Source organism: Streptomyces flavusporus (genome assembly GCF_046267975.1).
GTDB classification, from domain to species: Bacteria; Actinomycetota; Actinomycetes; order Streptomycetales; family Streptomycetaceae; genus Streptomyces; species Streptomyces flavusporus.
This window is the reverse complement of record NZ_CP176503.1, coordinates 4,248,576-4,476,590: the sequence shown is the minus strand read 5'-3', so window position 1 is coordinate 4,476,590 and position 228,015 is coordinate 4,248,576. Positions and strand designations below refer to the sequence as shown.

Here is a 228,015-nt window from a genome sequence, read left to right as displayed (position 1 = left end):
CCTTCGTCTCGCACAACGGCCTGGTCGCGCGCGCGGCCGAGCGGATCGTCCTGGTGGGCAGCGGCCTCGACCCGAAGTCCGTCTGTCCGGCCGAGGTGGGGCACGCCGAGCTGGGCCGCACGGCCTATCGGGAGGCGTTCGACGGCTACCTCTCCGGCACTGCGGAGGGCATGGCGGCGTGGATCGCCCACTGTGGCAGGGCGGTCGAGCTGGGCGTGCGCGAGTCGACGGCGGTGTGCGAGGCACTCCAGCGCGGGGCGGCGTAATCGTCCGAAAAGGGTTGCGGCGGTACGAGTTCTCGTACCGCCGCTGGCATGAGCACCGGGTTACCAAGCGTCCTCGATATGTCGCCCATCAGGTCGGGAACTTTGCCCGTCACCTGGTGCAGCTGGCCCGTAATCGACGGGTCGACGTCGCGTGGGTGCCCGGTGTTCATGCTCGGTCCGTGGGGCCAGTGTGCGAATTTAGGTTGATCCCTTCGGATGGCCTTGGTCTCGCGGGCCGTTAAGTCCTTTGTACTCCAGGTCCCGAGTGAGTGGAAGTGGTGGCTGCGCTTCTTTACTTTTAGCCCTAAAGGCGTATTAAACGGGCGCCGGTTTTCCCGACGTGGGTGTGGTCAGGTCAGACGGCCGCCGCCCGGCGCCGGTTCGTGTACCAGACAAGGCCGGCGGTGGCTGCCGCGGCCCCTATTGCGGCGGCCGCGACGAGCGCCGGACGCGGCGGTACGGAGAGGGCGGGCAGCCGCTGCTTGAGCCGGACCGGGCGGTGGAAGTCGAGAATCGGCCACCCGCGCGCGAGTGCCTCACGGCGTAGTGTGCGGTCCGGATTCACGGCATGCGGACGGCCGACGGACTCCAGCATCGGCAGGTCGGTCGCCGAATCGCTGTAGGCGTAGCAGCGCGACAGGTCGTACCCCTCGGACGCGGCCAGCTCCCTGACGGCCTCCGCCTTCGTCGGGCCGTAGGCGTAGTACTCGATCTCGCCCGTGTAGCACCCGTCGTCGCCCACGACCATGCGCGTGGCGACCACGCGGTCGGCGCCGAGCAGTTCGCCGATCGGCTCGACCACCTCGGAACCCGACGTGGACACGATCACCACATCGCGTCCGGCGGTGTGGTGCTCCTCGATGAGGGAGGCGGCCTCGTCGTAGATGATCGGGTCGATGATGTCGTGCAGCGTCTCGGCGACGATCTCCCTGACCTGCTGGACGTTCCAGCCGCGGCACAGCGCGGACAGGTATGCGCGCATACGCTCGATCTGGTCATGGTCGGCGCCGCCCGCGAGGAACACGAACTGGGCATATGCGGATCGCAGGACACCCCGGCGGTTGATCAGTCCGCCTTGGTAGAACGACTTGCTGAAGGTGAGCGTGCTCGACTTCGCAATGACCGTCTTGTCCAGATCAAAGAAGGCCGCCGTGCGGGGCAAGGAGTGGTTTTCCACGACCCAGAGCATAGGGGCAGCCCATTCGGCGTAAGCTGGGGCGCGTGGGTTTGCCTGAGAGGGCTCTCGGGTACACCATGGAAGTCACGGATCGTTCGCGACCGTGCTAACCCGGTCCGACTCCTCCCCCCCGAGTCGGCCGTGGGGACGACCCCCGCTCTCCCCCCCGGCGGGGGTCGTCGCATGTCCGGGTGGGTTTTCTCGTTCTCCCTGTGGCCGCGGTGCGGCCTCGAGGCGGCTGCGGCCGCCTTTTTTGCATGCCCATGATCCGTCACTGTCGGTAGTCATCGGACTGCTCTCCGGAAGTCGCACAGGAGATGGCGCAGGGCTCACCGGTATGGGTGACGGCGATATTCACAACCATCGAGTTGTCCACAGTTATCGACCAAGATCCACACGATTTCCGGGATCGCTGCACCGTGATTCCTGCGCAGCCGCTCGCGGCGAGTTCCTGACCGGTTCCGTTTGCCGGACGCGTATGGCCAGTTTCTGTCGGCTGTTCATATGGAGGCCGCCGGCCGGTTCTTCACACGTTCGGGAATCGCGGGGGCTGCGCGAACGAAGCAGACAAGCAGCGAAGGGGGAGGAAACCGTGACCGGAACCTTCACACACGATCCGCCGTCGGCCGCCGGAGGGCGGCAGAGCCGGCCGCTGATCATCACCGAGGACGCCGAACTCCTCGACGACCTGCTGCGCCTGTGCGCGGCGGCCGGAGCCACACCCGAGGTCCACCACTGTGTGCCGGAGCGGGGCGGCGGCTGGGAGGCCGCGCCACTCGTTCTCGTGGGGGACGACGCCGCGCGGCGGGTGCGAGGGGCCGCGCGCAGACACGGAGTGGTGCTGGTCGGCCGTGACCAGGACGACCCCGGTGTGTGGAAGCGGGCCGTCCGGATCGGTGCCGACCACGTCCTGATGCTGCCCGACGGCGAGCAGTGGCTGGTCGACCGCATCGCCGACGTCGCCGAGGGCGTCGGCCGGCCCGCGCTCACCGTCGGCGTCATCGGCGGCCGCGGCGGCGCCGGAGCGTCCACGTTGGCCTGCGCACTCGCCGTCACCTCCGCGCGCGAGGGACTGCGCACCCTCCTGGTGGACGCCGATCCGCTCGGCGGCGGACTCGACGTACTCCTCGGCGGCGAGACCGCCGAGGGACTGCGCTGGCCCGCCTTCGCCGCCTCGCGCGGGCGGGTGGGCAGTGGCGCCCTGGAGGAGTCACTGCCCCGACTGCACTCGCTGCGGGTACTGAGCTGGGACCGCGGCGACTGCGTCGCCATCCCGCCGCAGGCCGTACGGGCGGTGCTCGCCGCGGCCCGGCGCCGGGGCGGCACCGTCGTGGTCGATCTGCCGCGCCGCATCGACGACTCGGTCGCCGAGGCCCTCGCCCAGGTCGACATCGGGCTCCTCGTGGTCCCGGCCGAGCTGCGCGCGGTCGCGGCGGCCGGGCGGGTGGCGTCCGCGGCCGGCATGGTGCTGCGGGACCTGCGGGTGGCGGTACGGGGGCCGTACGCGCCCGGGCTGGACGACCGCGAGGTGGCCCGGCTGCTTGGACTGCCGCTGGCCGGCGAGGTGCCCGTCGAGACGGGGCTGCTGCGCCCCCACGAGGGCAAGGCGCCGCCCGGCGCGGCCCGCGGTCCGCTGGCGCGCTTCTGCACGGGGTTCTGGGAGCGGGCGCTGGTCGAGGCGGGTGCCGCATGAACACCGTCACCGAGCCACTGCTGGACGGTGTGCGGCAGTGGCTGGCCGAGAGCGGCGCCGAACCCACCCCCGCGCGCGTGGCGCAGGCGCTGCGCGAGCAGGGGCGGGTGCTCGGAGACGCCGAAGTTCTGGGGGCCGCCGAGCAGTTGCGGTGCGAACTGGTCGGCAGCGGGCCGTTGGAGCCGCTGCTCGCCGATCCGTCCGTGACCGACGTACTGGTGTCCGCTCCCGACCGGGTCTGGGTGGACCGGGGTGGTGGCCTGGAGCTGACGTCCGTCTCCTTCCCGGATGCGGCGGCGGTACGACGGCTCGCGCAACGCCTGGCCGCGGTGGCCGGGCGGCGCCTGGACGACGCCAGGCCGTGGGCCGACGCCCGGCTGCCGGATGGCACACGACTGCATGCGGTTCTGCCGCCGGTCGCCGTGGGCTGTACGTGCCTGTCCCTGCGCGTCGTGCGCCCGCGCGCGTTCACGCTCGACGAGCTCGTGGCGGCGGGCACGGTACCGCCGGGCGGGGACCGCGTGCTGCGGGCACTGCTCTGGGCGCGGCTGTCCTTCCTGATCAGCGGCGGTACAGGCAGTGGCAAGACGACGCTGCTGAGCGCGCTGCTGGGGCTGGTCGGGCCGGGTGAGCGGATCGTGCTCGCCGAGGACTCGGCCGAGTTGCGGCCGGACCACCCGCATGTCGTACGCCTGGAGAGCAGACCCGCCAACCAGGAGGGCGCCGGGCTCGTCACGCTCCAGGACCTGGTGCGGCAGGCGTTGCGGATGCGGCCGGACCGGCTGGTCGTGGGAGAGGTGCGCGGACCCGAAGTGGTGCATCTGCTGGCCGCCTTGAACACCGGCCACGAGGGCGGCTGCGGGACCGTCCACGCCAACGCGGCTGCCGACGTACCGGCTCGCCTGGAAGCGCTCGGCACGGCGGCCGGGCTCGACCGGGCCGCGCTGCACAGCCAGTTGGCGGCTGCCCTGTCGGTCGTACTGCACCTCGTCCGCGACAGGACCGGGCGGCGGCGGATCGCCGAGGTCCATGTGCTGGAGCGGGACCCTTCGGGGTTGGTCAGGCCGGTACCGGCGCTGCGGTGGGGCGCGGAGGCGTTTGTCCGCGAGCGGGGCTGGGAGCGGTTGTGGGCATTGCTCGGCGGGGCGGGGTTGCCCCCCGGCGAGATGGGTGAGACGGGGGTGCCTTTCGGCAGGGCAGGTGAGGCAGGGCTGCTCTCCGGCGGGGCGGGCGAGGCGGAGCTGCTTTCCGGCGGGGACGAGTGGGAGCTGTTTCGCAGCAGGAACGAGAGGGGCGGTGAGCGGTATGGGTGAGACGGCGTTGAGTGCGGCCGTCGTGTGTGCCGGGGCGGCGGTGTGGCTGATGGGTGGCCGGTATTCCGGAGCGCGGCGGGCGCGACTGCTGCTTGCCGGCGGCGGGGTGGTGGGCAGTGGATCCCCCGGGTGGCGGCGGCTGGCCGGCGAGCTGCGGCGGGTGCGGGGGCGGCTGCAGGCCGAGTGGTGGGCGGTGGTCGCCGGCGCGGTGCTCGCGGTGCTGGGGTCGTCGGTGCTGCCGGTCGTCGCGGGGGCGGCCGGAGTGCCACTGCTGCGCCGGGTACGGCTGGCCGGGGAGGCGCGACGGACACGGGAGCGCCGGGCGGACGAGGTGATTGTGCTGTGCGGGACGCTCGCCGGCGAGGTGCGGGCCGGACGGCAGCCGGGACAGGCGTTGCTGAGGGCCGCGCGTGACTCCGGAGGGCTCGGAGACGCGCAGGCGGCCGTGCTGGCGGCGGCGCGGTTCGGCGGGGACGTGCCGGGGGCGCTGGCGGCCGCGGCAGGGCAGCCGGGGGCCGACGGGCTGCTGGGCCTCGCGGCGTGCTGGCGGGTGGCCGTGGACCGGGGCGCGGGACTCGCGGCCGGGCTCGACCGGCTCGAAGCGGCGCTGCGTGCCGAACGGGACCAATGTGCCGAGCTGCGCGCCCAGTTGGCCGGCTCCCGCTCCACGGCGGTGATGCTCGCCGCGCTGCCCGCCCTCGGCCTGCTCCTCGGCGCCGCCTTGGGCGCGGACCCGCTGCACGTCCTGTTGCACACCGGCGCCGGGCTGGGCTGCCTGCTGATCGGCGGAGTGCTGGAGGGCGTGGGGTTGTGGTGGGCGCTGCGGATCGTGAAGGGAGCCGAGTCGACATGAGCGCGGACGTTGTCCACAGGCTGGGGGCGGCCCTGGGGGTTGCGCTGGTCCTGGCGTGGTTGCTGCGGCGGATGGAGGTCGCGCGGCGGGAACGCCGGGTACGGCGGCGGCTGGCCGGACTGCTGGCCCTGGACACCACGGTCGCCGGCCCGCGATTCGAGGTGGCGGGCGTGGTACGGCGGTGGTGGCCGACGGTCGGTGTGGTGGGCGCCGGATGGGTCCTGGTCGGTGGGGGCGCGGGTGTCCTCGTGGGACTCGTCGGTGCGGTCGGGTTGTGGCGGTGGCGTCACCGGCGAGCCGTGCCGGACCGGGGTGAGGAGTCCGACGCCCATACGGCCGCCCGGCAACTTCCGCTCGCCGCCGATCTGTTGGCGGCCTGCATCGCGGCCGGCGCCGGTCCGGCGATTGCCGCACAGGCCGTCGGCGAGGCCCTGGGCGGCCCGGTCGGGGAGGCGCTCGCCCGGGGTGCGGCGGAGGTACGGCTCGGCGGCGAGCCGGCCGAAGCCTGGCGGAGGTTGGCTGCGACACCGGGCGCCGCCGCCTTGGCACGGCTGCTGGAACGGGCCGGCGTCTCCGGGCTCCCCGCGGCCGGACCCGTCGCGAAGATCGCCGCGGACGCCCGCGCCGAATGGTCCCGCACCGCGACGGCTCGGGCCCGGCGGGCGGCCGTCATGGTCACCGCGCCCGTCGGGTTGTGCTTCCTGCCCTCGTTCATCGCGGTCGGCGTGCTGCCCGTGGTGATCGGGCTGGCGGGCGGGGTGCTGGGAGGGGGTGGTGGTTGAGGGGCGGCGCGGGTGTGGACGTACGGCGGACAGCAATTGACCACAGCAGTGAGCGCTGAGCGCTCAACCAATGATCAACCAACGATCGGCAAGCGATCAACGACAAGGAACTTCACGGGGGTTGAGATGAACAAGGCAGTACGGGCGCGTGTACGCGCCCTGGTGTGCAGGATGCGGGGTGGGCGGAAGGAGGCCGGAATGGTCACCTCCGAGTACGCGGTGGGAATCGTCGCGGCGGTGGCCTTCGCGGTGCTCCTCTACAAGGTGGTGACGAGCGGGCAGGTCAGCGCGGAGCTGCAGAAGATCGTGAAGGATGCCCTCGATGCGCGGATGTGAGCGGCGTGCGCGGCGCGGGGATCAGGGGTTCGTGACGGCGGAAGCGGCCGTGGTGCTGCCCGTGCTGGTGATGTTCGCGATGGGGCTGGTGTGGGGACTGCTCGTCGTGGCCGCGCAGATCCAGTGCGTGGACGCGGCACGGACGGGCGCCCGTGCGGCGGCCCGGCAGGACCCGCACGACGCGGTCGTCGAAGTGGCTCGTGAGGCTGCCCCGCCGGGGGCGAAGGTCACGCTCAGCCGGGAGGGCGATCAGGTCCGGGTCGTGGTGGTGGCCGAGGCTCCTGCGCTGGGCGGTCTGTCCTACGAGGTACGGGAGGAGGCCGTCGCGGCCGCCGAGGAGACGGTGGAGGCGGGCGGATGAGGGGCGGTGAATCGGACCGCGGGTCCGCCACCCTCTGGAGCGTCGGTGCGATCGCCGTCCTGTGTGTGGTGTTCGGCGTCGTACTCGCTCTGGGGCAGGCCGTCGTGACCCGGCATCGCGCGGCCGGCGGCGCGGACTTCGCGGCCCTCGCCGCGGCGGACCACTGGGCGCAGGGCGGCACGGCGGCCTGCGCCCGGGCGGACCGGGTGGCGCGGGCGCAGGGCACGCGGCTGGTGAGGTGCGTGCTCGTGGGTGAGGTCTCGGACGTGACGGCGGCGGCCGGGCGGGGGCCGTTCGCGGCGGAGGTCAGGGCGCGGGCGGGTCCTGCGGGGCCGGTCCCGCCGACGGACCTTCCGGCTCCCCCGCCTTCTCCAAAGGCGCCCCCCGCAACAGCACCGTGAGCAACCGCACTGCTCCCCGTTTGTGCAGCGGATCGTTGCCGTTGCCGCACTTGGGGGACTGGATGCAGGACGGGCAGCCGGCGTCGCACTCGCAGGAGGCGATGGCCTGGCGGGTGGCGGTGAGCCAGGCGCGGGCGGTGTGGAAGGCGCGCTCCGCGAAGCCCGCGCCGCCGGGGTGGCCGTCGTACACGAAGACCGTCGGCAGGAGCGTGTCCGGGTGCAGCGGGACGGACACGCCGCCGATGTCCCAGCGGTCGCAGGTCGCGAACAGCGGCAGCATGCCGATGGACGCATGCTCGGCGGCGTGCAGCGCGCCGCCGAGGATTTCCGGGCTGATGCGGGCCTCGTCCAGCTGGTCCTCGGTGAGCGTCCACCACACCGCGCGCGTGCGGAGCGTGCGGGGAGGGAGGTCGAGTTTGGTCTCGCCCAGGACCTCGCCGGTGATGAGGCGGCGGCGGAGGAAGGAGACGACCTGGTTGGTGACCTCGACGGAGCCGTAGCACAGGCGGCCCTCGCCCCAGGGGATCTCGACGTCCGTCTCCAGCACGGAGATCGACGTCGTGTCGCGGGCGACCGTCGAGTACGGCGGGTTGGCCTCCTCGACCAGGGCGACCGAGTCGTCCAGATCGAGGGTTCGGACCAGATACGTGCGGCCCTGGTGGAGGTGGACGGCTCCCTCGTGCACGGTCGTGTGCGCGGCGTCGGCGTCCACCGTGCCCAGCAGTCGGCCGGTGCCGGCCTCGACGATCTGGATGGGTCGGCCGCCCTCGCCGCGGATGTCGGCCAGGTCGGCCGCCCGCTCCCGGCGGGTCCAGTGCCAGGCCTTCGTCCGGCGGCGCAGCAGCTTCGCGGCCTCCAGCTGCGGGAGCAGCTCCGCGCATGCGGGGCCGAACAGCTCCAGGTCGTCCTCGACCAGGGGGAGCTCCTCGGCGGCGGCGCACAGGTGGGGTGCGAGGACGTAGGGGTTGTCGGGGTCGAGGACGGTGGATTCCACCGGTTGGTCGAACAGGGCCTCCGGATGGTGGACCAGGAACGTGTCCAGTGGGTCGTCACGGGCGACCAGGACGGCCAGGGCGCCCTGGCCCGAGCGGCCCGCCCGGCCGGCCTGCTGCCACAGGGACGCGCGCGTGCCGGGATATCCGGCGATCACGACCGCGTCCAGGCCCGAGACGTCGACGCCCAGCTCCAGGGCGGTGGTCGCGGCCAGGCCGAGGAGCTCGCCGGAGTGCAGGGCGCGCTCCAGGGCACGGCGCTCCTCCGGGAGGTAGCCGCCGCGGTACGCGGCCACGCGCCGGGACAGCGAGCGGTCGATCTCTGCGAGCCGCTCCTGGGCGATCACGGAGATCAGCTCGGCGCCGCGCCGGGAGCGTACGAAGGCGACGGAGCGCACGCCCTGCACGGTGAGGTCGGTGAGCAGGTCGGCCGTCTCGGCGGTCGCCGTGCGCCGTACCGGCGCGCCCTTCTCGCCCCGCATCTCGGTGAGCGGGGGCTCCCAGAGGGCGAACACCAGCTCACCGCGCGGGGAGGCATCGTCGGCGACCTCCACCACCGGGAGGCCGGTGAGGCGGCGGGCGGCCACGGCGGGCTCGGCGGCGGTCGCGGAGGCCAGCAGGAAGACCGGCGACGCGCCGTAGCGCGCGCACAGTCTGCGCAGCCTGCGCAGCACCTGGGCGACGTGCGAGCCGAAGACGCCGCGGTAGGTGTGGCACTCGTCGATGACGACGTACTTCAGCGACTTCAGGAAGGAGGCCCAGCGTGGGTGGGAGGGCAATATGCCGCGGTGCAGCATGTCGGGGTTGGTGAGGACGTACGTGGCGTACTGGCGGATCCACTCGCGTTCCTCGAACGGGGTGTCGCCGTCGTACACGGCCGGCCGTACCGCCTGGCCCAGGGGATGTGAAAGTTCCTTCACGGCTCGGCACTGGTCCGCCGCAAGTGCCTTCGTGGGGGCCAGATAGAGGGCCGTGGCGCCGCGACCGTTCGGAGCCGCCGAGCCGTCCAGGAGCGTCGAGAGGACGGGGACGAGGTAGGCCAGGGACTTGCCCGACGCCGTGCCGGTGGCGACGACGACCGAGTCGCCGTCCAGGGCATGCTCGGCCGCCCGGGCCTGGTGGGCCCAGGGGTGTTCGATGCCCACGGCCTGCACCGCCGCGATGACCTCGGAGCGAATCCGGTCGGGCCAGACTGCATGGCGGCCCGCCCGCGGGGGCAAATGCTCCGTATGAGTGATGCGCGAAGCCCGGCTCGGCCCCGAGGCGAGCCGGTCCAGGACCGTGCCCGGCGCGGGGCGGGAGGCGGTGTCCGTCGGGGTTCGATCGGATCGGTGATTCTTGGCCATCGGCACCGAGTGTGTCACCGGCGTGACGGACAATGGGTCCAAGGCGTCGTGTACGCCTGCCGGTAAGTGATTGAATGCCATCGCGGCTGGCGAACCGTCCAGGGGGCTCTGCCGAGATGTCCCGAGGACGACCGCTCGATAGCAAGGTGCTGGAGGATCCGTGGACCTGTCCCTGTCGACCGAGACCATCGGCGATCGCACGATCGTCAGGGTCGGTGGCGAAATCGACGTATATACCGCGCCCAAGCTGCGCGAGCAGCTGGTCGAGCTGGTGAACGACGGCAGTTTCCACCTCGTCGTCGACATGGAGGGCGTGGACTTCCTCGACTCCACCGGGCTCGGCGTGCTGGTCGGCGGCCTGAAGCGAGTGCGGGCCCATGAGGGCTCACTGCGCCTGGTCTGCAACCAGGAGCGCATTCTCAAGATTTTCCGTATCACCGGCCTCACCAAGGTGTTTCCGATCCACACCTCGGTCGAGGAAGCGGTGGCGGCCACCGACTGATCACCGCACCGGGCCGTGTGCCCGGGGCGGAAGAGTTGAAGACGGGGGCTGGGCTGTCGGCGGCCCGGCCCTCTGACAGCACGCCCGTAGCTCCGAGGGGGATGCATGGCCACCGTCGAACTCCGCTTCAGCGCGCTGCCCGAGCACGTCAGGACCGCCCGACTGGTGGCGGCGGCGGTGGCGCGCAGGGCCGGGGTGGACGAGGCCGTCCTCGACGAGGTCAGGCTCGCTGTCGGCGAGGCCTGCTCCCGTGCCGTGGGCCTGCACCAGAGCAGTGGGATCACGGCGCCGGTGAAGGTGGCGCTGATCGAAGAGGAGAAACAGTTCTCCATCGAGGTCGGCGACGAGGCGCCGCACGCCGCCCCCGGGGGCGGAGAGCCCGGAGCCGCCGCCGACGACCCCGACGCGGAGGCCGAGGAGGACGAGATGGGCCTCGCCGTCATCAGCGGCCTGGTCGACGATGTGGAGGTTTCCACCGGGGAGCACGGCGGCCTGATCCGTATGAGGTGGCCGACCACTCCGCCGCCGGCCGCGGCGCTCCCCTGACACACAACCCGAACAGCCGTACACCCGAGGGCCCTGCTCAGCAGGGCCCTCGGGTGTTTTCCGTAAGGGGCAACCGGAATTCGTGAAGAAATTCACGATCAATCGCCGCTTCGTGTCCTTGATCAGTGGGCAGAATTCGATCAAGCGTCCAACGCCTCTGGGGCATTACGACTTTCGGGTTCCGCGGTCTCCTGCGATCATTTGCTCCAGAGCATGTGAAGGCGAATTCCGTTTGCCGCGCCCTGTTTTGATCAGGTCCGGCTCCCTACAATCCGTCCACATCTTGAGCTCAGCCCAAGCGTCAAGGAGGACGAATGGCGGGGCTTTCTACCCCTCATCGGTTGGACCACACCACAACCTTCGCAGCCGCAGTGCTGACCGACGACAACCGCGTCATGGTGATGGTCATCGCGGCCGTCGCGTTGGCTGCGCTCGTGGTCGCCGGCGTGCTGTTGCGCCAGGTGCTCGCGGCGGGCGAGGGCACCGACAGCATGAAGAAGATCGCAGCGGCCATCCAGGAAGGCGCGAACGCCTATCTGACCCGGCAGCTGCGCACGCTCGGCGTATTCGCCGTTGTCGTGTTCTTCCTGCTCATGCTGCTGCCCGCGGACGACTGGGATCAGCGCGCCGGACGATCGGTGTTCTTCTTGATCGGCGCGGCGTTCTCGGCAGCCACCGGCTATATCGGCATGTGGCTCGCCGTACGCAGTAACGTGCGGGTCGCCGCGGCGGCCCGGGAAGCGACTCCGGCGGAGGGCGAGCCGGAAAAGGATCTCACCCTCGTCTCGCACAAAGCCATGAAGATCGCTTTCCGTACGGGCGGCGTCGTCGGCATGTTCACGGTGGGGCTCGGTCTGCTGGGCGCCTCCTGCGTGGTGCTGGTGTACACAGCCGACGCGCCGAAGGTGCTCGAGGGCTTCGGCCTCGGAGCCGCGCTCATCGCCATGTTCATGCGTGTCGGCGGCGGCATCTTCACCAAGGCCGCCGACGTCGGCGCCGACCTGGTCGGCAAGGTCGAGAAGGGCATTCCGGAGGACGATCCGCGCAATGCCGCGACCATCGCCGACAACGTGGGCGACAACGTCGGCGACTGTGCCGGGATGGCGGCCGACCTCTTCGAGTCGTACGCCGTCACCCTGGTGGCCGCGCTCATCCTGGGCACGGCGGCCTTCGGCGACGCCGGACTGGCGTTCCCGCTGCTCGTCCCTGCGATCGGCGTGATCACCGCGATGATCGGCATCTTCGCCGTGGCGCCGCGCCGCGCCGACCGCAGCGGGATGAGCGCGATCAACCGCGGCTTCTTCATCTCCGCGGTGATCTCGCTCGTCCTGGTGGCGATCGCCGTGTTCGTCTATCTGCCGTCGTCGTACGCCGACCTCGACGGCGTCACCGACGCCGCGATCCGGGCCAAGGACGGCGACCCGCGGATCCTGGCGCTCGTCGCGGTGGCGATCGGCATCCTGCTCGCCGCCGTGATCCAGCAGCTCACCGGCTACTTCACCGAGACCAACCGGCGCCCGGTGAAGGACATCGGCAAGACCTCGCTCACCGGCCCCGCCACCGTCATCCTCGCCGGTATCTCCGTCGGCCTCGAATCGGCCGTCTACACCGCTCTGCTGATCGGCCTCGGCGTCTACGGGGCCTTCCTGCTCGGCGGTACGTCGATCATGCTGGCGCTGTTCGCGGTCGCGCTGGCCGGCACCGGCCTGCTCACCACGGTCGGCGTGATCGTCGCCATGGACACCTTCGGGCCGGTCTCCGACAACGCCCAGGGAATCGCCGAGATGTCCGGCGACGTCCAGGGCGCGGGTGCCCAGGTGCTCACCAACCTGGACGCCGTCGGCAACACCACCAAGGCCATCACCAAGGGCATCGCCATCGCCACCGCCGTCCTGGCGGCGTCGGCGCTCTTCGGGTCGTACCGCGACGCGATCACCACCGGCGCGCGGGACGTGGGCGAGAAGCTCAGCGGCGAGGGCGCGCCGCTGACGCTGGCGATGGACATCTCGCAGCCCAACAACCTCGTCGGCCTCATCGCGGGCGCGGCGGTCGTCTTCCTCTTCTCCGGGCTGGCGATCAATGCGGTGTCGCGGTCGGCGGGTTCGGTGGTGTTCGAGGTGCGGCGGCAGTTCCGTGAGCGGCCCGGGATCATGGACTACACCGAGAAACCGGAGTACGGAAAAGTCGTCGACATCTGCACGAGGGACGCGCTCAGGGAGCTGGCCACGCCGGGTCTGCTCGCGGTCATGGCGCCGATCTTCATCGGCTTCACGCTCGGCGTCGGCGCCCTCGGCGCGTATCTGGCGGGTGCGATCGGGGCCGGCACGCTGATGGCGGTGTTCCTCGCCAACTCCGGCGGCGCCTGGGACAACGCCAAGAAGCTCGTCGAGGACGGCCACCACGGCGGCAAGGGCAGCGAGGCGCACGCCGCGACGGTGATCGGCGACACGGTCGGCGACCCGTTCAAGGACACCGCCGGTCCTGCGATCAACCCGTTGCTGAAGGTGATGAACCTGGTGTCGCTGCTCATCGCGCCCGCCGTCATCAAGTTCAGCTACGGCAACGACGAGAACCTCGGCGTGCGGATCCTGGTCGCGGTGTTCGCCCTTGTGGTGATCGTCGGCGCGGTGTACGTCTCCAAGCGGCGCGGCATCGCCATGGGGGACGACGAGGCCGACCGGAGCTCCAAGTCGGCCGACACTGCGGTGGTTTCGTAGGCTGTCGGGCAAAGCCCAGCTCAAAGGGCGGGCGGGAGGTGCGTGTTGACGCGTCGCCCGCCCGCCCCGCTGTGTTCACGCTCTCGCCGTGAGCCTTCTCTCTCCTGGTGCGAATGGCGTAATTATGGTCATATTGGACGTTCGTCGTGCGGTTGTCGCCCGCTTGGCGTGTATGTTCCGGGGCCGAGAGCCATGGAAGGGACCAATCCGGTGAACAAGAAGCTCGCGGCCGCACTGTCCGGCGGTGCGGTACTGGTACTGGCGCTGTCGGGATGCGGCGGCGGCGACGGCAACGAGAAGCTCGATGCCTGGGCCAAGCAGGTCTGCGACGCCGTGCAGCCGCAGGCGAAGAAGATCGCGGCCGCGAACGCCGCGATCCAGAAGGAGACCTCGGACAGCAGCACGCCGGCGGAGGTCCAGAAGACCGACGCGCAGGCCTTCCAGGACATGTCCGACGCCTACAAGGCGATCGGGACCGCCGTGAACAAGGCCGGCCCGCCGGACGTCGAGAACGGCGAGAAGAAGCAGCAGGACGCGGTCAAGGAGCTCAACGGCATCTCCTCGTCGTACGCCTCCCTGAGGAAGCAGGTCGACGCGCTCGACACCAAGGACCAGGCCAAGTTCGCCGACGGCCTCAAGGACATCGCCACCGAGCTGGACAAGCTCAGCCAGAGCGGCAACGACGCGCTCAGGACCCTGGAGGAGGGCGAGGTCGGACAGGCGATGGCCCAGCAGGAGAGCTGCCAGAGCGCATCCGCCTCGCCGTCCGTGACGCAGGGCTGACGTTCGCCTGCCGCCGCTGCGTCACCGCGGTGAGCCGTGCGCGGTGACCGTCCGACGTGGTCACAATGGGGGATGTGAGTAACGCCAGCCTTTCCCCGCTGCCCTCCGCCGACCGTCCCGATGCCACCGCTCGGCTGCGCGACGCCCTGCTCGGAGCCGCCTTCACCGCCGACGGACTGCTCGAACTGCTCGGCGCCCCCGCGTACGCGGCGCTGGCCCGCGGCGAGACCGTGCCTGCACTCCGGGCGACCCGCGGGGACGCACCGCTGGAGATGCTCGTACGGCTGTTCCTGCTCCAGCAGCCCGTGCCGCACGCGCGCGTGGAGGGGGTTCTGCCCGTCGCCGAGTGCCTGGAGAGCGGGTGGCTCACGCGGGTCGGCGGAGACGAGCTCGCCGCGACCGTGGATGTACGGCCGTACGGCGGGCCGGCCGGCGAGGACTGGTTCATCGTGTCCGACCTGGGATGCGCGGTCGGTGGGGCAGGGGGGATCAGGCGGCGGGACGAAGGCGTCGTCCTGGGTGTGGGCGGTGCCTCCACCACCCTGGCCGGCCTCACCGTCCGTACGCCCGTGGCCTCGGCCCTCGACCTGGGCACCGGCTCCGGCATTCAGGCCCTGCACGCCGCCCAGCACGCCACGCGCGTGACGGCGACCGACGTGAATCCGCGCGCGCTGCACATCGCCGCGCTCACGCTCGCACTGTCCGGCGCCCCCGCCGCGGACCTGCGCCAGGGATCGCTCTTCGAGCCGCTCCGGGACGACGAGAAGTACGACCTGATCGTGTCCAATCCGCCCTTCGTGATCTCTCCCGGCGCCCGGCTGACGTACCGCGACGGCGGAATGGGTGGGGACGATCTGTGCCGCTCGCTCGTTCAACAGGCGGGCGCCCGCCTGAACAGGGGCGGATTCGCGCAGTTCCTCGCCAACTGGCAGCACGTGGAGGGGGAGGACTGGCAGGAGCGGCTGCGGTCGTGGGTGCCGCTCGGGTGCGACGCGTGGATCGTGCAGCGCGAGGTGCAGGACGTCACGCAGTACGCCGAGCTGTGGCTGCGGGATGCGGGCGACCACCGCGGTGACGTGGCCGAGTACGAGGCGCGGTACGACGCCTGGCTGGACGAGTTCGAGGCGCGCAAGGTGAAGGCCGTGGGGTTCGGGTGGATCACCCTGCGCAAGTCGGGGGCCGCGGTGCCCTCGATCACCGTGGAGGAGTGGCCGCATCCGGTCGAACAGCCGCTCGGTGAAGCGGTCCGGGCGCACTTCGAACGTCTCGACTATCTGCGGGCACGCGATGACGCCGCCCTGCTCGAAGAGCGCTTCCGGCTCGCCGCGGAGGTCGTCCAGGAGCAGGTCGGGCTCCCCGGCGCCGAGGACCCGGAACACGTGGTGCTGCGTCAGAACCGCGGTATGCGCCGGGCCACGAAGGTGGACACGGTCGGTGCGGGCTTCGCGGGCGTCTGCGACGGCTCCCTGACCGCGGGCCGGATCCTGGATGCCATCGCCCAACTGGTGGGTGAGGACCCGGTGTTGCTGCGAGATCGGACACCGGCACAGATTCGGCTGCTGGTGGAGCAGGGGTTTCTTGAGCCGGCGGGATGATCGTCGGCCGGGGGGCGTTGTATGCCCGGCTCGGGGGCGCGTGAGGGTGGGCGTACGCCGGGAGTGACGGCGTGCGTGAGTTGCTTGGTGTGTTGCCTCTGAGGTTTGAGTGACTCATGAGTGGCATGGACTTGGTGCGAGCAGATCTTCCGGGATTGATCCTGTGAAGGTCTCCTGTCAGTGGCGCGTGCGAAGCTACCTTCGAGAGACAGACTCGGACGCGTCCTCGGGGAGGCGCGCTGTCTCGGGGGAGGCGTGATGGCGGGGGAGACGCCGGACCAGGGCGAGGGCCGGATCATCAACGGCCGGTACCGGCTGCTGCGCACACTCGGCGCGGGCGGCATGGGCCGCGTATGGCTCGCGCACGACGAGGAGTTGGCGTGCGAAGTCGCGATGAAGGAGATCGCGCTTCCGGATGTGCCGATGGACGCGAGCGAGCCCGCCCAGCGCATCGCACGGGCCCGCAGCGAGGCCCGGCACGCGGCACGCCTGCGCGGTCATCCGCATGTAGCGACGGTGCACGACGTGGTGGAGCACGAGGGACTGCCGTGGATCGTCATGGAGTACGTGCCCGACGCGGTCGATCTGCAGGCGGTGATCCGGAGTTCGGGTCCGCTGCCGCCCGCGCAGGTGGCCCGTATCGGCCTCGCCGTGCTCGACGCGCTCAACACCGGGCACCGCATCGGCATCCTCCACAGGGATGTGAAACCGGCCAACATCCTTCTGGCCCCCAACTCTTCCGGCGACCCGTACGCGCGCGTGCTGCTCACCGACTACGGCATCGCGCTGCAGCCGGGATCGCGCGAGCCCAGGATCACCGCGACCGCGGGCATCCTCGGCACCCCCGGCTACCTCGCCCCCGAGCGTGCCCGCGGTGAGCCGCCCACCCCGGCCGCCGACCTGTTCTCCCTGGGCGCCACGCTGTACACCGCCGTGGAGGGGCGCGGCCCCTTCGACCGCGATGACGAGTACGCGATTCTGACGGCCCTGCTCGGGGAGGAACCGACGCCGCCGGCCCGTGCGGGCCAACTGGCGCCCGTCCTGCACGGGTTGCTCGTCAAGGACCCGCTGCGCAGGTCCGCGCCGGACGTGGTCGCGCGCAGCCTGGAGCGCGTGGCACAGGGGACGCCGGATGCCGGTTCCGCAGGGCCGACAGGGCAGCGCGCGGGCGCGTTGGCCGGAGCCGGCGCCTTCGGCCCACCGCCGGGCGCGTTCGGACCGCCTCCCGCGGGGGGCGCGGGCGGTCCCGGGAACCCTGGTACGCCGTCGACTCCGCAGACGCCGGGCGCGCCACCGACGCCGAACACTCCCGCGGGCGCTCCCGGCGGCTGGGGCTCGGACACGCCGGGGTCCGGCGCCCAGGACAGCGGCGCGGCCACCCCCGGCGGGTCGGCGCACGGCGCCTGGCCACCGCCCGCCCCGCAGGGCCCCTACGACCGGGGCAACCCCTACGCGCAGGCGCCCGGCTCCCTCTACGTCGGCGGCGGGCAGCCGCCGTACGCGGCGGGCAGCGGTTCCCCGACGTACACGGGCGGTTCCTGGGGTCCGGCCGACCCAGGCCGCGGCGGCGACGGGCCTTCGGCACCGGCACCCAAAGGCACCCGAAAGCGCCTCGCGCTCGTCGCCCTTGTCGTCGCCGCCGTCCTCGTGATCGCCGGCGGCACCTGGGCGGCCGTCTCGCTGACCGGCGGAGACAAGAACGGCGTCGACAACGCGGCGGGCAAGTCGCCGTCGCCCGGCACGAAGGGGTCGCCGTCGCCGACCGAGCCCGTGCTGCCGTACGGGGACGTGGTCGGCCTGACCAGGCCGCTGGAAGCCGGTGACTGCGTACAGGCGGTCTGGACGGGGGCGCCGTTCAAGTCGTCCCCGAACCTCGGCGTGGTCGACTGCGCCGAGGACTGGCCGGACGGCCAGGTCCTGAGCATCGAGACGGCCACGGACCACGCCGACGCGCGCGCCAACGGCGCGAAACGGTGCGAGGAGCAGAGCCGCACGGTCGTCGACGCGCTGCCGGACGCGGACGTCTACGCCGTGGTGCCGACCGAGGAGGGCTTCACCGCGGCGGGCAGTGGTACGGCATGTCTCGTACTCGGCCGTCATGCCGCGATAGGCGGCGAAGTGGGCCGGTTCCGCGACGCGGGCACGGACCTGTGGGTCGGCCAGATGAGCATCGGCGACTGCTGGACCTACAAGGAACTGGACGACGGCTACGAGGCGCCCCTCACCGACTGCGACAAGCCGCACACGGAACAGGTCATCGGGACCGTGCAGGCCCCCGCGAGCATGAGCTACGCCAAGGGCAGCGACAACGCGACCGAGCTGTGCGAGAACAAGTTCGAGTCCACCTGGGCGCCCGGTGCGGAGCGGACCGTCTACGGCTGGACGGCCGACGAGGAGGACTGGGAGGCCGGCTTCAACAAGGTCGTGTGCACCGTGAGCCGGATCGACGACAAGAAGACGACCGGAAAGATACCGACGCCCGGTGAAGTCTGAGATCGGCTGAAATCAGCCGAAGAAATATCCCCGGGGTCGGCCGAAGGCGGATACACAGGTCCGTCGACCCCGCGTTCACGTCAGGTTCGCCTGGACGCAGCCTGCGCGTGTCAACCTCCCGGGACTGCACACTCGCGAACGGGAGAAAAGGGGCACGGGGAGCCATGGAGAGCGGACCGGTGATCTTCGCGGGACTGGTGTTCGCCCTGTTCGGAGGCGGACTGCTGGTGTGGACGGCGACCCGGGTGCACCGCCGCGAGCCCGTCGCCCACGGTGTGAGTCCCGTCGCATCGGCGACCGTCGCGAGCGTCGTCGCGGTGATCGCGCTGGCCCTCGGGGCGTGGTGCTTCACCCGCCTCTGAGGCCGCCGGTGGTGCGTTCACCTGCGTAATTGGGGGGTCACGCTCCGGATCGGCGGATCAGATCGGTGGACACTCCGGGCGGCAGGAATGCCGGTAGTCGGGTTACCGTTCGAGTGGCCGTTGTGGGCTTTTCCCGTTTGACACGGGGGCGGGATGTACCGTCACACTCCGCAGCGTCAGCCATGAAAGGTGTCCCGACCCCGGGAGCAAGGCCTGGGGAGGCTCAGCGTCGACCGGAGAGAAGAGCGAAGTTGTCCCCGACCAGCGAGACCGCACAGGGCGGCCGCCGACTCGTCATCGTCGAGTCGCCTGCCAAGGCGAAGACGATCAAGGGCTACCTCGGCCCCGGATACGTCGTCGAGGCGAGCGTCGGGCACATCCGCGACCTCCCCAACGGCGCCGCGGAGGTGCCGGAGAAGTACACCGGCGAGGTCCGGCGCCTCGGTGTGGACGTAGAGCACGACTTCCAGCCGATCTATGTGGTCAACGCCGACAAGAAGGCACAGGTCAAGAAGCTCAAGGACCTGCTGAAGGACTCCGACGAGCTCTTCCTCGCCACCGATGAGGACCGGGAGGGCGAGGCCATCGCCTGGCACCTCCAGGAGGTCCTCAAGCCGAAGATCCCGGTCAAGCGCATGGTGTTCCACGAGATCACCAAGGACGCGATCCGGGAGGCCGTGGCCAATCCGCGCCAGCTCAACCAGAAGCTGGTCGACGCCCAGGAGACCCGCCGCATCCTCGACCGCCTCTACGGCTACGAGGTGTCGCCGGTCCTGTGGAAGAAGGTCATGCCACGCCTGTCGGCCGGCCGCGTCCAGTCGGTCGCGACCCGGCTCGTGGTGGAGCGGGAACGCGAGCGCATCGCGTTTCGTTCGGCTGAGTACTGGGACCTGACGGGCACCTTCGCGACCGGCCGCGCGGGGGACTCGTCGGACCCGTCGTCGCTGGTCGCCCGCCTCCAGACCGTCGACGGCAGGCGGGTGGCGCAGGGCCGCGACTTCGACTCGCTGGGACAGCTCAAGAGCGCGAACACCCTCCATCTCGACGAGGCGAACGCCCGCGCCCTCGCCGCCGCCCTGGAGGACACCCGGTTCTCCGTCCGGTCCGTCGAGTCCAAGCCGTACCGTCGCTCGCCGTACGCCCCGTTCCGTACGACGACGCTGCAGCAGGAGGCCAGCCGCAAGCTCGGCTTCGGCGCGAAGGCCACGATGCAGATCGCGCAGAAGCTGTACGAGAACGGCTACATCACGTACATGCGTACGGACTCCACGACGCTGAGCGACACGGCGATCGCCGCCGCCCGTGCCCAGGTCACGCAGCTGTACGGCGCCGACTACCTGCCGCCGCAGCCGCGGACGTATGCGGGAAAGGTCAAGAACGCGCAGGAGGCGCACGAGGCGATCCGCCCCTCGGGTGATCGTTTCCGTACGCCGGCCGAGACGGGACTGACCGGTGACCAGTTCAAGCTGTACGAGCTGATCTGGAAGCGGACGGTCGCCTCCCAGATGAAGGACGCGACGGGCAACTCCGTCACGGTGAAGATCGGCGGCACCGCGGCCGACGGCAGGGACGTCGAGTTCAGCGCGTCCGGCAAGACGATCACCTTCCACGGCTTCCTGAAGGCCTACGTCGAGGGCGCCGACGACCCGAACGCCGAGTTGGACGACCGGGAGCGCCGGCTGCCGCAGGTCGTCGAGGGCGACCCGCTGTCGGCCGAGGAGATCACGGTCGACGGGCACGCCACCAAGCCCCCCGCCCGCTACACCGAGGCCTCGCTGGTCAAGGAGCTGGAAGAGCGCGAGATCGGCCGCCCGTCGACGTACGCGTCGATCATCGGCACGATCCTCGACCGCGGCTATGTGTTCAAGAAGGGCACGGCACTCGTCCCGTCCTTCCTGTCCTTCGCCGTGGTCAACCTCCTGGAGAAGCACTTCGGGCGGCTCGTCGACTACGACTTCACCGCGAAGATGGAGGACGATCTCGACCGCATCGCGCGCGGCGAGGCGCAGGCCGTGCCGTGGCTGAAGCGGTTCTACTTCGGCGAAGGCACGGGTGCGGGCGGTGCCGCGGACGCCGGCAACGGCGACGGGGACCACCTCGGCGGCCTCAAGGAGCTGGTGACCGACCTGGGCGCGATCGACGCGCGCGAGGTGTCCTCGTTCCCGGTGGGCAACGACATCGTGCTGCGCGTCGGCCGCTACGGGCCGTACATCGAGCGCGGTGAGAAGGACTCCGAGGGCCACCAGCGCGCCGACATCCCGTCCGACCTGGCCCCGGACGAACTCACCGTCGAGCTCGCGGAGGAGCTGCTCGCCAAGCCGAGCGGCGACTTCGAGCTGGGCACGGACCCGGAGACCGGCCACACGATCGTCGCCAAGGACGGCCGCTACGGCCCGTACGTCACCGAGGTGCTGCCCGAGGGCACCCCGAAGACGGGCAAGAACGCCGTCAAGCCGCGTACGGCCTCGCTGTTCAAGTCGATGTCGCTGGACACAGTGACGCTTGAGGACGCGCTGAAGCTGATGTCGCTTCCGCGGGTCGTGGGCACCGACGCGGACGGCGTCGAGATCACCGCGCAGAACGGCCGCTACGGCCCGTATCTGAAGAAGGGCACGGACTCGCGGTCGTTGCAGTCCGAGGGCCAGCTCTTCACGATCACGCTGGAGGAGGCGCAGGCGATCTACGCCCAGCCGAAGCAGCGTGGCCGTGCGGCCGCCAAGCCGCCGCTGAAGGAGCTGGGCGAGGACCCGGTCAGCGGCAAGCCGGTCGTCGTCAAGGACGGTCGCTTCGGCCCGTACGTCACCGACGGCGAGACCAACGCGACCCTGCGCTCGGGCGACAGTGTCGAGACGATCACCCCGGAGCGCGGTTTCGAACTGCTCGCCGAGAAGCGTGCGAAGGGGCCCGCCAAGAAGACGGCCAAGAAGGCGGCCGCGAAGAAGGCTCCTGCGAAGAAGGCGACGGCCGCGAAGAAGACCGCAGCCAAGAAGGCGACCGCGGCGAAGACGACCGCCGCGAAGAAGACCACGACGGCCAAGAAGACGGCCGCCAAGAAGGCGACGGCTTCGAAGACGGCGTCGGACGACTGAACCGAGGCCGGCCGGCAACGGGCCGCCCCTCACCGCGGATTCGCGAAACGAACGCCCCGGCATCACTTTGGTGTCGGGGCGTGCGGACGTTCGGGCATGCGCACTGGAGTGTCGGTGCGGCCCGATAGGCTGAACGCATGACGCGAGCCGAGCAGCCAACGGCCCATCACCCCGCCCCCGACGACACGCTGGTCGCGGACTCCCGCGAGCGTGCCGTCCGTGCGCTGCTGCGCCGACCGCAACTGAAGCGGTTGTGGAGCGCGCAGTTGGTGAGCGGGGTCGGTGACGTCCTCGCGCTTCTCGTGCTGGTCGTCCTCGTCCTCCAGGCGGCGATCGCCGAGGGGTCGTTCGGCGGGGGCTACCGGGGCGTGGCGTTCGCAGTGGCGACCGTGTTCGGGGTACGCATCCTTGCGACGCTGCTCTTCGGAGCCGTGCTCCTCGGCCCGCTCACCGCGCTCACCTCCCAGGACGGCCCGCTGGACCGGCGCTGGACCATGGTCGGCGCGGACGGTCTGCGGGCCGCGCTGCTGATCGTCGCGCCGCTGTGGATCGACTGGATGCCCCAGGACGCTCTCGCCGTGCTCCTGGTGACCGTCTTCGTCACCGGTGTCGCCGAGCGCTTCTGGACGGTCTGCCGCGAAAGCGCCGCCCCCGCGCTGCTGCCGGCCCCGCCCCCGGAGGGCGCGACCGTACGACCGCTGCCGGACCACATGGACGCGCTGCGCCGCCTGTCGCTGCGCACCACCTTCGTGACGGTCCCCCTTGCGGGTGCCGCACTCGTGGTCGCGGGATTGTTCAACAATCTGCTGGGTGCGGGGATCGACTGGTTCGGCCAGCACCAGGCGGCCCTCGGTTCGTACGTCGCGGCCGGTCTGTTCGCCGCGTCCCTGTCCGTCCTGACCTTCCTGGAGCTGCCCGGCACGCGTACCCCGCGCGCGCGGTCGCCGCTCGAGGGACTGCGCCGCCCGAGGACGGGCACGGGTGCCGACAAGGGCCGCACCGGCGCGATCCCGCTGCTGGTGCTCGCCTGCGCCGCTGTCGCCGGAGCGGTCGCCGCCGCTGTGGCCGTCGCCGTGCTGCACGCCAAGGACCTGGGCGGCGGCCCGGTGACGTACGGGCTGCTGGTGCTCGCGCTGACCGGCGGTGTCGGCGTCGGCATCCGTACGGCACCGAAGGTGCTGACGTCGCTGTCGCGGCGCCGGATGCTCGCGCTGGCGATCGCCTTCACCGGCGTGGCGCTGCTGGCCGCCGGGCTCGTCCCGGACGTCACCAGCGTGCTGCTGATCGGCGCGCTGGCCGGCATCGGCGCGGGCATGGCCGCCAACACCGGGCATGCGCTCCTCGACCAGGAGGCCGAGGACTTCCGGCGGGCCCGGACCACTGAGCACCTGCACGCGGTGGTACGGGTCTGTGTGGCGCTCGGCGCGCTGATCGCGCCCCTGGTGGCGGCGCTGATCGGGCCGCACCGGCTGGAGAACGGCAAGTTCGTGTTCGCGCACGGCGGGGCGGCGTTCACGCTGATGCTGGTCGGCGCGCTGCTGCTGCCGGTGGCCGCGTTGGTGCTGGCCAAGCTCGACGACCGCTCCGGCGTACCGCTGCGGCACGACCTGCGGGACGCGCTGCTCGGCGGTGACGACCCGGTGCAGGCTCCGACGCCCTCCGGCTTCTTCATCGCCCTGGAAGGCGGCGACGGCGCCGGAAAGTCCACCCAGGCCGAGGCGCTCGCCGAGTGGATAAGGGCCAAGGGCCACGAGGTCGTGCTGACCCGCGAGCCCGGGGCGACCCCGGTGGGCAAGCGGCTGCGGTCGATCCTGCTGGACGTGTCGAGCGCCGGGCTCTCGCACCGGGCGGAAGCGCTGCTGTATGCGGCGGACCGCGCCGAACACGTGGACACGGTGGTGCGGCCTGCGCTGGAGCGCGGCGCGGTCGTCATCTCCGACCGCTACATCGATTCCTCGGTGGCATACCAGGGCGCGGGCCGTGACCTGTCCCCGACCGAGATCGCTCGCATCAACCGGTGGGCGACGCACGGGCTCGTACCGCACCTGACCGTTCTGCTGGATGTTTCGCCGGAGGCTGCGCGGGAGCGGTTCACGGAGGCGCCGGACCGGCTGGAGTCGGAGCCGGCCGAGTTCCACACACGCGTGCGGTCCGGTTTCCTGACCCTGGCCTCGTCCGACCCCGGGCGGTACCTGGTCGTCGACGCCGGGCAGGAGCCCGAGGCCGTGACGACGGTGATCCGGGCCCGGCTGGACCAGATGCTGCCGCTGTCCGAGGCCGAGGTGAAGGCCCAGGAGGAGGCGCGGAAGAAGGCCGAGGAGGAGGCCCGCCGCAAGGCCGAGGAGGAAGCCGCCCGCAAGGCTGAGGAGGAGCGCCTGGAGCGCGAGCGCCAGGCGCAGCTCGAGCGGTTGCGCGCCGAGGAGGAGGAGCGCAAGCGGCGCGAGCTGGAGGAGGCGCAGCGGCGCGAGGCCGAACGGCAGGCGGAGGAGGCCCGGCAGCGGGCCGAGGAAGCGCGCCGCCGGGCGGAGGAGGAGCGGGTGCGGCTCCTGGCCGAGGAGAAGGCGCGGGCCGAGGAAGAGGCCCGGCGCAAGGCCGAGGAGGAACGGCGCCGCAGGCAGGCCGAGGAGGAGGCCCGGCTGCGGGCCGAGGCTGAGGAACGCCGACTGGAGAAGCAGCGCAAGGCCGAGGATGCGCTGTTGCGGGCCGAGGAGGCCCGGCGGGCGGCCGAGCAGGCCGCTGCGGCGGCCGCGGCGGGCCCCCGGCAGCCGACGGTTCCGGCCACGCCACCGGTTCCGCCGGAGGCGGCGACCGTCCCGACGCCGGTCGTGAAGTCCACGGGCGGGCCGCAGGAGGAGACGACGGTCCTGCGGCCGGTATGGGACGAAACGCCGGGCAGTGACGAGCCCTCCGGCGACTCCGGGGCTGACTCCGAGGTGACCGCCGAACTGCCGCAGCCGCCCGCTCCTCAGGGCGCGGCGGACAAGACGGCTGTACTGCCGCCGGTGGGTGCCGCGGACGAGACGGCTGTACTGCCGCCGGTGGGTTCGGCGGATGAGACTGCTGTGCTGCCGCCGGTGGCGCCCGGCGCCGAGGACGAGACCGCGGTGCTGCCTCCCGTGCCGGGCGAGAACCCCGTGGACCGGGTTCCGCCGGGATTCTTCCGGGACGAGCGGCCGGGAGCCGGACCGGACGGTGGTGAGGACCGTACGCGGGAGCTGCCCCAGGTCGACGCCGAGGGGACGCCGCAGCGGCGCCCGCGGCCGGACTGGGCCGAGGAGACCCCGCTGGACGATCTGCCCACCCTGGCGGACGAACTGCTCGGGCCCCGCGAGGACGCGTACGACGACGAGCAGGGCCGTCGAGGGCGGGGCGGGGACCGCTGAACTGCGGGGTGGCGGCCGGCACGGGCTCCGTTGTCAGTGGTCGCCCCCACAATGGATGGCGTACCGCGGAGTGTGACGGAAGGGCGGCGTGACCCATGAGCGTGTGGGACGACCTCGTCGGGCAGGAGAAGGTGAGCGAGCAGCTCACCGCCGCTGCCCGGGACGCCGACGCCCTGGTCACCGCAGCCGCGGCCAACGCCCCGCTGCCCGAGGCGTCCAGGATGACGCACGCCTGGCTGTTCACCGGGCCGCCCGGGGCGGGGCGGACGCAGGTGGCGCGGGCGTTCGCCGCCGCGTTGCAGTGCGTGAGCCCCGACCGCGCGCTGGGCGGCGCCCCCGGCTGCGGCTTCTGCGACGGGTGTCACACAGCGCTGGTCGGCACCCACGCCGACGTCACCACCGTCGTGGCTGTGGGCGCTCAGATCCTCGTCGACGACATGCGGGACACGGTCCGCAAGTCGTTCACCTCACCGGCGAACGGCCGCTGGCAGGTGATCCTCGTCGAGGACGCCGAGCGGCTGAACGAGAAGTCCGCCAACGCCGTCCTCAAGGCAGTCGAGGAGCCCGCCCCCCGCACGGTCTGGCTGCTGTGCGCCCCCTCGCTCGAAGACGTCCTGCCCACCATCCGCTCCCGCTGCCGCCACCTGAACCTGCGCACGCCCTCCGTGGACGCCGTCGCCGACATGCTCGTACGACGCGAGGGCGTCGAACCGGACGTCGCGGCCGCGGCGGCCCGTGCGACGCAGGGGCACGTGGACCGGGCCCGCCGACTCGCCACCGACCCGGCTGCCCGAGAACGCCGGGCCACCGTGCTGAAGCTGCCGCTCCGCATCGATGACATCGGCGGCTGCCTCAAGGCCGCCCAGGAGCTGGTCGACGCGGCCGCGGAGGACGCCAAGCAGCTCGCCGAGGAGATCGACGTCAAGGAGACCGAGGAGCTGAAGGCAGCGCTGGGCGCGGCCCAGGGCGGCCGGATGCCCCGCGGTACGGCGGGCGTGATGAAGGAGCTGGAGGACAAGCAGAAGCGCCGCAGGACGCGTACCCAGCGCGACAGCCTCGACCTCGCGCTCACCGACCTCACCGCCTTCTACCGCGATGTCCTCGCCCTCCAGCTCGGCTCCCGGATCGCGCTCGCCAACACGGACGCCGAGGACACCCTGGAGCGGCTCGCCCGCGGCAGCTCCCCCGAGTCCACCCTGCGTCGCATCGAGGCGATCGCCGCCTGCCGCGATGCCCTCGACCGCAATGTGGCACCCCTGCTGGCTGTGGAGGCGATGACGATGGCTCTCAGATCGGGGTGACGGGGCGGGCCGCCCCGCCGTGGGCCGCGTGGGCCGACTGCGGTAGCGCACCTGGCGCGTGCCGGTCAGGCTGAGTGAAGCTCTTTGCCGTGGGCGTCGTGTCGACGGCGTACCTCGTTCGAGGGACAGCCCGCACTTGTCCGTGGCACAAGCTGCACACGCCGTGCCCAATCCATCGCACAGCGTTACGCTCGCTGAATGTACACAAGGCGCACCCACCGCTGGTCAAGGACCATGTTCAGTGCCAGGTCCCGTACCGGAGTCACCCTCGTCGCCGTCGCGGCGCTGTTCCTCTCCGCCTGTTCCTCCGGGAGCTCGACGAGTTCGGCCAGCTCCGCGGCCGGGGCGGCGGAGCTGACCGCGCTGCCCCGGGCCACCCCGTCCGACCTGGCTCCGTACTACGGGCAGAAGCTGAAATGGCGTGCCTGTGGTGTCTCCGGCTTCGAGTGCGCCACCCTGCGCGCGCCGCTCGACTACGCCGAGCCGGCCGAGGGCGACGTGCGGCTGGCCGTGGCCCGCAAGAAGGCCACAGGCCCGGGCAAACGGCTGGGCTCGCTGCAGGTGAACCCGGGCGGACCGGGCGGCTCCGCGATCACCTACCTCCAGTCGTACGCCGGTGTCGGCTACCCGGCGGAGGTCCGCGCCCGCTACGACCTGGTCGCGGTCGATCCGCGCGGCGTCGCCCGCAGCGAGCCCGTCGAGTGTCTCGACGCGCGAGAGATGGACACGTACACGCAGACCGACGTCACGCCCGACGACAAGCGGGAGGTCGACGGACTCGTGGACGCTTACAAGGAGTTCGCGGAAGGGTGCGGCAAGCACTCGCCCGAGCTGCTGCGGCACATGTCGACAGTCGAGGCGGCCCGGGACATGGACGTCCTGCGGGCGGCCCTCGGGGACGAGAAGCTGACGTATGTGGGGGCGTCGTACGGCACGTTCCTCGGAGCGACGTACGCCGGGCTCTTCCCGCAGCGGGCGGGACGGCTCGTCCTGGACGGCGCGCTCGACCCGTCGCTGACCGCACGCCGGCTGAACCTCGACCAGACGGCGGGCTTCGAGACGGCGCTGACCGCGTTCGCGAAGGACTGTGTACGGCACACCGACTGCCCTCTCGGCAGGCCGGGGACGCCACCGGAGCAGGTCGGACGCAACCTGAAGGCGTTCTTCGACAAGCTCGACGCGAGGCCGCTGCCCACCGGCGACGCGGACGGCCGCAGGCTCACCGAGTCCCTCGGCACCACCGGCGTGATCACGGCGATGTACGACGAGGCGGCATGGCCGCAGTTGCGCGAGGCGCTGACCTCGGCGATGAGAAAGAACGACGGCGCGGGTCTGCTGGCCCTGTCCGACACCTACTACGAGCGGGACCCCGAGGGCGAATACTCGAACCTGATGTTCGCCAACGCCGCCGTGAACTGCCTGGACCTGCCGCCCGCCTTCGACACCCCGGACCAGGTCCGTGAGGCGCTCCCCGCCTTCGAGAAGGTGTCCCCGGTCTTCGGCGAGACCCTCGCCTGGGCTTCCCTGAACTGCGCGTACTGGCCGGTCGCGCCCACCGGCGAGCCGAAGCGCATCGAGGCGAAGGGCGCGGCCCCGATCGTCGTGGTCGGCACCACCCGGGACCCGGCGACCCCGTACCGCTGGGCCCAGTCCCTGTCCCGCCAGCTCTCCTCCGGCCGCCTCCTCACCTACCAGGGCGACGGCCACACCGCCTTCGGCCGCGGCAGCGAATGCATCGACCGCACGATCAACGCGTACCTTCTGCGCGGCACCCCTCCGGCGGAGGGAAAGCGCTGCTCGTAATGCGTGTCACCAGCCCCGGGAACCTCGGGCTCCGGGGCTGGTACGGAGCACCGCCGGAATCTGTGTAGACTTACCGACGTTGCTGATCGCACCATAGTGCGGACAGCGCGCCGCCTTAGCTCAGATGGCCAGAGCAACGCACTCGTAATGCGTAGGTCTCGGGTTCGAATCCCGAAGGCGGCTCTATGATGAACCCCAGGTCAGGCCTCTGAGCTGGGGTTTCTTGTTTTGGTTGACCTTGGAATTCGGGCCGATCGGGCACGTACGGTCTGTGTATCGCAATGCGTAGGTCTGAAGTTGACGGCCAGTGTCAGTTGCGGATCGCGGGGCTGTGACCTCGGCATTTGTTCGTGGCTGTCGATTTCCCGGCCCCGTCCGGTTCGAGCTGGTGGCCATTTGGTGGCCAGGCGTGCAGAGGTCGTGCAGATGGCTCCTCGGTCAGCCTCGCGGTTTTCGCATGGGAGTTGTGCCATCCAGACAATCGCGCGGCCGGCCGGGTTTTCCTGGGGCGTGGGCGACGATGCGCTGCTTCACTATCGGCCGTCCCAGCAGGGCGAACCGAGCTGGATCGCGTCGTCGGCCGGTGCGGCGACCTGCTGCGCGGAGGCTCCGGCGTCCTCGGCCGCCTGCGCGGTCGTGTACGCGTGACCGGCCGCGTCGACCGCGTCGGCGACCGCCATGGCGGCCTCGGCCTCGGCTCCGTCGGCCCTGGACCTCGCGACCTACGACAACAGCCGTGACGGCCGATCCAGCCGGGGCCCACCTGTGCGGCGTTGGTGCACGGTGCGGGATGACGTGGGCTCGGCGAATACTGGTCAGGGCGCCGTGCTGTTGTGGCCGCTCGACAAGGCGCCATCCGTAGGCGTCCGCGCGGCGAGGTCGTGACTCCCTCGGCAGGTTGGGCGCAGGCCGCGCTCATGGTGGTGGAACCCGTAGTGGTGGAAGACGTAGGAACCGCCTGCGGGCGTAGATCACGACATGCCACAGTCGCGGTATGCGCGGCGCGGACGGAGTGACGGACGAGGGTGTCCCGGCACAGTCGGGGACGGGCGCGGAGGGATCCGTGACCGAGGTGGTGCGGCGACGGTGGGGTGTCGCCCTGGGCGGGGAGCTCCCGGTGCGGTTCTTCGAGCCCGGCTGGGCCTACGAGGAACGGGTGGAGCGCCGTTGTCCCGTCTGCGAGGGGGAGTTGCACGCGCTGCGCAGGCCGTACGAGTCGCAGGGGCGGGTGTACCGGTATGCCGCGCTGGTCTGTCCTGGCTGCCCCACCGCGTTCAGTCTCGCTGACCTGGGGGTGAAGACGTACGACCAGCTCACGGCCGCGTCTTCGGCGGCCGTGTCTGTACCGCTGGGGCCCTGCCCGAGTGGCCCCGGGGTCAGCGTGACCGCGATCCGCGGCCCCGGGCAGTTCCCCGGGATAATGCGCGGGGGACACCCTCCGGTGTGGCCGGACGACCTGGCCGTGCCGGAGCAGGCCGAGAAGCGGGCCCTGTTGTGGTGCAAGGTGACCGATCCGGACTGGCGCCCCACCGAGGAGGCGGTTGCGGCGGCGGAGGACGTGCGGGTGATCCTGCCCGAGGGTCCGGGATACGACGCGCTGCGGACCTGGCTCGCGGAGCGCGGCGTCCCGCACAGGGGCAGCCGCCACTGGGAAGAGGCCGAACAGGTCGGCACGGTCAATGAGTTGGGCGGCCGTACGGATCTGGTCGCGGTCGGTCCGGGTGGCGCTGTCCCGGCCGCGGGTCCCTGGGCGGTGGCGGCCAGGGATGCCTTCGCCGCGCAGTGGGACGGTTTGGAGGAGTTGCCGGAGGACGACGGCGATGCGTACGTGCCCGTTGGGGAGTTGGTGCCCGCCGAGTGGGCCGCGCTGCTGCCGCATCCGTCGTTCAACCCGGCCCAGGTGGCTGCCGTTCCCGTCGTACGGGAGGGCACCGGGCATCTGGTGGTGGTGGCGCCCACCGGCGCGGGCAAGACCCCGATCGGCATGGTCGCGGCGCTGGACGCGCACGCCCGGGGCGAGAAGGCCGCCTGGCTGGTGCCGCAGCGCTCGCTCACCGACGAACTCGACCGGGAGCTCCAGCTGTGGCGGCGCCGGGGTCTGCGCGTGGTACGGCTGACCGGGGAGGCCGCTGTGGACTCCGGGCTGATCCGGGCGGCCGATGTGTGGGTGGCGACGACGGAGAAGTTCGAGGCGATCTGCCGTGCGGGATCGTTGCGCGACGCGCTCGCCGAGGTGGGCTGTCTGGTCGTCGACGAGATCCATCTCCTCGGCGATCCGGTGCGTGGCGCCGTACTGGAGGCGCTGCTCGCGCGGGTACGGGAGGACGGTGCGGGCGCGCGGATCGTCGGGCTGTCGGCGACGGTCGCCAACGCGGACGAGGTCGCCGAGTGGCTGGGCGCTCGCCTGGTCCGCACCGCCTGGCGGCCCACCCGGCTGACCTGGCAGCTGCCGGTCCTGCCGACGGCGGAAGAAGCGGACTGGGCGGCGAGGGCTGCGGTGCGCACCGAGGCCGCTGTACGGATCGCCCGCGGGGTCGGTGCGGACGGCGGCAGCGTGCTGGTGTTCTGCGGCAGCAAGCGCCGGGTGCGGGCGACCGCGCTGGCGCTGGCCGCCGACCGTGGTGCGGCGACCGCCGGCGTGGACGCGGACGACGCCGAACTCGTCGAGCGGCTGTGCACCAAGGCCGGGGTGCGGCTCCACTACCGGGACTGGCCCTACAAGCGGGACGCCGAGCAGGCCTTCCGAGCCCGCGAGGCGGACATCCTGGTCGCCACCTCCACCCTCGCCGCGGGCGTCAACCTCCCCGCCCGGGCCGTTATCGTCGCCGACACCACCATCGGCCTGGACCGCGTCGAGGTGTCCATGGTCCAGCAGATGTTCGGACGGGCCGGCCGCATCGGCGCCGGGGAGCGCGAGGGCTGGGCGTTCCTGCTCGCCGACCCGGGGGAACGGGCGCACTGGCAGGCCCGGCTCGCCGCCGGATACACGGTGCGGTCACGGCTTGGCGACCACCTGCCCGACCACCTCCTCGCCGAGGCCGTCCAGGAACGGGTGTCCACGGTCGAGGAGGCGGAGCGGTGGTGGTCGGGGACGCTGGCCGCGCACCAGGGACACGCCGGTGTCGAACCCCTGCGTGAGGCGGCGGCGTTCCTCACGACGGCGGGCTGTCTGCGCGCCCCCGTCGGCGAGGACCGTTGGGAGACGAGCCCGCTGGGCAGGCTGACCAGCCGCTTCATGGTGGACGCCGCCCTCGCCGACGACCTGGCCACCGCAGTGCGAGAGGCCCCGGTGCCTGAAGACGCCTTCACCGCCGAGCGGTCCCTGACGGCCCTGCTCAGCACCCGCCTACCGGTGCTGGAGCAGGCACCGTTCACCGACCGGGCCCGCGCCGCGCTGCGCCGCGTACTGCGCGAGACGGAGCAAGAGCAGCCGCAGGAGACCGACGAGCCTGCGTGGGACGAGCCGAAGCCGGTGGCCGGAGACCTCGCCCGCGCGGTCCTCCACCTCGTCGCCGACCGCCCCGGCCTCTTCCGCGGTCGTCCTGGTTACGTGCTGGGCATCCCCGTCGACTCCATGACCGGCATCCTGGAAGAGGCCCAGCGCTACCTGGCCTGGCTCGGCGCGCAGGGCCCGATCGGCACGGTCCACCCGTGGGCGGCCGTCGTCGCCGGTGACCTGGCCCAGCGCATGCGGTGGCGCGCACTGGGGCCCGGCCGTGGGGCCGGACGGCTGTTGTGGATGTGCGAACGGATGGCCACCGCCCCGCTCGCGCCCGATCTCGTTCCCCGGATGTGGCGTGCGGCCCGCGCCCGCGGCGTCGACGCCCCCGACTGGAGTGGGACGACACCGCCGAACGACTGCGCCTTGCCCCCGGACCGTTACCGCGCGCTGCTCGCGGAGCGTGCCACCGGCGTCCACCTGGACCTGCGGGAGGACATGTTCCGGGTGGCGGCCCCGCCGGGCTCGGTGATCCGGTTGTGGAACGGCACGACCACCACCCTGCACAGCTGCGACGGCGAGGCGACCACCCTGCTCCTGCTGCCCGACGACCCGTCGGACAACTCGGCCGGCAACAGCGGGGCGGCCGTCTTCACCAGGGGCGGTGACCGGCTGGGGACGGGGTGGCTCGGGGCGTACGCGGCGATCCGCCGCTGAGCCGACCGCAGGGCGGGTCCCTACGGCGGCCACCGCCCGGCAGGAAGCGTGAAACGGGCGCACGGTAGCACAAGTGGCATGGGCCGAGGAGCGGCTCACACGCACCGATCGGGGTGCGGCAGACTGGTGTGGATCCGCCGGCCCACGTCCGGCCGGACGTGTACCAGCCGAAGCAGGGGAGAAGGGAAGCCCAGAGTTCCGTGAGTGACGAGTTCGACGTCCCGGAGCCCGACGCCGCAGCCCCCGTCGACGAGGGCGCGTTCGGCATTGACGCGTTCTCCCTCGACGACCGGATGCGGCTGTTCCACTTCGTCGCCGCCGAGAAGCGCCACGAGTACCTGTGGCTGCTGCGTGCCTTCGACCGTGGACGCGCCAACTACCAGGTGCTGCTGCACGCCTCGGACACGGTGGGGCTGCTGGAGCGGCTCGCCGTCGACCATCCCGCCGCGGGCGCCGTCGGCGGGGCGGCCGGTGTGCAGCCGCTGCTCGACGCGCTCGCGGAGTGGCAGGTCCTGGACCGGTCGTACGACGGGACACGCGCTGCGAACCTCGCCGAGTACCGCAACCGGCACTACGTGTACCAGTTCACCCAGGCCGGGTACCGGGCGTACCGGGCGGTGGAGGACGTGCTCGGCGCGAGCCTGGAGGACGCCCAGCTCTCCCGCCTGGTCTTCCCCGACATCCTCGGCGACCTGCGCGCGCTGGCCGAGGCCAACACGGCGGGCGACGGCGAGGAGGTGTACCGCAAGCTCGGCCGTCTCGACTCGGTGCTGAACGAGATGGCGCAGCGTGCCGCCCGTTTCTACCTCATGCTGGGCGACCTGGCGCGCACCAACGACACCCGGCCCGAGGTGTTCCTCGCCCACAAGGACACGCTCCTCGCGCACATGCGGGAGTTCACCGCCGAACTCGGGCGCTACGCCCCGCTGCTCGCCGAGGCGGTCGAGAAGGCCGCGGCCACCGGTGTGGACCGCATGGTCGAGTTCGCGGCCGAGGCCGACGAACGGCTCTTCCGCAGCCCCGCCGAGCGCCTCGCGGACTGGCGGCACCGGTGGGACGGCATCGTCCACTGGTTCGCGGAGCGCGAGCACAGCGAGACCGAGCGGCTGCAGGACGCCACCGTCACCGCGATCCGCTCCGTCCTCGCCCTGCTGCGCCGGGTCACCGAGGCCCGCCGGGGCGGGGTGAGCCGGGAGAGCCAACTGCGCCACCTCGCCCAGTGGTTCACCTCCTGCGAGAGCGACGAGGACGCGCACGCCCTTTTCCAGGCAGTCTTCGGGCTCGGCGCGCCCCGCCACATCGCGGTCCCGTACGCCGACCCCGAGCGGATCCCCGGCCGTACGTCCTGGTGGGAGGCCGAACCGGTCGAACTCGCCCGCACCCTCGTCCAGTCCGGCCGCACCCCGGCCCTGCACGGCCCCGGCCGCATCGAACGCGACGACGACCGGCGGGCCCTGCTCCGCGCCGAGCAGCTCAAGGAGCAGGCCGAGCGCCGCGGCGCCGCGAACTCCCTCGCCTCGGACGGCGTGTACGGCCGGACCCTCGACGAGCCCGAGACACGCGCCCTGCTGGCCCTGCTGGACGTGGCGCTCGCCGCCCGAGTCCCCGCCAGCCGCCGGGTCACCGCCTCCTCCGGCTCCGCCCACGGGGTACGGCTCACCCTCACCCCCGCCGAGGGATCCACCACCGTCGACACCGTGCGCGGCCGTCTCCATCTCGACGGGCTGCGCCTGGAGGTCACCACATGAGCGAGGCCGTCATATGAGCCGTGTTGCCGAGGGCGTCTCCCCGCTCGAACTCGCCGACTACCAGAAGGCGGTACGGCTCGTCCTGCGGCACCCGCTGGTCACGTCCGGGTACCCGGACAAGGCAGCCCTGGCGACGGTGCGCCGCTGGGCCGACCAACTGCGCACCGACCTGATGGAGGCACTCGGGTACCGGCTCGTCACCACCGCCGACACCGCCCGGCTCCAGCGCGCCCAGGACGGCCTGGACACCACCCGCCCGGCCCTCACCCGAGCGGGCCGCCCCTTCGACCGCCGCCGTTACGCCTACCTCGTCCTCACCCTCGCGGCCCTCGGCCGCCACGGCGCGCAGGTGGCGCTCGGCGAACTGGCCGACGCGGTCGCCGCCGACGCCGTACGCATCGACGGACTCGGCCTCGACACCGCCCGCAAACCCGACCGGGACGCCTTCGTCGACGCCGTCACCTGGCTCACCGAACGCGGCGCGCTCACCCTCGCCGACGGTTCCGCCACCGCCTGGGCAGGCGATCCCGAGCGCGCCGAGGCCCTGTACGACATCGACCGCGAGATCCTCCTCGCCGTCCACCACCCGACCCGGGTCCTGCAGCATCTGACCTCGGTCACCGCGCTGCTGGACTCCTCCGGCGCGCTGGGCCTGTCCGCAGGCCGTGCCGCTCAGCGCCGCGACCAGGCCCGCCGCGCCCGCCGCCTGGTGCTGGAGAACCCGGTCGCGTACTACGCCGACGCCGACACCGAACTCCTGGGCCAGCTGCGGGCCCCCGCCCTCGCCGAGGACCTGGAGCGGCTGACCGGGTTGACGGTGGAGCGGCGGGCCGAGGGCGTGGCGCTCATCGACACCTCCGGCAGGCTGTCCGACATCCGCTTTCCCGGCGGCGGCACCGTCGCGCAGGCCGCGCTGCTCCTCGCCGCCCGGATCAGCGCCGCCGTGCGGCGTTCCGGACGGCACGCTCTCGAACTGCTGCCCGCGCCCACCGCCGCCGAACGCCTGACGGTCCGCGCCGCGCGTATCGACGCGGCCCTGCCGTCGCGTGGACTGGTCGCCGAACTCGCCGAGCCGGACGAGGAGTCGGCGTACGAGGTGTCTGTGTACGAGACGCCCGACGACGAGGGCCAGGAGCCGGCGGAGACCCGCTACCCCTTCGTGACAGACTCCTGGCTCCGGGGCAGGCTCAAGGAGATCACCACCGAGTACGGCGCGGGCTTCGCCGCCGATCTGCGCGGCGACCCAGACCGGTTGCTCGGCCAGGCGCTCGACCTGCTGGCCGCCATGTCGCTGATCACCCGGGTCGACGGCGGGGCCCTCGCCCTGCCGCTGCTCGCCCGCTATCGGGGGGTCACGGCCCGGGTGAAGACCCGTACGGTGGCCGGGCCGCCCTCTCAGACCGCCCTGTTCGCCGACGACACCGTCAACGACACTGCCGAGGACCCGACTCCGTGAGCACCCCCGCCCCAGCAGCGCGCTACGTTCCCACCCGCGCCGGAATCATCAACCTGTGGGACTACCGGGACGAGGAGTTCTCCTTCGCCGGCGGCTGGCTGGTGCTGCGCGGCCCCAACGGATCCGGCAAGACCAAGGCCCTCGAAGTCCTCTTCCCCTTCGTCCTCGACGGCCGTATCGACCCCAAGAGGCTCAACCCGTTCGCCGCCGAGGACCGCACGATGAAGTCCAACCTGCTCTTCCGCGGGCAGGACAGCGCGCTCGGCTACGTCTGGATCGAGTTCACCCACCGGGAGACCGGCGAGGCCGTCACCTGCGGCATCGGGCTGCACGCCCAGCGCCACCGCGACACACCCGCCCGCTGGCACTTCGTCGCCGAAGGCCGGGTCGGCGAGGACTTCTCCCTCCTCACCCACGACGACCGGCCGATGACGAAGAAGCAACTCGCCGCCGAACTCAGACGCGAGTTGATCGCCTCCACGGCCGACTACCGCGCCGCCGTCGACCAGCGCCTGTTCGGCCTCGGCCCGGAGAGGTACGAGCAACTGCTCACCCTGATCCTCACGCTGCGCCGCCCGCAGCTCGCCAAGAACCTCGACCCGGCCAAGCTCTCCGACACCCTCACCGCCGGTCTGCGCCCCCTCGACGACGACCTGATCGCCGAGGCCGCCCGCTCCTTCGACGACATGGAGTCCGTGCAGCGCACCCTGGAGGGACTGGCCGCCGCCGACGACGCCACCCGCGTCTTCCTCGCGAGCTACTCCACCTACCTGCGGGTCCACGCCCGCGCCGCCGCGGACCGGCTCACCGCCCGCCGTACCGAGACCGCCGAGCGCGCCGGCGCGCTGCGCACCGCCACCGCGGACCTGGCGGCGGCCCGCGAGCAGCAGGCCGCCGCCGAGACGTGCGCCGAGTCGGCCGACGCCTTGCTCGCCGCCCAGCGCGCCCGTCTCGACCAGCTGCGCTCCTCCGCCGCTTACCAGGCCGTCGAGCAACTGGCCGACCTGGAACGCCTGGTACGCACCTGCGAGCAGACCGCCCGGCAGGCGACCGCCGAGCGTGAACGCCGTACGGCTGCCACCGGTCGCGCCCGCGCCGAGGCCGAACACGCCGCGCGACTCGCCGCCGAGCTCGACACCGCCGTCTCCCGGGACGCCGCCGCCGTCGCCGACCACGCCCACACCGCCAGCCTCTCCTGGTCCCCGGCCGACGCCGAGCCCACCCGCCTCGCCGAACGCTCCGCCGCACTCGCTGCGGCGCGCCACGAGGGCGTCCGGGCCGTGCGCGCCGCCCAGCAGGCGGCACGCGGCGCCGAGCAGACCCGTGACCTCGCCCGGGCATCGCTCGACCGTGCCGAAGAGGCCGTCAGCGCGGCCGAAACCGCCGAGACGGCCGCCGGGTCGGCTCTCGAATCCGCCCGCGAACAGGCCCGTGAGGCACTGGGACAGTGGGCGGAGGCTCATGGTGAGCTCATTACCGAGGAGGGGGTCGGCCGACTCGCCGAAGCCCTCGAACTCACCGGCGAGGCCGAGGCGGTCACGCTCGCAGACGCCTTCACCGAGGCCACCGCCTCCGCCGTACAGGAACTGCGTGACTCCCTCGCCGCCCTGCGCGCCCAGCGCGCCGGTGTCGAGCGCCGCCGCGCCGAGACGGAGGCCGAACGCGACCGGATCGCCGCCGAACACGACGACGCCCCGCCCCCGGCCCGTGGCCGCACTGCCGAGAGGGCGCCTGGTGAGGGGGGTGTTCCGCTGTGGCGGCTCGTCGACTTCGACGACCACCTGTCGGACCGCCAGCGAGCGGACTTGGAAGCCGCCTTGGAGGCATCGGGCCTGCTTGACGCCCTCCTCACTGCCGAGGACGCCCCCATGGCGGCCGGGCGCAGCGAGGGCTGGCTGCGAGCCGGTTCTCCGGTGAGCGGACCGAGCCTCGCCGACCTCCTGCGCCCCGAGGTCCCCGAGGTCGGCGATGCGATCCCGACCGCCGCCCGGATCACCGCCGTACTGCGATCCGTCGCCGTCACCGGCGACCTCGACACCGGCATCCCGCAGATCAGCCCCGACGGCCGGTACGCGGCCGGTGTCCTGGTCGGTGCCCACACCAAGGAACACGCCGAGTACGTCGGCGCGACCGCCCGTGCCCGGCGGCGCGCCGCCCGGATCGCCGCCTGCGAGACGCTCCTGGCCGAACTCTCCGACCAGCTGGACGAGTTGGCGCGTGCGCAGGCCCGTACGGACGCCGTCCTCGACGCGTACGCCGCTGCCCGCGCCGCCCTGCCCCGCACCACCGGCATCACCGAGGCGCTGCGCGAACTGGACAGGGCCGCAGCGAGGCTGCGCGCCACCCGCGACGCCGCCGACGCCGCCCAGGGCTCGTACGACGAGTCGGTGGCCGCCTGCTCGGTCGCCGAGCGCGCCCTGCGCCGCACCGCCGCCGAGCACGCCATCGAGACCGACCGCGTCGACGCCGTCGAGACCGCCACCCGCGCCTTCGAGACGGCGGTCCGTGAACTAGCCGCCCGCCGCCGCGAACACGCCCGCCAGAGCGAGGCGGCCGAGGCAGCCACCGACCGACTCATCGTCGCCGCCGAGGACGAGGAGGCGGCAGCGGACACCGAGCGCGCGGCACGCCGCCGGTACACCCAGGAGGCCGCGGGACTTGAGGCCCTCCAGGAGGCCGTCGGGGCCGAGGCGCAGGAGGTGATGCGCCAGGTGCAGAAGACCGAGGACGGCATCGACGCCCTGGTGGGGGAGGCCGAGGCGGCCCGCACCGCTCAGCACAGCGCGATCGCGGGTACCGCCGCGGCTGAGGCCCGCCGTACGGCCGCGGCCGAGGCCCGGTCGGTCGCAGCGGCGGAGGAGAAGGACACCGCCCGCTCCCTGCGCCCGTATGCCGTCAGGGAACTCCTCGACATCCTGCGCTGCCCGCCCGGACTCGCCTGGCCCGCCCAGGAGGCCGACTGGGCCGGCGAGACACTCCCGCCGGCCGTGGCCGCCGTACACGAGGCGATCCTCGCCGCGACCCGCGACCTCACCCCCACCGAATCCAGCCTCAAGCAGTCCGTCACCCGTCTCACCAAGGCCCTGGACGACCTGCAGGCGCAGCTGGCCGCCGCCGGGCAGGACTACCGGCCCGAGTGGGACGGTTCCGACGGGGTCATCCTCGTCCGTGTGGCCGACGAGGAGGGCCCGCTGCCGGTGGCGGCCTTTGCGCAGAAGATCTCCGCCCACCGCCGTGACCAGGCCGAACTGCTCTCCGAGTCCGAGCAGCGCATCCTGGAGGACGCCCTGCTCACCCGGCTCGCCCAGCAGATCCACGACCGCACCATCGACGCCCGCGACCTGATCCGGCGGATGAACACCGACATGCGCGAGCGGCAGATGTCCTCGGGGACGACGGTCGGCGTGAGCTGGCTGCTCGCCGACCATCTCGACGACGAACAGCGTGCCGTCTGCGCTCTCCTCGACGCCGACGCCGCCCGCCTCGGCCCCGACGGACTCGCCCGGGTGCGCACGCACTTCGCCGCGCAGATCAAGACTGCCCGCGCCCGCCACCGCGACCAGCCCTACCGCGAACTGCTCGCCGAGGTCCTCGACTACCGGCGCTGGCGGCTCTTCGCTTTCCAGCTGGTACGCCCCGACAAGACGGAGGAGAGGCTCACCCGCGCCCGGCACAGTCGGCTGTCGGGCGGTGAGCAGTCGGTGTCGCTCCATCTGCCGCTGTTCGCCGCCGCGCACGCCATGCTCAACTCCGCCGACCCGCACGCCCCGCGCCTGCTCGCTCTCGACGAGGCGTTCGCGGGCGTGGACGATACCGGGCGCGGTGAACTCATGTCGCTGGCCGCGCAGTTCGACCTCGACCTGTTCATGACCGGCTACGACCTGTGGGCCGCCCACGCCTCCGTGTCCGCCGCCGCCCACTACGACCTCGCGCACACCGCCGTCGACCACACCGTCTCCGCGCTGCTGCTCGTCTGGGACGGCGACCGGCTCCTCGCCGACGACACCAGCGACCTGACCACCGCCCTCGGCTCGCCCGGCACCCGGCGCGCCCCGGCGCCCGAGGGGGCCGCGGTTGTCCACTGAGCGTGAGCCGTCGGCGTACGACGAGCTGCGGGGCGAGGGATGGACCCGGCTGCTCGCCGCCGCCCGCCGCAGGCTGGAGCGCACCGGCGGCGCGCTCGACGGCGACATCGGGCTCACGGGGCCCAGCGAGGCCGAGCGCCGCACCGTCATCGGCATCACCGGCCGCTACCGGCCCGAGACTGCCAGACGTCTCGCCGTACCCATACGCGATCTGGACGGGTACCTGTACGACCGCTACGGCACCGGTCTCCTCCAGACTCTCGGCCGTCTCCATGGCTCGCTGCGCGACCTGCCTGCCGAACGGGCCGACGAGGAATCGCGCCGCGACCAGGCCCTGAAATCCGTCCGCTCCAGCAGGCTCGCCGGGCAGGGATGGTTCGCCGCCTGGCTGGAGCGGATCGCCGCCGACGGCACCCTCACCCGTCTTGTACGCCGGGGGGACGCGCCGCTCCTCGACGCGGCGGCACGTGTCCTGGAACGGCTCTGCGGCGACGGGGACCGCTGCACGGGCTCGTCGGCACGGTCTTCCGCAGTCCTGCCGCTTCCGGTCCTCGCCGAATGGGCCACCGGCGACACCAAGGCCCTGGTTCCCGGCACACCGCTCGAACAGCTCGTCCTGCGCGCCCTCGCCCAGCGCGTCGGCGACGGCCGCGCCGTACCGCGCGACCGGGCCGGGCGGCGCGCCCTGTGGGAGAGCGCCGGAGCCATCGCGGACGACCTCGCCAGCCAGGTACTCGTCCTCAATATCGGCGCCAGGGGCGACACCGTCGTCTGCGACTGGCTGCGCGACGCCGCCGGCTTCGGCATACCCTTCCGGCTCACCCTCCACCAACTCGCCACCGACCCCGTCGTCCCCGCAGCCCGCACCATCTTCGTCTGCGAGAACCCGGCTGTCCTGCGCGCCGCGGCCGGCGAACTGCAGGACACCGGCGCCGCCCTGGTCTGCACCGAGGGCGTCCCGTCCGCTGCCTGCCACAAACTGCTCGGCGACGCCGTCCACGCGGGAGCCCGGCTGCACTGGCGCGCCGACTTCGACTGGGCCGGCCTGCGCATCACCGCGGACGCTGTGGCCCGCCACGGCGCCGTCCCGTGGCGGATGACTGGCGCCGACTACACGGCGGCACTCGACGAGGGCGAGTCCACACCCCTCGCGGGACCGCCCGCGGCCAGCCCCTGGGACCCCGAACTCGCCCTCGCCATGGAGGAGTCGGGCAGCACGGTCATGGAGGAACGTCTCCTGCCCGCGCTCCTGTCCGACCTGGCCCGGCCGGTGTTTTCTCAGTGAGCGCCGGCTTCCGGCTCGGGCCGGGGGAGCTCGTCGAGGTCGAGGGTGAAGATGCGGCCGTCGGCCAGGGGGACGGGGAGTTTGCCCGTGCCGTACGCGCGCTTGAGCGCGGTGCTGTAGCCGTTCGCGGTGGGCTGGGTGTGCAGGACGACTTCACCGGCGTAGGGGTCCACGACCAGGTAGATCGGGATGCCGTAGCGCCCGTACTTGGTGGTGCAGTCGTCATAGTCCTTGCGCGCCGAGGAGGTCGAGACAACCTCGGAGATCAGCAGGACGTCCTCGAAGCTGTAGCGCTTGCCTTCCTTGCGAGCGTCCTCGCGCAGGATGGCGAGGTCGGGGGCGGAGTTCTCGTCGGCTGGGAAGTCGATGTAGACGTCGGAGGTGACCTTCGCGTGACGACCGAGGGCGAGAGAGTCGATCTGCATCGACCTGATGGTGCTGGAGTGCTCTTCGCTCTGCGGGGTCATGATCACCTTTCCGTCGGCCCCGAACAGGACCGTGTACCCCTTGGGGAACTCGGTGTGCATGATCGAGTCGACGCTCATGGAGGGCTCCTTCCCGTGTGCGGTCATGATACGGCGGACAGCGCCGCTGCAGGGGTGGACTTCCGTGGCGTGCGCGCACACCGTAGGGGGAGCCGTCCGCACGAGCGGGCGTTGTGACGCGGGGCGTGAGCTGGGCCCGTAAGTGTTCGGACCCAACAGGTGGCGTTGGGTGACTGCCAGGGGCGGCGGGCACCTTCCGGCGTGGCCATGGGGCGGCCGGACGCCTTTGGACGGTGCGGTACGAGGTACCGGCGTCCGGTACGGCGCATGCGGTCTGATCAGGCACAATGGCATCTGGCGGTATCAGTCGTCACAGGGCTGGCCGGGCTGGATGAGCACCAGGTCCGCCGCTACCCCGCCTGGGCCCGTTGGGCCACCCTTGCGATGCCGGCCCACGCCTTCCTCGCCGTCGTCCGCGCCGACGAACACGCACACCGACCCACGCCGGACGACCTGATCCCGTTGTCCTGCGACGGGATCTGCCGCCTGTTCGTCGCGCTCGTCGTCCGGACCGCCGCGACGCGGCCCACCAACTTGCCTGTTCCGAAGGCGGGAGGGCTTTGTCCGAGTCCGACAACTCAACGATTCGAGACCCGTTGCTTCGGGAGTGCCCGATCCGATGGCCGCTCGGTGGCCGGACGCCTTTGGACGGGGCAGCATGAGGTAGCAGGGGGCAACCTGTCGCAGGTACTCTGATCAGGCACGACATCACTCGGCGGCATCACGCGGTATCCGGCAACATGATCGCTCACGGTCTCGTAATGCGTAGGTCTCGGGTTCGAATCCCGAAGGCGGCTCAGTGAAGCCCAGCTCAGACACGGTCTGAGCTGGGCTTTTTTCGTTCAGCGGATGCGGCGGCGGGCGCGGGCCGCTCGGCTGTCCGTGGTCTCGATTCTGGTCTCAATTGACGGTTCGGGGCCGGGGTCCGGCTGACGCTCCGGGCTGGCTTCCGGGCGAGGCTTGAAGGTGTCGCCCACGCCGGTGCCACTCCGGGTTCAGTGAATCTGCACATCGAATGCGCAACCGCGGCAAGGTGTGCGAGGAATCTGCCAAAGCCCCTGCCGGACGGCGCTCCGTTCGCGCGGAGTGTCCCGTTCCGAATCACGGTGGCAATACCGGTGACGTACCGGTGTGGCGCAGCATGTGGAGAAGCCGTCCCCAACTCGTGTGGATGCCTGCACGGATGCCGTAGTCCGCACCTTCAACTGTCCTGATGAGAGCATCGGTCGATTGGATGCCCGGCGCGCTCCGTGCTTTGATCCTTTGCGCCGCGAGGTCGCGCGACCGGTTTCCGGAAACGGGCGCCGCGTGCCTGCGGTCGAGCCCGCCAGCAGTCCCCAGCGGGGCCACCCCCCTTGTGGATCATCCATACGAAGGGAAAACATCATGAACTCCGCTCACCAGGTCGAGACCGTCGAGATCTCCGACGCCGAGCTCGACAACGTCTCCGGCGGCCTGCACCTGAACCCGCACGCCAGCGTCGTCGTCGGCCCCACGGCGGTCAGCGACTCGTCTCTCCTGACCCAGGCCGCCGCCGCCCAGAACGAGGTCCTCGGCGCCGTAGGCCAGTACCAGCACGCCAGCGTCAGCGCCTCCCTCTGACCGGCGGCCTGAACGCCACTCGGTGAGCCCCTTCCTGCCCAACGGTGTGGTCGGGGCGTTGGCGGACGCAGGCTGTGCGAACGACGAAGCTCCTGGCGGCAACGGGCTCTTGACTGAGAGCACCGGCGCCCGCCAGGAGCTTCGTGTGCTCGTCTGCCTGTTGGCGATCGGTCTGCCCGGCCACGCCCTGCGGTACTTGACCGGGCCGGACTACCGGGTACGCGCCGGCCAAGCCAGGGGCCGGCCACAGAGGTGCAGAAGCCTGAAGAGACTCGCCCCGGCCGGGGCACCGTTGCTGCTGTTGTGGCCCTCCGGTCCCGCTGAGCGGCTCGAGCCCTGGCTGCGTGAGATGGCGGGGCGGGTCAGCCGAGGAGGCGTACCGGGGTTCCGGCGAGGTAGGCACGGATGTTGTCGACGGCCTGGCCGTAGTAGCGCTCGTAGTTGGCCTGGGTGACGTAGCCGAGGTGTGGGGTGGCCAGGAGGCGGGGGGCCGTGCGCATCGGGTGGTCGGTGGGGAGGGGTTCCGTGTCGAAGACGTCGACGGCCGCGCCGGCGATGCGGCCCTCGTGCAGGGCGGTGAGAAGGGCGTCCTGGTCGACGATCGCCGCGCGCGAGGTGTTGATCAGGTAGGCGGTCGGCTTCAGGAGGGCGAGTTCGGCGGGGCCGAGCAGGCCGCGGGTGCGGTCGCCGAGGGCCAGGTGGACGGAGACGAAGTCGCTGGTCGTGAGGAGAGCCTCCTTGGTGGCGGACCGGTGCACTCCGACCTCGTCCGCCCGCTCCTCGGTGAGGTTCTGGCTCCAGGCGGTGACCTCCATGCCGAAGGCGAGGCCGATCCGGGCGACCCGGCTGCCGATCTTGCCGAGGCCCAGCAGGCCGAGCCTGCGGCCGTGCAGGTCGGCGCCGACCGTCGACTGCCAGGGGCCGCCGGCGCGCAGGGCGTTGTTCTCCTGGACGATTCCGCGGGCCAGGCCCAGCAGCAGGGCCCAGGTGAGTTCGACCGGGGGAGTGGAGGAGCTCTCCGTGCCGCACACGGTGACGCCGCCTGCGCGGGCGGCGGCGTAGTCGATCACAGAGTTGCGCATGCCGGAGGCGATCAGCAGCTTGAGGCGGGGGAGGCGGTTCAGGAGCGAGGCCGGGAAGGGGACGCGTTCGCGCAGGGTCACCACGAAGTCGAAGTCCGCGAGGGCCGTGGAGAGTTCGTCCTCGGTGGTGAAATGTTCGGAGAAGGTGACGACCTCCACCCGGTCGCTCACCGGTGACCAGTCGGCGACGGAGGCCGCGACGTTCTGGTGGTCGTCGAGCACGGCGCAGCGGAATCGCATGTCGGTTCTCTCCCGGGGGTGTCGGTGTCTCACCCAAGGGTGGCGGGCGATCCCGCGTGGAAGGACGCGGGCCCCGGTCGTTCACCTCAGCCGACCGGAGCCACGGGCGTCCCCGGATCCGGCCGCGGCGGTGACACTCCCCCGAGCGACGCGTGACGCGCGCACCGTCGGGCCAGATCCGTTGTAGTGATCACATCAGGCTCCACCAACGGATCGCTAACATGTGGCCAACGGTTCTCCATGTCGTTGTCAGCCAATTGGCGTGAAGTCGCCAGTCGGCGCCGGGATCGGTGCCGGGAAACGGCCGGAACGGTAGTGGACTCCGGCGGAGGCCGTCATGGTGCGGGTGGCGGGAAACCGCCGTGACGAGGGCGGAAATCCGCCAGGAATGGTGGTCCTCCGTCGTGGAGCGCGGTCGGGTGGCGCGGGCGCGCGGGAAGGCTGTGGGCGGTGTGATGCGGGGCGAACTGTGGTGCGGGCCTCGGTTCGGACTGCGGTTCGGTTTGCTGGGGTCGCCTGTGCTGTACGAGCCGTGTGCGGCGGAGTGGTGCGAGCCCTGTGGGTCGGATGACGCCGCGGTCGCTGGGGGCGCTGGGGAGCTTGGGGCAGCTGGGCGCATTGGGGGCGGTGGGGAAGGAGTGCGGAGTGCGGGCGTGGGTGCCGGGCGGCCGGCGCTCGCGGTGCGTGCCGTCCGTAGTGCCAAGGTTCGTGTTCTGCTCGCCGCGCTGCTGTTGGAAGCCGGTCGGGTCGTCCCGGTCGAGTCGCTGAAGGACGCGTTGTGGGGCGGGGCGCCCCCTGCGTCCGCGCACGCCTCCCTGCACAACCATGTCGCCCGGCTGCGTCGGCTGCTCGACGATCCCGAACGGTTGCGCGCGGTGCAGCCGGGGTACCTGCTGCGGGTCGAACAGGGCGAGCTGGACGTCCACGTCTTCGAGGCGCATGTCGCCGCGGCGCGCGCCGCGCACGCCGGGCGGAACTGGGAGCGCACGGTGTACGAGTGCGCGGGGGCGCTCGTGCTGTGGCGGGGGGCCCCGCTGAGCGGGCTGCCGCCCGAGGTGGGCGGGTACGCCTTTGTGCAGCGGCTGATCGAGGCGCGGCTGCTCCTGCTGGAGTGGCGGTACGACGCCGAGCTGGCCCTCGGGGGTGAGCGACTCGCCGGTGTCGTACCGGAGTTGGCGGCACTGGCCGCCGAGTATCCGCTGCGGGAGGCGTACCACCGTCAGTTGATGCTCGCCCTGCACCGCACCGGCCGCCGTGCGGAGGCGCTGGCCGTCCATCGCGATCTTCGCGCCCGGCTCGTCGAGGAGCTGGGGGTCGAGCCGGGGACGGGGGTGCGGGAGGCGCATATGGAGGTGTTGCGGGGGGCCGCGGAGGGCGGTTCACGGGGGCCGTCCGACCAGGTCAAGGGGGGTACGGCCGCGGGTGGTGAGGGTCGGCACGGCCGCGGGACGTGCGACGGTGCTTCCGCCTGTGCCGGTGATCCGTCCGTGGGGGACGGGCCGGTGGCCGACGCCGCGCCCCGCGTGCCCCGTCCCTCCCAACTCCCGCCCCCGCCCGGCCACTTCACTGGTCGGCACTGCGTACGGGACGCACTGCGTCGAGCTCTCGCTGCGCCGGCCGCCGTGGCCGTGGTCAGCGGTATGGCCGGGGTCGGCAAGAGCGCGCTCGCGCTGCATGTGGCACATGGGATGGCGGAACGTTTCTCCGATGGGCAGCTCTACGTCAACCTGCACGGCGCCACTCCGGGCATGACCCCCCTCACCCCCGGCCAGGCGCTCACCGCCCTACTCCGTGACCTCGGCACCGAGCCCCGCCGTATCCCCGAACACCCCGATGCGGCGGCCGCGTTGCTGCGCTCACTGCTCGCGCCGACGCGCACGCTGATGGTGCTGGACGATGCCGCGAGCGCTGCGCAGGTACGGCCGCTGCTGCCGGCCGGCGCCGGCTGCGCGGTGATCGTCACCAGCCGTTCCCCGCTGACCGCCCTCGACGGCGCCCGCCGCTTCCCGCTCGCGCCGCTGACCGACGCGGAGAGCGCGGAGCTGCTGCGCGCAGTCTCCGGACGGGACGGCCTCGACGCCGCCCACCCGCTCGTCGAACTCACCGGACGGCTCCCGCTCGCCCTGCGCGTCGTCGCGGCCCGGCTCGCCGCCCGCCGGGCGCTCACCCCGGATGTGCTCGCCGGGCAACTGGCCGCCACCGAAGGGCGGTTGCACCATCTGGAGTACGACGACCTGAGCGTGCGCCGCTCCCTCGCCGTCGCGCACGACGCGCTCGCCGCCTCCGACCGCGAAGCCGACCGGGACGCGGCGCTGGCGCTGCGGCGCATCGGCGCGCTGGATCTGCCCGCGTACGGTGCGCCGCTGCTCGCCCGGCTCACCGGCACCGACGAGCGGCGTGCCGAGGCCGCGCTGGACCGGCTGGTGGACGTGGCGCTCCTGGAGGAGACGGCGTACGGCCGCTACGCACCCCACGACCTCGTCCGGGACTTCGCCCGTGAGCTGGCGCTCCGGCAGGAAACGTTCGCCCCGTCGCGACGCCCGGCACGCTCCCCCGCTGCCCTAAGGGCGCGGGAGGTGCCCCCACTCGCCGCACCGGCCGAAAGCCCAAGTACATCCAGTACGAGGACTTCCGGCCGGCACGCCGAGAGCACGCACCGGACGCCGCTCCTTGACGGGCACACGTTGCCTGCCGGGGCACCAGCAGCGGCGGACCAGGGTGACGACATGGCCGAGACCGCCCTGCGCTGGTACGCCGCCGTCGCCGAGCGCATCCTCACCGCCATCGTCGAACCTGGCCCCGACCAGGACGACCGCCGCCGCCCGACCGCGACCCAGCCCGCCGAACACGCCTCCCAGGTGGGAACGGTTCCTCCGTTCGACAGCCCGGAAGCGGCCTTCGCCTGGGGGGATGCCGAGCTCGCCAATGTCGTCGCGCTGGTCGAGCGCCACGCGCACGCGGGGGCTGACCCGGGCGCGGACGACGGACGCCTGGATGGCCGACGGCCGGCTGATCGGCGGCTGGGCGCGCGGCGTCGAGGCTCGGGCGACCGCGGCCCGGACCACAACCGACGCCCGGACAACCGGCCGGCCTGGCTCTCCACCCTCCTCCGTCTGCTCTTCCCCTACGTCCAGCGCAGCGGTCGCGTCGCCGAGATGGAGTTGCTCGGGCGGGCCGCGCTCGATCTGGCACGGCGGCTCGAGGACGCGGCGGCCGAGGCGTATGCGCTGGGCGACCTCGCCGGGCTGCACTTTCTGACCGGACGTCAGAGCGAGGCGCTCGCGCTCAACGACCGGGCGCTGGAGATCTGGCGGCGGCTCGGTGCCGTCTCCTGGATCCGGCGCTGCCTCAACAACCGCGGGCTGCTGCTGGAAGGGCTGGGCCGGTACGCCGAGTCCGAGGACGCGCTGCGGCAGAGCCTGGAGTATTCCCGGCAGCTGGGCGACCCCTACGGCGAGGCCGTCACCTACAGCCATCTCGGCAATCTGTACGAGCACACGGACCCCCGCGCCGCCATCGAACAGCACCGACGCTCGCTCGCCATCGGCGTCGAGGTCGGCGCCGTCATCGTCCAGCACTCCGCGCACTGCAACATCGGCTACGCCCACCTCACGCTCGGTGAACCGGCCGCCGCCGCGGAGCACTTCGAGGAGAGCCTGCGCATCCTCGGCGGTCACGGCGACTGGCACGGCGAGTCCCAGACCCGGCTCGGCCTGGTCCGCGCCCTGCGGCTGCTCGGGCATGCCGAACGCGCCGGTCGCGAGTGCGCGGAGCTGCTGCGCCGCGCTGAGGCCCGCGCCGACCGCTACACCGACGGTCTCGCCCGCCACCAGCACGGTCTGCTGCTGCGCGACCAGGGACGGGCCGAGGAGGCGTACGAGGAGTGGCGCTCGGCCCTTGCCGCCCTGGACGGGACGGACGAACGGGCGGTCGTCGGGGAGCTCAGGGAGCTGATCTCCTCAGGCGCAGGAGCGGATCCGGCCGAGTGAGCAGGCCGAGCCGGCCGAAGCACCCGGCGCATTCGAGTCCTCCCACCTGACGTCACTTCGCGTCCGCATAGCACTCCACCACCGCCGTCGTGAACGGAAACCGCACCGGTGTCTCTCCGAAGGTGAGCCGCGCGGCCAGCTCCGCCGCCTCCCGGATCGCCGCCACGACCACCTCGGTCTCCTCCTGCGGACAGTGCACGATCACCTCGTCGTGCTGGAAGAAGACCAGTTCGGCGGCCAGGTCCGCGCAGGTTCGCCGCAATGCGGCGAGCAGCAGCAGGGTCCAGTCGGCGGCGCTGCCCTGGACGACGAAGTTGCGGGCGAAGCGACCGCGGGCGCGGGCGTTGGTGGAGGCGTAGCCGGGGACCCATTCCTGGCCGCCGGCGACGGCCTCGCCCGGATCGTCCTGGGGGATGCCCGCCTCCTCGGCCGCGTCCTCGCTCGCCCCGGCGGCCGGCGGGCAGGTCCGCCCCAGCCACGTCCGCACCAGTCGGCCCTCCTCGCCCGCCCGGGCGGCCTCGTCGACGTACGCCACCGCCTTGGGGAAGCGGCGTCTGAGGGCGGCGAGGTTCTTCAGGCCGTCGCCGGAGGTCTGGCCGTAGATGGCGCCGAGCACGGCGAGCTTGGCCTGGGCGCGGTCGCCGGAGAAGGCGCGGTCGGAGACGGACTGGTACAGGTCGGTCTCCCGGCCGGCCACCTCCATGAGGCCGGGGTCGCGCGAGATCGCCGCCAGCACGCGCGGCTCCATCTGGTCGGCGTCTGCGACGACGAGCCGCCAGCCGGGGTCGGCGACGACGGCACGGCGGATGACCTTGGGGATCTGGAGCCCGCCCCCGCCGGTGGTGACCCAGCGTCCGGTGACGGTGCCGCCCGCGAGGAATTCCGGCCGGAAACGCCCGTCGCGCACCCAGTCCTGGAGCCAGGACCAGCCGTGGGCGACCCAGATGCGGTACAGCTTCTTGTACTCGACCAGCGGTTTCACCGCCGGATGGTCGAGGGACTCGATCTCCCAGCGGCGGGCCGATCTGACCTTGATCCCGGCCTGCGCGAAGGCCTTGATCACATCGGCCGGCAGATCGGGCCTTACCCGGCGCCCGAACGCGTCGGACACCTCGTCCGCCAGCTCTGCCAGCCGCCGCGGCTCCCCGCCGCCCGCGTACCGCTCGCCGAGCAGTTCGTGCAGCACCCGGCGGTGCACCTCGGCGCTCCACGGCAGCCCGGCCCGGTTCATCTCGGCGGCGACGAGCATCCCCGCCGACTCGGCCGCCGTCAGCAGCCGCATCCGCTCCGGGTGCGCGGTCGCGTCATGCCGCCGCTGCTGGTCGGCGTACACCTCGACGAGGTCGGCCAGCGGGACGTGCACCGACTGCGGCTCGAAGAGCAAGGACTGCGAGCCCGGTTCGGCCGCACGCTGGGGCGGATCCGGCGGCACGGGGCCGCCCCGCAGCCGAGCGAGGGCCGCGGCCGCCGACCTCGGCTCCCCGTACCGCCCCTCGTGGCCGAGCAGGAGCGTCTCGGCGTCCTCGATGTCGTAGCACCGCTCCACTCGCACCCCCGTGGCGAGCAGCCGCGGATAGACCTCGGCGGTGGACCGCCACACCCACCGCGTGACCTCCGGCCGCCCACGCACGGCCTCGGCCGGATCCGCCTCCCACCGCGCCGGCCCGGCGAGCAGCCCGTCCGGACCGAGGGGGGCGATCTCCACGCCACCGTCCTCGGCCGGAGCGAGTGCCCACCGGTCGGTCATGCAAGCGAGTGTGGCAGGCGGGACTGACAACGCCGTCAGCTCTGCGCTTCGCCCTGCTCGCCGAATGTCACCTTGAGCTTGGCGAGTGCCGCAGCGAGGTACTCCTCCGTCGCGGGCTTGGTGAGGCCGAGGCCCGACAGGACCCCCTCGCCGTTCTCGAACTCCAGCAGGGCCAGCAGGATGTGCTCGGTGCCGATGTAGTTGTGGCCGAGGCGGAGGGCTTCGCGGAAGGTGAGTTCCAGGACCTTCTTGGCGTCGGAGCCGTAGGGGACGAGGTCCGGCACCTCCTCCGCGGCCGGTGGCAGTGCGGCAGTGGCGGCCTGCCGCACGGTGTCCAGGAGGACGCCCTGCGCGGTGATCGCCTTGGCGGCCAGGCCCTCCGGTTCGGCCAGCAGCCCGAGGGCGAGGTGCTCGGGGCGGCCCTCGGGGTTGCGGGCGGCGACGGCCTCGTTGTGGGCGGCCATGACCGCGTTGCGGGCGCGCGGGGTGTACCGCTGGAAGCCCTGGCTGGGGTCGAGGTCGGTCGACTCCTTGGGCACGAACCGCTTCTGCGCGGCCTGCCGGGTGACCCCCATGCTCTTGCCGATCTCGGTCCAGGAAGCACCCGATCGCCGGGCCTGGTCCACGAAGTGGCCGATCAGGTGGTCGGCCACCTCACCGAGGTGATCGGCTGCGATCACCGCGTCCTGGAGCTGTTCGAGGGGTTCGTCGTGGACCTTCTTGATGGCCGCGATGAGTTCGTCGAGACGTACGGATGACGTGATGGTCGGGTTCGTCGACATGTGTCAACCGTAGGTTGACGCGAGAGGGGTGTCAACCCGAGGTTGACACCCGCTTCGGGGTGGCTTGGCGAAGCAGCGGCCCTCGGCCTGCACAAGGCCGGAGCCGCTCGGCACCCGCCCCATGGCACCATCGCCCGGTGAGCAGCACGAGCAGTCCGAGCGACGCGCCCGGCACCGTCGACCGAGCCTTCCGGCACGCCCTGTACGCCGACACCGACACCGCCCTCGACACCGGCGCCTCCCTCCTCGCCGCCGACCCCGCCGCGGACGCCGAACTCGCCCGCCGCGGCCAGGAGTTCGTCGCGGCGGTCTGGCGGCGTGGCTGGCAGCCGGCGGACGTCGTACGGCTCGTGCGGCGCGAGCTGGACGACGTACACGTACGACTGCTCTCGGCGCTGATCCGCGCGCAGAAGCCGTACGACCGCCCCCGCGGCCCCCGCTGGAATGCACAACTCGACGACCTGCCCGCCGAAGTCCCGCCCCGCACCGACCGCTTCTCGCACGCGACCGCCGTCCTGGAGCTGTACCGTCTCCTGCTGCGCCTGCCCGCGCTGGAGCCACTGGAGGACGAACCGCGGCAGACGGGCAGGCCCGAGTCCCGCATGCTCACCCGCATCCGCGCGCTGCTGGAGAAGGCGGAGGCGACCGGGTTCCCTCAGGAGGCGGAGGCGCTCAGCGCCAAGGCGCAGGAGCTGATGGCCCGGCACAGCATCGACGAGGCGCTGCTGTCGAGCCGCGACCACACCCCGCACGACGCCCCCGGCGCCTGCCGGATCGGCGTTGAACCGCCGTACGAGCAGGCGAAGGTCGTGCTGCTGGACGCGGTGGCGACCGCCAATCATTGCCGTGCCGTGTGGAACGAACCCTTCGGCTTCTCCACCGTCGTCGGCTTCGAGGCCGACCTGGAGGCGGTCGAGCTGCTCTACACCTCGCTCCTCGTGCAGGCCCAGACGGCGATGACCAAGGCGGAGGCCGCCCAGCGCGCGGGCGGCCGCAAGCGCACCAAGACCTTCCGGCAGTCGTTCCTGGCGGCCTACACCCACCGCATCGGCATCCGCCTGGCCGCGGCGGCACAGACGCAGGTGACCCAGGACCTGCTCCCGGTGCTCGCCTCACGCGAGGTCGCGGTCACCGACCGGCTGGACCGCATGTTCCCGGAGACGACCACGACCCGCCTGCGCGGCGTCACTGACGAGGCGGGCTGGACGGAGGGCTCCGAGGCGGCCGACCGGGCGCAGACGAAGCCGCGTCGGCCCCTGCGCTGAGGCGCGCATGAGTGGGTCCTCTGGAGCCGTGACGTTGCCCTGATCATCATGTACGAACCCGCCGCGCGGGTGCCCGCCCCGGCTCCACCACGCGCCTGGTGCACCCCACATGTCCCCCCTGATACGCGCCACATCTACCGTAATCTGACGAAATGAGCTGGTTTCTGGCGCTGAGGGAGACCGCGCGCTCGGGGCTCAGTGTGCAGCGGACCCGGCTGGAACCGCTGCTCGCGCTGCGCGGCGCGGCCGGACTCGCGATCACCATCTGGGTGAGCATGTGGGCGCTGGGGACCGAGGCGGCGGTCAGTTCGGCCTTCGGGGCGTTCCAGGCGGCGATCGCCACCTTCCAGCGCAGCTGGCGCCCGCGCCCCGAGCTGGCCCTGGCCTCCGGCACCAGCCTCGCCGTCTCGACCTTCCTCGGCTATATCACCATCAGCCACCTCGCGCTCTTCGTGGCCCTGCTGGTGCTGTGGACCTTCGCGGCCGGCCTGACCTGGGCCGCGGGCCCGACGGCCGGCCTGATCGCCTCGTCCAACGTGGCGATCATGCTGGTGACGGTCACTCTGCCGACCTCGGTCGCCCAGGCCGCGGGGCATGCGGCCATGATGATCTTCGGTGGTCTGGTGCAGGCGGCACTGATCGTGCTTGTTCCGGTACGACGCTGGGGCCGCCATCGCGACGCGCTCGCGGACGCCCTGGCCGCCGAGGCCGACTACGCGCGTCGGCTGCGCCACGACCCTGTCGCGCCCTTCGATCCGCTGCCCCTGATGGTGGCCCGTGAAGCGGCCGCCGTGACCCCCCGCCAGGCCCGCCGCCGCCCCGCCGAACTGCACGGTGCCCGCGGCCTGGCCGAGCGCATCCGCCCGGTCCTCGCCTCCCTCGCCGACCCGGCCGTCGGCGTACCCGAGGAGGGCCGCGCACGCGACCTCGTACGCGAACTCCTCGGTGCGGCGGCCACCATCCTCGACGCCGCCGCCGGCGCCATCCGCCGCGGCGACCCGGTCGAGCTCCCGCCGACCGCGGTGGCCGCGTTCAGCACCCCGGCCACGGGCGCCGTCCTGACGGGCCCGGCCTACCGCGCGGCGTCGCGACTGGGCCGTCTGCTGGGGGACGTGGTGGAGACGGCGAGCGGGGGAGGCACCGGGCAACTCCAGCAGGTATCGACGCTCAAGGGCGGCGGAGGCACCGGGCAACGCCCACCCGTGGCAACATCCGAGAGCGGCAGAGGCACAGGGCAACGTCCGCCCGTAGCGACACCCGAGGCGTCAACCAGCCCTCCCTCCTCCCCCTCCTCCCGGAAGACCCTCCTCCGCCCCACCTTCCCCGCACTGATCCCCGCTGCCCTCAGGTCCATCCGCAAGGAACTCCACCCCAACTCACCGGTCACCCGCCACGCCACCCGCGTCACTGCCGTCACCGCCACCGGCTACCTCCTCGGCGCCGCCCTCCCGTTCGGCCACGGCTACTGGGCACCGCTCGCCGCGGTCATGATCATGCGCCCGGACTTCTCCCAGACCTACAGCCGTGCGGTCGCCCGCCTGGCCGGTACGGTCATCGGCGTAGGCGTGGCCACCGGCGCACTCCAGGCCACCCACGCCGGCCCGCACCTCTCCGCCGCGCTGGCCGTGGCGAGCGCCGCGCTGATGTACCTCCTGATGAGCTCCGCCCAGTTCGTGGCCCAGGCCTGCATCGCCGCGTACGTCGTGTTCCTGCTCGGCACGGCCGGCGAGCAGTGGACGCAGACCGCCCCCGAACGCATCCTGCTCACCGTTGTCGGCGGTGTCCTCGCGATGGTCGCGTACGCCGTCTACCCGGCCTGGGAGACACCGCGCCTGCGCACCCTCCTCGCCGACTGGCTGGCCGCGCAGGGCCGGTACACCGCCGCGGTCGTACGGCACTACGCCGAACCCGTCGGCAAGGCAGCCCCCGACGTCCGCGAGGCCCTCCTGTCCGCGCGCGATGCCCGCGCGGCCTGGCACGCGGCGGTGGCCCGGGCCGCGGACGAGCCCGTACGCCACCGCGGCCTGTCCCGGGTCGCCGCCGACGACGCGGAGGACGCCCTGACGCAGATGGGCCGCGTGACGATGCTGATGGAGGCCCATCTCCCGGAGCGCGACGCCCGCCCCGTCCCACCCGCCGCCGGCCTCGCCGATGCTCTGCGTACGGCCACGGAAAAGGGCGCGAAAGCCGTCCGCGAGCGCCGGGTCCCACGCTGGGACGCCGTACGCGACGCCCTCGACGACCCGACGTGGAGCATCGCCGACGACCCCGTCGTACGCCACGGCTCCCGCATGCTGCACCGCTGCCTCACGGAACTGTCCGAGGCCCTGGACCCAACGCCGCCCTCGTCGGACGACCGCGGCCCACCGCAGCGGTCAGGGACGTGACCTCGCGGCCCGGATCCGGCCGTCGCAGACCGCCGCAGCGGTCCGGGGCGTCACCTCACGACCTGCTCCAGCCTGCCGTCGGCAGACCCGACGGCAGCTTTCCGCCCTCGGCCTTGGTGTAGGTCTCCGCGCCGAGACCGCCCTCCCACGTCACCTTCAGAGTCGTGGCGCCGATGGAGTCAACGGTGCCGGTCCCGCGCTCGTCGCTCCCGTCCGGGCAGGTGAGACGGATGGTCGGCGTGCCCGGGGCCTTGCCCACGCGCCCGCTGCACACGGTCCCGCCGGTGGCGAACAGCCCGGCGTCGTCACCGGTGACCACCAGCGCCACCGCCTCGCCGTCAGTCGTGGCGAGCCAACTGCCCTGCAGGTCGCCGGCCGCGGACGGCGACCCGCTGCTGCCGCCACCGCCCCTACCACCGTCGGTGTCGGCCGACGACGCGCTGGGGCTGGGCGCGGAGTCGTCCGTGGAGCCGTCGTCGCTGCACGCGGTCAGCGCGGTCAGCGCGAGCACGCCCGTCAGCGCAGCGGCCGCAATCCGCACCCGCCGACGCACCAGCACGCGCGCGTAGGTCGCAGAAGTCACTGCATGCCCCCAAGGATGAGCCGGTCAGCCGTACGACCGCAGCAAGCTACCAGCCCGTAACCGGGTCGGTCCCTACCAGGAAGACTTCCGCACCCCCGGCAGATACCCCGCGTGGGCCTGCTCCCGCAGACTCACCCGGGACAGCCCGAACGCCCGGAAGTAGCCGCGCGGACGGCCGTCCACCTGGTCCCGGTTGCGTACGCGCGTGGCGCTGGCGTCCCGCGGCTGATTGCGCAACTCACGCTGCGCGGCGAGCCGTTCGGCCTCCGTGGCGGACGGCCGCCGGATGATCTCCTTCAGCTCGGCCCGTCGTGCGGCGTACCGCGCGACGATCTCCTGTCGCTGCTCGTTCTTCGCGATCTTGCTCTTCTTCGCCATCTCGGTTCCCTCTCCCTCTCAGAAGCCCTTCTCAGACCTTCACTCCGCGCGCGCGGATGCGGGCCACCGCCGCCTCGACGCCGATCGTGTCGACCGTCTTGATCGCCCTGGCGCTCAGCCGCAGGCGCACGTACCGGCCCTCGGTGGGCAGCCAGTAGCGCTTGGTCTGGATGTTGGGGTCGAAGCGGCGCGAAGTGCGCCGGTGCGAGTGGGAGATGCGGTTGCCGAAGCCGGGCTGTGCGCCGGTCAGCATGCAGTGGGCGGACATCGGTGGTGACGTACCTCTCTGCTCTCAGGGTGTGTAAATGGAATTCATTTTCAGTAAGGTACCAGCATGGCACGCAACGAACTCCGCCCGGTCATCAAGCTCCGGTCCGCAGCCGGCACGGGCTACACGTACGTCACCCGCAAGAACCGCCGCAACGACCCGGACCGTCTGACCCTGCGCAAGTACGACCCGGTCGTCGGCCGCCACGTCGACTTCCGAGAGGAGCGCTGACCAGCCGCCATGCGCAAGGGAATCCACCCGGACCACGGTCCCGTCGTCTTCCGTGACCGTGCCGCGGACCACGCCTTCCTGACCCTCCCCCACTCTCGACTTCGCTCGAGCGGGGGAACCCCCATGCCGATGACGAGCGACAAGGCGATCGAGTGGGAGGACGGCAACACCTACCCGGTGGTGGACGTCGAGATCTCGAACGTCAGCCACCCCTTCTGCACCGGCACCGCCCGAGTCCTGGACACCGCCGGACGCGTCGAGCGCTTCGAACGCCGGTACGGGAAGCAGGGCTAGCCCATGCCCGAGCTCTCCGTCGTGATCGTCGGCGGGCTGCACGCCGACGCCCGCAAGGCGGCCGTCGAGCAGCTGCTCGCCGACGTGCCCGGCAGCGTCGTACTCCACCACGACCTGGCGACGGCCGCGGCCGGCACGGTCGTACGGACCGTCCGCGACGCCACCGGCATCCGGGACGCCGGCGAGGCGCCGCTCGTCAACGACTGCGCGTGCTGCGCGCTGCGCGAGGACCTGGTGCCCGAGCTGCGGCGGCTCGCGGACGCCGGCGGCACCCCGCTCGCGGTCGTCGAGCTGTGGGACTCCGTCGAGCCGAAGGCCATGGCCGAGGTGGTCACGTCCGGCGGGCTCACGGTCACCGGCGTGATCACCGCCGTCGACCCGGCGCTGCTGCTGCCGTACCTCGGCAACGGCGACGACCTCGCCGAGCGCGGCCTCGCCGCCGCGGCCACCGACCAGCGCACCGTCGCCGACACCTTCGCCCGGCAGCTGGAGTACGCCCCCGTCCTCGCCGTCCTGGACCCCCCGGAGGCCGACGACGAGGACCGCGAGCTGCTCGACCAACTCCACCCGACGGCCAGTCAGGTCCCGATCGGCCACGGCGACCTGACGGGCGCGCGCTCCCCGCTGGCGCACGCCGCCCTCGCCGGCTTCGACGTCGAGGCGGCTGCCGCGGCCCAGCACCCGGCGTGCGCCCTGCTGCCCGCCGAGGCCGACGCGCACGGCGTCTCCACGCTCGTATGGCACCGCCGCCGCCCCTTCCATCCGGAGCGGCTCTATCAGGCGCTGGAGGACCTGACCTGCGCCGCTGCCCGCAGCCGGGGCCGGTTCTGGCTCGCCGACAGGCCGGACACCCTGCTGCACTGGGACGCGGCCGGTGGCGCCCTGTGCGTGGAGAGCGCGGGTCCGTGGCTGGCCTCCCTGCCTGATGCGGCCTGGGAGATGGTGCCGCCGGTGCGCCGTGCCGCCGCAGCGCTGGACTGGCACCCCGAGCACGGCGACTGCTGCCAGCACCTGGTCTTCACGTCTCCCGGCCTCGACCGCGAGGGACTCGAGCAGCTGCTGGAGTCCTGCCTGCTGACCGACGCCGAGTACGCCGCCGGGCGCGACGCCTGGAAGCGGCTGCCACCCGCCTTCGACACCCTCCTGGAGGTCTGACTCCGATGCCCCGCAAGCCCGAGCGCAAGCCGGCCAAGAACCGTCCCAACCCGCTGGACCAGGCCAAGATCACGTACATCGACTACAAGGACACCGACCTGCTGCGGAAGTTCATCTCCGACCGGGGCAAGATCCGCAGCCGCCGTGTCACGCGCGTTACCGCCCAGCAGCAGCGGCTGCTGGCCCGTGCGATCAAGAACGCGCGGGGGATGGCGCTGCTGCCATACTCCAGCCGCTGAGCACACCCGTACAGGTAGGCGATTCCCTGCGTTCGACGCGTAGGGAATCGCCTACCTCTCTTCTGCCGCCCGTCTTGGGAACAGGGAGGTTGGAACACCAAGGCCGCGGAACGCGTCTCTTCCGGTGCACGAAGGATTCGATCCGGCCGATCTGGTGCGGTTGATGGCGCGGAAGACCATGGACGGGGGATGGCGGTCGCATGTCCTGCGATCCCTGGGGCAGACGCTGGAACGACTTCGGTAAAGCGGTCGTCAAAGCTGTAACCGTAGGAACACCCCCCGTGCACGTGCATCTGCCCATGCATCTGCACGTGAACAGGGTTATGATCCGGCACAGTTGACCACTGCATCCATGGCCACACCAGCCAGTGCACCACCGGGGAGCGACCTGTGGATCACGACGTGTACGACGGTGACGTGTACGACGCTGACGTGCACCACGGCGCCGCGGCGTCCGGCGTGTACAACGGCATGGCCGCCACAAAGCTGCACGGCGTGGCCTGGCAGAAGAGCCGGCACAGCAACTCGCAGGGTTCCTGTGTGGAGTTCGCGCGGCTGCCGGGCGGACGGGTGGCCGTGCGCAACTCGAACTTCCCGGACGGCCCTGCCCTCGTCTACACGCGCGCGGAGATCGAGGCGATGCTCCTCGGCGTCAAGGACGGCGAGTTCGACCACCTGACAGCGGGCTGACCCGCCCCGCCACCGGGGCAACTCCCGCGTATCGGTGCGCAGACGCTCCGTAACGCGCGTAGAACCGCGGCACGAAGAAGTGCCGCGGTTCGTCACCCGTCGGGCTGAAGCCGGAACAGCGCCCAGACGACCTTGCCGCTGAGCGTGCCCGCGAGCGGATGCCAGCCCCAGCCGTCGCAGAAGGAGTCGACCAGGAACAGTCCGCGCCCCGACTCCGCCGAGAAGTCGTCGGCCTCGCGCGCGACCGGACTGTCGTTGCTGGGGTCGCGCACCGCGCATACCAGCCGCTCGGTCCACCGCATCAGGTGCAGCCGTACGGCCGGTTCCTCCGGTGCCCGCGGGCCCGCCGCCGGCAGCGCATGCCGCAGGGCGTTGGTGACGAGTTCGGAAACCACCAGACAGACATCGTCGAAACGGTCCCCGATGTCCCACTGGTCGAGTGTTCCGCGCGTGAACCGCCGTGCCTCGCGGACCGCTTCGTAGCGGCCGGGCAGGGCGCAGGAGGCGGCGTTGGACACGGCCGCGGGATCCAGCGGCGGAAGGCCCTGCCGTAACGGCTCGAGCATGGTCGATCCATTCGTCCCCATGCGAGGCACTCCCGGGAATTCGCGGTCAGCGATGCAGCGGTGGCGCGGGACCATGGTTTCGGATGCTTACAGCAGATGCAAGGGCAGATGCACGTGCACGCGACCGAATTGGCCCCTCCCGTACCGCTTGTTGGCCATTTTTTCCGCCAACTCCGGGCCGTCCGCTTGCCCTCTCCTCCCCCGACAGTCACGGAATCTTCGGCTTCTTTCCGTCTGTGTAATCGGACGAGTACTGCTCGGAGTGTTTTAGTGGCAGACTGCGGGCCCTGAAGACGGTTGGGGAGGCTGGCGAACGTGAGCGCGGGAGAGCCCGGATCGGTGGTGCGGCGGATGCTGCTCGGCTCGCAACTCAGGCGACTGCGTGAGGCGCGCGGCATCACGCGCGAGGCGGCGGGATACCACATCCGCGCATCCGAGTCGAAGATCAGCCGGATGGAGTTGGGCCGGGTGAGCTTCAAGACGAGGGACGTCGAGGACCTGCTGACGCTGTACGGGATCAATGACGAGACGGAGCGCACCTCGCTGGTCTCGCTCGCCCGAGAGGCCAATGTCGCGGGCTGGTGGCACAGTTACTCGGACGTCCTGCCGAGCTGGTTCCCGACGTATGTTGGCCTGGAGGGCGCGGCCTCCCTGATCCGCGCCTACGAGGTGCAGTTCGTGCACGGACTGCTGCAGACCGAGGCGTACGCGCGCGCGGTCGTCCGGCGCGGCATGAAGGGCGCGAGCGAGTCCGACGTCGAGAAGCGGGTGGCGCTGCGCCTGGAGCGGCAGAAGCACCTCGTCTCCGAGAACGCCCCCGACTTCCATATCGTCCTGGACGAGGCCGCCCTGCGCCGCCCCTACGGCGACCGCGAGGTGATGCGCGGGCAGCTCCAGCACCTCATCGAGTTCTCCGAGCGGCCCAACGTACAGCTGCAGATCATGCCGTTCGGCTTCGGCGGCCACTCCGGCGAGTCCGGCGCCTTCACCATCCTCGGTTTCCCGGAGTCCGACCTGTCGGACGTCGTGTATCTGGAGCAGCTCACCAGCGCGCTGTACCTCGACAAGGCCGAGGACGTCGCCCAGTACGAGAAGGCCCTCAAGGAGCTGCAGCGGGACAGCCCGGGTCCGGCCGAGAGCCGGGATCTTCTCCGAGGTCTGCTCCAACTGTCGTAAGACATCAGTACGATGACGTGAGATCAGATCACAAGTCGATCGGGTGTCCGCGACGGCCGTGCCGTCCGGGCCGCCTCCGACTGGTCCTGCGGCAGGGGATTGAGGGATCACATGTCGTCCTACTTCACCGACCTGGCTCAGCAGTACATCGACGGCGAGTGGCGTCCGGGCACCGGCTCCTGGGAGATCATCGACTTCAACCCGTACGACGGTGAGAAGCTCGCGGCGATCACCATAGCCACGGTCGACGAGATAGATCAGGCCTACCGTGCGGCCGCCCGGGCCCAGAAGGAGTGGGCCGAGGCCGGCCCGTTCGCCCGGCGTGCCGTCCTGGAGAAGGCGCTGCGCCTGCTCGAGGAGCGTGAGCAGGAGCTCACCGAGATGATCATCGCCGAGCTGGGCGGTACTCATGTGAAGGCGGGCTTCGAACTCCACCTCGCCAAGGAGTTCCTGCGCGAGGCGGCGAGCCTCACGATGCGCCCCGAGGACCGCCTCATCCCCTCCCCGGACCCCGGCAAGGAGAACCGCCTCTACCGCCTCCCGGTCGGCGTCGTCGGTGTCATCAGCCCGTTCAACTTCCCGTTCCTGCTGTCGCTGAAGTCGGTCGCCCCGGCCCTGGCCCTGGGCAACGCCGTCGTCCTCAAGCCCCACCAGGACACGCCTGTCGCCGGCGGCTCCGCCATCGCGAAGCTCTTCGAGGACGCGGGACTCCCGGCCGGTCTGCTCAACGTCGTCATCACGGACATCGCGGAGATCGGCGACGCCTTCCTCGCGCACCCGGTCCCCAAGGTCATCTCCTTCACCGGCTCCGACAAGATCGGCCGCCACGTCGCCACCGTCTGCGCGCAGCACTTCAAGCGAGCGGTCCTCGAACTGGGCGGCAACAGCGCACTGGTGGTCCTCGACGACGCCGACATCGACTACGCGGTCGACGCCGCCGTCTTCAGTCGGTACGTCCATCAGGGGCAGGTCTGCATGGCCGCCAACCGCGTGCTGGTGGACCGCTCGATCGCCGACGCGTTCACGGCGAAGTTCGTCGCCAAGGTGAAGTCCCTCAAGACGGGCGACCCGCGCGACCCGCAGACGGTCATCGGCCCGGTCATCAACGCCTCCCAGGCGGAGTCGATTTCGGGCACGGTCGAGCAGGCGCTCGCCGAGGGCGCCACGGCCCTGGTGCGCGGCACGACGACCGGCAACCTGGTCGAGCCGTCGGTCCTGACGGGCATCCCCGCCGACTCCGGCCTGCTGCGCCAGGAGGTCTTCGGCCCGGTCGCCTTCCTCATCCCCTTCGACGGCGAGGAGGAGGCCGTACGCCTCGTCAACGACACCCCGTACGGCCTCAGCGGTGCCGTCCACACCGATGACGTCGAACGCGGCATCCGCTTCGCCCAGCGCATCGACACCGGCATGTTTCACGTCAACGACGGCACCGTCCATGACGAGCCGCTCGTCCCCTTCGGCGGCGAGAAGAACTCCGGCGTGGGCCGCCTGAACGGCGAGACGACGCTGGATGCGTTCACGACGCTGAAGTGGATCTCGGTGCAGCGGGGGCGGAGCGGATTTCCGTTCTAGGAGGCGGTTCCGGGCACAGCAGACATGCATCTAGGTGTACAGTAGATGCATGTCTGCTACGTATCCCATTGCGGAGGCGCGGGGCAAACTCGGCGAGCTGGCTCGCCGGGCCGCGCAGCACGAGCACATCACCCTGACTGACCGAGGTGTCCCGGCCGCAGTGTTGATCTCCCCGGCCGAGCTGGAAGATCTGGAGGACGCCCTCGCGCTTGCCCGCCTGGAGCGGGACAGGGCCCTGGGGCGCGCCGAGGCGCCCATTCCGCATGATGAGGCGCGGCGCGCGCTGCTCGAAGCGGCGGGGAGGAGTGAGTGACCTGGCGGGTCGTCTGGGAGCCCGCGGCCCTCGACGCCGCCGCCGGTCACCTCAAGGATGACCCGCTCGGCGTCGACGCACTTCTGCAAGCCACCGACCAACTCGCCGAAAACGAGCGGCCAGAGGGGTCGCGTGCCTGGGGTGCACAGCACCGCCGCCTGCATCGCGGCCCCTGGCGCGTCCTGTACCGCGTCGATCCGGACGCGCACACACTCCACATCGAGCACGTAGGCCGCACGGCCATATGACCTGACCGTGAGTCCCTGGACGGCAAGACCGCCTTCGAGCTGGTTGTCCTGGTCGAATCCGGAGGTCATAACCTGGACGGCATGTCAGCGATCCGTCTCCTCGTGCTGGGTGCCGTCCGCCAGCACGGGCGGGCCCACGGCTACCAGGTGCGCAACGACCTGGAGTACTGGGGCGCACACGAGTGGTCCAACGCCAAGCCCGGCTCGATCTACCACGCCCTGAAGCAGATGGCCAAGCAGGACCTGCTCCACGCGCACGAGATCGCCCCGTCCACCGCGGGCGGCCCCCCGCGCACCGAGTACGAGATCACCGACCGGGGCACCGAGGAGTACTTCCGGCTCCTGCGCGATGCGCTGACCTCGTACGACCAGAAGATGGACATGAAGTCGGCGGCCATCGGGTTCATCGTCGACCTCCCGAGGGCGGAGGCGGTGGCGCTCCTGAAGGAGCGGACCCGGCGGATCGAGGAGTGGCGCGCCGCCGTCACCGAGCACTACGTCCCCGAGGACGGCCCCGAACCGCTCGGCCACATCGGCGAGATCATGAACCTCTGGATCCACACCGCGGATGCCGAAGCCGAATGGACCCTGGGCCTGATCGGTCGGATCGAGGGCGGCGCGTACACCTTCGCCGGGGAAGGCGACCCCTTCGTCGGCGTCTTGGCCGAGGGTCAGGAGAACCCTTACGCGACTGCGGACCGGCATCCCGAGGACGACCGTTAATCAAGTTTGACTAGAGAGTGGGCGGGCATTGGCCTCCCGCAGGTAGTCAAGTTTGACTAGCGAGGGAGTCTCAGTGGCCGACACGGCGATCACCGTCGAAGGGGCACGCAAGAAGTACGGCGACAAACCCGCACTGGACGGGCTCGACCTCACGGTCGCGCGTGGCGCGGTGCACGGAGTGCTCGGCCCGAACGGTGCCGGCAAGACCACCCTGGTCCGCATCCTGTCCACGCTGCTGCGCCCCGACGCGGGCCGCATCGAGGTGGTGGGCCACGACGTCGTCACGGAGGCGTACGACGTACGGCTGCGTATCGGCCTGCTCGGCCAGCACGCCGCCGTCGACGAGGAGTTGAGCGGCTACCAGAACCTGGAGATGTTCGGCCGCCTGTACCACCTGGGCGCCCGCCACGCGCGCGTGCGGGCCGGTGAACTCCTGGAGCGCTTCGGCCTCAAGGACACCGGCCGCAAGGCGGTGAAGCAGTACAGCGGCGGCATGCGGCGCCGTCTCGACCTCGCCGCCTCACTGATCACCGAACCGGAGGTGCTCTTCCTGGACGAACCGACGACCGGCCTCGACCCGCGCGGCCGCGCCGAGGTGTGGGCCTCCGTCCGTTCCCTGGCCGGCGGCGGCACGACGGTCCTGCTCACCACCCAGTACCTGGAGGAGGCCGACCAGCTCGCCGACCGCATCTCGGTCGTCGACCGCGGCCGGGTCGTCGCCGACGGCACGGCCGACGCCCTGAAGGCGCTGACCGGCGGCGACCGTATCGACGTCGTCCTGCGCGACGCCGGCCACCTCGGCGCCGCAGTGGCCGTGCTGCCGGTGCCCAAGGACGACGTCACCGTCGACACCGACCGGCGCATGCTCAGCGCGCAGGTCACCGACCGGATGGCGGCACTCTCCGGCGTCGTACGAGCCCTGGAGGAGGCCGGTATCGAGGCGGAGGACATCGCCCTGCGGCGGCCCACGCTGGACGAGGTGTTCCTGCATCTCACCGCAGACCGTGTGAAGGAGGCCGCGTGACCACATACGCACTGACCGACTCCTGGACGATGACCCGCCGTGAACTCGCCCACTGGGCACGGCAACCGGTCCAGGTCGTCGTCAACGTGGCGTTCCCTGTGATGCTGCTGCTGATGTTCGGTTACCTGGTCGGCGGCGGCCGCGGTGTCAGCGGCGAGTACGTCGACTACCTCGTCCCCGGCATGCTCGCGCTCACCATGGCCTTCGGCCTGGAGGGCACGATGATCGCCGTCACCCAGGACCTCAACAAGGGCGTGATCGACCGCTTCCGGTCGATGCCCATGACCAACGGCGCCATCCTGGTGGGCCGTTCGGTGGCCGACATGCTCCAGTCGGCGCTCGCCCTGGCCGTCCTCATCGGCGTCGGTCTCGCGCTCGGCTGGCGTGCGCACGGCGGTGCGGCGGCCTTCCTTGGGGCGTTGGGCCTGTTGCTGCTGTTCCGCCTCGCGATGCTGTGGATCGGCATCCAGCTGGCCCTGGTGGCCGGGAAGCCGGAGTTGGTGCAGGCCGTGCAGATCCTGGTCTGGCCGGTCGGCTTCCTGTCCAACGCCTTCGCCACACCCGAGGCCATGCCCGGCTGGCTCGGCACGGTCGTCCAGTGGAACCCGATGTCCCACACGGCGACGGCCGTCCGTGACCTGTTCGGCAACCAGGGCGGGGAGGCGGGGCACATCTGGCCCGCGGTCGTCTGGCCGCTGGCGCTGCTCGCGGTGTTCTTCCCGCTGGCCCTGCGCCGGTTCGCGCGCCTGAGCAAGTAGGGCGGCGCACCCCGGCAGGGCGTTCGGCAGAAAGTTCGCCGGGGAGTGGAACCCGAAGCCGGTCCGCGGTGTACCAGAAGCAGATACCGGTCACCGCGGATCGGAGGATCCATGGATGTACGTCGATGGCGGCTGCTCCTTGTGGGAGCCCTGCTCGTCTGCCTCCTGGCAGCGTGCAGTGCCGGCACGGAGAGCGTGGACGAGGAGTCGGCGGGGGCACCCGCGAAGAAGAACACGCACGTGCCCGCGTCGTCGGAGTCCTCCTTCACCGCGCCCCCGAACATACCGTCGGCCACCGACCTGCCGGGTGCGTCTTACGACGTCGCCTTCGCCGCGGACGGCAGCGGTTTCACCCTCCGCGCGGACTGCGGCGAGGACCGCTGCCGTCAGTACGTCGCCGTGCTCGAGGCGAACGCCGGGTTGTGGCGCCTGGCCGAGTCCCCGCTGCCGGACGTCACGGGCGACCGGGGCCTCACCGCCGGTCTCACCGTGCTCGGCCCGGGCCGCGCCCTGATCACCGACAGCTCCGAGTGGACCGGCGTGCCCAGCCGCACCTGGTTCACCCGCGACAACGGCCGCACCTGGGAGCACGGCACGGCGAAGCCGACGGGCACCACACCGACCGTGCCCGAGAGCGCCTCTCTCGTCACCGAATGCGTGGCACTGGCGGCCGACGGCAACGAATGCGCCCGCAACAGACTGCTCGTCGTCATGCCGGACACCGGAGAGCACCGGATCCTGACGCATCAGCCGCCGCTCGAGGGAACCTTGGCACCGGCCGGCGACATCGCCGGGAACGCCCTGTTCGCAACGGGCCTGGACCCCGACTCCGGCCTGCCGACCCTGGTCCTCAGCGAGGACCGCGGTCGTACTTGGCGCCCGACACACATGACCGGCGTCGCCGAGCAGGCGTGGCCCCTGAAGGTGGTCGCGGGCCGGAGCGCGCTGTACGCGGTCCAGCCGGGCCAGCTCCCCAGCCACGAGGAGGTGAAGAACGGCCTGAGGACCCTCCACGTCAGCACCGACGGTGGCACCACCTGGACCCGGATATGGCGCTACCGGGAGGGAGTCGAGCCGCTCTCCCTCCTCGGCGACCTGCTGGTGGCCGACGACAACAGCCTCGTCGTGTACGGCGAGACCGGCGTGTGGCGCAGCATCGATCAGGCCCGTACGTTTCGATCCGACAGCCCGACGCACGGCCCGGCGGGTTCGGTCCGCAGGACCCCGATCGGCTGGCTGTGGACCGACAGCTACGGCAACGGCACCTGCCGGATATCGGCCGACGGCCGCACCTGGCACATCTTCAATCTCGGCGAGGATTGAGCACCGATCCTCGGCGTGCCGAACCCGCCCGGCACAAACGACTTGCACCTCACGTGACGTGAGGGCGGACCGTGGAGGGCGTACCGAGAAGGGAGCGGAAGTGAGCTACTCCGTGGGACAGGTCGCCGGGTACGCCGGAGTCACGGTGCGCACCCTGCACCACTACGACGACATCGGCCTGCTCGTACCGAGCGAGCGCAGCCACGCGGGCCACCGGCGTTACAACGACGCCGACCTCGACCGGCTGCAGCAGATCCTGTTCTACCGCGAGCTCGGCTTCCCGCTCGACGAGGTCGCCGCCCTGCTCGACGACCCGGACGCGGACCCGCGCGCGCATCTGCGCCGCCAGTACGAGCTGCTGACCGCCCGGATCGAGAGACTGCAGAAGATGGCGGCGGCCGTGGAGCACGCCATGGAGGCACGCAAGGTGGGCATCAACCTCACGCCCGAGGAGAAGTTCGAGGTGTTCGGGGACAAGGACCCCGAGCAGTACGCCGACGAGGTGGAAGCGCGCTGGGGCAACACCGAGGCCTACGCCGAGTCCCAGCGCCGGACCGCGAGCTACACCAAGGAGGACTGGAAGCGCATGCAGGCCGAGGTGGCCGACTGGAGCGAGCGCTACGACGCCCTGATGGCCGCCGGCGAGGCGCCGACGGGCGAGCAGGCCATGGCCATGGCCGAGGAACACCGGCAGCACATCTGCAGGTGGTTCTACGAGTGCCCGTACGAACTCCACCAGTGTCTCGGCGAGATGTACGTCTCCGACGAGCGCTTCAGGGCGTTCTACGACTCCATGCGCCCTGGCCTCGCCGAGCACCTGCGGGACGCGATCACCGCGAACGCGGCCCGGCACGCCTCGTAAGACCCTGGCCCGGGAGCCCTGCTCCCGGGCCAGGACCACCGCCGACCCACAGCCTCGTCCCAGCGGGCGCACAGTGGATCCGCCAGACACCGGTGGAACCTGGGGTGCACATCTTGCGTTGATAGCTTTGTCCGGCCGAACCGAACGCAGTACTTCCCCCTCACCCCACAGGAGCCCGGAACCGTGACGACGCTTGCCCTCGGACCGAGCTGGCTGGATCCGAACTATCTGCTGGACAACTTCGGGATCTGGGGCCTGCTCCTCATCGTCTTCGCCGAGTCGGGCCTGCTCATCGGCTTCTTCCTGCCGGGTGACTCGCTGCTGTTCACGGCGGGTCTGCTGATCACGTCGAATCGGTTGGACTTTCCGCTGTGGGCCGCGATCGTCCTGATCTGCATCGCCGCGATCCTCGGCGACCAGGCGGGCTACATGTTCGGCAAGAAGGTCGGCCCGTCGCTCTTCACCCGCCCGGACTCCCGGCTCTTCAAGCAGGAGAACGTCACCAAGGCGCACGAGTTCTTCGAGAAGTACGGCCCGAAGTCCCTCGTCCTGGCCCGCTTCGTGCCCATCGTGCGGACGTTCACGCCGATCATCGCCGGTGTCAGCGGCATGCGGTACCGCTCGTTCCTCATCTTCAACATCGTCGGCGGCATCCTGTGGGGCGCGGGTGTCACACTGCTCGGCGCCTGGCTGGGCAACATCGACTTCGTCAAGAGCAACATCGAAGCGATCCTCATCCTGATCGTCTTCGTCTCCGTGCTCCCGATCATCATCGAGTTCTGGCGCGCACGCTCGAAGAACAAGAAGAACCCGCCCCAGCAGCCGCAGCCTCCGGTCCAGCAGCAGCCCCTGATGGACGACGCGACGACCCAGCTGCGCCGCGTGGAGCCGAACTACCAGGACCAGCCCTACGGCGACCAGAGCTACGACAACCAGCCCTACGGGGACCAGGCCTATGGCGACCAGGGCTACCCGCAGCAGGGACAGGACCAGCAGCAGTACGGATACGGCCAGACCCCGCAGCCGTACGCCCAGCAGTACCCGCAGGGCTACCAGCAGCAGCCGTACGGTTCACAGCAGGGCTACCAGCAGGGCCGGCAGCAGTACCCGTACGACCCCTACAGGCAGAGCTGACAGAGCCCGCCGCTAGAAACCCCGTGTCCGCTTGGCGGCCTTCCGCCCCTCGGCGGAGCCGCCCGGCAGGCGGAGGAACAACCGCGAGATCTCCGACCCGAGGTTCACCCCGATGGCGATGGCCATCGCAAGCGCCGCGGCCTTGGTGAGCGACCCCAGCCCCTCGTCGACCTCGTTCTGCGCGATCGACAGCAGACCGAAGTACGTCGCGGAACCGGGCAGCAGCGGCCCGATCGCCGCCGTGGTGTACGGCAGCGCGGACGCGAACCGATACCGGGACAGCAGCTGCCCGAACAGCCCCACCAACCCCGCCGCCACCGCCGTGGAGGCGACCGGCGACAGGTCACCGGCGTAGTGCATCGCGCCGTACACCGACCACGCGACACCCCCGTTGAGGGTCACGGCGAGCACGGTGGCCCGCTCCTGCTGGAGCAGCACGGCGAACGTCAGCGACAGCAGCATCGACGCGGTGATCTGCACGACCGGCCGCTCGGCGATGTTTATCGCCGCGTCGGGGGTGAGCTGGGCGCCCAGCTGGACGCCGAAGTACAGCATCACCAGCACGCCGACGACGATGCCGACGAAGAGGTACATGACCTCCAGCAGCCGTGCCGCCGCGGTGATGTAGAAGCCGGTCAGGCCGTCCTGCACGCCCGCCACCAGCGCCCGCCCGGGCAGCAGCGCGAACAGCCCACCGGTGATGACCGCGGACGCCTTCACATCGACGTGTGCCAGCGTGAGCGCGACCCCCATCGCGGCCGGCGGCATCGCGGCGACCACGAACTGGTAGAACTCCGGCAGTCCGCGCCCCGCGCACAGCCACGCCAGCCGGTCGCCGAGCATCGCGCCGAGCGCGGCCGCGAAGAACACGATCGCGTCACCGCCGACGAGCACCGAGGCCGCACCCGCGAGCAGCCCGCTCGCCGCGGTCAGTGCCCAGGTGGGGTAGGGGTGCCGGTTGCGTCGGATCTCCGCGAGGCGCCGGTAGGCCTCCTCCAGGGAGATGTGGCTCGCCGGGTCGCTCAGGTCGTCCACGAGCTGGTACACGGCCGCCAGCCGGGTGTAGTCGGTGCCCCGGCGGCGTACCGTCCGCGACGCCGTCACCGGATCGTCGACGAGGGACGGCTGGTACGAGATCGACAGCAGGGTGAAGGTGACGTTGGGCTCGCAGCGGTCCAGGCCGTAGGAGCGGCAGACCGCGAACATCGCCGCCTCCACGTCCTCGGCGCCCTCACCGCCCGCGAGCAGCAGCTCGCCGATACGCAGCGTCAGGTCGAGCACACGCGGAACGGCCGGACCGCCCTCCTCCGCCTTCGGCCCCGGCTCAGGCGCGGGCCGCTCGGCCACCGGCAGCCGCAGCATCGTGCGCATCCGGTCCTGCCAGGGCACGTCCTTGGTCAGCCGGACCACGGGCACACCGGTCGCCGGGGTGAACGCGGCCGGCGCACCGCGGGCGCTGTAGGTGCTCGGCGGACTGAACGCCGACCCCTCCGGCTCGGCGTCGGCCGGCGACGGGACGTCCAGCCCCTCGGGTACGGCGAACTCGGACGAGGTCTCCGACTCGGCCCCCTGCGTCGGCACGTCCAGGCCCTCGGGGATGGCGAACTCCGAGGTGACCTCGGGATCGAACGTCGTCCGCGCCTCGTCCGACTGCGGCTTGCGGTCCTCCGCGTACGTCACTTGAAGCAGTGCTCCCTGTACGACATCCAGCAGGCGTACGACACCCAACAGGCCTCAGTATGCGCACGGACACACGGACGGGCCGCACACGTGCGCGTGCGGCCCGTTACGGGGATACGAGGCTCAGTGACCGCCCTGCTCCTTGAACCGCTTGTACGACCGCTCGATCTCGGCCTCGGCCTCGGTCCGGCCCACCCAGTTGGCGCCCTCGACGGACTTGCCGGGCTCCAGGTCCTTGTAGACCTCGAAGAAGTGCTGGATCTCCAGGCGGTCGAACTCGGACACGTGGTGGATGTCCCGCAGGTGCTCCACGCGCGGGTCGTGGGCGGGCACGCACAGCAGCTTGTCGTCGCCGCCGGCCTCGTCCGTCATGCGGAACATGCCGATCGCACGGCACTGGATGAGGCAGCCGGGGAAGGTCGGCTCGTCCAGGATGACCAGCGCGTCCAGCGGGTCGCCGTCCTCGCCGAGGGTGTTCTCGACGAAGCCGTAGTCGGCCGGGTAGCTGGTCGAAGTGAACAGGCGGCGGTCCAGGCGGATACGACCGGTCTCGTGGTCCACCTCGTACTTGTTCCGCGAACCCTTCGGAATCTCGATCGTGACGTCGAACTCCACCGGTGGCTCCTCCATGATCAGCACACAGTTCTGGTGGTTAAGTGTCCCTCACGCAGCTGTGTGATCGCGAAAGGGGCTGGTGGTCGTGCCTGAGCTGAGGCCTTGGCGAGCCGCGAAACCGCGTCTGGCGCGGGTCGCGAACGTCGTACGCCCCCGCCTCGCGCGGGTCACGGCCGTGACCGGTCCGCGGGTCACGCGGCTGGCACGTGCCGCGAAACCGCAGGTCACACGGGTCGCGACGGCAAAGACCTGGCAGTACACGACGGGCGCCGCCACCGTCGGCCTGGCACTGGCCGCCGTCGTGGTGACCGCCGTGGGGCCCTGGGACTCCTCAGGCCAGCGTACGGCCGAGCGGGAGTGGGCCGCCGCCCAGGAGGGCGGGGGTGGCGCAGATCACGGCAGCCGTTCGGGTACATCAGACGCGGCGGGGGGCGCGCCCCAGCCCGCCCCCAGCGCGGCCTCCGTCCTGACCGGCCTGGGCGGCGCCGCGAACACGATCAAGTCGGCCCCCACCGGCCAGGCCCTGACCGGCGTCCTGAACCCCCTCCTGAACGACCCCGCGCTCGGCGCCCGCCGCGCGGCCGCGGTCGTCGACGTGACCACGGGCAAGCACCTGTACGGCACCGGCACCCACGACGCGCTCACCCCCGCCTCCACCACGAAGATCGCCACCGCTGTCGCCGCCCTCTCCGCCCTGGGCCCCGACCACCGCCTCACCACCCGCACCGTCTACGAACCCGACACCGAGGAACTCATCCTGGTCGGCGGCGGCGACCCCACGCTCACCGCCCGCAAGGGCAGCCGGGGCCTGGCCGACCTGCGTACGCTCGCCCGGAAGACGGCCGCCGCCCTGAAGCAGCGCGACGTACGCCAGATGACCCTCTCGTACGACACCACCCTCTACGCCGGACTCGAACGTCACCCCATCGGCGTCAACGACAACCTCGCCCCCGTCACCGCCCTGATGGCCGACGAGGCCCGCACGGACGGCTCGACGAGCGGCCCGGCACCCCGGGTGACGGACCCGGCGGCGGAGGCGACCCGGACGTTCGCGGACTTCCTGCGGGACCACGGCATCAGGACGACATCCCCGGGCCCGTCCAAGGCGACGGACCGGGCCGACGCCCTCGCCACGGTCTCCTCACCCCCGCTCTCGGCGCTGGTCGAGCGGATGCTGACCAACAGCGACAACGACATCGCCGAGGCCCTCGCCCGCCACACCGCCGTCGCGACCGGCGAGCGCGCCGACTTCGCTGGAGCGGGCCGGGCGATGCAGGCCCAGCTGAACAAGCTCGGCCTGCCGCTGAAGGGCGCCGTCCTCAGGGACGGCAGCGGTCTGAACCGCGACAACAGGCTGACCGTGGACCTGATCACCGCCCTGTTGCTGAAGGCGGCGGATCCCGCCCGCCCCGCGCTGCGCCCCACCCTCACGGGCCTCCCGGTCGCCGGCTTCACCGGCACACTGTCCGACCGTTACGGCGACGGCGCGGCCGGCATCGTCCGCGCCAAGACCGGCACCCTCACGGGCGTGAACGCCCTCGCCGGAACGGTCGTGAACCAGGACGGCCGCCTGCTCGCCTTCGCCTTCCTGGCCACCGGCACCACGGACCCGACGGCGGCCCAGACGGCCCTGGACCGCGCTGCGACGGCCCTGGCGGCATGCGGCTGCCGCTGAGCCCTGTACGGCCGTGCACCACAGCGCCGGAACGAGCCTCAGCCGCTGCCGGCCCCCACGGCCTGCCCCAAGGGGGAGCGCTCACGTACCGTTGATGCATGACGAGCATCGGTGGTGCCGCATCTGCTGGGATGGTCGACTGGAATCTCGCGGTGGCGACCGCGACCCGGCTCGTACGGCCGGGCCCCGAGGTGAGCCGTGACGAGGCCCGGGCCGTCGTCGCGGAACTCCGTCGGCACGCCAAGGCCTCGGAGGAACACGTCCGGGGCTTCACCCGGATGGGTACCGAGGAGACTCATGACACCCCGGTCCTCGTCGTCGACCGCCCCGGCTGGGTGCGGGCGAACGTCGCCGGGTTCCGGGAGATCCTCAGGCCGCTCCTCGACAAGATGCAGGAGCGCCGTGGCAGCAGCCCGGGCGGCGCGGTCCTCGGCGCCGTCGGCGGCAAGGTCACCGGCGTCGAACTCGGCATGCTGCTGTCCTTCCTGGCCTCCCGCGTCCTCGGCCAGTACGAGACCTTCGCGCCCGCCACCCGCGAGCTCCCGGCCGGCGAGAGCGGCGGCGGGCGGCTGCTGCTCGTCGCCCCGAACATCGTGCACGTGGAGCGCGAACTCGACGTGGAGCCCCACGACTTCCGCCTGTGGGTGTGCCTGCACGAGGAGACCCACCGCACGCAGTTCTCCACGGTGCCCTGGCTTCGCGATCACCTGGAGGGCGAAATCCAGTCGTTCCTGGAGGAGACCGACGTCGACCCCATGACCGTCCTGGAACGCATCCGGGAGGCCGCCCAGTCCCTCGTCGGGGGCCGTCCCGAGGGCGAGGAGGACGACGGCGGCCGGTCGCTGGTCGACCTCGTGCAGACGCCGGCACAGCGGGAGATCCTCGGCCGTCTCACCGCGGTGATGTCCCTCCTGGAGGGCCACGCCGACTTCGTGATGGACGGGGTCGGTCCAGAGGTCGTGGGGAGCGTCGCGGAGATCCGGGAGAAGTTCCAGCAGCGCCGCGCCAAGGGCGCATCCCGGCTGGACCTCGCCCTGCGCAAGCTGCTCGGTCTGGACGCCAAACTCAGGCAGTACCGGGACGGCGAACGCTTCGTACGGGCCGTCGTCGACGAGGTCGGCACGGACGGCTTCAACCGCGTGTGGACCTCCCCGAACACCCTGCCCACCAAGTCGGAGATCGCCAAACCGGCGGACTGGATCGCACGGGTGCACCGCCGGAGCGAGGCGTGAAACCTGGGCAGAGGTCGTGAGCCGGAGCCAGCCGACGGCAGGCAAACGCCCCTCCAATCACCCGTCCGAGGGACCGTGAGGCATGGGTAGGCGTGCAATGCTCGGGGAACGGCCCGGTTCTGTCACCATCTACACACTCTGAGTGACCGAACTCGGGCTCAACCCCCGACAACTTCATGAAGGGAACCGGACATGGGTCCCCATCCTGCGGTCGCGGCGATACGCCTGGCGGTCCGCCGCGTACTCCACGACATCCTCAGCGAACACACCCCCACCACCGACCAGACCGCACACGAGCGTCCGTCGTCGCCGCTCGTGCTCGTGGCCTGCTCCGGCGGCGCCGACTCCATGGCGCTCGCCTCCGCCCTCGCGTTCGAGGCACCCAAACTCGGCATCCGCGCGGGCGGCATCACCGTCGACCACGGCCTGCAGCCCGGCTCCGGCATGCGCGCCGAGGAAGTCGTCCTGCGCCTGCGCGAACTCGGCCTGGACCCCGTCGAGTCCGCCACCGTCACCGTCGGCCGTGAGGGCGGCCCGGAAGCCGCGGCCCGCGACGCCCGCTACGCCGCCCTCGACGCCGCTGCCGTGCGCCTCGACGCCGCTGCCGTCCTGCTCGGCCACACCCGCGACGACCAGGCCGAAACCGTCCTGCTCGGCCTCGCCCGCGGCTCCGGCATCCGCTCCCTGTCCGGAATGGCCGCGGTCTCGGGGGCCGGCGGCCGTTACCGCCGCCCCTTCCTCCAGCTCGACCGGCAGACCGCCCGCAAGGCCTGCATGGTCCAGTCCCTCCCCGTCTGGGACGACCCCCACAACGCGGACCCGGCGTACACCCGGTCGCGGCTGCGCCACGAGGGCCTGCCCGCCCTGGAGAAGGCGCTCGGCAAGGGCGTCGTGGAGGCTCTCGCCCGTACGGCCCAGCTCTCCCGCGACGACGCCGACGCCCTCGACGCCTGGGCCGGCCAGGTCGAGGCCTCCGTCCGGGACGCCGCCGGCCGTCTGGAGTGCGACAAGCTCTACGTCCTCCCGCCCGCCGTACGCCGCCGGATCCTGCGCCGGGCGGCCATCGAGGCCGGTGCCCCGGCCGGTTCGCTGTTCGCCCGCCACATCGAGGAAGTCGACCGGCTGATCACCGGTTGGCGCGGTCAGGGAGCCATCAATCTCCCGGGCAAAGTCATCGCCCAGCGGCAGGGTGGCAGACTGGTGATTCGGCAAGGCTGAATCCGGACCCCCTCCGACGGCTCGGGCGAGGGATCGGGCAGCCGGTGGGACGACCGAAAGTGATGCGGGTGGACGCGAAAGACATGGGTGCCGACCTTCAGCAGGTGCTCATCACCAAGGAAGAGATCGACGCGAAGCTGGCCGAGCTGGCCGCGAAGATCGACGCGGAGTACGCGGGCAAGGACCTGTTGATCGTCGGCGTCCTCAAGGGCGCGGTGATGGTGATGGCCGATCTCGCCCGGGCACTGTCCACCCCCGTCACCATGGACTGGATGGCTGTCTCCTCCTACGGCGCGGGCACCCAGTCCTCCGGTGTGGTGCGGATCCTCAAGGACCTCGACACCGACATCAAGGGCAAGCACGTCCTCATCGTCGAGGACATCATCGACTCCGGCCTGACCCTGTCCTGGCTGCTGTCCAACCTCGGCTCCCGCGAGCCCGCCTCCCTGAAGGTGTGCACGCTGCTGCGCAAGCCCGAGGCCGCCAAGGTCGCCATCGACGTGGAGTGGGTCGGCTTCGACATCCCCAACGAGTTCGTCGTGGGCTACGGCCTCGACTACGCCGAGAAGTACCGCAACCTCCCGTTCGTCGGTACGCTCGCGCCCCACGTCTACGGCGGCTGAGCCACTCGGGCCAAAGCCCCGCAGGATGATCGGGAACCCCGGCGGGCCTCGCGCCGTTGGAGCATGCAGACGGGAACGCCAGCCGTCCTGTGCGGCTTCGCGCAACAATGCTGGGGTACCGTCAGAAGAACTGTCTTATCAAACTCACTGTGGCAGGAGGGACGGGGCGGCACCGCTCCGTATGGATGGACGTGAAGCGATACTTCCGTGGGCCGGTCATGTGGATCGTGCTGGCCGTCCTTGCCGTGGTCGTGTTGATGCAGGTCGTCGGCTCGTCCGGCGGCTACAAGACGGTGGACACCGGCCAGGTCGTCCAGGCGATCAACAACAACAGGGTCGAAGCGGCCAAGCTGACCACCGGCGACGAGCAGACCATCAAGGTCACGCTCAAGGACGGCGAAAAGGTCGAGGGCAGCTCGAAGATCCAGGCGAGCTACATCGGCGACCAGGGCGTGGACATCGCCAACACGCTGCAGAACAAGTACCAGCAGAAGCAGATCCCGGACGGCTACACGGTCTCGCCGTCCAAGCAGAACCCGTTGGTCGGGATTCTGCTCTCCCTGCTCCCCTTCGTCCTCATCGTGGTCGTCTTCCTGTTCCTGATGAACCAGATGCAGGGCGGCGGCTCCCGAGTGATGAACTTCGGGAAGTCCAAGGCCAAGCTCATCACCAAGGACACTCCGAAGACGACATTCTCGGACGTCGCGGGTGCTGACGAGGCCGTCGAGGAACTCCAGGAGATCAAGGAGTTCCTGCAGGAGCCGGCCAAGTTCCAGGCCGTCGGCGCCAAGATCCCCAAGGGCGTGCTCCTCTACGGCCCGCCCGGCACCGGCAAGACGCTGCTCGCGCGCGCCGTCGCGGGCGAGGCCGGCGTCCCCTTCTACTCGATCTCCGGTTCCGACTTCGTCGAGATGTTCGTCGGCGTCGGTGCCTCCCGGGTCCGTGACCTGTTCGAGCAGGCCAAGGCGAACGCCCCCGCGATCGTCTTCGTCGACGAGATCGACGCGGTCGGCCGCCACCGCGGCGCCGGCCTCGGCGGCGGTCACGACGAGCGCGAGCAGACCCTGAACCAGTTGCTCGTCGAGATGGACGGCTTCGACGTGAAGGGCGGCGTCATCCTGATCGCCGCCACCAACCGGCCCGACATCCTCGACCCGGCGCTGCTGCGCCCCGGCCGCTTCGACCGGCAGATCGCGGTCGACCGTCCGGACATGCAGGGCCGCCTGGAGATCCTCAAGGTCCACCAGAAGGGCAAGCCGGTCGCACCCGACGTCGACCTGTCGGCCGTCGCCCGGCGCACCCCCGGCATGACCGGTGCCGACCTGGCGAACGTGCTGAACGAGGCCGCGCTGCTGACGGCCCGCAGCGACCAGAAGCTGGTCGACAACAAGATGCTCGACGAGGCCATCGACCGCGTCGTGGCGGGCCCGCAGAAGCGGACCCGGATCATGTCGGACAAGGAGAAGAAGATCACCGCGTACCACGAGGGCGGTCACGCCCTGGTCGCGGCGGCCTCCCCGAACTCCGACCCGGTCCACAAGATCACGATCCTGTCCCGCGGCCGCGCCCTCGGCTACACGATGGTGCTGCCCGACGAGGACAAGTACTCGACCACGCGCAACGAGATGCTCGACCAGCTGGCCTACATGCTGGGCGGCCGCGCGGCCGAGGAACTGGTCTTCCACGACCCGACCACCGGTGCTTCGAACGACATCGAGAAGGCCACCAACCTGGCCCGCGCGATGGTCACGCAGTACGGCATGACCGAGCGTCTGGGCGCGATCAAGTTCGGCGGCGACAACAGCGAGCCGTTCCTCGGGCGTGAGATGGCTCACCAGCGCGACTACTCGGAAGAGGTCGCCGCGCTGGTCGACGAAGAGGTCAAGAAGCTCATCGAGACCGCGCACAACGAGGCTTGGGAGATCCTGGTCGAGAACCGCGACGTCCTCGACAACCTCGTCCTGGCCCTCCTCGAGAAGGAGACCCTGGGCAAGGAGGAGATCGCCGAGATCTTCGCCCCGATCGTCAAGCGGCCGCCGCGCCCCGCGTGGACCGGTTCCTCCCGCCGGACGCCCTCCACCCGTCCGCCGGTGCTCTCCCCGAAGGAGCTCGCACTGACGAACGGCGCCAACGGAGCGACGGCGGCGATCACCGCGAAGACCACGGCGGCGGAGCCCGCCCCGGCGGCCGAGCCGGCCGCCTCGGAGGACCGCCCCGAAGTCTGAGCCCGGACCGCCCCGGCGGTCCCACAGGCCCGGAATGGATGCCGCGTTCCCCAGGTTCTAGCCTGGGGGCGCGGCATCGTCGTATGCCCGCAGAGAGGACGCGTGTCCCCACACGTGACAGCACAGGAACGAGGCACCACATGACCGACCCCGTGACGCTGGACGGCGAGGGCATCATCGGCGAGTTCGACGAGAAGCGCGCCGAGAACGCCATACGCGAACTCCTGATCGCGGTCGGCGAGGACCCGGACCGTGAGGGGCTCAGGGAGACCCCTGGGCGGGTGGCGCGGGCGTACAAGGAGATATTCGCGGGGCTGTGGCAGAAGCCCGAGGACGTGCTGACGACGACGTTCGACATCGGGCACGACGAGATGGTCCTCGTGAAGGACATCGAGGTGTACTCGACCTGTGAGCACCATCTGGTGCCGTTCCGGGGCGTCGCCCACGTCGGATACATTCCGGCCACCAGTGGCAAGATCACCGGACTGTCCAAGCTGGCTCGTCTCGTGGACGTCTACGCCCGTCGGCCGCAGGTGCAGGAACGACTGACCACGCAGATCGCGGACTCCCTGATGGAGATCCTGGAGCCGCGCGGGGTGATCGTCGTCGTGGAGTGCGAGCACATGTGCATGTCGATGCGGGGCATCCGCAAGCCCGGCGCGATGACCATCACGTCCGCGGTGCGGGGTCAGCTGCGGGACGCCGCGACGCGGAACGAGGCCATGAGCCTCATCATGGCCCGCTGACGGTTCCGCACGCCGTGCGGGGCGCGGGGCTGTATCGATGTGCGGCTCCGCCGTGGGCGCCACCAGCCCCCACCGGCCCGCAGCTTCAGCACCGCGCTTCCAGCGGGGCGCTCAGGCCGCCGGTGCCGCTCCCGTGTTGTCGTGGTCGTCGTCCTCCGGGAGCTTGCAGACGCGCTCCAGGAAGATGGCGGCCGCTATGACACCGATGCCAGCCAGCACCGAGAAGCTGGCGTAGAAGGCCTGGTCGCGGCGGGCGGGGATGTCGAGGGACTCCAGCAGGAAGGCACCGGTGCCGCCGTACATCCCGGCGACGAGGGCGGCGACCAGGGCGCTGGCCTGGCCGAAGACGACCGCGCGGGCCGCCATCAGGGGGTCGACGCCCTTGGCGCCGGGGCGGCGTTCGCGCTGGGCCTTCAGACGGGCGCGCAGTGAGAGCGCCGTGGCGAGCAGGATCGCCGCGATCACCGCCAGGACGACGGGGGCGGCCAGAGGGACGCTGGGGAGCGTCCCGATCGAGTTCCACAGGCGGGCGCCCGCCCAGGACAGCACCCCCGCGACGACGAACACGCCGATCAGCACCCTGATGCGCAGCTCTCTCACGGTGTCCCTTCAGCTCCCCGGACCGTGGTCTGTGGTGACCCGGCCGGTCAGGTCGTCCCTGTGTCGTCGCGACGTGGTCGCCTTGACCTTAACGACTACTCGGGCAGCCGGAGTTCCAGGTCCGCACGGGGTGTCACGCCGTCGCGGGTGACCGTGCCGAGGAGGTCGGCGACGGCGCCGCGGCCGGGGAGCTGGGCATCGGGGTCGAGGTCGTGCCAGGGGGCGAGGACGAAGGCGCGTTCGTGGGCGCGCGGGTGGGGGAGGGTGAGGTGCGGGTCGTCGGAGACGATCTCCGCGTACGAGACGATGTCGACGTCGAGGGTGCGCGGGCCCCAGTGCTCGTCCCGGACCCGGTGGAAGGCCTCCTCGACCGCGTGTGCCCGCTCCAGGAGGGAGGACGGAGGCAGGGTGGTCTTCAGGACCACGACCGCGTTGAAGTACGAGGGCTGGCTGCCCGGCTCGACGCCCCACGGCTCGGTCTCGTAGACGGGGGAGACCGCCTTGACGCGCACGCCCGGTGTGTCCTCGAGGGCGTCGATGGCGCCCTGGAGGGTCTCCAGGCGGTTGCCGAGGTTGGAGCCGATGGAGATCACGGCCCATTTGGGGTTGTGCAGGGTCGTGTCGGCGGCGTCGACCTTCTCGACGACGGAGGCGGGTACCGGCTGTACGGTCGGGTCGCTGTGACCCTCGGTGAACGAGGCAGTCATACTCGGCTCCGGGTGATGGTGACGGTCACGTCGTCGAAGGGGACGGTGATCGGCGCGTCCGGCTTGTGGACGCAGACCTCGATCTCCTGGACCCCTTCGTGCTTCAGACAGGTCTGGGCGATGCGCTCGGCGAGCGTCTCGATGAGGTTCACGGGCTCCCCCTCGACGACGGCCACGACCTCCTCCGCCACGATGCCGTAATGCACGGTCTTCGCCAGGTCGTCGTCGACGGCGGCCGACCGGGTGTCCAGGCCCAGGACGAGGTCCACGATGAAGGTCTGGCCCTCCTCGCGCTCCTTGGGGAACACACCGTGGTGCCCGCGGGCCTTCAGGCCGCGCAGCGCGACACGATCCACGCGAATCACTCCTGCAATCGTCGGTTGCGGCCGGTTCGTACCGGGTGCGGGCGGCACACCGGCCTGAACCGAATCTACCTGCGGGCACTGACAGCTCCGGGCCACGGAGGCGTGGGCCCGGGGCGGGGCCTGGAGGTTTCATCGAGTGTTTTCCCTGGGGAACCCGGCAGCTCATGGGGTGGTAGCCGCGCATACCCCGAAGTAGGTGATTCCAACCACTCCTTGGTCCCTTCGGGCCCTTGTAGGGGGCGCCTACCCACTCAGGCGGGTGAGTCGTCGTCCTCGGCCTCGTCGGTTTCGGCCAGAACGGGGGAGGCGTGGTGCGACCAGAGCTTCCAGCCGGCGGGTGTGCGGCGGAACACGTTCGTCGCGACCACCAGCTGGCCGACGAGCGGGCCGGGTCCGTCGCCGTCCTCGGGGGCGGGGCCGCCGCTGAGGATGTTCTCGGTGCAGGTGACCAGGGCGGTGTCGCCGGTGACGGAGACGTGGACGTCGGTGAGGAAGAACTGGATGTAGTCGGTGTTCGTCATGATCAGCGCATACGACCTGAGGACCTCGCCGCGGCCGGTGAGCACGGGCCAGCCGGGGTGCACACAGGAGACCACGCCGGTGTCCGCGGGGTCGTGGTAGGTCTCGTCGACGCCCAGGTCGGACGGGGTGAGCCAGAGCGAGGACACCTCTTCGAAGTCGCCCCGCTCCAGTGCCTCGTAGAAGGCCGTGTTGGCGAGTTCGACCTGTTCGACGTCGGTGTGGGGGGCGCTCACCGGGCTCCTTCCACGGCGCGCGCGACCTGTACCGCGTCGGCCGTTGCCCGCACCTCGTGCACCCGCACCGCCCAGGCGCCGGCGTGCGCCGCCAGCGCGGAGACAGCGGCCGTTGCGGCATCGCGCTCCCGGGCCGGCGGCGGGGCGCCCTCGGGACCGGCGAGGACACGGCCGAGAAACCGCTTGCGGGAGGCGGCGACCAGCAGCGGGTGGCCGAGGGCGCGCAGGCGGTCCAGGTGGGCGAGCAGAGTGAGGTCGTGCTCGGCCTCCTTGGAGAAGCCGAGGCCGGGGTCGACGACGATGCGGTCGGGTGCGACACCGCCCTCCAGGACAGCCTCCACGCGCGCGTGCAGCTCGTCGACGACTTCGGTGACGACGTCGTCGTACACGCCCTTGACGTTGCCGCCCTCCAGGAAGCCGCGCCAGTGCATGACGACGAAGGGGGCGCCGGTCTCCGCGACGACACGGATCATCGCGGGGTCGGCGAGGCCGCCGCTGACGTCGTTGACGAGGGCGGCGCCGGCGGCGAGGGCCTGTTCGGCTACGGAGGCGCGCATGGTGTCGACGGAGACGACGACACCTTCGGAGGCCAGGCCGCGGACGACCGGGATGACCCGCCGCAGTTCCTCGGCCTCGTCGACGCGGGTGGCGCCGGGGCGGGTGGACTCGCCGCCGACGTCCACCAGGTCGGCGCCCTCGGTGACGAGGTCGAGGCCGTGCTTCACGGCCGCGGTGGTGTCGAACCAGCGGCCGCCGTCGGAGAAGGAATCGGGGGTCACGTTCACGACTCCCATGACCGCGCAGCGGTCCCATTCCGGAAGGCCCGCGATACGCCCGCGTCCGCTCTGCTTGCTCATACGTTCAGCGTAGGCCCACGGTGGGCGGGGTCTCTCCACGTGGGCGTGCGGCCCGGCGGTCCCGGCGTCGTGCGGCCCGAGCGGAAGCCCCTGGGTGCTGGAGGGGGTGGGGCTCCGCTCGGGCCTGTCCCGGTCAGGCCGCGCGCATGTCCCGCTCCGTGACGGCGTACGCGCAGGGGCGCGGGGCGGAGAGGCGGATGCGCGTCAGGTACCCCGAGGCCTCGCCGAGGTCGCCGAGGTCGCCGAGGTCATGGACGCGTCGGCCCCGGGTTTCGTAACCGGCACGCTCGACGCGCTTGGCCAGCCGGCGCACGCTGCGCATCGCGCGGCCGGCGAGGGAGAAATCCGCGACGTCCACCACCGCCTCGTCGCCCGGCTCGAGGGCGTCCAGGCCGGTCTCGCGGGTCCACACCTCGCGGCCGGTCTCGGAGCAGCCCATGACGGCCGGGGTCCAGGAGTGCGCCCGGGCCTCGTCCATGAAGCGTTCGATGGCGCCCGGCCAGGCCTCGACGTCGCCGATGGGGTCGCCGTCGGCGAGCATCACCCCGGACACCACGCGGTAGGTCACCGCCGCCTTTCCGCTGGGCGAGAAGACGACGGACTCGCCCCGGCGCAGCGCGAAGCGGCCGAGGGAGTCGCGGCCGCCGTGCCGGTCCAGCAGGGCGCGCAGCCGGGCCTCGTCGTCCGGTGTGAGCCGGGCGGCCGGGTGTGCCGGGTGTTCGGGGCGCAGGGCGAGACAGATCGTGGTGACGGCGGTGAGCAGGCCGAGCGCTCCGAGACAGACGGCGACGGTCCAGGACGTGTCGCTCTGGTACCGGACCGGGCCCTCGAAGCCGAACAGGCCGTACAGGACATGGGTGATGCGGTCCGCCAGGGACGGGTCGCCGATCATCGTGCGGGAATGCGTGCTGACGACGACCAGCCCGAGGGCGAGTGAACCGGCGCCCATGAGCACTAAGTTGGCAAGGGCCCGCCACCGGCTGCGCGGGTCGGGCAGGGCCGCGAACTGCTCGCGGTGGCGCAGCAACGGCGCGAGCAGCGCGAGGGAGACGAGCACGCCGACAACGGAGTGCCGGTACGTGAACTGCGCGGCCGCCCCGGTCGGCAGCAGCGCGACGGCCGCGCGCCACGCCCGGCGTTTGCCCCGCTTGAGACCGTGGGCGAGCAGCAGCAACAGCACGCCCGTGCTGAGCGAGAGCGCCGCCGCGAACGGGCCGAGAGCGCCGGGCAGCACCTCGGCGAGGGCGTGCACACGGCTGTGCCGGAAGCGCGGAAAGACGCTCGCGGCGATGTCCAGGAGGCCCACAAGGGCACACGCCCTGGCGACGAGGACGGGAACGGCCTCCGGGCGCGGAACCCGGAACAGTCGCCGCACCCTTGTCCCTTCTTCCTTGACAGGCATCGCATCCCGTAGTTCTGGTCGTAGGTCTGCTCGTTGTTCTGCGAGAGACCGTGAAACCGGTGCCGATTCGGGCATCCGGCGACATTGCGCCCTCTAGGACGGTGGGATTCGGGGTCAGGTTCACTCCCGTTCGCCGAAGCCCTTTCACAGTCCAAGGGAGGGAATCCCGGTGAACTTCCGCAGGCCCGACGGCGCATGTGCTGTGAATGCATCGGAGTGGCTGTGTTTTTACCGCCCGGGCCACCATGATTCGCCTACGCGCGGTAAGTTTCTGGCCATGCCACGTGGACGTCATCGCCATTCACCGCCCTTGCACAGGCTGCTGCCTCCGTCGGCGATCGCAGGCGTCTCCCTCGTCTGCGCCCTCGGCCCCTGGGTGTTCACGGAGCCGACGGTGCTCCGTGGGCTGGCGGCGGCCGCCGCGGTGACGGCTGTCGCCGGTGCCGTCGTCCTGCGCCGCTGGGACACTCAGGCGGGCAAGCAGGTCGCCGACCTCACGCGCGCGCGTGCGAGCGACGAGTGGCGGCACGAGGAGCGCGTCGCCGAACTGGAGACCGACCTGGAGGAGTCGCGCGAACTGCGCGTCAAACTCGAGCAGCGACTGCGGGCGAAGCGCGCCGAACTGGCGGGCCTGCGCAACGAGCACGCGGCACTGCTGCGCCGGTACGCCACCGCGGAGACCGAGCGTGCCAGCGCCCTGGAGGGCCGCCGCCTGCTGGAGATAGAGACCGCGACTCCCGCGCGTGCGCTGCCGCCCGTACCGACGACGGAGGAGACCGAGGCCGTGGCAGCCCCGGCCGACCCCGACGAAGTCACCGCGGCCGACGAGACCGACACGACCGAAGAGACCGACGAACAGAAGGCGGCGCCTTCCGGGCTGTTCTCCCCGGAGGGCTCCCGGCTGTTCCTGCGGGCGCGGGCGGCGCTGATCCGGTTCGACGCCGACACGGAGGCGTCTTCCAAGGAGCACGCCGACCAGGAGGCGTCCCCCCAGCAGTCGGTGGCTGCCGACGCCGAGCGGGTCACCGGTGCGGAGGCCGCGCAGGAGGACGAAGCGCGGGGGAAGTCCGAGGCGGCCGACGGGCACGAGCGCGCGGCCGCCACCTCCACGGCCGACACGGCCCCCTCGGATGACAACGCTGCCGCGGCCCCCGCGGAATCCGTCCCGGCCACGGCCAGGCCTGCCGCGCCCGTGCAGCAGCCCTCCGGTCACTTCACCGTGCCGACCGCGGTGGCCGTCGTACCGGCCTCCGCTCCGGTGCGCCGTCCGACGGCCGAGGGCGGGTTCGACTTCTTCGGCACAAAGGCGAACACGTCCGCGGCGCTGGAGGCCGTGCAGAACGAGGACCTCGCCGATGTGGTCGGCCAGGAGGCGCTCGATCTGCACAAGGCGGAGGCCGAGGCCGAGTTCAAGCCGGCGAGCGAGGAGTCGCGCGGCATCGGCCAGGTGATCGACCTGACGGCGCACGACGAGACCGAGCAGATCGACGTGCAGGAACTGCGCGGACTGCGCAGCGCCGTCTCCTGAAACAGCCGCCCCGAGCAGGGGGTTGCCTGAACGCCGTGCCCGGTGCCGCCAAGCCGGGCACGGCGTTCTTCACGCCATCCACCGGTCCGGCCGGGCCCCCTTGCGCCCCGTCCGTGACCGCTCCGCCTGTGCCCGCAGCAGCTCCGCGGCTTCCCCAGCGTCCCGCAGCCGCGCCGTGACGGTCTTGTTGGCTCCGGTGTCCACGTGCACGTCCGCAAGGCGCCACAGCCGCATCCAGGGCCCTTGAGTGAGCCGTACGCTCTGGACCTTCGCATGCGGTACGAGCGCCAGGCTGCGCCGCAGGAGTCCGTGCCGGGCCGCGAACACCGCGTCGGTGACGGTGAAGCCGTAGCCCCGCCACCACAGCGGCACGCATCGCCCGGCGCGCCGCGGCGGCCGCGACAGCGACGACACGGGCGGAACCGTCACCCCGGGCAGCACGCGCGCGATGACCGACTCGGCCACCTCGCGCGGGGCGACCGGCAGCAGCACGGAGTTCGACGAGCCGGCCACGTCCAGCTCCACCCGTACCCAGCCGCACCTCCGCCACAGCAGCGGCTCCACGATCCGCACGGTCTGCACCCGACCCGGCGGCACCGTCTCGTGGGCGCGGTCGAGGAGGCCGCGGTCGATCCGCAGCCCGTCCGGGGACTCGGCCACCGTCCAGTCGTACTCGGTGACGAAGCGGCCCACGCTGCTTGCGCCCGCCGCACCGATCAGCGGCACCGCGGTCGCGAGGACCGTCCACAGGTTGTGGGTGAAGAACCACAGGACGGACGGCACGACGAGCGCGGCGATCAGGGTGCCCCAGGTCGCGCCGGTCAGCACGAGGGAGACGGCGAGGACACCCGGGGGCACGTTCAGCAGCTGCCGGGCCGGAGCCTCGCCGACCTCGTGCGCGGTCTCGGGCGCGAAACCGGCCGCGCGCGCGAGCAGTTCGGCCCGCAGCGCGCGGGCCTCTCCCTCGCCGAGGAAGGCGAGTTCGTCCTTCTTGTCGGTCCCTATGACGTCGAGTTTGAGTTTCGCGACACCCGCCACGCGAGCGAGGAGCGGCCGGGTGACGTCGACGGCCTGGATCCTTTCGAGGCGAATGTGCGCGGTGCGCCGGAACAACAGACCCGTACGGATGCGCAGTTCGCTCTCCGTCACCGCGAAGTGCGTGAACCACCAGGTGAGAAAGCCGTACAGCGCGGCGGCCGGTATGAGCACGGCGAGGGCGATCAGCAGCGTGGTCGTGGTCAGCCGCGCCAACTGGCGCTGTGTGCCGTCCAGGTCGTGCAGGGCCCACCCGAGGAGCACGGCGACCGGCGCCCACGCCCGCCGCAGCGGCGTGACGGGGTGCAGCCGCCGCTCGGTCACGACCTTGTCGCGGCGTACGTCGTCGTCGGTGCCCGGTGTCGTCACAGCCCCGCCGATCTGGCCTCGCCGAGCTCGGTCAGCCGGTCCCGCAGCCGCTCCGCCTCGGCCGGGTCCAGGCCCGGAACGGTGGCGTCCGTCGCGGCGGCCGCCGTGTGCAGCTGCACGCTGGCCAGCCCGAAGTGCCGCTCGACGGGCCCGGACGTGACCTCGACCAGCTGCATGCGCCCGTACGGCACGACGGTCACCGTGTGCCACAGCACGCCCCGGCTGATCAGCAGGTCGTCGGCGCGCTCGGCGTACCGCCAGGAGCGCCAGTTGCGGCCGACGAGGTCCCAGCCCCACGCCATCAGCGCCAGCGGCAGCAGCGCGAACACGGCCCAGGCGGGACCGGCCAGCAGGCCCGGCAGCAACCCGGCGGCGAGGGCGAGCAGTCCCAGCCACACCACCAGCAGCATCCGTCGCATGCGTAGCAGGCGGGGCGGCAGCCCGGTCCACACCGGCTCCGCCTCCGCTGTCGTGCCGCCCGCTGGGCTCCCCGTCTCCATACGGCCAGCGTACGTAGGAGAGACTGGGTCCATGACTCCTACGACGGAGACCATGGTCGGAATCGGCGGCGCCGCGGAGAGCACCGACATGGTGCTGAACATCGGCCCCCAGCACCCGTCCACGCACGGCGTGCTGCGGTTGCGGCTTCTCCTGGACGGCGAGCGCATCACGCGCGCGGAGCCGGTGATCGGCTACATGCACCGTGGCGCGGAGAAGCTCTTCGAGGCGCGCGACTACCGCCAGATCATCATGCTCGCCAACCGCCACGACTGGCTGTCGGCCTTCTCCAACGAGCTGGGCGTGGTCCTCGGTGTGGAGCGCATGCTCGGCATGGAGGTCCCCGAGCGTGCCGTGTGGACGCGCACCCTGCTCGCGGAGCTGAACCGGGTGCTGAACCACCTGATGTTCCTCGGCTCGTACCCGCTGGAGCTCGGCGGCATCACGCCGGTCTTCTATGCGTTCCGGGAGCGCGAGGTCCTGCAGAACGTCATGGAGGAGGTCTCCGGCGGGCGGATGCACTACATGTTCAACCGCGTCGGCGGCCTCAAGGAGGACCTGCCGGCCGGCTGGACGGCACGCGCGCGTGCCGCGGTCGCCGGCGTGCGCTCCCGCATGGACCGGTTCAACGACCTGGTGCTCGGCAACGAGATCTTCCGGGGGCGCACGCGGGGCGTGGGCACGCTGGCGCCGGAGGCCGTGCACGCCTACGGGGTCAGCGGGCCGATCGCGCGCGCGTCGGGCGTCGACTTCGACCTGCGCCGCGACGAGCCGTATCTCGCCTACGGGGAGCTGCAGGACACCCTCAAGGTGGTCACCCGGCAGGAGGGCGACTGCCTCGCCCGCTTCGAGTGCCTCCTGGAGCAGACCCACAACGCCCTCGACCTCGCCGACGCCTGCCTCGACAGGATCGCGGAGCTGGCGCCGGGGCCGATCAACCAGCGGCTCCCCAAGGTCCTGAAGGCACCCGAGGGGCACACGTACGCCTGGACCGAGAATCCCCTCGGCATCAACGGCTACTACCTCGTCAGCAAGGGCGACAAGACGCCGTACCGGCTCAAGCTGCGCTCGGCCTCGTACAACAACATCCAGGTGCTCACCGTGCTGCTGCCGGGCACGCTGGTGGCGGACATGGTGGCGATTCTGGGGTCGATGTTCTTCGTGGTGGGGGACATCGACAAGTAGCCGGTACGGGCCTCAGGCGAGTACGTCCGGAATTCCAACCGGCTGCACCAGCCAGCCGAAGTCGCCCAGTCCGCTCGCTGCGGTGAGCTCGGCGGCTTCCCCGGCGCTCGCGAGGGCGCGCACGTATGCCGAGGGATTGGTGGTGGCGAGCGCGAGCGGGGGGCGTGCGCCTGCGATGCCCAGGGTGCGCAACGCATCACGCTGTGCCAGCACGCGCCCGCCGGGGAGCGTGCACGCGTCCAGCGCGACGTGCGCGGTGATGTCGCACGACCCGTCCGGCACGGGCGCCGTCTCGCGCCCCTCGCGGAAGCCGGTGAGCGTCCCGAAGAGCGGCCGTGCGCCGGCCGTGTGCGCGTAGTCGACGGCGACGGCGAGCCCCTGCTCGACGCGGGAGACGACCGACGCCCACGTCGTGTCCCTGGGCAGACCGATCTCGGCCCGCAGCCCCTCCTCGGCGGGCAGCGGCCACCACCGAGCGAGCCACTCGGCCTCCGCACCGGACACCGGCTCCCCGAGCCGCTCGGTCCCGTCCTCCCGTACGAGCACTACCCTCGGTACGCCCGCGGAGTCCACCTCGGCGACCTCCACGGGCACGTTGTCCAGCCACTCGTTGGCGAACAGCAGCCCGGTGACGCTCTTCGGGGGCTCGGCCAGCCACTCGATGCGGTGATCGAGCCCCGCCGGGCGGCCGGCGATCTCGACGGCGTACGCGCGCGTGCGGGCGGCCACATCGGCGGGCAGCGCGGTGAGCACACCGGAGACCAGCTCACCCCGCCCGGCGGCCATGTCGACGAAGTCGAGACCGGACGGGCGGCCCAGCGCCTCGTCGACTCGGCACAGCAGCCCCGCCACGGCCTCGGCGAACAGCGGCGACGCGTGCACGGACGTACGGAAGTGCCCGGCGGGCCCCTCGGGCCTGCGGTAGAAGCCGCCCGGACCGTACAGCGCCGCCTCCGCAGCCATCCGCCACCCTCGCCACCGGCCGTCCGCCGTTTCCTTGGTCACATCGCCAGGCTAGGCGCACAAGGGAACGGGGCCTCCACCTTGCGGAGTACACGTATCCCTTGCGGATCGGCCCTCCGGTTGACTCCTGCACGCATCATGCTTCCCTACTCTGGGTTACGTGCAGCGCCTCTACGACTTCCTCCGCAGGCACCCGACACGGGTCGACGGCTTCTGGGCCCTCGTTCTGTTCGGGATCTCGGTGGTGGGGGGTACGGTCCAGCAGGAGAACACCGGGACCGACCTGCCGTGGCTCGTCGTCCCGGTCACGCTGCTGCTGTGCCTGGTGGTCGCGCTGCGCCGCCGCATGCCGGAGAAGATGCTGGTGCTGGCGGCCGTCGTGGGCGTGGCGCAGCTGGTGCTGGACGTGGCGATCACGCCCGCCGACTTCGCCCTGCTGCTGATCGTGTACACCGTCGCCGCGGTCGGGGCCCGCTGGGCCTCCCGGTTCGCGCTGATCGGTGGGCTGTGCGCGGCGCCGCTGGCGCAGATCCGCTGGCCGGAGTACGAGTCGAGCGCCGCGGGGAACATCGCGGTCGCGGTCTTCCAGACGGTGCCGTTCGCCCTCGCCTGGGTGCTCGGCGACTCCATCCGCACCCGCCGCGCCTACTTCGCGCAGCTGGAGGAGCGCGCCGCCCGCCTCGAGAAGGAGCGCGAGGCGCAGGCCAAGGTCGCGGTCGCCGCGGAACGCGCCCGTATCGCGCGTGAGCTGCACGACGTCGTCGCGCACAACGTGTCGGTGATGGTGGTGCAGGCCGACGGCGCCGCCTACGTCCTCGACGCCGCGCCGGACCAGGCGAAGAAGGCCCTGGAGACCATCTCCTCCACCGGCCGCCAGGCCCTCGCCGAGATGCGCCGCCTGCTCGGCGTGCTGCGCACCGGCGAGCACCAGGAGAGCGGCGAGTACGTCCCGCAGCCCGACGTCGAGCAGATCGAGGACCTGGTCGAGCAGTGCCGCGGCGCGGGCCTGCCGGTCGACTTCAGGATCGAGGGCACTCCGCGCCCGCTGCCCAGCGGCGTCGAGCTCACCGCGTACCGCATCGTGCAGGAGGCGCTCACCAACACCCGCAAGCACGGCGGGCCGAACGCGGGCGCGAGCGTGCGGCTGGTCTACTTCGACGACGGCCTCGGACTGCTCGTCGAGGACGACGGCAAGGGCGCTCCCCACGAGCTGTACGAGGAGGGCGGCGCCGACGGCCGGGGCCACGGCCTGATCGGCATGCGCGAGCGGGTCGGCATGGTGGGCGGCACCCTGGACGCGGGCCCGCGCCCCGGTGGAGGATTCCGCATCAGTGCCCTGCTGCCGCTCAAACCAGCGCATTGACCGCCGACGCACGCCCCCTGTTGACACCTGTAACAACCCTCTGCAACGACCTTCTGAACGGACATGGAAGAGGCCCCGATGACGATCCGCGTGATGCTCGTCGACGACCAGGTGCTGCTGCGCACCGGGTTCCGGATGGTGCTCGCCGCACAGCCGGACATGGAGGTCGTGGCGGAGGCGGGCGACGGTGTCGAGGCTCTGCAGGTGCTGCGCTCGACCGAGGTCGACGTGGTGCTCATGGACGTACGCATGCCGAAGCTCGACGGTGTGGAAGCCACCCGGCGCATCTGCGCGGACACCGACCCGCCGAAGGTGCTGATCCTGACCACGTTCGATCTCGACGAGTACGCCTTCTCCGCGCTGAAGGCGGGCGCTTCCGGGTTCATGCTCAAGGACGTGCCGCCCGGCGAACTCCTCGCCGCGATCCGCTCCGTGCACAGCGGCGACGCCGTCGTGGCCCCGTCGACGACCCGGCGGCTGCTCGACCGGTTCGCGCCGATGCTGCCCAGCACCGGCAAGGAGCCCCGGCACAAGGAGCTGGAGCGGCTCACCGAGCGTGAGCGCGAGGTCATGGTGCTGGTCGCCCAGGGGCTGTCCAACGGGGAGATCGCGGGCCGGCTGGTGCTGTCGGAGGCGACGGTCAAGACCCACGTGGGCCGCATCCTGACCAAGCTCGGGCTGCGGGACCGGGTGCAGGTGGTGGTCCTGGCGTACGAGACGGGGCTCGTACGGGCCGGCGGACACGGCTGACCGGAGCCCGCGCCCGTCGGTAGGGTCTGCGCATGCTCCTGTGGATCAACGGCCCCTTCGGGGGCGGCAAGACACAGACCGCACACGAGATACAGCGCCGCCTGCCCGGCAGCGTCATCTGCGACCCCGAGCACCCCGGCTTCGGCCTGCGCCGCATGCTGCCGCCCGGACTGCGGGGAAACTTCCAGGACCTGGCGTCCTGGCGGCAGGGCGTCGTCGAGGTCCTCGACCTCGCCCTCACCAAGCACGACGGCGTGGTGATCGCGCCGATGACGGTCACCGACTCCGGCTACTTCCAGGAGACCGTCGGACGGCTCCGCGAACTGGGCCATGATGTAAGGCACTTCACGCTCCTCGCCGAACGCGAGACCGTCCTGAAACGGCTGCGCGAGCGCGGTCTCGGACACCTCCTTCAGTTCGTCGCCGGAAAGAACGCCGGCCTGCGCGGGGAGAGCTGGGCCGTGCAGCAGCTCGACCACTGTCTGGAGCGGCTGCGCGAGCCGGAGTTTGCCGAGCACCTGTGGACGGACCACTCGACCGTGCCGAAGACGGCGGACCGGATCGCCGTGCTGGCCGGGCTGACTCTCAGGCCCAACAACGAGGGCGCGCTGCGGACGCGGCTGAGGCAGGCGCGGGTCGGGATCAGGCACATCCGGTTCGACTGACGGTCACCTCAGGAGCGCTTCGAGGAAGTCGCTGCCGAGCCGCGCCACCGCGGTGACGTCCAGTTGGTGCAGGACGTACCGACCGCGGCGGCGGGTGGTGATCAGGCCCGCCTTCTTGAGGACGCTCAGGTGCCGGGATATCTCGGGCGCGGTCATGCCGTGGATCTGTACGAGTTCGCTCGTGGTGTACGTGCTGCGGGCGAGGTTGCGGCAGAGCTGCATCCGCACCGGGTGGGACAGGGCGGTCATCCTCATGGTCAGCTGGTCGACCGAAGGCGGCGCGGTGAGCCCGGGGGAGCCGACCGGGTAGTGCAGTACCGGCTGCCAGCCGTGCCGGTGCAGCACCATCAGATGCGGCCAGCCCAGGCTCGTCGGCACGAGCAGCAGGCTACTGTCCCTGATGACGCTGTGGCCCTGGCGCAGCTTGTCGATCGTGATCCTTCCGGCGGCCTCGTCGAGCACCACCGCGGGGGACACCAAGGTCAGCGCCTCGGCCAGCCCCTTGTGTCGCAGAAGGTCGGTCTTGTGGCGGGTGTCCGCCGCGAGTTGGTGGCGCAGCCGGGACCAGGTGTCCGCGAAGAACGCCTCGTCGCAGTCCTCCAGGAACTGCCGCAGCCAGGCGCGGATCCGCGGCGGGTCGGCCAGCAGCCGCTCGGTGAACCGCATCTGCTGCGGACCGCGTGCGGCAGCCAGCCCCAGAGCCCGGCCGCGCAGCGCCGGGTCGGTCAGCGCTTTCCCGCCCTGGACGTCGTACGGCAGCGCGCAGGTGAATTCCAGCGCCGCGTCCACGAACTGCTCGTCCGTGAGCTTGTCCAGCAGATCGAGGTCCTCGGCGAGAGTGGCACCCGGGACCGCGCTGGTGCCCGGGAGGCCGGCGAACGGCATGAAGAGGTCCGAGAACGTCGTCCGCCAAAGAAAGTCCGCCTCGCACATCCGGTCGGCCAGATGCGAGTCGAGCCGGGCGGTCACGCCGGTCACCCAGCCCTGCAGGCCGGGATGGTGCCCCGGCTCGGACAGCGCGTGCAGCGCCATGCCGAGCTCGGCGAGGGGCGAGGGCAGCACGGCGACCCTCTCCGGTCGCAGCCCCGCGATGTCGATGCTCACGCTCATGTCGCCATGGTGCACGCCGCCACTGACAACGCCGTCCTCGATTGACGGCGGCCGTCAATCGGCGCGACACCGGTGGCGCGGACGGCGCAGCCTGGGAGGACCACCGGGGCAGCCGCGGAGCCCGATCCACCGTTTCTCCACGTCCCGAGAAGGCGAACCGCCATGGGCATCACACAGCAGTACCTCCTCGACACCTACCGCGCCCAGCAGCTCGGCCGGCCAGGCCCGCCCGCGCCCGGCGCCCACGACTGGCAGGTCGTGCGGGGGTGGCGCGACCACCGGCAGTTCCGCGCGATGATCGCCGAGCGTCCGGCCCACGGACGGCTACGACGGGCGCTGGGCCGGTGGTCGCGTGTGGGTCGGCGGGCTACGGGCTGGCCCCCTGCGGCAGCCGGGAGGCGAAGTCCGCGACCGCGGCTTTCACATCGTCCGTCGTCCACTCCAGGCCCGCGGCCCGGACTTCGATCTCCGTCACGGCGAGGCCTGGGCCTGAGGCGTCCCAGGGGCGGGCGAAGAGCAGGGTCTTCGTCTCCTCGGCGTGCCGGACCGCGGCCTCGGCGACGACATCGACGTCGTACGGGAGCCAGACCTGGAACTCGTTGGTGTGCGGTTCCTCGGGGTGGACGCGCACCCAGGGCACCCCAGCCGCCGCGAAGCCCTCGCGCAGCGCGGCGGCCACCACGCGCGCGTGCCGCACGTAGTCGGGCAGCCGGGGAAGCTCACGATCCAGCCCGGCGAGCGCCGACAGCACGGTCGGGAACTGCTGGAAAACCTGCCCGCCGTACCGGTGCCGCCAGGCCTTCGCCTCCTCCATCAGGGACTTCGGGCCGGCGAGGGCCGCGCCGCCGAAGCCGTCGAGTGATTTGTAGAACGAGACGTACACGCTGTCCGCCAGGCCCGCGATCTCGTCCAGTGAGCGGCCGAAGTGGACGGTCGTCTCCCACAGGCGCGCGCCGTCGAAGTGCACCACCGCATCGCGCTCGCGCGCGGCCTCCACCACCTCGGTGAGGTCCTCCCAGGAGGGCAGCACGAAACCGGCGTCCCGGAGCGGGAGTTCCAGCATCAGCGTCCCGAAGGGCTCGTCGAGGTCGCGGATCTCGGCTGCGGTGGGCAGCCGGGGCGCACTGCTCAGGCGGACCGGGCGCAGGCCACTGACCTGCGTCAACGCATGGCGCTCATGCACTTCGGGGTGGGCGAGCGGGTGCAGGGCGACGCTCGGGTTGCCGGTGCGGCCGGCCCAGCAGCGCAGGGCCACCTGCTGGGCCATCGTGCCCGTCGGAAAGAACGCGGCCCCCTCCGTGCCGAGCAGTCCGGCGACCTTCCCCTCGAGGGCTTCCACGATGCCGTTGCCGTACATGTCCACGGTCTCGTCGAGGTCGTACAGGTCCTCGGCTCTCTCCAGGAGTGCAAGGCGCTCCCGGAGTGTGCCGAGCACGCTGGTGCGCGCGAGGACGCGCTGCGCGCCCCGGTGCGCGACTTTGCGCCGCTCATAGCGTCGCTTGCGCTGTTCCTCGACCGACACCGGTTCCTGCGCGCCCTGCTCCGCCGTATCCGTCATGCCACGGATCATGCCGCGCGACGATTCGGCCGGGCACCCGCTTTTCGGACCCGGCCGCACCGATTTCGGACCCAGCCTTGCCGAGTCGCGGCCCACAGCCTGTGGACAACCGAACGCCCCTCGAACCAATCGCGTTAACATGACGAGAAATCGTCCGGTACCCCGAGCGGACTGGAACGGGAAGGCCGCCGTCGCGTGAGTACAAGCCAACAGCCAGACCCCAAGGACCGCCCCGCGCGGCTCACCGTCGGCGTCGTCGGCGCCGGTCGCGTGGGCCCCGCGCTCGCTGCGTCACTCCAGCTCGCCGGGCACCGCCCGGTGGCCGTCTCCGGGGTCTCCGACGCCTCCAGAAGGCGGGCCGCGCTGCTGCTGCCCGACGTGCCCGTCGTCGCGCCCGCCGAGGTGCTCCAGCGCGCCGAGCTGGTGCTGCTGACCGTCCCGGACGACGCCCTGCCCGGCCTCGTGGAGGGTCTCGCCACCACCGGCGCCGTACGGCCGGGACAGCTGCTCGTGCACACCTCCGGGCGGTACGGCGCGAACGTCCTGGAGCCCGCCCTGCGGGCCGGAGCGCTGCCGCTGGCCCTGCACCCCGCGATGACGTTCACCGGGACCCCGGTGGACGTCCAGCGCCTCGCAGGGTGCTCCTTCGGCGTCACCGCCCCCGACGAGCTGCGGCTCGCGGCCGAGGCGCTCGTCATCGAGATGGGCGGCGAGCCCGAGTGGATCGCCGAGGAGAACCGGCCGCTGTACCACGCGGCGCTCGCGCTGGGCGCCAACCACCTGGTGACGCTGGTCGCCCAGTCCATGGAGCTGCTGCGCACGGCCGGCGTCGACGCCCCCGACCGGATGCTCGGCCCGCTGCTCGGCGCCGCCCTCGACAACACGCTGCGCTCCGGCGACGCCGCGCTGACCGGCCCCGTCGCGCGCGGGGACGCCGGCACGGTCGCGGCGCACGTCACGCAGCTGCGCCGGCACGCCCCGCAGGCCGTCGCCGGCTATCTGGCGATGGCGCGCGCGACCGCCGACCGGGCGCTCGCCCACGGGCTGCTGAAGCCGGAACTCGCCGAGGACCTGCTCGGGGTACTCGCCGCGGACACGAACCTGCCCGAGAACGGGGGAGATCGATGAGCCGCCGGAGCTTCGAGCTCGTCCCCACGGTGGACGACCTGACGTACGTCCGCGAACACTTCGCCGTGCCCGGCCGCACCGCCGTGGTGATGACGATGGGTGCCCTGCACGACGGCCACGCCACCCTCGTCCGCACGGCACGCGAGCACGTCGGGCGGGACGGCTTCGTCGTCGTCACCGTCTTCGTCAACCCCCTGCAGTTCGGCAAGGGCGAGGACCTCGACCGCTATCCGCGCACCCTGGAGGCCGACCTCAAGGTCGCCGAGCAGGCGGGCGCGGACGTCGTGTTCGCCCCCGCCGTCGAAGAGGTGTACCCCGGCGGCGAGCCCCAGGTCCGGATCAGCGCGGGCCCCATGGGGGAGCGCCTGGAGGGTGCCTCCCGCCCCGGCCACTTCGACGGCATGCTCACCGTCGTCGCCAAACTGCTCCACCTCACCCGCCCCGACGCCGCCTTCTTCGGGCAGAAGGACGCCCAGCAGCTCGCCCTGATCCGCCGCATGGTGCGGGACCTGAACTTCGGTGTCGAGATCGTCGGCGTACCGACCGTGCGGGAGGACGACGGCCTGGCCCTGTCCAGCCGCAACCGCTACCTCTCGCCCCAGGAACGGCGCACGGCGCTCGCGCTGTCCCGCGCCCTGTTCGCGGGCCGGGACCGGCACGCGGCGCAGGAGGCGCTGCGCGCGCGGGCGCGGGAAGTGCCCTCCACGCGCGCGCGTGCCGAGGCCCTCAGCGCCATAGGCGAGTCCCGCGCGGCGGCCGACGCGCACGCCGTCGCCAAGGCGGTCCCCGGCGGCCCGTCCGCCGTGCGCGCCGCGGCCCGCCTGGTCCTCGACGAGGCCGCCCGCCTCGACCCGCCGCTCGTCCTGGACTACCTGGCCCTGGTCGACCCGTCCGACTTCACCGAGATCGGGGACGACTTCACCGGCGAGGCCGTTCTCGCGGTGGCCGCCAAGGTCGGCAGGACCCGGCTGATCGACAACATCCCCCTCACCTTCGGAGCCGCCTCGTGACGAGCACAGGCATACGACTGCACGCCCCCGCCCCGGGCTGGTCCATCTCCGCGGACGTCGTGGTCGTCGGCTCCGGCGTCGCCGGCCTCACCGCCGCCCTGCGCTGCGAGGCGGCCGGCATGACGACGGTCGTCGTCACCAAGGCCCGCCTCGACGACGGCTCCACCCGCTGGGCCCAGGGCGGCATCGCCGCGGCCCTCGGCGAGGGCGACAGCCCCGACCAGCACCTGGACGACACCCTGGTGGCGGGCGCGGGCCTGTGCGACGTGGGGGCGGTTCGGATCCTCGTCACCGAGGGCCCCGACGCCGTCCGCCGCCTCATCGAGACCGGCGCGCACTTCGACGAGTCCACCGAAGGCGAGCTGGAGCTCACGCGGGAGGGCGGCCACCATCGCCGCCGCATCGCACACGCCGGCGGCGACGCGACCGGCGCGGAGATCTCCCGTGCCCTCGTCGAGGCGGTACGCGCGCGTGGCCTGCGCACGATTGAGAACGCCCTGGTCCTCGACCTCCTCACGGACGCCGACGGCCGCACGGCCGGCGTCACCCTGCACGTCATGGGCGAGGGCCAGCACGACGGCGTGGGCGCGGTGCACGCCCCCGCGGTGATCCTCGCGACCGGAGGCATGGGCCAGGTCTTCTCGGCCACCACCAACCCGTCCGTCTCGACGGGCGACGGCGTGGCCCTGGCACTGCGCGCGGGCGCGGAGGTCTCCGACCTCGAGTTCGTCCAGTTCCACCCCACCGTGCTGTTCCTCGGCCCGGACGCCGAGGGCCAGCAGCCGCTGGTCTCCGAGGCGGTACGCGGCGAGGGCGCCCACCTGGTGGACGCCGACGGCGTGCGCTTCATGGCCGGCCGGCACGAACTCGCGGAACTGGCCCCCCGGGACATCGTCGCCAAGGCCATCATGCGCCGCATGCAGGAGCAGGACGCCGAGCACATGTTCCTCGACGCCCGGCACTTCGGCGCCGACATGTGGGAGCACCGCTTCCCCACGATCCTCGCCGCCTGCCGCGCCCACGGCATCGACCCGGTCCACGAGCCGATCCCGATCGCCCCGGCCGCCCACTACGCCTCCGGGGGCGTACGCACCGACTCCCACGGCCGTACGACCGTCCCCGGCCTGTACGCGTGCGGCGAGGTCGCCTGCACAGGCGTGCACGGCGCGAACCGCCTCGCCTCGAACAGCCTCCTCGAAGGCCTGGTCTATGCCGAGCGCATCGTCCACGACATCGCGGTGACCCACCGGCACAACGGCCTCCACGCGCGCGTGCCCGTCCCCGTCCCGCAGCCGGAGAAGCCGGCCCACCCCCTGCTCGCGCCCGAGGACCGCTTCACTATTCAGCGGATCATGACCGAGGGCGCGGGCGTCCTGCGCTCCGCCGACTCCCTCACCAAGGCCGCCGAACAGCTCCAGCACCTGCACGCCGAGGCCCGCGACGCCCTCGAGGAGAACGGCAAGACGGCCGAGCCCGGCGTCGACACCTGGGAGTCCACCAACCTCCTGTGTGTGGCCCGCGTCCTGGTCGCCGCCGCCCGGCTGCGCGAGGAGACCCGCGGCTGCCACTGGCGCGAGGACCACGCCGAGCGCGACGACACGGCATGGCGCCGCCACATCGTCGTACGGCTGAATCCGGACCGCACACTCGCCGTACACACCACCGATACCGCAGACTTCCCCCCGACCCGGCCGCACCATCCGGCGCACCGTCCCCAGGAGCAGTGACAGCAGTGAGCACCCCCGACCTTCCCCTCGCCCCGTCCGACGGCTGCGGCGACGGCTGTGCCTGCGGCGCGGACACCGACGACGAGGCATACCTGGAGTGCGGCCTGGACCCCGCCCTCGCCCAGCTCCTGGCCGACGCCGGACTCGACCCCGTGGAGGTCGAGGACATCGCCAACGTCGCCATCCAGGAGGACCTCGCGGGCGGCGTGGACGTGACGACGGTCGCGACGATCCCCGAGGACGCGGTGGCCACCGCCGACTTCGTCGCGCGCGAGGCGGGCGTGGTGGCGGGCCTGCGGGTCGCCGAGGCGGTCGTGTCGATCGTCTGCGAGGACGAGTTCGAGGTCGAACGCCACGTCGAGGACGGCGACCGCGTGGTGGCGGGCCAGAAGCTCCTGTCGATCACCACCCGCACCCGCGACCTGCTCACCGCCGAACGCAGCGCGCTCAACCTCCTGTGCCGCCTCTCGGGCATCGCGACGGCCACGCGCGCGTGGGCGGACGTTCTTCAGGGCACCAAGGCGAAGGTCCGGGACACCCGCAAGACGACCCCCGGTCTGCGCTCACTCGAAAAGTTCGCGGTCCGTTGCGGCGGCGGCGTGAACCACCGCATGTCGCTCTCGGACGCGGCCCTGGTCAAGGACAACCACGTGGTCGCCGCGGGCGGCGTGGCGGCGGCCTTCAAGGCCGTACGGGAGGCCTTCCCGGACGTACCGATCGAGGTCGAGGTCGACACCCTGCACCAGCTGCGCGAGGTGGTCGACGCGGGCGCCGACCTGATCCTGCTGGACAACTTCACCCCGGGCGAGTGCGAGGAGGCGGTGGCCCTCGTACACGGCCGCGCGGCCCTGGAGGCATCCGGCCGGCTGACCTTGGACAACGCCAGGGCGTACGCCGACACCGGCGTCGACTACCTGGCCGTAGGAGCCCTGACGCACTCCTCCCCGATCCTGGACATCGGCCTGGATCTGCGAGCGGCGGAGTAGGGAGCGGGAACCGGCCATGCTGCTGACGATCGACGTAGGCAACACGCACACGGTCCTGGGCCTGTTCGACGGGGACGACATCGTCGAGCACTGGCGCATCTCCACGGACGCGCGCCGCACGGCCGACGAGCTGGCGGTCCTGCTCCAGGGCCTGATGGGCATGCACCCCCTCCTCGGGGACGAACTGGGCGACGGCATCGACGGCATCGCGATCTGCGCGACGGTTCCGTCCGTCCTGCACGAGCTGCGCGAGGTGACCCGCCGCTACTACGGCGACGTACCCGCGGTCCTGGTCGAACCAGGCGTCAAGACGGGCGTCCCGATCCTCACGGACAACCCCAAGGAGGTGGGCGCCGACCGCATCATCAACGCCGTAGCCGCGGTCGAGCTCTACGGAGGCCCGGCCATCGTCGTCGACTTCGGTACGGCGACGACGTTCGACGCGGTCAGCGCGCGCGGGGAGTACGTCGGCGGTGTCATCGCCCCCGGCATCGAGATCTCCGTCGAGGCGCTCGGCGTCAAGGGCGCACAGCTCCGCAAGATCGAGGTCGCCCGGCCGCGCAGCGTGATCGGCAAGAACACGGTCGAGGCCATGCAGGCGGGCATCGTCTACGGCTTCGCCGGCCAGGTCGACGGCGTGGTGAACCGCATGGCGCGCGAGCTCGCGGGCGACCCCGACGACGTGACGGTGATCGCGACGGGGGGGCTGGCGCCGATGGTCCTGGGTGAGTCCTCGGTCATCGACGAACACGAGCCGTGGCTGACGTTGATCGGGCTGCGGTTGGTGTACGAGCGCAACGTGTCCCGCATGTGAGCGGCGTTGCGCTGGGCCGGGGGGTGGGTCGCGCAGCCCGGCGCTGCCGGGTCGCCGCCCGCGCCCGGGCGGCACGACTGCCCGCGGACTGACGGGGGTCGGCGCGCCCCCACCCGGGTGGCACACCCGCGCGCCATGCCACCCCTTTTGCCTGGTTTGTCTGATTAGCGCGTACCGTCGGTCCATGCCCACGCCTTACGGATCCCGCGGCGGCATGGCGTTCGGTGTGGAGGAGCTGCGTGTGCTCCGCCGCGCTCTCGCCCTCGCCCTCCACCCCGGCCAGGCCTCGGCCGAGGACGTCCAGGACTGCCTTCGCCTCGCCGAGTCGCTCGACGAGGCGGTGCGTGAGGTCGCCCGCCTGCGGGCCTTCCTCGTGGCCGACCTGGCCCGCTACCGTGCCGCCCTGCCCGGCGCCGCGGCCGGCTACGTCACGCTCTTGGAGGAGGCCCTCCGCGCCGGATACCGCCCCCACCCCGACGACCTCGCCGCGCTCCGCGCGCTACGCGGCACCCCCGCGGCCGCCGCCCTGCTGGACCGCTGCCAGACGCTCGCCGAACAGGACGTACGCGCCCGCCTCGCCCACAGCACCCCCGCCACGGCCGAACCGGCAGCCGCCCGCGCCCCGATGGTCCCCGCCTCCCGCACACGCCTCCTGGCCCTCCCTGGGGGCCTCTCGGGCGCGGACGAGGACCCCGCAGCGAAGCCCGGGGAGAAGCCCGAGAAGAACCCCGCGGAAAAGCCCGCCCAGCCGACGCCGAGGCCCGCCACCCCCCAACCGTCCCGCCGCCCCATCCCCACCCCGGGCGAGGTCTTCCCCCGCCGCAAACCGCCCCAGCCCCCCGCGAACCCCCCGCACCAGCTCGCCGCCGGCTGACCGCCCCACTCCAAGCCCCGCCCCGCACCCCGCCAGGCCCGGCCCGCAACACCGCCTGCTCCTGCCACACACTCCGCCCCGCCGCACCCCGCGCGCCGCCCCGCTCCTGCCGCGCACCCGCCCCGCCCGCCACCCCCTGTCCCCGCCTGCACGCCACACGCCACACGCCCACCCACCGGCCCCCGCCCGAGCCACCCCACCCCCCGCGTCTACCCTTGAGCCATGGACTACGTCTCCGCGCTCCTGCCCCCGTTCGTCATGGCCGTGTTCTTCATCGGTGTGATCAGGGTGATCGTGAAGACCCAGGGCGGCACCAACAAGGCCAAGGAGGACGCGGTCGTCGACGCTGCCATCGCGCGTGCGGAGGGTGCCCGCCAGTCCTCCACGCACAGCGACGCCTGAGCCGCCGCGCGACGACCCGGCCGCCCGGCCGACCAGCGGCCCACGCGCCGACCACCCCGCCACAAGTCCGCCCAATTTGTTCTGGTTTGCGGAGAAAAGTAACCGAACGTGCCGGTTCGGTGCGCAAGTGCACAGACATCCCACTATTGTGATGAGTTGTGCCTCGCCCATTGGGAGAACTCGAAGACGCGGTCATGACGCGGGTGTGGAAGTGGAACCGCCCGGTGACCGTTCGAGAAGTCCTGGAAGATCTTCAGCAGGAGCGGTCCATCGCCTACACCACGGTGATGACCGTTATGGACAATCTCCATCAGAAGGGCTGGGTACGCCGCGAGTCGGAAGGCCGGGCCTATCGATATGAGGCCGTCTCCACCCGGGCCGCCTACGCCGCCGCCCTCATGAACGAGGCCTGGTCGCAGAGCGACAACCCCGCAGCCGCGCTCGTCGCCTTCTTCGGCATGATGAGCGAGGAACAGCGACAGGCGCTGAGCGACGCCGTACGCATCGTCCAGGGCCCGGAAACACCCGCACCCCCACCTGTCGAACGCACCCAAACCCCGGAATCCCCCTCCGATAGCGCGGTCGAGAACCCCGGCTCGGCACCGGAGGACGGCGGGCGATAGCGTCCGCTCATGTCCGCAGAGAGTCCCGAAGTCACCGCTAAAGCCATCACCGTCCGGCGGGCCCGGACCAGCGATGTCCCGGCCGTCCGCCGACTGCTCGACGCGTACGTCCGCCTCGGCATCCTGCTCGACAAAGCCACGGTGACGCTTTACGAGGACATCCAGGAGTTCTGGGTCGCGGAACGTGACGACAACGCCGAGGTGGTCGGCTGCGGTGCACTGCACGTGATGTGGGAAGACCTTGCGGAAGTCCGCACGCTCGCCGTGAAGCCCGGCCTCAAGGGCGCCGGCGTCGGCCATCAGTTGCTGGAGAAGTTGCTCCAGACCGCACGCTGGCTGGGTGTTCGCCGCGTTTTCTGTCTGACCTTCGAAGTGGACTTCTTCGTCAGGCACGGCTTCGTGGAGATCGGTGAGACGCCGGTCGACACCGATGTCTACGCCGAGCTGCTCCGTTCCTATGACGAGGGCGTCGCCGAGTTCCTCGGACTCGAACGAGTGAAACCGAACACCTTGGGCAACAGCCGGATGCTTCTGCATCTGTGATCGCCGCGGGTATGCCGGTGGTATGCGAGGAGTATTCCGCCCGACCCGGCTGCCCGGGTTCCCTATGTCCGAAACGCGCATGTTTCCGGGCAGGGAGCTGCGATCGGTCTCTGCCGGGGGTTTGTGTTTTTCCGGCAAAAGCGGTTTGCTTTCCGACGTACTGCAGTAGTGCATATAACAGGGGGCGGCGAAACGGGCGGACGCCGCAGACCCCCGGCCCTCACGTTATCGATGAAAGGAAATCCGGTGGCACAGAAGGTTCAGGTCCTTCTTGTCGACGACCTCGACGGCGGCGAGGCGGACGAGACGGTGACGTTCGCGCTGGACGGCAAGACGTACGAGATCGACCTCACGACCGCCAATGCGGACAAGCTTCGCGGCCTTCTCGGCCCCTATGTGAAGGGCGGCCGGCGTACCGGTGGCCGTGCTTCCGGCGGGCGTGGAAAGGCACGTGCCGCTGTCGGCGGCAGCCAGGACACCGCTGCGATCCGTGCGTGGGCGAAGGAGAACGGTTACGAGGTCAACGACCGTGGCCGTGTTCCGGCGTCCATTCGCGAGGCCTACGAGAAGGCGAACGGCTGAGCGCACGCGCGTCGCAGCCGGATCCGGTGGCAGTGAGTGGCCACCGTGTCCACCAGCCGTACGAGATCGGGGGCGCCCCCACCGCCCCCCATGGCCGACAGCGTCGGCAGCGAGGCCTCGACCTCGCATCCCGGCTCGGGGGGCCGCAGCCACACGGCGGCCCCCTGAAGAGAGCCGCCTGAGCGGCCCGGGGAAAGCGGTCGCCCTCCGGCCGGGCCGGTGGGCCCCGTCTCGGGCTCACCCGGCTCCATTGGATCCGAGCACGGATCCGCGAGTGCTGCGCCGCCCCCCGGGGGCCTCGGGGCGTCCATGACGCCGCCCGGGCCGATGGCCGTCAGGTCCAGGGGCAGGGCGCCCCACTCCAGCCAGTCCAGCAGCCCCGGCAGCTCCTCAGCGCTGCCCGCGGCCACCAGCAGCCGCATCCGGTCGCCCCGCACGGCCACCGGGGAGCCGGGATCCAGATGCCGCAGCGCGGCGCAGCCCGCCTCGACCGGTACGTCCAGGACGTCGAAGCGCAGGCCCACACACAGGCGGACCGGAGCGCCGGGCACGGTCGCCCAGCCCAGTTCGTTCTCGTACCACCGCCGCACCCGGTCGCTCGAGTCGAGCGACCGGCGGGGAAGGGGGACCATGGGCATAGCGCCAACCATGTCCAGCGCAACCGTCAAAAGGGCGTGCGAGTTACGCTGAGTGTTTCAGCGAATGCGCAGAGTACCGAAGGTGGGGGCGCGTGGGGGCGTGGGGTGGCGCAAGGTTGTTCGCCCGTAGCTGAGGGAACGGGCGCGCGCTGCATGGACTGTCAGCCCGAGCGGGTAAGACATCCCTAGTGGGAGGGGGCGACACGCAGGAAAGGACGTCTCACGTTCGCCATCGGCGTACTGATGGTGAGGGTAACTGCCTGGCCTGCGGGAACATCGTCTCGCACCATCGGGTTGGAGCAGATGTCGGCGTTCGGGGTCAGGAGGCCATCGACGGTGTCGGCAGTTGGAATGAGCGGTCCCCGCTTGCGGGACTAAGCTGCGGAAGGACAGGGAGGGGAAGTTCCCCTTACTGCCTGACCGCTCTGAGGAGCGATTAACGATGTTCGAGAGGTTCACCGACCGCGCGCGGCGGGTTGTCGTCCTGGCTCAGGAAGAAGCCCGGATGCTCAACCACAACTACATCGGCACCGAGCACATCCTCCTGGGCCTGATCCACGAGGGTGAGGGTGTCGCCGCCAAGGCCCTTGAGAGCCTCGGGATTTCGCTCGAGGCGGTCCGCCAGCAGGTGGAGGAGATCATCGGCCAGGGCCAGCAGGCCCCGTCCGGGCACATCCCCTTCACCCCCCGTGCCAAGAAGGTCCTGGAGCTGTCGCTCCGCGAGGCCCTTCAGCTGGGCCACAACTACATCGGCACGGAGCACATCCTGCTCGGCCTGATCCGTGAGGGCGAGGGCGTCGCCGCCCAGGTCCTGGTCAAGCTGGGCGCAGATCTGAACCGCGTGCGGCAGCAGGTGATCCAGCTGCTCTCCGGTTACCAGGGCAAGGAGGCCGCCACCGCCGGTGGGCCTGCCGAGGGCACCCCCTCGACGTCCCTGGTCCTCGACCAGTTCGGCCGGAACCTCACCCAGGCCGCTCGTGAGTCCAAGCTCGACCCGGTCATCGGGCGCGAGAAGGAGATCGAGCGGGTCATGCAGGTGCTGTCCCGCCGTACGAAGAACAACCCGGTCCTGATCGGTGAGCCCGGCGTCGGCAAGACCGCCGTCGTGGAGGGCCTCGCCCAGGCCATCGTCAAGGGCGAGGTGCCCGAGACCCTCAAGGACAAGCACCTCTACACCCTGGACCTCGGCGCGCTGGTCGCCGGCTCCCGCTACCGCGGTGACTTCGAGGAGCGCCTGAAGAAGGTGCTCAAGGAGATCCGCACCCGCGGCGACATCATCCTGTTCATCGACGAGCTGCACACGCTGGTCGGTGCGGGTGCCGCCGAGGGCGCCATCGACGCGGCCTCCATCCTGAAGCCGATGCTGGCCCGCGGTGAGCTGCAGACCATCGGTGCGACCACGCTGGACGAGTACCGCAAGCACCTGGAGAAGGACGCGGCCCTGGAGCGCCGCTTCCAGCCGATCCAGGTTGCCGAGCCGTCCCTGCCGCACACGATCGAGATCCTCAAGGGCCTGCGCGACCGGTACGAGGCGCACCACCGCGTCTCCATCACCGACGAGGCGCTGGTCCAGGCCGCCACCCTGGCCGACCGGTACATCTCGGACCGCTTCCTGCCGGACAAGGCGATCGACCTGATCGACGAGGCCGGTTCCCGGATGCGTATCCGCCGGATGACCGCTCCGCCGGACCTGCGCGAGTTCGACGAGAAGATCGCCGCCGTCCGCCGGGACAAGGAGTCCGCGATCGACTCGCAGGACTTCGAGAAGGCCGCCTCCCTGCGCGACAAGGAGAAGCAGCTCCTGGCCGCCAAGACCAAGCGGGAGAAGGAGTGGAAGGCCGGCGACATGGACGTCGTCGCCGAGGTCGACGGCGAGCTGATCGCCGAGGTCCTCGCCACGGCCACCGGCATCCCGGTCTTCAAGCTGACCGAGGAGGAGTCCAGCCGCCTGCTTCGCATGGAGGACGAGCTCCACAAGCGGGTCATCGGCCAGGACGACGCCGTCAAGGCGCTGTCGAAGGCGATCCGGCGTACGCGTGCGGGTCTGAAGGACCCGAAGCGTCCGGGTGGTTCGTTCATCTTCGCCGGCCCGTCCGGTGTCGGTAAGACCGAACTCTCCAAGGCACTGGCCGAGTTCCTCTTCGGTGACGAGGACGCGCTGATCTCCCTCGACATGTCGGAGTTCAGCGAGAAGCACACGGTGTCGCGTCTCTTCGGTTCGCCCCCCGGTTACGTGGGCTACGAAGAGGGCGGCCAGCTGACCGAGAAGGTTCGCCGCAAGCCGTTCTCCGTCGTCCTCTTCGACGAGGTCGAGAAGGCCCACCCGGACATCTTCAACTCGCTGCTGCAGATCCTGGAGGACGGTCGTCTGACCGACTCCCAGGGCCGGGTCGTGGACTTCAAGAACACGGTCATCATCATGACGACCAACCTCGGCACCCGGGACATCTCCAAGGGCTTCAACCTGGGCTTCGCCGCCGCGGGTGACACGAAGACCAACTACGAGCGCATGAAGAACAAGGTGTCGGACGAGCTCAAGCAGCACTTCCGGCCCGAGTTCCTCAACCGCGTCGACGACGTGGTGGTCTTCCCGCAGCTGACCCAGTCCGACATCCTGCGGATCGTCGACCTGATGATCGGCAAGGTGGACGAGCGCCTGAAGGACCGGGACATGGGCATCGAGCTCTCCCAGTCCGCCAAGGAGCTGCTGTCCAAGAAGGGCTACGACCCCGTGCTGGGTGCGCGTCCGCTGCGTCGCACCATCCAGCGCGAGATCGAGGACTCGCTGTCGGAGAAGATCCTCTTCGGCGAGCTGCGCCCCGGTCACATCGTGGTCGTGGACACCGAGGGCGAGGGCGAGACCAAGACCTTCACCTTCCGAGGTGAGGAGAAGTCGGCCCTGCCGGACGTCCCGCCGATCGAGCAGGCGGCCGGCGGAGCGGGTCCGAACCTGAGCAAGGAGGCCTGACCCTCCGGGGGTTGAGCCGAAGACAACAGAAAGGGGCTGCCCGGGACTCGCGTCCCGGGCAGCCCTCTTTTTTGTCCCTTCGTCAGGACAGCTGACCGTCGTAGTCCGGCAGCTTGTACGTCTTCTCGGCGTGGCCACCCGACAGGTCGGTGGTGTTGTTGCCGATGTTGGCGATGATGGTGTAGCCCTTCGACTCGATGTCGACGCGCTGGGCGGTCTTGTAGGCGGCGACGTCCTTGAAGAGGTCGAGGAAGCCGCGCACATAGAGGCCGTCGACCTCGTAGCCGACCTTCTCCAGGTTGTACTCGGTGGGCGCGTAGATGATGCCCGGCCGGGCCGTGACGAAGAACAGGTCGACGCCGTGCTCCTGGGCGTACTCGGCGACCTCCAGGACCGGCTGGTTGGCCGGCTGCGGGTAGCTGAAGCCGAAGTCGGTCTCCAGGGTGGTGTTGTCGATGTCGAAGACGATCGCCTGCTTCTCGCCCGGCTTCGACTGGGCGATGCGCTGCTTCAGGTAGGGCAGTGCCTGGTCCATCACCGCCTGGCAGTCCTTCTGCCAGGTGTCGTAGTCCACGTCCGCGGCGGCGGTGGTGGCGGTGGTGGTCGTGCCGGTGCTGGTCGCGGCCTCGGCAGGGGCGGCGATGGCCACGAGGGCGGCTGCTGCGACGGCGGTTGCGGCGGTGCGGCTCGCCCAGGGGCGTCGTCTCGTCATGTGTGGGGGTCCCTTCACGTCCGTACGGCTGCCAACATGTCGTGGGCATGCTCGTTGGTGTGGATGGCGTGAGGGGAACCGTAGGGTTACTGGACGGTAGGTGAACAGAGGTGTGCGTCACACAACGCTGCGGATCCTCTTGAACACCGGCGTGACCGGGAGCGGGTCGAGGATGTGCTGCGGGATGTGGGTGACGTCCGGGGCGGGGACGACCGTCGCCGTGCGCAGGTTGGGGAACAGCCTCGGGATGTCGGAGAAGTCCTCGGTGCCCAGGACGTTGTTGAGGCGCAGGTCGGTGACGGTCGGCAGGGGTGGGCCCTGCCACTCGATGTGCTGCCAGTTGATGCGCAGCTCCTGAAGTTCGGGGAGCCGGGCGATCTCCTCGTAGTCATCGGGGGAGAGCTTGGTGGACAGCTTGGCGAGGCTCAGTTGCTTCAGCGAGCGGAAGCGGTGCAGGCCGCGCAGGCCGGTGTTCTCGAGCGCCGTTTTGGTGAACCGCAGATAGCGCAGTGACAGGCCCCGGGGGAGCGCCTCGTCGAGGGACTCGGCCTCCAGCACGACCCCGAGGTCGAGTTGGTCCAAGGTCGGCGATCCGGAGAGCACGGACAGGTCCGGATGGTCCAGGAGGTCCAGTGACAGCCAGGACAGGGGCAGGCCGGCCAGCGGAGTCAGGTCGTCCACATAGAAGCACCTGCTGAGGTCCAGATAGCCGAGCCCATGCAGGGACGACAGACAGGTCAGGTCCTCCAACTCGTCGTTGTCGCGGATGTGGAGCTCTGCCGTCCGGTCGGGGTGGAGACCGGCGCTGATGTCGCTCGGTTCGATGCCGCCGATGAGCTGCACGGAACGCCTGCCGCCCAGTTCTCGCAGAAAACGCAGCTGTTCCACCGAGCGTGCGGTGAAGAAGAGATCCTCCTCCGGCAGATGCGCAATGATCTCCTCGCCGTATCGCCGGGTTCCGAACCGATGCCATGTCCAGGTGAGTTGGGCCCGTACGTCAAGGGCGGGATGGGAGCGGAAGCGGGCCAGTACCGGCAGCGCGGCCTCCGTCCCGATGAGGGACGCCGTGACGACGACCGCCCGTGCCTCCTCCTCGCCGAGCCCCTTCGGGCCGGGCAGCAGTTCCAACGCGAGCGGCCCGACCGACGCCAACGCGCGGGCCTCTTCGGTCGTCCGGGGCGGGATCAACGCTGCCGCCTTCCGCTCGACCTCCTCCCGCACCCGGGGATCGAGCTCCGTCGCATGCTCCAGTGAGGCCAGCGCGAGAAGCCGTACCCGCGCACTCGCCGCACCCTCCGCTCGGTCCGCCGCCGCACTCAGGTCCCGTAGCAGCTCGGCCCGTTCCCGCGGCCGGGCATGCGCCACCGCCATCCGGATCACGTCCGCCCACTGCTCGTCCGCCGCCCCGCGCACCAGCAGCCCGAAGTCCCCGTCCTCCACGGCGGCCTTCGCGCCCAGGTAGTCCTGGAAGGTGCGGTGCACGAACTCCACGGTGCCGGGGGCGGGTTCGCGCAGCAGGCCGCTGCGGACGAGCAGGTACCGCAGGATCTGGCCGGCGTCGCCCTGCGTGGCGGCGGCCGGGAGGGAAGGCAGGACGTCGGCGATGATCCGTTCCGCCCGCTCGGCATCCATCTCCGACTGGTTGTTGCGGATCAGCCAGTAGGCGAGGCGCTGCAGAAGCTGGATCTGGGGCAGTTCGGTGAGCTGGATGCCGTCGTGGTCGTACATGTCCCGCTCCTCGTCCCGCCGCGCCAGCAGCATCGACAGGGCAGCGTCGTACAGCTCCTGCCTCCCGTGCGGCAGATAGCCCCGCCGGTCGCGGTGCAGCGCGCAGATCAGCCCGCACATCAGGGGGTTGGTGGCGAGGCGGCCGAGGTCGGGCTTGGTGCGCAGGGCGTCGAGGAGGGAGCGTTCGTAGTCGTCGAGACGTTCGGGGTCGGGGGCGTCGGCCCGTGCCGCCGTGTGCCAGCGGGAGACGAACGCGGCCACGTCGTCCCGGCTCATGGGGGTGAGCATCAGCTCCGTGAAGCCGTCGGCCGCGAGCCAGTCCTCCCGTACGGCGGAGGGGCGGGAGGTGACCAGCCACTGGTTGCCGGGATAGACGTCCAGCAGTTCGCGCAGCCAGCGGCGGGTGCGCTCCCGCTCGAGCTCGGGGATCTCGTCGATGCCGTCGATCAGGACCAGGGCGCGGCGGGCGGTGAGCACGCGGTCCACCCAGCCGTCCGGCTGGTTCGCGTGGAACGGGACGCGTACGGCGGCCAGAAAGGCGTCGGGGGCGGGCAGCCCCTCGGGGCGGCGGACCAGGGTGCGCAAGGGGAGGACGAAGGGGATGCGGTCGCCGCGCTCGCCCCGGGCCGCGGTCACTGCGAGCCACTGCACCAGCGTGGTCTTGCCGGAGCCGGCCACTCCGCGCAGCAGTACCCGGTCGTGCTCGGCGAAGGCCTGTTCGGCGGGCAGTGCGGTGGCGGCGGAGGCGACGCCGAGGCCGTCGGAACCGGTGCCGTCCCCGGCCGGGTGCAGTGTCTGCAGGCTCAGGTAGGCCGCGTCCAGGGGCCAGCGGTCGGGGGAGTTGACCAGGTCGATGCCGTAGATGGTGAGGTGGCCGTGCCTGGCCGTGACGTACGACACGTAGCGCTGCTCGAAGGCCGGGTCGGTGCCGCCGGGCGGCGGGGTCCGGGCGATCAGCTCGTCGACCCTGGCCAGCAGCTCGCTCTGCCGCCGGGTCTGTTCGACCAGCGTGCGCGGGACAAAGGTCGAGCGCTGGGTGAAGAAGTGCAGGATGTGCAGGCAGGCGGTGGTGAGCGCCCGGAAGTAGAACAGGGCCGCGTCGAGGGACAGGTCCCGGTCCGGCTTGCCGCTCGCCGCGCGCAGACGGGCGGCCAGGGCCTCATGGCCGAGCTCCACGGCCTGTACGTCGGTCATGTCCAGGTCGCCGAGGGCGTACAGCGTGTCGGCCAGGGCGTGGACGACGGCCTGCTCCTCGTCGGCGGGCAGGGGGCGCTCCCCGGTGCCGCGCAGGCCCCGGCGCACCAGCTCCGCGGCCAGTCCGGTCACGTCGTCGCGGTCGAGCCGCCGCTTCTCGCCCCTGAAGGTGACGTACGACGAGATCCGCACCGGCCGGTCCACCAGCCCGGCGCCCGGACCCTCGGTCACGAACAGCTTCTTCACGAGTGGTGCGACCACCCCGGACGCCAGCCTCATGCCGATGACCGTCGGTTCCACCCGGCCTCCCCCCGAGCCCCGTTGGCAGGAAACAGCAGCGTAGCCCCCGTCACATTCAGGGGTCCCTCGATCTTGCCCATCGGTGACATGCCACACAGGCGATTTGTCCGTTACTACCTGGAATAGTGGAAAGGCCGTTCTGGACAAAATGGACTTTTATTTCGGAATCTCAACGCGGAATGGCTGTTATGGGCGAATTCGTCCCTGATGGGGGCTCTGTCAAGAGTCGGGGAGTTATGAGGTGGACTACTAGCTTCCGTCGTAGGTCACACCTTTTGGGATAGCCAGGTCCGGGGGTTACCAAGGGATGGCCCATTCGGCGGACGTCCGTGCGCCGGGTGGCTTTTCTCTGTCCCCGTCCCATGAGGTTTCGCATGTTCACGCGTGTCACGTCCCGTTCTTCCCGTACGCCGCAGCTCCGCACTCGCGCGGCCGTGCTGGCCGCCGGTCTCGGCGCCTCGGTCGTGCTGGGGGCCGGGGTCGCGGCCGCCGCCAACACCGTCACGGCCACCACCACCGCAACCGCCGCCACCTCCGGCGTTGCGAGCGCCGTCGAGGCGCAGGCCGCGGCTCAGGCGAAGGCGGCGGCCAAGGTGGCCGCCGCGAACGCCAAGGCGAAGGCGGCTGCCAAGGCGGCCGCCGCGAACAGCAAGAAGGCCGCCCAGCGGGCCGCCGCGAAGAAGGCCGCGTCCTGGACCCGCCCGGTCAAGAGCTACCGGCTCAGCGCCAGCTACGCCCAGGCCGGCGGCATGTGGCAGTCCACCCACAGCGGGCAGGACTTCGCCGTCCCGACCGGCACCCGCGTCGTCGCCGCGCACGGCGGCACCGTGGTCAAGGCCGGCGGCAACGGCGCCGGTGACGGCCCCGCGTACGGCAACGCCGTCGTCATCAAGCACGGCAACGGGACGTTCTCCCAGTACGCCCACCTGGCCCGCGTCGACGTGAAGGTCGGCCAGATCGTCGCCACCGGTCAGCGCATCGCCCTGTCCGGCAACACCGGCAACTCCAGCGGTCCGCACCTGCACTTCGAGATCCGTACGACCGCCAACTACGGCACGGCCATCAACCCGGTCGCCTTCCTGCGTGCCAAGGGCGTGACCCTCTAAGACGACCGAGCGGCGCCCCCGTGCGCCTGGGTCACCATGTCGACGGCGACCTCGAGGATGGCCTTGCGCTTGTCCTCGGGGTCGCCTTCCAGTTCCTGCATCACGAACACCGTGCCGGCGTGCAGTGTGAAGATGGCGCTCACGCAGCGGACCTGGTCGGCCAGGGTGGCGTCCCGGTCGATGATGATCTCGCGCAGGCCCCGCATGCGCTCCTTGAACAGGTCGCCGATGCGCAGTTCCCGTACGGTCGCCTGGTTTTCGTGCATGAAGCGGAACAACGGTGCGGCGTCGGAGAGCAGTTGGCTGTAGCGCCGTACGATCTCCTGCTTCGTCTCCAGGGTGTGCGGCTGGTGCCCGCCCCACTCGACCAGTTCGTCGATCGGCTGCATCAGGTCGTCGAAGATGCCGACCAGGATCTCTTCCTTGGTCTTGAAGTGGTAGTACAGCGCCGCCTTGGTGACGTCCAGGCGCTCGGCGATCTCGCGCAGGGACGTCTTCTCGTAGCCCTGCTCGGCGAAGAGCTCCAGCGCCACGTCCTGGATGCGCTGGCGCGTGTTGCCGCGCCGCTGCTGCTTGGTGCCGCCCATCGTGCCGCCCGTCCTCGTGCTCCTGGTAAGACAAAAACTTACTTGACGCCCGGCTAGTTTGCGAGCTACGTTCCATGGCGGAACTAGCCGGGCGGCAAGTAAGTTGGGGGAGCGGTGGCGGACATACCTGCCGACAGCACGGACACGGGGAATCAGCCCAGGAGCGTGCAGGTCGTCCTGCTCGCCCTGATGATCGCGATGATGCTCGCGATGCTCGACAACATGATCGTGGGCACCGCGATGCCGACGATCGTCGGCGAACTGGGCGGTCTGGAACACCTGTCGTGGGTGGTGACCGCGTACACCCTGGCGACCGCCGCCTCCACCCCGCTCTGGGGGAAGCTCGGCGACATGTACGGGCGCAAGGGCTCGTTCATGACCTCGATCGTGATCTTCCTGATCGGCTCCGCGCTCAGCGGCATGGCCCAGGACATGGGTCAGCTGATCGCCTTCCGCGCCGTGCAGGGACTGGGCGCCGGCGGACTGATGGTCGGCGTGATGGCGATCATCGGCGACCTGATCCCGCCGCGGGAGCGCGGCAAGTACCAGGGAATGATGGCCGGCGTCATGGCGCTGGCCATGATCGGCGGCCCGCTGGTCGGCGGCACCATCACCGACCACTGGGGCTGGCGCTGGACGTTCTACATCAACCTGCCGCTCGGCGCCGTAGCGCTGCTCGCCATCAGCGCCGTACTGCACCTGCCGAAGAAGCGGTCCGAGGCCCGGATCGACTACCTGGGCGCCGCACTGCTGACCGTCGGCATCACCGCGATCGTGCTCGTCACCACCTGGGGCGGTACGGAGTACGCCTGGACGTCCGTGCAGATCATGGAGCTGATCGGCATCGGTGTCGCCGCGCTCGTCGGGTTCCTGTTCTGGCAGACCCGGGCCGCCGAACCGGTCCTGCCGCTGCACATCTTCCGCAGCCGCAACTTCACACTGATGTCCGTCATCGGCTTCATCACCGGCTTCGTGATGTTCGGCGCAACCCTCTTCCTGCCGCTGTACCAGCAGTCGGTGCAGGGCGCGTCCGCGACCAACTCCGGGCTGCTGCTTCTGCCGATGCTCGGTGCGGTGCTCGTGACGTCGATGGTCGCCGGGCGGGTGACCACCAACACCGGCCGCTACAAGGTCTTCCCGGTCGTGGGCGGTGTGCTGCTGGTCGCCGGGCTGTACCTGCTGTCCCTGATGGACACCGGGACCTCGCGGCTGACCTCCGGCGTGTACATGGCCGTCCTCGGTCTGGGCATGGGCTGCCTGATGCAGATCACCATGCTGGTCGCGCAGAACAGCGTGGAGATGAAGGACATGGGCGTCGCGTCCTCCTCCGCCACCCTCTTCCGCACGCTCGGCTCCTCCTTCGGCGTCGCCATCATGGGCGCGCTGTTCAACCACCGCGTCCAGGACGTCATGGCCGAGCGGGCCGGCGCGCTGGGCTCCAAGGTGACCGAACAGTCCGCCCAGCTGGACGCCGCGAGCCTGGCCAAGCTGCCGACCGCGGCCCGGGAGGCCTACCAGCACGCGGTGTCCGCGGGGACCCACTGGGCGTTCCTCCTGGGCGCCGGAGTGGCTGTGGTCGCGCTGGTGGCGGCGGTGTTCGTCAAGGAGGTGCCGCTGAAGGGGGCGGGGCCGAAGGCGGACGACGGTGCTCCCGCGCAGGCGCCGGTGGCCGAGGCCGTCTGAGGTTCGCCCGACGTCCGTCCTACTGGTCGGGCAGCATCGGATAGCTGCCCGTGGCCGTCGGCGCGTGCTCCGGCAGCCACAGCACGGCGACCGCGCCCTCCGCCGGGATGTGCTCCGCCGCGCGGGGCGGGCGGACGTTGCGGAAGGTCAGGCGGGCGCCCAGTACCCGGGCCTGGCCGGCCGCGATGGTCAGGCCGAGGCCGTGACCGCGACCGGCGCGGTCCTTGCTGCCGGTGCGGAAGCGGCTCGGACCCTCCGCGAGCAGGTCCTCGGGGAAGCCGGGCCCATGGTCGCGGACGCGGATGACCCGGCCCTCGACGGTGACCTCGATCGGCGGTCTGCCGTGCCGGGCGGCGTTGGCGAGCAGGTTGAACAGCACGCGCTCCAGCCGCCGCGGGTCGGTCGTCACCTCCGACTCGTGCACGACAAGCACCTCGATGTCCGGATCCTTCGCCGCCACCCGCCGGGCGACGAACTCGCCCAGCATGATGTCCTGCAGCTCGGCCCGCTCGGAGGCCCCGTCGAGGCGGGCCACCTCCAGGACGTCCTCGACCAGCGTGCGCATCGCCTTGGCCCGGTCCAGCACCAGCTCGGTCGGGCGGCCCGGCGGCAGCAGCTCGGCCGCCGTCAGCAGCCCGGTCACCGGGGTGCGCAGCTCGTGCGCGATGTCGGCGGTGACCCGGCGCTCCGCCTCCAGACGCTGCTGGAGGGCGTTCGCCATCGCGTCGACGGCCCGCGCCAGGTCGTCGGTCTCGTCCCGGACGACCCCGCCGATCGCCTCCCGCACCCGGACGTCCGGCTCGCCCTTGGCGACCTGGTTCGCCGCGGCCGCTGCCTTGCGCAGTCGGCCCGACAGCTGGCCGCCGATGAGCACGCCGAGCGCGCTGCCGCCGAGGACGGCCGCTATGGAGCCGATGACGAGGGCCTGGTCGAGGTCCTTGAGGATGTCCGTGCTGCGGTCGGTGAACCCCGTGTGCAGCGACATCACATGCCCGTCCTTGAGTGGCACCGCGGCCCAGATGTCCGGCCCGCCGGCCGGACGGTCGGCCACGTAGGTCGCCCGCCGCCCCGCCTCGGCCTTCGCCCGCAGCTCGGGCGGCAGGCGCGGGTCGTCGATCTTGATGCTGGGGAAGTTGGGGCGGCCGGACAGCTCGTAGTTGCGCTGGGCGATCCGGAGGCGCTCGTCCGCGAGGTCACGCGCGTTGTCCAGCATCGAGACCCGGGCGGCGTTGTGCACGACCAGGCTGAGCGCGATCGCGACCAGCGCGCCGACCAGCGCGATGGCCGCACTGAGCTTCCACCTCAGTCCCGTACGGATGTCCGCGCGCTCCAGCCGTTCCGGAACGAGGCGTCGAAAGATCCCCCGCATATCCCTGTCCTGCTCAGGCCTTCAACTTGTAGCCGAAGCCGCGGACCGTCTCGATCCGGTCCTGACCGATCTTCGTACGCAGCCGCTGCACATGGACGTCGACGACCCGGGTGTCCCCGCCCCAGCCGTAGTCCCACACGCGCTCCAGCAGCTTGTCCCGCGACAGCACGGTGCCCGGCGCGGAGGAGAACTCCAGCAGCAGCCGCATCTCGGTCGGGGTGAGCGCCACCGGGCGGCCGGCCCGGCGGACCTCCATCCCCTCGGTGTCGACCTCCAGGTCGCCGAAGGTGAGCACGCCGCCGTCCGCCGCGGCGCCGGCCTCCTCCGCCCGGCCCGCGCGGGCGCCGCCGGCGTGGCCGAAGCGGCGCAGCACGGCACGGATCCGGGCGACCAGGACGGCACCGTCGAACGGCTTGGTCACGTAGTCGTCGGCGCCCGCCTCCAGGCCCAGCACCACGTCGATGGAGTCGGCCCGCGCCGACAGCATGATCACCGGGACGGTCGACTCGTCACGGATCCGGCGGCACAGGCTGACGCCGTCCAGGCCGGGCACCATGACGTCCAGCAGGGCGATGTCGGGGCGGTTCGCGCGGAACGCCTCCAGGCCCGACAGCCCGTCGGGCATGGCGGTGACCGCGAAGCCGTCCCGCTCCAGGGCGAGCTGGGTGGCCTCGCGGATGACGTCGTCGTCCTCGACGAACAGAACGTGGGTCTGGTCTGCCATCCCGCTGCTCTCTGTCCTCGTGTGCTTGTCGTGCGTGGGAGTCCGGCCGGGGTTCAGTTGCTCTCGGGCGCCGGGGTGGCCGCGCCACCGACCACCGAGCTGTAGTCGTTGTGCGTCCGGTACTCCTCGGTGAAGCGGCCCGAGGCCCAGCGGTACGTGATCACGTTCTCGCCGGACGGGCTCGACACCGGGTCGCCCTTCTCGTACACCTGCTTGGTCACGATCAGGTCACCACGGTCTATTTCGGCATAGACCGGAGGTTCCTCGGACTGGAAGACATTCTGGTACGTACCGCCCTGCTCGCGATACACATACGAGCCGATGCCGACGACATCGCTGCAGGTCACGACATTGACGACGACATCGTCGACCGCCCCTGACGTCAGATTGCCGTACGACAGGTCGACCGGGTACTCGTCGCTGGCGCACGGCTTCAGAGAGCGTTTGACCGTCGTCGAGACCTCCGGGTCGGCCATGAGGAGCTTGACCGCCGCGGGGCGGCTGAGGGACTTGGCGGGCGGCACCGCGGAGGCCGGGGCCGCCGACGAGGCCGCGGTGCCGGCGACCGCGTCGGAGTGGGCCGGGCCCTCGTCCCGGGCGCCGGTGCCGCCGGTACCGCAGGCGGAGACCGACAGGGCGAGGGCGCCGAACACGACCGCCGCCGTACTCGCCGCCTGCCAGGTGCTCCGGGCCGGGGTGGGCGGCCCCGCAGGGGGGCGTGCCACGCCCCGCGTCTCCGGCTCCGGCCGCCGGACAGACCCTAGGCCGCGCAACGCTCCCGCTCCTCACGCTCCAGCGCGCGTGCGTCCAGATCGCGGGACTCCAGCTCCTCGCGGAGCCGGGCGAGCGCCCGGTGCAGCGTGCTCTTGACCGTTCCGGCCGACATGCCGAGGGCGGCGGCCGTCTCTTCCGTGGACATCTGCTCCCAGTGTCGCAGCACGACCACACTGCGCTGCTTCGGGGCGAGCACCTTCATGACGTCCATCAGCAGGGCGCGGTCCGCGTGCTGCTCGGTGGAGTCGTCCACGCGGGCGTCCGGGAGCTGCTCGGTGGGCACCTCCTCCAGCTTGCGGGCCCGCCACCACTCGGTCCGCGTGTTGATCATCACCCGGCGCAGATAGGCGTCCGCGAGCCGCTTGTCGGCTATGCCGTCCCAGCGGCCGTACGTCCGGGCCAGCGCCGTCTGGAGCAGGTCCTGGGCGTCGACCGGGTCCGGGACCAGTCGGCGGGCGCTGCGAAGGAGCGCGTCCTGCCGGGTGCGGACGTACTCCTCGAATTCGAGCACCTCGCCCACCTCGCGCTGCGCCATGATCAACCGCCTCCATCCCCGTTACTTCTGTAGCCGTGCCACCCCGTCGGGCACGGAAATGAAGCTACGGAGGCGTTGTCACGGCGCTGTCCGAAGCAGCCTGCGGTAAACGCTCGGCTGTCCGTCGGTTGTGTAACGGAAGTAGGGACGTGTTAAAGGCGCAGATCGGATGGGGCGGGTATGGGGTGATTTGGTGCTGGGGTGGAGCTGTGAACGAGCGCTGATGTGTGGCAGAGGCCTGTGATGCGGCTGTACGTCAGCTCAGCGGCAGCCGGTACAGGCCGCCCGGCAGCGGCTCCACCAGACCGTCCGCGACCAGGCCGTCCAGCGCCCGGGCCCGCTGCACCGGCTCGTGCCACACCCGGTCGAGCACCGTCTGCGGCACGGGCGCATGCGCCTCGCGCAGCACGGCGAGCAGCTTGCCGCGTACCTGACGGTCGGTGCCGGCGTACGTCTGTCCCCGGCGCGGCGGACCGTCGTGCTCCGGCTTCCCGGCCAGCCGCCAGGCGCACTGTGCGGCGATCGGGCAGCTTTGGCAGCTCTCGTTCTTGGCCGTGCACACCAGCGCGCCCAGCTCCATGGAGGCCGCGGCCCAGCGGGCGGCGGTCCGCTCGTCCTCGGGCAGCAGCGCCCGGGCGAGCCGGCGCTCGGCGGCGGTGGTGGCGTTCGGCGGATACTGCACACCGTTGACCGCGCGGGCCAGGACCCGGCGGACATTGGTGTCGAGCACGGCGTGCCGCTGCCCGTACGCGAACGACGCCACGGCCGCCGCCGTGTACTCGCCGATGCCGGGCAGCGCCAGCAGCTGGCCGTGGTCGGTCGGTACGTCCCCGCCGTGCCGCTCCGTTATGGCGACGGCGGCGCCGTGCAGCCGCAGGGCGCGGCGCGGGTAGCCGAGCCGGCCCCAGGCGCGGACGGCCTCGCCGGGGGCCTCCTCGGCGAGGTCGGCGGGGCGGGGCCAGCGGGCCAGCCAGTGCTCGTAGACGGGCAGGACGCGGTTCACCGGTGTCTGCTGGAGCATGAACTCGCTGACCATCACGCCCCAGGCGCCGGCCTCCGGGCGCCGCCAGGGCAGGTCGCGCGCATGCTCGTCGAACCAGGCGATGACGGGGGAGTGCAGCTCGGCTCCGAGCGGCGGACCGGGGACGGCGTCGGCGGGGCGGGTGTGCGGTGGCTTCGTGGGCGCAGTCATGGCAGTTCCGATCCTGCCACGTCGAAGGTCGCGGACGTGGGTAGCGGGGAGTGGGGCGGGTCGGGGCGCGGTGTCGGCTGCGTCGCCCGGAGGTCGTGGCCAAAGGTGCAAGGGCCGCGGTCGCGAACGGCCCCGTCTCCGTCCGCCGCGCCGCCGAGTTCCGGGTGCCGCCGGGCGTGTTGCCGTCGAACCCGACGCTCGCCGTCACGGACCGTAGGCGACGTGGGAAGGTTCGTCACTGCCTGCGTCATCCGGTGCTCGACTCGATGACCGGCAGCGGCGCGTCGGCGGCATTCCGGGATGATGATCCGGAAAAGTTGTGGCTCCTGGCGGCGGGTGGGGCAAGCTGACGCACCGATCTCTCGTACAGTTTGCGCCGTGGGATCTCTGCGCAATCCGGTCGGGCCGCTTCCCTCCTCCATCTACTGGCGACGGAGGGTCGTCCTGCTGTCTGTGATCGCCCTGTTGGCGCTGCTGATCACCTGGGTCCTCACATCGGGCGGCGGAGGCAGCAAGAACGGCGCCGACGGGTCCGACGGCAAGAATCCCGCGTCCACGATCGCGCCGGGGCCGTCCAGCTCCGGGCCCGCGATCAGTCAAGCGCCAGGCGGACGCGACGAGTCGGACGACGGGGACGCCAACGGGGGCGGTTCCGGGAGCGGCTCGGGAGGCAGTGCCGGGGCGGGGGACTCCGGTGGGGCCGACGGCTCGGGTGACGGCGGCAGCGGCGGCGGCAGCGCGGGCAGCAGCGGCGGCTCGGGTGGCGCTGCGTCAGGGGCCGGCGTCGGTGCGGGGGATGCTCTGCCGACCGGGTCCTCCTTGCCCAACTGCAAGCCGAGCGCGGTGTCGTTGACGCTGCGCAGCGTGCGTAACTCCTACTCACCGGACGAGCGGCCGGTCTTCCGGCTGACCGCGCAGAACTCCTCCGGCAGTGACTGCAAGGTCGATCTCGGGCCCAAGAGCGCTGTACTGACGATCACTCAGGCGGGGAGCGACGACGCGTACTGGTCGTCGGACGACTGTCCCAAGGGGGCCGGCAGCCTGCTGTACCGGGTGCTCGCAGGCAGCGGTATCACGTACACCGTGGAGTGGGATCGCAAGCCGAGTGTCCCCGAGTGCGGGACGCCTCCGGCGGGGGCGGCCGGGGCGGGGACGTATCTCTTGGAGGCTGCGGCGCCGGGGTTCGGGAAGGTGCGGACTTCGTTCGTGCTGGACGCCGACTAGGTCTGGCACGGTGCCGTTGCTTGAGTAGGCACCGGCGTCCGTGGCTGTGCCCACCCTCCCCCACTCTCGGCTTCGCTCGAGCGGGGGACCCCCATCGCCCTGCGGAACGACTGCCCACAGCGGGTGACTCAGACGTAGCGTTCCAGGATCGACGACTCCGCCAGGCGGGACAGGCCCTCTCGGACGCTGCGCGCACGCGCCTCGCCCACGCCCTCGACCGTCTGGAGGTCGTCCACGCTGGCGGCGAGGAGTTTCTGCAGGCCGCCGAAGTACTCCACCAGCCGGTCGATGATGGCGCCCGGGAGGCGCGGCACCTTGGCGAGGAGGCGGAAGCCGCGCGGGGACACCGCGGAGTCGAGGGCCTCGGGGGAGCCCGTGTAGCCCAACGCTCGGGCCACCGTGGGCAGTTCGAGCAGCTCGGCGTGGGTGAGGGCGTCCAGTTCGGCCAGCGCCTCCTCGACCGTGCGGGAGCGCTTGGCGGTGGGCTCGGGAACGTAGTCCCGGACGACCAGTTCACGCTCGGGTTCGACGCCGGCGATCAACTCGTCCAGCTGGAGAGCGAGGAGACGCCCATCGGTGCCCAGTTCGACCACGTATTCGGCGATTTCGGTGGCGATGCGGCGCACCATCTCCAGTCGCTGGGCGACGGCGGAGACGTCCCGGACCGTCACCAGGTCCTCGATCTCCAACGCCGACAGCGTGCCCGCGACCTCGTCCAGGCGGAGCTTGTAGCGCTCCAGGGTCGCCAGGGCCTGGTTGGCGCGGGACAGGATCGCCGCCGAGTCCTCCAGGACGCGGCGCTGGCCGTCGACGTACAGCGCGATCAGCCGCATGGACTGGGAGACCGAGACCACAGGGAATCCGACCTGCTTGCTGACCCGGTCCGCGGTGCGGTGGCGAGTGCCCGTCTCCTCGGTCGGGATCGTGGGATCCGGAACGAGTTGGACACCCGCACGCAGGATCTTCGACAGGTCGGAGGAGAGCACGATGCCGCCGTCCAGCTTGCACAGCTCACGCAGCCGGGTCGCCGTGAACTCGACATCCAGCACGAAACCGCCCGTGCACATGGCCTCGACGGTCTTGTCGGAGCCGAGCACGATCAGCCCGCCGGTGTTGCCGCGCAGGACCCGCTCGAGCCCGTCGCGCAGGGCCGTGCCCGGAGCCACGGCGCTCAGCGAGGCGCGCATCAGGCCATCGGAACCGGCACTCCCACCGGATTTTCCGGGAGCTGCTGCCCGGTCGTTGGCTGCCACTGCACTCCTCCGGTCGCAGGTTCTGGGGCGCTCCCGTATGCGCACTCGGTTCGTACGGACGGGCGAGACCAGGGCAAAGTCTACCGGCGGTCCTCCGCGTCCCGGGGGGCCTCTCGGTGACGGGAGCGGGGGAGGACCCTCAGGGCGTCCCCTATGTCCGCGACTTCCAGGACCTTCATGCCTGCAGGGACCTTGCCCGGATCGCCCGGCACGAGCGCATGCGTGAAGCCCAGGCGGTGCGCCTCCGCGAGCCGGCGCTGCACGCCGGTGACCCGTCTGACCTCGCCTGCGAGGCCGACCTCGCCGATCGCCACGAGGTTCTTCGGCAGCGGGGTGTCACTGGCCGCCGACGCCAGTGCGAGGGCGACGGCGAGGTCGGCGGCCGGTTCGGACAGCTTCACTCCGCCGACCGTTGCGGAGTAGATGTCTCGTTTGCCCAGGGCGCTGATGCGGCCGCGCTGTTCCAGGACGGCCAGCATCATCGAGACGCGGGAGGTCTCCAGGCCGGATGTCGTGCGGCGTGGGGAGGGGATCTGCGAGTCGACCGTGAGTGCCTGGACCTCGGCGACCAGGGGGCGGCGGCCCTCCAGGGTGACGGTCAGGCAGGTGCCGGGGACCGGTTCGGCCCGGCGGGTCAGGAACAGGCCGCTGGGGTCGGCGAGTCCGGTGATGCCCTCGTCGTGCAGCTCGAAGCAGCCGACCTCGTCCGTCGTCCCGTAGCGGTTCTTGACGCCGCGTACGAGGCGCAGACGCGCGTGCCGGTCGCCCTCGAAGTGCAGGACGACGTCGACGAGGTGCTCCAGCAGGCGCGGGCCCGCGATCGCGCCGTCCTTGGTGACATGGCCCACAAGGAGCGTGGACATGCCCCGCTCCTTGGAGGCGCGGATCAGGGCGCCGGCCACTTCGCGGACCTGGGCCATGCCGCCTGGGGCGCCGTCGATCTCCGGGGAGGCGACCGTCTGTACCGAGTCGAGGATGAGCAGTGACGGCTTCACCGCGTCCAAGTGGCCCAGCACGGCGGCCAGATCGGTCTCGGCGGCGAGATAGAGGTGGTCGTCGATGGCGCCGATCCGGTCGGCGCGCAGCCGGACCTGGCTCGCCGACTCCTCGCCGGTCACATAGAGGGTGCGGTGTTCGTCACTCGCCGACTTGGCCGCCACGTCCAGCAGCAGGGTCGACTTGCCGACGCCGGGCTCGCCCGCGAGGAGCACCACCGCGCCGGGCACGAGCCCGCCGCCGAGCACCCGGTCCAGCTCGGGGACGCCGGTCGGGCGGGCGGTGGCCTGGCGACCGTCGACCTGGCCGATGGGCAGGGCGGAGGTGGTGACGCGGCCGGGTGTGGTCGTGCGTACGGCGGGCGTGCCGTATTCCTCGACCGTGCCCCAGGCCTGGCATTCGGGGCAGCGGCCGAGCCACTTGGCCGTCTGCCAGCCGCATTCGGTGCAGCGGTAGGACGGGCGGTCCTTCGTGGTCTTCGTACGGGCAGCCATGGACGAAACCGTAACCGGCCCCACTGACAACGCGGGCGCGGTGCAGGCCATCGGTCCGCGGGCCGTCGGTGCCGTGGGGCCGCGAACGGGGCCGCGAACCCTGTACGAACCGGTATCGACACGCCCGAACCGGTCACGGAATCACCGGTTCCTGTCCCCTTATGAGGGATCGTTTCACCCGTACGAATTAAAAGTGCTCAAGGGGGCGGAAGGTGCCACCCCCCGCCGCCTACGGTCGGCCGGGTGATGAGCAGCAGCCCGGACACCTCGACCCGCACGACCGGCGCACACCGGGCGCGCCGCGAGGCACGCGACCGTGCTGCGGCGCGCACGCTGGCGCACCACCCGCCCGCGCGCTACGAGCCGTATCTGGACGGTCTCTTCACCTACTGCCTCTCCGTGCTGTGCGACCACGACGCCGCGACCGCCGCCCTGGGCGAGGTCCTCGCGCTCGCCGAACGCCGCGGCCAGCGTGCCCCGGACGCCGTCGGGGACCGCCGGGCGTGGCTGTACGCGCTGGCCCGCTGGGCGTGCCTGCGCAAGCTGGCCGAGGCCAAGCAGAAACGTCAGGCCACGCACGCGGCGGGCCGCCATGGCACCGAACGGCAGCGCGGCAGACAGCCCACCACCCCGCCCGTCTCCGAGGAGGCCCAGGAGCGACGCCGGCGCGAACTCGCTCAGTTGGCCTGGCCGGAGGCCGCCGGCACCACCCCCGAGCAGCGCGAGGCGCTCGAACTGGCCGTACGCCACCACCTGGCCGCCCATGAGGTCGCCGCCGTCCTCGGCATGGACCTCGCCACCACCCGTGAACTGCTCGCTTCCGCCGCCTGCGAGGTCGAGCGCACCCGAGCCGCCCTCGCGGTCGTCGAGACCGGCGGCTGTCCGAGCGTCGCCCGCCTCACCGGCGACAACCAGCTCGTGCTCGGCGCCGCGGTCCGCCGTGAGCTCGTCCGGCACGTCGACGACTGCCCCCGCTGCCGGCGCACCGCCGAGCGCGCCGTCCCCGGCCGCTGGCCCGGCGTCAGCGTCACCCCCGCCGCGCTGCCCGTGCTGGAGGCGCCCCGCGCGGCACTGCACCACGCCATGACGCATCACCCGCGCGCGCGGGGCACCGCCGCGCCGCGCTTCGACCGGCGCGGCTTCCCCGTGGACCCCAAGGACCGCGCTGCCCGAAGGGACCGTCTACGCGCGCGTGCCGTCACCACGACCGTCGTCGCCACCGTCGTGGCGGCCCCCGTACTGGCCCTCTGGTCCGCCTACCGGGCCTCGCCGGTCACCGGCGAGGGCGGAGAGGGCAGCACCGCCACCGCCAGCCGCGACGACGACCCCGGCAGCCTCAACGGCGAGGCGGCGCGCGGCGGCTACGAGAACACGGGAAACGCCGACACGCGCCCTGGTGGCCGCTTCTCGAACGGCGACCAACCCGACATCTCCGTGGAGGTCGTCAGCGTCGCCGGAGCGGGCCGCAAGAGTGCGGGGGCACTGGCGGTGACCGTCGACAACAGCGGCGACACCACGCTGATCACTCTGACCGCCTCCGGCCATGCCCCGGTGCGCTGGTCCGCGACCACGGGCGCCTCCTGGCTCTACCTGAGCCGATCTGCAGGAACGCTCCGCCCAGGCGAAACGTTGACGATCAAGGTGTACGTCGACCAGCTGCGCGAGCCGTCCGGGTACTGGAGCGCACGGGTGGCGATCTCACCAGTCGGCGCGGTTGTCACGATCCAGGGCTACGGCCCCGCCCCCACCCCGTCCGACCCGGGCCCGACCCCGGACCCCGCGCCCAGCACCCCCAGCGGCCCACCTCCGCCCCCGCCCGACCCGGACCCGACGCCCACGACCCCGCCGCCCACCGAGCCCACCCCCAGCGACCCACCGACAACCCCGCCACCCGACCCCGAACCCACCCCCAGCGACTCCACCCCGTCCACCCCGGGCGACTCACCGCCACCACCCAGCGACAGCGGCGACCCGAGCCCGTCGACGTCGTAAGACACCGGTGCCACCCCGCCACGCCGGGTTGCGCCCCCCCCGTTACGGCGCGCGGTCGCCCGTCACTCCACTGGATCCGCCGGATGCGGCGCAAGCAGAGGCAGCTGCGAGTTCAACCGCTGCTCGCACAGCTCGACCAGCCGGTCGTAGCCGGCCTTTCCCATCAGCTCCGTCAGCTCCGCCCGATAGGACACGTACACCGGATCGCCCGCACCATGTGCCGAGGTCGCCGACGTGCACCACCAGTGCAGGTCGTGGCCGCCCGGACCCCAGCCCCGGCGGTCGTACTCACCGATCGACACCTGGAGCACGCGGGTGTCGTCGGGCCGGTCGATCCACTCGTAGGTCCGCCGGATCGGCAGCTGCCAGCACACGTCAGGCTTCGTCTCCAGCGGTTCCCGGCCCTCCTTCAGGGCGAGGATGTGCAGCGAGCAGCCCGCGCCGCCCGCGAAGCCGGGCCGGTTCTGGAAGATGCAGGAGCCCTGGTAGGGGCGGGTCTGCCGGGAGCCCTCGTCGTCCTTGGAGACCCAGCCGCCCCGGGTGCCCTCGGCGTGGTTCTGCCAGATCTCCGGCGTGAGCCTCGCCACATGCCCGGCGACCCGCTTCTCGTCGTCCTCGTCGGAGAAGTGGGCCCCCAGCGTGCAGCACCCGTCGTCCGCGCGGCCGGCCTGGATGCCCTGGCAGCCGCTTCCGAAGATGCAGTTCCAGCGAGAGGTCAGCCATGTCAGATCACAGCGGAAGACCTGTTCGTCGTCCGCCGGATCAGGAAACTCCACCCACGCGCGCGCGAAGTCGAGGCCCTTCTCGTCGTCCGCCAGGGCCTGCTGCGACTTCGTCGGTGCTGTCGCCTGCGAAGAACCCTTGGTTGATTTGGCCTTCTCGTCTGCCTTGTCGGTCTTCGCCTTTTTCGTCTTTGGCACGGGTCCAGGGTAAGTCGCCCGCCGCCCGTCCAGGGACCGCCTCGAGGGCGGAGCACAGTGCAGCTGGCAGTAGCGTTCCGTACATGAGACTCGGTGTCCTCGACGTGGGATCGAACACGGTGCATCTGCTGGTGGTGGATGCGCATCCCGGCGCGCGCCCGCTGCCCGCGCACTCGCACAAGGCGGAACTGCGCCTCGCCCAACTTCTCGACGAGAACGGTGCCATCGGCCCCCACGGCGTCGACCGGCTGATCGGCGTCGTCCACGAGGCGCTCCAGGCCGCCGAGGACAAGGGCGTCGAGGAACTGCTGCCGTTCGCGACCTCGGCGGTACGCGAGGCCAGCAACGCCGACGACGTCCTCGCGCGTGTGCAGACCGAGACCGGTGCCCAGCTCCAGGTCCTCACCGGCGCCGAGGAGGCCCGGCTCACCTTCCTCGCCGCCCGCCGCTGGTTCGGCTGGTCGGCCGGAAAGCTGCTCGTCCTGGACATCGGCGGCGGCTCCCTGGAGATCGCCTACGGCATCGACGAGGACCCCGACGCGGCCGTCTCCCTGCCGCTCGGCGCCGGCCGGCTCACCTCCGCCTGGCTGCCGGACGACCCGCCCGCCACCGAGGACATACGGGCTCTGCGCCGCCATGTGCGGGCCGAGATCGCCCGTACGGTCGGTGAGTTCAGCCGCTTCGGCGCCCCCGACCACGTGGTCGCCACCTCCAAGACCTTCCGGCAGCTCGCCCGCATCGGCGGCGCCGCCCGTTCCGCCGACGGCCTCTACGTCCAGCGCGAACTCAAGCGCCAGTCCCTGGAGGCCTGGGTCCCCCGCCTCGCCGGCATGACCACCGAGGAACGCGCCGAACTCCCCGGAGTCTCCGACGGCCGAGCGGCCCAGCTGGTCGCCGGCGCCCTGGTGGCGGAGGCCGCGATGGACCTGTTCGGCGTGGAGACGCTGGAGATCTGCCCGTGGGCCCTCCGAGAGGGCATCATCCTCCGCCGCCTGGACCACATGGGCTCGGCGTGAACGGGCGCCGGTAGGGGCGCGGGGAACTGCGCGACCAGCCACAGTGAGCCCGCACCCGCCCACGGCGAACCCCCGGACGGCGAACAGGCACCCGGCCCAACCGCCAGAGGCACCACGTACGCTGTCCATCGTGGCAAACCCAGTCGTACGCATCCCGGATGCGAAGGTCGCCCTCTCGACGGCCTCCGTGTACCCGGAGTCGACGGCAACGGCCTTCGAGATCGCCGCGCGCCTCGGGTACGACGGCGTCGAGGTCATGGTCTGGAACGACCCGGTCAGCCAGGACATGGAGGCGCTGCGCCGGCTCAGCGACTTCCACCAGATCCCGATCCTCGCCGTACACGCCCCCTGCCTGCTCATCACGCAGCGCGTGTGGTCCACCGACCCGTGGGTCAAGCTCCAGCGCGCCCAGGCGGCGGCCGAGAAGCTCGGCGCCACCACGGTCGTCGTCCACCCGCCCTTTCGCTGGCAGCGCCAGTACGCGCGCGACTTCGTCGCCGGGATCTGGCGGATGGCGAACGAGACGGATGTGCGGTTCGCCGTCGAGAACATGTACCCCTGGCGCTACCGCGACCGGGAGATGCTCGCGTACGCCCCCGACTGGGACGTGACGAAGGACGACTACCGCCACTTCACGATCGACCTCAGCCACGCCGCGACCGCGCGCACTGACGCCCTGCAGATGGTCGACCGCATGGGCGACCGGCTGGGTCACGTCCATCTCGCGGACGGCTCCGGCTCCAACAAGGACGAGCACCTGGTCCCCGGCCGCGGCACCCAGCCCTGCGCCGAGCTGCTGGAACGGCTCGCCGTGTCCGGATTCGACGGGCACGTCGTCATCGAGGTCAACACCCGCCGCGCCATGTCCAGCGCGGAGCGTGAGGCCGACCTCGCCGAGGCCCTGGCCTTCACCCGGTTCCACCTGGCCTCCGCGGTGAAGGTGCCCCGGCGATGACCGGCACGACGCCCACGCCGCGCCGCCGGGGACGGCCCTCGCGTACGGAGTCCGCCGACGGCCCCGCCACCCGCGACCGCATCCTCGCCGCGGCCCGCGAGGAGTTCTCCGAACGGGGCTACGAGAAGACGTCCGTGCGCGGCATCGCCAAGGCGGCCGGTGTGGACTCGGCGCTGGTGCACCACTACTTCGGCACCAAGGAACAGGTCTTCCAGGAGGCGGTGGAGACGGTCTTCGCGCCCGCGCTGAGGGCACCGGACGTGATCTTCGAGGGGGCGCCCGAGGAGGTCGGTGAGCGGTTCGCCCGATTCCTCTTCGGGATCTGGGAGAACCCGGTCACCCGGACGCCGCTGCTCGCGGTCGTACGGTCCGCGGTGAACAACGAGGTCGCGGCCGCCGTCTTCCGCCGCCTCGTTGCCACCCAGCTGCTCCGCAGGGTCGCCGCCCAGCTCGGCACGCCCGACGCGGAGCTGCGGGCGGAACTGGCGGCCGCACAGCTGGTCGGTGTCGCCATGCTGCGGTACGTGATCAAGCTTGAGCCGCTGGCGTCGGCCGACATGGAAGTGATCATCCGACGGATCGCACCCGTGGTGCAGGGCCACCTGACGAAACCCTGAATCCCTTACCGGCTCACCTGACGGACTCCTGACTCCTTTAGAGGGAACGAGCCCTTGAATCCCTGAGACATGCGTCCCGCAATCCGGACATCATGTCCGCCCTCTGGATGACCGGCGTAGGCTCGACTCAGTCAGAACTCTCCGAAGGAGCGAGCGACGATGCCCGAGCTGAGGTCCCGCACAGTCACCCACGGCCGCAACATGGCGGGCGCCCGCGCCCTTATGCGCGCCTCCGGTGTACCCGGTGCGGACATCGGCCGAAAGCCGATCATCGCGGTTGCCAACAGCTTCACTGAGTTCGTGCCGGGCCACACGCACCTGGCGCCGGTCGGCCGGATCGTCAGCGAGGCGATCACGGAGGCCGGCGGCATCCCGCGCGAGTTCAACACGATCGCCGTCGACGACGGCATCGCGATGGGCCACGGCGGCATGCTGTACAGCCTGCCCTCCCGCGACCTGATCGCGGACAGCGTGGAGTACATGGTCGAGGCGCACTGCGCCGACGCCCTGGTCTGCATCTCCAACTGCGACAAGATCACCCCGGGCATGCTCATGGCCGCCCTGCGCCTGAACATCCCGACGGTCTTCGTCTCCGGCGGCCCGATGGAGTCCGGCCGCGCCACGCTGGTCGACGGCACGGTCCGCACGCTCGACCTGGTCGACGCGATCTCCGACGCGGTGAACGACAAGATCTCGGACGAGGACATCCTCCGTATCGAGGAGAACGCCTGTCCGACCTGCGGCTCCTGTTCCGGCATGTTCACCGCCAACTCGATGAACTGTCTGACCGAGGCCATCGGCCTCTCCCTCCCCGGCAACGGCTCGGTCCTCGCCACCCACACCGCCCGCCGCGCGCTCTACGAGAACGCCGCCCGCACGGTCATGGACCTGACCCGCCGCTACTACGAGCAGGACGACGACACGGTCCTGCCCCGCAACATCGCCACCATCGCGGCCTTCGAGAACGCCATGGCCCTGGACATCGCGATGGGCGGCTCGACCAACACGATCCTGCACCTGCTGGCCGCCGCCCAGGAGGCCGGCGTGCCCTTCGGCCTGGAGCAGATCGACGCCGTCTCGCGCCGCGTGCCGTGCCTGGCGAAGGTCGCACCCAACGTCGCCAAGGACCGCACGTACTACATGGAGGACGTGCACCGCGCCGGCGGCATCCCGGCCCTGCTCGGCGAGCTGCACCGCGCGGGCCTGCTCAACGAGGACGTGCACGCCGTCCACAGCCCGTCCCTGGCGGACTGGCTGAAGACGTGGGACGTCCGCGGCGGCTCGCCTTCGGCCGAGGCCGTGGAGCTGTGGCACGCGGCACCCGGCTGCGTCCGCTCCGCCGAGGCCTTCTCCCAGTCCGAGCGCTGGGAGGCGCTGGACGTGGACGCCGAGGGCGGCTGCATCCGCTCCGCCGAGCACGCCTACTCCAAGGACGGCGGCCTGGCGGTACTGAAGGGCAACCTCGCCGTCGACGGCTGCGTGGTGAAGACGGCCGGCGTCGACGAGTCCATCTGGACCTTCGAGGGCCCGGCGGTCGTCTGCGAGTCGCAGGAGGAGGCCGTCGAGAAGATCCTCAACAAGCAGGTGACGGACGGCGACGTCGTCGTCATCCGCTACGAGGGCCCCAAGGGCGGCCCCGGCATGCAGGAGATGCTCTACCCGACGTCCTTCCTGAAGGGCCGCGGCCTCGGCAAGACCTGCGCCCTGATCACCGACGGCCGTTTCTCCGGCGGCACGTCCGGCCTGTCCATCGGCCACGCCTCCCCGGAGGCGGCGTCCGGCGGCACCATCGCGCTCGTCGAGGACGGCGACCGCATCCGCATCGACATCCCGAACCGTTCCATCGAACTGCTCGTGGACGAGGCGGAACTGGCGCGCCGGGATCAGGCGTTGAACGGGGTGTACGTCCCGAAGGACCGCGAGCGCAAGGTGTCGGCCGCACTGCGGGCATACGCCGCCATGGCAACCAGCGCGGACAAGGGCGCCGTGCGGGACGTCAGCAAACTGGGCTGAGGCACACACCTGGGGCCGCCTGTGACGGGGCGGCCCCTTTTGTGTGCGGGCTTGGCCGGTGGGCCCGGGTTTCGTGTGCCGCCCAGCCGGTGAGCCTGGCTTTCGCGCGCCCCCTCGGCCGGTGGAGTCCGGCCTTCGCACGCCGCCCCCAGCCGCTCAGCCCGCCCCGCCTGTCACCACCGCGCCGGATCGTCCCCGTCCACCGCGAACAGCGAACCGTCCGGAGCCGCGGCGAACACCCTGCCGTCCCCGGCGACCGGCAGTGGCAGCCCGGACACCACCGACCCCCGCGCCGCCCCGGGCCGCGCCCTGGTCTGCCCCAGCAGCGCACCCTTCCCGGTGTCGACGGCGACGACCCGCCCGTCCCCGGCACTGAAGTACAGCCGCCCCCCGGCCACCACCGGCGCGGACGGGAAACTGACGGACGTCTCCAGCCGCCACAGCTGCGCCGACGTCCGCGTGTCGGCGGCGACCAGCGCGCCGTCGGCCCCCAGCAGATACACCGTGTCCTTCTGTACGACGGCCTGCGCTCCCGCCAGCGGATGGCGCAGGGCGATGCGGCGCTGCGTCCCGTGCGTGGCGTCGTAGCGCACGACCGCGTCGGTGTCGGCGTACTCCGCCGAGGTCGACGTGAACCAGAGCACGCCCTCACGGGCGCCGACCAGGCTGAGCGCACCGGCCAGCTGCCGCTGCCAGCGGACGGCGCCGCTCTCCGGGTCGACGGCGGTCACCCGGGTTCCAGTCCCGGCCGCGCCGACCGCGTACGCGACCCGGCCGCCGTACGACTGGAACACCGGCTGCGTGAGCCCGGCGACCGCGTGCTGCCACTTCCGCTCGCCGGTGGCCGCGTCCAGCGCGGTGACCTTCGAGTCGCGTCCGGTGAGCAGGACGATCCCGCCGACGTGCGCGACCCGACCGTCGTAGCGCGAGATGTCGTGGCTCCAGCGGGTCCTGCCGGTCGCCGGGTCGAGCGCGGCGAGCCGCCGCCCGCCCTCCGTGACGACATGCAGCAACCCGCCCGACAGCACCGGCGGCTCGACGGTCCCGTCCGCCTGCTGCCCGCCCCCCGCACGCGCCCACTTCACGCCGCCGTCGGCGGGATCGACCGCGGCGGCCAGAACACCGGGGCGGGTGCAGTACAGCGTCCCGGGCGTGTAGGCGCACTGCGGCATGCCGCTCGCCTCGGCGCCACGGGCGCTCAGGTCGATGTCCCAGGGGCGGAACGGGGCGGGCTGCCCGGCCCCGGCCGGCGTCGGGCTGTCGCCGGCCCCGAGGAGGGCGACAGCCCCCGCGCCCAGGGCGAGCACGGCGGCGACGGCCACGGCGGCTCTCCGCCACCGCCTTCTCGGGCCGCGGGCCCCGGGTGCGTCCGCGACCGGACCGTCCGCCGAGGGCACCCGGCGCCGGTGCGTGGGGGCCTCGTCGGGACCGGCATCGTTCGGGGGTCCGGCTTTCCGCGGGCGATGGAACTCCCGTGCCGGCTCGACTTCCCGCGGGTCATCGAACGGCCGGTCGCCCGTGCGCTGTTCGGGAATGAAGGCCTGTGTGTCATACGACGCCGAAAGCGACCGGAGCTCCGCCATCAGCTCGTCCGGAGTGGGCCGGTCCTCCGGCTCCTTGGCCAGGCACCGGGCGACGAGTGGCGCCAGCTCGTCCGGCACTCCTGTCAAGTCCGGCTCTTCATGGACGACCTGATATGCCACCAGGTACGGGCTGTCGGAGTCGAAGGGGCCGCTGCCCGTCGCGGCGTGCACGATGACCGACCCGAGCGCGAAGACGTCGGCGGCCGGCCCGACCTCCCGCGGCCTGCGGAACTGCTCCGGCGCCATGAACGGCGGCGTGCCGATCAACTTGCCGGTCTCGGTGCGCAGTTCGCTGTCCGAGGGCCGGGATATCCCGAAGTCGATGACCTTCGGCCCGTCCTCGGCGAGCAGGACGTTGCTCGGCTTGAGGTCGCGGTGCACGACCCCGACCCGATGGATGTCCCGCAGCGCCTCGGCGAGCCCCGCCGTCAACTGCCGCAGCCGGGCCGGCGCAAGGGCCCCGTTCCGCTTCACGTACTCGGCGAGGGTGGGGCCGGGGATGAAGAGCGTCGCCATCCAGGGGCGCTCGGCATCGGGATCGGCGTCGACGACGGGCGCGGTGAAGGCACCGCTGACCCGCCGTGCGGCGGCCACCTCCTGCCGGAACCGCCCCCGGAACTCCGGGTCCTGAGCAAACTCCCCGTGCACCACCTTCACGGCGAGCCGCAACCCCGAGGCCGACCGCGCCAGATGGACCACGCCCATGCCACCGGAACCGAGCGGCGCCTCCAGCAGGTACTGCCCGGCGTACTGCGGAGATTCCGCTTCCGCATCCGTACCGGTGCTGCGCCATGGCGGCATCTCTCACCCCCGGATGTCCGTCCGCATGCGCGACGCGCTGAGCCTAGTCGATGCTTCGTGCGAAACCTCTGTGGCTTGCTAGCCTCGGTGTGCCAGGTGATTTTGGCGTGAACCGTTCACAAGCATCCAAACGGGGGGAGGCCGACATGGCCACGGAGGACATCGAGATCTCGGGCACGGACGAGCTGGAGACGGCACCGGCGGCGACGGCGGAGGCGAGGGTCCGCTCCTACCCGGTCGCCCCCGGCGTCCGGCTCAACGTCCGCAGCGGCCCCGGCACCCACTACCGGATCGTCCGCGTCCTGCCCGAGGGCGCCACCGTCCCCATCTACTGCCAGCGCCCCGGCGACACCGTCACCGGCCCCTACGGCACCACCAACATCTGGGACTGCATCGCCAACGCCCAGTACGTCTCCGACGCCTACGTCAACACCGGCAGCGACGGCTACGTGGCACCGCGCTGCTCCTGACGACGGCAGGGTGCGCCGGGCGCTGCTCCCGACGACCAGGGGCGCCCGGCATGGTTCCTGACCGCGGCGAGGGCCTGGCCCCGCCATGGCCGGGAGCCATAATCGGCCCGTGAGCGACAAGCAGAACCGCACCCCGGGCCAGCCCACGGGCGGCCCCCGCCCCGAGCCCATCCGTTTCTTCGGCACGACCTGGGTGCACCACGACAACGGATACACGGCCCGCCGTATCGGCGCCGCCGTCGGCTCCCTCGCCGCAGCCGTCGCCGCCTGCCTGGTGCTCCGCTTCGCCTACGAGGGTCTGCAGATCGCCGACTCCGGCAGCTTCGTCACGCTGCTGGTCGTCGTCATGTTCGCGGTCTGCAGCGCTCTCGCCTTCCGCCACACCTGGGACGCCTTCACCAAGCGCCCGGACCCCGACCGCCAGGCTTCCCTGCGCGGCCTGCTGACCATCGGCTTCGTCGGCTCCCTCCTCGCCTACTTCTTCCGCTCCCTCCTCGAGGCCCCGGGCGAGAACCTCCACCGCGAGGAGTACGAGGAGGCCCGCCGACAGCACGAGAAGCGCTCCGCCCGCCGCACCGGCAACCCGAAGAAGCGCCGCCGCACCTGAGCAGCCCCTGCCTTGACGAGGCGTACACCCAGGAGAATTATTCATCGCATGATGAATAATGCTGCCGACCCACCCGACGCCAACGGCAACACCCCACCCCGAACCGCCGAGACCTCCGCCATCCACGCCGAGGGCCTCACCGTCGTCCGCGGCCCCCGCACAGTCCTGCGCGCCCTCGACTTCACCGTCCCGCGCGGCCAGATCACCGGCCTGCTCGGTCCCTCCGGATGCGGCAAGTCGACCCTGATGCGCGCCATCGTCGGCACCCAGGCCAAGGTCACCGGCACCCTCGACGTCCTGGGTCGCCCCGCCGGCCACCCCACACTGCGCACCCGCATCGGCTACGTCACCCAGGCCCCCTCCGTCTACGACGACCTGACCATCCGTCAGAACCTGGACTACTTCGCCGCGATCCTCGACCCAGGCCGCTCGGCATCCGAACGCCGCCACGACAACGTCACCCGGGCCATCGCCGACGTCGACCTCACCAGCCACGCCTACTCCCTCGCCGGCAACCTCTCCGGCGGCCAGCGCAGCCGCGTCTCCCTGGCAGTAGCCCTCCTGGGCACCCCCGAACTCCTGGTCCTCGACGAACCGACCGTCGGCCTGGACCCCGTCCTCCGCCGCGACCTGTGGAACCTCTTCCACGACATCGCCGCCGGCCGCGGCGCCACCCTCCTCATCTCCTCCCACGTCATGGACGAGGCCGAGCGCTGCCACCGCCTCCTCCTCATGCGCGAAGGCGAGATCCTCGCCGACGACACCCCGGACGCCCTGCGCACCCGCACCGGCGCCGACACCGTCGAAGCGGCGTTCCTGCGCCTGGTGGACGAGGCAACCGCGAACAGCCGCAAGAAGGAGACCGCCCGATGAGCGCGACGACGGTCACCGCCCCCGCAACGCCCGCACCCACCAGCGCCCTGAACGCCTCCCGCACCACCGCCACCGCGGCCCGCGTCCTGCGCCAGCTCCGCCACGACCCGCGCACGATCGCGCTGATGCTCCTCGTCCCGTGCCTGATGCTGATCCTGCTGCGCTACGTCTTCGACGGCAGCCCGCGCACCTTCGACAACATCGGCGCATCCCTCCTGGGCATTTTCCCGCTGATCACGATGTTCCTGGTGACCTCCATCGCCACCCTGCGCGAACGCACCTCCGGCACCCTCGAACGCCTCCTCGCCATGCCCCTCGGCAAAGGCGACGTGATCGCGGGCTACGCCCTCGCCTTCGGCACCCTGGCGATCATCCAGTCCGCCCTCGCCACCGGCCTGGCGCTCTGGCTCCTGGGCCTGGACGTCACGGGCTCGCCCTGGCTGCTCCTGCTCGTGGCCCTGCTCGACGCCCTGCTCGGGACAGCCCTCGGTCTCTTCGTCTCGGCCTTCGCGGCCTCCGAATTCCAGGCGGTCCAGTTCATGCCGGCAGTGCTCTTCCCCCAACTCCTCCTCTGCGGCCTGTTCACCCCACGCGACAACATGCACCCCATCCTCGAGGCCATCTCCAACGTCCTCCCCATGTCCTACGCCGTCGACGGCATGAGCGAAGTCCTCAAGCACACCGACATGACCGCCAACTTCCTCCGCGACACCCTGATCGTGGCAGGCTGCGCCCTACTGGTCCTGACCCTGGGCGCAGCAACACTGAGGCGCCGCACGGCGTAGATGTCTCCGCCGTAGCTGCGGGCAGTCGTGCCTCCCCCAGTGCCTTAAGGGCCTGGGAGGTGCCCCCAGGGCGGCACGGGTGGGCGCAGCGGCACCCCGCTGGCGCGGGCGAGCAAAACGCCCTCAGCCGCAACCCCGCCCACCCGTCAACCGGCGTCCCGCCTGCCGGACAGCCCACGCGCACCCTCACTCCAAGTGCGAGGATGCCCAAAGGACGACGCACCCCCGGAGGGCCCCGCACCATGACCCAGAAAGTCGCAGTCCTCGGCACCGGCAAGATCGGCGAAGCCCTGCTCAGCGGAATGATCCGCGCCGGCTGGACCCCCGCCGACCTCCTGGTCACCGCCCGCCGCCCGGAACGAGCCGAAGAACTCCGCACCCGCTACGGAGTCACCCCGGTCACCAACCCGGAAGCCGCCAAGACCGCCGACACCCTGATCCTCACGGTCAAACCGCAGGACATGGGCACCCTCCTCGACGAACTCGCCCCCCACGTCCCCACCGACCGCCTGGTCATCAGCGGCGCGGCGGGCATCACCACCTCCTTCATCGAGGAGCGCCTCACCGTCGGCACCCCGGTCGTCCGCGTCATGACGAACACCCCCGCCCTCGTCGACGAAGCCATGTCCGTCATTTCCGCCGGCAGCCACGCCAGCGATGCCGACCTGGCCCACGCGGAGGAAATCTTCGGCGCCGTCGGCAAGACGCTGCGCGTCCCCGAGTCCCAGCAGGACGCCTGCACGGCCCTCTCCGGCTCCGGCCCGGCGTACTTCTTCTACCTGGTCGAAGCCATGACCGACGCCGGCATCCTGCTGGGCCTGCCCCGCGACAAGGCCCACGACCTGATCGTCCAGTCCGCGATCGGCGCCGCCACGATGCTCCGCGACAGCGGCGAACACCCGGTGAAGCTCCGCGAGAACGTCACCTCCCCCGCCGGCACCACCATCAACGCCATCCGCGAACTCGAGAACCACGGCGTACGAGCCGCCCTCATCGCCGCCCTCGAAGCCGCCCGCGACCGCAGCCGCGAACTGGCCTCCGGCAACAACAGCTGAGCCTCCGGCAACAACAGCTGACGCCCGGCCGCCCCTGCCCAGGGGCGGCCCAGCTCACCCCTGAGCAGTCACCTCGATATCGGCAGACGCCGGCAACAACCCGATCGCCCGGTACGCGGCATCCACGGTCGGCCGGGCCATCGCCCGAGCCCTCTCCGCACCATCCCGCAGCACCTCCTCCACATAGCCAGGATCCGCGCACAACGCCTTGTGCCTCTCCTGCACGGGCCTGAGAACCTCGACCACGGCCTCTGCGGTGTCCTTCTTCAAGGCGCCGTACGACTCATATACACCGCTCAGCTCCGATGGGTTCCCACCCGTGCAGGCCGCGAGGATCTCCAGCAGATTGGCGAGGCCCGGCCGCGCCTCCCGGTCGTACACGACCTCCCGCCCGCTGTCGGTCACGGCCCGCAGAACCTTCTTCCGCACCACGTCCGGCTCATCGAGCAGATAGACGATCCCGGGCCCGACGTCCTCACTCTTCCCCATCTTCGAGGCCGGGTCCTGCAGGTTCATCACCCGCGTGGCCACCGTCGGATGCGTGGCCCGAGGCACCACGAACGTGTACCCGTACCGACGGTTGAATCGCACCGCGAGATCCCGCGCCAGCTCTACATGCTGCGCCTGATCGTCCCCCACCGGCACCTCGTCGGTCCCGTACGCCAGGATGTCCGCCGCCATCAGCACGGGATACGTCAGCAGCGACAGCCGCACACTCCCGCCCCGCTGCCGCTCACGCGCGGCTTTCTCCCTGTACTGGATCATTCGCCGCATCTCGCCGTCCGTGGCCACGCACTCCAGCAGATACGACAGCCGCGCGTGCTCATCCACATGGCTCTGCACGAACACGGTGCACAGCTCCGGATCCAGCCCCGTCGCCAACAACAGGCTCGCCGCCTGCCGACTCAGCCGCCGCACCCGCGCCGGATCGTGCTCCACGGTCAGCGCATGCAGATCGACGACACAGAACAGCGCGTCCGCCTGGTGCTGATCCACGGCAGCCCACCGCCGCATGGCCCCCAGGTAGTTCCCCAGCGTCAGATTCCCGGTCGGCTTGACCCCACTGAAGACCCGCGTCATCCCTTCTCCACCTCCTGGTCGAGGCCGCCGTCCCAGCGGGCCGACCCTCCGGAGCTCAGGAGGGAGATACGAGAACGGCCGCCGAGGCGGCGGCCGTTGAGTGCATACGTAAGTCCGGCCGCCGTCAGGCGGCCCACCACTGCTGGGTGTACGTACGCGTCGTCATGCACACCAGAGTACGCCCGTAGGGTCTGGTCCGGAGCTGAGTTGACACACCCCGACCCGATCCGTAGTGTTCTCCGGGTTGTCCGACGTGAGAGCCGACTCCGGTCGGTCCCCGGACAGCCATTCCGCAGGTACTCAAGCAGCAATCGACGATCCGTCGTCGTATGCATTGCCATGCGTATTTGCGAGATGAGGAATCCGCGTTCGAAAGGACGCAGCCCCCGATTAGCTCGGGAGCCAGGAATCCGCTAAAGTCTCACTCGTCGGAACGGCCCGCAACGGCCGCGAAGGCAACTCCCGCTGACTGGGAATCAGGCCCGAAAGGATCTGATAGAGTCGGAACCGCCGGAAAGGGAAACGCGAAAGCGGGAACCTGGAAAGCACCGAGGAAATCGGATCGGAAAAAGATCTGATAGAGTCGGAAACGCAAGAACGAAGGGAAGCCCGGAGGAAAGCCCGCGAGGGTGAGTACAAAGGAAGCGACCGTTCCTTGAGAACTCAACAGCGTGCCAAAAGTCAACGCCAGATATGTTGATACCCCGTCTCTCCCGTTCGGGAGGGCGAGGTTCCTTTGAAATAACACAGCGAGGACGCTATGTGCGAGGGGATTATTCCTCCCCTCGCACCGCTCTCGTGGTGTTGCACCGGATCACCGGTAAACATTCACGGAGAGTTTGATCCTGGCTCAGGACGAACGCTGGCGGCGTGCTTAACACATGCAAGTCGAACGATGAACCACTTCGGTGGGGATTAGTGGCGAACGGGTGAGTAACACGTGGGCAATCTGCCCTGCACTCTGGGACAAGCCCTGGAAACGGGGTCTAATACCGGATATGAGCCCCCGCCGCATGGCGGGGGCTGCAAAGCTCCGGCGGTGCAGGATGAGCCCGCGGCCTATCAGCTTGTTGGTGAGGTAACGGCTCACCAAGGCGACGACGGGTAGCCGGCCTGAGAGGGCGACCGGCCACACTGGGACTGAGACACGGCCCAGACTCCTACGGGAGGCAGCAGTGGGGAATATTGCACAATGGGCGAAAGCCTGATGCAGCGACGCCGCGTGAGGGATGACGGCCTTCGGGTTGTAAACCTCTTTCAGCAGGGAAGAAGCGAAAGTGACGGTACCTGCAGAAGAAGCGCCGGCTAACTACGTGCCAGCAGCCGCGGTAATACGTAGGGCGCAAGCGTTGTCCGGAATTATTGGGCGTAAAGAGCTCGTAGGCGGCTTGTCACGTCGGGTGTGAAAGCCCGGGGCTTAACCCCGGGTCTGCATTCGATACGGGCTAGCTAGAGTGTGGTAGGGGAGATCGGAATTCCTGGTGTAGCGGTGAAATGCGCAGATATCAGGAGGAACACCGGTGGCGAAGGCGGATCTCTGGGCCATTACTGACGCTGAGGAGCGAAAGCGTGGGGAGCGAACAGGATTAGATACCCTGGTAGTCCACGCCGTAAACGGTGGGAACTAGGTGTTGGCGACATTCCACGTCGTCGGTGCCGCAGCTAACGCATTAAGTTCCCCGCCTGGGGAGTACGGCCGCAAGGCTAAAACTCAAAGGAATTGACGGGGGCCCGCACAAGCAGCGGAGCATGTGGCTTAATTCGACGCAACGCGAAGAACCTTACCAAGGCTTGACATACACCGGAAACGTCTGGAGACAGGCGCCCCCTTGTGGTCGGTGTACAGGTGGTGCATGGCTGTCGTCAGCTCGTGTCGTGAGATGTTGGGTTAAGTCCCGCAACGAGCGCAACCCTTGTCCCGTGTTGCCAGCATGCCCTTCGGGGTGATGGGGACTCACAGGAGACCGCCGGGGTCAACTCGGAGGAAGGTGGGGACGACGTCAAGTCATCATGCCCCTTATGTCTTGGGCTGCACACGTGCTACAATGGCCGGTACAATGAGCTGCGATACCGTGAGGTGGAGCGAATCTCAAAAAGCCGGTCTCAGTTCGGATTGGGGTCTGCAACTCGACCCCATGAAGTCGGAGTTGCTAGTAATCGCAGATCAGCATTGCTGCGGTGAATACGTTCCCGGGCCTTGTACACACCGCCCGTCACGTCACGAAAGTCGGTAACACCCGAAGCCGGTGGCCCAACCCCTTGTGGGAGGGAGCTGTCGAAGGTGGGACTGGCGATTGGGACGAAGTCGTAACAAGGTAGCCGTACCGGAAGGTGCGGCTGGATCACCTCCTTTCTAAGGAGCACTTCTCACCAACTCCGGTTGGTCAGAGGCCAGTACATCGGCGAACGTCTGATGCTGGTTGCTCATGGGTGGAACGTTGACTACTCGGCACACTTGATCGTCTTCTCCTTCTAGTACTGCTCTTCGGAGCGTGGAACGTTGAGGGAAGCGGGGAGTGTGTCGGGCACGCTGTTGGGTGTCTGAGGGAATGAACTTTCCTCGGTCGCCGGCCCCAGTGCACTCGGACCGTAAGGGTTCGGGGTGATGGGTGGCTGGTCGTTGTTTGAGAACTGCACAGTGGACGCGAGCATCTGTGGCCAAGTTTTTAAGGGCGCACGGTGGATGCCTTGGCACCAGGAACCGATGAAGGACGTGGGAGGCCACGATAGTCCCCGGGGAGTCGTCAACCAGGCTTTGATCCGGGGGTTTCCGAATGGGGAAACCCGGCAGTCGTCATGGGCTGTCACCCATACCTGAACACATAGGGTATGCGGAGGGAACGCGGGGAAGTGAAACATCTCAGTACCCGCAGGAAGAGAAAACAACCGTGATTCCGGGAGTAGTGGCGAGCGAAACCGGATGAGGCCAAACCGTATGCGTGTGAGACCCGGCAGGGGTTGCGTATACGGGGTTGTGGGATCTCTCTTCCACGGTCTGCCGGCCGTGGGACGAGTCAGAAACCGTTGATGTAGGCGAAGGACATGCGAAAGGTCCGGCGTAGAGGGTAAGACCCCCGTAGTCGAAACATCAGCGGCTCGTTTGAGAGACACCCAAGTAGCACGGGGCCCGAGAAATCCCGTGTGAATCTGGCGGGACCACCCGCTAAGCCTAAATATTCCCTGGTGACCGATAGCGGATAGTACCGTGAGGGAATGGTGAAAAGTACCGCGGGAGCGGAGTGAAATAGTACCTGAAACCGTGTGCCTACAAGCCGTGGGAGCGTCGGACATCAGCTTGCTGGTGTCTCGTGACTGCGTGCCTTTTGAAGAATGAGCCTGCGAGTTTGCGGTGTGTTGCGAGGTTAACCCGGGTGGGGAAGCCGTAGCGAAAGCGAGTCCGAACAGGGCGATTCAGTAGCGCGCTCAAGACCCGAAGCGGAGTGATCTAGCCATGGGCAGGTTGAAGCGGAGGTAAGACTTCGTGGAGGACCGAACCCACCAGGGTTGAAAACCTGGGGGATGACCTGTGGTTAGGGGTGAAAGGCCAATCAAACTCCGTGATAGCTGGTTCTCCCCGAAATGCATTTAGGTGCAGCGTCGTGTGTTTCTTGCCGGAGGTAGAGCACTGGATAGGCGATGGGCCCTACCGGGTTACTGACCTTAGCCAAACTCCGAATGCCGGTAAGTGAGAGCGCGGCAGTGAGACTGTGGGGGATAAGCTCCATGGTCGAGAGGGAAACAGCCCAGAGCATCGACTAAGGCCCCTAAGCGTACGCTAAGTGGGAAAGGATGTGGAGTCGCACAGACAACCAGGAGGTTGGCTTAGAAGCAGCCACCCTTGAAAGAGTGCGTAATAGCTCACTGGTCTAGTGATTCCGCGCCGACAATGTAGCGGGGCTCAAGCGTACCGCCGAAGTCGTGTCATTGCAGCAATACGCCCAACGGCGGCTGTGATGGGTAGGGGAGCGTCGTGTGCCGGGTGAAGCCGCGCCGGAAGGCAGTGGTGGACGGTTCACGAGTGAGAATGCAGGCATGAGTAGCGATACACACGTGAGAAACGTGTGCGCCGATTGACCAAGGGTTCCTGGGTCAAGCTGATCTGCCCAGGGTAAGTCGGGACCTAAGGCGAGGCCGACAGGCGTAGTCGATGGATAACCGGTTGATATTCCGGTACCCGCTGTGAAGCGTCAAACATCGAGCATCGTGATGCTAAGGCCGTGAAGCCGCCCTGATCTCTTCGGAGTTGAGGGGAGTGGTGGAGCCGCCGAACCAAGCGGTTAGTAGGTGAGTGATGGGGTGACGCAGGAAGGTAGTCCATCCCGGGCGGTGGTTGTCCCGGGGTAAGGGTGTAGGACGCAAGGCAGGCAAATCCGCCTTGCATTAAGTCTGAGACCTGATGCCGAGCCGATTGTGGTGAAGTGGATGATCCTATGCTGTCGAGAAAAGCCTCTAGCGAGTTTCATGGCGGCCCGTACCCTAAACCGACTCAGGTGGTCAGGTAGAGAATACCGAGGCGTTCGGGTGAACTATGGTTAAGGAACTCGGCAAAATGCCCCCGTAACTTCGGGAGAAGGGGGGCCACATCCGGTGATGAGCTTCGCGCTCTGAGCTGGGGGTGGCCGCAGAGACCAGCGAGAAGCGACTGTTTACTAAAAACACAGGTCCGTGCGAAGCCGTAAGGCGATGTATACGGACTGACGCCTGCCCGGTGCTGGAACGTTAAGGGGACCGGTTAGCTCACCTTCGGGTGGGCGAAGCTGAGAACTTAAGCGCCAGTAAACGGCGGTGGTAACTATAACCATCCTAAGGTAGCGAAATTCCTTGTCGGGTAAGTTCCGACCTGCACGAATGGCGTAACGACTTCTCGACTGTCTCAACCATAGGCCCGGTGAAATTGCACTACGAGTAAAGATGCTCGTTTCGCGCAGCAGGACGGAAAGACCCCGGGACCTTTACTACAGTTTGATATTGGTGTTCGGTTCGGCTTGTGTAGGATAGCTGGGAGACTGTGAACTCTGGACGCCAGTTCAGGGGGAGTCGTCGTTGAAATACCAGTCTGGTCGTGCTGGATGTCTAACCTGGGTCCGTGATCCGGATCAGGGACAGTGTCTGATGGGTAGTTTAACTGGGGCGGTTGCCTCCTAAAGGGTAACGGAGGCGCCCAAAGGTTCCCTCAGCCTGGTTGGCAATCAGGTGTTGAGTGTAAGTGCACAAGGGAGCTTGACTGTGAGACCGACGGGTCGAGCAGGGACGAAAGTCGGGACTAGTGATCCGGCGGTGGCTTGTGGAAGCGCCGTCGCTCAACGGATAAAAGGTACCCCGGGGATAACAGGCTGATCTTCCCCAAGAGTCCATATCGACGGGATGGTTTGGCACCTCGATGTCGGCTCGTCGCATCCTGGGGCTGGAGTCGGTCCCAAGGGTTGGGCTGTTCGCCCATTAAAGCGGTACGCGAGCTGGGTTTAGAACGTCGTGAGACAGTTCGGTCCCTATCCGCTGTGCGCGCAGGAGTCTTGAGAAGGGCTGTCCCTAGTACGAGAGGACCGGGACGGACGAACCTCTGGTGTGCCAGTTGTCCTGCCAAGGGCATGGCTGGTTGGCTACGTTCGGGAGGGATAACCGCTGAAAGCATCTAAGCGGGAAGCCTGCTTCGAGATGAGGACTCCCACCCACTTGATGGGGTAAGGCTCCCAGTAGACGACTGGGTTGATAGGCCGGATATGGAAGCACGGCAACGTGTGGAGTTGACCGGTACTAATAGGCCGAGGGCTTGTCCTCAGTTGCTCGCGTCCACTGTGTTGGTTCTGAAACCACGAACAGCCCCATACCCAGGTCACGGGTATGGCGCGGCAAAGTTCACAGTTTCATAGTGTTTCGGTGGTCATAGCGTGAGGGAAACGCCCGGTTACATTCCGAACCCGGAAGCTAAGCCTCACAGCGCCGATGGTACTGCAGGGGGGACCCTGTGGGAGAGTAGGACGCCGCCGAACAAATTTTGGGAAAACCCCGCACCTTTCCGGTGCGGGGTTTTCTGCGTTTAGGCTCTCTGTTATGCGCTATGACCTCGTCATCTTCGACAACGACGGTGTGCTCGTCGACAGTGAGCCCATCTCCAACAGGATCCTGGCCGGCTATCTGACCGAGCTCGGGCATCCGACCTCTTACGAGGAGTCCATCCGGGACTACATGGGCTCCGCGATGCACCGGATTCATGAGCTTGTTCTGGAACGTACGAGGGAGCGGCTGCCCGAGGAGTTCGACGACGTATTCCACGGGCGGGTGTTCGCGGCCTTTGAGCGGGAGCTGGAGGCGGTCGCCGGGGTTGGTGGTGTGCTGGAGAAGCTGGCCGCGGACGGGGTGCCGTACTGTGTCGCCTCCTCCGGGAGTCATGAGCGGATTCGGGTGGGGCATCGGAAGACGGGACTTGACCGGTGGTTCGAGGACGCCCGGATCTTCAGCTCGCAGGATGTGGGGCGGGGGAAGCCGGCGCCGGATCTGTTCCTGTACGCGGCCGAGCGGATGGGGGTCGAGCCCGAGCGCTGTGTGGTGATCGAGGACAGTCCGCTGGGGGTTCAGGCGGCCGTAGCGGCAGGGATGGACGTTCTCGGGTTCACCGCCATGACGCCGGCCGCCAAGCTCATCGGGGCGGACGAACTCTTCTCCGACATGGGTGAGTTGATCGACTTGCTGGTCTGACCGAAGCTGAGGGAAATTCATCTTTGGCTGGATCTACCCACGGGTACGCCGGGGCCCTACGCTCGCCGCCATGACTGATGTGCTGCGGCGCGGCAGGGCTTCGCTGGCGTTCAGCTTCTTCGCTCAGGGCGTCGCGTTTGCTCTGCTGGTGACCCGAATACCGGCGATCCAGGACCGGTACGGGGTGTCCGACGCGCTGCTGCCCGCCTTCCTGGCGGCCGTACCGATTCTGGCCGGTGTCGGGAGTGTGGCGACCGAGAAGCTGGTGAAGAAGGTTCCGCCCAGCCGGGTGCTGCGCTGGTCCCAGCCGGTCGTGTTCCTGGCGCTGCTCGGGGTGGGCCTGGGGGAGCGGATGGTCGAGCTGGCGGTCGCGCTCGGCGCGTTCGGGCTGGCCGTGGGGGCGCTCGACGCCTCGATGAACATGCTCGGGGTGAGTCTGCAGCGGTCGTACGGGCGCAGCATCATGCTCGGGTTTCATGCCGCGTACAGCCTCGGGGGGATTGGGGGGGCTTCGCTGGCATGGGTCGGGGCGCACTGGGATCTGGCGTTGGCCGTGTCGTATCTGCCGGTTGTGGTGTTGTTGCCGGCCGCCCTGGCGGGGAGCCGGTGGTACGTCGACGGGGAGAGTGCTGGGGCAGCGGATGGCGGGGGTGAGAGCGCGGCCGAGGGCGTCGTCTTCAAGGCGCTGTTGCCGTTGTGTCTGGTGATGACCTTCGCGTACATCGGGGATGCGACGGTCTCCAACTGGAGTGCGAAGTATCTGCAGGATGTGCTGGGGAGTTCGGAGCAGCTGGCGACGGTTCCGTACAACGTCTACATGGTGACCACGTTGGTGGGGCGGGCCGTGGGGGACTTCGGGGTGCGGCGGTTCGGGGCCGTGGGGGTCGTACGGGGTGGGGCGGTCGTGGCGGCGGTGGGGTTCGCAGTGGTGGCCGGGGCGCCTGGGGCGTGGGTCGGGATGGTCGGGTTCACCTTGCTCGGGCTGGGGCTGTGTGTGCTCGTACCGCAGACGTTCGCGGCGGCGGGGCGGCTGTTTCCCGGGGCTTCGGATGCGGCTGTCGCGCGGCTCAATGTCTTCAATTACGTCGGGTTTCTGATCGGTTCGCCATTGGTGGGGGCGTTGGGGGACGCGTGGAGCTATCGCGGGGCGATGCTCGTGCCGATGGTGTTGGTGCTGGTGACACTCGTGTACGCCCGTTCGTTCGCTGCTCAACCGGACCGATACGGTGGCGGGCATGAGCGGCCGCGCACAGCTGATGTGGGATGACGCAGTAACGGGTTACAACTTCGGGCCGGACCATCCGATGGATCCGGTCCGGCTGGCTTTGACCCGGAGACTGGTCGAGGCGTTCGGGCTCGATCGCGAGGTGGACGTCGTGGCGGCCAAGGCGGCCGGGGAGTCGACATTGCGCCTTGTCCATCGGGCGGACTACATCGAGGCGGTGAAGGCGGCCTCCGTGGATCCCGGGGTGGCCGACCAGTCGTACGGGCTGGGGACGTTGGACGATCCTGCGTTCGCCGGGATGCACGAGGTGTCGGCGCTGATCGCGGGGCAGTCGGTGGGGGCCGCGGAGGCCGTCTGGCGCGGGGAGGCGCTGCATACGGTGAACTTCGCGGGCGGGCTGCATCATGCGATGCCGGCGGGGGCCTCGGGGTTCTGCATCTACAACGATGCGTCGCTGGCGATCGCGCGGTTGTTGGAGTTGGGGGCCGAGCGGGTCGCGTACGTGGATGTCGATGTGCATCACGGGGACGGGGTGCAGGCGGCGTTCTGGGAGGATCCGCGGGTTCTGACGATCTCGTTGCACGAGCATCCGCGGACGTTGTTTCCGCAGACCGGGTGGCCGGAGGAGACGGGGGCGGAGTCGGCGGAGGGGAGTGCGGCGAATGTCGCGCTGCCGGCGGGTACCGGGGACGCGGGGTGGCTGCGGGCGTTTCATGCGGTGGTGCCGGAGCTGATTGCTGATTTTCGGCCGCAGGTGCTGGTGACTCAGCATGGGGCCGATACGCATTTCGAGGATCCGTTGGCGCATCTGGCGGTGTCGCTGGATGCGCAGCGGGCGGTGCAGGTCGCCTGTCATGAGTTGGCGCATGAGTACGCCGAGGGGCGTTGGGTGGCGCTGGGTGGGGGTGGGTACGCGGTGGTGGATGTGGTGCCGCGCTCCTGGACTCATCTGGTGGGGATCGCGGCAGGGCGTGCTGTGGAGCCGGAGGCGGTGATTCCGGAGGGGTGGCGGCAGGAGGTTTTTGCTCGTACGCGGCAGTTGGCGCCGATGCGGATGACTGATGGGCGGTGGCCTGTGGTGTGGGGGGAGTGGGAGGCGGGGTACGACCCTGCGGATCGGTTGGATCAGGCGGTGTTGGCTGCGCGGCGGGCGGTGTTTCCGTTGCGGGGGTTGTTGGCGTAGGGGTTCGTTGGCTGGGTGGTGTGGGGCTGGGCGGGGGTGGGTGCGCAGCCCGGCGCTGACGGGGTACCGCCCGCGTCCACCCGTGCCGCCCTGGGGCACCTCCCAGGCCCTCAAGGCACTGGGGGAGGCACGACTGCCCGCGGACTGGCGGGGTGGTGGGTGCCCGCGGCTTGGTGAGGTCTTGTTACGCCAACTGTGCGGTGTTTTCGCTGTTTTCGCGGTGGTCGTCGGGGTCCATCCGTCACGATCCACCCATGGTGACCGTCGGAGCTCTCCGTGCGCATCTTCTGGCTGCCCGGCTTGCCGGGGTTGTGGCGACCTCGCGGGAGGAGAGTCTTCGTAGTTATCGGTTGTTCGCTGCTCGGGATCCTCGGGTGCTGATCGGGATCGACCCCGAATGGTCATGGGAACAGCGGGACTTGATCGGGTTGATGGCGGACAAGTGTGGAGTCTCGGCCGATCCTCGACATGTCTCCGGTCAGGACGTGATCGATCCGGAGCGGACGCTGGTCGCGCTCGAGGCGTTCGCGGAGCGGCTCGCCCTGGTTGCCCGGCGTGGGGCTCCGGTGCTGCTCGGCACCGGGCATCCGCACCGTTTGCTCGGCTTCTACGCCGCCTTGGCGGACGCGCTGTCGGCGGCTGGATGTGCCGTACTCACACCGGCGAAGGGTCGCTGTGTCGACATAACGACCCAGTTCGGTCTACGCACGTACAACCTTGATTACGTACAGGGTGTCGCGTTGGTGCGGGAACCCGGCGCTCCAGACCCCGGTTGTGCGACCGGCGCACACACCCATTCGCCGCTCCCGGTTCGGACCGCGCTGGCCGCGATCGCCGAGGCCGGCGGACCGCTGCCGGAGCTGGTGATCGGGGACCACGGCTGGGTCTGCGGAGCAGGTCAGCTGGGGTTCGAGACCATCGGGCTGGCCGATACGGATGACCCCGCGCTCTTCGTCGGTGAGGCGGAGGGGCGCGTGTCTGTCGTCGTTCCACTTGATGACGCTGTGCGGTCTGATTACTACCGACCGCTTACCCGCTACGTACTCAATCGGGCGTGTCTGTCACAGTAGGCCGCCGATGGGTGCACCTCTTCCCCACTCGCATCACCCGCCCCTACATTGGGGAGTGAGCACGCAACGACGAAGAGTCACCGGAAGGGGAAGCCGGTGGCCGTCGAGTGCGGAAGGTTCAGGTGTGTCATGGCTGCAGCTGGCGAGAGGCCTCTGAACGAGGTTCAGTTCCTTACCGTGGCGGAGGTCGCCTCGGTGATGCGAGTGTCGAAGATGACCGTGTACCGGTTGGTGCACAGCGGTCATCTGCCCGCGATCCGGGTGGGAAGGTCCTTCCGAGTCCCGGAGCAAGCGGTACACGAGTACCTCCGCGAGAGCTACGTGGGGGTGGAAACCGCCTGACGGCGATCCGGGGGGATCGAGCACAGGGCACTTTCGATCTCCCCGGAGCCTCGATTACGACCTCAGCGCTCGGGCGGGTAGGCTAGCCCCTCGTAGGTCGTGTGGGCCCATGGCGCCCAAACACCGAGTGATGAGAAGTGAGCGAGGGTAGTCGTGGGCTCTGTTATCAAGAAGCGGCGCAAGCGGATGGCCAAGAAGAAGCACCGCAAGCTGCTCAAGCGCACGCGCGTTCAGCGTCGTAACAAGAAGTAGTACGGCGCACTGCAACGCCGCGAAAGCGTGTCTGTGGCCCCCCACCACACTCGGTGGGGGGCCACACGCATATCCCCGGACGGACAGACCGCATACGTCCGTCTGAGCACAGGTGACCGGCCCTGGTCGTACGACTGGGGGTTCTCGTCACTTGTTGCTTCGGGCAGTCATCACAGCGCAACATCGACCCGCTAAGTTGGCGAGCACACGGGGAACCCGGCAGGGACGAGGGCTGGAAGGAAGGCGCTGATCTTGGGCAAGGTCGTGCTCGTGACCGGAGTGGCCCGTCAGCTGGGGGGCCGGTTCGTGCGACGGATCCAGCGTGACCCGGAAGTGGACCGGGTCGTCGCCGTGGACGTGGTACCGCCCGAGCACCATCTGGGTGGCGCCGACTTCATCCGGGCGGACATCCGGCAGCCCACCATCGCGCGCGTGCTGGCCGAGACGGCCGCCGATACGGTCGTCCACATGGATGTCACGGCCACCGCGCTGGGCAGCGGCAGCCGGGCCACGGTCAAGGAGACCAACGTCATCGGGACGATGCAGTTGCTGGGCGCCTGCCAGAAGTCCCCCACCGTCAAGCGGCTGGTGGTGAAGTCCAGCACCAACGTCTACGGTTCGGCGCCCCGTGACCCGGCCGTGTTCACCGAGACGACCCCGCCCAAGTCCCTGCCCAGCGGCGGCTTCGCCAAGGACACGGTGGAGGTTGAGGGGTACGTACGCGGCTTTGCGCGCCGTCGGCCCGACGTGGCGGTGTGCGTGCTGCGGTTCGCCAACATCCTCGGGCCGAGCGCCGACTCGCCGCTCGCCTCGTACCTCTCGCTGCCGGTGATGCCGACGGTGTTCGGCTACGACCCGCGGCTGCAGTTCGTGCACGAGGACGATGTGATCGAGGTGCTGCGGATCGCCTCGCACGAGCCTCGGCGGGGCACCCTGAACAGCGGCACCTTCAACATCGCCGGCGACGGCGTCCTGCTGCTCTCCCAGTGCTCCAGGCGGCTCGGCCGCCCCACGGTGCCCTTGCTGCTGCCCGCGGTCACCTGGGCGGGCACCCTGGTGCGTACGCTGGGAATGACGGACTTCTCACCGGAGCAGATCCGGCTGCTGACCCACGGCCGGGTGGTGGACACGACCCAGATGCGCGAGACGCTCGGTTTCCGACCGAAGCACACCACTGCAGAAACGTTCGCGGACTTCGCGCGCAGCCGCGGACCCGGACTCCTGCCGCCGGAGGCCCTTGCGGGGGCCGTCGACCGGATCGCCGCGCTGCCTCTCGCGGGCGGCGGCCACCCCCCGACGCAGAGCGCCAACTGAGGAGCGGAGCAACGATGGCGGACGCCAAGGTCATTCCGTTCGACGACGACCGGTCCCGCGGGAGCGCCGTGCAGCGGCCGTCGCGGCGCCGGAGTGCGGGGAGCCGGCGGGGCGGCGGGGTCGGTGAGGGCCGTGCGGGCCATGAGGTCGGTGAGGTGCAGGCTCTGCCCAGCCGGGCACGTGCGCAGGATGATGGATCTGTGCCTCGTGAGAAACAGCGGCAGCAGCCGGACCATCTGGAACAGCAGGAACGCCTGGAACAGCCCCACCAAGCCGCGCAGCAGCAGCCGTCCGCCGAGGACGGTCTGGATCGGCGCATCGCGGGTGGCCTGGCCTTCCTGCGCCGCCGCCTCACCGGCGACTACGAGGTCGACGACTTCGGCTATGACGCCGAACTCACCGACAACGTCCTGATGTCCCTGCTGCGCCCGGTGTACGAGAAGTACTTCCGGGTCGAGGTGAAGGGCATCGAGAACATCCCCGCCGAGGGCGGCGCCCTGATCGTCGCGAACCACTCCGGCACGCTGCCGCTGGACGGCCTGATGATGCAGGTCGCCGTCCACGACCACCACCCGGCGGGCCGGCACCTGCGCCTCCTCGCCGCGGACCTGGTGTTCGTCCTGCCGGTCGTCAACGAACTCGCCCGCAAGCTCGGCCACACCCTCGCCTGCGCCGAGGACGCCGAACGCCTCCTCCGGCAGGGCGAGCTGGTCGGGGTGATGCCGGAGGGCTTCAAGGGCATCGGCAAGCCGTTCAGCGAGCGGTACAAGCTCCAGCGCTTCGGCCGTGGCGGTTTCGTCTCCACGGCGCTGCGGCGGGGCGCGCCGATCATCCCGTGCTCGATCGTCGGGGCCGAGGAGATCTACCCGATGCTGGGCAACGCGAAGACCGTGGCTCGCCTGCTGGGCTTCCCGTACTTCCCGCTGACGCCGACGTTTCCGTGGCTGGGCCCGTTGGGTGCGGTTCCGCTTCCGACGAAGTGGACGATTCAGTTCGGTGAGCCGATTCCGACGGGTGGTTATCCGCCGGAGGCAGCCGAGGATCCGATGCTGATGTTCAATCTGACCGATCAGGTCAGGGAGCAGATCCAGCACACGCTGTACAAGTTGCTGGTGCAACGCCGGTCGGTCTTCTTCTGACCGAGGTGGGTGTACGACAACGGGGGCGCCCTTCCTGGGAAGGGCGCCCCCATCGTCGTACGGCCTCCTACTCGGCGTCCTCGCCTTCGATGCCCAGGCCGGGCAGCAGGCCCGGGAGCAGCGGCGGGAGTGTGACGTCGGGCTGGGTGGTCGCTGGCTTGGTCGGGGACGGAGAGGCGCTGCCGGTGTCCTTCGGCGGGTCGAGCAGGCCGCCGGTGTTGCCGCCGAGCAGGCCGTCGGTCTCGCTGTCGGAGTGGGCGGACCGGCTCGGGCCGCCGGTGTCGGTGTGGCCGGAGCCGGACGAGCCGCTGCCGGTGCTGGGCGCTGTGGACCGCCCCGATTGGCCCGAACCCGGGGACTGAGCGGTCCCGGAGCCGCTCCGGCCGCCGTCCTCGCCGCCGCCCTCGGCCGGGGACTGCGGGAGCAGGGACTGCAGCGGGGCGACCTCCTGCTCTATGGCGTCGAACACCGACGACACCTGTTCGCTGACGTCCCCCAGTTGGACGGGCAGCCGGTCGCGCAGGGCACCCCAGGTGTCGCGGTTCGAGCGGGAGAAGGCGGAGAGGGCCTGGATGGGCCCCAGCGAGTCGGGATCGCGCTGGTAGGCCGCGCTCAGCAGGCGATGACCCTCGGAGGCGTCGTGCCGCATGCCGGACAGGGTGCGGCGGACCTCGCCCAGGGACTCGTGGTCGAGGGGGCCGCTGCGGTCGCGCTCCATCAGGCGGCGGGCTTCGTTCAGGCGGGTGGAGGCCTGGTCGAGGTACGCCTGTCCGCGCTCGTCGTCGCCGTTGGCGAGGCCGAGTTTGAAGTCCTCGATGCCGCGCTTGAGGCCGTACAGCGAGTCGCCGGGCAGGGCGTCACCGCTGGCGGCGGCGACTCCGCCGAAGGCGCCCGCGGCGACACCGACGCTGAGTCCGCCCGCGGTGAGGCCCTTGGCCAGTCGCGTCCGGGGCCGCAATTTCCCGAGCGGGGTTGCCCGGTGCGCGCCGCGGCCCCGGGAGCGCTGCCCGGGCAGCGCGGGATCGGTCGCCTCGCCGCCCTCCTGCAGCATGGCATCGAACTGGGCCACGAGCTGCGCTCGCTGGACGACCTTGACCTCGGGGTCCAGCTCCGGCTTGGGCAGCTCATCGAGACCGGCCGCTAGGGCCAACAGGCGGCCCTGCTCGGTCCGTTCCGCAGCAGCCGGGGCCGGTTTGGCTTCCTCGGACTGCTCGGCCGCAGTGCCCCGCTCGGATTGCTCCTCCAGGGCCTGGGCGAAGGCGTTCGCCCGCCGGTGTGCCGATACGTTCGCGATCACTGGCGGCACCTCCTCTCGTGATGACGGTCGACTCCCCAGGGGGTCCTGAGGGTTGCACGCCCTGACCGCAACCACACGAACGAGGGATCGGAGTCGGCCAGGGAGTGACCACAGGGAGCCTGCATCCCGCACAACGAGCGGCGCGGCACTTCGGTTACGGACGGCGGATGAGTGGACCGTGAACTCAACAGAGCTTCACCGTTGGGGGGTTGGGGATTGCAGAGCGTATGGATTCGGTGCGTGCGGGAGGCCGTTTGTCGTGGCCGCGTGCACGGTTGTCAGCGCGCGTCGTCCGGCAGGAGCCGGGCGAGGGTGCGTACGGCGCGGTACTGGAGGGTCTTGATGGCGCCCTCGTTCTTGCCCATCACGCGGGCGGTCTCGGCGACGGAGAGGCCCTGGAGGAAGCGGAGCGTCACGCACTCCTGCTGCTGGGGGTTGAGCCGGCGTACGGCGTCGAGGAGTGCGGCGTTGGAGAGGGACTCCAGGACGGAGTCCTCGGGGGAGCGTTCGACCTCGTTGGCGTCGAGCATCTCGCCGGTGGTCACCTCGAGGCGGAAGCGGCTCGATTTGAAGTGGTCGGCGACGAGGTTGCGGGCGATGGTGACGAGCCAGGCGCCGAAGTCGCGGCCCTGCCAGGTGAAGGTGCCGATCCTGCGCAGGGCGCGCAGAAAGGTCTCGCTCGTGAGGTCCTCGGCGGTCGCCTTGCCCCCCACGCGGTAGTAGATGTAGCGGTAAACGGTGTCGCTGTACTGGTCGTAGAGGCGGCCGAAGGCGTCGGCCTCGCCGGCCTGGGCGCGCTCCACGAGGTCCATCATCCGGGCGCTGTCGCTGTCGGCGGCCGGACGGCGTGCGGTGGCCGCGCCGGCCGGGCGGCCTCGTCTGCCGACCGCGGCGCTGCCGTCGGCCAGTGCGTAGCACGGGCCCAGCGGCGCGGCGGTGGTGAATGCGGGGACGGCGTACGCGGTGGGGACGAAGCCGCGCAACAGGTCTTGGACCCTTGCGCGCAGCGTAGCCAGGCCCGAGGCGTCAACCCCGACGTGTGGGTACACGGGACTCCCAGAGGCAGAGCTTCCATCACGTGCAGTGCGGGACCTTTCACCCGTCGTGGCGACGGAGGGGTACCGGTTTGCGTCTGAGGAGAATAACGCTTCGTGCAGGCGTTGCTACGCCCAGTTGCTCAAATCATCGATTACGTCGCTTCTGTAACCGAATGACGCTCGGTCAAGTGCCGCAGAATGAACGGTTGCTGATCGGAAGGGTTCGGGTTTGGGGTGGGTAAGGGGCGTGTTGTGGTCGGGTGGGGGTGGGGGGACTGGTTGGGGGGTTGGGTGGGTACGGGGATTGGATTGGCCCGTGTTTCGGGTGTGCCCGGGCGTTGCGGCGGTGAGGGTTCCCGGCGCGCGGCGTCGGGGCTGGGCGGGGGTGGGTCGCGCTGCTCGGCGCTGGCGGGGTGCTTCCCCCACTCTCGGCTTCGCCCGAGCGGGGGGACCCCCATCGCCCACCCGTGCCGCCCTGGCAGCACCTCCCAGGCCCTTAAGGCACTGGGGGAGGCACGACTGCCCGCAGCTGCGTGGACCGGCGTAGCCCGAGGGCTAGCGGGCTCGGCGAAGGCCGGTGCGGTGGGTCAGCGCCCCAAAGGGGCGCGGGGAACTGCGCGACCAGCCACGACGCACCCGCAGGTGGCGTACCGCACTCCAGCGGAGCGCTCAGCGGCGGCGGCGATGAAGGGCGATGGCTGCTGCTGTGCCGCCTGCTACGGCGCCCACGCCTGCTGCTGCCGGGATGCCGACCTTGGCTGCCTTGCGGCCCGTGCGGTAGTCGCGCAGACGCCAGTCCTTTTCCCGGGCGTGTTTGCGGAGCTTGCTGTCCGGGTTGATCGCGTAGGGGTGGCCCACCAGGGACAGCATGGGGATGTCGTTGTGGGAGTCGCTGTACGCGGCGCAGCGGGAGAGGTCCAGGCCCTCCGCGGCGGCGAGGGCGCGGACGGCCTCCGCCTTGGCCGGGCCGTGCAGGGGTTCGCCGACCAGCTTGCCGGTGTACACGCCGTCCACCGACTCCGCCACCGTGCCCAGTGCGCCCGTGAGGCCGAGGCGGCGGGCGATCACCTGTGCGATCTCCACCGGGGCGGCCGTCACCAGCCACACCCGCTGGCCGGCATCCAGGTGCGCCTGGGCCAGTGCGCGCGTACCCGGCCAGATGCGCTCGGCCATGTACTCGTCGTAGATCTCCTCGCCGATGGACTGCAACTCGGCGACCCGGTGGCCCTTCACGATGGAGAGGGCGGACTCGCGGACGTCCTGCATGTGGTCCGGGTCCTCGAACCCGGCCAGCCGGAACCACGCCTGCTGCCAGGCGAACTTGGCGAGGTCGCGGGTCTCGAAGAACTTCCGCTTGTACAGGCCCCGGCCGTAGTGGAACAGCGCGGCGCCCTGCATCACGGTGTTGTCCAGGTCGAAGAACGCGGCGGCCTTGTCGTCCCCGCGCACCGGGAATTCCGGCTCCTCGGCGGGGGTGACCTGCGTGGACTTGCGCGCGGCCTCCGCCGACGCCTCGCCTGCCAACACGCTCCGCGCCGTGGCGGAGCGCCTACGGGGAGTGAGCCATCCGAGAGCGGCCATGGCGTGAGCATAGCCATTCTGTTCGGCAGTTCCGGAGTCGGCAGGTTGGAACGCTGTGAACTCTCCGCGACCGTGCCGTTAAGCAAGCGGCCGCCGCGGCGCGAGAATGGCCGACATGAGTCCCATCTTTCGGCGGAAGGCCGCCACGGCTCCCCAGGACCGGCTCGTCACCCTCGTCCGTAAACCCGGTTGTCATCTGTGTGACGACGCACAGGTCGTGATCGAGAAAGTCTGCGGTGACCTCGGCGTGTCGTGGGAGCAGAAGGACATCACCGAGGACAAGGAACTCCATGACAAGTACTGGGAGCAGATTCCGGTCGTCCTGGTGGATGGCCGGCAGCACACGTTCTGGCGCGTGAACGAGGACCGGCTGCGCAAGGCACTGACCGAGTAGTCCAAAACGGCCGGAACGTCACCTGGGATCGACGGCGTCTTGGTCTCGGGGGCGGGAATCGCTGAGGAGAGTGTTCGGTTTTGGCCCCCGCATATCTGCGCGTGACCCCTGTCACGTTGGCCGGGCAAATCGGACACCATCTTTGTGCACGCGTTCACAAAGACATAGCCTGCTTTCGACGGGGCGGTCAGGGAACGTATGACCGCCTGCAGCCCCGCTCTACCCGCAGGAGCACCGTGGCAACTGGCCGAACTCACCGACCGGCGACCCGTAGCCGAGGAATTCCCGAGGCCACCGTCGCCCGGCTTCCGCTGTACCTCCGCGCCCTCACCGCGCTCTCCGAGCGCTCGGTACCCACGGTCTCCTCCGAGGAACTCGCGGCCGCGGCAGGGGTCAACTCCGCGAAGCTGCGCAAGGACTTCTCGTACCTGGGCTCCTACGGGACGCGTGGCGTGGGATACGACGTCGAGTATCTCGTGTACCAGATCTCCCGCGAACTCGGCCTGACCCAGGACTGGCCGGTAGTGATCGTCGGCATCGGCAACCTCGGCGCCGCGCTCGCCAACTACGGCGGCTTCGCCTCCCGTGGCTTCCGGGTCGCCGCGCTGATCGACGCCGATCCCGAGATGGCCGGAAAGCAGGTCGCCGGGATCACCGTCCAGCACAGCGACGACATGGAGCGGATCATCGAGGAGAACGGCGTCTCCATCGGGGTCATCACCACCCCGCCGGGCGTCGCCCAGCAGGTCTGCGAGCGGCTGGTGGCCGCCGGCGTCACCTCCATCCTGAACTTCGCGCCGACCGTGCTGTCGGTGCCGGACGGCGTCGACGTGCGCAAGGTCGACCTCTCCATCGAGCTGCAGATCCTCGCCTTCCACGAGCAGCGCAAGGCGGGCGAAGAGGCTGCGCTGACCGACGGCTCCAGCCCGGTCGCCGCCACGCGCAAGCAGTCCGCCGACAAGGGGCCCGACGGGGACGTACCCGCCGTGATGCCGGCATGAGTCTTCTCGTCGTCGGGCTGAGTCACCGCAGCGCTCCGGTCAGCGTCCTGGAGCGGGCGGCACTGACCGCGGACGGCCAGATCAAGCTGGCCCAGGACACGGTCGCCGCCGAGCCCGCTGCCGAGGCCGCGGTCCTCGCCACCTGCAACCGCATCGAGCTGTATGCCGACGTGGACAAGTTCCACGCCGGTGTCGCCGAGCTGTCCACGCTGCTCGCCCAGCACAGCGGCGTCGGTCTGGACGAGCTCACGCCCTACCTGTATGTGCACTACGAGGACCGGGCCGTCCACCACCTGTTCACGGTGGCCTGCGGGCTGGACTCGATGGTCGTCGGCGAGGGGCAGATCCTCGGCCAGATAAAGGATTCGCTCGCCCGGGCGCAGGAGCTGCACACCGCGGGGCGGCTGCTCAACGACCTGTTCCAGCAGGCGCTGCGGGTCGGCAAGCGCGCCCACTCCGAGACCGGCATCGACCGCGCCGGCCAGTCCCTGGTCACGTTCGGCCTGGAGCAGCTGGCCTCCGGCGGGGCCGTCGAGAAGTGGGCGCACGGCAAGCGGGCCCTGGTGATCGGCGCCGGTTCGATGTCCTCGCTGGCCGCCGCGACGCTCGCGCGTGCCGGGGTCGCCGAGGTCGTCATCGCCAACCGCACCCATGAACGCGCCGAGCGTCTCGCGCAGATCCTCAACGAGGCCGACGACACGGACGTGCCGGCCCGGGCGGTACCGATGGAGTCGGTACGGGCCGAGCTGACACGTGCCGACATCGCCGTCTCCTGCACCGGCGCCACCGGGCTGGTCCTCGACGCCGAGGCGGTCGCCGCCGCGGTCGAGGGCCGCACGGGCCACGCCGTCGCCGTCGAGGAGGGCCACGAGGAGCGTCGTACGACGACGAAGGCCGACGCACGGAAGACGCCGCTGCCGCCCGCCGGGGTCGGCGCCGACGAGGCCTGTCCGCTGGATCTGACGGCTCCGGGCTTCTCCGTGATGGGCGAGGCCGCCGTGGCCGGCATGGACGCGGCCACCCTGGAGCAGCACGCCGCCTGGGCCGCGGGCAGCGCCGTCGACCGGCGTGGTGGGGGCACCTCCCACGCCTTCAAGGCAGTGGGGGAGGTACGTCGTACGCCCGAGGCCGACCCCGAGCTGATCAGCGCGCTCGCCGCGACCGCGGCCACCGTCGGCCGCATCCCCGAGCACCGCAGGCCCGAGCCGGTCGCCGAGTTCCCGCGCCCCGAGCCGGTGCTGTTCCTCCTCGACCTCGCCATGCCGCGCGACATCGACGCCGCCGCGCACCGGCTGGCCGGGGTGCGGCTGGTGGACATCGAGTCGCTGGCAGAGGCCTCCGCGGACGCTCCGATGGCGGCCGACGTCGACCAGGTCCGGCGTATCGTCTCCGACGAGGTCGCCGCCTTCGGGGCGGCGCTGCGAGCCGCGCACATCACGCCGACCGTGGTCGCCCTGCGGACGATGGCCGCCGATGTCGTCGCCGGTGAGATCGCCCGGCTCGACGGGCGGCTGCCCGGCCTGGACGACAAGCAGCGCAGCGAGATCCGGCAGGCGGTGCACCGCGTCGTGGACAAGCTGCTGCACGCGCCGACCGTACGGGTCAAGCAGCTCGCCGCCGAGCCCGGCGGCGCCGGGTACGCGGACGCGTTGCGCACCCTGTTCGACCTCGACCCCGAGACGGTGGCCTCCGTCTCCCGCGCCGAGGACAGCACCGAGAAGAACCGAGGGCCACTATGAGTGACGAGACACTGAGGCTCGGAACCAGGCGCAGCAAGCTCGCCATGGCCCAGTCCGGGCTCGTGGCGGACGCCGTGAGCCAGGTGACCGGAAGGCCCGTCGAGCTCGTCGAGATCACCACGTACGGCGATGTCTCCCGCGAACACCTCGCGCAGATCGGCGGCACGGGCGTGTTCGTGACCGCGCTGCGCGACGCGCTGCTCAGGGGCGAGGTCGACTTCGCGGTCCACTCGCTGAAGGACCTGCCGACCACGCAGCCCGCGGAGCTGGCGCTGGCCGCCGTACCGGAGCGCGAGGACCCGCGGGACGTGATCGTCGCCCGAGACGCGCTGAAGCTCACCGACCTGCCGCGCGGGGCGCGCATCGGCACGGGTTCGCCGCGCCGGATGGCACAGCTGAACGCGTACGCGCGCAGCCACGGGCTGGACATCGAGACGGTGCCGATCCGCGGGAACGTCGACACGCGCATCGGGTATGTGCGCGACGGCGAGCTCGATGCCGTCGTCCTGGCCGCCGCCGGACTGCACCGGATCGGCCGGATCGACGACGTGACCGACTTCCTGTCGGTCGACACGGTTTTGCCCGCCCCCGGCCAGGGGGCCCTGGCGATCGAATGCGCCGCGGACAACGCGGACCTGATCGCCGCGCTCGGTGAGCTCGACGACCCGTTCACCCGGGCCGCCGTGACCGCCGAACGGTCACTGCTCGCCGCCCTGGAGGCCGGTTGCAGCGCCCCCGTGGGTGCCTTGGCCGACCTTCCCCCACTCTCGGCTCCGCTCGAGCGGGGGGACCCCCAGGCCGACAGGCAGATTGTCAAGGAAATGCGCCTGCGGGGCGTCGTCGGCACGACCGACGGCACCCGGATGGTGCAGCTGTCCACCACCGGTCCCGTGCCCGAGACGCACGACCGGGCAATGGCACTCGGCCGCGAACTCGCCGCCGAGATGCTCGCCCAGGGCGCGGCCGGTCTGATGGGGGAGCGAGCACATTGAGCCCCACCACCCTTCCCGCCGCCGGTCCGGAACACGGGCACGTCACCTTCCTCGGTGCCGGACCCGGGGATCCGGGACTGCTGACTCTGCGCGCCGTCGAGGCGCTGGCGAACGCGGACGTACTCGTCGCCGAGCACGAGGTGCTCGACGTCGTACGCACGCACGCCAGGCCTGGCGTCGCCGTCGTGAACACGGAGCCGGGTCCTTCTTCGGACCCCGTTCCGGGCACGGGCACGCCTCAGCTGACGGTTGTTGACGGCGCGTCACCAACCGCTGGGGTCCCCGCAGTGCGGGATGCCGCACATCTTGTCATGGAGGCCGCGCGGGGCGGCAGGCGGGTCGTCCGTGCGGTGTGCGGGGACCCGGGACTTGATACGTACGCCGCCGAGGAAATGCTCGCCTGCGCCGCGGCCGGTGTTCCCTTCGAGGTCGTCCCCGGTGTTGCGGCGGCGGTCGGTGTGCCCGCGTACGCGGGTGTGCCGCTGCGGGACGCACGGGGCGCGGACGTCCGTTTCGTGGACGCGCGGACGGCGTCGGACCGGTGCTGGACGGAGGTAGGGGCGTCGGACGGGACGGTGGTCGTGTCGACGACCCTGGACTCCGTCGCCGCTGCCGCCGGGGAGCTGGTGTCGGCCGGCCGCAAGCCCGATACGCCGCTGACGGTGACTGTCGCCGGTACGACGACCCGGCAGCGGACCTGGACCGCCACCCTGGGCACCATCGCGCAGACGCTGAAGCAGGCGAAGGTGCTGCCGTCGCCGGAGGGCGGGCGGCCGGTGATAGCCGTGGTCGGTGAGCGTTCCGCCGCCGCTCAGCGGGAGCAGTTGTCGTGGTTCGAGTCCAAGCCGCTGTTCGGCTGGAAGGTGCTCGTGCCGCGGACCAAGGAGCAGGCGGCTTCGCTTTCCGACCAGCTGCGGTCCTACGGGGCCGTGCCGCACGAGGTTCCGACGATCGCCGTCGAGCCGCCGCGGACGCCGCAGCAGATGGAACGCGCGGTCAAGGGCCTGGTGACGGGCCGTTACGAGTGGATCGCTTTCACTTCGGTCAATGCCGTCAAGGCCGTGCGGGAGAAGTTCGAGGAGTACGGGCTCGACGCCCGGGCCTTCGCGGGGATCAAGGTCGCCGCGGTGGGGGAGCAGACGGCGAAGGCACTCATCGCCTTCGGCGTGAAGCCGGACCTGGTGCCGTCGGGGGAGCAGTCGGCCGCCGGTCTGCTGGAGGACTGGCCGCCGTACGACCCCGTGTTCGACCCGATCGACCGGGTGTTCCTGCCGCGGGCCGACATCGCCACGGAGACGCTGGTCGCCGGGCTGATCGAGCTCGGCTGGGAGGTCGACGACGTCACCGCCTACCGGACCGTGCGCGCGTCGCCGCCGCCGGCCGAGACGCGGGAGGCGATCAAGGGCGGTGGGTTCGATGCCGTGCTGTTCACGTCGTCGTCCACTGTGCGGAACCTGGTGGGGATCGCCGGGAAGCCGCACAACGTGACGGTGATCGCCTGTATCGGACCGGCCACCGCGAAGACCGCCGAGGAGCACGGGCTGCGGGTGGATGTGATGGCTCCCGAGCCGTCCGTGCACAAACTGGCGGAGGCGCTGGCCGACTTCGGCATGAAGCGTCGCGCTGCCGCGTTGGAGGCGGGGGATCCGGTGACGCGGCCGAGTGAGCGGCGGCCGGGGGCTCGGCGGAGGCGGACCACGTAGGCGGGCGTTGGGGCTCGGGTGGGGTGGGGCGCGCAGCCCGGCGCTACGGGGTGCCTCCCCCACTCTCGGCTTCGCTCGAGCGGGGGGACGACCCCCATTGCCCACCCGTGCCGCCCTGGGGGCACTTCCCAGGCCCTTAAGGCACTGGGGGAGGCACGACTGCCCGCAGCTACGGCAGCTGCGGGGCAGTCCGACGTCGCGTCGGCAAAGGTGGGGTTCGGGCGGGCGTAGCGTAGGGCGTATGACGAAGTACGGATCCTTTCCCGGTTCGCGGCCGCGGCGGCTGCGTACCACTCCCGTCATGCGGCGCATGGTTGCCGAGACCCGGCTGCATCCGGCCGACTTCATCCTGCCCGCGTTCGTGCGGGAAGGTGTGAGTGAGCCGGTGCCGATCGCGGCGATGCCCGGTGTGGTGCAGCACACGCGGGACAGCCTGAAGAAGGCGGCCGTGGAGGCGGTGGAGGCCGGGGTCTCCGGGATCATGCTGTTCGGGGTGCCGGAGGAGTCGAAGAAGGACGCGATCGGGACGCCGGGGACCGACCCGGACGGGATCCTCCAGGTCGCGATCCGCGATGTGCGGGCCGAGGTCGGCGACGATCTGCTCGTCATGTCCGACCTGTGCCTGGACGAGACGATCGACCACGGCCACTGCGGAGTGCTCGACGAGCAGGGGCGCGTCGACAACGACGCCACGCTGGAGCGGTACGCCGAGATGGCCCAGGTGCAGGCCGACGCCGGGGCGCATGTGGTCGGGCCGAGCGGCATGATGGACGGACAGGTCGGCGTCATCCGCGACGCTCTCGACCAGATCGGCCGCGAGGACGTGGCCATTCTCGCCTACACCGCCAAGTACTCGTCCGCCTTCTACGGGCCCTTCCGCGAGGCCGTCGCCTCCTCCCTCCAGGGCGACCGCAAGACGTATCAGCAGGATCCCGCCAACGTTCGGGAGTCGATGCGCGAGCTGGCCCTCGACCTGGAGGAGGGGGCCGACATGGTGATGGTGAAGCCCGCCGGACCCTACCTCGACATCCTGGCGCGGGTCGCGGACGCCGTGGACGTGCCCGTGGCCGCGTACCAGATCTCCGGCGAGTACTCGATGATCGAGGCCGCCGCGGAGAAGGGCTGGGTCGACCGGGACCGCGCGATCCTGGAGACGCTGACCGGGATCAAGCGGGCCGGGGCGCAGAACATCCTCACGTACTGGGCCACCGAAGTGGCGCAGAAGCTGCGGTAGTCCGCGCGTTACGACTTCCGTTGGGCGGCATCGAGAAGCCGGTGATGGTGCCGCTGGGCCGGGCGGGATGGCCCGGCCCGTGCGGTCAGTCCCACCAGAAGGACCAGATCTCCTGGTCGATCAGGTGCTCGGCATACGCGCGCAGTGACGGGTTGCTGCTCTGCAGGATGTTGTCCGGGCAGAACGCGAAGTGCTCGACGGCCATCGCCTCCGCCTCCGCCAGGGTGGCGGGCGGTGCCGCGACCGAGACGATCAGCTGGTCGAAGGTGAGGGCGACGACCCGTATGCCGAAGCGGTCCTCCCAGGAGCGGAGCACCGCGCAGAGGCGGGCCACGTCGTTCTCGTGGTTCAGCGGGCCCGACCAGCCGATCGCCGCCGGGATGTCCGCACTGCGGCGAGCCGGTACCAGGGCGAGGCGCGGCTCCTTCAGCCAGGAGCCGTCGGTCACCAGAAAGTCGGCTATCTCGACGGCGAGTTCATCGGGATCGGGGTCGCCCGTGCCGCGGGCCGGCGCGGACGCCAGGCCCGGCCACTCGCCCTCCTCGGCCTCGTCCGCCGCGTACTCCTCCCAGTACTCGGCGAGTACGTCCTCCGGGTCGTGATCCCCCGCGTACGACATCTCGCCGGGCATCAACTCCCAGCCGTCCGGCCCCCCTTGGCTGCCGCCGACATCGACGAGCAGGGGCAGGAGCCCGCCCGTCCGCCGGGCCGGTTCCAGCGCCGCCCAGGCGCCGGGCGACGCCGCGGCGTCCGCATGCCACAGCAGCGGCTCGGGCCACGGGCCGTCGTCCGTGGCGTCGATCAGCCTCCCGGCCGGGAGTTCAAGGCCGAGAGTGCGGCCGGTGGGGTCCGAGGCCAGCTTCGGCAGAGGGTTCGGAAGAGTCGCCATGTCGGTGACTGTACGGGCCGCCACTGACAATCGGACGTGGGTGCTTCTAGCTGGCGGCGAACCGCGTGAGTCGCCGGTGTTCCGTCATCTAGGACATCAACTGGCCTAATCACTCCATACGGTCTCCCCATGGCCTTTTCCTTGGAGAACCCGGCCCTGTCCCTTCCCGGCGAGCGCGGTGAGCTGGTGCACGCGCTCGCGGAGCAGCGGGAGTTGCTGCTGATCACCGTGCGCGGCATCAGCGACGGGCAGGCGGCACAGCGTACGACCGTGAGCGAACTGACGCTGGGTGGGATCGTCAACCACCTCACCCAGGGCGAGCGGGTGTGGACGCAGATCATGGTCAAGGGGGACGGCGAACTGCCGGAGGGCATGCTCGACGTGGAGCAGTACCGCATGGTCGAGGGCGACAGCATCGCCGGACTGTTGGAGCGGTACGCGGCGGTCGCGCGGGCGACCGAAGAGGCCGTGGCCGGCCTGCCGGACCTGGACCGTCGGGCGCCCCTGCCCGTCACACCCTGGTCGCCGCCGGAGCCCGAGTACTGGTCGGCGCGCCGGATCCTGCTCCACCTGATCAGGGAGACGGCTCAGCACGCCGGGCACGCGGACATCATCCGGGAGGCGCTGGACGGGGCGAACACCACCGCCCAGCGCTGAGCCTCAGAGCCGCTCCGGGGTCCTGATGCCCAGGAGGGCCATGCCCTGGTGAAGGGTCCTGGCCGTGATGTCGCACAGGAACAGGCGGTTCTCCGCGACGTCCTTCGGCGGCTGAGGCCTGATCACTGGGCACTTGTCGTAGAACGACGTGAACAGCGAGGCCAGCTGGTACAGGTACGCCGTCATCTTGTGCGGGGCGTACTCCGCCGCCGCTTCCGCGACCGTCTCCGCGAACGCGTCCGCGTGCAGGCCGAGGGCGCGCTCCGCCTCGTGCAGGTCCAGCTCGGGGTGCGCGGCCGGGCGTACCTCGCCGGCCTTGCGGAGGATGGACTGGATACGGGCGTACGCGTACTGGAGGTAGACGGACGTGTCGCCGTTCAGCGAGACCATCTGGTCCAGGTCGAACTTGTAGTCCCGGTTCGCCGACGTCGACAGGTCCGCGTACTTCACCGCGCCGATGCCCACCTGGGCGCCGCGCTCGGCGATCTCCCCCTCGGACAGGTCCTGGGCCTTCTCCCGTACGACGGCCGAGGCGCGGTCGATCGCCTCGTCGAGGAGGTCGACCAGCTTGACCGTCTCGCCCTCACGCGTCTTGAACGGCTTGCCGTCCTTGCCGAGGACCGTGCCGAAGGCCAGCTGGTACGCCTTCACGTCGTCGTTCAGCCAGCCCGCCCTGCGGGCCGTCTCGAAGACCATCCTGAAGTGGAGGGACTGGCGGGCGTCCACGACGTAGATCAGGCTGTTCGCCTTCAGGTTGAAGACGCGGTCCCTGATCGCGGACAGGTCCGTCGCCGCGTAGCCGTAGCCGCCGTCGGACTTGCGGACGATCAGTGGGACCGGGTTGCCGTCCGGGCCCTTGATGTCGTCGAAGAACACGCACAGGGCGCCCTCGGAGCGCACCGCGACGCCCGACTCCTCCAGCAGGCGGCACGTCTCGTCCAGCATGTCGTTGTAGCCGGACTCGCCGACGATGTCCGCGTCGCGGATCTCCATGTCCAGCTTCTCGAAGACGGAGAAGAAGTAGATCTTCGACTCGTCGACGAACTTCTGCCACATGGCGAGCGTGTGCGGGTCGCCGGCCTGGAGGTCGACGACACGGCGGCGGGCCCTGGTCTTGAACTCCTCGTCGGAGTCGAAGAACTTCCGCGCGGCCTTGTAGAGGCGGTCGAGGTTCGACATCGCCTCCTCACCGGTGACCTGGGCGTCCTTGTGGTCCAGCTCGTGCGGGTGCTCGTCCAGATACTGGATGAGCATGCCGAACTGCGTGCCCCAGTCGCCGATGTGGTGGCGGCGGACCACGTTCTCGCCGGTGAACTCCAGGAGCTGGACGACCGAGTCGCCGATCACCGCGGAGCGGAGGTGGCCGACGTGCATCTCCTTCGCCACGTTCGGCTGGGCGTAGTCGATCACCGTCGTGCCGGGGTTCTGCGCACGCGGCACACCCAGACGGCCCTCCGGGTCGGCGGCGCGGGCGGCGAGGTTCTCGGTGATCGCCTTGTCGGTGACCGTGATGTTGAGGAAGCCGGGGCCGGAGACCTCGACGTCCTTGATCACATCGCCGGTGGTGACCTGGGCGACGACCTGCGTCGCCAGCTCGCGCGGGTTCGCCTTCGCCTTCTTCGCGAGGGCCAGGATCCCGTTGGCCTGGAAGTCCGCCCGGTCGCTTCGTCGCAGCAGCGGGTCGACTCCGTCGGCTTCCGGGAGGGCGGAAGCGAGGGCGTCGGCGAGGCGCTGGTGGACGGAAGCGGTGAGGGACGTGACCGGGGCCATGGAGTGGGTGCCGTTCTCCTCGTGGGATGGATAGACACGGCCAGTATCCCATGGGGGTAAAGGGGTTTTTCCGGGTGCCGTGAGCTGTGTGGTTCTCCGGTGTGGGGGCTGGGGTGGGGGTGGGGTGCGCAGCCCGGCGCTGGCGGGGTGCCGCCTGCGCCCACCCGTGCCGCCCCAGCGGCACGACTGCCCGCAGCTGGGCGCGGCGGTGAAAAGGGGTTTTCGTGGATGCTTGGGTTGCTGGGAGAATGGGGGCGTCAGCCGTGTGACCGGGCCGGCTGCGGATGAGGAAAGAAGGACGTGCCGATCGTGGGTCAGAGCACCGAGACCACCGACTGGGTCTCCCGTTTCGCGGATGAGGTCATCGAGGAGTCGGAGCGTCGGGCCCCGGGCAAACCCGTTGTCGTCGCGTCCGGCCTGTCGCCTTCCGGGCCCATTCACCTGGGGAACCTGCGCGAGGTCATGACGCCGCACCTGGTCGCCGACGAGATCCGGCGCCGGGGACACCAGGTCCGGCATCTCATCTCCTGGGACGACTACGACCGGTACCGCAAGGTGCCGGCCGGTGTCGCCGGGATCGACGAGTCCTGGGCCGAGCACATCGGCAAGCCGCTGACCTCCGTGCCCGCGCCCAAGGACTCCGCCCACCCGAACTGGGCCGAGCACTTCAAGGCGGCCATGATCGAAGCGCTGGCCGAGCTGGGCGTGGAGTTCGACGGGATCAGCCAGACCGCCCAGTACACCTCCGGGGCGTACCGGGAGCAGATCCTGCACGCCATGAAGCACCGGGGTGACATCGATGCGGTGCTGGCCCAGTACCGGACCAAGCCCAAGACCGGCGCCAAGAAGTCGCAGAAGCCCGTCGACGAGGCCGAGCTGGAGGCCGAGGAGGGGTCCGGCGCCGCGTCCGAGGACGACGGCAGCTCCGGGACCGCCGGGTACTTCCCGTACAAGCCGTACTGCGGCAACTGCGAGAAGGACTTCACCACCGTCACCTCCTACGACGACAACACCACCGAGCTGACGTACGCCTGCACGGTCTGCGGCTTCTCCGAGACCGTCCGGCTGAACGAGTTCAACCGCGGCAAGCTGGTCTGGAAGGTCGACTGGCCGATGCGGTGGGCGTACGAAGGGGTCATCTTCGAGCCGAGCGGTGTCGACCACTCGTCTCCGGGGTCGTCCTTCCAGGTCGGCGGGCAGATCGTCGGGATCTTCGGCGGCAAGCAGCCGATCGGGCCCATGTACGCGTTCGTGGGCATCAGCGGCATGGCGAAGATGTCGTCGTCGCGCGGTGGCGTGCCCACTCCGGCCGACGCGCTGAAGATCATGGAGCCGCAGCTCCTGCGGTGGCTGTACGCCCGCCGCAAGCCCAACCAGTCGTTCAAGATCGCCTTCGACCAGGAGATCCAGCGGCTCTACGACGAGTGGGACAAGCTCGACGCCAAGGTCACCGACGGCTCCGCCCTGCCCGCCGACGTCGCCGCGCACTCGCGTGCCGTGCGGACGGCCGCCGGCGAGCTGCCGAGGACGCCGCGGCCGATGCCGTACCGGACACTCGCATCCGTCGCCGACATCACCGCAGGGCATGAGGACCAGGCGCTGCGGATTCTCTCCGAGCTCGACCCGGAGAAGCCGCTGGCCTCGCTCGACGAGGTGCGGCCGCGGTTCGACAAGGCCGAGGCGTGGATCAACACGCATGTGCCGGCCGATCAGCGGACGATCGTGCGGGACGAACCGGACGTCGAGCTGCTGAAGTCGCTCGACGAGGCGTCCCAGCAGTCGATCCGGCTGCTGCTCGACGGGCTGGAGGAGCACTGGTCGCTGGACGGCCTGACGCACCTTGTGTACGGCGTGCCCAAGGTGCAGGCCGGGTTCCCGGCGGACGCCACGCCCAAGGAGCTGCCGCCGGAGATCAAGACGGCTCAGCGGTCGTTCTTCGCGCTGCTGTACCACCTGCTCGTGGGGCGGGACACCGGGCCGCGGCTGCCTACGCTGCTGCTGGCGGTGGGGCAGGAGCGGGTGCGGGTCCTGCTCGGGGAGTAGAGCCGCTGCTACGACGAGGGCGCCCGGCGATCGCCGGGCGCCCCTCGTCGTAGTAAGGGAGCGGGTTACGCGATGTGGTCCTCTTCCAGTTCCGCGTTGAAGCGGTTGGTGAAGCGGTTGACCATCTGCTTGGCCTCCTGCTCGGGGAGGCTGATGCGGAACTCGGCCTCTACGTTGTCGCCGAACTCTCGCGGAGTCGGGTAGCCGCTGCCGCTGATCGACTGCTTGAAGACCGTGTAGTAGTCCTCCTCCGTCGGGTCAGGGGCGGGGGTGCCGCCGCCTTCGCCGAGTTCGCGGGTGCGGTTGGGGCCCACCGGGATGGGGAACGTGCCGGTGTCCTCCGGGGAGGGCTCGGGGGGCGGTGGGGGTTCCTCGTACTGCTGCTGGTATTGCTCGGCCTGTTGCTGTTCCTCGTACCACTGGCGGTAGGCGGTTTCCGGGTCGTACGTGGGGTCGTAGCCGCCGTGGTACTCGATGGTTTGCGGGTCCCGGGCGTGCAGCCAGGGGTTCTGGGGCTCGGCGTAGTCCAGGGGCTCTGCGTCCGGGTTGCCGTCGCCCTGGGAGCGCTGCCCGCTGGGAGGTGCCTCCCCCAGTGCCTGAACGGCCTGGGAGGTACCCCCACCGCCCACCCGTGCCGCCCCAGCGGCACGACTGCCCGCAGCTACGTCCAAGGCCGGTTGCGGGGGCGGGGATATCAGCATGGGCTCTACGCCCGCTGCCGCCAGGCCCGCCGGGGCCGTGTCGGCCAGGGGGACGCCGTACTTGGCCAGGCGTAGGGGCATCAGGGCCTCGACCGGGGCCTTGCGGCGCCAGGCTCGGCCGTAGCGGGAGCGGAGGCGGGCCTGGTAGACGAGGCGTTCCTGTTCCAGCTTGATCACCTGGTCGTAGGAGCGGAGCTCCCAGAGCTTCATACGGCGCCAGAGCAGGAACGTCGGAACGGGAGAGAGCAGCCAGCGGGTGAGGCGGACACCCTCCATGTGTTTGTCGGCCGTGATGTCGGCGATCCGGCCGATCGCGTGGCGGGCGGCCTCCACCGCCACCACGAACAGGATCGGGATGACCCCGTGCATGCCCACGCCCAGCGGGTCCGGCCAGGCCGCCGCACCGTTGAAGGCGATCGTCGCCGCCGTCAGCAGCCACGCCGTCTGGCGCAGCAGCGGGAAGGGGATACGGATCCAGGTCAGCAGAAGGTCCAGGGCAAGCAGGACGCAGATGCCCGCGTCGATGCCGATCGGGAAGACGTAACTGAAGTCCCCGAAGCCCTTTTTGAGCGCGAGTTCACGTACTGCGGCGTACGAACCCGCGAAACCGATGCCCGCGATGATCACGGCACCGAAGACGACCACGGCGATGAGAACGCGGTGCATCCGTGTCAGCTGTAGTGGCGCGGCCACCCGTACTCCCCTCCCACTGCGTGTTGTTGCGCGCCCAACAGGGTGGCACATGCGTACGGGGGGCGGGTGGCCGGTCCGGGTACGTCAGCCCTTCCGTGACTCTACCGGTGGCGTCCGGTGACCCGCGGGTCAGCTCTCCTTGGACGGAGACTTGGACGAAGTCGCCGACTTCGAGGGGGACTTGGAGGCGTCAGGGGTGGCGGCAGAGCCGCTCTCGCCGTTCGCCTTCGTCACCGCGGCCACCGCCTCCTCGGCCGCCTTCTTCGCCGCCTTCATCAGATCGTCGGCGTCGGGGGTCTTGTCGCCGGCCAGGCCCGCGCCGTTGTAGTCGAGGGTCACGACGACGTTCTCCACGCGCGCGACGATCGTCTGTTGCTTGAAGGTGCCTTCCTTCTTCTTCAGGTCGTAGCGCACCGCCGTCGCCTGGTCGCCCGTCCCGGACACCGACTCGGTCTTGGTGCCCTTCGCGCCCTCGGTCGCCTGGACGTCCTTGACCTGCTTCGCGAAGTACTCCTGCGCCAGCTTGTCGCCCTCGCCGCGGGTGACGTCGGACTCGAAGCGCAGCATCGAGACGTTCAGCCAGCGGAACTGCGAGCCGTCGACGCCGTTGTTGTCGAGACTGTCCCAGGAGCAGCTGCCCCGCATCGACACATCGTCGGAGTTGCCCTCCTTGCCTGACTTCGAGCCCTTCGGGACGAGTTCGCCCAACGTCTTCTTCGACAGCACCCCGCACGGCTCGGGCAACTCCGAGTACGCCGCCGCCTGCACGGTGGGCGAGGGGCTCGCGGACGCGCTCGACGCGCTCTCGGGCGCCTTCTTGGCGTCATCGCTCGAGCCGGAGTCCGAGGAGCAGCCGGCGGCGATCAGCATCGCGGGGACGGCCGCCGCGCAGACAAGGACGCGGTTCCGGCGCTTCGTCCGCTCGGCACGCTGGTCAGCCTGGTCGTCTCGCTGTGCTCGTCGCTGCATGGTTCCTTCACTCACGCTCTGGTTCCTGAGGCCGGATGGGTCCCGGTGCCGCCGGTGGCGCCGGCGTCCGGATCGGGTCCGAGGGGCCACGGTACGCGGTGAAGGAACTGTGCGGACCCGCTTCATCTGCTTTGCATTCCGGCCTGGAGGGGCGTCATTCCGCCAGCGAGTCGGCCAGCCGGGACGCCAGATTCCGGGCCCTGTCCTGCATTTCCTTGCTGTCCGGCACGACGCCGACCGTGGCCGGCTGCTCCTCGTACTCGATGGTCACGATGACGTTGGACGTGCGGAACGCCACAGTCACCGTGCGCTGTTTGGCCGTCGAACCGGAGCTGCTCAGCGCGTCGTCCAGGAAGGCCTCGTCGCCGAGGTCGTCCAGGACGCGGGGCTGGAGCTCGGTCGGGGTGGCGCTCGCGGTCGAGGTCGGGTTGGTGGAGGAGCCGTCCTCGGGGCTGCCGGAAGAGCCGGGCGAGGCAGGGGAGTCGGCGGACTCCGACGGTGTCGAGGACGGGGAGGACGTCGACGACGGGGACGACGAGGCGGACGGCGAGGATTCGGAAGCGATGGGCTCCGGCAGGTCGGCCGCCGTCTGCCGGGTGGCGAAGAGCTGCTCGGCCTGGCTGTCGTCGCTGACGGCGTTGTCGTAGGACACCACACGCTCGAAGTCGACGTACAGATGGTCCGTGGCGGACATGGACTCCACCTTCCAGCGGCAGCCGACCTTGCGGTCGTTGTCGTAGGTGAGGGCGGGCTCGCCCGCGTAGGCCGTCTCGCGCTGTTCCTCGTCGGCGATCTGCTGGATACCGGGCAGGAGGGAGTCGAGAGTGTCCTGACCGACCGCGCTGCACGGTTCGGGGAGGGTGCGGTAGCGGCCCGGCTCGGCCGCCGTCGTCGCCGTACCGGAGCCGCCGGGGTTGGAGTCGTCCGTGGCGCCACCGTCGTCCGAGCTGCCGGTGCAGCCGGCCAGCAGGGCCGCGAGGAGCGCGGCGACGCCGGATACGTACGCCTTCCGCTGCACGGTCAGGCTCCTCTCCACGGTGGTGCGCTTGCCTGGTCTGTCAGTGTCCCCGCTGGTTATTCGGTTGCCGCACGGGGGTGCCGCCTGGAGACAATGTGTATCGCACGCACTGCCGTGAACGCCGGTCCGTTGTCCGTTACGTCGACCTTGGCGCCGGTTTTGCGATTCAGGACTTCTGATTTGTTTTCACTGGTTTTACGGGGGATGAGGCGATATGTCGTACGTCGAGATGCCGGGCGCGAAGGTGCCGATCCGGATGTGGACCGACCCGGCGACGGTCGAGGACGTGGCGCTCCAGCAGCTGCGGAACGTCGCGACGCTGCCGTGGATCAAAGGGCTCGCCGTCATGCCGGACGTGCACTACGGGAAGGGTGCGACGGTCGGGTCGGTCATCGCGATGCGGGGGGCTGTGTGTCCTGCGGCGGTGGGCGTCGATATCGGGTGCGGGATGTCGGCCGTGAAGACGTCGCTGACGGCGAATGATCTGCCGGGGGATCTGTCTCGGCTGCGGTCGAAGATCGAGGCTGCGATTCCGGTGGGGCGAGGGATGCATGACAGTCCTGTTGAGCCGGGGCGGTTCCATGGGCTGGCCACCAGTGGGTGGGAAGACTTTTGGGGGCGGTTCGATGGGGTCGCTGAAGCCGTCAAGTTCCGGCGGGAGCGGGCCGGTTTGCAGATGGGTACCCTCGGAGCTGGCAACCATTATATCGAACTCTTGTTCGATTCCAGTGGCTCCGTGTGGCTCACGCTGCACTCTGGGTCGCGGAACATCGGCAAGGAACTGGCCGAGTACCACATAGGTGTGGCGCAGAGGCTCCCGCACAACCAGGGCTTGGTCGACCGGGACCTAGCCGTCTTCGTGGCGGACACCCCGCAGATGGCGGCCTATCGCAACGACCTGTTCTGGGCGCAGGAATACGCCAAGTACAACCGCACGATCATGATGGCGCTTCTCAAGGACATCATCCGCAAGGAGTTCAAAAAGGCGAAGCCCGCATTCGAGCCGGAGATCTCCTGTCACCATAACTACGTTGCGGAGGAGCGCTACGAGGGCATGGACCTGTTGGTCACCCGCAAGGGTGCGATCCGCGCGGGCTCTGGCGAGTACGGGATCATCCCTGGCTCGATGGGCACCAGCTCGTACATCGTGAAAGGGCTCGGGAATGAGAAGGCCTTCAACTCGGCTTCGCATGGCGCTGGTCGGCGAATGAGCCGGAACGCTGCGAAGCGTCGCTTCACGGTGCGGGACTTGGAGGAGCAGACGCGGGGAGTTGAGTGCCGTAGGGACTCTGGCGTGCTCGACGAGATTCCGGGTGCCTACAAGAACATCGACCAGGTGATGACGCAGCAGCGTGACCTGGTCGAGGTCGTGGCGAAGCTGAAGCAGTTCATCTGTGTGAAGGGCTGATGCGGCGATGGGCGCGGCGATTGTGTGCCGCGCCCATCGTGAGGTTGCTCAGTCCGGCAGCGGTACTACGCCGTGTTGCAGTTTCCAGCGGCGGACCTGGCAAGCGCTCTGCGAGTAGCCCAGCTCGGCAGCGGCGTGAGCGATGGTCGGTGCGGCGAGCAGGACACGGTCCATCTCATGTGTCCATCGGATGCGCGAGGGTCGGCGCTCCATACCTGCAGGGCGGACCCAGGATGCGAGCGAATCGGCTGCAGCCTGCTTCCGTTCCAGCGAGAGGCAGCCGGGGTAGTAGAGGTGGATTGCCAGCTCCTGAGCGTTCTCCTTCGTGTAGAGGATGTTGTAGATGCCGTCTCGGGCGTTGGGCTTGAGGGTGCGCTCTGATCCTGTGATTTCCCGCGCGTATGAGCACAAGTAGGCCCCGATGGCTGTGCTTTTCGTGGTGAGGGAGAGGAAGGGGAAGCCCTGGCTCGTGTGGCCCACTGAGCCGTCGGCGTCGATGATGCCGCGGAGGTAATCAACGGACGAGAACCTGACGCATGGTGGGGCAATCTGCTGCGACTTGCGGCCGTACGGCAGGCCGAGTTCGTTGAGCTTGGTCCTCGCTTCGAGGGAATGCAAGCTCCAGATCGCTGAGCGGTGGGTTTCTGCGAAGTTCGTGGACCGGGTGCGCTCGCTGATGCTGCTGTTGTACGGCGTCAGCTTCTGGAACTTGCGCAGGAGATCAATGTCCCGTGCGTTGATCTCGACGGTCAATCGCCCCCGCTGCCGCGACTGTTGGGACAGGTGCCCGTCCGCCTGCAAGAACCCGAACATGTACGCGTACTCAGGGACCGTGAGGTTCATGAACTGGTGGGCGATAGGCTCGCAGTCAGCCATGAGGAAGCAGTGTCCTTCCTTGCTGGTCAGGCCCTCGTCCGGGCGGCATCCCGGTCGAGGGCCGTCGTGTTGATGTTGTGGCGCGAGCCTAGATCGTCAGTTCAGGCGCTGTTCGGGTGATCGATGGCATTCACTCCTGTGAGTTACCGGAGCCGCTTCTCCAGCAGCGTGACCGCGTACGGGCTGCCCGTCCGCACGCCGTGCAGTACCGCGCTCTCGGCCTGGCCGGCCAGGTGCCGGTGTTCCGGCTCGGGGGGCCGTTACCGGGGCTCTCGGTGGACCTTGGTGTTGGAGGCCTGGGCGCGCGGGCGGACCACGAGGAGGTCGATGTTGACGTGGGCGGGGCGGGTCACCGCCCAGGTGATGGTGTCGGCCACGTCGTCGGCCGTGAGGGGTTCTGCGACTCCCTCATAGACCTTCGCCGCCCGGTCCTCGTCGCCGCCGAAGCGGGTCAGGGCGAACTCGTCGGTCTTGACCATGCCGGGTGCGACCTCGATCACCCGGACCGGCTGTCCGACGATCTCCAGGCGGAGGGTCTCGGCGAGGACGTGGGCGCCGTGCTTGGCGGCGACGTAGCCGGCGCCGCCCTCGTATGTGCCGTGGCCCGCGGTCGACGAGACGACCACGACGGTGCCGTCGCCGCTCGCGACGAGGGCGGGGAGCAGGGCCTGGGTGAGGTTGAGGGTGCCGATGACGTTGGTCTCGTACATCTGGCGCCAGTCGGCCGGGTCGCCGGTCGCCACCGGGTCCAGGCCCAGTGCGCCGCCCGCGTTGTTGACCAGCACGCCGATCGTCTTGAAGGCCGTGGTGAACTCGTCGACCGCCGTGCGGTCGGTGACGTCGAGCTGGTAGGCCGTCGCCGAGTGGCCGGCCGCGTTGATCTCTTCGGCGAGGGCCTCGATACGGTCCTTGCGGCGGGCGGTGAGGACGACGCGGTAGCCGGCCGCGGCGAGCTGCCGGGCGGTTGCGGCGCCGATTCCGCTGCTGGCGCCGGTGACGACGGCGATACGGGACGCGGCGGCGGGGGTTGTCATACGGCTGCTCCTCTTGCGCGGTGCGGTGCGGGTGGGCGCCACGCCGGTGTGGGGCCGCTGGTCGATGTGCTCCTTCGCCAGGATAGGCGGGGGATGCGGTGGGGAATCGAGGTGGGTGATCATCTCGTGACGTTCAGCCGCCGCGCGGTGTCCACATGATCACGGCCATGCCGGCCAGGCAGATCAGTGCGCCGGTGATGTCCCAGCGGTCGGGCCGGTAGCCGTCCGCGATGACGCCCCAGGCGATCGAGCCGGCGACGAAGATTCCGCCGTATGCGGCGAGGACGCGGCCGAAGTGGGCGTCCGGCTGGAAGGTGGCGACGAAGCCGTAGGCGCCGAGGGCGAGGATGCCGCCGCTGATCCACAGCCAGCCGCGCTGCTCCCGGTACCCCTGCCAGACCAGCCAGGCGCCGCCGATCTCGAAGAGGGCGGCGACGACGAAGAGGGCGGCGGAGCGGAGGATGAGCATGCGGGCAGCTTCGCATGCCGGGGTTGCGGGGCCGGTGTCGCCGTTTCCTGGGGCGGGATCGCTGTTTCCCGGGCTTCGCGTCACCTGATGGACGGTGCCTGGGGTCGGCTCCGCGTGGGATACATCCCGTACGAAGCCCATGGCGGAGTGAGGAGTGTGGCGGTATGCGAGGCATGAGGGTGCTGGGCGTGGGGTGTGCCGCCCTGATGGCGGTCGGTGCGGTGGCTCCGCTCGCCGGGGCCGAGACGGCTCAGGAGGCCGATCTGGCCTATCACGGGGCTGCGACGCTGGATTCCGGCCGGGTCGAGGTGCGGATCACCCCGCGTAATCACGGGCCGTCGGCCGTGCCGGACGCGACGGTGCGGCTGCGCTGGTCGCGGCCGCTCGAGAACCGGCAGACCCTCCCCGACGGGTGCGCGCGCTCCGGGGCGCGGGCAGTGCTGTGCCGGGTCGGCGCGCTGTCCGCGGACACGGTCGGCGCGGACCTCACGCTGGGGGTACGGCTGCGGGATGCGCCGACCGAGGTGCTGATGGAGATCGACACGGTGTGGAACGGTGGGGCGGTGGACCGCAACCGGCAGAACGACCGGCAGCGGGTGCTCGTGCTGGACACGGGGGACGCGTACTACTTCTGACCTCGGCTTCCGTACGACCGTTTTCGGCTTTCCGTACGTCCGTTTCGTCTTCAGGGGTGCCCGGAATAAGGGCACGGTGTCGACCGTTCGAGGGATATAGTTCAACGGTCAACAACTTTGGAGGCGATCATGCAGTTCGGGATCTTCAGCGTCGGCGACGTCACGCCCGACCCGACGACGGGCCGTACGCCGACCGAGCGCGAGCGGATCAAGGCCATGGTCGCCATCGCGCTGAAGACCGAGGAGGTCGGCCTGGACGTCTTCGCGACCGGCGAGCACCACAACCCGCCGTTCGTGCCGTCCTCGCCGACGACCATGCTCGGTTACATAGCCGCCCGCACGGACCGGCTGATCCTGTCCACGTCGACCACCCTCATCACGACCAACGACCCGGTGAAGATCGCCGAGGACTTCGCGATGCTCCAGCACCTGGCCGACGGCCGGGTGGACCTGATGATGGGCCGCGGCAACACCGGGCCGGTGTACCCCTGGTTCGGGCAGGACATCCGGCAGGGCATCAACCTCGCCATCGAGAACTACGCCCTGGTGCACCGGCTGTGGCGCGAGGACGTCGTGAACTGGGAGGGCAAGTTCCGTACGCCGCTCCAGGGCTTCACGTCCACGCCCCGGCCGCTGGACGGCGTACCGCCGTTCGTCTGGCACGGGTCGATCCGGTCGCCCGAGATCGCCGAGCAGGCGGCGTTCTACGGCGACGGGTTCTTCCACAACAACATCTTCTGGCCGGCCGACCACACCAAGCAGATGGTCGAGCTGTACCGGGAGCGGTACGCGCACTACGGGCACGGCACGCCCGAGCAGGCGATCGTCGGGCTCGGCGGGCAGGTGTTCATGCGGAGGAACTCGCAGGACGCGGTGCGTGAGTTCCGGCCGTACTTCGACAACGCGCCGGTCTACGGGCACGGGCCGTCCCTGGAGGACTTCACCGACCAGACCCCGCTGACCGTGGGCTCGCCGCAGCAGGTGATCGAGAAGACGCTGAGCTTCCGCGAGTACGCCGGTGACTACCAGCGCCAGCTGTTCCTGATGGACCACGCCGGGCTGCCGCTGAAGACCGTGCTGGAGCAGATCGACATGCTGGGCGAGGAGGTCGTGCCGGTGCTGCGCAAGGAGTTCGCGAACGGGCGGCCGGCCGGGGTGCCGGACGCCCCCACCCACCAGTCCCTGCTCGCCGCCGCCTCGGAAAGGGTGAACGCCGTATGAAGCTCGTCGTCGTGTCCGCGGGGCTGAGCGTCCCGTCCTCCACCCGGCTGCTGGCCGACCGGCTGGCCAAGGCCACTGCCGGGCAGACCTCGGCGGAGGTGCAGGTCATCGAGCTGCGCGAGCTCGCCGTCGAGATCGCGCACAACTTCACCAACGGCTTCCCGGGGCGGCAGCTGAGCGCCGCGCTCGACGCGGTGACCGAGGCCGACGGGCTGATCGTGGTCACGCCGGTGTTCTCCGCCTCGTACAGCGGGCTGTTCAAGTCCTTCTTCGACGTGCTCGAAAAGGACGCACTCGCCGGGAAGCCGGTGCTGATCGCCGCGACCGGCGGCACCGCCCGGCACTCCCTCGTCCTGGAGCACGCTCTGCGTCCGCTCTTCGCCTATCTGCGGGCCGTCGTCGTCCCGACCGGGGTCTACGCCGCCTCGGAGGACTGGGGCGCCGAGGGGCTGGACGGGCGCATCGAGCGGGCGGCCGGGGAGCTGGCGGGGCTGATGGGCGGGGTCACGGCGAAGGTGCCGCGGCCGGCGAAGGCCGGGGAGTTCGAGGTGGTGCCGTTCGAGGAGCAGCTGGCGGCGCTGCGGCGGGGGGCGTGATCGGCTGGCTGTCCTTCGGCCGGGGGCTGGGGTGGTCTACGGCGCCTGGCGGGTGGGGGCTGGCGCGGGGTGGGTCGCGTAGCCCGGCGCTGGCGGGGTGCCGCCCGCGCCCACCCGTGCCGCCCTGGGCGGCACGACTGCCCGCGGCTGTACGGCCGTGCCTGGTGAGAGGCCAGTAAGAACGGCGGGTGGGGGCTGCTCATACGGTCGTACGACTCGGGGGCTTTGCCACACTGGACGCGTGGCCCCGACTGTTCTGCTGGCTGAAGACGATCGTGCGATCCGGCACGCCCTGGAGCGGGCCCTGACGCTGGAGGGCTACGCGGTGACGGCGGTCGCCGACGGGGTCGAGGCGCTGGCGCATGCCCACCGCACCCCGCCCGACGTGCTCGTCCTGGATGTGATGATGCCGGGGATCGACGGACTCCAGGTCTGCCGGGTGCTGCGCGCCGAGGGTGACCGGACGCCGATCCTGATGCTGACGGCGCTGGTGGAGACGGCGGACCGGATCGCCGGGCTGGACGCCGGCGCCGACGACTACGTGGTGAAACCCTTCGACGTCGAGGAGGTCTTCGCCCGGCTGCGGGCGTTGCTGCGGCGCACCGCGAACGGCGCCGCCATGGACGTACGGGAGAAGCCACCCGTGCCCGGGCGGCAGATCGAGGCGGCCGGGCTGCGCATGGACCCGCAGGCCCGACGCGCCTGGCGTGGTGGGCGCGAACTGGAGCTGACCCGCACCGAGTTCGAGCTGCTCGAACTGCTGGTGCGCAACGAGGGGATCGTCCTCGACCACTCAACGATCTACGACCGTATCTGGGGCTACGACTTCGGGCCGGGCTCCAAGAACCTCGCCGTGTACGTCGGCTATTTGCGCCGCAAGCTCGACGAGCCGGGGGCGGCGCCGCTGATCCACACGGTGCGCGGGGTGGGTTACGTGCTGCGGGAGGACTGAGCGGTGCGCCCGTCGTGGTCTCCGGCCGTGCGGTGGCCGCGTCTGGCGTCGCTGCGGACCACGTTCGCGCTGTCGTTCGCGGCCGTCACCGCCGCCGTCACCGTCCTCGTCGGCATCCTCTCCTACGGCGCCGCCGCCCGGCTCGTCCGCGTCGACCAGCAGTCCGTGTTCGACGAGGTCGTGCAGGATCTGCGGGTCGAGGTGCGCCAGCGCCGGATGGACCCGGTGGACTTCTCCTCCGCGCCGGGACACGACTTCGTTCGCCCCGCCCGCACCGACGTGCAGGTGCTCGGCCCGGACGGCAGCGTCGTCGACAAGGGCGACCCCGGGCTGCCGGTCACCGACGCCGACCGTGAGGTCGCCACCGCCGCTGCCGCCGGGCGGCTGGTCGAGCACCGGGACGTCGACGTCGGCGACGACGTCTACCGCGTCGCCACCGTCGCGCTGGGCGGCGAGCGGGGCGCGGTGCAGGTGGCGCAGGAGTTCAGCGACACCGAGGATCTGCTGCGGGCGCTCCAGCAGCGGACGCTGCTGCTGATGGCGGCGGTGGTGACCGGAGCGGGCCTGTTCGGCTGGTGGCTGGCGCGGCACATCACGCGCCGGCTGGTGATCCTCACCTCGGCCGCGGAGGCCGTCGCCCGCACCCGGCGGCTCGGCATCGACGTGCCCGTCACCGGCAGCGACGAGGTGGGCCGGCTCGGCCGTGCCTTCGACCGGATGCTCGGCCGCCTCGCCCAGTCCGAGGAGGACCAGCGCCGCCTGGTCCAGGACGCGGGCCATGAACTCCGTACGCCGCTGACGTCGCTGCGCACGAACATCTCCCTGCTGCGCCGCATCGACGAGCTGCCGCCCGCCTCTCGGGAGGAACTGGTCGCCGACCTCGGCCAGGAGGCGCGTGAACTGACCGATCTGGTCAACGAGTTGGTGGACCTCGCGGCCGGACAGTCGGACACCGAACCCCTGCAGCGGGTCGACCTCGCCGACCTCGCCGAGGACGTCGCGGGCCTGACCCGGCGCCGTACCGGACACCGGATCGTCGTCCGCGCGTGCGGCGACACGACCACGGAGGGCCGGCCGGGCATGCTCACCCGGGCGATCTCCAACCTCGTCGAGAACGCCGCGAAGTTCGACCGCGACGGCACCTCGCCCATCGAGATCGTCGTCGCCGGTCCCGCCCGGCCGGGCACGATCCGCGTCGAGGTCCTCGACCGCGGCCCCGGCATCGAGGACGCCGACCTCGTCCGCGTCTTCGACCGCTTCTACCGGGCCGCGGATGCCAGGTCTCTGCCGGGGTCGGGGCTGGGGTTGTCGATCGTCCGGGAGGTGGCGCTGGCGCACGGGGGAGCGCCGTTCGCGCATCGGCGGGAGGGGGGCGGGTCGGTGATCGGGTTCACGGTGGGTGGGGAGTGAGGGGCAACGTGGTGGCTATGCCCGGCGCGCTCGACCCACCCGTACCGAGCCGTGCTCACCCACGCACGGTCCTGCGCGCGGTCACCCCCGCCCACCAGGCCATCCCCGCCCCGACGAGCGGCGGCCACAGCAGTCCCACGACGTCCGGTTCCGCCCCGCGCAGCGGACCGTCCACCACGGCCAGCGCACCCAGCGCCACCAGCGGCCCCCGCACCTGCCACAGCAGCGCGCCGAACGGCCCCGTGTCCCCGAGCGGTGTCATCGAGCCGGTCATCAGATGCACCGGGACCGTGCCCCGGTACGCGCTCACCAGCGCGGCGCCGACCAGCGCCGGCACCAGGGCGGGCAGTACCAGCAGACGGTCCGACCACAGGCCGGCCGCCCCGGCCACCGCCGGGCCGAGAACGAACAGCGCCAGCAGCCCCGCCGCCGGAACCAGCCCGTGCCGAAGCGCCGACCCGGCGGCGGTCCAGGGAAGTTGGGCCGAGCGTCGTACGTCGTCCGCCTCCAGCCGGGCCGGTTCCGCCAGTTGTGCGGCCGCGAGATACCCGGCCGGCAACGCCATCAGCGTGACCGGCGCCGCTACGTCGTCCAGGCTCACCAGGGCGACGGCCACGGCCGCCCACACCACCGCCCACAGCAGCCGCCCGGGCACCCGCAGCAGCGCGGTCGTGTCGCGCCACGGGACGAGCAGCCCGGTCCGGCGGGGGAACGGCAGGCTGAAGTTCCACCCTGGGGCTGGACAGCCTGATACTGGGACGACAGGTCCCGGAGGAAGCAGTCCCAGGTAGTGAGCAAGAAGAGCAACACGAGCAAGCGATACTCGGCCGAGTTCAAGAGGGACGCGGTCGCGTTGGCGTTGTCGTCGGAGAAGACGGTGACGGAGGTCGCCCGGGACCTGGGCGTGAGCCCGGAGGGCCTGCGGGGCTGGGTGAAGCAGGCGAAGATCGACCGGGGCGAGGGGCCGGCGGGTGCTCTGACCAGCGACGAGCGCGAGGAACTGCGGCGTGTGCGCCGCGAGCTGGCCGAGGTCAAGAAGGCGAACGAGATCTTGGTAAAAGCCGCGGCCTTCTTCGCGAAGGAGATCGTGAAGTAGGCGCCGTGTGCCTCTTCATTGATGCGGAGAAGGCCACCGAGGGCAACCCCGATGGCTACAGCGTTGCGCGGCTGTGCCGCGTGCTGGGCGTCAACCGCTCCACTTACTACTCGTGTTACTACTCGTGGCTCGCCGGCCGGGAGACCGTCGCCGAGCGGCGGCGGGCCGAGGACGAGCTCACCGAGGAGATAAGGGAGATCCACGGGAAGTCCCGCGGTGCCTACGGTGCCCCGCGTGTGACGGCGGTCCTGCGGCGCCGGGGCAGGCGGATCAATCGGAAGAAGGTCGAGCGGATCATGCGGGAACGCGACATCCGCGGTATCACCCGCCGCAGGCGCCGTAGCCTGACGAGGGCCGACACCAAGGCCGCCCCCTCACCGGACCTGGTCGGCCGTGACTTCACCGCCACGGAGCCCGGCACAAAACTGGTCTCGGACATCACCTACCTCCCCACCCTCGCCGGCTGGTGGTACCTCGCGACGGTCCTCGACCTGGCCACGCGCGAAGTGATCGGTTACGCCATGGCCGACCACCACCGGGCCGAACTGGTCGTCGACGCCCTTCGGATGGCCGCGGGCCGCGGCGGACTGAAGGAGAACTGCATCACGCACTCCGATCGCGGTTCGGAGTACACCTCGCGTGAATACCGCACGGTGATACGGGAGTTGGGTCTGAGGCAGAGTATGGGACGAACCGGCTCATGTTACGATAACGCCGCTGCCGAGAGCTTTTTCGGTCTGCTGAAAGCGGAGATCGGCACCACGGTCTGGGAGTCCCACGAAACCGCCCGAGCCGATCTGTTCCGCTTCATCGAGGTCGAGTACAACCGCACCCGCCTGCGCAAGCACCCCGAGTACGGCTACGTCACCCCGCTCGAAACCAGAGCTCTGGCGACGCAAGACCTCACCCCCGCAGCGTAACCACCCGCTGTCCACGAACAGGGTGGAACTTCATCGACATCGAGACCCGTCAGCCCATCGACCTGCTGCCGGACCGGACCACGACGACGGTGGCCCGGTGGCTCACCGATCACCCTGGTGTCGAAGTGATCTGCAGAGACCGCTCGACCGCCTTTGCCGAGGCCGGACGGATCGGCGCCCCCGAAGCGGTCCATGTCGCGGATCGCTGGCACATCTGGTCCAACCTTGCCGAGGCCGTCGAGAAGACCGTCGTCCAGCACCGCGCTCTGCTCCGCGAACCGCACGACTCCGCCGCCACACCCATCAGTGCGGCCATGAAGACGATGGAACTCGAGCCGCACGCCGCGCCGGGGCCGCGGACAGCAGGCCGCCTGTCCGACCGAATCCGGGAACAGCACGCGGCCGTCCATGCCCTCCTCGGCAAGGGAGTTGGGCTGCGAGCGATCGGCCGAGACCTCGGACTGGCCCGCAACACCGTTCGTCGCCTCGCCTACTCGGCGAGCCCGGACGAGCTTCTGGTCGGCCAGTGGACCGGCCGCACCAGCATCCTCGACCCCTACAAGCCCCACCTCCACCAGCGGTGGGCCGAGGGATGCACCGTCGCCCGCCGTCTGTTCGAGGAAATACGTGCGCGCGGTTACCCGGGGGGCGAGAGCGTCGTGAAGAAGTACGTCCACCGGCTCCGCGAAGCCTTCCCCCTCGATCCGCCCCGCAAGGCACCATCCGTGCGCGACGTGACCGGCTGGCTCACCCGCCACCCCGACCGTCTCACCGACGACCAGGTCCAACGACTCAAGGAGATTCTGGCCCGCTGCCCCGCGCTCGACCGCACCGCGCACCATGTCCGCGCGTTCGCGGAGCTCATGAACAACCGCCAAGGCCACGACCTGGACCAGTGGATGACGAGCGTGAAGGCCGACGACCTGCCCGCCCTGCACACCTTCGTCACCGGCCTCAGCCAGGACCTCGACGCCGTGGTCGCCGGCCTCAGCCTGCGCTTCAGCTCCGGCGCCGTCGAAGGCCACAACAACAAGATCAAGATGCTGAAGCGGCAGATGTTCGGCCGCGCCAACTTCGACCTGCTCCGCAAACTGGTCCTCCTCAGCGCGCGAGGCCGTTCATGATCGCGGTTTCGGTGACCCTCCGTGGCCCTGGCACTGAAAGTGATCCAGAACCACGATTCAGCCGACGCCGACACCTCGCCCATCCGCTCACGTCGCGGCCCCGACGTCGACGACCCGGCAAGCTTCACCGAGACAAGGGCTACGACTACTGGCACCTGCGGCGCTGGCTGTCCTCCTGCGGCATCCCGCACCGCCCCGCCCGCAAGGCATCGAGTCGTCCCGACGTCTGAGCCGACACCGCTGACGAAGACCACTCACTCCCGCTTCCGAGCGACCACCGACGTAGCCCCGGCCTCCACACTCCACCACCGCTGGGCCATCGCAACCGCCCGAGCCGTCCCCGCGGACTACATGCACCGTCGTCCGTCCCGCGTGACGGTGGGCGAGGGCATCGACTTCTTCTGCCTCACCGACGTGGACACAGCCCTGTCTGCCCGACCGTCGGCCCATGCGGCACTCCACACCTTCCTGGAACGCAGGTACCCGTTCCCGCGGCGCTTCGAGGCAACACCGAACCCGCAGGCCACGATTTGCCCGCGCCCGGCTGCGGAGCGGACTACGAGTTGACCGCTCGGAGCGCGCCGCCATACAGCGCCAGCGGCCTCCGTGTCGTCATTCTTGTCAAATTGACAGGAACCGAAGTACCTTAAGGAACATGCAAGTTGACGTGTGGTCACCCCCACCCGTGCTACTGACGGTCGATCTCGTGATCCTGACGCTGCGTGAGGGGCGCTTGTGTGTCCTGCTCGTGGAACGGGGTGAAGATCCTTTTCAGGGCATGCTGGCTCTGCCTGGCGGATTCCTCAATCACGCAGGTGAGGAGATCCTGGACGCCGCCCACCGTGAGTTGAGCGAGGAAACCGCTCTGGTTGCCGGGACGGTGCATCTTGAACAGTTGGCCATCTACGGGGCCGCAGGCCGTGATCCACGGGGACGAGTCGTTTCTGTGGCCCACTTGGCGATCGCGCCGGGACTCCCCGAACCGGTCGCGGGAACGGACGCCATGGATGCTGCGTGGATTCCTGCGGAAGCCGTCCTGTCCGGTGAGGTGGAACTCGCCTTCGATCACCGCCGGATCGCGACAGACGGAATCGAACGCGCGCGTACCAAGCTCGAATTCACGGCGCTGGCCACGGCATTCTGCGGAGAAACCTTCACCATAGTCGAGTTGCAGCAGGTGTACGAGGCGGTTTGGGGCACCGAACTCGACACCCGTAATTTCTACCGGAAAGTCCAGGCCGTAAAGGGATTCATCATCCCCGCCGGCTCGGGACGCAGGACCACGGGAGGACGGCCCGCGCGGCTGTATCGGGCCGGGCCGAAGACGGTGTTGTTCCCACCACTGATCCGACCTGCGCCGTCCAGGGCGGAAGAGGAAGCGAGAGGGGAAGGGGAATAGATGTCGAAAGACGTGGTGGTGATTCTCGCCGCCCTCAATCTCGAGTACGAGGCCGTGCGCCGGAAACTGGCCGGTCCACAGGTCCACCGTCATGAGCGTGGGACACGGTTCGAGGTGGGAACCGTGCAGGGCACTTCATGTCGTGTAGCGCTCGGTCTGACGAACAAAGGAAATCATTCCGCCGCGGTGATCGCTGAGCGCGCGATACAGGAGTTTTCGCCGGTGGCCGTGTTGTTCGTCGGCGTCGCCGGTGCCCTGTGGGACACCGCCAGGCTGGGCGACGTGGTGATGGCGACACACGTGTACGCCTACCACGGAGGGACCAGCGAGGACGACGGACTCAAGGCCCGTCCCCGGGTGTGGGAGGCGGCGCACGGTATCAGCCAGCTCGGCTTGCATCTGGCTCGCGTGAACGACTGGGCCGACGACGTGCCCGGTCATGGGCGCGCGCCGCAGGTGCGCTTCGGCGCGATCGCCGCCGGCGAGATCGTACAGAACTCGACGATCTCGGCTGAGGCGCGGTGGATCCGGCAGCACTACAACGACGCGCTCGCGATCGAGATGGAGGCCGCCGGTGTGGCGCAGGCCGGTCATCTCAACGGGGCACCGGTGGCCATCATCCGGGGAATCAGCGACCGGGCGGACGGTACGAAGAGCAGCGCGAAGGACCGTAACTGGCAACCACGGGCCGCAGCGAACGCGGCGGCCTTCGCCACACGGCTGGCCGTGGAACTGGTGGGAGAACAGGAGCAGATCGCGATGTCCCAGGCATACAGGGCCCATACGGCCGACAGACCCAAAGGGCACGTCAGCAACACTGCCCATAACAGCACCGTTGGCATCATGGCCGGCTCAGTCAAGGAGAGCCGCGTCTACGTGAACGCGGGCCCGAAGGTGACCGGTCCGGCGGACCTGGTCGCGGAACTGGACGGTTTTCGTGAGCACCTGAAGCGCCACCACGCCGAGGGTGCCCTCGACGACGACACCCACCGAGAGGCACTGGCAGAGCTGGGCTTTGCCCGCCGGGCGGCAAGGGAGAGCACTCCCGAATCGTCCAAGAGGGCGACCATGGCATTAAAGAGGTTACGCGGTCTGATCGCAGAGTTTCCCGAGCTGGTGGCCAGGCTGGCACCGCTAGTTGTTGCGGCGGGTGACTTGTCATGAACGAAGGTATCAGCGTCACGCACAATTCGGCCGCAGACGGCTCCAACGTCGGAATCCAGGCCGAGACCGTACACAACTCCACCGTTAACATCGTCCATCCGGATGCAGCGCCTCAGGAAAAGTACAAGGTCGGTGTGCGGTTCCTGGAGGAGGGCGTCCCCAGCCGTGCTCGCGACCTGATCAGTGACGCGATCGCCCACGGACACGACAACGCGGAGGTCCGCTTCTACTGGGTGCTCGCCATGCTCAGTGCACGCGCCTACCACGACCTCAGCGCCGAAGAACTCCAGCGGCTGCACCATGCCTCCGGGCTCATGGGGACCTACGCCGAGGGAGAGTGGAAAGACGCTCTGCGCGTCGCTTTCGAACTACTGGCGATGCTCAGCACCGCGGACGGCGAAAAGGGACGCGCGCTGGAGCGGTTGCGAGCGCTGTCACCTCGCCAGCGTGACGCGATCCTCCACCACCTCGACCTCGTACTCACTGGAGGGCTGAAGGAAAGCCTGTGGGCCGAGTACCGCGAGCGGGCCGAGATAGATCGCTTCGGCAACGACCGGACCCAACGCGTCTGGGCCTATTTCGAACCCGACCCCATCGGGCCACGGGCCCTGCCGCCCCGTCCGAGCACCGCTGCCGCCGCCCAGGCAGCCCTCCCCGTCCGAGCCGGCCTGTTCGTCGTCGTCACTGGATTCCTCTGGATCTTGGCGCTGGTCGCGGATCCGGCTGCGGCAGTCATCGAGTTACTGGTGGCGCTCGGCGCGGGCCTGACCGCGGCTCACTTCGGCCGCCAATGGTGGTACGAGGAACATCAGTTGAAGGCCAAGAACCGTGAGTCCTACATCCCGCACGCGGGCGCCCCCGGCTCTACTGGGGACGGGTTCACCAACCGCGTCCGTCATTCGTTCGACCACTACTTCAGTATCCGCGTGCCCCACGGATTCGCCCCGCACGAATGGCTCCGTCATACCGTGCACATCCGCAACAGCCTCGTCGCCGAGATCGCGCTTCTCTACCGCGAGAGCCGCGTCAGCGTGGACCGGGTCAACTGGCTGATCCGCTATCTCGCCGAGGATGCCCGAGATCGCCACAACAAAGCCACTCTTTTCGATCACCGCCACCAGAACCAGACTCCGGCGGTGGCGAAGGCGCTGTGCGTGGTCGCCCTCATCGCTCTCGGCATTACGACTCTGACCCTGCTCGGAACAGTGGCCTCTGGTGCCGGCGCGTCGCAGATGCTGCTGGCCATCCTGGCCGCAGGCGGTGCGGTCTGGTCCGGACGCGAGGCTGCGTCCTCGTGGCTGGAGGCCCGGGGCGAAGAGCGCCGAATGGCCGAAGAAACCCAGGAATATCAAGAGCGGCTGACCGGGCGGCAAGTCGCGTACCAGAACTGGAAGTCGTTCCTGGACACCACGCGACCCAGTGAGCTGGAAATGGAGACCTGGCTCACCTGCGACAAGACGCTGTTCGTCGACGAAGCACTCAGCCACTACCAGCTCACCTGGCGCGACCTGATCACCCACACCATCCTGATGACACCAGCACGCCCCTACAAGCGAGGGCGTGTGAGGGGCGGTCCTTGGCGATACTCGCGCTACAGCTTCCGTCTTTTCCTGGTAACGCAGGATGGCGTTCGCGAAATCAGCACGGAATTCGATTTCACCGACGCAAAGCGTGGGGACGAGCAGCGAAGCAACTACCGGTTCGACGCGTTGTCCTCCGTACAGGTCACGGAACGCGCCCGAGTCGGCTACGATCTGGAACTCGTCCTCACCAACGGTCCGGCCAGGAACATTCGTGTCAAAGACGCCGACACCCACCAACTGGCGCCGGACGAAAACGCCGAGGAAATCTCCGAAATCAACCTCAATGCGGCTGGTTTCATCCACACCTTCCGCCTTCTGGAAGGAATCGCGGCGGACGGAAAGGGTTGGATCGAACGAAATAATCCCAACAACCTGCCGTCCTTCCGTGCTGCCGACTGAGGCTTCCGGGCCTTCAGGGCGGGCAGGGGCCGGCGCGTCGGAGTCCTGCCCGCCCACTCATCAGTCCAGCCAGGACCCGAGCTTAGGAATGGCCGTGGCCGCCACAGAAGACGTCACCGAGAGCAGACTGCTGCTGGCCGAGTACGACCGCATCAAGGAGGAGCAGAAAACCCGGATAGGATTCCGTGACAACCTGCTCTACTTCACGCTCGCCGCGTCCACCGCGGTCCTCGCGATCGCCGTCCAGAGCAGGCAGGCTCAACTGCTGCTCGCCGTCCCTGTGATCTGCCTGGTCCTGGGCTGGACCTACCTGGTCAACGACCAGAAGATCTCGGCGATCGGCTGCTACGTCCGCGACCAGCTGGGACCGCGGCTGGCCGAGCTCAGCGGCGCCCACGGCGCAGTGTTCGGCTGGGAGATCTACCACCGCGACGATGCGAGCCGCACCACGCGCAAGCGACTACAGACCGCTGTGGATCTGTTCACGTACTTGGCCTTGCCGGTGATCTGCGTGGCCGCATTCTGGTGCTCTCCCGCCGTCCGGCCTTCACTCGTGATCGTCTCCCTCGCACAGACACTTGCCCTGGTCGTACTGGGCTGGCAGTTCCTGCGCTATGCGGAGCGGTAGCGCTGCTCTGCGGCCCCGCTTCACGTTCAACTCGCCGTCCCGACCGGCAGGGCCGACTGACCGCCTCCGCGGCGCTGGGCTGCCCGCCGTGTAGCTCGGACCGTGCACCGCACAATGCGTGGTCGGCCGTACCCCCTCTCAACGGATTCGCCGCAGGTTGCTTCAGGCAAACGCAAGCGCCCGGAAGGTGTTGCGGACGTCGGTCAGGGGCTGGCGGTCGCGGGTGTAGTAGAGCTTGTTGGTCAGGAGTACGGCCCAGCGCCCCTGGTGGGGTGAGAGCCACATCCCGGTGCCTGTGAAGCCGTAGTGGACCCAGATGTCCTCAGCGGGGTGCGTGCCAGGGGCGGGGTGCCAGAACAGGCCGCGCACTGGTTCCAGGGTGCCGGTCTGGACGGTCAGTGACTGCCTGGTCCAGTCGGGGCCGAATCCGGCTTGCCTGTGGCTGGTTGAGGTTTCCAGCATGTAGCGCAGGAAGACGGCGAGGTCGTCGAGGACGGTGAAGGCGCCGGCGATCCCGCACACTCCGCCCAGGAGCCGGGCGGAGAAGTCGTGGGCGACGCCCTTGAGGTGGGTGTCGGTCTCCTGGTCGAGTTCGGTCGGTGCGCACTGTGCGGCGATCTCGGGGGGCAGCGGACCGAATCGGGTGAAGTCCATGCCCAGCGGCTGCCAGCTCCGCTCCGTGGCCAACTGGTCGAGGCGCTGACCCGAAAGGTGTTCCGCGAGGTATCCGAGGATGAGGGCAGCTCGGTCGGTGTACTCGACGGCCTCGCCGGGCGGGCGGTGCAGGGCCTCGTGAAGGACACCGTCGCGGACGTCCTGGGGGTCGGTGCCGTAGAGGTTTTTGAGCTGGGCGCGGAGCGGTACGCCAGCGGTGTGGGTGAGTAGTTGACGGGTGGTCACTGCACGGAGCGGGTGGCCGTCGACCTCGGACCAGAAGGCACCGAGCGGGGTGTCGAGGTCGAGCTTGCCTTCCTCCCACAGGGTGCCGATCGAGGCCCATACGGCGAGGATCTTGGTGAGGCTGGCGGCGTCGAAGACGGTGTCGGCCTGCATCGGCACGTTCGGCTCATTGGGGTCAAGGACCCCGGTGGCGCCGTGGGCGCGGGTGCCGGTGGCGTCACCGACTGCCCATACGGCGCCGGGGTAGACCTTGTCGCGGACGCCTTCGTTCAGGAGGGCTTCGATGCGGTCGGTGCTGTACGTCATGGTCTCCCTGTTCGCCGTGGCCAACCCGCCGGATCAGCGTAGTGACGCGGGCGGCACCAGTGGGGCAATGGCGTGTCGGACGTCGGCTGCGGGGGCTGGTCGGCGTCGGTCTCAGGTGAGCTGGCGGCCGAGGTCGGCCAGGGCCTGGGTGGTAGCGGTGAGGGGGAACCGGGCGGCATTCGCGTAGCCCGCTTGCCGCAGGGCGGGCAGCAGGCCAGGGGCGGTCCGTAAGCGGTCGAGGTCGCGGGCGAGTGCGGCAGAGTGGGTGAAGTCGGTGGCCACTCCGGACGCGGCGACGACTTCGTTGAGGCCGGGCACGGGTTGGTACAGGACAGGCAGACCGCATGCTTGGGCCTCCAGCGCGACCAAGCCCATGGCTTCCAGGGTGGTGGACGGCATGACCAGGACGTCGTGCTCGGCGAAGGCTTTCCACAGCTGTGGACGGCGGAGCCAGCCGAGGTACCGGGCCCGCACTCCGGTCCGTTGGAGGAGCGGGGCCAAGGCGTGGAACTGGGCTCTGGGGGCGGCGATGCTCAGCTCGACTCCTGGAATGGGCACCAGGCCCGCGATCAGGTGCTCTGCGCCCTTCTCGGCGGTCAGCCTGCCTGCGTAGAGCAGTCGTAGGTGGCTGGTGGAGGTGCGGGCGGGCCGCGCCGGCGGATCGGTGAGCAGATGGTCGGGGATGCCCCACGGAACGCGGACGATCTTGCGGCGGTCGATCTGCGGGGCGAGCTTGAGAAGGTGGTCGGCCATCGCGCCGGTGGGGACCACGATCACGTCGGCGGCCCTCGCCGTCTCGCGCAGGACTTGGAGCTGGTCGCGATGGGCCTCGGCGAAGATCAGGTCGGTGCCGTGGACCAAGGCGATCCTGGGGTGGGCCGGCAGGGCTCGGAGGAGGGCCGGCGTGGCGCCGAAGGTGAGGTGCTGCAGGTGCAGTACCCCGATCTGGGCTGGATCGATCGCGGTCACCAGCGCCCGGCGCAGGGCTCCGACGTAGCGGCCGAAGGCGGCGCCCTCCAGGCACTTGCCGGCGACCGTCAGCAGGTCGAGCCCGGCGGGAAGGTGGGCTTTGGGGCGGGTGGGGGCCAGCATGAAGGCCCGTGCGGGGATGAGGGGTTTGTCGCCGGTGTACAGGTCGAGGAAGAGTTCGACGCTGCCGCCGGGGCTTCCGGCTGGGAGGTCGAGGAAGGTGGCGGCCAGCGGCCCCGCGGCCGGGCGGACGAGGGGGCTCACAGCGCTCCTTGGGGGATCTCTTCGTACAGGCGGGAGATGTCGATGCCGTGCGTGGCGGCGTACTTGGCGCGCTGTTGCTGGTAGCTGGCCGGGGTGCCGAGGGTGGTGAGGAAGACGAGCTTGCCGAAGGTCATTCCCGGATAGACACGGGCGGGCTTGGCGGCGCGGATTTCCAAGGTCCAGCGGATCGCGTGGCCCTGGTGGCCGAGTGGGGCGGAGACGTGGACCCAGATGCCGAGGGCGCCGATGGTGCGGTTGCCGTTGAGGAGCTGTGCGTACGTTTCCGAGCCGGTCCTCTCCAACGTGACGCCGAGGTAGAGCATTCCTGGCTGCAGGACCAATCCGGAGGCGGGGATGACCAGTTCGGTGAACGTGGTGGGGGCGGCGGCGTCCAGGTCGCCGTCGCAGATGCGGATCGTGTCGCCCAGCCGCCAGTCATAGGCGTTGGGGGACAGGCGTGCCGGGTCGTAGGGCGCGATGGTGATCTCGCCTGCGCTGACGGCGGCGGCAATGGCGGAGCCGGTGAGGATCACGAGGCGCCCGCCTGCACGTGTGCCGCATCCCGCCAGTAGCGGGAAGGCTGAGGGCCGGCGGCGCCCTGGTACTTGCCTCGGTACAACTCGACGTCCCCGGTGGAGACAAAGAACATGATCTGCCCGATCTTCATGCCCGCGTACACCCGCAGAGGGCGGATGGGGGACAGCATCAAAGTCCACTGGCCGTGGAAGCCGATGTCACCGATAGGGGCGGTGATCTCGACGAATAACCCCAGTCGTCCGACCGAGGAGCGTCCGAAGAGCAGTGGGATGAAGAGGTCCGAGCCGACCTCCTCGACGGTGTGGCCGAGGTACAGCTCGCCGGGCTGGAGGACGTATCCCTCCGTGTCGATTCGGATCGTGTGCGTGGGGTTGGCGTGGTGGGCGTCGATGACCTTGGTGGCGTACGTCAGCAGGGTGGCGCCCAGGCGGACGTTGTAGCTGTTGGGGTTCGTCTGCTTTGGGTCGAACGGGGTGATGCGAAGGCGTCCGTCGGCGACGGCCGTGTTGATCTCGGGCCCGGTGAGGATCATGGAGCGCCCCTTTGAAGAGCGTCGGCAGAGTCAGCGAATGGGACTGCGAGGACGCTGCGTACCGCCTGGCCCAGACGCAGTCCGGCTTGATGAGTTCGGCCGCCGAGATAGGTGTCGGCGATGTAGTGGGTGGTCAGCACCACGCGCGCCGTCGGTGGAAGAGGTGTAGGCGCGACGACCAAGGGGCCGACGTGGTCGACGAGATGAGCGAGCAGCTTGGCGTGGTCCTCGGAGTGATCGTCGGGGAGGAAGGCGTGGACGAGCTGGTTGTCGAAGGGCTCGATGGCGAGCAGGTCGCCGAGGGTGAGGACATCGCCGAGCGGTACGGGGCGCAGAGCGGTCTCGTTGAGGATGACCGCGTCCGCTCCGAGGCCGGTGTGCAGGCGCGTGGCGATCTCGTCCAAGAGGAGGCGTCGGTCCAACAGGGTATTGAGATATGGCTCGTTCACGATGCCGAGCCGGCTTCCCAGGGTGCTGCTGAGGAGCGCGATCTTCTCCTGCAGTACGGCGAGGTCCTCCGGGATTACGGAGGTGTCGGGGAAGGCGCCTACGCGTGCGGCCCAGCCGGCCCCGACCGGCTCGGCGGTGGCGTACCCGACGCCGAGTTCGTGGCCCTTGACGACGAGGGTGTCGCCGACGGGCACGGGGCCGTAGGTGTCGCTGTGGCAGTGCCCGGCGAAGATGACGTCCGCGAACGGGCAGGCGGCGGCCAGCTTCAGGTCCTCGTCGAAGCCCGAGTGGGACAGCACCATCCAGGCGTCGGCATGGTGATGGTGCTCCAGCATCACCTCGCGCAGGGCCTGGGCCGGGTCGGTGACGTGGTGGCCGGTGCGCTGCTCGGCGGGGATCGCGTTGAAGGCTTGCGGGCCGATCACTGCGGTGATGGCGATTTTCCGGCCGCCGATGTGCTCGATGCGCACGCGGTCGAAGAGCGGCTTCCCACTGCTGTCGGCTGCGTTCGCGCACACGGTCATCTCGTGCAGCTGCGGTTCGAAGTAGTGCGGCCAGCCGTGGTTTCCGGGGGCGAGCAGGTCGTACAGGCTGGTGAGGACCTCGCGCTCGATCTGCCCCTGGCCGAAGCGGTAGAAGCCGGTGCCTTCGAAGAAGTCGCCGCAGTCCACGACCAGGCTCTCGGCCCTGGCCGCGTGGAGGTAGGCGAGCATCGGAGTGGCCTGGGCGAAGGAGGAGTGGACGTCGGTCGTGGCGGTGATTCGCTGGAGCTGCCGGGTCATGGAGTGACCTCGCAGATGTCGGCGCCCAGGGCGTGCAGTTTGGTGGGCAGGTCGGCGTGGCCGCGCCGGAGCTGTTCGAGGCCGCCGAGGGTGGTGACGCCGCTCGCTGTGAGGCCGGCGATGAGCAGGGCCGAGCCCGTGCGGATGTCGGTGGCCTCCACACCGGCGCCGGTCAGCTGCTGCGGTCCGGTGAGGCGGCATTCGGTGGGCGAGAGCTCGTGGATCTCGGCGCCGAGGCGGGCGAGCTGGGGGAGCAGGTTGCCGTGACGGCCGGGGTTGATGGTGTCGGCGAACAGGTGAGTGCCGGGCAGACCGAGGGCGAGGGCCATCAGCGGTGGTTCGAAATCGGCGTCCAAGCCGTCGGGGGAGAGGGAGGCGATGGCGCGCAGCGATCGCCCGGTCGGCTCGGCGTCGTGGGCCCGGACGGTGAGAGCATCGCCCTCGGCGTCGGCGGGGACTCCGAGCCAGTTCAAGGCGGAGACCAGGGGAGCGACGTCGTCGCCGCGTACGCCACAGATGCGTGCGTCCCCGCCGGTCGCCGCGACCGCACAGGCCAGGGTCCCGGCTTCGACCTTGTCGCCGGGCACCGACCAGACGGTGGTCTCCGTCGGGACGGAAGTGGGTGGTGACAGCGTCAGGACCGACTCACTGACCCCGCACTCCCATCCCGCCACCTGCAACGCCTCTACGACGCTGATCACTTCAGGCGAGAGATTGGGGTGGCCAAGGCGCAGGGGCCGGCCGGCTACGACCGCGCGCAGGAGCGCAGCGACGCTCGCCCCACGAGAGCGGAATGGCAGCACCACGGACACGGTTCCGGTCCCACCAGTGGCTGCTTCCACGAGGTAGCCGCATCCATCGACCGTTGTGCGGTCACCGAAGCGCTCGTAGACGTTGAAGTGCTGCTCCATCCCGCGTTCCCCGATCCGGCAGCCTCCCGGCCAGGGCAGCCGGGCTCGCCCGGACGCGCTGAGCAGGGCCGGTACGAGGTAGTACGAGGCCCGGATGCGGGCGGCGACCTCGGGATCGGGGCCTGGCTGGGGCTTGTCGCTCGGCAGGATCACGGTGGTGTGCGGATCGCTGACCGGACGGGCCGTGTGCCAGCCGGCCTGTTGGAGCAGGGCGAGCATGGTCTCAACGTCCGTGTTCGACGGGACGTTGCTCAGATGCACCGGGTGATGCAGGGCCGCGGCGGCGGCCAGCAGGGGCAGGGCCGCGTTCTTGGAGCCGTCGACGGTGATGGAGCCGGCGAGTGGGCTGCCGGGTCGCACGGCGACCACTTCTGCGGCGACGGGGGGAATGCGTACGGCTGTCAACGGTCAACTCCTCTGCAAGGGAAGGTGTGATGCGGTGGGTAGTGGGGTGCTGACCTTGAACTCGGCCCAGCAGCGTTTGCCGGGCGGCAGCGGATCGAAGCCGTGGCGGTCCGCGAGTGCTGCGACGAGGAACAGCCCGCGTCCGCCTTCCTCGTCCACATCCGACAGGCTGACCTGTGGGACGGCGGGGTTGGCGTCGTTCACCTCGATCCGCAGTCCCTTGTCGCTCAGGCAGGCGCCGGCCGTGATCGGGCCGCCGTTTGCGTGCCGGACCGCGTTCGCGATGAGCTCTGCGGCCACCAGCTCTGCCGCGTCCAGGAGTTCGGGGCCGAGGAAGGCGCCGAAAGTCCGTATCCCGTCCGCGAGCTGCTGGCGCGCGGACGCTGCGGCAGCTGGCGTGCCGGAGACGGGAATCCGGATGTGATGCGCTTCCATGAGCGGCCTCCTGGTCGGTTCGGCCACTCCACGCAACCGCTCCGGAGGTAAGCGGAACCAGTCGGTGTGCCGGGACTGCATCACTTATGCAGGAGCTGCATCACTGCCAAATGCCGCTCGGTTACGCTCGGTTGAGCAGGCAGGATCGGCGACGGCAGAAGGGGCCGTGGCACAGATGGCCGAGGCACAGAGTGAAGCGAGACGGATCGGCGAAGTGATCCGTCAGGCACGCGTGTTACAGCGGCGCTCGCAGAGGGACGTTGCCGCCGCGCTGGGATATCACCAGTCGAAGGTGAGCCGACTGGAGAGCGGCAGGGGTACCGAGGACGTGCGAGTGCTGCGCGAGATCGCGCATGTACTGGAGATTCCGCCGCAACGTCTCGGCCTCGCCGCCGCTTCTGATGCCAGCCCCGCCGAGCCCGGAACAGAGGACATGCACCGCCGTACCTTCCTTGCCGCGAGCGTTGCCGCGCTCGCGGCTCCGCCGTCGTCGAGCGCGGCACATCACGACCTGATTCAAGTCCTGTTGCCAGGCACGAGCCCCGCGGCGACCGGTCAAGCCCTGGGCCTCGACGAACTGCGGGACCGGGCACGGGCCGTGCGCCGGATGTTCTGCACGTGCGACTACGCGGAACTGGAGCAGACCTTGCCGGGTCTGATCGCCGACCTGCGTCAGGCGGCCGGAGGCTCATCCGGCTCGGCGGAGGTGTCCGGGCTGCTCGCGACCGCCTACCAGACGTCGGTGAGTCTGTTGCTGAAGCGGGCCGATCAGGGCAACGCCTGGCTCGCGGCCGGTCGGGCCATGGCCGAGGCGGAACGGTCCGGGGATCCTGTCGTCCTCGCCGCCAGTGTCCGCGTCCACGCTCACGTCCTCGTGCGGGAGAAGCACACGGCCCAGGCCGTGAACATGGTCCGCCACACTGCCGACCAGCTCACCGGCTCCTACGACCAGCGCTCGCCCCGGTACCTGGCAGCGGTTGGTCTGCTGTTGCTCCGCGGGGCGACCGCCGCCAGCAGAAATGGCGACCGCGACACCACCCAGGACTTCCTCACCGAAGCCAAGGAAGTCGCTCGCTACGTCTCCTTCGACCGGCCGGACGCATGGGCGAACTTCAGCCCCACCAACGTCGCACTCCACGAGATCAGCGCAGCCGTCTCCTTCGGTGACGCCGGCATCGCCCTGGAAACCGCACGGCCGCTCATGCGGCGGCACATTCCTGTCCCCGAGCGCCGGGCCGCGCTGTGGGTGGAGACCGCCCGCGCCTACAGTCAGCAGGGCAGGCTCGCCGAGGGCTACCAGGCCCTGCGTATCGCCGAGAGCTGCGCGGCACAGGACATCCGCCGCCCGGCCGTACGCGAACTGGTCGCCGACATGGCAGCCCGCGACCGCCGCCGGGCACTGCCCGAGCTGCACCACTTCAGCCGCCAACTGGGAGTGCCCGCGTGAGTGATCAGCCCGACAAGCCGTTCCTACAGATCGTGGTCTGCGCGGCCGGGGTCGCCGCCGACGTCGGCAAGCTGATCACCGCAGCACAGGAACTGCACTGGGACGTCGGCGTCATCGCCACCCCACAAGGACTCGGCTTCCTCGACGCGGAGGCGGTCGAGGCGCAGACCGGCCGCGCCATCCGCTCGGCGTGGCGGTCACCAGGTGAACCGCGCCCGACTCGGCCCGCGGATGCGATCGCGGTCGCCCCGGCCAGCTTCAACACCATCAACAAGTGGGCCGCCGGGATCTCCGACAATCTCGCCCTGGGCGTCCTGTGCGAAGCACCCGCCATGGACATCCCGGTCGCCGCGCTGCCGTACCTGAACTCAGCCCAGGCCGCCCACCCCGCGTACCGCCAGAGTCTGGAACGGCTACGCGAGATGGGCGTCCTGATCGGCTCGTACGAACCGCACCGGCCAAAGGCCGGCGGCGGGGCCGACCGCTACCGCTGGGAGGAAGCCCTGGAGCTCCTCGCGCCCAAGCTGTCCGCACCGGCCTGATCAGCGCCGCCGTGTCGGTGACCCCTGCGGTGGTCGAGCAATGGCTGCCGCGGGGTGGACCGGCACGCTGGGCCGTTGCATGGCACTGTGGGCCCTGGCTGCCTGGGCCCAAGGACCGGGAACGTGGCGCTCGCCGAGGCGGCGGATACGCCAGGTCAGCGCGCGGGCGGGACTGCGGGCGTCGTCCAGGGCACGTTGGTGCAGCGCTTGGCCGAGGACGGTGGCTGCGTTGTGTCCTGCTGCCTCTGCCTCGGCGAGCACGGTGGCGAGTGCGTCCCAAGCGGGGTCGTTGAGGATGCGCTCGGCGTACTCCGGAACCACATCCTGAAGGTGGTGGGCGAAGCGGCGCTTGGTCTGCGGGCCGGGTGCCCGGCTGGTGAGGCCGACCAGGACGGGCTCGGCGGTCTGCGCGTACGCGGTCTGCAGGTGGAGGAGCGTCTGTTCGGCTGCCGACTCCTGCTGGGCGTGCTGGCGGGTGCGGTGCCAGTGCAGCGCGAAGGCGACCGCGGTGAGTGCGGCGTCCAGGAGCATGATGAGCCCGGTGCCGTCACTGTCCTGTGGCCTCTCGCGCCAGATGGTCTGGATGCTGCGGTGCAGGGCGCGGGTGCTGTCGAGGTCGGCGGCGATGCGGGAGCGGGTGGCGCGCTCGAAGGCAGCGGCGGCTTGTTCGAGTTCGGCCCGCGCCGCGGTCGGTGCCATGACGGGCAGCAGGTCCAGCGTCGCGCCGAGCGCGACGAGTTGGCCCTGGGCCGTCTGCTCGTCGCCTTTCGTGAGGTGGTGGGGGATGCGTTCGGTGGCGGCGGTGGCCTGGTGCCACGGGTTGCCAGGCTGGATGGTGGCCGGCTCGGGGCTGGTGGTGGCGAGGCGTTCGCGGATCTTGGGCAGGGAGAGGTCAGGGGCGAGGGTGGAGCCCGCGAACCATACCGGGTTGCCTTCCTCGTTCACGTTGCCGGGCAGGGCGAAGTTGCAGCCGAGCGCGTCGCCGGAGGGAGCGAGCTTGAGGCGCACGTCCACGCCGGTCGCCTCCAGCAGCGAGAAGAACTCGGCCTCGTCGGCCGCGGCGGCGACCGCGCGGCGCACCCGCATGCGCAGGACCTCGCGGGCGGTGGCGTCCTGGGCCAGGCGTTTGGCCTTGAAGTGTTCCTTGCTGGTGGGGCGTTTGGCGGCGGTGCCGTCGCCCGGCTTCAACCGCCTCAGCCCGTAGTCGACTTCGATCTGGCGGGCCTCGCGCTGGACGGCCCGGATGTCGTAATCCCGCTTGGGGCGGCGGCCGTCCTGGCGGACGAGGGTGGCGGCGATGTGGATGTGGTCGTCGGCGTGCCGTACTGCTACCCAGCGGCAGGCTTCGTTGTCTCCGGCGGGGGCGATGCCGGCGGCGGCCACGATCCGGCGGGCGATCTCCGCCCACTGGGCGTCGGACAGGATGGGGTCCTCCGGGGCCGCGCGGACCGGGCAGTGCCAGACCGTGGTCTGAGGAGCCTGGCGGCCGAACATGGACACCGGTTGGTCGAGCTGCGTGTAGAGCTGTTTCTCCACCTCCTTCGGGTCGCGGTGTGGGCTGCGGCCGGGGTCGGGGGCGAAGTCGTTCCAGGATGCGACCAGGTGGGGGTCGACGTGCTCGTTGGCGTCGCCCTTGCCGAAGAGGTAGGCGATCAGACGGCGGGTGCTGCCCTTGCCGGTGATGATCTTCGGTATCACCGGCCCTGCCGTCCCTCGGTGACCTGGGCGACGACGGTGTCCACGTCGGCGATCGATGCTTCGACGCGGGCCAGGAGCCGGTGGACGACGTCGGGCTCGGGCCAGGCGCCGTCCTTGTGGAGGTGCCAGGTGAGCTGGTTGAGGTTGTTGCCGAGCCAGCCGAGTTGCCGGTTGGCGGCCATCAGTGCCTTGACCATGGCGCGGTAGTCGGCGATCGCGGCGGTGGGGTCCTCGGCGCGGGCTGCGGCGAGCGACGCTTCGGCGACGTAGCCGCCGATCTGCATGCGGCTGCGCGCGGCGGCGTGGGCGAGATCGGTGAACTCGCTGTCGCTGTAACGGGGGTGGACGCGGCGCTCGCGCAGGCGCGGCTGACGCAGGCGGCGCTGCGGCGTCGGCGTCTGCGCGGCGTGCGGCGACGGTCTGGTGAATCCCGTATCGGTCGGCTCCCCCGGGCCGGCCGGTCCTGGCGCCCCCTCGGTGCCGGGTGCCTCCGCCACCCCAGGGGCGGAGGCCGGGTAAGGACTCCTTACCCGACAACTTGCTGTGCTGTCTGGGGCTGAGGTGGTGTGCGTCTGCTGTTGAGCTGTGGGGAGTTCGTGGTGCTGTTCGTGCATGGTGATGCTCCGGCGGTGAGGGGGCGGGGGCTGTGTCACGTGCGTCGCATGCGTCCCATGCCTGGTCAGGACAGGTACGGACACTCGGGCAGGTACGGAGAAGTCCGTCCCGGCGAGGACATCCGTCCCCGCGCTGACCTGCGCGGGGACGGATGCGACGCAGTGATACGGACCCGGGGAGAGGAGGGTCAGCGGGCGCGTTTGGGGCCGACGAGGCCGCCGGGCGGGCCGATGGGCAGCTGACCCGACGGGGCGGCGGGCGGCTTGCCCTGCGCCGGGCGCGCGGGTGTGGCGTCGTGCGTGGGGGCGTGCGCCGTCTCGGCAAGCTCGGGGCAGTGGCGGGCCCAGCTGTCGAGGAACCGGTTGCGTGCGTACCCCTTGGCCTGCCTGCCCTTGTCGAACCGGTAGTTGGCCGGGCGGATGTCGAAGTCCCGCAGCATTCTGCCCAGGTGGTAGGCGTTGAGCCCATTGGTGCCGTGCTCTGCCCAGGGGGCGTCGGGGTCCTGGAGCAGGGCGGTGACCAGATCCAGGGAGGACAGGGCCTCGGGGTTGCCGTGTGCTTCGAAGACGCGGTGGATGTCGCGCAGCAACCTTGTCTTCAGGTTGGTCTGCTCGTCCTGGACGGCCTCGTACCGGGTCATCGCGGCACAGGCCGCACGGGCGCTGGCGGGCCAGTGGCCGCCGACCAGGTCGGCGATGATGACCAGCGGTTCCCAGGTGTCCGCCGCCCGGTCCTCCACCGGCATGGTCGGCGCCATGCGGCCGGCCGTGCCGCGCAGCGGTCCCAGCCAGGCGGCCAGCTTGTCCCGGAGCGCGTTCAGTTCCGGTGTGGCGTGGCGCGAGCGGAACGGGGTCACCTTCTCGCCCGGCTTGCGCTTTTGCATGCGGAGCACGACCGCCCGGTCCGTGATCGTGTCGGGCAGGTCGCCGATCGAGGCCAGTGCGGCCATGGCGAAGGTCGGATACGGGGTCGGCTTGTGCTCCGGACCGGAGATGCGCCAGGCGGGCCGGTTGCGCTGGTGTCCGGCGTTCAGCAGGCCGCGCAGTTCCTCGTTGTCGCCGGCCTTGCTGAAGATGGCGTCGGCCTCGTCCACCAGGATCGTGCGCGGGTTCTTGCCGATGACGCGGAAGAGCACTGCCGTGGACATGTTCACCGTCATGATCGGTTGGTGCACGGTCTCGTGAAGCACGTCCAGAACCCGGGACTTGCCGCAGCCCTTCGTCGGGCCTACGACCGCCAGACGCGGCGCATGCTGCAGAACGGTCTGGATGTGCGTGGCCGCCACCCACAGGGTGACCGCTGTCAGCGCCTCGTCACTGGGCAGCACGACGTACTTGCCGATCGCCGCCCGCAACTCATCCAGCAGTTCCGCACCCTCACCGGAACCCCGTTCCTTGGGGTCTGCCGGTCCCCGAGGAGGCCGGGAGACGGTCCCGTGATCCGGTCCCCGTGCGTCGACGGGACCGGTCCCCTCCTGCTGGGCGGTTCCCGCCACGGGGTTGTCAGTCCCCAGCGACTGGCGGAGACCGTGATCACGGTCCCCATTGCGGTCCCCTGGTGTAACTGCAACCCCTTGGGGACCGGTCCCCATTTTGGCGCCGCTGACCTGCGGGTTTGCGCCGGATGTCGATACGGGGACCGGGACGTGCGGGGACCGAGCAGCGGGCACGTCGCGGGGACGGTCCCCAACAGCGGCATCAGCAGACGGCTGGGGACGGTCCCCGTGTGCTTCCGCATCCGTCGAGTGCTCGACGGTCCCCGACGCGGAGGACCGTGTGTCCTGCTGATCCTGGCGGCGCCAGGGGATGCCCTCGCCGGGGACCGCGGGAGTGGGCCAGCCGGTGGGGGAGGTGTTCGTGGAGTTGGGGGACGTAGAGTCCTCCATAGGCGTTCCTCTCCGGTGAGAGGCAGGACGGGCAAGGTCCCGCCCCTCACCAGCTCATTCGTTCAGGGATGGGCGATCAGTTGGGAAGTCTTCGGCCCTCGGCGTTGGCGCGCCGGGGGCCGCTTCGTTGTCCGCGCCAGATGCGGGGTCAGGCCGTGAGGTCGTACGACGTCTGGGCATCCAGCCACGCGTCCACCTCCCGCCAGCGGTAGCGCAGGTGACGGCCGACCTTGTGGACGCTGGGGCCGATGCCCCGGTACTTCCACTGGTAGAGGGTCTTCACGGGCACCCCGAGGTACGCGGCCACGTCGGTGGGAGTGGCGAGCTGGTCACGCTCGGCGCCGGCAAGGCGCGGGAAGTGGTTCGGCAATGAGGTCTCCATATCGGAATCAGGGTTTTGGATGGCAGGCGTGGACAACGCAGCCACACCACCCGGGAAGCGTCCAGAGTGAATTCTGAAACTCCCGGCTACTTCCCTCAGCGTCGCCGGGGAAGACCAAAACAGTAAGGGCGGATCCCCGGTTGCCGAAATCGCTCGCACGGAAGCCGAAAGTTTCTGCGGCGAAGCAACCGGCCGAGGTGCCGGAATCCGGTACATCAGCAGCTCAGAGGTGGCGCCAAGCGCTGAGAAGTGGCCTGACTCGCCCAGCGGACATCGCATCCGATAGTTGCTCAAATCGCCCACGTCTTTGACGCGAAGGGAAGGTAGCACAACCTCCCCGCCGAAACGGCTCGTGATGTGCCGGAATTCGACGAGACGAACACCACTTCGCCTCCGGGCGACTTTTGGAGAGTTTAAGAACTAACTCTTGCCACGACGACCGACTGCAAGTTACAGCTATTTGTCATGCCCAACCGACCTGTCGAAATAGGCCCCGCCGGCCTCCACACGGCCCGCGCCATCGAGCACCTACGCCTCGTGTGCAGCCTGCCCCAGCACCAGTTCGCGACCCCTCCCGCAGCCCTGCTGCCCCCGTGGCTGACGCACACCGCCGCGACCCACGCCACCCCTCAGTCCCCAAACCCCATCCAGGAGGCCCTACTTGGCTGACGTGTACGACCGCTGGCACAAGTCCCACCCCAAGCCCACCGAGACCGAGTGCGGTGAGCACAAGAGCCGTACGAAGCGGATGGTCCCCACCGCCGACCACGGCATCGGCAAGCGCTGGCAGGTTCGTTACCGCGACCTGGATGGCCATCAGCGCAAGGAGAACTTCGACACGAAGGCCGAGGCGGACAACCGCGCCGCCGAGGTCGACGTCGAGATCCGGCGCGGCTCCTACGTCGTCCCGGCCGAGACGAAGCAGACGCTCGGCGCCTACGCGCAGAAGTGGCTCGACGCGAACTCCGTGGGCCCGACGACCGCGCTCCGCTACGAGGCGACCGTCCGCAACCACATCGTCGAGCACCTCGGCCGACGCGAGCTGCGGTCCCTCAACCAGCCCTCGATCATTCAGGGTTGGATTCGCACGCTCCAGGACGCCGAACTGGAGGTGTCGACGATCGAGGGCATCTTCGACATCCTCTCCAGCATCCTCGGCATGGCCGTGGAGGACGGGCTGCTGCCGAAGAACCCCTGTAAGGCGAAGTCCGTGAAGCTGCCGACGGCGACCAAGAAGAAGGTCATCCCTTGGTCGTTGGAGCGCGTGCGCGCCGTAATTGCCGGTCTCCCCAAGCGCTTCCAGGCAGGCGGCAAGCTTGCCTTCGGCTGCGGCCTGCGCCAGGGCGAGGTGTTCGGCTTTGCCGTCGAGGACATCGACTTCAAGGGCGGCTGGATTCACGTCAACCGGCAGGTGCGGCTTGTCGGCACGAAGCCCGTCTTCGCCCTGCCCAAGGGCAACAGGATCCGGTCAGTGCCCCTGCCGGCTCAGCTCGGAGCCGCCCTCAAGGCCCACATGAAGGAGTTCCCTCCGGTCGCGGTCACCTTGCCCTGGACCAAACCGGACGGCGAGTCGAAGACGTTCCGCCTGCTCTTCGTCGACAAGAAGAAGCGGGCTTACAACCGCAGCGTCTTCAACATGGGCGACTGGAAGCGCGCCTTGGCCGCCGCCGGCGTGATCCCTCCCCGAGAGCGGGGCGCGCGCTACCTCCAGGCGGCCCCGGAGGACGGCATGCACGCCCTCCGGCACGCCTACGCCTCCGTACTCCTGGACGCGGGGGAGAGCATCAAGGCGCTCTCGGAGTACCTCGGGCACTCGGACCCGGGCTTCACGCTGCGGACGTACACGCACCTGCTGCCGTCCAGCGAAACCCGCACCCGCAAAGCGATCGACGACGCCTTCATGGAAACGGAACCGCAAGCCGAGCCGGAGGCGGAAGGCAACGGCGACCCGCCCGCCGCCCAGGGCACATCAGCACCCCAAGCGAAACCAATGTGCCCTCAATGTGCCCTGGCCGCCTGACGGCCCTCCTCCGGCACCAAAAAGGGCGAGGCCCGAAGACCCCGCCCAACCCGCAAGAAACCCCAGCTCAGGGCCAGACAAGGCAGTACGGCTGATGCCCCGCCTCATGCAACCGATGGCTGAAGTCCTGCCACTCGTGCAGCAGCTGGTACACGTTGAACGCATCCCGCGGCCCACCCCGGTCCGGCACCGTCGACCAGATGAACGCGGCCGCGCCCACAGCCTCCTCGCCGATGCCGCGAAGGGGGTCGACGACCGTCATGGGGAGTTTCACGACCGCGTAGTCGGGATGCAGGACCACCAGCTCCAGCGGCGGCACCTTGTGCAGAGGGACGCCCTCGATGCCCGTCAGGACCATCGCGGCCATCGTCTCCGGCTTGATCTTGGTGAACATGCCGTTCATGCCGAGTTCGTCGCCGCCGAGTTCCTCGGGGCGCATCGAGATCGGGACGCGGGCCGCGGTCGCACCGTCCGGCGCGCCGAAGTACTTGTACGTCACCCCCACCCGACCACCATTCCTGCTCCCCGCCCGGAGGCGATCCACCTGGCGGTCGACCCCTCGGTCGATCCGCCGGTCGATCGGTTCGGGCTCACTCGGTACACCCTGCGTCTGCGCCTGACGTGCTTCGGCGGCTTCCTCCGCGTCGCGCCGGTGCCTTCCCCGCCGGGCACGTCGAGGACCCAGGTCATCAGTCCCCTCGCCCAGTCCGCCACCGCGATGCATATCTCCACCCGACTGCTTTTCTAGGACGCGTGGCGCCCGCCGCGCAACCCGATCATCGTGTCAGTGACCTCCCCCACGGCCGCGCGCCGAAACGTGCGTGGAAACACCTGTCCGCAGGATCTTTGCAGCCCCTGAACGCCATACTCCGCATGAGCTGTACGTACAGGTCCCAGTATCGGCTCACAGTTTCGCAGACGGGAGCCGGATCGATCACCGGTTTGGCGGCCCCCTGCCGCCCGGCCCCGCTGGCCTACCCTGAGGAGGTCACTGGCAACCGGAGTCCGAGAAGTCGGAGAAGTCGCAGGTCATGAGCGAACTGCCTTATTCATACGAAGCGCCTGCGTCGCAGGCTCTGTTCGATCGTGCGGCCGCCGTCACGCCCGGCGGCGTCAACTCGCCCGTGCGGGCCTTCCGTGCGGTGGGCGGTACGCCCCGGTTCATGGTGTCCGGCAGGGGGCCGTATCTGACGGACGCGGACGGCCGGGAGTACGTCGACCTGGTGTGTTCGTGGGGGCCGATGATCCTCGGGCACTCCCACCCCGAGGTGATCGCCGCCGTGCAGGAGGCGGTCGTGCGCGGTACGTCCTTCGGTACGCCCGGTGAGGGTGAGGTCGCGCTCGCCGAGGAGATCGTCGAGCGGGTCGCGCCGGTCGAGCAGGTACGGCTGGTGTCCAGCGGGACCGAGGCGACCATGTCCGCCATCCGGCTCGCCCGTGGGTTCACCGGGCGGGCCAAGGTGATCAAGTTCGCCGGGTGCTACCACGGGCACGTCGACGCCCTGCTCGCCTCGGCCGGCTCCGGTGTCGCGACCTTCGCGCTGCCCGACACGCCCGGTGTCACCGGCGCCCAGGCCGGCGACACCATCGTCCTGCCGTACAACGACCTCGAGGCCGTGCACGCCGCGTTCCACGCCCACCCGGGTGAGATCGCCTGTGTCATCACGGAGGCCTCGCCGGGCAACATGGGTGTCGTGCCGCCACTGCCCGGGTTCAACCAGGGGCTGAAGGACGCGTGCCGGACCAACGGTGCGCTGTTCATCTCCGACGAGGTCATGACCGGCTTCCGCACCAGCCGCGCCGGGTGGTTCGGCGTCGACGGCGTGGTGCCGGACCTGATGACCTTCGGCAAGGTGATGGGCGGTGGGTTCCCCGCAGCCGCCTTCGGGGGGCGCGGTGACGTCATGGCGCACCTCGCACCGGCCGGGCCCGTCTACCAGGCCGGCACCCTCTCCGGGAATCCCGTCGCCACCGCCGCCGGGCTCGCCCAGCTGCGGCTGCTGGACGACGCCGCGTACGCCAAGGTCAACGCCGTGTCGCAGCAGATCCAGGCGCTGGTCTCGGAGGCCCTGAGCAAGGAGGGCGTGGCGCATACGCTGCAGAACGCCTCCAACATGTTCTCCGTCTTCTTCACCGACCGCCCGGTGCGCGACTACGAGGACGCCAGGGCACAGGAGTCGTTCCGCTTCAACGCGTTCTTCCACTCGATGCTGGCGAACGGGGTCTATCTGCCGCCGTCGTCCTTCGAGTCCTGGTTCGTGTCCACCGCCCACGACGAGCAGGCCGTCCAGCGGATCGCCGACGCCCTCCCGGCGGCGGCCCGCGCGGCAGCGGAGGCGACCGCATGAGCCAGACCCGTGACATCACCGTCGTCCACCTCATGCGGCACGGCGAGGTCGCCAACCCGGACGGCATCCTGTACGGCCGGCTGCCCGGCTACCACCTGTCCGAGCTCGGCCGGCAGATGGCCGACCGGGTCGCCGAGCACCTCGCCTCCCGCGACGTCACCTATGTCGCCGCCTCCCCGCTGGAGCGGGCGCAGGAGACGGCGACCCCGATCGCCAAGGCGCACGGCCTGGACCTGGCGACCGACCCACGGCTGATCGAGGCCGACAACATCTTCCAGGGCAAGACGTTCGGAGTGGGCGACGGTGCGCTGCGACGGCCCGGCAACTGGAAGCACCTGGTCAACCCGTTCCGGCCGTCGTGGGGAGAGCCGTACGTCGAACAGGTCATCCGCATGATGGGGGCGCTGGACGCGGCGAAGGACGCGGCGCGTGGGCACGAGGCGGTGCTGGTGAGCCATCAGCTGCCGATCTGGAGCGTGCGGTCGTACGTCGAGCGGCGCCGACTGTGGCACGACCCGCGCCGCCGGCAGTGCACGCTCGCGTCCCTGACGTCCTTCACCTACGACGGCGACCGGATCGTGTCCGTCGGCTACACCGAGCCGGCCCGCGACCTCGTCCCGACCCATCTCCTCGCCGGTGCCAAGCCGGTGAAGGGCAAGGACAAGGCCTTCGGGGCGTAGCGCTCCGCTGGGTTTGTGGGGCTTTCCAGGTAGTTCTTTGGCTGCCGGCCGGTGGGGGTTGTTCGCGCCCACGCGGCGGAGCCGCATATCGATGCAGCCCCGCGCCCCTCATGGGGCGCTGTTGCATCGTTGTTGCATTTGTTCCGAAACGCTTGTAATTAGCCGGAACCTCCCCGTTCGTCGCGCCCTCTGACTGGGTGACCACCAGAGAGCGCAACGGATGGGGATGTCATGCGTCACATCAGTCGACGGGGAGCGATCGGGCTCGGCGCGGGGGCCGCGGCCGCCGTCGGACTCGCGGGCTGCGGCACCCTCACGTCCTCAGACGGGCCGACCCATGCCGGAGGTTCCGCCACCAAGGGCAGTCCTACCCCTCGTCCCGACCGCCCCCTCGGCGACGGCTCCACCGCCTTCACCGGCAAGCAGCCCCACCAGCCTGCCGAGCCCGAGCCGTTGGAGCCGGGGCAGACCCCGCCGCAGTTCGTCGTCTTCTCCTGGGACGGTGCCGGCGAGGTCGGCAACGGACTCTTCCCGCGCTTCCTGGACCTCGCGCGCGACCACGGCGCCCACATGACCTTCTTCCTCTCCGGGCTGTATCTGCTGCCCGAGTCGAAGAAGCGCCTCTACGACCCGCCGAACAACCCGCGCGGCGCCTCCGACATCGGCTACCTCACCGACGCGCACATCAAGGACACGCTGAAGAACGTCCGCCGGGCGTGGCTGGAGGGCCATGAGATCGGCACCCACTTCAACGGCCACTTCTGTGCCGGGTCCGGCTCGGTCGGCAACTGGACGCCGCAGCAGTGGCGCAGCGAGATCGATCAGGCGAAGTCCTTCGTGAAGGAGTGGCGGACCACCACGGGGTGGACCGATCTGCCCGCCCTGCCCTTCGACTACGACAAGGAACTCGTCGGCGGCCGTACGCCCTGTCTGCTGGGCCAGGACAACCTGCTGCCCGCCGCCCGCGAACTGGGCTGGCGTTATGACGCCTCCGCGCCGGGCGGCCTTCAGATCTGGCCCTGCAAGAAGCAGGGCATATGGGATCTTCCGCTTCAGCAGATACCTTTCCCCGGACGCAGTTTCGAGGTCCTCTCGATGGACTACAACATGCTCGCCAACCAGTCGGTCAACTCCACCAACGCGCCCTCCCACAACTACCCGGGCTGGCGGGAGCAGGCAGCGCGGGCCTACATATCCGGCTTCAAGCGGGCATACGAGACAAACCGCGCCCCCTTCTTCGTCGGTAACCACTTCGAGCAGTGGAACGGCGGCATCTACATGGACGCCGTGGAGGAGGCGCTGAAGCACATCGCGCGGGAGAAGGAGAAGGGCGGGGATGTGCGACTGGTGTCCTTCCGGCAGTTCGTGGACTGGCTGGACGTACAGAAGCCCGAAGTGCTCGACCAGCTGCGGACCCTCGAGGTCGGGCAGGCGCCCGCCGAAGGGTGGAAGCGCTTCTGAAGAAGCGGTCCTGAAGCGGTCCTGAAATGCGGGTTCACGCCCGCAAGGGGGGTGCGCAAGATCCTCGGAACGGACATGCGAAACTTTTCACATGAGTGCCGCCAGCCGCGCCCCCCTGCGCTCGATCACCGCACGCCGCACCCGTCGCCGCGCCGCCCTGCTCACGGCCGGGGCCGCCGCCGCGGCACTCGCCCTCACCGCATGCAGCTCCGGAGGCACCTCCGGGGGCGGCGGTGACACCAACTTCGTCGCGGGCTCCGACGGCATCGACACCGTCGAGAAGGGCGACCGGACCGCCGTACCCGACCTGTCCGGCGAGACCATCGACGGCAAGCAGCTCGACATCGCCGACTACAAGGGCAAGGTCGTCGTCCTGAACGTCTGGGGCTCGTGGTGCTCGCCCTGCCGCGCCGAGGCGAAGAACCTCGAGACGGTCTACGAGGACACCAAGGACCAGGGCGTCCAGTTCGTCGGCATCAACACCCGTGACACCAGTACCGGTCCAGCGCGCGCCTTCGAGGAGGAGTACGGGGTCACCTACCCGAGCCTGTACGACCCGACGGGCAAGCTGATGCTCCGCTTCGAGAAGGGCACGCTCAACCCGCAGGCCATCCCGTCCACGCTCGTCATCGACCGGGACGGGAAGGTCGCGGCGCGCGCTCTGCAGGCGCTCAGCGAGGACAAGCTGCGCGACATGCTCGACCCGGTTCTTGCGGAGAAGTGACGTGACCGGAGTGACCACGCTGGCCGCCACCGGGGTCAACGACACCGTCCTCAACGGGGCCCTGCTGCTCGCCCTGCCCGTCGCCCTGCTCGGCGGCCTGGTCTCCTTCTTCTCGCCGTGCGTCCTGCCCCTCGTCCCCGGCTATCTCTCCTACGTCACCGGAGTCAGCGGCACCGACCTGGCCGACGCCCGGCGTGGCCGGATGGCCATCGGCGCCTCGCTGTTCGTGCTCGGCTTCACCGCCGTGTTCGTCTCCAGCGGGGCGCTGTTCGGCTACTTCGGCCAGACTCTTCAGGAACACCAGTCCACCTTGTCCAAGGTGCTCGGTGCGCTCATGATCCTCATGGGTGTGTTCTTCATGGGGCTGATGCCCTGGCTCACCCAGCGCGAGTTCCGGTTCCACACCCGTCCGACGGCCGGACTCGTCGGCGCCCCGCTGCTGGGCGCGCTGTTCGGGATCGGCTGGACGCCCTGCATCGGACCGACCCTCGCCTCCGTACTGGCGCTCTCCTCCAGCCAGGCAAGCGCGGGCCGCGGTGCCATCCTGACCATCGCCTACTGCCTCGGCCTCGGCCTCCCCTTCGTCCTCGCCGCCGTCGCCTTCCGCAAGGCCCTCGGTGCCTTCGGCTGGGTCAAGCGCCACTATGTCTGGGTGATGCGCATCGGCGGGATCATGATGATCGCGACCGGTGTGCTGCTGCTGACCGGCGCGTGGGACAGCCTGGTGCAGGAGATGCAGACCTGGTCCAACGGCTTCACTGTGGGGATCTGATCGATGAGCAAGACGACAACCAACGCGCCCACCGGCCAGACCCCTGCCCCCGGCGAGGACCAGGATCTGGGCGCGGCCGGCTCCCAGCTGTCCACCACGCCCCGCGAGGATGCGCCCAACCTGCCCTCCCTCGGCGTCATCGGCTGGGCCCGCTGGTTCTGGCGGCAACTCACCTCCATGCGGGTCGCGCTGCTGCTGCTCCTGCTGCTGTCGCTGGCCGCGATCCCCGGCTCGCTGATCCCGCAGGCCGGTAGCGACGCCACCGCGGTCGCCGACTTCCGCGACCGGCACGAAACCCTCGCGCCGATCTACGACAAGCTCGGCCTCTTCCACGTCTACAGCTCGGTGTGGTTCTCCGCGATCTACATCCTGCTGTTCATCTCCCTCATCGGCTGTATCGTCCCGCGCACCTGGCAGTTCGTCGGCCAGCTGCGTGGCCGCCCGCCGGCCGCACCCAAACGCCTCACCCGGCTCCCGGCATACACGACCTGGCGCAGCGAGGCCGAGCCCGAGCAGGTCCGCGAGGCCGCGCTGGCCCTGCTGAAGAAGCGCCTCTTCCGCGCCCACGCCACCGGTGACGCGATCGCCGCCGAGAAGGGCTATCTGCGCGAGGTCGGCAACCTCGCCTTCCACATCGCGCTGGTCGTGATGCTGATCGCCTTCGGCTGGGGCCAGCTGTTCAAGTCCGAGGGCAACAAGCTGATCCTCGAGGGCGACGGCTTCGCCAACACCCTCACCCAGTACGACGACTTCAAGTCCGGCAGCCTCTTCACCCAGGACGACCTGGACGCGTTCAGCTTCAACCTGCAGGACTTCCAGGGCACCTACGAGGTCTCCGGCCCCAACCGCGGCACCCCGCGCACCTACCAGGCGAACGTCACCTACAGCGTCGGCGCCTACGGCAAGGAGCAGCAGGCCACCATCAAGGTCAACGAGCCGCTGGAGGTCGGCAACTCGAAGGTCTATCTCGTCAGCCACGGCTACGCCCCCATCGTCACCGTCCGGGACGCCCGCGGCAATGTCGTGATGAACAACGAAGCCGTCGCCCTGCTGCCGCTCGACGAAAATGTCACCTCCTCCGGTGCGATCAAGGTCATGGACGGTTACCGCAACGCCGAGGGCGAGAAGGAACAGCTCGGCTTCAACGCCTTCTTCGTGCCGACCTTCGCCGGCGAGGGCCACGGCACGATGCTGTCCCAGTTCCCGGCGGTGCTGAACCCACGGCTCGCGCTGTCGGCGTACCACGGCGACCTGGGCGTCGACTCGGGCATCCCGCAGAGCGTGTACCAGCTGGACAAGAGCCACCTGAAGGAGTTCAAGGACTCCAAGGGCGAGCTGTTCAAGAAGCGGCTGAAGGTCGGCGAGACCATGACGCTCCCGAACGGCGCCGGCTCGGTCACCTTCGAGGGCGTCCAGGAGTGGGCCGGCTTCCAGGTCGCCCGGCAGCCCGGCAGCGGCTGGGCGCTGGCCGGAGCGATCGTCGCGATCTTCGGCCTTGCCGCCTCCCTGTTCGTCCAGCGCCGCCGCGTGTGGGTGCGGGCGGTGCGCGGCGCCGACGGAGTCACCGTCGTGGAGATGGCCGGCCTCAGCCCCAGCGAGTCCGCGAAGGTGCCGGAGGAACTGGGCGACCTCGCCGGGCTCCTGTACGAGAAGGCACCGGGCGCACCCGACCCCGATCATGACCCCGACCCAACCGACCCCGCTGTTCCTGCCGAAGGGGCTGAGAAGCAGTGACGCTCGCCGCCGCGACCAACGAGAATCTCGCGAACCTCAGCAACACGCTGATCTACTCCGCGATGGCCGTCTACACCCTGGCCTTCTTCGCCTACATCGCCGAATGGCTCTTCGGTAGCCGCAGCAAGGTCGGCCGCACCGCCGCCGCGCTCACCGCCGAGACCGGCACCACGGCCGATGCCCCGGCTGTGACCGTGCGCAAGGCCGGCGGGACCGCCGTACTGGAGCGGCCCAAGGTCGTCGTCCGGGCCGCGGCTGGCAGCCGCGACGTACCCGACGGACCCGGCGCGCACGGCGGGGACGAGAAGGGCGACCTCTACGGGCGTATCGCCGTGTCCCTCACCGTGCTCGCTTTCCTCATCGCGGCCGCCGGTGTGCTCTGCCGGGCGCTCTCGGTGCAGCGGGCGCCGTGGGGCAACATGTACGAGTTCAACATCACCTTCTCCACCGTCGCCGTAGGCGTGTACCTCTCACTCCTCGCGCTGAAGAAGAACATCCGCTGGCTCGGCCTTCCCCTGGTCACCACGGTCCTCCTCGATCTCGGCCTGGCCGTCACTGTCTTGTACACCGCCAGCGACCAGTTGGTTCCCGCCCTCCACTCGTACTGGCTGTACATCCACGTCTCCACGGCCATCCTGTGCGGCGCGGTGTTCTACGTGGGCGCGGTCTCCACGCTGCTCTACCTCTTCCGCGACTCCTACGAGAACAAGCTCGCGAGCGGCGGCAAGCCCGGCCGTTTCGCGACCTCGGTGCTGGAGCGGATGCCCGCCGCGGCCTCCCTCGACAAGTTCTCCTACCGCATCAACGCCGCCGTCTTCCCGCTGTGGACGTTCACGATCATCGCGGGCGCCATCTGGGCCGGCGACGCTTGGGGCCGCTACTGGGGCTGGGACCCCAAGGAGACCTGGTCGTTCATCACCTGGGTCGCCTACGCCTGCTACCTGCACGCCCGCGCCACGGCCGGCTGGAAGGGCCGCAAGGCCGCTTACCTGGCGCTGATCGCGTTCGCGTGCTGGCTGTTCAACTACTACGGCGTGAACCTCTTCGTCTCCGGCAAGCACTCGTACGCGGGCGTGTGACCCGCCGGCGAACTCACCTACGCCGAGGGCCGGTTCCTGTGACCTGAGTCACGGGAACCGGCCCTCGCCGTATGGACAGGCAAAGAGACGTGGATACGAATCTGCGGAAACGCATCCGCGCGGGGGACCACGACGCCTTCGGTGCTCTCTTCGACGCGTACGCACGCTCCGTTTACAACCACGCCTTCCGGCTCACCGGCGAGTGGTCGACGGCCGAGGACGTCGTCTCGCTGACCTTCCTGGAAGCCTGGCGGCTGCGCGAGAAGCTCGACGAGGACGGCGGCTCACCGCGCCCCTGGCTGCTCGGCATCGCCACCAACGTCGCGCGCAACTCCCGTCGTGCCGCCCGAAGACACGCCGCCGCCGTCGCCCGACTGCCGCGCGACGAGACGGTACGGGACTTCGCCGACGAGGTCGCGGGGCGGCTCGACGACACGACCCAACTGGCCCTCGTACGCACCGCCCTGGCCAAGCTACGGCGCGTCGAGCGCGAGGTGCTGGCGCTGTGCGTGTGGTCGGGGCTCGACTACCAGTCGGCCGCCGAGGCACTCGGGGTGCCCGTCGGAACCGTACGATCACGGCTCTCCCGCGCGCGGACAAAACTCGCGAAACATATGGAACCGCCTCACCCGCACGGACAGATGAGAGGTGACCGCACCACCGCGGTCAGGCCCATCAGGGAGGGAAACCGATGAACCAGCTTCCCGAACGCGACCTTCCGCCGGGCCGTCACCGACTCCTCAAGGAGCATCTGATGACCGAGATCCGGCGTGAAACCGAGACCGAAACCGGGCAGCGCGCACGCACCAGGTGGCTGCGCCCCGCGTTCGCCGCTGCCGCCGTCACCACCGCTGCCGCCGCCACGTTCGTCGTCCTGCCGTCGTCCGGAGGCGGCGCGGGCGCGCAGCCGCCCAGCAAGGCCACCGTGGCGGTGCTGGAGGACATCGCGCTGGCGGCCGAGGACGCGGGTGGCGCGTACGGCGAGATCCGCGACGACCAGTTCGTGTACGTCGACAGCAAGGTGTCCTACGCCCAGTACGAGGAGGGCAAGAAGACGAAGATCCCGCCGCTGCACCGGTTGGAGCAGTGGACGTCCGTGGACGGCGCCCGCAAGGGGCTGATCCGGGAGGACGGACGCGGCCAGTGGACCACCGACCCCGACCCGGCCCCGGGGAGGCCCGGTTACGACGTATCGACCAACTACCGGCACCTCTCGACGCTCCCCACCGACCCGGACGAGATGTACGACTGGCTGGCCGAGGTGGCTCCGGAGCACAGCGGCCAGGAGACCTACCAGGCCATGTTCGTGCTGGTCGGCGATCTGATCCGGGATGCGATCGTGCCGCCCGAGCAGGGCGCGGCGCTCTTCCGCGCGGTCGCGCGGATCCCTGGGGTGAAGGTGGTGGAGAACGTGGTGGACGCCGCCGGACGACGTGGCGTCGCGATCACTCGGGACGACCCCGACAACCCGACCCGGGACGAGTGGATCTTCGACGCGAAGGCCTACGAGTTCCTCGGCGAGCGCTCGGTGGCCACCGAGGACTACGCGGACATCAAGAAGGGCCAGGTCACGAGCAACACGGCGATCCTGGACCGGGCTGTCGTCGATCGCGCAGGTCAGCGGCCGTAAGGGGTGCATATCGTCCCCGGCAGGGTCAGGCTGGTGTCATGACCGGTTCCATCGAGCAGGGCATCAGCCAGACCCACGGGAACACGCACATCCTGCACTTCCTGGTGCGTCTTCCGCGGCCCATGGAACAGGTCTGGCCCGCGCTGACCACGGGGGACGGGCTCGCGGCCTGGTTCACCCCGGCCGACGTGCTCGAACCCCGCCTCGGCGGCGCGGTCACCCTGCGTGACGTCGGCTCCGGACACGTGACCGCCTGGGACGTGGACCGGGTCGCCGAGTACACGGTGCAGGACGGTGGCCGGATCCGCTTCCACCTGGAGCGCGACGGAGAGGAGGGCAGCGCCCTGCGGTTCACCCACGAGTTCGAGGGCGAGCAGGAGTCGGAGCCACGCTGGCACGCTCGCTTCGAACGTCTGATCGCATTCCTGGAGGCCGGTGCCCCGTAGCAGGCCTACGGCTCACCTCCAGGGGCTGCTACGCCGGGGCGTGCGGCAGAGCGGGCTCACTCCCGCTCCGTCCGGTCAGGAACGGTTACGTGGCTCACTCACCGATGTCCTCGTTCCACAGAGCCGAGTGCGTGGCGATGAAGGCGCGCATCATCGCCACGCACCCGGGATCGTCGACGAGCACGATCTCCACGCCGTGCTCCGCGAGCCAGTCGTGCCCGCCGTGAAAGGTGACGGCCTCGCCGATCACCACCCGTGAGATGCCGAACTGCCGGACCAGGCCGGAGCAGTACCAGCACGGCGAGAGCGTCGTCACCATCGTCGTACCGCGGTAGGAGCGCTGCCGCCCGGCGTTGCGGAACGCGGCCGTCTCCGCGTGCATCGAGGGGTCGTCGTCCTGGACGCGCCGGTTGCGGCCGCGGCCGAGCAGGGTGCCGTCGGAGCCGTACAGTGCGGCGCCGATCGGGATGCCGCCCTCCGCCAGCCCGGCACGGGCCTCGGCGACGGCGGTGGCGAGCCACGCGCGGGACTGTGCCTGATCCATACGTCCACTCTGCTGGCGCGCAAGCACCGAGGCAACGTGCCCGAGCCGACGGTCACTGCCTCAACGGCGGTGGTGTTACTGGCGTTCCAGCACCGCGTAGTCCACGAAGCTACGGCGGTATCGGGCGTGGTGAGTTTCCTGGGTGTGCCTGCGTTGCCACTCCTCCACCTCCGCCGGGTCGAGGCGCGGACCCGACCTCGCCCCGCAGTCGGCCTCCTCGCCCGAGACACACCACGCCTCGTACTCCGGCTCCGCGGACGGCTCCTGGAACATCGAGTACGGCACATAACGGAACACTCGACGCCGGACGCCCTCCGGATGCGCCTGCGCCTGATGCCGGCGCAGCAGTACGTCCGCGTCCGTCTCCAAGCTCCCGTCCGACCGGGCCCGCGCCTCCTCCCGCAACGCCGCCAACTCCGCGCACGACCCACACCCGGGGACCGGCACCGGCGGACGTGCCTCCGAAACGCCGTTCCCTGAACGGTGGTTGGCCGCCCGCACATTCGCGCTCAGCCGTTCCTCCGGCGTCGCCGTGCGGATGCGCGCCGGGTCCGCCTGCCACTCCCGGCCGCCGCCGACGGGGCGCAGCATCGCGTACGGGCCCGCCTTGCCGCGGTACTCGCCGACCCTGTCCGACCGGGGGTCGCAGACGAACGTCCCTGTCTCGAACTGCTCAACCATGTCCACTCCGAGCACGCTTCATTACGCTGGGTGTATAGAGCGTCGCCCAGGGGAACCGTCCGCATCAATGCATCACGCGTGCCACGCGGCACTGTCACGGAGGGGAACCTGCGACCCAACGCAACGCCGACTCAACGGCAGGAGTCAGCAACGCCGCGCTGTTCGGCGAGTTACTACGGCACTTCCGCGAGGCCGCGTTTCTCACGCAGGAGGCGCTGGCCGGCCAGATCCCCTGCGACCGCTCGCTCGTGGCGCGGGTGGAGGCGGGGACGAGGGTTCCGCAGGACACGTTCGCGAAGAAGTGCGATGAAGTGCTGGGCGCGAGCGGGGCGTTGCTGCGGCTTTGGGGGCGGATTGATTGGTATCCGCAGGTGGAGCATCCGGACTGGTTCAAGCGCCGGGCTGAGATGGATGCGGTGGCCGTTCAGCTGTACGAGTATCAAGAGCAGGTCATCCCGGGTCTGTTGCAGACGCCGGACTACGCACGGGCCCTGCTGTCCCAGACCGCCAGCGGTGAGGAGGCCGAGGACCGTGTGCGGGCTCGACTGAGCCGACAGCAGCGCTTCCTCGCGGAGCACGGGCCGTTGTACGTCGCCGTGCTGGACGAGAGTTGTCTACGCAACGTCGTGGGAAGTCCTGCCGTGATGCGTGACCAGTGTGCGCATCTGCTGAGCCTTGGGAGGCATCCCAATATCCGCATTCAGGTGGCCCCGGCCGCCTGCATCGGCATTGTCCGCCCCACGACGTCCATGTCGCTGATCGTGCTGCCTGACGGAGAGCGCTGGGTCTACTCGGAATCGCTGAGCCGTGGCCATTTCAACAATGATCCGGCGGTCTACGCGTTCCACAGCCGAACCTATGATGTGCTCAGGGCTGACGCTCTGTCTGCATCGGAGTCTGCCGCCTTGATCGGCGAGACGATGGAAGGGTACAGGCACGATCATGAACAGGCACGAGCTGAGCGCGGCGACCTGGATCAAAAGCAGCTACAGCGGCAACGACGGCGGCAACTGCATAGAAATCGCCCCCGCTATCCCCGCCGTCGTCCCCATCCGCGACAGCAAGAACCCTGACGGCCCCGTCCTCGTCGTCCGCCGCGAGGCGTGGTCCGCGTTCACCGCGGCTCTGCGCTGATCGACCGCCAGATCCGTTCCGGCAGGACACGCGCCGCCTCGTCGAGGTCGACGTCGCCGACGGCCAGCCAGCGGCGGGCGGTGCCGATGACGGGGCCGAGGACGAGGCTCTCGATCAGTGCCGGCGGCAGGGGCGCGATCTCGCCCTTCTCGACGTACAGGCCGATCCAGTCCGACAGCGGCGACAGCCTGGCCTCCTGGGCGTCGCGGAGTTGTCTGGCCTGTGTCATTCCGAGGCGGTCGGCGCGGCCCCCGACTCGTGCGAATCCGGCACCCGCCTCAACGGAACGCTGCCCAACTCCACCACCGCACAGGAGGTCAGCGGCGTAGAGGAGGTCTCCTGCTCGGCATCCGACGCCCACTACCAGGTGATCGAGACGATCCCCTTCACCTCGGACATGAGCCGCTGCAACAACAACCCCAGGACGGAGTACGCCTTCTCCTCCCGGTACACCCTCAACGGCGCGACCATCAACGAGCACGTGTACTGCCTGATCGGCCTCGGCTCGTACGCGCAGTACTGACGCTCAGCCTCAGCTGTCGTCGCCGTCCTTCTTCTTGTCCCGGTCCTCCCGGTCCTCCTCGGAAAGGGACTTCAGGAACTCCGGGTTGTCGTCCGGCGCGACCCACTGCTGCCGGCGTCCGCCGGCCGCCCAGCCGCCGGGGCGGCCGGCGGACGGGTGCCGCTTCTTGCCCGCGATCAGCCAGGAGATCGACCCGACGAGCGGGAACAGCAGCACGAGGATCGCCCACAGTGGCTTGGGCATGTGCCGGATGTCCTTCTCGTCGGTGCTGATGCAGTCGATGAACGCATACACGCTCAGTGCCAGCGGCACCACGAACATCAGGATCCGGAGCATCAGCACTCCCCTTGTGGAACGGGTGGTCGGGAGCCGCGCGCACGGCCCCCGGGACGGGGCCAGGGTAGCCCCTCGGGGATACTTGGCCCCATGGCATACGACGATCTTCGCTCCCTGCTCAGGGCACTGGAGCGCGAGGGGGACCTGAAGCGCATCAAGGTGGAGGTCGACCCGTATCTGGAGATCGGGGAGATCGTCGACCGGGTGCAGAAGGCGGGCGGTCCCGCGCTGCTCTTCGAGAAGGTGAAGGGGTCGTCGATGCCCCTCGCCATGAACGTCTTCGGGACCGACCGCCGGCTGCTGAAGGCCCTGGGCCTGAAGTCGTACGGCGAGATCAGCGACAAGATCGGCGGGTTGCTGAAGCCGGAGCTGCCGCACGGGTTCGTCGGTGTGCGTGAGGCCTTCGGCAAGCTCGGCGCGATGACCCACGTACCGCCGAAGAAGGTCAAATCCGACAACGCGCCCGTCCAGGAAGTGGTGCTGCGCGGCGACGACGTCGACCTCGACACGCTGCCCGCCCTCTTCACCTGGCCGCAGGACGGCGGCTCCTTCTTCAACCTGGGGCTGACCCACACCAAGGACCCGGAGACCGGGATCCGCAACCTCGGCCTGTACCGCCTCCAGCGCCACGACAAGCGCACCATCGGCATGCACTGGCAGATCCACAAGGACAGCCGCAACCACTACCAGGTCGCCGCGAGGCGCGGCGAGCGGCTCCCGGTCGCGATCGCCTTCGGCTGCCCGCCCGCCGTCACCTACGCCTCCACCGCCCCCCTCCCCGGCGACATCGACGAGTACCTCTTCGCCGGGTTCATCGCGGGCAAGCGGATCGAGATGGTCGACTGCAAGACCGTGCCGCTCCAGGTGCCGGCGCAGGCGGAGGTCGTCATCGAAGGCTGGCTCGAGCCCGGTGAGATGCTGCCCGAGGGCCCGTTCGGCGACCACACCGGCTTCTACACGCCGCAGGAGCCGTTCCCGGCGCTGAAGATCGACTGTGTGACGATGCGGAAGCGGCCCCTCCTGCAGTCGATCGTCGTAGGCCGCCCCCCGACGGAGGACGGACCCCTCGGCCGTGCGACCGAGCGTTTCTTCCTCCCCCTGCTGAAGATCATCATCCCGGACATCGTGGACTACCACCTGCCCGAGGCAGGCGGTTTCCACAACTGCGCGATCGTGTCGATCGACAAGAAGTACCCCAAGCACGCGCAGAAGGTGATGCACGCGGTCTGGGGTGCGCACATGATGTCTCTGACCAAACTGATCGTCGTCGTCGACGCCGACTGTGACGTCCACGATCTGCACGAGGTCGCCTGGCGGGCCCTCGGCAACACGGACTACGCCCGCGACCTCACGGTCGTCGAAGGCCCCGTCGATCACCTCGACCACGCCTCCTACCAGCAGTTCTGGGGCGGCAAGGCAGGCATCGACGCGACGAAGAAGTGGCCCGAGGAGGGCTACACGCGCGACGGCGGGTGGCCGGACATGGTGCTGTCCGACCCGGACACGGCGGCGAAGGTCGACCGCCGCTGGAAGGAGTACGGGCTGTGACTTCCGCGTCTGCCGCGATCCCGCAGCCGGGACGCACCAAGGCCTTCCTCCGCCTGGTGGTGATCGAGCACTCGGTCTTCGCGCTGCCCTTCGCCTACATCGCGTCGCTGACGGCGATGTTCCAGGTGGACAGGAACATCCACTGGGGCCGGCTGCTCCTGGTCACCATCTGCATGGTGGGCCTGCGGACCTTCGCGATGGCCGTCAACCGGATCATCGACCGCGAGATCGACGCGCGGAACCCGCGCACGGCCCACCGTGAACTGGTGACGGGCGCGATGTCGGTACGGCACGCCTGGACCGGCGCCCTCATCGCCCTGGTGGTCTTCCTCGGCGCGGCGGCACTGCTCAACCCCCTCTGCCTGGCTCTGGCCCCCGTCGCGGTGATCCCGATGGTGGTCTACCCCTACGGCAAACGGTTCACGAACTTCCCCCAGGCCATTCTCGGCCTCGCCCAGGCCATGGGTCCGGTCGGCGGCTGGCTGGCGATCACGGGGGAATGGTCCTGGGACGCGGTGATCCTCGGTCTGGCCGTCGGCATCTGGATCGGCGGCTTCGACCTGATCTACGCCTGCCAGGACGTCGAGACCGACCGCGAGATCGGCGTCATGTCGGTCCCGGCACGCTTCGGGATTCCGGCGGCGATCTGGGGGGCGCGGCTCTGCCACGCCGTGACGACGGCGCTGTTCGTCTGGTACGCCGTGGTGATCGACGCGGGCACGTTCTTCTGGCTGGGTCTGCTGATCGTCGCGGGCGCGTTCCTGTACGAGCACACGATCGTGCGGCCGCATGATCTTTCGCGGGTGAACAGGGCGTTCTTCAGCGTCAACGGGTTCATCGGGATTGCCCTGTTCGTGTGTGCGCTGCTTGATCTTCTGGTTCGGGGTCTGACGGTCTGAGTACGGTCCGAGCTATGGACCGCCTGCACACACAGCTGGCCCGGTTCGAGGACGCATTCCGCGGGTTTCGGACGGAGATCGTCGAGGGAAGCGTCGTGGCGTATCCGCTCAGGCCGCACCACGCCAGAACGATCCACGAGGTCTGGAACGCCCTCGATGCGCAGCGGAACGAGATCGCGTACGCGCCGGACCTCGTCGAACTCGTCGTAGAGGTCGTCTCCCGGGCCGGCATCCGCCGCGACTACGAGGTGAAGCCCCGCTGGTATGCCTCCCGAGGCATCGCCAACTACTTGATCCTCGACCCGCTGAAGGGCCACTGCGTCACGATGTGGAATCCCGGACCCGACGGCTACCTCGGGCAGGACACCATCGCGTACGGCCCGGAGCTGATCGTCGGCTCCCCTCTGGGGAAACTGACCCTCGCCACGAGCCACCTCCCCGTCGACCCCAAGGCGCCAGCCCCGTCCTGAACACCTTCCCGTCCGCCGGTAGGCTCAGGGTGTGAACGCAGGGGAATCGCAGCGCGTGCCTTGGATCGTGGGGGTGTCGGGAGCGTCCGGTACGCCGTACGCGGCTGCTGTGCTGCGTGCGCTGCTGGATGCGGGGGAGAGCGTCGACCTGGTGGTCAGCAGGGCCTCCCGGCTCACGCTGCTCGATGAGACCGGTCTGCCCTTCCGGGACGCGCACTGGCAGGACGACCTGCGGGAATGGCTGGCCCGGGGGGCCGACGGGAAACCGGACGCGTTCGCCGTGGACATCTCGGGCGTACGGCACTGGAGCGCCGGGGACCTGGCGGCGGGGCCGTCCTCGGGGTCGTACCCCGCGAAGGGGATGCTCATCGTGCCGGCCTCGACCGCGTGTGTCGCCGGGGTGGCCCTCGGGCTCTCGAAGGACCTGCTGCAACGGGCGGCGAGCGTGACCCTCAAAGAGAGCCGCCCGCTGGTCGTGGCCGTGCGGGAGGCCCCGCTGAACGGGCAGACGCTCCGGCATCTCGTCAGCCTCGACGACGCGGGCGCGACCGTCGTGCCGGCCTCACCCGCCTTCTACGCGGGCGCCACCCACATCCAGGACCTCGTCGACTTCGTCGCCGGACGTGTCCTCGACGCGGCAGGCGTCCCGCACACGCTCTACCGCCGCTGGAAGGGCGAACTGGGCGGCGGAAACTCCCGCACCGCGTAACGCTCATCAACTCCAGGAACTCTTCAGACACTTCAGCGGAAGGTTTCGATCGCATGGACGCCGTGGACAGGCAGCTCATCCAGGCCCTGAGGGAGAACGGCCGGGCCTCCTACGCGGAGCTGGGGCGCCTCGTCGGCCTGTCGGGCCCCAGCGTCACCGACCGCATCAACCGGCTGGAGGCGGCTGGTGTGATCACCGGCTACCGCGCCACCGTGAACGCCGCCTCGCTCGGTCTCGGCGTCACCGCCCTGATCGGCATCTCGCTCTCCGACGCCGCCGACCACGAGGACGTGGCACGCCGGCTGAAGGACCTGCCCGAGATCGAGGACTGCTGGTTCATCGCGGGCGACGACTCCTTCATGCTCAAGGTGCGCGCGACGGACGTCGACGGACTGGAGAGGATCATCCGGCGGCTGAGCGGGACCAAGGGCGTGTCCCGGACCCGTACCACCATCGTGCTCTCCACGAAGTGGGAGAACCGGGTGGGTGAGCTGCCGGAGGAGGTCTAGGCGCGCAGCGCCGTCTGGGGGCACCTCCCGCCCGAAGGGCGGGGGAGTACGGTTGGGCGGAGTTGTCGTAGAAAGGGCATACGCATGGACGTCGGGCTCAAGCGCGAGCTGGAGGAGAAGGTGAGGGCGGGCGTCCGCCTGACCCGGGAGGACGGCATCGCGCTGTACGAGTCGGACGACCTCGCCTGGCTCGGCGGGCTCGCCCACGAGGTGCGGACACGGAAGAACGGTGACGTCGTGCACTTCAACGTCAACCGGCACCTCAACATGACGAACGTGTGCACCGCGTCCTGCGCCTACTGCTCCTTCCAGCGCAAGCCGGGCGAGAAGGACGCGTACACGATGCGCATCGAGGAGGCCGTCAAGCTCGCCAAGGCGATGGAGAGCGAGAACCTCACCGAGCTGCACATCGTCAACGGGCTGCACCCCAACCTGCCGTGGCGCTACTACCCGCGCTCCCTGCGCGAGCTGAAGGCCGCCCTGCCAAACGTGTCGTTGAAGGCCTTCACGGCGACGGAGATCCATCACTTCGAGACGATCTCCGGGCTGTCCGCCTCGGAGATCCTCGACGAGCTGATCGACGCCGGCCTCGAGTCCCTCACCGGCGGCGGCGCCGAGATCTTCGACTGGGAGGTCCGGCAGCACATCGTGGATCACCGGACCCACTGGGAGGACTGGTCCCGTATCCACCGGCTGGCGCACGAGAAGGGGCTCAAGACCCCCTGCACCATGCTGTACGGCCACATCGAGGAGCCCCGCCACCGCGTCGACCACGTGCTGCGGCTGCGTGAGCTCCAGGACGAGACCGGCGGCTTCCAGGTCTTCATCCCGCTGCGCTACCAGCACGACTTCGTCGACATGAAGGACGGCAAGGTACGCAACCGGCTGCAGGCCAGGACCGCGATGGCGACCCCCGCCGAGGCCCTGAAGACCTTCGCCGTCTCCCGGCTGCTGTTCGACAACGTCCAGCACGTCAAGGTCTTCTGGGTCATGCACGGCATCCAGACCGCCCAGCTCGCCCTCCAGCACGGCGCCGACGACATGGACGGCTCGGTCGTCGAGTACAAGATCACGCACGATGCCGACAACTACGGCACCCCGAACAAGCTGACCCGCGACGACCTGCTGGACCTGATCCGCGACGCGGGCTTCCGCCCGGTCGAACGGAACACGCGGTACGAGATCATCCGGGAGTACGAGGGTGCCGACCCCGCGCGCCGGGAGTCACCGCAGCCGATGCGGGTGTGAGCGTCCGTGAGGGGTACCCGGCATGGGTGACCCCTCGTACGACCGCACCCGAAGACGCGTACACCGCCGAGCCCTTCGTCCCCGACGAGGCCGGCGATCTGGACGCCCTGCGCCGGGCCGCCGCCGACTGCCGGGGCTGCCCGCTGCACAGGGACGCCACGCAGACCGTGTTCGGCACCGGGAACGACCACGCGCGCGTGATGCTCGTCGGCGAGCAGCCCGGGGACCAGGAGGACCGGCAGGGCAAACCGTTCGTGGGGCCGGCCGGGCGGCTGCTGGACCGGGCGCTGGCCGAGGCGGGCATCGACCCCGGCGATGCCTATGTCACCAACGCCGTCAAGCACTTCAAGTTCACCCAGGCCGAGCCGCGCAAGCGCCGTATCCACAAGACGCCGACCCTCCGGGAGATGACCGCGTGCGGCCCCTGGCTGGCCGCCGAGCTGGCCGTCGTGGAGCCCGAGCTGATCGTGCTCCTGGGCGCGACCGCGGGGAAGGCGCTGCTGGGCTCGTCGTTCCGGGTCGGGGAGGTAAGAGGGGCGCTGCTGGAGCGCGAGATCCACGGCCGGCCGGAGAAGCTGGTGGCGACGGTGCATCCGTCGTCGGTGTTGCGGGCACAGGACGACAAGGATCGGAAGGCCGCGTACGAGGGGCTGGTTGCCGATCTGAAAGTGGCGGCGCGAGCGTTGTCGTAATGGCTACTATGACGCCGTGCCCCTTACTTTCACACTCGACCCCGCCGTCGACCCCGCCCTCCACGACGGCATCCTCGACCTCTGGACCGACGTGTCCAACGCGGGCGGAGCCGTCGGCTTCGTCCCCCCGGTGGCGCGGGAGGCGATCCGGCCGGAGCTGGTGAAGCAGCTGGCCGCCCTCAGTGAGGGCCGGGCCCGGCTGCTCGTCGGGCACGACGAGGACGGACGGGTGGCCGCGACCGCGTTCCTCACCTTCAACACGCACCGGCTCATGACGCACTGGCTGTGGCTGTACACGGTGATGGTGCACCCGCGCCACCAGGGCAAGGGCTACGGCCGCGACCTGCTGGCCGCCGCCGCGGACGCGGCCCGTACGTTCGACGGGATCGAGGCGATACGGCTCACCTGCCGGGGCGGGCTGGGTCTGGAGCGGTTCTACGGCTCCTGCGGCTACAAGGAGGTCGGCCGCGTGCCCGGCGCGATCCGGGTGGAGCCGGGGGACGACCGGGACGACATCATGATGCTGCTGCCTCTGGCCTGACCGTACGCACCCCCTTCCAAGATCGGCGCAGTGGCGTGCTTCACTGGAGGGTGCCCTTTGGTGACGTTCGGGAACGGAAGAGTGGATTGAGATGCTCCGCTACACACTGATGCGCCTCGGAATCTTCGTGGGCTGCTTCGTGGTCGTCTGGGGCCTCGTCTACACCGGCCTCGCCCCGCGCGGACTGGGCGCCTCCAACGGCGTCTGGGTCCTGCTGCTCGCCCTCGTCCTCTCCGCGCCGATCAGCTTCGTGGTGCTGCGCAAGGAGCGGGACCGGGCCTCCGTCGGGATCGTGCAGAAGGTGGACCGGGTGAAGGCCAACCTGGAGGCCAACCGCAGCCAGGAGGACGTCGCCGACGACGCGGCCCGCGCGCAGGGGCAGACGTCGTAAGGTCCGTCACACGCCAACAGGTGCCCCGGTTCCCGACCCCTCGGAAACCGGGGCACTTTGCGTTGTTCGGGTCATAGTTGTCTCGCGCCTCTCAAAGCCAGGCTTTGAGGTTCCCAAAGTTCAAGTGTTACGGTCTGCGGGTGAAGTCCGCAGCTGTGTCCGCCACGCCCCGAAGCGTTCCGCTCGTGGTGCGTCTGCACGTGGACCTCTGCCGGTGCGCGTCCGCGACCTGTCGCCTCTGACGTCCTGCGACCCTCGCGCCTTACGCCAGTCCCCTCACGTCAGCCCCTGCGCATCCCCAACGGAGCATGTCCGTGTCCGCGAACACGAAGTCCTTCAAGCTGCCCTTCTGGGCCCAGATAATCGCCGGTCTCGTCCTCGGCGTCCTGCTCGGCTGGATAGCCAGGAGCCAGGACCTGTCCTGGCTCGCCACCACCCTCGAGAAGGTCGGCGACACCTTCATCGGGCTGCTGAAGCTCGCCGTCGCCCCGCTCGTCTTCTTCGCGATCCTCGTGTCGATCACCAACCTGCGGAAGGTGAACAACGCGGCCCGTCTGGCCTCGCGCACCCTCCTCTGGTTCATGATCACGTCGCTGATCGCGGTGGCCGTCGGCATCGTCATCGGCCTGGTCACCAACCCCGGTGCCGGCACCGGCCTCACCCCGCAGGACGGCGCGAAGCCCGAGACCACCGGCTCCTGGATCGACTTCCTGACCGGCATCGTGCCGACCGATGTGATCACCCCGTTCACCGAGCTGAACGTCCTGCAGATCGTCTTCATGGCCGCCGTCGCCGGTATCGCCGCCCTCCAGCTCGGCGAGAAGGCCCAGCCGATCCTCACCCTGAGCGAGTCCGTCCTCGAACTCCTCCAGAAGGCCCTGTGGTGGGTCATCCGCCTCGCCCCGCTCGGCACCGTCGGCCTCATCGGCAACGCCATCGCCACCTACGGCTGGGACCTGATCGGCCAGTACGCCACCTTCACCGCCGACATCTACGTCGGCTGCGCGATCGTGCTGTTCGTGGTCTACCCGGTGCTGCTGGCGACCGTCGCCAAGGTCAGTCCGCTGCAGTTCTTCAAGGGCGCCTGGCCGGCCATCCAGCTGGCCTTCGTCTCCCGGTCGTCGGTGGGCACGATGCCGCTGACCCAGAAGGTCACCGAACGCCTCGGCGTCCCCAAGGAGTACGCGTCCTTCGCCGTGCCGTTCGGCGCGACGACCAAGATGGACGGCTGCGCCGCCGTCTACCCGGCGATCGCCGCGATCTTCGTCGCGCAGATCTTCGACATCCAGCTGGGCGTCGGTGACTACCTGCTGATCGCGTTCGTCTCGGTGGTCGGCTCCGCCGCCACGGCGGGCCTGACCGGCGCCACGGTGATGCTGACCCTCACCCTGTCCACCCTGGGCCTGCCCATGGAAGGCGTCGGTCTGCTCCTGGCCATCGACCCGATCCTGGACATGATGCGGACCGCTACCAACGTCGCCGGACAAGTTGTATGCCCGTTGATTGTGGCGTCGCGGGAGAAGATCCTCGACCGCGACAAGTACAACAGCGTCTCTACGGCCCCTGCCGACGCGGACGAACCTCAGGCGATGGCTGCCGCCGCCTGATCGCGGACTGGCGACTATGGTCGGCTAGTACTGCAATCACAGTTATGGGGTCTGGTGTGATTGAGTGTCCCGGTGTCTGTGGATCTTGGTGTGCGTCAAGTCGAGTCCTGGCGTGAGGCGTTGGTGGGGTTACACGCGCGGTTCGCGTCGCGGTTTGCCCGCTCGGAGCCACGGGGCCGGTCGCTGGAGTACATGACCGGGCTGGTGGCGCCGCTGGAGCGCAAGAACGGCTGGTCACTGGCGGAACGAGCCGGTGAGGCGCATCCGATCGGGATGCAGCGGCTGCTGGGCGAGGCTGACTGGGACGCTGACGGGGTCCGCGATGACGTCCGTGACTTCGTCATCGAGAGTATCGGTGACAAGGACGCAGTGTTGATCGGTGACGACACCGGGTTCCTGAAAAAGGGAGTCCGCTCGGCCGGGGTGCAGAGGCAGTACTCCGGCACCGCAGGCCGGACCGAGAACTGCCAGATCGGCACCTTCCTCGCCTACGCCTCCCGGCGAGGGCGGGCGTTGATCGACCGGGAGTTGTATCTGCCGAAGTCCTGGACGGACGACCGGGAGCGGTGCCGGGCGGCCGGTATCCCGGACGATGTGCCGTTCGCCACGAAGATCGAGCACTTCCAAGCCATGCTCCAGCGCGCTCTGGATGCGAAGGTGCCGTTCGCGTGGGTGACCGCAGACGAGGCATACGGGCAGGTCAAGCGACTGCGGTACTGGCTGGAGCAGCGCGCGGTCGCGCACGTGCTGGCGACCAAGGTCAACGACACCGTCATCACCACCCGGGGCGCCGAGGCCCGGGTCGACGCCTTGGTGGCCGGCCTGCCGCGGCAGGCGTGGAAACGCGTGTCGGCAGGAGCCGGCGCCCACGGGCGCAGGTTCTACGACTGGGCCCGGGTGCCGATCCGGATCTGGTGGGAGAACGGCTTCGGCCACTGGGTACTGGCCCGCCGCAGCCTCAGTGACCCGACCGAGATTGCTTACTACGTCTGCTACGGCCCGGTCGGCACCCGGCTGAGGGACCTGGCCCGGGTGGCCGGGGCCCGGTGGCAGGTCGAGGAATGCTTCCAGGCCGCAAAGAACGAGTGCGGCCTGGACCACTACCAGGTCCGCCGCTACGACGCCTGGTACCGGCACATCACCCTGTCCATGGCCGCACTCGCCGCACTGACCGCCATCCGTGCCCAGGAACTGTCAAAGGGGGCAGCGATCTTGGACAAACCCGCCTGATACCCCTGTCCGTCGCGGAGATCCGCCGCCTGATCGGACTACTCCTCCGCCCACAACACCTCACCCCGACGCACCATCTGCACTGGTCATGGTGGAGACGGCTCAGTCAGACCCGTGCTCGCCTCAGCCACTACAAACGCCGAGGCCAGACCCCATAACTGTGATTGCAGTACTAGGGCGTGTTTCGAAAGTGCTGGTCACAGCCATTCGTTGATGGCCGCGACCAGCACGGTCGCCTCGTAGCGGACGGCGAGCTTGTCGTACCTCGTTGCCACCGCGCGGTGGCGCTTGAGGCGATTGATGCCGCACTCCACCGCGTGGCGCTCTTTGTAGTCGGCCGCGTCGAACTTCGGCGGTCGGCCGCCGTGGGAGCCGCGCTTCTTGCGGTTGGCGATCTGGTCGCGTTTCTCCGGGATCGTGCAGCGGATGCCGCGCTCGCGCAGGTAGGCGCGGTTCGCGCGGGAGCCGTACGCCTTGTCGGCACGAACCTTGTCCGGCCGGGTACGCGGGCGACCCGGCCCGAGCCGGGGCACCCGGATTCGGCCCAGGACCACCTGGAACTGCGGGGAGTCACCGCGCTGCCCGGCCGTGATCACCAGAGACATCGGCTTCTGGGCCTGCTCGACCGCCAGGTGGAGCTTGGTCGTCAGCCCGCCCCGGGAGCGTCCGAGCCCGTGATCGTCGGGCTCGGTGAACAGACCTCCGGGTGGCTCGATCTGCAGATCCCCTTTTTGCGGGCACCCGCCGCATGCTGGTGGGCGCGGGCGATGGTCGAGTCCACCGAGACGTCCCAGGTGATCAGCCCCTCGGCGTCGGCCCGGGCCTGCAGTTGCTCGAACATGCGGTGCCAGGTGCCGTCCCGCTGCCAACGCCGAAACAGTCCGTACACCGTCTCCCAGGGCCCGTAGCGTTCGGGCACGTCCCGCCACGGAGCACCAGCGCGGGTGCGCCAGCGTATGCCGTCTATCAACTGCCGCTTGGTGTGCACCGGCGGTCGGCCCGACTTCTTCCCAACCGGCAGCAGCGGCTCCAGCTTCGCCCACTGCGCATTCGTCAGATCATGCCTCCCCATGAGGTGGATCTTGACACACCAAGATCCACTTCTGAAACACGCCCTAGAAGGCTCATGAAGATCTTGGTGAGAGGTCGCCCGGCCGCAGGCCGGGCGACCTCTGTGGCTAGGGGGTGGCCGGGCTGAGGTGCCAGGTGTCGTTGGTTCGGGTGAGTCCGAGGTTGATCAGTCGGCGGAGGTTGAGGGCGGCTGCTCGGGTGTGCAGCCAGGTGTTGTTGGCGATGGTTCCGCGGCGTCCAGCACGGTCGAGTCCAGCGCCCGCCGGTGCTTGCCCTTGAGGACACCGGTGGCCTTCACGACCTCGCGCACAGCCTCGAAGACCCAGTTCGGCCGAGCCGAACGGGAAAGCCGACGGCGGAAGTAGGCCAGCAGCGACGGATCGAACGCCATGTCGTTCAGGCCCAGCCCGCACGCGGCCTTCCACCGCAGGTCACACCGCAGTTCCTGGACCGTTTCGAAGTCCGACAGCCCGTGCAGGGCCTGCAACGTGATCGCGGCGGCCAGGATCTGCGGCGGCATGCTCGGCCGCCCGTTCGCCGACGGATACATGTCCGCGAACATCTCCGCCGGAAACAACGCACCGCGATGTTCGGCCAGAAACGCGAACACACTCCCCGCCGGGATCAACTCCCGGCAGATCTCCCACACATCCGGACCGACCGTCTCCCCGGCCCACTTCCCCATCACCACGAAAACAAGTCTGGTCCCGCCGCTCACGCGGCGGGACCAGAACCCCAAGATCTTCATGAGCCTTCTAGTAGGGCTTTGTTAGGTACCCCGATTGATCATCGTCAGGTAGATTGTGATGTTCTGTCAGGTGTGACACCTGAGGAGATGGAGACGGTCCGCCCGCGCCTGGAGGCGTTCGCGGCGGAGATGCTCGGTTCGCTGGCGCGTCGGGACCAGCGGGCCAAGGGCGAGCTGTATCTGCGCGGGCTGATGCTGGACGGCAAGCGCAAGTCCATGCAGCCGATGGCCGAGCGCCTGGGCGTGGACCACCAGCAGCTGCAGCAGTTCGTCTCATCGTCCACCTGGGACTACTCCAAGGTCCGTGAGCGGCTGGCCCGTTGGGCTGCCGCGCACATTTCTCCCGAGGCGTACGCGATCGATGATGTCGGCTTCCCCAAGGACGGCTACGACTCACCGGGGGTGGCGCGGATGTACTGCGGCGCCCTGGGTAAGCGCGGCAACTGCCAGGTCGGCGTCAGTGTGAACCTGGTCAGTGACCGTGCGTCATCGGCTGTCGACTGGCGCCTGTTCCTGCCCGAGAGCTGGGACGACACCAAGTACGGCGAGGACGCGCTGATGGCCGAGGCGATCCGGCGCCGCCGCGCCAAGGCGGGAATCCCGGACACCGAGCGGCACCGGGAGAAGTGGCGCCTGGCGCTGGACATGCTCGACGAGGTGCGCGACAACT

The 228,015-nt window shown here is 70.1% G+C and carries 204 protein-coding genes, 1 tRNA gene, 3 rRNA genes and 4 pseudogenes (2 of these 212 running past the window's edge); 144 read left to right on the top strand and 68 right to left on the bottom strand.

The genetic code is table 11. The annotated features are described in order from the left end of the window. Positions 1-266 carry the 3' portion of an oxidoreductase gene (locus ACKTSN_RS21200; protein ID WP_409470553.1) on the top strand. It extends 559 nt beyond the left edge of the window, so only the last 266 of its 825 coding nucleotides appear in the window; its start codon lies off the left edge, out of view; its stop codon occupies positions 264-266. A gap of 355 nt (positions 267-621) precedes the next feature. Here ACKTSN_RS21200 and ACKTSN_RS21195 read toward each other — a convergent pair whose 3' ends face one another. Then, positions 622-1,455: an HAD family hydrolase gene (locus tag ACKTSN_RS21195; protein ID WP_409470552.1), complete on the bottom strand. Its 834-nt coding sequence runs from the start codon at positions 1,453-1,455 to the stop codon at positions 622-624. Positions 1,456-2,035: 580 nt separating this feature from the next. Here ACKTSN_RS21195 and ssd point away from each other — a divergent pair. The 7 genes from ssd (at position 2,036) to ACKTSN_RS21160 (ending at position 7,182) form a co-directional block, all read left to right on the top strand. Then, positions 2,036-3,136, top strand: a complete 1,101-nt coding sequence (gene ssd / locus ACKTSN_RS21190) for a septum site-determining protein Ssd (protein WP_409470551.1) — start codon at positions 2,036-2,038, stop codon at positions 3,134-3,136. Next, entirely contained in the window at positions 3,133-4,449 is a 1,317-nt protein-coding gene (locus ACKTSN_RS21185) for a TadA family conjugal transfer-associated ATPase (RefSeq protein ID WP_409470550.1), read from the top strand. Before ssd ends, ACKTSN_RS21185 begins: the two co-directional genes overlap by 4 nt. Next, on the top strand, positions 4,442-5,302 hold the full coding sequence (locus ACKTSN_RS21180; RefSeq protein WP_409474885.1) for a type II secretion system F family protein: 861 nt from the start codon (positions 4,442-4,444) through the stop codon (positions 5,300-5,302). Before ACKTSN_RS21185 ends, ACKTSN_RS21180 begins: the two co-directional genes overlap by 8 nt. Continuing rightward, positions 5,299-6,084: a type II secretion system F family protein gene (locus tag ACKTSN_RS21175; RefSeq protein ID WP_409470549.1), complete on the top strand. Its 786-nt coding sequence runs from the start codon at positions 5,299-5,301 to the stop codon at positions 6,082-6,084. The genes ACKTSN_RS21180 and ACKTSN_RS21175 overlap by 4 nt, the downstream gene beginning before the upstream one ends. A 126-nt stretch (positions 6,085-6,210) precedes the next feature. Continuing rightward, positions 6,211-6,420: a DUF4244 domain-containing protein gene (locus tag ACKTSN_RS21170; RefSeq protein WP_409470548.1), complete on the top strand. Its 210-nt coding sequence runs from the start codon at positions 6,211-6,213 to the stop codon at positions 6,418-6,420. Continuing rightward, positions 6,407-6,781, top strand: a complete 375-nt coding sequence (locus ACKTSN_RS21165) for a TadE family type IV pilus minor pilin (protein WP_409470547.1) — start codon at positions 6,407-6,409, stop codon at positions 6,779-6,781. Before ACKTSN_RS21170 ends, ACKTSN_RS21165 begins: the two co-directional genes overlap by 14 nt. Next, positions 6,778-7,182 carry an Rv3654c family TadE-like protein gene (locus ACKTSN_RS21160; RefSeq protein WP_409470546.1) on the top strand — a complete coding sequence of 135 codons (405 nt, stop codon included), beginning with the start codon at positions 6,778-6,780 and terminating at the stop codon, positions 7,180-7,182. The genes ACKTSN_RS21165 and ACKTSN_RS21160 overlap by 4 nt, the downstream gene beginning before the upstream one ends. Here ACKTSN_RS21160 and ACKTSN_RS21155 read toward each other — a convergent pair. Further along, on the bottom strand, positions 7,088-9,601 hold the full coding sequence (locus ACKTSN_RS21155; protein WP_409470545.1) for a DEAD/DEAH box helicase: 2,514 nt from the start codon (positions 9,599-9,601) through the stop codon (positions 7,088-7,090). The genes ACKTSN_RS21160 and ACKTSN_RS21155 overlap by 95 nt on opposite strands. A 79-nt stretch (positions 9,602-9,680) precedes the next feature. Between ACKTSN_RS21155 and bldG the strand changes: the two genes are divergently transcribed. The 12 genes from bldG to ACKTSN_RS21095 all read left to right on the top strand — a co-directional run bounded on the left by bldG (position 9,681) and on the right by ACKTSN_RS21095 (position 28,277). Further along, a complete protein-coding gene (gene bldG, locus ACKTSN_RS21150) occupies positions 9,681-10,022 on the top strand; it encodes an anti-sigma factor antagonist BldG (RefSeq protein ID WP_024885807.1) in 342 nt (113 codons plus the stop codon). A gap of 105 nt (positions 10,023-10,127) precedes the next feature. After that, the gene (locus ACKTSN_RS21145; protein ID WP_409470544.1) at positions 10,128-10,568 is read left to right on the top strand and encodes an ATP-binding protein; all 441 of its coding nucleotides are present in this window, start codon (positions 10,128-10,130) and stop codon (positions 10,566-10,568) included. Between the two features lie 314 nt (positions 10,569-10,882). Further along, positions 10,883-13,285 carry a sodium-translocating pyrophosphatase gene (locus ACKTSN_RS21140; protein ID WP_409470543.1) on the top strand — a complete coding sequence of 801 codons (2,403 nt, stop codon included), beginning with the start codon at positions 10,883-10,885 and terminating at the stop codon, positions 13,283-13,285. Positions 13,286-13,477: 192 nt separating this feature from the next. Continuing rightward, a complete protein-coding gene (locus ACKTSN_RS21135; protein ID WP_409470542.1) occupies positions 13,478-14,068 on the top strand; it encodes a small secreted protein in 591 nt (196 codons plus the stop codon). Between the two features lie 65 nt (positions 14,069-14,133). Further along, a complete protein-coding gene (locus ACKTSN_RS21130) occupies positions 14,134-15,663 on the top strand; it encodes a DUF7059 domain-containing protein (RefSeq protein ID WP_409470541.1) in 1,530 nt (509 codons plus the stop codon). 258 nt (positions 15,664-15,921) lie between these two features. After that, entirely contained in the window at positions 15,922-18,156 is a 2,235-nt protein-coding gene (locus ACKTSN_RS21125) for a serine/threonine-protein kinase (protein WP_409470540.1), read from the top strand. A gap of 164 nt (positions 18,157-18,320) precedes the next feature. Further along, complete coding sequence (locus tag ACKTSN_RS21120; protein ID WP_409470539.1) at positions 18,321-18,518, top strand: hypothetical protein; 198 nt, start codon at positions 18,321-18,323, stop codon at positions 18,516-18,518. 251 nt (positions 18,519-18,769) lie between these two features. Continuing rightward, a complete protein-coding gene (topA, locus tag ACKTSN_RS21115) occupies positions 18,770-21,607 on the top strand; it encodes a type I DNA topoisomerase (protein ID WP_409470538.1) in 2,838 nt (945 codons plus the stop codon). A gap of 137 nt (positions 21,608-21,744) precedes the next feature. Then, positions 21,745-24,990: a dTMP kinase gene (tmk, locus tag ACKTSN_RS21110; RefSeq protein WP_409470537.1), complete on the top strand. Its 3,246-nt coding sequence runs from the start codon at positions 21,745-21,747 to the stop codon at positions 24,988-24,990. Positions 24,991-25,085: 95 nt separating this feature from the next. Next, positions 25,086-26,291, top strand: a complete 1,206-nt coding sequence (locus ACKTSN_RS21105; protein ID WP_409470536.1) for a DNA polymerase III subunit delta' — start codon at positions 25,086-25,088, stop codon at positions 26,289-26,291. A gap of 198 nt (positions 26,292-26,489) precedes the next feature. Further along, positions 26,490-28,094: an alpha/beta hydrolase gene (locus tag ACKTSN_RS21100; RefSeq protein ID WP_409470535.1), complete on the top strand. Its 1,605-nt coding sequence runs from the start codon at positions 26,490-26,492 to the stop codon at positions 28,092-28,094. A gap of 109 nt (positions 28,095-28,203) precedes the next feature. Beyond that, a tRNA-Thr gene (locus ACKTSN_RS21095) sits at positions 28,204-28,277 on the top strand. Between the two features lie 350 nt (positions 28,278-28,627). Here the strand turns inward: ACKTSN_RS21095 and ACKTSN_RS21090 are convergent. After that, complete coding sequence (locus tag ACKTSN_RS21090; RefSeq protein WP_409470534.1) at positions 28,628-28,774, bottom strand: hypothetical protein; 147 nt, start codon at positions 28,772-28,774, stop codon at positions 28,628-28,630. A gap of 314 nt (positions 28,775-29,088) precedes the next feature. Here ACKTSN_RS21090 and ACKTSN_RS21085 point away from each other — a divergent pair, with 314 nt between their 5' ends. From ACKTSN_RS21085 to ACKTSN_RS21065, 5 genes are all read left to right on the top strand, one after another. Next, positions 29,089-32,250, top strand: coding sequence for a DEAD/DEAH box helicase (locus ACKTSN_RS21085; protein ID WP_409470533.1), 3,162 nt, complete (start codon positions 29,089-29,091; stop codon positions 32,248-32,250). Between the two features lie 200 nt (positions 32,251-32,450). After that, positions 32,451-33,998, top strand: coding sequence for a TIGR02677 family protein (locus tag ACKTSN_RS21080; protein ID WP_409470532.1), 1,548 nt, complete (start codon positions 32,451-32,453; stop codon positions 33,996-33,998). 13 nt (positions 33,999-34,011) lie between these two features. Beyond that, the gene (locus ACKTSN_RS21075; RefSeq protein ID WP_409470531.1) at positions 34,012-35,454 is read left to right on the top strand and encodes a TIGR02678 family protein; all 1,443 of its coding nucleotides are present in this window, start codon (positions 34,012-34,014) and stop codon (positions 35,452-35,454) included. Then, positions 35,451-39,539 (top strand): TIGR02680 family protein, encoded by a 4,089-nt coding sequence (locus tag ACKTSN_RS21070; protein WP_409470530.1) that lies wholly within the window; start codon positions 35,451-35,453, stop codon positions 39,537-39,539. The genes ACKTSN_RS21075 and ACKTSN_RS21070 overlap by 4 nt, the downstream gene beginning before the upstream one ends. Further along, positions 39,529-40,824, top strand: coding sequence for a TIGR02679 family protein (locus ACKTSN_RS21065; protein ID WP_409470529.1), 1,296 nt, complete (start codon positions 39,529-39,531; stop codon positions 40,822-40,824). Before ACKTSN_RS21070 ends, ACKTSN_RS21065 begins: the two co-directional genes overlap by 11 nt. On the opposite strand, the gene ACKTSN_RS21060 is transcribed toward ACKTSN_RS21065, so the two are convergent. Continuing rightward, positions 40,818-41,369 carry a Uma2 family endonuclease gene (locus ACKTSN_RS21060; protein ID WP_037753081.1) on the bottom strand — a complete coding sequence of 184 codons (552 nt, stop codon included), beginning with the start codon at positions 41,367-41,369 and terminating at the stop codon, positions 40,818-40,820. The genes ACKTSN_RS21065 and ACKTSN_RS21060 overlap by 7 nt on opposite strands. Before the next feature lie 315 nt (positions 41,370-41,684). Between ACKTSN_RS21060 and ACKTSN_RS21055 the strand changes: the two are divergent. Together ACKTSN_RS21055 and ACKTSN_RS21050 are read left to right on the top strand one after the other, a co-directional pair. Then, positions 41,685-41,882: pseudogene (locus ACKTSN_RS21055) on the top strand (IS701 family transposase); the annotation flags it as partial. An 873-nt stretch (positions 41,883-42,755) separates the two neighbouring features. Continuing rightward, positions 42,756-42,971, top strand: coding sequence for a hypothetical protein (locus tag ACKTSN_RS21050; protein WP_409470528.1), 216 nt, complete (start codon positions 42,756-42,758; stop codon positions 42,969-42,971). Positions 42,972-43,333: 362 nt separating this feature from the next. On the opposite strand, the gene ACKTSN_RS21045 is transcribed toward ACKTSN_RS21050, so the two are convergent. Then, positions 43,334-44,293, bottom strand: a complete 960-nt coding sequence (locus ACKTSN_RS21045) for a D-2-hydroxyacid dehydrogenase family protein (protein WP_409470527.1) — start codon at positions 44,291-44,293, stop codon at positions 43,334-43,336. A gap of 455 nt (positions 44,294-44,748) precedes the next feature. On the opposite strand from ACKTSN_RS21045, the gene ACKTSN_RS21040 reads away from it, so the two are divergent. Beyond that, on the top strand, positions 44,749-48,282 hold the full coding sequence (locus ACKTSN_RS21040; protein WP_409474884.1) for an AfsR/SARP family transcriptional regulator: 3,534 nt from the start codon (positions 44,749-44,751) through the stop codon (positions 48,280-48,282). 52 nt (positions 48,283-48,334) lie between these two features. On the opposite strand, the gene ACKTSN_RS21035 is transcribed toward ACKTSN_RS21040, so the two are convergent. Further along, entirely contained in the window at positions 48,335-50,029 is a 1,695-nt protein-coding gene (locus ACKTSN_RS21035; protein ID WP_409470526.1) for a bifunctional 3'-5' exonuclease/DNA polymerase, read from the bottom strand. A 35-nt stretch (positions 50,030-50,064) separates the two neighbouring features. Beyond that, positions 50,065-50,811, bottom strand: coding sequence for a Clp protease N-terminal domain-containing protein (locus tag ACKTSN_RS21030; RefSeq protein ID WP_409470525.1), 747 nt, complete (start codon positions 50,809-50,811; stop codon positions 50,065-50,067). A 137-nt stretch (positions 50,812-50,948) separates the two neighbouring features. Here ACKTSN_RS21030 and ACKTSN_RS21025 point away from each other — a divergent pair, with 137 nt between their 5' ends. Then, on the top strand, positions 50,949-52,076 hold the full coding sequence (locus ACKTSN_RS21025; RefSeq protein ID WP_409470524.1) for a DUF2786 domain-containing protein: 1,128 nt from the start codon (positions 50,949-50,951) through the stop codon (positions 52,074-52,076). Between the two features lie 152 nt (positions 52,077-52,228). Then, positions 52,229-54,463 (top strand): FUSC family protein, encoded by a 2,235-nt coding sequence (locus ACKTSN_RS21020; RefSeq protein WP_409470523.1) that lies wholly within the window; start codon positions 52,229-52,231, stop codon positions 54,461-54,463. A gap of 55 nt (positions 54,464-54,518) precedes the next feature. Here the strand turns inward: ACKTSN_RS21020 and ACKTSN_RS21015 are convergent, their stop codons facing one another. From ACKTSN_RS21015 to rpmB, 3 genes are all read right to left on the bottom strand, one after another. Next, complete coding sequence (locus ACKTSN_RS21015; RefSeq protein WP_409470522.1) at positions 54,519-55,046, bottom strand: hypothetical protein; 528 nt, start codon at positions 55,044-55,046, stop codon at positions 54,519-54,521. A gap of 72 nt (positions 55,047-55,118) precedes the next feature. After that, entirely contained in the window at positions 55,119-55,424 is a 306-nt protein-coding gene (gene rpsN / locus ACKTSN_RS21010; protein WP_409470521.1) for a 30S ribosomal protein S14, read from the bottom strand. A gap of 31 nt (positions 55,425-55,455) precedes the next feature. Further along, a complete protein-coding gene (gene rpmB / locus ACKTSN_RS21005; protein WP_129799523.1) occupies positions 55,456-55,692 on the bottom strand; it encodes a 50S ribosomal protein L28 in 237 nt (78 codons plus the stop codon). 66 nt (positions 55,693-55,758) lie between these two features. Here rpmB and rpmG point away from each other — a divergent pair, with 66 nt between their 5' ends. From rpmG to ACKTSN_RS20980, 5 genes are all read left to right on the top strand, one after another. Beyond that, on the top strand, positions 55,759-55,923 hold the full coding sequence (rpmG, locus tag ACKTSN_RS21000) for a 50S ribosomal protein L33 (protein ID WP_409470520.1): 165 nt from the start codon (positions 55,759-55,761) through the stop codon (positions 55,921-55,923). A gap of 9 nt (positions 55,924-55,932) precedes the next feature. Beyond that, positions 55,933-56,217 carry a type B 50S ribosomal protein L31 gene (locus ACKTSN_RS20995; RefSeq protein ID WP_409470519.1) on the top strand — a complete coding sequence of 95 codons (285 nt, stop codon included), beginning with the start codon at positions 55,933-55,935 and terminating at the stop codon, positions 56,215-56,217. 3 nt (positions 56,218-56,220) lie between these two features. Then, positions 56,221-57,372, top strand: coding sequence for a CobW family GTP-binding protein (locus tag ACKTSN_RS20990; protein WP_409470518.1), 1,152 nt, complete (start codon positions 56,221-56,223; stop codon positions 57,370-57,372). Between the two features lie 5 nt (positions 57,373-57,377). After that, on the top strand, positions 57,378-57,611 hold the full coding sequence (gene rpsR / locus ACKTSN_RS20985; protein ID WP_409470517.1) for a 30S ribosomal protein S18: 234 nt from the start codon (positions 57,378-57,380) through the stop codon (positions 57,609-57,611). Between the two features lie 390 nt (positions 57,612-58,001). Then, a complete protein-coding gene (locus tag ACKTSN_RS20980) occupies positions 58,002-58,301 on the top strand; it encodes a DUF397 domain-containing protein (RefSeq protein ID WP_409470516.1) in 300 nt (99 codons plus the stop codon). A 92-nt stretch (positions 58,302-58,393) separates the two neighbouring features. On the opposite strand, the gene ACKTSN_RS20975 is transcribed toward ACKTSN_RS20980, so the two are convergent. Continuing rightward, complete coding sequence (locus ACKTSN_RS20975; protein WP_409470515.1) at positions 58,394-58,867, bottom strand: ATP-binding protein; 474 nt, start codon at positions 58,865-58,867, stop codon at positions 58,394-58,396. A gap of 351 nt (positions 58,868-59,218) precedes the next feature. On the opposite strand from ACKTSN_RS20975, the gene ACKTSN_RS20970 reads away from it, so the two are divergent. From ACKTSN_RS20970 to ACKTSN_RS20925, 10 genes are all read left to right on the top strand, one after another. Next, a complete protein-coding gene (locus tag ACKTSN_RS20970; protein WP_409474883.1) occupies positions 59,219-60,043 on the top strand; it encodes a helix-turn-helix domain-containing protein in 825 nt (274 codons plus the stop codon). Positions 60,044-60,154: 111 nt separating this feature from the next. Then, the gene (locus ACKTSN_RS20965; protein WP_409470514.1) at positions 60,155-61,615 is read left to right on the top strand and encodes an aldehyde dehydrogenase family protein; all 1,461 of its coding nucleotides are present in this window, start codon (positions 60,155-60,157) and stop codon (positions 61,613-61,615) included. A 49-nt stretch (positions 61,616-61,664) separates the two neighbouring features. Next, positions 61,665-61,928, top strand: a complete 264-nt coding sequence (locus ACKTSN_RS20960; protein ID WP_224737349.1) for a type II toxin-antitoxin system prevent-host-death family antitoxin — start codon at positions 61,665-61,667, stop codon at positions 61,926-61,928. Further along, positions 61,925-62,176, top strand: coding sequence for a type II toxin-antitoxin system RelE family toxin (locus ACKTSN_RS20955; protein ID WP_409470513.1), 252 nt, complete (start codon positions 61,925-61,927; stop codon positions 62,174-62,176). Before ACKTSN_RS20960 ends, ACKTSN_RS20955 begins: the two co-directional genes overlap by 4 nt. Before the next feature lie 81 nt (positions 62,177-62,257). After that, a complete protein-coding gene (locus tag ACKTSN_RS20950; protein WP_409470512.1) occupies positions 62,258-62,899 on the top strand; it encodes a PadR family transcriptional regulator in 642 nt (213 codons plus the stop codon). 73 nt (positions 62,900-62,972) lie between these two features. Next, positions 62,973-63,923, top strand: a complete 951-nt coding sequence (locus ACKTSN_RS20945; protein ID WP_409470511.1) for an ATP-binding cassette domain-containing protein — start codon at positions 62,973-62,975, stop codon at positions 63,921-63,923. Beyond that, positions 63,920-64,681, top strand: a complete 762-nt coding sequence (locus ACKTSN_RS20940; protein ID WP_409470510.1) for an ABC transporter permease — start codon at positions 63,920-63,922, stop codon at positions 64,679-64,681. Before ACKTSN_RS20945 ends, ACKTSN_RS20940 begins: the two co-directional genes overlap by 4 nt. A gap of 111 nt (positions 64,682-64,792) precedes the next feature. Then, positions 64,793-66,004, top strand: a complete 1,212-nt coding sequence (locus ACKTSN_RS20935) for an exo-alpha-sialidase (protein ID WP_409470509.1) — start codon at positions 64,793-64,795, stop codon at positions 66,002-66,004. Positions 66,005-66,104: 100 nt separating this feature from the next. Continuing rightward, positions 66,105-66,866, top strand: a complete 762-nt coding sequence (locus ACKTSN_RS20930) for a MerR family transcriptional regulator (protein ID WP_409470508.1) — start codon at positions 66,105-66,107, stop codon at positions 66,864-66,866. Positions 66,867-67,049: 183 nt separating this feature from the next. Then, complete coding sequence (locus tag ACKTSN_RS20925; protein ID WP_409470507.1) at positions 67,050-68,000, top strand: DedA family protein; 951 nt, start codon at positions 67,050-67,052, stop codon at positions 67,998-68,000. Between the two features lie 12 nt (positions 68,001-68,012). Here ACKTSN_RS20925 and ACKTSN_RS20920 read toward each other — a convergent pair whose 3' ends face one another. Together ACKTSN_RS20920 and ACKTSN_RS20915 are read right to left on the bottom strand one after the other, a co-directional pair. Beyond that, the gene (locus tag ACKTSN_RS20920) at positions 68,013-69,680 is read right to left on the bottom strand and encodes a threonine/serine ThrE exporter family protein (RefSeq protein WP_409474882.1); all 1,668 of its coding nucleotides are present in this window, start codon (positions 69,678-69,680) and stop codon (positions 68,013-68,015) included. A gap of 123 nt (positions 69,681-69,803) precedes the next feature. Next, complete coding sequence (locus tag ACKTSN_RS20915; RefSeq protein ID WP_053756473.1) at positions 69,804-70,295, bottom strand: inorganic diphosphatase; 492 nt, start codon at positions 70,293-70,295, stop codon at positions 69,804-69,806. Between the two features lie 79 nt (positions 70,296-70,374). Between ACKTSN_RS20915 and dacB the strand changes: the two genes are divergently transcribed. From dacB to folE, 6 genes are all read left to right on the top strand, one after another. Then, a complete protein-coding gene (gene dacB / locus ACKTSN_RS20910; protein WP_409470506.1) occupies positions 70,375-71,970 on the top strand; it encodes a D-alanyl-D-alanine carboxypeptidase/D-alanyl-D-alanine endopeptidase in 1,596 nt (531 codons plus the stop codon). A 98-nt stretch (positions 71,971-72,068) separates the two neighbouring features. Then, the gene (locus tag ACKTSN_RS20905) at positions 72,069-73,202 is read left to right on the top strand and encodes a zinc-dependent metalloprotease (protein WP_409470505.1); all 1,134 of its coding nucleotides are present in this window, start codon (positions 72,069-72,071) and stop codon (positions 73,200-73,202) included. A 192-nt stretch (positions 73,203-73,394) separates the two neighbouring features. Beyond that, positions 73,395-74,420, top strand: coding sequence for a tRNA lysidine(34) synthetase TilS (tilS, locus tag ACKTSN_RS20900; protein ID WP_409470504.1), 1,026 nt, complete (start codon positions 73,395-73,397; stop codon positions 74,418-74,420). 62 nt (positions 74,421-74,482) lie between these two features. Further along, the gene (gene hpt, locus ACKTSN_RS20895; RefSeq protein WP_094057060.1) at positions 74,483-75,043 is read left to right on the top strand and encodes a hypoxanthine phosphoribosyltransferase; all 561 of its coding nucleotides are present in this window, start codon (positions 74,483-74,485) and stop codon (positions 75,041-75,043) included. 185 nt (positions 75,044-75,228) lie between these two features. Next, a complete protein-coding gene (ftsH, locus tag ACKTSN_RS20890; protein ID WP_409470503.1) occupies positions 75,229-77,268 on the top strand; it encodes an ATP-dependent zinc metalloprotease FtsH in 2,040 nt (679 codons plus the stop codon). A 140-nt stretch (positions 77,269-77,408) separates the two neighbouring features. Next, positions 77,409-78,014, top strand: a complete 606-nt coding sequence (gene folE, locus ACKTSN_RS20885) for a GTP cyclohydrolase I FolE (RefSeq protein WP_224735564.1) — start codon at positions 77,409-77,411, stop codon at positions 78,012-78,014. A 111-nt stretch (positions 78,015-78,125) separates the two neighbouring features. On the opposite strand, the gene ACKTSN_RS20880 is transcribed toward folE, so the two are convergent. The 6 genes and pseudogenes from ACKTSN_RS20880 to ACKTSN_RS20855 all read right to left on the bottom strand — a co-directional run. After that, a complete protein-coding gene (locus ACKTSN_RS20880; RefSeq protein WP_409470502.1) occupies positions 78,126-78,614 on the bottom strand; it encodes a DUF3180 domain-containing protein in 489 nt (162 codons plus the stop codon). Positions 78,615-78,709: 95 nt separating this feature from the next. Then, positions 78,710-79,321, bottom strand: coding sequence for a 2-amino-4-hydroxy-6-hydroxymethyldihydropteridine diphosphokinase (folK, locus tag ACKTSN_RS20875; protein WP_409470501.1), 612 nt, complete (start codon positions 79,319-79,321; stop codon positions 78,710-78,712). Then, complete coding sequence (gene folB, locus ACKTSN_RS20870; protein ID WP_409470500.1) at positions 79,318-79,677, bottom strand: dihydroneopterin aldolase; 360 nt, start codon at positions 79,675-79,677, stop codon at positions 79,318-79,320. Before folB ends, folK begins: the two co-directional genes overlap by 4 nt. Positions 79,678-79,937: 260 nt before the next feature. After that, the gene (locus tag ACKTSN_RS20865) at positions 79,938-80,441 is read right to left on the bottom strand and encodes a nuclear transport factor 2 family protein (RefSeq protein ID WP_409470499.1); all 504 of its coding nucleotides are present in this window, start codon (positions 80,439-80,441) and stop codon (positions 79,938-79,940) included. Next, positions 80,438-81,298 (bottom strand): dihydropteroate synthase, encoded by an 861-nt coding sequence (gene folP, locus ACKTSN_RS20860; RefSeq protein ID WP_409470498.1) that lies wholly within the window; start codon positions 81,296-81,298, stop codon positions 80,438-80,440. The genes ACKTSN_RS20865 and folP overlap by 4 nt, the downstream gene beginning before the upstream one ends. Before the next feature lie 238 nt (positions 81,299-81,536). Continuing rightward, positions 81,537-82,700, bottom strand: a pseudogene (locus tag ACKTSN_RS20855) (phosphatidylglycerol lysyltransferase domain-containing protein); the annotation flags it as partial. Between the two features lie 277 nt (positions 82,701-82,977). On the opposite strand from ACKTSN_RS20855, the gene ACKTSN_RS20850 reads away from it, so the two are divergent. Then, positions 82,978-84,228 (top strand): hypothetical protein, encoded by a 1,251-nt coding sequence (locus ACKTSN_RS20850; protein ID WP_409470497.1) that lies wholly within the window; start codon positions 82,978-82,980, stop codon positions 84,226-84,228. A 69-nt stretch (positions 84,229-84,297) separates the two neighbouring features. On the opposite strand, the gene ACKTSN_RS20845 is transcribed toward ACKTSN_RS20850, so the two are convergent. Next, the gene (locus ACKTSN_RS20845) at positions 84,298-85,632 is read right to left on the bottom strand and encodes a PH domain-containing protein (RefSeq protein WP_409470496.1); all 1,335 of its coding nucleotides are present in this window, start codon (positions 85,630-85,632) and stop codon (positions 84,298-84,300) included. After that, a complete protein-coding gene (locus ACKTSN_RS20840; RefSeq protein WP_409470495.1) occupies positions 85,629-86,132 on the bottom strand; it encodes a PH domain-containing protein in 504 nt (167 codons plus the stop codon). The genes ACKTSN_RS20845 and ACKTSN_RS20840 overlap by 4 nt, the downstream gene beginning before the upstream one ends. Before the next feature lie 31 nt (positions 86,133-86,163). Between ACKTSN_RS20840 and ACKTSN_RS20835 the strand changes: the two genes are divergently transcribed. Next, positions 86,164-87,315, top strand: a complete 1,152-nt coding sequence (locus ACKTSN_RS20835) for an NADH-quinone oxidoreductase subunit D (RefSeq protein WP_409470494.1) — start codon at positions 86,164-86,166, stop codon at positions 87,313-87,315. Positions 87,316-87,327: 12 nt separating this feature from the next. On the opposite strand, the gene ACKTSN_RS20830 is transcribed toward ACKTSN_RS20835, so the two are convergent. After that, on the bottom strand, positions 87,328-88,278 hold the full coding sequence (locus ACKTSN_RS20830) for an SAM-dependent methyltransferase (protein ID WP_409474881.1): 951 nt from the start codon (positions 88,276-88,278) through the stop codon (positions 87,328-87,330). Positions 88,279-88,438: 160 nt separating this feature from the next. On the opposite strand from ACKTSN_RS20830, the gene ACKTSN_RS20825 reads away from it, so the two are divergent. The 3 genes from ACKTSN_RS20825 (at position 88,439) to ACKTSN_RS20815 (ending at position 91,056) form a co-directional block, all read left to right on the top strand. After that, positions 88,439-89,641: a DUF7134 domain-containing protein gene (locus ACKTSN_RS20825; RefSeq protein ID WP_409470493.1), complete on the top strand. Its 1,203-nt coding sequence runs from the start codon at positions 88,439-88,441 to the stop codon at positions 89,639-89,641. A 78-nt stretch (positions 89,642-89,719) separates the two neighbouring features. Further along, a complete protein-coding gene (locus tag ACKTSN_RS20820) occupies positions 89,720-90,391 on the top strand; it encodes a response regulator (RefSeq protein ID WP_385513217.1) in 672 nt (223 codons plus the stop codon). 32 nt (positions 90,392-90,423) lie between these two features. Next, positions 90,424-91,056, top strand: a complete 633-nt coding sequence (locus ACKTSN_RS20815; protein WP_409470492.1) for an AAA family ATPase — start codon at positions 90,424-90,426, stop codon at positions 91,054-91,056. Between the two features lie 3 nt (positions 91,057-91,059). Here ACKTSN_RS20815 and ACKTSN_RS20810 read toward each other — a convergent pair whose 3' ends face one another. Together ACKTSN_RS20810 and ACKTSN_RS20805 are read right to left on the bottom strand one after the other, a co-directional pair. Beyond that, complete coding sequence (locus ACKTSN_RS20810; protein ID WP_409470491.1) at positions 91,060-92,166, bottom strand: DUF5937 family protein; 1,107 nt, start codon at positions 92,164-92,166, stop codon at positions 91,060-91,062. Positions 92,167-92,533: 367 nt separating this feature from the next. Continuing rightward, positions 92,534-93,724 (bottom strand): threonine aldolase family protein, encoded by a 1,191-nt coding sequence (locus tag ACKTSN_RS20805; RefSeq protein WP_409470490.1) that lies wholly within the window; start codon positions 93,722-93,724, stop codon positions 92,534-92,536. A 195-nt stretch (positions 93,725-93,919) separates the two neighbouring features. On the opposite strand from ACKTSN_RS20805, the gene ACKTSN_RS20800 reads away from it, so the two are divergent. From ACKTSN_RS20800 to ACKTSN_RS20755, 10 genes are all read left to right on the top strand, one after another. After that, positions 93,920-94,852 carry a Rossmann-like and DUF2520 domain-containing protein gene (locus ACKTSN_RS20800; RefSeq protein ID WP_409470489.1) on the top strand — a complete coding sequence of 311 codons (933 nt, stop codon included), beginning with the start codon at positions 93,920-93,922 and terminating at the stop codon, positions 94,850-94,852. After that, on the top strand, positions 94,849-95,862 hold the full coding sequence (gene panC / locus ACKTSN_RS20795; RefSeq protein ID WP_409470488.1) for a pantoate--beta-alanine ligase: 1,014 nt from the start codon (positions 94,849-94,851) through the stop codon (positions 95,860-95,862). Before ACKTSN_RS20800 ends, panC begins: the two co-directional genes overlap by 4 nt. Continuing rightward, complete coding sequence (locus ACKTSN_RS20790) at positions 95,859-97,589, top strand: L-aspartate oxidase (protein ID WP_409470487.1); 1,731 nt, start codon at positions 95,859-95,861, stop codon at positions 97,587-97,589. Before panC ends, ACKTSN_RS20790 begins: the two co-directional genes overlap by 4 nt. A gap of 5 nt (positions 97,590-97,594) precedes the next feature. Then, positions 97,595-98,575 carry a carboxylating nicotinate-nucleotide diphosphorylase gene (nadC, locus tag ACKTSN_RS20785; RefSeq protein ID WP_409470486.1) on the top strand — a complete coding sequence of 327 codons (981 nt, stop codon included), beginning with the start codon at positions 97,595-97,597 and terminating at the stop codon, positions 98,573-98,575. Positions 98,576-98,591: 16 nt separating this feature from the next. Further along, on the top strand, positions 98,592-99,389 hold the full coding sequence (locus ACKTSN_RS20780) for a type III pantothenate kinase (protein ID WP_409470485.1): 798 nt from the start codon (positions 98,592-98,594) through the stop codon (positions 99,387-99,389). Positions 99,390-99,603: 214 nt separating this feature from the next. After that, positions 99,604-100,263 (top strand): hypothetical protein, encoded by a 660-nt coding sequence (locus tag ACKTSN_RS20775; protein ID WP_409474880.1) that lies wholly within the window; start codon positions 99,604-99,606, stop codon positions 100,261-100,263. 222 nt (positions 100,264-100,485) lie between these two features. Next, a complete protein-coding gene (locus tag ACKTSN_RS20770; protein WP_409470484.1) occupies positions 100,486-100,665 on the top strand; it encodes a hypothetical protein in 180 nt (59 codons plus the stop codon). A gap of 194 nt (positions 100,666-100,859) precedes the next feature. Next, positions 100,860-101,288 carry a BlaI/MecI/CopY family transcriptional regulator gene (locus ACKTSN_RS20765; protein WP_409470483.1) on the top strand — a complete coding sequence of 143 codons (429 nt, stop codon included), beginning with the start codon at positions 100,860-100,862 and terminating at the stop codon, positions 101,286-101,288. Between the two features lie 9 nt (positions 101,289-101,297). Next, on the top strand, positions 101,298-101,831 hold the full coding sequence (locus tag ACKTSN_RS20760) for an amino-acid N-acetyltransferase (protein ID WP_409470482.1): 534 nt from the start codon (positions 101,298-101,300) through the stop codon (positions 101,829-101,831). A 246-nt stretch (positions 101,832-102,077) separates the two neighbouring features. Then, entirely contained in the window at positions 102,078-102,413 is a 336-nt protein-coding gene (locus tag ACKTSN_RS20755; RefSeq protein ID WP_409470481.1) for a histone-like nucleoid-structuring protein Lsr2, read from the top strand. Here ACKTSN_RS20755 and ACKTSN_RS20750 read toward each other — a convergent pair. Beyond that, positions 102,392-103,063: an SCO3374 family protein gene (locus ACKTSN_RS20750; RefSeq protein ID WP_409470480.1), complete on the bottom strand. Its 672-nt coding sequence runs from the start codon at positions 103,061-103,063 to the stop codon at positions 102,392-102,394. The genes ACKTSN_RS20755 and ACKTSN_RS20750 overlap by 22 nt on opposite strands. A gap of 430 nt (positions 103,064-103,493) precedes the next feature. Here ACKTSN_RS20750 and ACKTSN_RS20745 point away from each other — a divergent pair, with 430 nt between their 5' ends. Continuing rightward, entirely contained in the window at positions 103,494-106,019 is a 2,526-nt protein-coding gene (locus tag ACKTSN_RS20745; protein ID WP_129799478.1) for an ATP-dependent Clp protease ATP-binding subunit, read from the top strand. Positions 106,020-106,101: 82 nt separating this feature from the next. On the opposite strand, the gene ACKTSN_RS20740 is transcribed toward ACKTSN_RS20745, so the two are convergent. Together ACKTSN_RS20740 and ACKTSN_RS20735 are read right to left on the bottom strand one after the other, a co-directional pair. Further along, positions 106,102-106,731, bottom strand: coding sequence for an HAD family acid phosphatase (locus ACKTSN_RS20740; RefSeq protein WP_409470479.1), 630 nt, complete (start codon positions 106,729-106,731; stop codon positions 106,102-106,104). Positions 106,732-106,848: 117 nt separating this feature from the next. Continuing rightward, positions 106,849-109,953, bottom strand: a complete 3,105-nt coding sequence (locus ACKTSN_RS20735; protein ID WP_409470478.1) for an NACHT domain-containing protein — start codon at positions 109,951-109,953, stop codon at positions 106,849-106,851. A 374-nt stretch (positions 109,954-110,327) separates the two neighbouring features. Here ACKTSN_RS20735 and ACKTSN_RS20730 point away from each other — a divergent pair, with 374 nt between their 5' ends. Continuing rightward, positions 110,328-111,059, top strand: coding sequence for a M23 family metallopeptidase (locus ACKTSN_RS20730; protein ID WP_409470477.1), 732 nt, complete (start codon positions 110,328-110,330; stop codon positions 111,057-111,059). Here ACKTSN_RS20730 and ACKTSN_RS20725 read toward each other — a convergent pair. Further along, entirely contained in the window at positions 111,056-111,646 is a 591-nt protein-coding gene (locus ACKTSN_RS20725; protein ID WP_409470476.1) for a TetR/AcrR family transcriptional regulator, read from the bottom strand. The two genes, ACKTSN_RS20730 and ACKTSN_RS20725, sit on opposite strands and share 4 nt — an antisense overlap. Before the next feature lie 114 nt (positions 111,647-111,760). On the opposite strand from ACKTSN_RS20725, the gene ACKTSN_RS20720 reads away from it, so the two are divergent. Next, on the top strand, positions 111,761-113,329 hold the full coding sequence (locus ACKTSN_RS20720; RefSeq protein ID WP_409470475.1) for an MDR family MFS transporter: 1,569 nt from the start codon (positions 111,761-111,763) through the stop codon (positions 113,327-113,329). Between the two features lie 19 nt (positions 113,330-113,348). Here ACKTSN_RS20720 and cseC read toward each other — a convergent pair whose 3' ends face one another. From cseC to ACKTSN_RS20695, 5 genes are all read right to left on the bottom strand, one after another. Then, the gene (gene cseC, locus ACKTSN_RS20715; RefSeq protein ID WP_409470474.1) at positions 113,349-114,698 is read right to left on the bottom strand and encodes a two-component system sensor histidine kinase CseC; all 1,350 of its coding nucleotides are present in this window, start codon (positions 114,696-114,698) and stop codon (positions 113,349-113,351) included. 13 nt (positions 114,699-114,711) lie between these two features. Then, a complete protein-coding gene (gene cseB / locus ACKTSN_RS20710; protein ID WP_224737722.1) occupies positions 114,712-115,422 on the bottom strand; it encodes a two-component system response regulator CseB in 711 nt (236 codons plus the stop codon). A 53-nt stretch (positions 115,423-115,475) separates the two neighbouring features. Beyond that, positions 115,476-116,147 carry a hypothetical protein gene (locus ACKTSN_RS20705; protein ID WP_409470473.1) on the bottom strand — a complete coding sequence of 224 codons (672 nt, stop codon included), beginning with the start codon at positions 116,145-116,147 and terminating at the stop codon, positions 115,476-115,478. Between the two features lie 35 nt (positions 116,148-116,182). Further along, positions 116,183-116,731, bottom strand: a complete 549-nt coding sequence (locus ACKTSN_RS20700) for a SigE family RNA polymerase sigma factor (RefSeq protein ID WP_409470472.1) — start codon at positions 116,729-116,731, stop codon at positions 116,183-116,185. Between the two features lie 256 nt (positions 116,732-116,987). Next, positions 116,988-117,923, bottom strand: a complete 936-nt coding sequence (locus ACKTSN_RS20695; RefSeq protein WP_409470471.1) for an A/G-specific adenine glycosylase — start codon at positions 117,921-117,923, stop codon at positions 116,988-116,990. 378 nt (positions 117,924-118,301) lie between these two features. On the opposite strand from ACKTSN_RS20695, the gene ACKTSN_RS20690 reads away from it, so the two are divergent. Continuing rightward, complete coding sequence (locus ACKTSN_RS20690) at positions 118,302-119,147, top strand: hypothetical protein (RefSeq protein WP_409470470.1); 846 nt, start codon at positions 118,302-118,304, stop codon at positions 119,145-119,147. Between the two features lie 128 nt (positions 119,148-119,275). Here the strand turns inward: ACKTSN_RS20690 and disA are convergent, their stop codons facing one another. Both disA and radA read right to left on the bottom strand, forming a co-directional pair. Continuing rightward, positions 119,276-120,400 (bottom strand): DNA integrity scanning diadenylate cyclase DisA, encoded by a 1,125-nt coding sequence (gene disA / locus ACKTSN_RS20685; protein ID WP_129799466.1) that lies wholly within the window; start codon positions 120,398-120,400, stop codon positions 119,276-119,278. A gap of 80 nt (positions 120,401-120,480) precedes the next feature. Then, entirely contained in the window at positions 120,481-121,890 is a 1,410-nt protein-coding gene (radA, locus tag ACKTSN_RS20680) for a DNA repair protein RadA (protein WP_409470469.1), read from the bottom strand. A 243-nt stretch (positions 121,891-122,133) separates the two neighbouring features. On the opposite strand from radA, the gene ACKTSN_RS20675 reads away from it, so the two are divergent. Further along, a complete protein-coding gene (locus tag ACKTSN_RS20675) occupies positions 122,134-123,882 on the top strand; it encodes a BACON domain-containing protein (RefSeq protein WP_409470468.1) in 1,749 nt (582 codons plus the stop codon). A gap of 62 nt (positions 123,883-123,944) precedes the next feature. Here the strand turns inward: ACKTSN_RS20675 and ACKTSN_RS20670 are convergent, their stop codons facing one another. Further along, complete coding sequence (locus tag ACKTSN_RS20670; RefSeq protein WP_374329546.1) at positions 123,945-124,700, bottom strand: hypothetical protein; 756 nt, start codon at positions 124,698-124,700, stop codon at positions 123,945-123,947. Positions 124,701-124,885: 185 nt separating this feature from the next. Between ACKTSN_RS20670 and ACKTSN_RS20665 the strand changes: the two genes are divergently transcribed. The 4 genes from ACKTSN_RS20665 (at position 124,886) to ilvD (ending at position 129,403) form a co-directional block, all read left to right on the top strand. Then, complete coding sequence (locus ACKTSN_RS20665; protein ID WP_409470467.1) at positions 124,886-125,818, top strand: Ppx/GppA family phosphatase; 933 nt, start codon at positions 124,886-124,888, stop codon at positions 125,816-125,818. A gap of 130 nt (positions 125,819-125,948) precedes the next feature. Beyond that, positions 125,949-126,773 (top strand): sugar phosphate isomerase/epimerase family protein, encoded by an 825-nt coding sequence (locus ACKTSN_RS20660; RefSeq protein ID WP_409470466.1) that lies wholly within the window; start codon positions 125,949-125,951, stop codon positions 126,771-126,773. Continuing rightward, on the top strand, positions 126,770-127,390 hold the full coding sequence (locus ACKTSN_RS20655; RefSeq protein ID WP_409470465.1) for a TetR/AcrR family transcriptional regulator: 621 nt from the start codon (positions 126,770-126,772) through the stop codon (positions 127,388-127,390). The genes ACKTSN_RS20660 and ACKTSN_RS20655 overlap by 4 nt, the downstream gene beginning before the upstream one ends. 159 nt (positions 127,391-127,549) lie before the next feature. Continuing rightward, positions 127,550-129,403 carry a dihydroxy-acid dehydratase gene (gene ilvD / locus ACKTSN_RS20650; RefSeq protein WP_409470464.1) on the top strand — a complete coding sequence of 618 codons (1,854 nt, stop codon included), beginning with the start codon at positions 127,550-127,552 and terminating at the stop codon, positions 129,401-129,403. Positions 129,404-129,576: 173 nt separating this feature from the next. On the opposite strand, the gene ACKTSN_RS20645 is transcribed toward ilvD, so the two are convergent. Next, positions 129,577-131,787 carry a protein kinase domain-containing protein gene (locus tag ACKTSN_RS20645; protein ID WP_409470463.1) on the bottom strand — a complete coding sequence of 737 codons (2,211 nt, stop codon included), beginning with the start codon at positions 131,785-131,787 and terminating at the stop codon, positions 129,577-129,579. Positions 131,788-131,933: 146 nt separating this feature from the next. On the opposite strand from ACKTSN_RS20645, the gene ACKTSN_RS20640 reads away from it, so the two are divergent. From ACKTSN_RS20640 to proC, 5 genes are all read left to right on the top strand, one after another. Further along, positions 131,934-132,257 (top strand): SH3 domain-containing protein, encoded by a 324-nt coding sequence (locus tag ACKTSN_RS20640; protein WP_409470462.1) that lies wholly within the window; start codon positions 131,934-131,936, stop codon positions 132,255-132,257. 85 nt (positions 132,258-132,342) lie between these two features. Further along, positions 132,343-132,864: an EamA/RhaT family transporter gene (locus tag ACKTSN_RS20635; protein ID WP_409470461.1), complete on the top strand. Its 522-nt coding sequence runs from the start codon at positions 132,343-132,345 to the stop codon at positions 132,862-132,864. Between the two features lie 48 nt (positions 132,865-132,912). Then, positions 132,913-133,737 (top strand): ABC transporter ATP-binding protein, encoded by an 825-nt coding sequence (locus ACKTSN_RS20630; protein WP_409470460.1) that lies wholly within the window; start codon positions 132,913-132,915, stop codon positions 133,735-133,737. Next, positions 133,734-134,522, top strand: coding sequence for an ABC transporter permease (locus ACKTSN_RS20625; RefSeq protein ID WP_409470459.1), 789 nt, complete (start codon positions 133,734-133,736; stop codon positions 134,520-134,522). Before ACKTSN_RS20630 ends, ACKTSN_RS20625 begins: the two co-directional genes overlap by 4 nt. Positions 134,523-134,764: 242 nt before the next feature. Then, positions 134,765-135,577, top strand: coding sequence for a pyrroline-5-carboxylate reductase (proC, locus tag ACKTSN_RS20620; RefSeq protein ID WP_409470458.1), 813 nt, complete (start codon positions 134,765-134,767; stop codon positions 135,575-135,577). Positions 135,578-135,631: 54 nt separating this feature from the next. Here proC and trpS read toward each other — a convergent pair whose 3' ends face one another. Continuing rightward, a complete protein-coding gene (gene trpS, locus ACKTSN_RS20615) occupies positions 135,632-136,657 on the bottom strand; it encodes a tryptophan--tRNA ligase (protein ID WP_409470457.1) in 1,026 nt (341 codons plus the stop codon). 827 nt (positions 136,658-137,484) lie between these two features. Between trpS and ACKTSN_RS20610 the strand changes: the two genes are divergently transcribed. From ACKTSN_RS20610 to ACKTSN_RS20560, 11 genes are all read left to right on the top strand, one after another. After that, positions 137,485-139,010 (top strand): 16S ribosomal RNA (locus ACKTSN_RS20610). A 303-nt stretch (positions 139,011-139,313) separates the two neighbouring features. Then, a 23S ribosomal RNA gene (locus tag ACKTSN_RS20605) occupies positions 139,314-142,435 on the top strand. A 95-nt stretch (positions 142,436-142,530) separates the two neighbouring features. Beyond that, positions 142,531-142,647: ribosomal RNA gene (rrf, locus tag ACKTSN_RS20600) — 5S ribosomal RNA — on the top strand. Together the 16S, 23S and 5S rRNA genes form the textbook arrangement of a ribosomal RNA operon. Before the next feature lie 61 nt (positions 142,648-142,708). Then, complete coding sequence (locus tag ACKTSN_RS20595) at positions 142,709-143,353, top strand: HAD family hydrolase (RefSeq protein ID WP_409470456.1); 645 nt, start codon at positions 142,709-142,711, stop codon at positions 143,351-143,353. 70 nt (positions 143,354-143,423) lie between these two features. Further along, positions 143,424-144,620: an MFS transporter gene (locus tag ACKTSN_RS20590; protein WP_409470455.1), complete on the top strand. Its 1,197-nt coding sequence runs from the start codon at positions 143,424-143,426 to the stop codon at positions 144,618-144,620. Further along, entirely contained in the window at positions 144,589-145,761 is a 1,173-nt protein-coding gene (locus ACKTSN_RS20585; protein ID WP_409470454.1) for an acetoin utilization protein AcuC, read from the top strand. Before ACKTSN_RS20590 ends, ACKTSN_RS20585 begins: the two co-directional genes overlap by 32 nt. A 254-nt stretch (positions 145,762-146,015) precedes the next feature. After that, the gene (locus ACKTSN_RS20580; RefSeq protein WP_409470453.1) at positions 146,016-146,831 is read left to right on the top strand and encodes a phosphatase; all 816 of its coding nucleotides are present in this window, start codon (positions 146,016-146,018) and stop codon (positions 146,829-146,831) included. 129 nt (positions 146,832-146,960) lie between these two features. After that, positions 146,961-147,173, top strand: coding sequence for a helix-turn-helix domain-containing protein (locus ACKTSN_RS20575; protein WP_004984898.1), 213 nt, complete (start codon positions 146,961-146,963; stop codon positions 147,171-147,173). A 153-nt stretch (positions 147,174-147,326) separates the two neighbouring features. Next, the gene (locus tag ACKTSN_RS20570; protein WP_003948845.1) at positions 147,327-147,425 is read left to right on the top strand and encodes a 30S ribosomal protein bS22; all 99 of its coding nucleotides are present in this window, start codon (positions 147,327-147,329) and stop codon (positions 147,423-147,425) included. Between the two features lie 252 nt (positions 147,426-147,677). After that, a complete protein-coding gene (locus tag ACKTSN_RS20565; RefSeq protein ID WP_409470452.1) occupies positions 147,678-148,739 on the top strand; it encodes an NAD-dependent epimerase/dehydratase family protein in 1,062 nt (353 codons plus the stop codon). 14 nt (positions 148,740-148,753) lie between these two features. After that, positions 148,754-149,878 carry a lysophospholipid acyltransferase family protein gene (locus ACKTSN_RS20560; RefSeq protein WP_409470451.1) on the top strand — a complete coding sequence of 375 codons (1,125 nt, stop codon included), beginning with the start codon at positions 148,754-148,756 and terminating at the stop codon, positions 149,876-149,878. 67 nt (positions 149,879-149,945) lie between these two features. Here the strand turns inward: ACKTSN_RS20560 and ACKTSN_RS20555 are convergent, their stop codons facing one another. From ACKTSN_RS20555 to ACKTSN_RS20545, 3 genes are all read right to left on the bottom strand, one after another. Next, positions 149,946-151,175, bottom strand: coding sequence for a DUF5667 domain-containing protein (locus ACKTSN_RS20555; RefSeq protein ID WP_409470450.1), 1,230 nt, complete (start codon positions 151,173-151,175; stop codon positions 149,946-149,948). A 278-nt stretch (positions 151,176-151,453) separates the two neighbouring features. Then, the gene (locus ACKTSN_RS20550; RefSeq protein WP_224736098.1) at positions 151,454-152,224 is read right to left on the bottom strand and encodes an ECF subfamily RNA polymerase sigma factor, BldN family; all 771 of its coding nucleotides are present in this window, start codon (positions 152,222-152,224) and stop codon (positions 151,454-151,456) included. Positions 152,225-152,881: 657 nt separating this feature from the next. After that, positions 152,882-153,793, bottom strand: a complete 912-nt coding sequence (locus tag ACKTSN_RS20545) for an HAD family hydrolase (protein ID WP_129799447.1) — start codon at positions 153,791-153,793, stop codon at positions 152,882-152,884. 115 nt (positions 153,794-153,908) lie between these two features. Between ACKTSN_RS20545 and ACKTSN_RS20540 the strand changes: the two genes are divergently transcribed. The 6 genes from ACKTSN_RS20540 to hemB all read left to right on the top strand — a co-directional run bounded on the left by ACKTSN_RS20540 (position 153,909) and on the right by hemB (position 160,856). After that, on the top strand, positions 153,909-154,187 hold the full coding sequence (locus ACKTSN_RS20540; protein WP_224735940.1) for a glutaredoxin family protein: 279 nt from the start codon (positions 153,909-153,911) through the stop codon (positions 154,185-154,187). A 236-nt stretch (positions 154,188-154,423) separates the two neighbouring features. Beyond that, entirely contained in the window at positions 154,424-155,188 is a 765-nt protein-coding gene (locus ACKTSN_RS20535) for a redox-sensing transcriptional repressor Rex (protein WP_409470449.1), read from the top strand. Next, positions 155,185-156,927 carry a glutamyl-tRNA reductase gene (locus tag ACKTSN_RS20530; RefSeq protein ID WP_409470448.1) on the top strand — a complete coding sequence of 581 codons (1,743 nt, stop codon included), beginning with the start codon at positions 155,185-155,187 and terminating at the stop codon, positions 156,925-156,927. Before ACKTSN_RS20535 ends, ACKTSN_RS20530 begins: the two co-directional genes overlap by 4 nt. Then, entirely contained in the window at positions 156,924-157,919 is a 996-nt protein-coding gene (gene hemC / locus ACKTSN_RS20525) for a hydroxymethylbilane synthase (protein WP_409470447.1), read from the top strand. The genes ACKTSN_RS20530 and hemC overlap by 4 nt, the downstream gene beginning before the upstream one ends. After that, positions 157,916-159,622 (top strand): uroporphyrinogen-III synthase, encoded by a 1,707-nt coding sequence (locus ACKTSN_RS20520; RefSeq protein ID WP_409470446.1) that lies wholly within the window; start codon positions 157,916-157,918, stop codon positions 159,620-159,622. The genes hemC and ACKTSN_RS20520 overlap by 4 nt, the downstream gene beginning before the upstream one ends. Before the next feature lie 241 nt (positions 159,623-159,863). Next, positions 159,864-160,856 carry a porphobilinogen synthase gene (hemB, locus tag ACKTSN_RS20515; RefSeq protein WP_409470445.1) on the top strand — a complete coding sequence of 331 codons (993 nt, stop codon included), beginning with the start codon at positions 159,864-159,866 and terminating at the stop codon, positions 160,854-160,856. Positions 160,857-160,941: 85 nt separating this feature from the next. On the opposite strand, the gene ACKTSN_RS20510 is transcribed toward hemB, so the two are convergent. Then, positions 160,942-161,745, bottom strand: coding sequence for a DUF4253 domain-containing protein (locus tag ACKTSN_RS20510; protein WP_409470444.1), 804 nt, complete (start codon positions 161,743-161,745; stop codon positions 160,942-160,944). 129 nt (positions 161,746-161,874) lie between these two features. Here ACKTSN_RS20510 and ACKTSN_RS20505 point away from each other — a divergent pair, with 129 nt between their 5' ends. Then, a complete protein-coding gene (locus ACKTSN_RS20505) occupies positions 161,875-162,402 on the top strand; it encodes a DinB family protein (RefSeq protein ID WP_409470443.1) in 528 nt (175 codons plus the stop codon). Between the two features lie 3 nt (positions 162,403-162,405). Here ACKTSN_RS20505 and argS read toward each other — a convergent pair whose 3' ends face one another. Further along, a complete protein-coding gene (gene argS / locus ACKTSN_RS20500; RefSeq protein ID WP_409470442.1) occupies positions 162,406-164,172 on the bottom strand; it encodes an arginine--tRNA ligase in 1,767 nt (588 codons plus the stop codon). Between the two features lie 300 nt (positions 164,173-164,472). Here argS and lysS point away from each other — a divergent pair, with 300 nt between their 5' ends. Beyond that, positions 164,473-166,215: a lysine--tRNA ligase gene (lysS, locus tag ACKTSN_RS20495; RefSeq protein ID WP_409470441.1), complete on the top strand. Its 1,743-nt coding sequence runs from the start codon at positions 164,473-164,475 to the stop codon at positions 166,213-166,215. Positions 166,216-166,280: 65 nt separating this feature from the next. On the opposite strand, the gene ACKTSN_RS20490 is transcribed toward lysS, so the two are convergent. The 3 genes from ACKTSN_RS20490 to ACKTSN_RS20480 all read right to left on the bottom strand — a co-directional run bounded on the left by ACKTSN_RS20490 (position 166,281) and on the right by ACKTSN_RS20480 (position 169,596). Next, positions 166,281-167,582, bottom strand: a complete 1,302-nt coding sequence (locus ACKTSN_RS20490; RefSeq protein WP_409470440.1) for a DUF2637 domain-containing protein — start codon at positions 167,580-167,582, stop codon at positions 166,281-166,283. Positions 167,583-167,738: 156 nt separating this feature from the next. Further along, positions 167,739-168,578, bottom strand: a complete 840-nt coding sequence (locus tag ACKTSN_RS20485) for a DUF3558 family protein (RefSeq protein ID WP_409470439.1) — start codon at positions 168,576-168,578, stop codon at positions 167,739-167,741. A gap of 154 nt (positions 168,579-168,732) precedes the next feature. Beyond that, positions 168,733-169,596: a DUF3558 domain-containing protein gene (locus ACKTSN_RS20480; protein ID WP_409470438.1), complete on the bottom strand. Its 864-nt coding sequence runs from the start codon at positions 169,594-169,596 to the stop codon at positions 168,733-168,735. 214 nt (positions 169,597-169,810) lie between these two features. Between ACKTSN_RS20480 and ACKTSN_RS20475 the strand changes: the two genes are divergently transcribed. Beyond that, a complete protein-coding gene (locus tag ACKTSN_RS20475) occupies positions 169,811-171,004 on the top strand; it encodes an RtcB family protein (RefSeq protein ID WP_409470437.1) in 1,194 nt (397 codons plus the stop codon). 48 nt (positions 171,005-171,052) lie between these two features. Here ACKTSN_RS20475 and ACKTSN_RS20470 read toward each other — a convergent pair whose 3' ends face one another. The 3 genes from ACKTSN_RS20470 to ACKTSN_RS20460 form a co-directional block, all read right to left on the bottom strand. Further along, positions 171,053-171,880: a hypothetical protein gene (locus tag ACKTSN_RS20470; RefSeq protein ID WP_409470436.1), complete on the bottom strand. Its 828-nt coding sequence runs from the start codon at positions 171,878-171,880 to the stop codon at positions 171,053-171,055. Positions 171,881-172,140: 260 nt separating this feature from the next. Beyond that, on the bottom strand, positions 172,141-172,914 hold the full coding sequence (locus tag ACKTSN_RS20465) for an SDR family NAD(P)-dependent oxidoreductase (RefSeq protein WP_409470435.1): 774 nt from the start codon (positions 172,912-172,914) through the stop codon (positions 172,141-172,143). Between the two features lie 133 nt (positions 172,915-173,047). Beyond that, on the bottom strand, positions 173,048-173,383 hold the full coding sequence (locus ACKTSN_RS20460; protein ID WP_385790584.1) for a YnfA family protein: 336 nt from the start codon (positions 173,381-173,383) through the stop codon (positions 173,048-173,050). A 164-nt stretch (positions 173,384-173,547) separates the two neighbouring features. Between ACKTSN_RS20460 and ACKTSN_RS20455 the strand changes: the two genes are divergently transcribed. The 5 genes from ACKTSN_RS20455 to ACKTSN_RS20435 all read left to right on the top strand — a co-directional run bounded on the left by ACKTSN_RS20455 (position 173,548) and on the right by ACKTSN_RS20435 (position 178,197). Next, positions 173,548-174,018 carry a hypothetical protein gene (locus ACKTSN_RS20455; RefSeq protein ID WP_409470434.1) on the top strand — a complete coding sequence of 157 codons (471 nt, stop codon included), beginning with the start codon at positions 173,548-173,550 and terminating at the stop codon, positions 174,016-174,018. 129 nt (positions 174,019-174,147) lie between these two features. Continuing rightward, on the top strand, positions 174,148-175,239 hold the full coding sequence (locus ACKTSN_RS20450; protein WP_409470433.1) for an LLM class flavin-dependent oxidoreductase: 1,092 nt from the start codon (positions 174,148-174,150) through the stop codon (positions 175,237-175,239). Continuing rightward, positions 175,236-175,835 (top strand): FMN reductase, encoded by a 600-nt coding sequence (locus ACKTSN_RS20445; RefSeq protein WP_409470432.1) that lies wholly within the window; start codon positions 175,236-175,238, stop codon positions 175,833-175,835. Before ACKTSN_RS20450 ends, ACKTSN_RS20445 begins: the two co-directional genes overlap by 4 nt. A gap of 241 nt (positions 175,836-176,076) precedes the next feature. Further along, entirely contained in the window at positions 176,077-176,787 is a 711-nt protein-coding gene (locus tag ACKTSN_RS20440; RefSeq protein WP_409470431.1) for a response regulator transcription factor, read from the top strand. Between the two features lie 27 nt (positions 176,788-176,814). Continuing rightward, the gene (locus ACKTSN_RS20435; protein ID WP_409470430.1) at positions 176,815-178,197 is read left to right on the top strand and encodes a sensor histidine kinase; all 1,383 of its coding nucleotides are present in this window, start codon (positions 176,815-176,817) and stop codon (positions 178,195-178,197) included. Positions 178,198-178,252: 55 nt separating this feature from the next. Here the strand turns inward: ACKTSN_RS20435 and ACKTSN_RS20430 are convergent, their stop codons facing one another. Beyond that, the gene (locus ACKTSN_RS20430) at positions 178,253-178,852 is read right to left on the bottom strand and encodes a hypothetical protein (protein WP_409470429.1); all 600 of its coding nucleotides are present in this window, start codon (positions 178,850-178,852) and stop codon (positions 178,253-178,255) included. Positions 178,853-178,987: 135 nt separating this feature from the next. Here ACKTSN_RS20430 and ACKTSN_RS20425 point away from each other — a divergent pair, with 135 nt between their 5' ends. The 9 genes and pseudogenes from ACKTSN_RS20425 (at position 178,988) to ACKTSN_RS20385 (ending at position 186,510) form a co-directional block, all read left to right on the top strand. Beyond that, entirely contained in the window at positions 178,988-179,293 is a 306-nt protein-coding gene (locus ACKTSN_RS20425; protein WP_331269977.1) for a transposase, read from the top strand. Positions 179,294-179,298: 5 nt separating this feature from the next. Next, positions 179,299-180,213, top strand: a complete 915-nt coding sequence (locus ACKTSN_RS20420; RefSeq protein ID WP_409470428.1) for an IS3 family transposase — start codon at positions 179,299-179,301, stop codon at positions 180,211-180,213. Positions 180,214-180,245: 32 nt separating this feature from the next. Beyond that, complete coding sequence (locus ACKTSN_RS20415) at positions 180,246-181,337, top strand: ISL3 family transposase (protein ID WP_409474879.1); 1,092 nt, start codon at positions 180,246-180,248, stop codon at positions 181,335-181,337. A 78-nt stretch (positions 181,338-181,415) separates the two neighbouring features. Continuing rightward, positions 181,416-181,578 (top strand): annotated as a pseudogene (locus tag ACKTSN_RS20410) (IS5/IS1182 family transposase); the annotation flags it as partial. A 110-nt stretch (positions 181,579-181,688) separates the two neighbouring features. Continuing rightward, entirely contained in the window at positions 181,689-181,904 is a 216-nt protein-coding gene (locus ACKTSN_RS20405; RefSeq protein WP_409470427.1) for a hypothetical protein, read from the top strand. Positions 181,905-181,992: 88 nt separating this feature from the next. Further along, positions 181,993-182,736 (top strand): NUDIX hydrolase, encoded by a 744-nt coding sequence (locus ACKTSN_RS20400; protein WP_409470426.1) that lies wholly within the window; start codon positions 181,993-181,995, stop codon positions 182,734-182,736. Next, positions 182,737-183,900 carry a purine phosphorylase gene (locus ACKTSN_RS20395; RefSeq protein WP_409470425.1) on the top strand — a complete coding sequence of 388 codons (1,164 nt, stop codon included), beginning with the start codon at positions 182,737-182,739 and terminating at the stop codon, positions 183,898-183,900. It abuts the gene before it with no gap. Continuing rightward, positions 183,897-185,882 (top strand): hypothetical protein, encoded by a 1,986-nt coding sequence (locus ACKTSN_RS20390; protein WP_409470424.1) that lies wholly within the window; start codon positions 183,897-183,899, stop codon positions 185,880-185,882. Before ACKTSN_RS20395 ends, ACKTSN_RS20390 begins: the two co-directional genes overlap by 4 nt. 88 nt (positions 185,883-185,970) lie before the next feature. After that, positions 185,971-186,510: a hypothetical protein gene (locus ACKTSN_RS20385; RefSeq protein ID WP_409470423.1), complete on the top strand. Its 540-nt coding sequence runs from the start codon at positions 185,971-185,973 to the stop codon at positions 186,508-186,510. 162 nt (positions 186,511-186,672) lie between these two features. On the opposite strand, the gene ACKTSN_RS20380 is transcribed toward ACKTSN_RS20385, so the two are convergent. From ACKTSN_RS20380 to ACKTSN_RS20350, 7 genes are all read right to left on the bottom strand, one after another. Then, positions 186,673-187,716, bottom strand: a complete 1,044-nt coding sequence (locus tag ACKTSN_RS20380; RefSeq protein ID WP_409470422.1) for a serine hydrolase domain-containing protein — start codon at positions 187,714-187,716, stop codon at positions 186,673-186,675. A 111-nt stretch (positions 187,717-187,827) separates the two neighbouring features. After that, positions 187,828-188,949 carry a glycosyltransferase family 4 protein gene (locus tag ACKTSN_RS20375; RefSeq protein WP_409470421.1) on the bottom strand — a complete coding sequence of 374 codons (1,122 nt, stop codon included), beginning with the start codon at positions 188,947-188,949 and terminating at the stop codon, positions 187,828-187,830. After that, on the bottom strand, positions 188,946-189,482 hold the full coding sequence (locus tag ACKTSN_RS20370; RefSeq protein ID WP_189855731.1) for a dCTP deaminase: 537 nt from the start codon (positions 189,480-189,482) through the stop codon (positions 188,946-188,948). Before ACKTSN_RS20370 ends, ACKTSN_RS20375 begins: the two co-directional genes overlap by 4 nt. Next, a complete protein-coding gene (dcd, locus tag ACKTSN_RS20365; protein ID WP_189855729.1) occupies positions 189,479-190,018 on the bottom strand; it encodes a dCTP deaminase in 540 nt (179 codons plus the stop codon). Before dcd ends, ACKTSN_RS20370 begins: the two co-directional genes overlap by 4 nt. Next, entirely contained in the window at positions 190,015-191,250 is a 1,236-nt protein-coding gene (locus ACKTSN_RS20360; protein WP_409470420.1) for a bifunctional metallophosphatase/5'-nucleotidase, read from the bottom strand. Before ACKTSN_RS20360 ends, dcd begins: the two co-directional genes overlap by 4 nt. Further along, positions 191,247-192,530 (bottom strand): UDP-N-acetylglucosamine 1-carboxyvinyltransferase, encoded by a 1,284-nt coding sequence (locus tag ACKTSN_RS20355; protein WP_409474878.1) that lies wholly within the window; start codon positions 192,528-192,530, stop codon positions 191,247-191,249. The genes ACKTSN_RS20360 and ACKTSN_RS20355 overlap by 4 nt, the downstream gene beginning before the upstream one ends. 39 nt (positions 192,531-192,569) lie before the next feature. Continuing rightward, positions 192,570-193,001, bottom strand: a complete 432-nt coding sequence (locus tag ACKTSN_RS20350) for an ATP-binding protein (RefSeq protein WP_409470419.1) — start codon at positions 192,999-193,001, stop codon at positions 192,570-192,572. Between the two features lie 175 nt (positions 193,002-193,176). Here ACKTSN_RS20350 and ACKTSN_RS20345 point away from each other — a divergent pair, with 175 nt between their 5' ends. Together ACKTSN_RS20345 and ACKTSN_RS20340 are read left to right on the top strand one after the other, a co-directional pair. Continuing rightward, the gene (locus ACKTSN_RS20345) at positions 193,177-194,448 is read left to right on the top strand and encodes a helix-turn-helix domain-containing protein (protein WP_409470418.1); all 1,272 of its coding nucleotides are present in this window, start codon (positions 193,177-193,179) and stop codon (positions 194,446-194,448) included. Beyond that, complete coding sequence (locus tag ACKTSN_RS20340) at positions 194,445-194,990, top strand: flavoprotein (RefSeq protein WP_409470417.1); 546 nt, start codon at positions 194,445-194,447, stop codon at positions 194,988-194,990. The genes ACKTSN_RS20345 and ACKTSN_RS20340 overlap by 4 nt, the downstream gene beginning before the upstream one ends. Here ACKTSN_RS20340 and ACKTSN_RS20335 read toward each other — a convergent pair whose 3' ends face one another. From ACKTSN_RS20335 to ACKTSN_RS20320, 4 genes are all read right to left on the bottom strand, one after another. Continuing rightward, positions 194,991-196,688 carry a mobilization protein gene (locus ACKTSN_RS20335; protein WP_409470416.1) on the bottom strand — a complete coding sequence of 566 codons (1,698 nt, stop codon included), beginning with the start codon at positions 196,686-196,688 and terminating at the stop codon, positions 194,991-194,993. Then, complete coding sequence (locus ACKTSN_RS20330) at positions 196,685-197,185, bottom strand: plasmid mobilization protein (RefSeq protein ID WP_409470415.1); 501 nt, start codon at positions 197,183-197,185, stop codon at positions 196,685-196,687. Before ACKTSN_RS20330 ends, ACKTSN_RS20335 begins: the two co-directional genes overlap by 4 nt. A 305-nt stretch (positions 197,186-197,490) precedes the next feature. Further along, entirely contained in the window at positions 197,491-198,798 is a 1,308-nt protein-coding gene (locus ACKTSN_RS20325; RefSeq protein WP_409470414.1) for a DUF3631 domain-containing protein, read from the bottom strand. A gap of 538 nt (positions 198,799-199,336) precedes the next feature. Continuing rightward, the gene (locus tag ACKTSN_RS20320; RefSeq protein ID WP_409470413.1) at positions 199,337-199,570 is read right to left on the bottom strand and encodes a helix-turn-helix transcriptional regulator; all 234 of its coding nucleotides are present in this window, start codon (positions 199,568-199,570) and stop codon (positions 199,337-199,339) included. A gap of 465 nt (positions 199,571-200,035) precedes the next feature. Between ACKTSN_RS20320 and ACKTSN_RS20315 the strand changes: the two genes are divergently transcribed. Beyond that, complete coding sequence (locus tag ACKTSN_RS20315; RefSeq protein WP_409470412.1) at positions 200,036-200,239, top strand: hypothetical protein; 204 nt, start codon at positions 200,036-200,038, stop codon at positions 200,237-200,239. Between the two features lies 1 nt (position 200,240). Beyond that, entirely contained in the window at positions 200,241-201,590 is a 1,350-nt protein-coding gene (locus ACKTSN_RS20310; protein WP_409474877.1) for a tyrosine-type recombinase/integrase, read from the top strand. Positions 201,591-201,657: 67 nt separating this feature from the next. On the opposite strand, the gene ACKTSN_RS20305 is transcribed toward ACKTSN_RS20310, so the two are convergent. Continuing rightward, complete coding sequence (locus tag ACKTSN_RS20305) at positions 201,658-202,314, bottom strand: hypothetical protein (protein WP_409470411.1); 657 nt, start codon at positions 202,312-202,314, stop codon at positions 201,658-201,660. 307 nt (positions 202,315-202,621) lie between these two features. Between ACKTSN_RS20305 and hemL the strand changes: the two genes are divergently transcribed. From hemL to ACKTSN_RS20255, 10 genes are all read left to right on the top strand, one after another. Continuing rightward, a complete protein-coding gene (hemL, locus tag ACKTSN_RS20300; RefSeq protein WP_409470410.1) occupies positions 202,622-203,938 on the top strand; it encodes a glutamate-1-semialdehyde 2,1-aminomutase in 1,317 nt (438 codons plus the stop codon). Beyond that, a complete protein-coding gene (locus tag ACKTSN_RS20295) occupies positions 203,935-204,618 on the top strand; it encodes a histidine phosphatase family protein (RefSeq protein WP_409470409.1) in 684 nt (227 codons plus the stop codon). Before hemL ends, ACKTSN_RS20295 begins: the two co-directional genes overlap by 4 nt. A 231-nt stretch (positions 204,619-204,849) precedes the next feature. Then, on the top strand, positions 204,850-206,079 hold the full coding sequence (locus tag ACKTSN_RS20290) for a hypothetical protein (protein WP_409470408.1): 1,230 nt from the start codon (positions 204,850-204,852) through the stop codon (positions 206,077-206,079). A 91-nt stretch (positions 206,080-206,170) separates the two neighbouring features. After that, positions 206,171-206,803, top strand: coding sequence for a TlpA family protein disulfide reductase (locus ACKTSN_RS20285; RefSeq protein ID WP_409470407.1), 633 nt, complete (start codon positions 206,171-206,173; stop codon positions 206,801-206,803). A 1-nt stretch (position 206,804) separates the two neighbouring features. Next, positions 206,805-207,575, top strand: a complete 771-nt coding sequence (locus ACKTSN_RS20280) for a cytochrome c biogenesis CcdA family protein (protein WP_409470406.1) — start codon at positions 206,805-206,807, stop codon at positions 207,573-207,575. Positions 207,576-207,578: 3 nt separating this feature from the next. After that, positions 207,579-209,309 (top strand): cytochrome c biogenesis protein ResB, encoded by a 1,731-nt coding sequence (resB, locus tag ACKTSN_RS20275; protein WP_409470405.1) that lies wholly within the window; start codon positions 207,579-207,581, stop codon positions 209,307-209,309. Beyond that, complete coding sequence (gene ccsB, locus ACKTSN_RS20270; protein WP_409470404.1) at positions 209,306-210,388, top strand: c-type cytochrome biogenesis protein CcsB; 1,083 nt, start codon at positions 209,306-209,308, stop codon at positions 210,386-210,388. Before resB ends, ccsB begins: the two co-directional genes overlap by 4 nt. 89 nt (positions 210,389-210,477) lie before the next feature. Further along, positions 210,478-211,083, top strand: a complete 606-nt coding sequence (locus ACKTSN_RS20265) for an RNA polymerase sigma factor (protein WP_409470403.1) — start codon at positions 210,478-210,480, stop codon at positions 211,081-211,083. Beyond that, positions 211,080-212,018 (top strand): CU044_5270 family protein, encoded by a 939-nt coding sequence (locus tag ACKTSN_RS20260; RefSeq protein ID WP_409470402.1) that lies wholly within the window; start codon positions 211,080-211,082, stop codon positions 212,016-212,018. Before ACKTSN_RS20265 ends, ACKTSN_RS20260 begins: the two co-directional genes overlap by 4 nt. 38 nt (positions 212,019-212,056) lie before the next feature. Then, positions 212,057-212,464: an SRPBCC domain-containing protein gene (locus ACKTSN_RS20255; RefSeq protein WP_409470401.1), complete on the top strand. Its 408-nt coding sequence runs from the start codon at positions 212,057-212,059 to the stop codon at positions 212,462-212,464. 94 nt (positions 212,465-212,558) lie between these two features. Here the strand turns inward: ACKTSN_RS20255 and ACKTSN_RS20250 are convergent, their stop codons facing one another. Continuing rightward, complete coding sequence (locus tag ACKTSN_RS20250; RefSeq protein ID WP_409470400.1) at positions 212,559-213,008, bottom strand: nucleoside deaminase; 450 nt, start codon at positions 213,006-213,008, stop codon at positions 212,559-212,561. A 75-nt stretch (positions 213,009-213,083) separates the two neighbouring features. Continuing rightward, a complete protein-coding gene (locus tag ACKTSN_RS20245; protein ID WP_409470399.1) occupies positions 213,084-213,689 on the bottom strand; it encodes a hypothetical protein in 606 nt (201 codons plus the stop codon). A 158-nt stretch (positions 213,690-213,847) separates the two neighbouring features. Between ACKTSN_RS20245 and ACKTSN_RS20240 the strand changes: the two genes are divergently transcribed. Both ACKTSN_RS20240 and ACKTSN_RS20235 read left to right on the top strand, forming a co-directional pair. Beyond that, on the top strand, positions 213,848-214,762 hold the full coding sequence (locus ACKTSN_RS20240; protein WP_409474876.1) for a helix-turn-helix domain-containing protein: 915 nt from the start codon (positions 213,848-213,850) through the stop codon (positions 214,760-214,762). After that, complete coding sequence (locus ACKTSN_RS20235; RefSeq protein WP_409474875.1) at positions 214,710-214,823, top strand: DUF397 domain-containing protein; 114 nt, start codon at positions 214,710-214,712, stop codon at positions 214,821-214,823. The genes ACKTSN_RS20240 and ACKTSN_RS20235 overlap by 53 nt, the downstream gene beginning before the upstream one ends. On the opposite strand, the pseudogene ACKTSN_RS20230 reads toward ACKTSN_RS20235, so the two are convergent. Next, a pseudogene (locus ACKTSN_RS20230) lies at positions 214,804-215,070 on the bottom strand (TetR/AcrR family transcriptional regulator); the annotation flags it as partial. The gene ACKTSN_RS20235 and the pseudogene ACKTSN_RS20230 overlap by 20 nt on opposite strands. Between ACKTSN_RS20230 and ACKTSN_RS20225 the strand changes: the two are divergent. Continuing rightward, a complete protein-coding gene (locus ACKTSN_RS20225; protein ID WP_409475127.1) occupies positions 215,035-215,346 on the top strand; it encodes an LppU/SCO3897 family protein in 312 nt (103 codons plus the stop codon). The pseudogene ACKTSN_RS20230 and the gene ACKTSN_RS20225 overlap by 36 nt on opposite strands. Before the next feature lie 9 nt (positions 215,347-215,355). Here ACKTSN_RS20225 and ACKTSN_RS20220 read toward each other — a convergent pair whose 3' ends face one another. Then, a complete protein-coding gene (locus ACKTSN_RS20220) occupies positions 215,356-215,682 on the bottom strand; it encodes a PLD nuclease N-terminal domain-containing protein (protein WP_409470398.1) in 327 nt (108 codons plus the stop codon). A gap of 90 nt (positions 215,683-215,772) precedes the next feature. On the opposite strand from ACKTSN_RS20220, the gene ACKTSN_RS20215 reads away from it, so the two are divergent. The 12 genes from ACKTSN_RS20215 to ACKTSN_RS20160 all read left to right on the top strand — a co-directional run bounded on the left by ACKTSN_RS20215 (position 215,773) and on the right by ACKTSN_RS20160 (position 225,526). Next, a complete protein-coding gene (locus ACKTSN_RS20215) occupies positions 215,773-217,230 on the top strand; it encodes a menaquinone biosynthesis decarboxylase (protein ID WP_409470397.1) in 1,458 nt (485 codons plus the stop codon). Beyond that, positions 217,227-218,129: a menaquinone biosynthesis prenyltransferase MqnP gene (mqnP, locus tag ACKTSN_RS20210; RefSeq protein WP_409470396.1), complete on the top strand. Its 903-nt coding sequence runs from the start codon at positions 217,227-217,229 to the stop codon at positions 218,127-218,129. Before ACKTSN_RS20215 ends, mqnP begins: the two co-directional genes overlap by 4 nt. 14 nt (positions 218,130-218,143) lie before the next feature. Next, the gene (locus ACKTSN_RS20205) at positions 218,144-218,599 is read left to right on the top strand and encodes a Uma2 family endonuclease (protein WP_409470395.1); all 456 of its coding nucleotides are present in this window, start codon (positions 218,144-218,146) and stop codon (positions 218,597-218,599) included. A 55-nt stretch (positions 218,600-218,654) separates the two neighbouring features. Next, positions 218,655-219,308 carry a UbiX family flavin prenyltransferase gene (locus ACKTSN_RS20200; RefSeq protein ID WP_409474874.1) on the top strand — a complete coding sequence of 218 codons (654 nt, stop codon included), beginning with the start codon at positions 218,655-218,657 and terminating at the stop codon, positions 219,306-219,308. A gap of 53 nt (positions 219,309-219,361) precedes the next feature. After that, the gene (locus ACKTSN_RS20195; RefSeq protein WP_129799414.1) at positions 219,362-219,817 is read left to right on the top strand and encodes an Lrp/AsnC family transcriptional regulator; all 456 of its coding nucleotides are present in this window, start codon (positions 219,362-219,364) and stop codon (positions 219,815-219,817) included. 84 nt (positions 219,818-219,901) lie between these two features. Beyond that, the gene (mqnE, locus tag ACKTSN_RS20190; RefSeq protein ID WP_409470394.1) at positions 219,902-221,065 is read left to right on the top strand and encodes an aminofutalosine synthase MqnE; all 1,164 of its coding nucleotides are present in this window, start codon (positions 219,902-219,904) and stop codon (positions 221,063-221,065) included. Positions 221,066-221,091: 26 nt separating this feature from the next. Continuing rightward, positions 221,092-221,757: a UdgX family uracil-DNA binding protein gene (locus ACKTSN_RS20185; RefSeq protein WP_409470393.1), complete on the top strand. Its 666-nt coding sequence runs from the start codon at positions 221,092-221,094 to the stop codon at positions 221,755-221,757. Positions 221,758-221,773: 16 nt separating this feature from the next. Next, a complete protein-coding gene (locus ACKTSN_RS20180) occupies positions 221,774-222,298 on the top strand; it encodes a GNAT family N-acetyltransferase (protein ID WP_409470392.1) in 525 nt (174 codons plus the stop codon). A gap of 91 nt (positions 222,299-222,389) precedes the next feature. Beyond that, positions 222,390-222,689, top strand: a complete 300-nt coding sequence (locus ACKTSN_RS20175) for a DUF4229 domain-containing protein (protein ID WP_409470391.1) — start codon at positions 222,390-222,392, stop codon at positions 222,687-222,689. Between the two features lie 140 nt (positions 222,690-222,829). Beyond that, complete coding sequence (locus ACKTSN_RS20170) at positions 222,830-222,931, top strand: putative leader peptide (RefSeq protein ID WP_346656957.1); 102 nt, start codon at positions 222,830-222,832, stop codon at positions 222,929-222,931. 66 nt (positions 222,932-222,997) lie between these two features. After that, a complete protein-coding gene (locus ACKTSN_RS20165) occupies positions 222,998-224,296 on the top strand; it encodes a dicarboxylate/amino acid:cation symporter (RefSeq protein ID WP_409470390.1) in 1,299 nt (432 codons plus the stop codon). 90 nt (positions 224,297-224,386) lie between these two features. Continuing rightward, positions 224,387-225,526: an IS701 family transposase gene (locus ACKTSN_RS20160; protein ID WP_409470389.1), complete on the top strand. Its 1,140-nt coding sequence runs from the start codon at positions 224,387-224,389 to the stop codon at positions 225,524-225,526. Between the two features lie 197 nt (positions 225,527-225,723). On the opposite strand, the gene ACKTSN_RS20155 is transcribed toward ACKTSN_RS20160, so the two are convergent. Together ACKTSN_RS20155 and ACKTSN_RS20150 are read right to left on the bottom strand one after the other, a co-directional pair. Next, positions 225,724-226,598, bottom strand: a protein-coding gene (locus ACKTSN_RS20155; protein WP_409470388.1) for an IS5 family transposase whose coding sequence is annotated in 2 segments (ribosomal slippage) — positions 225,724-226,205 and positions 226,205-226,598 — 876 coding nt in all. Because the reading frame shifts where the segments join, the coding sequence is not laid out codon by codon here. 165 nt (positions 226,599-226,763) lie between these two features. Beyond that, positions 226,764-227,345, bottom strand: coding sequence for a transposase (locus ACKTSN_RS20150; protein WP_409470387.1), 582 nt, complete (start codon positions 227,343-227,345; stop codon positions 226,764-226,766). 72 nt (positions 227,346-227,417) lie between these two features. On the opposite strand from ACKTSN_RS20150, the gene ACKTSN_RS20145 reads away from it, so the two are divergent. Next, positions 227,418-228,015, top strand: partial view of an IS701 family transposase gene (locus ACKTSN_RS20145; protein WP_409467247.1) — the beginning only. It continues 665 nt past the right edge of the window; the window shows 598 of its 1,263 coding nt (coding positions 1-598); the start codon lies at positions 227,418-227,420; the stop codon falls past the right edge of the window.

Bases quoted from the DNA above. Each gene is read 5' to 3' on its own strand.
- ACKTSN_RS21195 (WP_409470552.1), bottom strand. From the start codon at position 1,455: ATGCTCTGGGTCGTGGAAAACCACTCCTTGCCCCGCACGGCGGCCTTC.
- ACKTSN_RS21185 (WP_409470550.1), top strand. From the start codon at position 3,133: ATGAACACCGTCACCGAGCCACTGCTGGACGGTGTGCGGCAGTGGCTG.
- ACKTSN_RS21180 (WP_409474885.1), top strand. From the start codon at position 4,442: ATGGGTGAGACGGCGTTGAGTGCGGCCGTCGTGTGTGCCGGGGCGGCG.
- ACKTSN_RS21175 (WP_409470549.1), top strand. From the start codon at position 5,299: ATGAGCGCGGACGTTGTCCACAGGCTGGGGGCGGCCCTGGGGGTTGCG.
- ACKTSN_RS21170 (WP_409470548.1), top strand. From the start codon at position 6,211: ATGAACAAGGCAGTACGGGCGCGTGTACGCGCCCTGGTGTGCAGGATG.
- ACKTSN_RS21165 (WP_409470547.1), top strand. From the start codon at position 6,407: ATGCGCGGATGTGAGCGGCGTGCGCGGCGCGGGGATCAGGGGTTCGTG.
- ACKTSN_RS21160 (WP_409470546.1), top strand. From the start codon at position 6,778: ATGAGGGGCGGTGAATCGGACCGCGGGTCCGCCACCCTCTGGAGCGTC.
- ACKTSN_RS21155 (WP_409470545.1), bottom strand. From the start codon at position 9,601: ATGGCATTCAATCACTTACCGGCAGGCGTACACGACGCCTTGGACCCA.
- ACKTSN_RS21145 (WP_409470544.1), top strand. From the start codon at position 10,128: ATGGCCACCGTCGAACTCCGCTTCAGCGCGCTGCCCGAGCACGTCAGG.
- ACKTSN_RS21140 (WP_409470543.1), top strand. From the start codon at position 10,883: ATGGCGGGGCTTTCTACCCCTCATCGGTTGGACCACACCACAACCTTC.
- ACKTSN_RS21135 (WP_409470542.1), top strand. From the start codon at position 13,478: ATGGAAGGGACCAATCCGGTGAACAAGAAGCTCGCGGCCGCACTGTCC.
- ACKTSN_RS21130 (WP_409470541.1), top strand. From the start codon at position 14,134: ATGGGGGATGTGAGTAACGCCAGCCTTTCCCCGCTGCCCTCCGCCGAC.
- ACKTSN_RS21125 (WP_409470540.1), top strand. From the start codon at position 15,922: ATGGCGGGGGAGACGCCGGACCAGGGCGAGGGCCGGATCATCAACGGC.
- ACKTSN_RS21120 (WP_409470539.1), top strand. From the start codon at position 18,321: ATGGAGAGCGGACCGGTGATCTTCGCGGGACTGGTGTTCGCCCTGTTC.
- tmk (WP_409470537.1), top strand. From the start codon at position 21,745: ATGACGCGAGCCGAGCAGCCAACGGCCCATCACCCCGCCCCCGACGAC.
- ACKTSN_RS21105 (WP_409470536.1), top strand. From the start codon at position 25,086: ATGAGCGTGTGGGACGACCTCGTCGGGCAGGAGAAGGTGAGCGAGCAG.
- ACKTSN_RS21100 (WP_409470535.1), top strand. From the start codon at position 26,490: ATGTACACAAGGCGCACCCACCGCTGGTCAAGGACCATGTTCAGTGCC.
- ACKTSN_RS21090 (WP_409470534.1), bottom strand. From the start codon at position 28,774: ATGGCGGTCGCCGACGCGGTCGACGCGGCCGGTCACGCGTACACGACC.
- ACKTSN_RS21085 (WP_409470533.1), top strand. From the start codon at position 29,089: ATGCGCGGCGCGGACGGAGTGACGGACGAGGGTGTCCCGGCACAGTCG.
- ACKTSN_RS21075 (WP_409470531.1), top strand. From the start codon at position 34,012: ATGAGCCGTGTTGCCGAGGGCGTCTCCCCGCTCGAACTCGCCGACTAC.
- ACKTSN_RS21060 (WP_037753081.1), bottom strand. From the start codon at position 41,369: ATGAGCGTCGACTCGATCATGCACACCGAGTTCCCCAAGGGGTACACG.
- ACKTSN_RS21050 (WP_409470528.1), top strand. From the start codon at position 42,756: ATGAACTCCGCTCACCAGGTCGAGACCGTCGAGATCTCCGACGCCGAG.
- ACKTSN_RS21045 (WP_409470527.1), bottom strand. From the start codon at position 44,293: ATGCGATTCCGCTGCGCCGTGCTCGACGACCACCAGAACGTCGCGGCC.
- ACKTSN_RS21040 (WP_409474884.1), top strand. From the start codon at position 44,749: ATGCGGGGCGAACTGTGGTGCGGGCCTCGGTTCGGACTGCGGTTCGGT.
- ACKTSN_RS21035 (WP_409470526.1), bottom strand. From the start codon at position 50,029: ATGACCGACCGGTGGGCACTCGCTCCGGCCGAGGACGGTGGCGTGGAG.
- ACKTSN_RS21030 (WP_409470525.1), bottom strand. From the start codon at position 50,811: ATGTCGACGAACCCGACCATCACGTCATCCGTACGTCTCGACGAACTC.
- ACKTSN_RS21020 (WP_409470523.1), top strand. From the start codon at position 52,229: ATGAGCTGGTTTCTGGCGCTGAGGGAGACCGCGCGCTCGGGGCTCAGT.
- rpsN (WP_409470521.1), bottom strand. From the start codon at position 55,424: ATGGCGAAGAAGAGCAAGATCGCGAAGAACGAGCAGCGACAGGAGATC.
- rpmB (WP_129799523.1), bottom strand. From the start codon at position 55,692: ATGTCCGCCCACTGCATGCTGACCGGCGCACAGCCCGGCTTCGGCAAC.
- rpmG (WP_409470520.1), top strand. From the start codon at position 55,759: ATGGCACGCAACGAACTCCGCCCGGTCATCAAGCTCCGGTCCGCAGCC.
- ACKTSN_RS20995 (WP_409470519.1), top strand. From the start codon at position 55,933: ATGCGCAAGGGAATCCACCCGGACCACGGTCCCGTCGTCTTCCGTGAC.
- ACKTSN_RS20990 (WP_409470518.1), top strand. From the start codon at position 56,221: ATGCCCGAGCTCTCCGTCGTGATCGTCGGCGGGCTGCACGCCGACGCC.
- rpsR (WP_409470517.1), top strand. From the start codon at position 57,378: ATGCCCCGCAAGCCCGAGCGCAAGCCGGCCAAGAACCGTCCCAACCCG.
- ACKTSN_RS20975 (WP_409470515.1), bottom strand. From the start codon at position 58,867: ATGCTCGAGCCGTTACGGCAGGGCCTTCCGCCGCTGGATCCCGCGGCC.
- ACKTSN_RS20970 (WP_409474883.1), top strand. From the start codon at position 59,219: ATGCTGCTCGGCTCGCAACTCAGGCGACTGCGTGAGGCGCGCGGCATC.
- ACKTSN_RS20965 (WP_409470514.1), top strand. From the start codon at position 60,155: ATGTCGTCCTACTTCACCGACCTGGCTCAGCAGTACATCGACGGCGAG.
- ACKTSN_RS20960 (WP_224737349.1), top strand. From the start codon at position 61,665: ATGTCTGCTACGTATCCCATTGCGGAGGCGCGGGGCAAACTCGGCGAG.
- ACKTSN_RS20950 (WP_409470512.1), top strand. From the start codon at position 62,258: ATGTCAGCGATCCGTCTCCTCGTGCTGGGTGCCGTCCGCCAGCACGGG.
- ACKTSN_RS20935 (WP_409470509.1), top strand. From the start codon at position 64,793: ATGGATGTACGTCGATGGCGGCTGCTCCTTGTGGGAGCCCTGCTCGTC.
- ACKTSN_RS20905 (WP_409470505.1), top strand. From the start codon at position 72,069: ATGACGAGCATCGGTGGTGCCGCATCTGCTGGGATGGTCGACTGGAAT.
- tilS (WP_409470504.1), top strand. From the start codon at position 73,395: ATGGGTCCCCATCCTGCGGTCGCGGCGATACGCCTGGCGGTCCGCCGC.
- hpt (WP_094057060.1), top strand. From the start codon at position 74,483: ATGCGGGTGGACGCGAAAGACATGGGTGCCGACCTTCAGCAGGTGCTC.
- ftsH (WP_409470503.1), top strand. From the start codon at position 75,229: ATGGACGTGAAGCGATACTTCCGTGGGCCGGTCATGTGGATCGTGCTG.
- folE (WP_224735564.1), top strand. From the start codon at position 77,409: ATGACCGACCCCGTGACGCTGGACGGCGAGGGCATCATCGGCGAGTTC.
- folK (WP_409470501.1), bottom strand. From the start codon at position 79,321: ATGACTGCCTCGTTCACCGAGGGTCACAGCGACCCGACCGTACAGCCG.
- folP (WP_409470498.1), bottom strand. From the start codon at position 81,298: ATGAGCAAGCAGAGCGGACGCGGGCGTATCGCGGGCCTTCCGGAATGG.
- ACKTSN_RS20850 (WP_409470497.1), top strand. From the start codon at position 82,978: ATGCCACGTGGACGTCATCGCCATTCACCGCCCTTGCACAGGCTGCTG.
- ACKTSN_RS20840 (WP_409470495.1), bottom strand. From the start codon at position 86,132: ATGGAGACGGGGAGCCCAGCGGGCGGCACGACAGCGGAGGCGGAGCCG.
- ACKTSN_RS20835 (WP_409470494.1), top strand. From the start codon at position 86,164: ATGACTCCTACGACGGAGACCATGGTCGGAATCGGCGGCGCCGCGGAG.
- ACKTSN_RS20830 (WP_409474881.1), bottom strand. From the start codon at position 88,278: ATGGCTGCGGAGGCGGCGCTGTACGGTCCGGGCGGCTTCTACCGCAGG.
- ACKTSN_RS20820 (WP_385513217.1), top strand. From the start codon at position 89,720: ATGACGATCCGCGTGATGCTCGTCGACGACCAGGTGCTGCTGCGCACC.
- ACKTSN_RS20815 (WP_409470492.1), top strand. From the start codon at position 90,424: ATGCTCCTGTGGATCAACGGCCCCTTCGGGGGCGGCAAGACACAGACC.
- ACKTSN_RS20810 (WP_409470491.1), bottom strand. From the start codon at position 92,166: ATGAGCGTGAGCATCGACATCGCGGGGCTGCGACCGGAGAGGGTCGCC.
- ACKTSN_RS20805 (WP_409470490.1), bottom strand. From the start codon at position 93,724: ATGACGGATACGGCGGAGCAGGGCGCGCAGGAACCGGTGTCGGTCGAG.
- panC (WP_409470488.1), top strand. From the start codon at position 94,849: ATGAGCCGCCGGAGCTTCGAGCTCGTCCCCACGGTGGACGACCTGACG.
- ACKTSN_RS20780 (WP_409470485.1), top strand. From the start codon at position 98,592: ATGCTGCTGACGATCGACGTAGGCAACACGCACACGGTCCTGGGCCTG.
- ACKTSN_RS20775 (WP_409474880.1), top strand. From the start codon at position 99,604: ATGGCGTTCGGTGTGGAGGAGCTGCGTGTGCTCCGCCGCGCTCTCGCC.
- ACKTSN_RS20770 (WP_409470484.1), top strand. From the start codon at position 100,486: ATGGACTACGTCTCCGCGCTCCTGCCCCCGTTCGTCATGGCCGTGTTC.
- ACKTSN_RS20765 (WP_409470483.1), top strand. From the start codon at position 100,860: ATGACGCGGGTGTGGAAGTGGAACCGCCCGGTGACCGTTCGAGAAGTC.
- ACKTSN_RS20760 (WP_409470482.1), top strand. From the start codon at position 101,298: ATGTCCGCAGAGAGTCCCGAAGTCACCGCTAAAGCCATCACCGTCCGG.
- ACKTSN_RS20750 (WP_409470480.1), bottom strand. From the start codon at position 103,063: ATGGTTGGCGCTATGCCCATGGTCCCCCTTCCCCGCCGGTCGCTCGAC.
- ACKTSN_RS20745 (WP_129799478.1), top strand. From the start codon at position 103,494: ATGTTCGAGAGGTTCACCGACCGCGCGCGGCGGGTTGTCGTCCTGGCT.
- ACKTSN_RS20740 (WP_409470479.1), bottom strand. From the start codon at position 106,731: ATGACGAGACGACGCCCCTGGGCGAGCCGCACCGCCGCAACCGCCGTC.
- ACKTSN_RS20730 (WP_409470477.1), top strand. From the start codon at position 110,328: ATGTTCACGCGTGTCACGTCCCGTTCTTCCCGTACGCCGCAGCTCCGC.
- ACKTSN_RS20725 (WP_409470476.1), bottom strand. From the start codon at position 111,646: ATGGGCGGCACCAAGCAGCAGCGGCGCGGCAACACGCGCCAGCGCATC.
- cseC (WP_409470474.1), bottom strand. From the start codon at position 114,698: ATGCGGGGGATCTTTCGACGCCTCGTTCCGGAACGGCTGGAGCGCGCG.
- cseB (WP_224737722.1), bottom strand. From the start codon at position 115,422: ATGGCAGACCAGACCCACGTTCTGTTCGTCGAGGACGACGACGTCATC.
- ACKTSN_RS20700 (WP_409470472.1), bottom strand. From the start codon at position 116,731: ATGGCGCAGCGCGAGGTGGGCGAGGTGCTCGAATTCGAGGAGTACGTC.
- ACKTSN_RS20695 (WP_409470471.1), bottom strand. From the start codon at position 117,923: ATGACTGCGCCCACGAAGCCACCGCACACCCGCCCCGCCGACGCCGTC.
- radA (WP_409470469.1), bottom strand. From the start codon at position 121,890: ATGGCTGCCCGTACGAAGACCACGAAGGACCGCCCGTCCTACCGCTGC.
- ACKTSN_RS20665 (WP_409470467.1), top strand. From the start codon at position 124,886: ATGAGACTCGGTGTCCTCGACGTGGGATCGAACACGGTGCATCTGCTG.
- ACKTSN_RS20655 (WP_409470465.1), top strand. From the start codon at position 126,770: ATGACCGGCACGACGCCCACGCCGCGCCGCCGGGGACGGCCCTCGCGT.
- ilvD (WP_409470464.1), top strand. From the start codon at position 127,550: ATGCCCGAGCTGAGGTCCCGCACAGTCACCCACGGCCGCAACATGGCG.
- ACKTSN_RS20645 (WP_409470463.1), bottom strand. From the start codon at position 131,787: ATGCCGCCATGGCGCAGCACCGGTACGGATGCGGAAGCGGAATCTCCG.
- ACKTSN_RS20640 (WP_409470462.1), top strand. From the start codon at position 131,934: ATGGCCACGGAGGACATCGAGATCTCGGGCACGGACGAGCTGGAGACG.
- ACKTSN_RS20635 (WP_409470461.1), top strand. From the start codon at position 132,343: ATGGCCGGGAGCCATAATCGGCCCGTGAGCGACAAGCAGAACCGCACC.
- ACKTSN_RS20630 (WP_409470460.1), top strand. From the start codon at position 132,913: ATGATGAATAATGCTGCCGACCCACCCGACGCCAACGGCAACACCCCA.
- ACKTSN_RS20625 (WP_409470459.1), top strand. From the start codon at position 133,734: ATGAGCGCGACGACGGTCACCGCCCCCGCAACGCCCGCACCCACCAGC.
- proC (WP_409470458.1), top strand. From the start codon at position 134,765: ATGACCCAGAAAGTCGCAGTCCTCGGCACCGGCAAGATCGGCGAAGCC.
- trpS (WP_409470457.1), bottom strand. From the start codon at position 136,657: ATGACGCGGGTCTTCAGTGGGGTCAAGCCGACCGGGAATCTGACGCTG.
- ACKTSN_RS20595 (WP_409470456.1), top strand. From the start codon at position 142,709: ATGCGCTATGACCTCGTCATCTTCGACAACGACGGTGTGCTCGTCGAC.
- ACKTSN_RS20590 (WP_409470455.1), top strand. From the start codon at position 143,424: ATGACTGATGTGCTGCGGCGCGGCAGGGCTTCGCTGGCGTTCAGCTTC.
- ACKTSN_RS20585 (WP_409470454.1), top strand. From the start codon at position 144,589: ATGAGCGGCCGCGCACAGCTGATGTGGGATGACGCAGTAACGGGTTAC.
- ACKTSN_RS20580 (WP_409470453.1), top strand. From the start codon at position 146,016: ATGGTGACCGTCGGAGCTCTCCGTGCGCATCTTCTGGCTGCCCGGCTT.
- ACKTSN_RS20575 (WP_004984898.1), top strand. From the start codon at position 146,961: ATGGCTGCAGCTGGCGAGAGGCCTCTGAACGAGGTTCAGTTCCTTACC.
- ACKTSN_RS20560 (WP_409470451.1), top strand. From the start codon at position 148,754: ATGGCGGACGCCAAGGTCATTCCGTTCGACGACGACCGGTCCCGCGGG.
- ACKTSN_RS20545 (WP_129799447.1), bottom strand. From the start codon at position 153,793: ATGGCCGCTCTCGGATGGCTCACTCCCCGTAGGCGCTCCGCCACGGCG.
- ACKTSN_RS20540 (WP_224735940.1), top strand. From the start codon at position 153,909: ATGAGTCCCATCTTTCGGCGGAAGGCCGCCACGGCTCCCCAGGACCGG.
- ACKTSN_RS20530 (WP_409470448.1), top strand. From the start codon at position 155,185: ATGAGTCTTCTCGTCGTCGGGCTGAGTCACCGCAGCGCTCCGGTCAGC.
- hemC (WP_409470447.1), top strand. From the start codon at position 156,924: ATGAGTGACGAGACACTGAGGCTCGGAACCAGGCGCAGCAAGCTCGCC.
- hemB (WP_409470445.1), top strand. From the start codon at position 159,864: ATGACGAAGTACGGATCCTTTCCCGGTTCGCGGCCGCGGCGGCTGCGT.
- ACKTSN_RS20510 (WP_409470444.1), bottom strand. From the start codon at position 161,745: ATGGCGACTCTTCCGAACCCTCTGCCGAAGCTGGCCTCGGACCCCACC.
- ACKTSN_RS20505 (WP_409470443.1), top strand. From the start codon at position 161,875: ATGGCCTTTTCCTTGGAGAACCCGGCCCTGTCCCTTCCCGGCGAGCGC.
- argS (WP_409470442.1), bottom strand. From the start codon at position 164,172: ATGGCCCCGGTCACGTCCCTCACCGCTTCCGTCCACCAGCGCCTCGCC.
- ACKTSN_RS20490 (WP_409470440.1), bottom strand. From the start codon at position 167,582: ATGCACCGCGTTCTCATCGCCGTGGTCGTCTTCGGTGCCGTGATCATC.
- ACKTSN_RS20485 (WP_409470439.1), bottom strand. From the start codon at position 168,578: ATGCAGCGACGAGCACAGCGAGACGACCAGGCTGACCAGCGTGCCGAG.
- ACKTSN_RS20475 (WP_409470437.1), top strand. From the start codon at position 169,811: ATGTCGTACGTCGAGATGCCGGGCGCGAAGGTGCCGATCCGGATGTGG.
- ACKTSN_RS20470 (WP_409470436.1), bottom strand. From the start codon at position 171,880: ATGGCTGACTGCGAGCCTATCGCCCACCAGTTCATGAACCTCACGGTC.
- ACKTSN_RS20465 (WP_409470435.1), bottom strand. From the start codon at position 172,914: ATGACAACCCCCGCCGCCGCGTCCCGTATCGCCGTCGTCACCGGCGCC.
- ACKTSN_RS20460 (WP_385790584.1), bottom strand. From the start codon at position 173,383: ATGCTCATCCTCCGCTCCGCCGCCCTCTTCGTCGTCGCCGCCCTCTTC.
- ACKTSN_RS20455 (WP_409470434.1), top strand. From the start codon at position 173,548: ATGCGAGGCATGAGGGTGCTGGGCGTGGGGTGTGCCGCCCTGATGGCG.
- ACKTSN_RS20450 (WP_409470433.1), top strand. From the start codon at position 174,148: ATGCAGTTCGGGATCTTCAGCGTCGGCGACGTCACGCCCGACCCGACG.
- ACKTSN_RS20445 (WP_409470432.1), top strand. From the start codon at position 175,236: ATGAAGCTCGTCGTCGTGTCCGCGGGGCTGAGCGTCCCGTCCTCCACC.
- ACKTSN_RS20405 (WP_409470427.1), top strand. From the start codon at position 181,689: ATGCACCGTCGTCCGTCCCGCGTGACGGTGGGCGAGGGCATCGACTTC.
- ACKTSN_RS20400 (WP_409470426.1), top strand. From the start codon at position 181,993: ATGCAAGTTGACGTGTGGTCACCCCCACCCGTGCTACTGACGGTCGAT.
- ACKTSN_RS20395 (WP_409470425.1), top strand. From the start codon at position 182,737: ATGTCGAAAGACGTGGTGGTGATTCTCGCCGCCCTCAATCTCGAGTAC.
- ACKTSN_RS20390 (WP_409470424.1), top strand. From the start codon at position 183,897: ATGAACGAAGGTATCAGCGTCACGCACAATTCGGCCGCAGACGGCTCC.
- ACKTSN_RS20385 (WP_409470423.1), top strand. From the start codon at position 185,971: ATGGCCGTGGCCGCCACAGAAGACGTCACCGAGAGCAGACTGCTGCTG.
- ACKTSN_RS20380 (WP_409470422.1), bottom strand. From the start codon at position 187,716: ATGACGTACAGCACCGACCGCATCGAAGCCCTCCTGAACGAAGGCGTC.
- dcd (WP_189855729.1), bottom strand. From the start codon at position 190,018: ATGATCCTCACCGGGCCCGAGATCAACACGGCCGTCGCCGACGGACGC.
- ACKTSN_RS20360 (WP_409470420.1), bottom strand. From the start codon at position 191,250: ATGACCCGGCAGCTCCAGCGAATCACCGCCACGACCGACGTCCACTCC.
- ACKTSN_RS20350 (WP_409470419.1), bottom strand. From the start codon at position 193,001: ATGGAAGCGCATCACATCCGGATTCCCGTCTCCGGCACGCCAGCTGCC.
- ACKTSN_RS20345 (WP_409470418.1), top strand. From the start codon at position 193,177: ATGGCCGAGGCACAGAGTGAAGCGAGACGGATCGGCGAAGTGATCCGT.
- ACKTSN_RS20320 (WP_409470413.1), bottom strand. From the start codon at position 199,570: ATGGAGACCTCATTGCCGAACCACTTCCCGCGCCTTGCCGGCGCCGAG.
- ACKTSN_RS20315 (WP_409470412.1), top strand. From the start codon at position 200,036: ATGCCCAACCGACCTGTCGAAATAGGCCCCGCCGGCCTCCACACGGCC.
- ACKTSN_RS20305 (WP_409470411.1), bottom strand. From the start codon at position 202,314: ATGCATCGCGGTGGCGGACTGGGCGAGGGGACTGATGACCTGGGTCCT.
- hemL (WP_409470410.1), top strand. From the start codon at position 202,622: ATGAGCGAACTGCCTTATTCATACGAAGCGCCTGCGTCGCAGGCTCTG.
- ACKTSN_RS20295 (WP_409470409.1), top strand. From the start codon at position 203,935: ATGAGCCAGACCCGTGACATCACCGTCGTCCACCTCATGCGGCACGGC.
- ACKTSN_RS20290 (WP_409470408.1), top strand. From the start codon at position 204,850: ATGCGTCACATCAGTCGACGGGGAGCGATCGGGCTCGGCGCGGGGGCC.
- ACKTSN_RS20285 (WP_409470407.1), top strand. From the start codon at position 206,171: ATGAGTGCCGCCAGCCGCGCCCCCCTGCGCTCGATCACCGCACGCCGC.
- resB (WP_409470405.1), top strand. From the start codon at position 207,579: ATGAGCAAGACGACAACCAACGCGCCCACCGGCCAGACCCCTGCCCCC.
- ACKTSN_RS20260 (WP_409470402.1), top strand. From the start codon at position 211,080: ATGAACCAGCTTCCCGAACGCGACCTTCCGCCGGGCCGTCACCGACTC.
- ACKTSN_RS20255 (WP_409470401.1), top strand. From the start codon at position 212,057: ATGACCGGTTCCATCGAGCAGGGCATCAGCCAGACCCACGGGAACACG.
- ACKTSN_RS20250 (WP_409470400.1), bottom strand. From the start codon at position 213,008: ATGGATCAGGCACAGTCCCGCGCGTGGCTCGCCACCGCCGTCGCCGAG.
- ACKTSN_RS20245 (WP_409470399.1), bottom strand. From the start codon at position 213,689: ATGGTTGAGCAGTTCGAGACAGGGACGTTCGTCTGCGACCCCCGGTCG.
- ACKTSN_RS20220 (WP_409470398.1), bottom strand. From the start codon at position 215,682: ATGCTCCGGATCCTGATGTTCGTGGTGCCGCTGGCACTGAGCGTGTAT.
- ACKTSN_RS20215 (WP_409470397.1), top strand. From the start codon at position 215,773: ATGGCATACGACGATCTTCGCTCCCTGCTCAGGGCACTGGAGCGCGAG.
- ACKTSN_RS20205 (WP_409470395.1), top strand. From the start codon at position 218,144: ATGGACCGCCTGCACACACAGCTGGCCCGGTTCGAGGACGCATTCCGC.
- ACKTSN_RS20195 (WP_129799414.1), top strand. From the start codon at position 219,362: ATGGACGCCGTGGACAGGCAGCTCATCCAGGCCCTGAGGGAGAACGGC.
- mqnE (WP_409470394.1), top strand. From the start codon at position 219,902: ATGGACGTCGGGCTCAAGCGCGAGCTGGAGGAGAAGGTGAGGGCGGGC.
- ACKTSN_RS20175 (WP_409470391.1), top strand. From the start codon at position 222,390: ATGCTCCGCTACACACTGATGCGCCTCGGAATCTTCGTGGGCTGCTTC.
- ACKTSN_RS20165 (WP_409470390.1), top strand. From the start codon at position 222,998: ATGTCCGTGTCCGCGAACACGAAGTCCTTCAAGCTGCCCTTCTGGGCC.
- ACKTSN_RS20150 (WP_409470387.1), bottom strand. From the start codon at position 227,345: ATGAAGATCTTGGGGTTCTGGTCCCGCCGCGTGAGCGGCGGGACCAGA.